Origin of the sequence: Stenotrophomonas maltophilia (genome assembly GCF_002799155.1) — a bacterium.
Taxonomy (GTDB): domain Bacteria; phylum Pseudomonadota; class Gammaproteobacteria; order Xanthomonadales; family Xanthomonadaceae; genus Stenotrophomonas; species Stenotrophomonas maltophilia_R.
In genome coordinates this window covers 2,431,463-2,658,298 of sequence record NZ_NERD01000002.1, presented here as the reverse complement: position 1 = coordinate 2,658,298, position 226,836 = coordinate 2,431,463, and the positions used below count along the sequence as shown (strand labels likewise).

At 66.7% G+C, this 226,836-nt stretch carries 206 protein-coding genes and 8 tRNA genes (2 of these 214 only partly in view); 131 read left to right on the top strand and 83 right to left on the bottom strand.

The annotated features are described in order from the left end of the window. Positions 1–504: the 5' portion of a DUF502 domain-containing protein gene (locus tag B9Y82_RS12965; RefSeq protein WP_100473531.1), read on the bottom strand. It extends 180 nt beyond the left edge of the window; the window shows 504 of its 684 coding nt (coding positions 1–504); its start codon is at positions 502–504; its stop codon lies off the left edge, out of view. Positions 505–580: 76 nt separating this feature from the next. Here B9Y82_RS12965 and B9Y82_RS12960 point away from each other — a divergent pair, with 76 nt between their 5' ends. Beyond that, positions 581–1,897 carry a hypothetical protein gene (locus tag B9Y82_RS12960; protein WP_100473530.1) on the top strand — a complete coding sequence of 439 codons (1,317 nt, stop codon included), beginning with the start codon at positions 581–583 and terminating at the stop codon, positions 1,895–1,897. Positions 1,898–2,195: 298 nt separating this feature from the next. Here the strand turns inward: B9Y82_RS12960 and B9Y82_RS12950 are convergent, their stop codons facing one another. From B9Y82_RS12950 to B9Y82_RS12930, 5 genes are all read right to left on the bottom strand, one after another. Further along, the gene (locus B9Y82_RS12950) at positions 2,196–2,648 is read right to left on the bottom strand and encodes a DUF4442 domain-containing protein (RefSeq protein ID WP_100473529.1); all 453 of its coding nucleotides are present in this window, start codon (positions 2,646–2,648) and stop codon (positions 2,196–2,198) included. A gap of 69 nt (positions 2,649–2,717) precedes the next feature. Further along, complete coding sequence (locus B9Y82_RS12945) at positions 2,718–4,343, bottom strand: CHASE2 domain-containing protein (RefSeq protein ID WP_100473528.1); 1,626 nt, start codon at positions 4,341–4,343, stop codon at positions 2,718–2,720. Next, complete coding sequence (locus B9Y82_RS12940; RefSeq protein WP_100473527.1) at positions 4,340–6,040, bottom strand: FecR family protein; 1,701 nt, start codon at positions 6,038–6,040, stop codon at positions 4,340–4,342. The genes B9Y82_RS12945 and B9Y82_RS12940 overlap by 4 nt, the downstream gene beginning before the upstream one ends. A gap of 107 nt (positions 6,041–6,147) precedes the next feature. Next, a complete protein-coding gene (trxA, locus tag B9Y82_RS12935; protein ID WP_100473526.1) occupies positions 6,148–7,005 on the bottom strand; it encodes a thioredoxin in 858 nt (285 codons plus the stop codon). A gap of 122 nt (positions 7,006–7,127) precedes the next feature. Beyond that, entirely contained in the window at positions 7,128–7,382 is a 255-nt protein-coding gene (locus tag B9Y82_RS12930; protein WP_100473525.1) for a hypothetical protein, read from the bottom strand. A 156-nt stretch (positions 7,383–7,538) separates the two neighbouring features. On the opposite strand from B9Y82_RS12930, the gene B9Y82_RS12925 reads away from it, so the two are divergent. The 8 genes from B9Y82_RS12925 to B9Y82_RS12890 all read left to right on the top strand — a co-directional run bounded on the left by B9Y82_RS12925 (position 7,539) and on the right by B9Y82_RS12890 (position 14,431). Continuing rightward, positions 7,539–8,138 (top strand): DUF998 domain-containing protein, encoded by a 600-nt coding sequence (locus B9Y82_RS12925; RefSeq protein WP_100473524.1) that lies wholly within the window; start codon positions 7,539–7,541, stop codon positions 8,136–8,138. 105 nt (positions 8,139–8,243) lie between these two features. Further along, positions 8,244–10,886 carry a leucine--tRNA ligase gene (gene leuS, locus B9Y82_RS12920; protein WP_100475232.1) on the top strand — a complete coding sequence of 881 codons (2,643 nt, stop codon included), beginning with the start codon at positions 8,244–8,246 and terminating at the stop codon, positions 10,884–10,886. A 138-nt stretch (positions 10,887–11,024) separates the two neighbouring features. Then, complete coding sequence (gene lptE, locus B9Y82_RS12915) at positions 11,025–11,609, top strand: LPS assembly lipoprotein LptE (protein WP_100473523.1); 585 nt, start codon at positions 11,025–11,027, stop codon at positions 11,607–11,609. 12 nt (positions 11,610–11,621) lie between these two features. Then, positions 11,622–12,659 carry a DNA polymerase III subunit delta gene (gene holA, locus B9Y82_RS12910; RefSeq protein ID WP_100473522.1) on the top strand — a complete coding sequence of 346 codons (1,038 nt, stop codon included), beginning with the start codon at positions 11,622–11,624 and terminating at the stop codon, positions 12,657–12,659. 3 nt (positions 12,660–12,662) lie between these two features. Beyond that, positions 12,663–13,328 carry a nicotinate-nucleotide adenylyltransferase gene (gene nadD, locus B9Y82_RS12905; RefSeq protein ID WP_100473521.1) on the top strand — a complete coding sequence of 222 codons (666 nt, stop codon included), beginning with the start codon at positions 12,663–12,665 and terminating at the stop codon, positions 13,326–13,328. A 58-nt stretch (positions 13,329–13,386) separates the two neighbouring features. Next, positions 13,387–13,797, top strand: a complete 411-nt coding sequence (gene rsfS, locus B9Y82_RS12900; protein WP_005418109.1) for a ribosome silencing factor — start codon at positions 13,387–13,389, stop codon at positions 13,795–13,797. A 64-nt stretch (positions 13,798–13,861) separates the two neighbouring features. Beyond that, entirely contained in the window at positions 13,862–14,332 is a 471-nt protein-coding gene (gene rlmH, locus B9Y82_RS12895) for a 23S rRNA (pseudouridine(1915)-N(3))-methyltransferase RlmH (protein WP_100473520.1), read from the top strand. Between the two features lie 22 nt (positions 14,333–14,354). Continuing rightward, positions 14,355–14,431: transfer RNA gene (locus tag B9Y82_RS12890), tRNA-Asn, on the top strand. Between the two features lie 102 nt (positions 14,432–14,533). Here the strand turns inward: B9Y82_RS12890 and B9Y82_RS12885 are convergent. Further along, positions 14,534–15,955 (bottom strand): basic amino acid/polyamine antiporter, encoded by a 1,422-nt coding sequence (locus B9Y82_RS12885; RefSeq protein WP_100473519.1) that lies wholly within the window; start codon positions 15,953–15,955, stop codon positions 14,534–14,536. A 140-nt stretch (positions 15,956–16,095) separates the two neighbouring features. Between B9Y82_RS12885 and B9Y82_RS12880 the strand changes: the two genes are divergently transcribed. Beyond that, positions 16,096–17,148, top strand: coding sequence for a hypothetical protein (locus tag B9Y82_RS12880; protein ID WP_157804637.1), 1,053 nt, complete (start codon positions 16,096–16,098; stop codon positions 17,146–17,148). An 85-nt stretch (positions 17,149–17,233) separates the two neighbouring features. On the opposite strand, the gene B9Y82_RS12875 is transcribed toward B9Y82_RS12880, so the two are convergent. The 3 genes from B9Y82_RS12875 to B9Y82_RS12865 form a co-directional block, all read right to left on the bottom strand. Beyond that, positions 17,234–20,026, bottom strand: a complete 2,793-nt coding sequence (locus B9Y82_RS12875; protein WP_100473517.1) for a TonB-dependent receptor — start codon at positions 20,024–20,026, stop codon at positions 17,234–17,236. Positions 20,027–20,224: 198 nt separating this feature from the next. Beyond that, the gene (locus tag B9Y82_RS12870) at positions 20,225–20,875 is read right to left on the bottom strand and encodes an energy transducer TonB (protein ID WP_100473516.1); all 651 of its coding nucleotides are present in this window, start codon (positions 20,873–20,875) and stop codon (positions 20,225–20,227) included. A gap of 216 nt (positions 20,876–21,091) precedes the next feature. After that, positions 21,092–21,829 carry an SIMPL domain-containing protein gene (locus tag B9Y82_RS12865; RefSeq protein WP_100473515.1) on the bottom strand — a complete coding sequence of 246 codons (738 nt, stop codon included), beginning with the start codon at positions 21,827–21,829 and terminating at the stop codon, positions 21,092–21,094. 130 nt (positions 21,830–21,959) lie between these two features. Between B9Y82_RS12865 and B9Y82_RS12860 the strand changes: the two genes are divergently transcribed. The 4 genes from B9Y82_RS12860 to tldD are packed head-to-tail and all read left to right on the top strand — an operon-like array spanning position 21,960 to position 29,442. Further along, positions 21,960–22,568 carry a Maf family nucleotide pyrophosphatase gene (locus B9Y82_RS12860; protein ID WP_100475231.1) on the top strand — a complete coding sequence of 203 codons (609 nt, stop codon included), beginning with the start codon at positions 21,960–21,962 and terminating at the stop codon, positions 22,566–22,568. Beyond that, positions 22,561–24,048, top strand: a complete 1,488-nt coding sequence (gene rng, locus B9Y82_RS12855) for a ribonuclease G (RefSeq protein WP_005418079.1) — start codon at positions 22,561–22,563, stop codon at positions 24,046–24,048. The genes B9Y82_RS12860 and rng overlap by 8 nt, the downstream gene beginning before the upstream one ends. Before the next feature lie 30 nt (positions 24,049–24,078). Further along, positions 24,079–27,936, top strand: a complete 3,858-nt coding sequence (locus B9Y82_RS12850) for a YhdP family protein (protein ID WP_100473514.1) — start codon at positions 24,079–24,081, stop codon at positions 27,934–27,936. A 60-nt stretch (positions 27,937–27,996) separates the two neighbouring features. Next, on the top strand, positions 27,997–29,442 hold the full coding sequence (gene tldD / locus B9Y82_RS12845) for a metalloprotease TldD (RefSeq protein ID WP_100473513.1): 1,446 nt from the start codon (positions 27,997–27,999) through the stop codon (positions 29,440–29,442). Between the two features lie 41 nt (positions 29,443–29,483). On the opposite strand, the gene yjgA is transcribed toward tldD, so the two are convergent. After that, complete coding sequence (gene yjgA / locus B9Y82_RS12840; protein ID WP_100473512.1) at positions 29,484–30,071, bottom strand: ribosome biogenesis factor YjgA; 588 nt, start codon at positions 30,069–30,071, stop codon at positions 29,484–29,486. A 68-nt stretch (positions 30,072–30,139) separates the two neighbouring features. Between yjgA and pmbA the strand changes: the two genes are divergently transcribed. Next, positions 30,140–31,507 (top strand): metalloprotease PmbA, encoded by a 1,368-nt coding sequence (gene pmbA / locus B9Y82_RS12835; RefSeq protein ID WP_100473511.1) that lies wholly within the window; start codon positions 30,140–30,142, stop codon positions 31,505–31,507. Between the two features lie 87 nt (positions 31,508–31,594). After that, the gene (locus tag B9Y82_RS12830; RefSeq protein WP_100473510.1) at positions 31,595–31,966 is read left to right on the top strand and encodes a DUF4870 domain-containing protein; all 372 of its coding nucleotides are present in this window, start codon (positions 31,595–31,597) and stop codon (positions 31,964–31,966) included. Between the two features lie 92 nt (positions 31,967–32,058). Here B9Y82_RS12830 and B9Y82_RS12825 read toward each other — a convergent pair whose 3' ends face one another. From B9Y82_RS12825 to B9Y82_RS12805, 5 genes are all read right to left on the bottom strand, one after another. Next, positions 32,059–32,937: a polyprenyl synthetase family protein gene (locus tag B9Y82_RS12825; RefSeq protein ID WP_100473509.1), complete on the bottom strand. Its 879-nt coding sequence runs from the start codon at positions 32,935–32,937 to the stop codon at positions 32,059–32,061. Continuing rightward, positions 32,927–33,187, bottom strand: coding sequence for an exodeoxyribonuclease VII small subunit (locus B9Y82_RS12820; protein WP_005410522.1), 261 nt, complete (start codon positions 33,185–33,187; stop codon positions 32,927–32,929). The genes B9Y82_RS12825 and B9Y82_RS12820 overlap by 11 nt, the downstream gene beginning before the upstream one ends. Positions 33,188–33,223: 36 nt before the next feature. Continuing rightward, positions 33,224–34,510 (bottom strand): tRNA lysidine(34) synthetase TilS, encoded by a 1,287-nt coding sequence (gene tilS, locus B9Y82_RS12815; RefSeq protein ID WP_202908125.1) that lies wholly within the window; start codon positions 34,508–34,510, stop codon positions 33,224–33,226. A gap of 549 nt (positions 34,511–35,059) precedes the next feature. Further along, positions 35,060–35,605 carry a WG repeat-containing protein gene (locus B9Y82_RS12810; protein WP_100473508.1) on the bottom strand — a complete coding sequence of 182 codons (546 nt, stop codon included), beginning with the start codon at positions 35,603–35,605 and terminating at the stop codon, positions 35,060–35,062. Further along, positions 35,602–37,314, bottom strand: coding sequence for an alkaline phosphatase (locus B9Y82_RS12805; protein ID WP_100473507.1), 1,713 nt, complete (start codon positions 37,312–37,314; stop codon positions 35,602–35,604). The genes B9Y82_RS12810 and B9Y82_RS12805 overlap by 4 nt, the downstream gene beginning before the upstream one ends. A 154-nt stretch (positions 37,315–37,468) precedes the next feature. On the opposite strand from B9Y82_RS12805, the gene B9Y82_RS12800 reads away from it, so the two are divergent. Beyond that, a complete protein-coding gene (locus tag B9Y82_RS12800; protein ID WP_100473506.1) occupies positions 37,469–38,803 on the top strand; it encodes a dicarboxylate/amino acid:cation symporter in 1,335 nt (444 codons plus the stop codon). Between the two features lie 311 nt (positions 38,804–39,114). Here B9Y82_RS12800 and B9Y82_RS12795 read toward each other — a convergent pair whose 3' ends face one another. Together B9Y82_RS12795 and B9Y82_RS12790 are read right to left on the bottom strand one after the other, a co-directional pair. After that, complete coding sequence (locus tag B9Y82_RS12795) at positions 39,115–39,885, bottom strand: C40 family peptidase (protein ID WP_100473505.1); 771 nt, start codon at positions 39,883–39,885, stop codon at positions 39,115–39,117. Between the two features lie 131 nt (positions 39,886–40,016). After that, positions 40,017–40,556 carry a C40 family peptidase gene (locus B9Y82_RS12790; protein WP_049445709.1) on the bottom strand — a complete coding sequence of 180 codons (540 nt, stop codon included), beginning with the start codon at positions 40,554–40,556 and terminating at the stop codon, positions 40,017–40,019. A gap of 111 nt (positions 40,557–40,667) precedes the next feature. Between B9Y82_RS12790 and B9Y82_RS12785 the strand changes: the two genes are divergently transcribed. The 7 genes from B9Y82_RS12785 to B9Y82_RS12755 all read left to right on the top strand — a co-directional run bounded on the left by B9Y82_RS12785 (position 40,668) and on the right by B9Y82_RS12755 (position 47,286). After that, positions 40,668–41,150 carry an FKBP-type peptidyl-prolyl cis-trans isomerase gene (locus B9Y82_RS12785; RefSeq protein WP_014647924.1) on the top strand — a complete coding sequence of 161 codons (483 nt, stop codon included), beginning with the start codon at positions 40,668–40,670 and terminating at the stop codon, positions 41,148–41,150. 99 nt (positions 41,151–41,249) lie between these two features. Beyond that, positions 41,250–42,494, top strand: a complete 1,245-nt coding sequence (locus tag B9Y82_RS12780) for a DUF418 domain-containing protein (protein WP_100473504.1) — start codon at positions 41,250–41,252, stop codon at positions 42,492–42,494. A gap of 3 nt (positions 42,495–42,497) precedes the next feature. Next, a complete protein-coding gene (locus B9Y82_RS12775; protein ID WP_100473503.1) occupies positions 42,498–43,748 on the top strand; it encodes an NAD(P)/FAD-dependent oxidoreductase in 1,251 nt (416 codons plus the stop codon). Then, positions 43,745–45,103 carry a glutathione-disulfide reductase gene (gene gorA, locus B9Y82_RS12770; RefSeq protein WP_100473502.1) on the top strand — a complete coding sequence of 453 codons (1,359 nt, stop codon included), beginning with the start codon at positions 43,745–43,747 and terminating at the stop codon, positions 45,101–45,103. The genes B9Y82_RS12775 and gorA overlap by 4 nt, the downstream gene beginning before the upstream one ends. A 159-nt stretch (positions 45,104–45,262) precedes the next feature. Further along, entirely contained in the window at positions 45,263–46,183 is a 921-nt protein-coding gene (locus B9Y82_RS12765; protein ID WP_075677048.1) for a DMT family transporter, read from the top strand. After that, positions 46,090–46,518 (top strand): MGMT family protein, encoded by a 429-nt coding sequence (locus B9Y82_RS12760; protein ID WP_428993175.1) that lies wholly within the window; start codon positions 46,090–46,092, stop codon positions 46,516–46,518. The genes B9Y82_RS12765 and B9Y82_RS12760 overlap by 94 nt, the downstream gene beginning before the upstream one ends. 93 nt (positions 46,519–46,611) lie before the next feature. Beyond that, the gene (locus tag B9Y82_RS12755) at positions 46,612–47,286 is read left to right on the top strand and encodes a rhomboid family intramembrane serine protease (protein ID WP_005410509.1); all 675 of its coding nucleotides are present in this window, start codon (positions 46,612–46,614) and stop codon (positions 47,284–47,286) included. Between the two features lie 139 nt (positions 47,287–47,425). Here the strand turns inward: B9Y82_RS12755 and B9Y82_RS12750 are convergent, their stop codons facing one another. The 4 genes from B9Y82_RS12750 to B9Y82_RS12735 all read right to left on the bottom strand — a co-directional run bounded on the left by B9Y82_RS12750 (position 47,426) and on the right by B9Y82_RS12735 (position 54,033). Further along, a complete protein-coding gene (locus tag B9Y82_RS12750; protein ID WP_100475228.1) occupies positions 47,426–49,009 on the bottom strand; it encodes a phytoene desaturase family protein in 1,584 nt (527 codons plus the stop codon). A 75-nt stretch (positions 49,010–49,084) separates the two neighbouring features. Beyond that, entirely contained in the window at positions 49,085–49,579 is a 495-nt protein-coding gene (locus B9Y82_RS12745; protein WP_100473501.1) for a VOC family protein, read from the bottom strand. Positions 49,580–49,703: 124 nt separating this feature from the next. Next, on the bottom strand, positions 49,704–51,710 hold the full coding sequence (locus tag B9Y82_RS12740) for a M13 family metallopeptidase (RefSeq protein ID WP_100473500.1): 2,007 nt from the start codon (positions 51,708–51,710) through the stop codon (positions 49,704–49,706). Positions 51,711–51,930: 220 nt separating this feature from the next. Further along, complete coding sequence (locus B9Y82_RS12735; RefSeq protein ID WP_100475227.1) at positions 51,931–54,033, bottom strand: M13 family metallopeptidase; 2,103 nt, start codon at positions 54,031–54,033, stop codon at positions 51,931–51,933. A gap of 560 nt (positions 54,034–54,593) precedes the next feature. Here B9Y82_RS12735 and B9Y82_RS12730 point away from each other — a divergent pair. Beyond that, positions 54,594–57,710 carry a TonB-dependent receptor domain-containing protein gene (locus tag B9Y82_RS12730; RefSeq protein WP_100473499.1) on the top strand — a complete coding sequence of 1,039 codons (3,117 nt, stop codon included), beginning with the start codon at positions 54,594–54,596 and terminating at the stop codon, positions 57,708–57,710. A 121-nt stretch (positions 57,711–57,831) separates the two neighbouring features. On the opposite strand, the gene B9Y82_RS12725 is transcribed toward B9Y82_RS12730, so the two are convergent. Together B9Y82_RS12725 and B9Y82_RS12720 are read right to left on the bottom strand one after the other, a co-directional pair. Continuing rightward, positions 57,832–60,639 (bottom strand): TonB-dependent receptor domain-containing protein, encoded by a 2,808-nt coding sequence (locus B9Y82_RS12725; protein WP_100473498.1) that lies wholly within the window; start codon positions 60,637–60,639, stop codon positions 57,832–57,834. 407 nt (positions 60,640–61,046) lie between these two features. Then, positions 61,047–63,836 (bottom strand): TonB-dependent receptor plug domain-containing protein, encoded by a 2,790-nt coding sequence (locus B9Y82_RS12720; RefSeq protein ID WP_100473497.1) that lies wholly within the window; start codon positions 63,834–63,836, stop codon positions 61,047–61,049. 215 nt (positions 63,837–64,051) lie between these two features. On the opposite strand from B9Y82_RS12720, the gene apbC reads away from it, so the two are divergent. Further along, positions 64,052–64,906 (top strand): iron-sulfur cluster carrier protein ApbC, encoded by an 855-nt coding sequence (gene apbC, locus B9Y82_RS12715; RefSeq protein WP_005418013.1) that lies wholly within the window; start codon positions 64,052–64,054, stop codon positions 64,904–64,906. A gap of 77 nt (positions 64,907–64,983) precedes the next feature. Beyond that, the gene (gene dcd / locus B9Y82_RS12710) at positions 64,984–65,556 is read left to right on the top strand and encodes a dCTP deaminase (RefSeq protein ID WP_014037995.1); all 573 of its coding nucleotides are present in this window, start codon (positions 64,984–64,986) and stop codon (positions 65,554–65,556) included. Positions 65,557–65,643: 87 nt separating this feature from the next. Here the strand turns inward: dcd and B9Y82_RS20765 are convergent, their stop codons facing one another. Genes B9Y82_RS20765 through B9Y82_RS12700 form a run of 3 tightly spaced genes read right to left on the bottom strand, consistent with a single transcriptional unit; the run spans position 65,644 to position 66,917 of the window. Next, positions 65,644–65,811, bottom strand: coding sequence for a LiaI-LiaF-like domain-containing protein (locus tag B9Y82_RS20765; protein WP_005418011.1), 168 nt, complete (start codon positions 65,809–65,811; stop codon positions 65,644–65,646). Between the two features lie 15 nt (positions 65,812–65,826). Then, the gene (locus tag B9Y82_RS12705; protein ID WP_014647910.1) at positions 65,827–66,249 is read right to left on the bottom strand and encodes an HIT domain-containing protein; all 423 of its coding nucleotides are present in this window, start codon (positions 66,247–66,249) and stop codon (positions 65,827–65,829) included. Continuing rightward, entirely contained in the window at positions 66,246–66,917 is a 672-nt protein-coding gene (locus B9Y82_RS12700) for a dienelactone hydrolase family protein (RefSeq protein ID WP_100473496.1), read from the bottom strand. The genes B9Y82_RS12705 and B9Y82_RS12700 overlap by 4 nt, the downstream gene beginning before the upstream one ends. A gap of 204 nt (positions 66,918–67,121) precedes the next feature. Between B9Y82_RS12700 and rimO the strand changes: the two genes are divergently transcribed. Both rimO and B9Y82_RS12690 read left to right on the top strand, forming a co-directional pair. Further along, complete coding sequence (rimO, locus tag B9Y82_RS12695) at positions 67,122–68,483, top strand: 30S ribosomal protein S12 methylthiotransferase RimO (RefSeq protein WP_100473495.1); 1,362 nt, start codon at positions 67,122–67,124, stop codon at positions 68,481–68,483. Beyond that, on the top strand, positions 68,480–69,313 hold the full coding sequence (locus B9Y82_RS12690; RefSeq protein ID WP_100473494.1) for a DUF3025 domain-containing protein: 834 nt from the start codon (positions 68,480–68,482) through the stop codon (positions 69,311–69,313). Before rimO ends, B9Y82_RS12690 begins: the two co-directional genes overlap by 4 nt. Positions 69,314–69,363: 50 nt before the next feature. Here the strand turns inward: B9Y82_RS12690 and greB are convergent, their stop codons facing one another. Next, positions 69,364–69,870 (bottom strand): transcription elongation factor GreB, encoded by a 507-nt coding sequence (greB, locus tag B9Y82_RS12685; RefSeq protein WP_100473493.1) that lies wholly within the window; start codon positions 69,868–69,870, stop codon positions 69,364–69,366. Between the two features lie 89 nt (positions 69,871–69,959). Further along, positions 69,960–71,465 (bottom strand): helicase HerA-like domain-containing protein, encoded by a 1,506-nt coding sequence (locus tag B9Y82_RS12680; RefSeq protein WP_100473492.1) that lies wholly within the window; start codon positions 71,463–71,465, stop codon positions 69,960–69,962. Between the two features lie 122 nt (positions 71,466–71,587). On the opposite strand from B9Y82_RS12680, the gene B9Y82_RS12675 reads away from it, so the two are divergent. Both B9Y82_RS12675 and B9Y82_RS12670 read left to right on the top strand, forming a co-directional pair. Continuing rightward, positions 71,588–73,192, top strand: coding sequence for a transglycosylase SLT domain-containing protein (locus B9Y82_RS12675; protein WP_100473491.1), 1,605 nt, complete (start codon positions 71,588–71,590; stop codon positions 73,190–73,192). Positions 73,193–73,215: 23 nt separating this feature from the next. Further along, on the top strand, positions 73,216–73,563 hold the full coding sequence (locus B9Y82_RS12670; RefSeq protein WP_100473490.1) for a ribonuclease E inhibitor RraB: 348 nt from the start codon (positions 73,216–73,218) through the stop codon (positions 73,561–73,563). A gap of 71 nt (positions 73,564–73,634) precedes the next feature. Here B9Y82_RS12670 and asd read toward each other — a convergent pair whose 3' ends face one another. Further along, a complete protein-coding gene (gene asd, locus B9Y82_RS12665; protein WP_006381472.1) occupies positions 73,635–74,477 on the bottom strand; it encodes an archaetidylserine decarboxylase in 843 nt (280 codons plus the stop codon). Continuing rightward, a complete protein-coding gene (locus B9Y82_RS12660; protein WP_005417991.1) occupies positions 74,474–75,124 on the bottom strand; it encodes an SCO family protein in 651 nt (216 codons plus the stop codon). Before B9Y82_RS12660 ends, asd begins: the two co-directional genes overlap by 4 nt. 122 nt (positions 75,125–75,246) lie before the next feature. Here B9Y82_RS12660 and prmB point away from each other — a divergent pair, with 122 nt between their 5' ends. From prmB to B9Y82_RS12595, 13 genes are all read left to right on the top strand, one after another. Next, on the top strand, positions 75,247–76,176 hold the full coding sequence (prmB, locus tag B9Y82_RS12655) for a 50S ribosomal protein L3 N(5)-glutamine methyltransferase (RefSeq protein WP_088026671.1): 930 nt from the start codon (positions 75,247–75,249) through the stop codon (positions 76,174–76,176). Further along, positions 76,173–77,276, top strand: a complete 1,104-nt coding sequence (aroC, locus tag B9Y82_RS12650; RefSeq protein ID WP_100473489.1) for a chorismate synthase — start codon at positions 76,173–76,175, stop codon at positions 77,274–77,276. Before prmB ends, aroC begins: the two co-directional genes overlap by 4 nt. Continuing rightward, positions 77,269–78,306 (top strand): 2-hydroxyacid dehydrogenase, encoded by a 1,038-nt coding sequence (locus B9Y82_RS12645; RefSeq protein WP_100473488.1) that lies wholly within the window; start codon positions 77,269–77,271, stop codon positions 78,304–78,306. The genes aroC and B9Y82_RS12645 overlap by 8 nt, the downstream gene beginning before the upstream one ends. A gap of 91 nt (positions 78,307–78,397) precedes the next feature. Further along, positions 78,398–79,426, top strand: a complete 1,029-nt coding sequence (locus B9Y82_RS12640; protein WP_100473487.1) for an aspartate-semialdehyde dehydrogenase — start codon at positions 78,398–78,400, stop codon at positions 79,424–79,426. Positions 79,427–79,594: 168 nt separating this feature from the next. Next, entirely contained in the window at positions 79,595–81,625 is a 2,031-nt protein-coding gene (locus B9Y82_RS12635; protein WP_100473486.1) for a FimV/HubP family polar landmark protein, read from the top strand. A gap of 26 nt (positions 81,626–81,651) precedes the next feature. Next, positions 81,652–82,014 (top strand): VOC family protein, encoded by a 363-nt coding sequence (locus B9Y82_RS12630; RefSeq protein ID WP_100473485.1) that lies wholly within the window; start codon positions 81,652–81,654, stop codon positions 82,012–82,014. A gap of 32 nt (positions 82,015–82,046) precedes the next feature. Continuing rightward, positions 82,047–82,817 (top strand): tRNA pseudouridine(38-40) synthase TruA, encoded by a 771-nt coding sequence (gene truA, locus B9Y82_RS12625; RefSeq protein WP_014647888.1) that lies wholly within the window; start codon positions 82,047–82,049, stop codon positions 82,815–82,817. After that, positions 82,814–83,470, top strand: coding sequence for a phosphoribosylanthranilate isomerase (locus B9Y82_RS12620; RefSeq protein ID WP_014037969.1), 657 nt, complete (start codon positions 82,814–82,816; stop codon positions 83,468–83,470). Before truA ends, B9Y82_RS12620 begins: the two co-directional genes overlap by 4 nt. 168 nt (positions 83,471–83,638) lie before the next feature. Beyond that, positions 83,639–84,313 carry a hypothetical protein gene (locus B9Y82_RS12615; RefSeq protein WP_100473484.1) on the top strand — a complete coding sequence of 225 codons (675 nt, stop codon included), beginning with the start codon at positions 83,639–83,641 and terminating at the stop codon, positions 84,311–84,313. Continuing rightward, positions 84,310–86,328 (top strand): hypothetical protein, encoded by a 2,019-nt coding sequence (locus B9Y82_RS12610; RefSeq protein WP_100473483.1) that lies wholly within the window; start codon positions 84,310–84,312, stop codon positions 86,326–86,328. Before B9Y82_RS12615 ends, B9Y82_RS12610 begins: the two co-directional genes overlap by 4 nt. Positions 86,329–86,413: 85 nt before the next feature. After that, complete coding sequence (locus B9Y82_RS12605; RefSeq protein ID WP_100473482.1) at positions 86,414–91,804, top strand: DNA repair ATPase; 5,391 nt, start codon at positions 86,414–86,416, stop codon at positions 91,802–91,804. A gap of 29 nt (positions 91,805–91,833) precedes the next feature. After that, positions 91,834–92,508 carry a hypothetical protein gene (locus tag B9Y82_RS12600; RefSeq protein ID WP_238381603.1) on the top strand — a complete coding sequence of 225 codons (675 nt, stop codon included), beginning with the start codon at positions 91,834–91,836 and terminating at the stop codon, positions 92,506–92,508. A gap of 44 nt (positions 92,509–92,552) precedes the next feature. Beyond that, complete coding sequence (locus tag B9Y82_RS12595; RefSeq protein WP_100473480.1) at positions 92,553–93,662, top strand: toxic anion resistance protein; 1,110 nt, start codon at positions 92,553–92,555, stop codon at positions 93,660–93,662. A 71-nt stretch (positions 93,663–93,733) separates the two neighbouring features. On the opposite strand, the gene B9Y82_RS12590 is transcribed toward B9Y82_RS12595, so the two are convergent. Then, positions 93,734–94,621 carry a LysR family transcriptional regulator gene (locus B9Y82_RS12590; protein ID WP_100473479.1) on the bottom strand — a complete coding sequence of 296 codons (888 nt, stop codon included), beginning with the start codon at positions 94,619–94,621 and terminating at the stop codon, positions 93,734–93,736. 97 nt (positions 94,622–94,718) lie between these two features. Between B9Y82_RS12590 and trpB the strand changes: the two genes are divergently transcribed. From trpB to glmM, 5 genes are all read left to right on the top strand, one after another. After that, the gene (gene trpB, locus B9Y82_RS12585; protein WP_014647880.1) at positions 94,719–95,936 is read left to right on the top strand and encodes a tryptophan synthase subunit beta; all 1,218 of its coding nucleotides are present in this window, start codon (positions 94,719–94,721) and stop codon (positions 95,934–95,936) included. After that, positions 95,933–96,613 carry a hypothetical protein gene (locus tag B9Y82_RS12580; RefSeq protein WP_100473478.1) on the top strand — a complete coding sequence of 227 codons (681 nt, stop codon included), beginning with the start codon at positions 95,933–95,935 and terminating at the stop codon, positions 96,611–96,613. The genes trpB and B9Y82_RS12580 overlap by 4 nt, the downstream gene beginning before the upstream one ends. A gap of 1 nt (position 96,614) precedes the next feature. Further along, entirely contained in the window at positions 96,615–97,424 is an 810-nt protein-coding gene (trpA, locus tag B9Y82_RS12575) for a tryptophan synthase subunit alpha (RefSeq protein WP_100473477.1), read from the top strand. 215 nt (positions 97,425–97,639) lie between these two features. Beyond that, complete coding sequence (gene accD, locus B9Y82_RS12570; protein WP_005410473.1) at positions 97,640–98,515, top strand: acetyl-CoA carboxylase, carboxyltransferase subunit beta; 876 nt, start codon at positions 97,640–97,642, stop codon at positions 98,513–98,515. After that, the gene (glmM, locus tag B9Y82_RS12565) at positions 98,515–99,876 is read left to right on the top strand and encodes a phosphoglucosamine mutase (RefSeq protein ID WP_100473476.1); all 1,362 of its coding nucleotides are present in this window, start codon (positions 98,515–98,517) and stop codon (positions 99,874–99,876) included. The genes accD and glmM overlap by 1 nt, the downstream gene beginning before the upstream one ends. A gap of 74 nt (positions 99,877–99,950) precedes the next feature. Here glmM and B9Y82_RS12560 read toward each other — a convergent pair whose 3' ends face one another. From B9Y82_RS12560 to B9Y82_RS12550, 3 genes are read right to left on the bottom strand one after another with little or no spacing between them, the layout of a single operon-like run. Beyond that, positions 99,951–100,808, bottom strand: a complete 858-nt coding sequence (locus B9Y82_RS12560) for a polysaccharide deacetylase family protein (protein WP_100473475.1) — start codon at positions 100,806–100,808, stop codon at positions 99,951–99,953. Next, on the bottom strand, positions 100,801–101,946 hold the full coding sequence (locus B9Y82_RS12555) for a glycosyltransferase family 4 protein (protein WP_100473474.1): 1,146 nt from the start codon (positions 101,944–101,946) through the stop codon (positions 100,801–100,803). The genes B9Y82_RS12560 and B9Y82_RS12555 overlap by 8 nt, the downstream gene beginning before the upstream one ends. A gap of 20 nt (positions 101,947–101,966) precedes the next feature. Further along, complete coding sequence (locus B9Y82_RS12550; protein ID WP_100473473.1) at positions 101,967–103,844, bottom strand: DUF3413 domain-containing protein; 1,878 nt, start codon at positions 103,842–103,844, stop codon at positions 101,967–101,969. 194 nt (positions 103,845–104,038) lie between these two features. On the opposite strand from B9Y82_RS12550, the gene B9Y82_RS12545 reads away from it, so the two are divergent. From B9Y82_RS12545 to B9Y82_RS12410, 28 genes are all read left to right on the top strand, one after another. Continuing rightward, a complete protein-coding gene (locus B9Y82_RS12545) occupies positions 104,039–104,974 on the top strand; it encodes an isopenicillin N synthase family dioxygenase (RefSeq protein WP_010483082.1) in 936 nt (311 codons plus the stop codon). Between the two features lie 798 nt (positions 104,975–105,772). Next, complete coding sequence (tpiA, locus tag B9Y82_RS12540) at positions 105,773–106,528, top strand: triose-phosphate isomerase (RefSeq protein WP_100473472.1); 756 nt, start codon at positions 105,773–105,775, stop codon at positions 106,526–106,528. A 31-nt stretch (positions 106,529–106,559) separates the two neighbouring features. Beyond that, on the top strand, positions 106,560–106,997 hold the full coding sequence (gene secG, locus B9Y82_RS12535; protein WP_010486424.1) for a preprotein translocase subunit SecG: 438 nt from the start codon (positions 106,560–106,562) through the stop codon (positions 106,995–106,997). Between the two features lie 51 nt (positions 106,998–107,048). Next, a tRNA-Leu gene (locus B9Y82_RS12530) sits at positions 107,049–107,133 on the top strand. 111 nt (positions 107,134–107,244) lie between these two features. Continuing rightward, positions 107,245–107,601 carry an NADH-quinone oxidoreductase subunit A gene (locus B9Y82_RS12525; RefSeq protein WP_008265012.1) on the top strand — a complete coding sequence of 119 codons (357 nt, stop codon included), beginning with the start codon at positions 107,245–107,247 and terminating at the stop codon, positions 107,599–107,601. Further along, a complete protein-coding gene (locus tag B9Y82_RS12520) occupies positions 107,592–108,146 on the top strand; it encodes a NuoB/complex I 20 kDa subunit family protein (protein ID WP_005417936.1) in 555 nt (184 codons plus the stop codon). Before B9Y82_RS12525 ends, B9Y82_RS12520 begins: the two co-directional genes overlap by 10 nt. 33 nt (positions 108,147–108,179) lie before the next feature. After that, entirely contained in the window at positions 108,180–108,929 is a 750-nt protein-coding gene (locus B9Y82_RS12515; protein WP_057497499.1) for an NADH-quinone oxidoreductase subunit C, read from the top strand. After that, on the top strand, positions 108,926–110,233 hold the full coding sequence (locus tag B9Y82_RS12510; protein ID WP_100473471.1) for an NADH-quinone oxidoreductase subunit D: 1,308 nt from the start codon (positions 108,926–108,928) through the stop codon (positions 110,231–110,233). The genes B9Y82_RS12515 and B9Y82_RS12510 overlap by 4 nt, the downstream gene beginning before the upstream one ends. 97 nt (positions 110,234–110,330) lie before the next feature. Then, positions 110,331–110,858 (top strand): NADH-quinone oxidoreductase subunit NuoE, encoded by a 528-nt coding sequence (gene nuoE, locus B9Y82_RS12505; protein ID WP_100473470.1) that lies wholly within the window; start codon positions 110,331–110,333, stop codon positions 110,856–110,858. A gap of 4 nt (positions 110,859–110,862) precedes the next feature. Next, positions 110,863–112,203: an NADH-quinone oxidoreductase subunit NuoF gene (nuoF, locus tag B9Y82_RS12500; protein ID WP_005410459.1), complete on the top strand. Its 1,341-nt coding sequence runs from the start codon at positions 110,863–110,865 to the stop codon at positions 112,201–112,203. Further along, complete coding sequence (nuoG, locus tag B9Y82_RS12495) at positions 112,200–114,434, top strand: NADH-quinone oxidoreductase subunit NuoG (RefSeq protein ID WP_100473469.1); 2,235 nt, start codon at positions 112,200–112,202, stop codon at positions 114,432–114,434. The genes nuoF and nuoG overlap by 4 nt, the downstream gene beginning before the upstream one ends. Further along, entirely contained in the window at positions 114,431–115,525 is a 1,095-nt protein-coding gene (nuoH, locus tag B9Y82_RS12490; protein WP_006458641.1) for an NADH-quinone oxidoreductase subunit NuoH, read from the top strand. Before nuoG ends, nuoH begins: the two co-directional genes overlap by 4 nt. Positions 115,526–115,529: 4 nt before the next feature. Continuing rightward, positions 115,530–116,018 carry an NADH-quinone oxidoreductase subunit NuoI gene (gene nuoI / locus B9Y82_RS12485; protein WP_005410456.1) on the top strand — a complete coding sequence of 163 codons (489 nt, stop codon included), beginning with the start codon at positions 115,530–115,532 and terminating at the stop codon, positions 116,016–116,018. Between the two features lie 9 nt (positions 116,019–116,027). Then, on the top strand, positions 116,028–116,684 hold the full coding sequence (locus B9Y82_RS12480) for an NADH-quinone oxidoreductase subunit J (protein WP_100473468.1): 657 nt from the start codon (positions 116,028–116,030) through the stop codon (positions 116,682–116,684). Then, positions 116,681–116,986 (top strand): NADH-quinone oxidoreductase subunit NuoK, encoded by a 306-nt coding sequence (nuoK, locus tag B9Y82_RS12475; RefSeq protein ID WP_005410454.1) that lies wholly within the window; start codon positions 116,681–116,683, stop codon positions 116,984–116,986. Before B9Y82_RS12480 ends, nuoK begins: the two co-directional genes overlap by 4 nt. Positions 116,987–116,993: 7 nt before the next feature. Next, on the top strand, positions 116,994–119,159 hold the full coding sequence (gene nuoL, locus B9Y82_RS12470; protein WP_100473467.1) for an NADH-quinone oxidoreductase subunit L: 2,166 nt from the start codon (positions 116,994–116,996) through the stop codon (positions 119,157–119,159). A gap of 23 nt (positions 119,160–119,182) precedes the next feature. Then, positions 119,183–120,691 (top strand): NADH-quinone oxidoreductase subunit M, encoded by a 1,509-nt coding sequence (locus tag B9Y82_RS12465; RefSeq protein WP_100473466.1) that lies wholly within the window; start codon positions 119,183–119,185, stop codon positions 120,689–120,691. A 15-nt stretch (positions 120,692–120,706) separates the two neighbouring features. Continuing rightward, positions 120,707–122,167, top strand: a complete 1,461-nt coding sequence (gene nuoN, locus B9Y82_RS12460) for an NADH-quinone oxidoreductase subunit NuoN (protein WP_100473465.1) — start codon at positions 120,707–120,709, stop codon at positions 122,165–122,167. A 127-nt stretch (positions 122,168–122,294) separates the two neighbouring features. Then, positions 122,295–122,371: transfer RNA gene (locus B9Y82_RS12455), tRNA-Met, on the top strand. Positions 122,372–122,453: 82 nt separating this feature from the next. After that, positions 122,454–122,530, top strand: a tRNA-Met gene (locus B9Y82_RS12450). A 366-nt stretch (positions 122,531–122,896) separates the two neighbouring features. After that, positions 122,897–123,487: a ribosome maturation factor RimP gene (gene rimP, locus B9Y82_RS12445; protein WP_100473464.1), complete on the top strand. Its 591-nt coding sequence runs from the start codon at positions 122,897–122,899 to the stop codon at positions 123,485–123,487. A 4-nt stretch (positions 123,488–123,491) separates the two neighbouring features. After that, the gene (gene nusA / locus B9Y82_RS12440) at positions 123,492–125,003 is read left to right on the top strand and encodes a transcription termination factor NusA (protein ID WP_005410449.1); all 1,512 of its coding nucleotides are present in this window, start codon (positions 123,492–123,494) and stop codon (positions 125,001–125,003) included. A 92-nt stretch (positions 125,004–125,095) separates the two neighbouring features. Further along, positions 125,096–127,744, top strand: coding sequence for a translation initiation factor IF-2 (gene infB, locus B9Y82_RS12435; protein WP_100473463.1), 2,649 nt, complete (start codon positions 125,096–125,098; stop codon positions 127,742–127,744). A 124-nt stretch (positions 127,745–127,868) separates the two neighbouring features. Next, entirely contained in the window at positions 127,869–128,252 is a 384-nt protein-coding gene (gene rbfA / locus B9Y82_RS12430) for a 30S ribosome-binding factor RbfA (RefSeq protein WP_005410447.1), read from the top strand. A 105-nt stretch (positions 128,253–128,357) separates the two neighbouring features. After that, positions 128,358–129,266, top strand: a complete 909-nt coding sequence (gene truB, locus B9Y82_RS12425) for a tRNA pseudouridine(55) synthase TruB (protein WP_100473462.1) — start codon at positions 128,358–128,360, stop codon at positions 129,264–129,266. A 173-nt stretch (positions 129,267–129,439) separates the two neighbouring features. Further along, positions 129,440–129,700 (top strand): 30S ribosomal protein S15, encoded by a 261-nt coding sequence (gene rpsO, locus B9Y82_RS12420; RefSeq protein ID WP_005410445.1) that lies wholly within the window; start codon positions 129,440–129,442, stop codon positions 129,698–129,700. Positions 129,701–129,851: 151 nt separating this feature from the next. Further along, a complete protein-coding gene (gene pnp, locus B9Y82_RS12415) occupies positions 129,852–131,960 on the top strand; it encodes a polyribonucleotide nucleotidyltransferase (protein ID WP_100473461.1) in 2,109 nt (702 codons plus the stop codon). Positions 131,961–132,087: 127 nt separating this feature from the next. Then, positions 132,088–133,656, top strand: a complete 1,569-nt coding sequence (locus B9Y82_RS12410; protein ID WP_100473460.1) for a winged helix-turn-helix transcriptional regulator — start codon at positions 132,088–132,090, stop codon at positions 133,654–133,656. Here the strand turns inward: B9Y82_RS12410 and B9Y82_RS12405 are convergent. Continuing rightward, entirely contained in the window at positions 133,625–134,689 is a 1,065-nt protein-coding gene (locus B9Y82_RS12405) for a serine hydrolase domain-containing protein (RefSeq protein ID WP_100473459.1), read from the bottom strand. The two genes, B9Y82_RS12410 and B9Y82_RS12405, sit on opposite strands and share 32 nt — an antisense overlap. Positions 134,690–135,060: 371 nt before the next feature. On the opposite strand from B9Y82_RS12405, the gene B9Y82_RS12395 reads away from it, so the two are divergent. Then, positions 135,061–136,251, top strand: coding sequence for a glycoside hydrolase family 18 protein (locus B9Y82_RS12395; protein WP_100473457.1), 1,191 nt, complete (start codon positions 135,061–135,063; stop codon positions 136,249–136,251). A gap of 121 nt (positions 136,252–136,372) precedes the next feature. Here the strand turns inward: B9Y82_RS12395 and B9Y82_RS12390 are convergent, their stop codons facing one another. From B9Y82_RS12390 to B9Y82_RS12380, 3 genes are read right to left on the bottom strand one after another with little or no spacing between them, the layout of a single operon-like run. Next, positions 136,373–137,932, bottom strand: coding sequence for a PepSY-associated TM helix domain-containing protein (locus B9Y82_RS12390; protein WP_100473456.1), 1,560 nt, complete (start codon positions 137,930–137,932; stop codon positions 136,373–136,375). A gap of 10 nt (positions 137,933–137,942) precedes the next feature. Continuing rightward, positions 137,943–138,206, bottom strand: a complete 264-nt coding sequence (locus B9Y82_RS12385; RefSeq protein ID WP_100473455.1) for a hypothetical protein — start codon at positions 138,204–138,206, stop codon at positions 137,943–137,945. Continuing rightward, positions 138,206–138,502: a hypothetical protein gene (locus B9Y82_RS12380; protein ID WP_100473454.1), complete on the bottom strand. Its 297-nt coding sequence runs from the start codon at positions 138,500–138,502 to the stop codon at positions 138,206–138,208. The genes B9Y82_RS12385 and B9Y82_RS12380 overlap by 1 nt, the downstream gene beginning before the upstream one ends. Before the next feature lie 429 nt (positions 138,503–138,931). Here B9Y82_RS12380 and thrS point away from each other — a divergent pair, with 429 nt between their 5' ends. The 9 genes from thrS to B9Y82_RS12335 all read left to right on the top strand — a co-directional run bounded on the left by thrS (position 138,932) and on the right by B9Y82_RS12335 (position 146,761). Beyond that, complete coding sequence (thrS, locus tag B9Y82_RS12375; protein ID WP_100473453.1) at positions 138,932–140,833, top strand: threonine--tRNA ligase; 1,902 nt, start codon at positions 138,932–138,934, stop codon at positions 140,831–140,833. Positions 140,834–140,881: 48 nt separating this feature from the next. Beyond that, positions 140,882–141,424 (top strand): translation initiation factor IF-3, encoded by a 543-nt coding sequence (gene infC / locus B9Y82_RS12370; protein WP_005410437.1) that lies wholly within the window; start codon positions 140,882–140,884, stop codon positions 141,422–141,424. Positions 141,425–141,689: 265 nt separating this feature from the next. Beyond that, entirely contained in the window at positions 141,690–141,887 is a 198-nt protein-coding gene (gene rpmI, locus B9Y82_RS12365; RefSeq protein WP_005410436.1) for a 50S ribosomal protein L35, read from the top strand. Positions 141,888–141,898: 11 nt separating this feature from the next. Next, complete coding sequence (gene rplT, locus B9Y82_RS12360; protein WP_005410435.1) at positions 141,899–142,258, top strand: 50S ribosomal protein L20; 360 nt, start codon at positions 141,899–141,901, stop codon at positions 142,256–142,258. Between the two features lie 193 nt (positions 142,259–142,451). After that, complete coding sequence (locus tag B9Y82_RS12355) at positions 142,452–143,447, top strand: phenylalanine--tRNA ligase subunit alpha (protein WP_005417865.1); 996 nt, start codon at positions 142,452–142,454, stop codon at positions 143,445–143,447. A 123-nt stretch (positions 143,448–143,570) separates the two neighbouring features. Then, on the top strand, positions 143,571–145,952 hold the full coding sequence (gene pheT, locus B9Y82_RS12350; RefSeq protein ID WP_100473452.1) for a phenylalanine--tRNA ligase subunit beta: 2,382 nt from the start codon (positions 143,571–143,573) through the stop codon (positions 145,950–145,952). Between the two features lie 27 nt (positions 145,953–145,979). Then, positions 145,980–146,279, top strand: coding sequence for an integration host factor subunit alpha (locus B9Y82_RS12345; protein ID WP_005410432.1), 300 nt, complete (start codon positions 145,980–145,982; stop codon positions 146,277–146,279). Beyond that, positions 146,260–146,616: a MerR family transcriptional regulator gene (locus B9Y82_RS12340; protein WP_005410431.1), complete on the top strand. Its 357-nt coding sequence runs from the start codon at positions 146,260–146,262 to the stop codon at positions 146,614–146,616. Before B9Y82_RS12345 ends, B9Y82_RS12340 begins: the two co-directional genes overlap by 20 nt. Positions 146,617–146,684: 68 nt before the next feature. After that, positions 146,685–146,761 (top strand) — tRNA-Pro (locus B9Y82_RS12335). A gap of 65 nt (positions 146,762–146,826) precedes the next feature. On the opposite strand, the gene B9Y82_RS12330 is transcribed toward B9Y82_RS12335, so the two are convergent. The 3 genes from B9Y82_RS12330 to B9Y82_RS12320 all read right to left on the bottom strand — a co-directional run bounded on the left by B9Y82_RS12330 (position 146,827) and on the right by B9Y82_RS12320 (position 148,215). After that, positions 146,827–147,267 (bottom strand): GNAT family N-acetyltransferase, encoded by a 441-nt coding sequence (locus B9Y82_RS12330; RefSeq protein WP_100473451.1) that lies wholly within the window; start codon positions 147,265–147,267, stop codon positions 146,827–146,829. Continuing rightward, positions 147,264–147,617, bottom strand: coding sequence for a DUF6713 family protein (locus B9Y82_RS12325; protein ID WP_100435045.1), 354 nt, complete (start codon positions 147,615–147,617; stop codon positions 147,264–147,266). The genes B9Y82_RS12330 and B9Y82_RS12325 overlap by 4 nt, the downstream gene beginning before the upstream one ends. 88 nt (positions 147,618–147,705) lie before the next feature. Beyond that, on the bottom strand, positions 147,706–148,215 hold the full coding sequence (locus B9Y82_RS12320) for a DUF3011 domain-containing protein (RefSeq protein ID WP_100473450.1): 510 nt from the start codon (positions 148,213–148,215) through the stop codon (positions 147,706–147,708). Positions 148,216–148,456: 241 nt separating this feature from the next. On the opposite strand from B9Y82_RS12320, the gene B9Y82_RS12315 reads away from it, so the two are divergent. Further along, positions 148,457–148,852 carry a hypothetical protein gene (locus tag B9Y82_RS12315; RefSeq protein WP_100435043.1) on the top strand — a complete coding sequence of 132 codons (396 nt, stop codon included), beginning with the start codon at positions 148,457–148,459 and terminating at the stop codon, positions 148,850–148,852. Positions 148,853–148,876: 24 nt separating this feature from the next. Here B9Y82_RS12315 and B9Y82_RS12310 read toward each other — a convergent pair whose 3' ends face one another. Next, on the bottom strand, positions 148,877–149,569 hold the full coding sequence (locus tag B9Y82_RS12310; RefSeq protein WP_100475226.1) for an aspartate/glutamate racemase family protein: 693 nt from the start codon (positions 149,567–149,569) through the stop codon (positions 148,877–148,879). A gap of 85 nt (positions 149,570–149,654) precedes the next feature. On the opposite strand from B9Y82_RS12310, the gene B9Y82_RS12305 reads away from it, so the two are divergent. The 5 genes from B9Y82_RS12305 (at position 149,655) to B9Y82_RS12285 (ending at position 151,970) form a co-directional block, all read left to right on the top strand. Beyond that, on the top strand, positions 149,655–149,966 hold the full coding sequence (locus B9Y82_RS12305; RefSeq protein ID WP_100473449.1) for an ArsR/SmtB family transcription factor: 312 nt from the start codon (positions 149,655–149,657) through the stop codon (positions 149,964–149,966). Then, a complete protein-coding gene (locus B9Y82_RS12300; protein ID WP_087923174.1) occupies positions 149,966–150,316 on the top strand; it encodes a polyketide cyclase in 351 nt (116 codons plus the stop codon). Before B9Y82_RS12305 ends, B9Y82_RS12300 begins: the two co-directional genes overlap by 1 nt. Before the next feature lie 37 nt (positions 150,317–150,353). Beyond that, positions 150,354–150,962, top strand: a complete 609-nt coding sequence (locus B9Y82_RS12295) for an ATP-dependent Clp protease proteolytic subunit (RefSeq protein WP_087923173.1) — start codon at positions 150,354–150,356, stop codon at positions 150,960–150,962. A 98-nt stretch (positions 150,963–151,060) separates the two neighbouring features. Further along, complete coding sequence (locus tag B9Y82_RS12290) at positions 151,061–151,702, top strand: LysE family translocator (RefSeq protein ID WP_100473448.1); 642 nt, start codon at positions 151,061–151,063, stop codon at positions 151,700–151,702. A 94-nt stretch (positions 151,703–151,796) separates the two neighbouring features. Further along, complete coding sequence (locus B9Y82_RS12285) at positions 151,797–151,970, top strand: DUF1328 domain-containing protein (protein WP_006380555.1); 174 nt, start codon at positions 151,797–151,799, stop codon at positions 151,968–151,970. A gap of 22 nt (positions 151,971–151,992) precedes the next feature. Here the strand turns inward: B9Y82_RS12285 and B9Y82_RS12280 are convergent, their stop codons facing one another. From B9Y82_RS12280 to B9Y82_RS12265, 4 genes are all read right to left on the bottom strand, one after another. Then, the gene (locus B9Y82_RS12280; protein WP_100473447.1) at positions 151,993–152,325 is read right to left on the bottom strand and encodes an SMR family transporter; all 333 of its coding nucleotides are present in this window, start codon (positions 152,323–152,325) and stop codon (positions 151,993–151,995) included. A gap of 13 nt (positions 152,326–152,338) precedes the next feature. Continuing rightward, complete coding sequence (locus B9Y82_RS12275; RefSeq protein WP_100473446.1) at positions 152,339–152,908, bottom strand: TetR/AcrR family transcriptional regulator; 570 nt, start codon at positions 152,906–152,908, stop codon at positions 152,339–152,341. Positions 152,909–152,995: 87 nt separating this feature from the next. After that, positions 152,996–153,229 carry a DUF1653 domain-containing protein gene (locus B9Y82_RS12270; RefSeq protein WP_100473445.1) on the bottom strand — a complete coding sequence of 78 codons (234 nt, stop codon included), beginning with the start codon at positions 153,227–153,229 and terminating at the stop codon, positions 152,996–152,998. Between the two features lie 12 nt (positions 153,230–153,241). Then, positions 153,242–153,529 carry a hypothetical protein gene (locus B9Y82_RS12265; protein ID WP_100473444.1) on the bottom strand — a complete coding sequence of 96 codons (288 nt, stop codon included), beginning with the start codon at positions 153,527–153,529 and terminating at the stop codon, positions 153,242–153,244. Between the two features lie 394 nt (positions 153,530–153,923). Between B9Y82_RS12265 and B9Y82_RS12260 the strand changes: the two genes are divergently transcribed. Continuing rightward, complete coding sequence (locus tag B9Y82_RS12260; RefSeq protein WP_100473443.1) at positions 153,924–154,181, top strand: hypothetical protein; 258 nt, start codon at positions 153,924–153,926, stop codon at positions 154,179–154,181. On the opposite strand, the gene B9Y82_RS20650 is transcribed toward B9Y82_RS12260, so the two are convergent. From B9Y82_RS20650 to B9Y82_RS12225, 8 genes are all read right to left on the bottom strand, one after another. Further along, a complete protein-coding gene (locus B9Y82_RS20650) occupies positions 154,150–154,641 on the bottom strand; it encodes a hypothetical protein (RefSeq protein ID WP_157804635.1) in 492 nt (163 codons plus the stop codon). The genes B9Y82_RS12260 and B9Y82_RS20650 overlap by 32 nt on opposite strands. A 5-nt stretch (positions 154,642–154,646) precedes the next feature. Continuing rightward, a complete protein-coding gene (locus tag B9Y82_RS12255; RefSeq protein ID WP_100473442.1) occupies positions 154,647–155,129 on the bottom strand; it encodes a pilin in 483 nt (160 codons plus the stop codon). Between the two features lie 111 nt (positions 155,130–155,240). Then, positions 155,241–155,690, bottom strand: coding sequence for a pilin (locus tag B9Y82_RS12250; RefSeq protein ID WP_100475225.1), 450 nt, complete (start codon positions 155,688–155,690; stop codon positions 155,241–155,243). Positions 155,691–155,844: 154 nt separating this feature from the next. Beyond that, on the bottom strand, positions 155,845–156,291 hold the full coding sequence (locus B9Y82_RS12245) for a pilin (RefSeq protein WP_100473441.1): 447 nt from the start codon (positions 156,289–156,291) through the stop codon (positions 155,845–155,847). 109 nt (positions 156,292–156,400) lie between these two features. After that, positions 156,401–156,763, bottom strand: coding sequence for a hypothetical protein (locus B9Y82_RS12240; protein WP_100473440.1), 363 nt, complete (start codon positions 156,761–156,763; stop codon positions 156,401–156,403). Between the two features lie 63 nt (positions 156,764–156,826). Further along, positions 156,827–157,198: a roadblock/LC7 domain-containing protein gene (locus tag B9Y82_RS12235; RefSeq protein ID WP_100473439.1), complete on the bottom strand. Its 372-nt coding sequence runs from the start codon at positions 157,196–157,198 to the stop codon at positions 156,827–156,829. Beyond that, on the bottom strand, positions 157,191–157,742 hold the full coding sequence (locus tag B9Y82_RS12230; protein WP_100473438.1) for a GTP-binding protein: 552 nt from the start codon (positions 157,740–157,742) through the stop codon (positions 157,191–157,193). Before B9Y82_RS12230 ends, B9Y82_RS12235 begins: the two co-directional genes overlap by 8 nt. Further along, entirely contained in the window at positions 157,739–158,446 is a 708-nt protein-coding gene (locus B9Y82_RS12225) for a hypothetical protein (protein WP_100473437.1), read from the bottom strand. The genes B9Y82_RS12230 and B9Y82_RS12225 overlap by 4 nt, the downstream gene beginning before the upstream one ends. Positions 158,447–158,697: 251 nt before the next feature. On the opposite strand from B9Y82_RS12225, the gene B9Y82_RS12220 reads away from it, so the two are divergent. From B9Y82_RS12220 to B9Y82_RS12210, 3 genes are all read left to right on the top strand, one after another. Continuing rightward, positions 158,698–159,369: a response regulator transcription factor gene (locus B9Y82_RS12220; RefSeq protein WP_100473436.1), complete on the top strand. Its 672-nt coding sequence runs from the start codon at positions 158,698–158,700 to the stop codon at positions 159,367–159,369. A gap of 127 nt (positions 159,370–159,496) precedes the next feature. Further along, positions 159,497–160,054, top strand: coding sequence for a DUF3011 domain-containing protein (locus B9Y82_RS12215; protein WP_100473435.1), 558 nt, complete (start codon positions 159,497–159,499; stop codon positions 160,052–160,054). A 174-nt stretch (positions 160,055–160,228) separates the two neighbouring features. Continuing rightward, on the top strand, positions 160,229–160,432 hold the full coding sequence (locus tag B9Y82_RS12210) for a hypothetical protein (RefSeq protein WP_005417823.1): 204 nt from the start codon (positions 160,229–160,231) through the stop codon (positions 160,430–160,432). Positions 160,433–160,558: 126 nt separating this feature from the next. Here the strand turns inward: B9Y82_RS12210 and dxs are convergent, their stop codons facing one another. From dxs to B9Y82_RS12175, 7 genes are all read right to left on the bottom strand, one after another. After that, positions 160,559–162,466, bottom strand: a complete 1,908-nt coding sequence (gene dxs, locus B9Y82_RS12205) for a 1-deoxy-D-xylulose-5-phosphate synthase (RefSeq protein ID WP_100475224.1) — start codon at positions 162,464–162,466, stop codon at positions 160,559–160,561. 105 nt (positions 162,467–162,571) lie between these two features. Then, positions 162,572–163,237, bottom strand: coding sequence for an HNH endonuclease (locus tag B9Y82_RS12200; protein ID WP_100473434.1), 666 nt, complete (start codon positions 163,235–163,237; stop codon positions 162,572–162,574). A 534-nt stretch (positions 163,238–163,771) separates the two neighbouring features. Beyond that, a complete protein-coding gene (locus B9Y82_RS12195; protein ID WP_100473433.1) occupies positions 163,772–165,562 on the bottom strand; it encodes an acyl-CoA dehydrogenase C-terminal domain-containing protein in 1,791 nt (596 codons plus the stop codon). Between the two features lie 64 nt (positions 165,563–165,626). Continuing rightward, a complete protein-coding gene (locus B9Y82_RS12190; RefSeq protein WP_100473432.1) occupies positions 165,627–166,103 on the bottom strand; it encodes an LEA type 2 family protein in 477 nt (158 codons plus the stop codon). Positions 166,104–166,267: 164 nt separating this feature from the next. Then, positions 166,268–166,819 carry a lipocalin family protein gene (locus tag B9Y82_RS12185; RefSeq protein ID WP_100473431.1) on the bottom strand — a complete coding sequence of 184 codons (552 nt, stop codon included), beginning with the start codon at positions 166,817–166,819 and terminating at the stop codon, positions 166,268–166,270. Positions 166,820–166,979: 160 nt separating this feature from the next. Further along, positions 166,980–167,055: transfer RNA gene (locus B9Y82_RS12180), tRNA-Phe, on the bottom strand. 73 nt (positions 167,056–167,128) lie between these two features. Further along, a tRNA-Phe gene (locus B9Y82_RS12175) sits at positions 167,129–167,204 on the bottom strand. A gap of 334 nt (positions 167,205–167,538) precedes the next feature. On the opposite strand from B9Y82_RS12175, the gene B9Y82_RS12170 reads away from it, so the two are divergent. Next, positions 167,539–168,564, top strand: a complete 1,026-nt coding sequence (locus B9Y82_RS12170) for an NADP-dependent oxidoreductase (RefSeq protein WP_100473430.1) — start codon at positions 167,539–167,541, stop codon at positions 168,562–168,564. 61 nt (positions 168,565–168,625) lie between these two features. Here B9Y82_RS12170 and B9Y82_RS12165 read toward each other — a convergent pair whose 3' ends face one another. Beyond that, positions 168,626–169,468 (bottom strand): bifunctional transcriptional activator/DNA repair enzyme AdaA, encoded by an 843-nt coding sequence (locus B9Y82_RS12165; RefSeq protein WP_100473429.1) that lies wholly within the window; start codon positions 169,466–169,468, stop codon positions 168,626–168,628. Positions 169,469–169,600: 132 nt separating this feature from the next. Between B9Y82_RS12165 and B9Y82_RS12160 the strand changes: the two genes are divergently transcribed. Next, positions 169,601–170,362 (top strand): SDR family oxidoreductase, encoded by a 762-nt coding sequence (locus B9Y82_RS12160; protein WP_100473428.1) that lies wholly within the window; start codon positions 169,601–169,603, stop codon positions 170,360–170,362. 6 nt (positions 170,363–170,368) lie between these two features. Here the strand turns inward: B9Y82_RS12160 and B9Y82_RS12155 are convergent, their stop codons facing one another. Beyond that, a complete protein-coding gene (locus B9Y82_RS12155; RefSeq protein ID WP_100473427.1) occupies positions 170,369–170,854 on the bottom strand; it encodes a hypothetical protein in 486 nt (161 codons plus the stop codon). A 163-nt stretch (positions 170,855–171,017) separates the two neighbouring features. Between B9Y82_RS12155 and B9Y82_RS20730 the strand changes: the two genes are divergently transcribed. Further along, a complete protein-coding gene (locus B9Y82_RS20730; protein WP_162292075.1) occupies positions 171,018–171,245 on the top strand; it encodes a hypothetical protein in 228 nt (75 codons plus the stop codon). Positions 171,246–171,249: 4 nt separating this feature from the next. Here B9Y82_RS20730 and B9Y82_RS12150 read toward each other — a convergent pair. Then, positions 171,250–171,325, bottom strand: a tRNA-Ala gene (locus tag B9Y82_RS12150). A gap of 235 nt (positions 171,326–171,560) precedes the next feature. Between B9Y82_RS12150 and B9Y82_RS12145 the strand changes: the two genes are divergently transcribed. Then, positions 171,561–173,891: a TonB-dependent receptor gene (locus tag B9Y82_RS12145; RefSeq protein ID WP_100473426.1), complete on the top strand. Its 2,331-nt coding sequence runs from the start codon at positions 171,561–171,563 to the stop codon at positions 173,889–173,891. A gap of 90 nt (positions 173,892–173,981) precedes the next feature. Here B9Y82_RS12145 and B9Y82_RS12140 read toward each other — a convergent pair whose 3' ends face one another. The 3 genes from B9Y82_RS12140 to rnd form a co-directional block, all read right to left on the bottom strand. Further along, positions 173,982–176,054: a DUF4034 domain-containing protein gene (locus B9Y82_RS12140; RefSeq protein ID WP_100473425.1), complete on the bottom strand. Its 2,073-nt coding sequence runs from the start codon at positions 176,052–176,054 to the stop codon at positions 173,982–173,984. A 119-nt stretch (positions 176,055–176,173) separates the two neighbouring features. Then, positions 176,174–176,905, bottom strand: coding sequence for a hypothetical protein (locus tag B9Y82_RS12135; RefSeq protein ID WP_100475223.1), 732 nt, complete (start codon positions 176,903–176,905; stop codon positions 176,174–176,176). A gap of 202 nt (positions 176,906–177,107) precedes the next feature. Then, positions 177,108–178,190 carry a ribonuclease D gene (rnd, locus tag B9Y82_RS12130; RefSeq protein WP_100473424.1) on the bottom strand — a complete coding sequence of 361 codons (1,083 nt, stop codon included), beginning with the start codon at positions 178,188–178,190 and terminating at the stop codon, positions 177,108–177,110. An 84-nt stretch (positions 178,191–178,274) separates the two neighbouring features. Between rnd and B9Y82_RS12125 the strand changes: the two genes are divergently transcribed. Continuing rightward, the gene (locus B9Y82_RS12125) at positions 178,275–180,161 is read left to right on the top strand and encodes a formylglycine-generating enzyme family protein (RefSeq protein ID WP_100473423.1); all 1,887 of its coding nucleotides are present in this window, start codon (positions 178,275–178,277) and stop codon (positions 180,159–180,161) included. A gap of 88 nt (positions 180,162–180,249) precedes the next feature. Next, positions 180,250–181,146 carry a M48 family metallopeptidase gene (locus B9Y82_RS12120; RefSeq protein WP_006457452.1) on the top strand — a complete coding sequence of 299 codons (897 nt, stop codon included), beginning with the start codon at positions 180,250–180,252 and terminating at the stop codon, positions 181,144–181,146. 638 nt (positions 181,147–181,784) lie between these two features. Here B9Y82_RS12120 and xseA read toward each other — a convergent pair. Together xseA and queG are read right to left on the bottom strand one after the other, a co-directional pair. Continuing rightward, positions 181,785–183,116 (bottom strand): exodeoxyribonuclease VII large subunit, encoded by a 1,332-nt coding sequence (xseA, locus tag B9Y82_RS12115; protein WP_100473422.1) that lies wholly within the window; start codon positions 183,114–183,116, stop codon positions 181,785–181,787. Between the two features lie 44 nt (positions 183,117–183,160). Then, complete coding sequence (queG, locus tag B9Y82_RS12110) at positions 183,161–184,231, bottom strand: tRNA epoxyqueuosine(34) reductase QueG (protein WP_100473421.1); 1,071 nt, start codon at positions 184,229–184,231, stop codon at positions 183,161–183,163. A 23-nt stretch (positions 184,232–184,254) separates the two neighbouring features. Between queG and B9Y82_RS12105 the strand changes: the two genes are divergently transcribed. The 6 genes from B9Y82_RS12105 to B9Y82_RS12080 all read left to right on the top strand — a co-directional run bounded on the left by B9Y82_RS12105 (position 184,255) and on the right by B9Y82_RS12080 (position 191,810). Beyond that, complete coding sequence (locus tag B9Y82_RS12105) at positions 184,255–185,739, top strand: NAD(P)H-hydrate dehydratase (protein ID WP_100473420.1); 1,485 nt, start codon at positions 184,255–184,257, stop codon at positions 185,737–185,739. Next, positions 185,736–186,218: a tRNA (adenosine(37)-N6)-threonylcarbamoyltransferase complex ATPase subunit type 1 TsaE gene (tsaE, locus tag B9Y82_RS12100; protein WP_100473419.1), complete on the top strand. Its 483-nt coding sequence runs from the start codon at positions 185,736–185,738 to the stop codon at positions 186,216–186,218. The genes B9Y82_RS12105 and tsaE overlap by 4 nt, the downstream gene beginning before the upstream one ends. Positions 186,219–186,300: 82 nt before the next feature. Next, the gene (locus tag B9Y82_RS12095) at positions 186,301–187,863 is read left to right on the top strand and encodes an N-acetylmuramoyl-L-alanine amidase (protein WP_100473418.1); all 1,563 of its coding nucleotides are present in this window, start codon (positions 186,301–186,303) and stop codon (positions 187,861–187,863) included. A 145-nt stretch (positions 187,864–188,008) separates the two neighbouring features. Further along, a complete protein-coding gene (mutL, locus tag B9Y82_RS12090; protein ID WP_100473417.1) occupies positions 188,009–189,910 on the top strand; it encodes a DNA mismatch repair endonuclease MutL in 1,902 nt (633 codons plus the stop codon). 11 nt (positions 189,911–189,921) lie between these two features. Continuing rightward, positions 189,922–190,851 carry a DUF1684 domain-containing protein gene (locus tag B9Y82_RS12085; protein WP_100473416.1) on the top strand — a complete coding sequence of 310 codons (930 nt, stop codon included), beginning with the start codon at positions 189,922–189,924 and terminating at the stop codon, positions 190,849–190,851. A 2-nt stretch (positions 190,852–190,853) separates the two neighbouring features. Beyond that, positions 190,854–191,810, top strand: coding sequence for a TraB/GumN family protein (locus tag B9Y82_RS12080; protein ID WP_100473415.1), 957 nt, complete (start codon positions 190,854–190,856; stop codon positions 191,808–191,810). A 74-nt stretch (positions 191,811–191,884) separates the two neighbouring features. Here B9Y82_RS12080 and phaR read toward each other — a convergent pair whose 3' ends face one another. The 3 genes from phaR to gluQRS all read right to left on the bottom strand — a co-directional run bounded on the left by phaR (position 191,885) and on the right by gluQRS (position 194,280). Beyond that, positions 191,885–192,418 carry a polyhydroxyalkanoate synthesis repressor PhaR gene (gene phaR / locus B9Y82_RS12075; RefSeq protein ID WP_100475222.1) on the bottom strand — a complete coding sequence of 178 codons (534 nt, stop codon included), beginning with the start codon at positions 192,416–192,418 and terminating at the stop codon, positions 191,885–191,887. A 183-nt stretch (positions 192,419–192,601) separates the two neighbouring features. Continuing rightward, positions 192,602–193,342 (bottom strand): acetoacetyl-CoA reductase, encoded by a 741-nt coding sequence (phbB, locus tag B9Y82_RS12070; protein WP_100473414.1) that lies wholly within the window; start codon positions 193,340–193,342, stop codon positions 192,602–192,604. A gap of 17 nt (positions 193,343–193,359) precedes the next feature. Further along, positions 193,360–194,280, bottom strand: coding sequence for a tRNA glutamyl-Q(34) synthetase GluQRS (gluQRS, locus tag B9Y82_RS12065; RefSeq protein WP_100473413.1), 921 nt, complete (start codon positions 194,278–194,280; stop codon positions 193,360–193,362). Between the two features lie 92 nt (positions 194,281–194,372). Here gluQRS and htpX point away from each other — a divergent pair, with 92 nt between their 5' ends. Further along, on the top strand, positions 194,373–195,239 hold the full coding sequence (gene htpX, locus B9Y82_RS12060; protein WP_100473412.1) for a protease HtpX: 867 nt from the start codon (positions 194,373–194,375) through the stop codon (positions 195,237–195,239). A 675-nt stretch (positions 195,240–195,914) separates the two neighbouring features. Here the strand turns inward: htpX and B9Y82_RS12055 are convergent. Next, the gene (locus B9Y82_RS12055; protein WP_005417749.1) at positions 195,915–196,742 is read right to left on the bottom strand and encodes an inositol monophosphatase family protein; all 828 of its coding nucleotides are present in this window, start codon (positions 196,740–196,742) and stop codon (positions 195,915–195,917) included. A gap of 120 nt (positions 196,743–196,862) precedes the next feature. Here B9Y82_RS12055 and B9Y82_RS12050 point away from each other — a divergent pair, with 120 nt between their 5' ends. From B9Y82_RS12050 to B9Y82_RS12040, 3 genes are all read left to right on the top strand, one after another. Beyond that, a complete protein-coding gene (locus B9Y82_RS12050; RefSeq protein ID WP_100473411.1) occupies positions 196,863–197,633 on the top strand; it encodes an RNA methyltransferase in 771 nt (256 codons plus the stop codon). A 103-nt stretch (positions 197,634–197,736) separates the two neighbouring features. Beyond that, positions 197,737–198,612 (top strand): phosphate/phosphite/phosphonate ABC transporter substrate-binding protein, encoded by an 876-nt coding sequence (locus B9Y82_RS12045; protein ID WP_238381601.1) that lies wholly within the window; start codon positions 197,737–197,739, stop codon positions 198,610–198,612. Further along, positions 198,609–200,735 carry a putative bifunctional diguanylate cyclase/phosphodiesterase gene (locus tag B9Y82_RS12040; protein ID WP_100473409.1) on the top strand — a complete coding sequence of 709 codons (2,127 nt, stop codon included), beginning with the start codon at positions 198,609–198,611 and terminating at the stop codon, positions 200,733–200,735. Before B9Y82_RS12045 ends, B9Y82_RS12040 begins: the two co-directional genes overlap by 4 nt. 70 nt (positions 200,736–200,805) lie before the next feature. Here B9Y82_RS12040 and epmB read toward each other — a convergent pair whose 3' ends face one another. Beyond that, positions 200,806–201,846, bottom strand: a complete 1,041-nt coding sequence (gene epmB, locus B9Y82_RS12035; RefSeq protein WP_100473408.1) for an EF-P beta-lysylation protein EpmB — start codon at positions 201,844–201,846, stop codon at positions 200,806–200,808. A gap of 96 nt (positions 201,847–201,942) precedes the next feature. Here epmB and efp point away from each other — a divergent pair, with 96 nt between their 5' ends. The 5 genes from efp to B9Y82_RS12010 all read left to right on the top strand — a co-directional run bounded on the left by efp (position 201,943) and on the right by B9Y82_RS12010 (position 206,209). Continuing rightward, complete coding sequence (efp, locus tag B9Y82_RS12030) at positions 201,943–202,509, top strand: elongation factor P (protein WP_005410381.1); 567 nt, start codon at positions 201,943–201,945, stop codon at positions 202,507–202,509. Positions 202,510–202,715: 206 nt separating this feature from the next. Continuing rightward, a complete protein-coding gene (locus B9Y82_RS12025) occupies positions 202,716–204,059 on the top strand; it encodes a TRZ/ATZ family hydrolase (RefSeq protein WP_100473407.1) in 1,344 nt (447 codons plus the stop codon). A gap of 25 nt (positions 204,060–204,084) precedes the next feature. After that, positions 204,085–204,801 (top strand): bifunctional 2-polyprenyl-6-hydroxyphenol methylase/3-demethylubiquinol 3-O-methyltransferase UbiG, encoded by a 717-nt coding sequence (ubiG, locus tag B9Y82_RS12020; protein ID WP_100473406.1) that lies wholly within the window; start codon positions 204,085–204,087, stop codon positions 204,799–204,801. Further along, positions 204,798–205,493 (top strand): phosphoglycolate phosphatase, encoded by a 696-nt coding sequence (locus B9Y82_RS12015; RefSeq protein ID WP_100473405.1) that lies wholly within the window; start codon positions 204,798–204,800, stop codon positions 205,491–205,493. The genes ubiG and B9Y82_RS12015 overlap by 4 nt, the downstream gene beginning before the upstream one ends. A gap of 11 nt (positions 205,494–205,504) precedes the next feature. Then, the gene (locus tag B9Y82_RS12010; RefSeq protein ID WP_100473404.1) at positions 205,505–206,209 is read left to right on the top strand and encodes a squalene/phytoene synthase family protein; all 705 of its coding nucleotides are present in this window, start codon (positions 205,505–205,507) and stop codon (positions 206,207–206,209) included. Positions 206,210–206,319: 110 nt separating this feature from the next. Here the strand turns inward: B9Y82_RS12010 and B9Y82_RS12005 are convergent, their stop codons facing one another. The 3 genes from B9Y82_RS12005 to yidD are packed head-to-tail and all read right to left on the bottom strand — an operon-like array spanning position 206,320 to position 208,770. Continuing rightward, the gene (locus B9Y82_RS12005; RefSeq protein ID WP_162292085.1) at positions 206,320–207,168 is read right to left on the bottom strand and encodes a M23 family metallopeptidase; all 849 of its coding nucleotides are present in this window, start codon (positions 207,166–207,168) and stop codon (positions 206,320–206,322) included. Then, the gene (locus tag B9Y82_RS12000; protein ID WP_100473403.1) at positions 207,168–208,514 is read right to left on the bottom strand and encodes a dihydroorotase; all 1,347 of its coding nucleotides are present in this window, start codon (positions 208,512–208,514) and stop codon (positions 207,168–207,170) included. Before B9Y82_RS12000 ends, B9Y82_RS12005 begins: the two co-directional genes overlap by 1 nt. 1 nt (position 208,515) lies before the next feature. Next, on the bottom strand, positions 208,516–208,770 hold the full coding sequence (gene yidD / locus B9Y82_RS11995; protein WP_014037867.1) for a membrane protein insertion efficiency factor YidD: 255 nt from the start codon (positions 208,768–208,770) through the stop codon (positions 208,516–208,518). Between the two features lie 271 nt (positions 208,771–209,041). Between yidD and dksA the strand changes: the two genes are divergently transcribed. Then, positions 209,042–210,271: an RNA polymerase-binding protein DksA gene (dksA, locus tag B9Y82_RS11990; RefSeq protein ID WP_100473402.1), complete on the top strand. Its 1,230-nt coding sequence runs from the start codon at positions 209,042–209,044 to the stop codon at positions 210,269–210,271. Between the two features lie 297 nt (positions 210,272–210,568). On the opposite strand, the gene B9Y82_RS11985 is transcribed toward dksA, so the two are convergent. From B9Y82_RS11985 to cysS, 3 genes are read right to left on the bottom strand one after another with little or no spacing between them, the layout of a single operon-like run. Further along, the gene (locus tag B9Y82_RS11985; protein WP_100473401.1) at positions 210,569–211,816 is read right to left on the bottom strand and encodes an MFS transporter; all 1,248 of its coding nucleotides are present in this window, start codon (positions 211,814–211,816) and stop codon (positions 210,569–210,571) included. Further along, entirely contained in the window at positions 211,813–212,265 is a 453-nt protein-coding gene (locus B9Y82_RS11980) for a SufE family protein (RefSeq protein WP_049458275.1), read from the bottom strand. The genes B9Y82_RS11985 and B9Y82_RS11980 overlap by 4 nt, the downstream gene beginning before the upstream one ends. A gap of 53 nt (positions 212,266–212,318) precedes the next feature. Then, entirely contained in the window at positions 212,319–213,695 is a 1,377-nt protein-coding gene (cysS, locus tag B9Y82_RS11975) for a cysteine--tRNA ligase (RefSeq protein WP_100473400.1), read from the bottom strand. Positions 213,696–213,882: 187 nt separating this feature from the next. Between cysS and B9Y82_RS11970 the strand changes: the two genes are divergently transcribed. From B9Y82_RS11970 to B9Y82_RS11915, 12 genes are all read left to right on the top strand, one after another. Then, positions 213,883–214,446 carry a hypothetical protein gene (locus tag B9Y82_RS11970; RefSeq protein WP_100473399.1) on the top strand — a complete coding sequence of 188 codons (564 nt, stop codon included), beginning with the start codon at positions 213,883–213,885 and terminating at the stop codon, positions 214,444–214,446. A gap of 318 nt (positions 214,447–214,764) precedes the next feature. Beyond that, positions 214,765–215,775 carry an N-acetylornithine carbamoyltransferase gene (locus B9Y82_RS11965; RefSeq protein WP_100473398.1) on the top strand — a complete coding sequence of 337 codons (1,011 nt, stop codon included), beginning with the start codon at positions 214,765–214,767 and terminating at the stop codon, positions 215,773–215,775. A 68-nt stretch (positions 215,776–215,843) separates the two neighbouring features. Further along, on the top strand, positions 215,844–217,034 hold the full coding sequence (locus B9Y82_RS11960; RefSeq protein WP_100473397.1) for an argininosuccinate synthase: 1,191 nt from the start codon (positions 215,844–215,846) through the stop codon (positions 217,032–217,034). Between the two features lie 55 nt (positions 217,035–217,089). Next, on the top strand, positions 217,090–217,542 hold the full coding sequence (locus B9Y82_RS11955) for a GNAT family N-acetyltransferase (protein ID WP_071229716.1): 453 nt from the start codon (positions 217,090–217,092) through the stop codon (positions 217,540–217,542). Positions 217,543–217,547: 5 nt separating this feature from the next. Further along, the gene (locus tag B9Y82_RS11950; RefSeq protein WP_100473396.1) at positions 217,548–218,645 is read left to right on the top strand and encodes an acetylornithine deacetylase; all 1,098 of its coding nucleotides are present in this window, start codon (positions 217,548–217,550) and stop codon (positions 218,643–218,645) included. A 25-nt stretch (positions 218,646–218,670) separates the two neighbouring features. After that, positions 218,671–219,999 carry an acetylglutamate kinase gene (locus tag B9Y82_RS11945; protein WP_100473395.1) on the top strand — a complete coding sequence of 443 codons (1,329 nt, stop codon included), beginning with the start codon at positions 218,671–218,673 and terminating at the stop codon, positions 219,997–219,999. 3 nt (positions 220,000–220,002) lie between these two features. Then, on the top strand, positions 220,003–220,605 hold the full coding sequence (locus B9Y82_RS11940; protein ID WP_100473394.1) for a GNAT family N-acetyltransferase: 603 nt from the start codon (positions 220,003–220,005) through the stop codon (positions 220,603–220,605). After that, the gene (gene argC / locus B9Y82_RS11935; protein ID WP_100473393.1) at positions 220,602–221,555 is read left to right on the top strand and encodes an N-acetyl-gamma-glutamyl-phosphate reductase; all 954 of its coding nucleotides are present in this window, start codon (positions 220,602–220,604) and stop codon (positions 221,553–221,555) included. Before B9Y82_RS11940 ends, argC begins: the two co-directional genes overlap by 4 nt. Before the next feature lie 20 nt (positions 221,556–221,575). Beyond that, complete coding sequence (gene argH, locus B9Y82_RS11930; RefSeq protein ID WP_100473392.1) at positions 221,576–222,871, top strand: argininosuccinate lyase; 1,296 nt, start codon at positions 221,576–221,578, stop codon at positions 222,869–222,871. Continuing rightward, the gene (locus tag B9Y82_RS11925) at positions 222,871–223,134 is read left to right on the top strand and encodes a YciI family protein (protein WP_100473391.1); all 264 of its coding nucleotides are present in this window, start codon (positions 222,871–222,873) and stop codon (positions 223,132–223,134) included. Before argH ends, B9Y82_RS11925 begins: the two co-directional genes overlap by 1 nt. Positions 223,135–223,145: 11 nt before the next feature. Continuing rightward, positions 223,146–224,303, top strand: coding sequence for a glutamate 5-kinase (proB, locus tag B9Y82_RS11920; protein WP_100473390.1), 1,158 nt, complete (start codon positions 223,146–223,148; stop codon positions 224,301–224,303). Continuing rightward, positions 224,300–225,571, top strand: a complete 1,272-nt coding sequence (locus B9Y82_RS11915; RefSeq protein ID WP_100473389.1) for a glutamate-5-semialdehyde dehydrogenase — start codon at positions 224,300–224,302, stop codon at positions 225,569–225,571. The genes proB and B9Y82_RS11915 overlap by 4 nt, the downstream gene beginning before the upstream one ends. Positions 225,572–225,679: 108 nt before the next feature. On the opposite strand, the gene pgaD is transcribed toward B9Y82_RS11915, so the two are convergent. After that, on the bottom strand, positions 225,680–226,150 hold the full coding sequence (gene pgaD, locus B9Y82_RS11910) for a poly-beta-1,6-N-acetyl-D-glucosamine biosynthesis protein PgaD (protein WP_100473388.1): 471 nt from the start codon (positions 226,148–226,150) through the stop codon (positions 225,680–225,682). Beyond that, positions 226,147–226,836 carry the 3' portion of a poly-beta-1,6-N-acetyl-D-glucosamine synthase gene (gene pgaC / locus B9Y82_RS11905; RefSeq protein WP_100473387.1) on the bottom strand. It continues 567 nt past the right edge of the window, so only the last 690 of its 1,257 coding nucleotides appear in the window; its start codon lies beyond the right edge, outside the window; it ends in the stop codon at positions 226,147–226,149. Before pgaC ends, pgaD begins: the two co-directional genes overlap by 4 nt.

Sequence of the window (226,836 nt, the reverse complement as noted above, 5' to 3'; positions counted from 1 at the left end):
CAGTTCACGGTCGGTGCCGTGTTCCTTGATCACGCGGGTGACCAGCCCGACCGACTTCATGTCGCGGTGCGGAAAGTCGATCAGCACCACGCGCTGGGTGCTGCCCGGCTCGGTCTGCAGCATGTCCAGCAGTTTCTTGGCGCTGTCGTAGATGATGCTGGCCAGCGGAATGCGCTTGATGACCGCGCCGACCCAGCGCAGCAGGCGCTGGCCCAGCACGCGGCGGCTGGCGACGCCTACCGCCAAGATCACCAGCAGGGTGGCCAGCAGGGCGATGGTGTTCTGGATCCACTCGGCACGGACCCAGCCGAGGTAATGCGGGAAGCTGGTCGCGATCTGCTCGGAGAGCGGCACCACCAACGGGCTGGAAATGCCCGACAGCAGCACGAACACGAACTTGACCACGACCCAGGTCAGCCAGATCGGCAGCAGGGTGAGCAGGCCGGTCAGGAACAGGCGCTGCAGGGAGGGGCGGGGGACCAGGGCGGGGGCTTCGAGCGACATGGGCGCATTGTAGCGGTCGCGGCCGGTCGATTACGCTGGGGAAACGACTGCGGTAACGGCACATGGAAGGGAAGCTGTGTTGAAGATTCTGCGCGGACTGGGCTGGATTCTGGCAGGCCTGTTGCTGCTGGCCATGGTGGTGTGGTGCGCCTCGCGCATGTGGCCGGTGCCGGACGCGTGGCTGCAGGCCCAGCAGCGCTTGCAGGCCCGCCTGCCTGCCCACGGCCACAACGGCTTTGCGCTGCTGTGGACACTCGCGTTCGACGATCTCGATGCGCGCCAGCGCGAACAGGCGTTGGCCCGCGATGTGCAGCGTTGGGAGGCGGACCCGCGCGGCAGTGGCGGCGCCGGCCCGCAGCTGGCGGAGGACCACGACGAGCTGCGATCACGGCCGGCGGCCAGTTGCGGACCGACCGCCAGCGACTGCCTGGGCCAGGTGCGCGCCGATCCGCAGCGCTTCATCGATGCCCATGCTGGCCACCAGCAGCTGCATGCGCGACTGGACCAGCTGGCCGATGCGGACCACTTCGTGTCGCCGTTCCGGCCCACGGGCGATGGCATCCTGGTGCCGATGCCAACGTACGGCCTGTTGCTCGATGCCACCAGCGCACGCGCGCTGGCCTATGTGCAGGGCGATGTCGACGGTGCGCTGCGTGGCAGTTGCCGGGGGCTGCAGCTGGGCCGCAGGCTGGTGACGGGCGGCAGCTACCTGGTGGAGAGCATCATCGGTGCCAGCCTGGTGCAGGCCAACGCCCAGCTGCTGGCCGACATGCTGGTTGAACTGCCGGCCGACCATTCGTTGCCAGCGGAATGCGAGCAAGCGATGCAGCCGATGTTGGCTGCCGAACAGAGCCTGTGCCGGGCGATGCAGGGTGAGTACGCGATGAGCCGGGTCGCGATCGAAACCTCGGCGCAGGAATTCGGCGGTGTGCTGGTGCTGGATCGCCGCAGCACCCTGGCACGCGCGGCGGGCAATCTGGGTTGGGCCTGCGACGCGGCGGCCATGGTGGCGCTGGAAGCGGATCGCCCGTTGCCGGTGCCAGCGCCGCCGCCGCATGACTTCGGCTGCCTGTCGAACATCATGGGATGCGTGCTGACCGATATCGCCGGCCCGGTCTATCCCGCCTATTCGTCACGGACCCAGGATGCCGCCGCGATGGTACGGCTGATCGGCGCGCAGCGCTGGCTGCGGCAGCAGGCGGAGGACCCGGTGGCGGCGCTGCCGCGCCTGCCTGCGCAATTCCGCTCCCCGGTGCGGGCACCGCAGTTGTCGGCCGATGGCCGCCGCCTGCAGGTGCCGCGGCGGTCACCGTCGCGTAGCAGCGAAGAGAGCCCATGGCTGTCGGTGCCGCTGGTGATGGAGAACGCCCCGGCTAGCGCTGCGCGCGACTGAGCAGCGGCTGCCAGCGGAAGGTGAAGGCGGTCGCGCCCATTGACCAGCGTCCCGCGCTGGCGAATGAAAACAGCGTATTTCCAGGGGGCTGCGTTGGATGCTGACGCCGCCATCTTCGAGCGGGCCGCTCATTACCGGATTGTCCCGGCGCGGTATCAGCCGCTGGTCCTGCACTGCCAGCGCATGCCCGGACGGGCGTGCGTGGGCTCGGAGGGCAGAGTGCCCAGCAGTGTGGCAAGCGGATTCGGGCGCATCGCAGCCTCCATGGCAGGAGGGAGGATAGCGCCCGCGTGCTGGATCAGCGTGCGTGCGGCTTCAATCGCAGGTAGACCTGCTTGCGTACCTGGGCGACCACGTCGCCGCTTTCGTCGACGACATCGTTGCTGAACCAGCGCAGCACCTTTTCGCCGCCAGCCGCTTCGGCACGCAGTTCATCCAGCAATGCATCGTCGATGCGGAACGAGGTGCGCACCGTGCCCCGCCCAGGCTTGAGGAAATCGATCGCACCGGCGCGGTCCCACACATAGTAGTCACGGCCGAGGAAGTGCAGCAGGCCAAGCATCCAGAACGGATCGGTCATCGCGAACAGGCTGCCGCCGAAATGCGTACCCACGTAATTGCGGTTCCAGGGCCGCAGCCGAAGCTCCACGTCGATCTGCCGGTAATCGGGCGTGATCCGGGTGACGTGGATGCCGGTGAACAGGAACGGCGGCCAGAGGTTGATGCCGAAACGGAACAGGCGGGCGTTCATGCGGGTCAGGGGCGCGAGGCGAGGTGCCCAGTCTAACCATTCGTATGCGTATGTTGTACCCGGGGTGGGTCACGTCCCGCCGTCGATCACGTATCCATCGCGGCCGTTGGCCTTGGCCTGGTACAGGGCGGTGTCGGCGCCTTCCACGAAATGGTGTGGTTGCAGGTCACCGTCGGGCACGCGGGTGAATACACCGATGGTGAGGGTGACAGCGTCCTCGCTGCCATCGCCCGGCGCCGGCAGTGCTCGCACGCAGGCGATCAGGTCCTCGATCACCCGGCGCGCGCCCTCGGCCGGCGTATCCGGCAGCACCAGTGCGAATTCGTCGCCACCGTAGCGTGCCGCCATGTCGCGCGGGCGCCGGGCATGCGCGCCGATCAGGCGGGCGACATCGCGCAGCACGCGGTCGCCGACCTGATGCCCGTGACGATCGTTGTGGCGCTTGAAATGGTCAACGTCGATCAGCGCCAGGCTCAATGGCTTGCCACTGCGCCGCGCGGCATCGCATTCCTGTTGCAGTGACTGTTCGAAACGCAGGCGGTTGCCGAGGCCGGTCAGGGCATCGCGATTGGCCTGGCGATGCCAGGCCGAGATCCGCCACACCGCCCAGACCAGCAGTGCCAGTGCCACGCCCAGCATCGCGCTGGCCGGTGCCCACCACAGGTCTGCCGTGCGCAGCAGCAGCCAGCTCAGCAGCGGTGGCATCGGCAACGAGCACAACGCGGCGAGCCAGGGCAGGCGCAGGCCGAGCAGGATCACGCACAGCGCCACCAGCACGCCGCTGATGGCGTGCTGCCACGCGTGAGGCAGCACATCGATCTGCTTGTCCTGCAGCAGCATCGAGGTGATGTTGGCCTGGTATTCGCTGCCACTCATCCAGAATTCGCGGGTAGTCGGGGTCAGCAGGCGAGGCGCAATGCCGCTGGCTGTCATGCCGACCACGATGCGACGGCCATGCAGCATCGCCATGTCCACGTGGCCATCGAGCACGTCGGCATAGGACACCTGCGGCAGCCTCTCGGGCGGGCCGGCGTAGCGCACGCGAACGTAATCGTCGCGACGCCATTGATAGGGCGAGCCCAGTTCCGGGTCGGGATCGGGCAGGCCGCGTACCGCACCCGCAGGCAGGTCGGCCAGGGCCAGGCCGAGCGCCGGCCAATGCGGCTGGCCGATACCGGCATGCAGATAGACGCCGCGGGCGACGCCGTCACCATCCACCTCGACATCGGTGTGCCCGATCGCGGCGGCACTGGCGGCGATCTGCGGGATCGGCAGCATTTCCTCGGCCATGCGGTCGCCGGCTGCAGGCGCGGCCAGCACCGGCAGCACCACCCGGCCATTGCGCCGGATGGCGGCCGCAAGCGCGTCATCCTGGCGGCTGTCGCGACGGTCGGGTTCGGACAGCATCAGGTCCAGCGCGACGCGTTCGGCGCCAGCATCGGTCAGGCGGTCCAGCAGGCGAGCGTGCACCGAGCGCGGCCAGGGCCACTGGCCGATACGCTGCAGGCTGCCTTCGTCGATGGCCACGATCAGCACGCTCGGGTCCGGGCGGTAGTCCCAGTTGCCGACCAGCGCGTCATAGGCCGCCTCGTCCTGTCGCCACAGCCATTGGCCCTGGCTGGCCACGATGGTCAGCACGCCGGCCAGCAGGGCCAGCAGGATCCGCTTCGACCATGGCAAAGGCGAGCGCCTCACAACAACAACCAGAGCAGCAGGGCCCCGCCACCGGCGCCGTAGCACAGGCGGCATGGCAATGGGATCTGTTGGGCAGGAGAGAACTCGCCGGCGTGGCCGTCATCGTCGATGTACTGCACGCGTACGTGCAGGGTGCCGCTCCATGGGCGCTTGAAGCTCACCTGCGGCTGGGCCACGGTTTCATCGACCAGCGGGGCCTTGAAGTCGCCTCGACGATCCACCTGAACCCGGTAGCGCTGGCCTTCGCTGCCGGCCTGCCAGCGCAGGGTGAGCTCGCCATGCGCGGCCTCGGGGGGCTGCAGCGCCGGGTCCACCGGCTCATTGCTCAGCTGCAGCGGGAGGGCCTGGCCATAACGGCCCTGGTGGCCTTCGCCATCGCGCGAGGCAACGCGCCAGTAGTACTGGCCGGGCGGCAGCGGTTGCGCCAGGCGCAGGTCGGTCGCCTGGGTGGTCTGCTCCTGCAGCGGCTGCCGGAAGCTGGGTTCGGCGGCGATCTGCAGCACGCTGCTGCGCGCACCGGGGGCCTGGCTCCAGCGGAAACGCGGGCGGTCGCTGTTGATCGTCTGCCCATGCAGCGGCGATACGGTCAGCGGCGGCGGAGGCTGGTCACTGAGCTCGAAATCGGCGCTGGCATCCAGGCCTTCGACGCCTTGGATGTCGACCGCGCGCAGCAGGATGCGCAGCTGGCCGGGCGGCAGGTCGCCGATCGCCAGCCGGGTGTCGGCGGTGGTGGCGGCGAACAGCAGGATCTCCGGCGTTGCCGCCTGCACCACTTCCACCCGGTAGTGGTCGGCGCCATTGACCGGGTCCCAGGCCAGCACGGTAGGCAGCGGTGCCAGGCGCAGCTCGTCATTGCGCAGCACTGGCGCCGGCAGCAGTGCCGAGACTGTGGTGGGGGCAGCATCCACGCTGCTGCTGCGGGTGGCCTGGCCTGGCCGGACCAGGCGCTGGCCATGGGGATTGCCGACCTGCACCTTGCCCTGCAGGACCTCAGTGGCGCCGACGTGTCCGGCATCTCCGGCGCTGACCCGGAACACCGTGCCGCGCACGCTGCTGGTCGCGGTGGGCGCATCGATGATGTAACGCGAGGCCGGGCCGCGCGCCGGGGTCACACGGTTGCTGGCCCGTCCCTGCTGCAGGCGCAGGCGGGTATCGACCATGCCGGTGTGGCCATAGCGGCTCAGCTGGTCCAGGCGCAGGCGTGAGTATTCGCGCAGCTGCAGGCGCGAGGCATCGGCGAATTCCAGGGTGATGCTGGAATCGCCCTCGGTTTCCACGGTGTCGCCGATATGCAGCTGCTCGCCGGCCTGGAGCGCACGGGTCGCGGTGCCATCGGCACCGGACAGCTCGACCTTGCCGCGCACGGACAGCACCCGTGCCGGCGCCGGCTCGGTGCGCAGCCAGCTGATCGGAAAGCGCAGCAGCTGGCCTGGCGGCAACTGGTAGGGGTTGTCGATGCGGTTGTGCTGCTGCAGCTGCTGCCAGCGTACCGAGGGTTTCAGGTACAGCCCACCCAGGTCCCACAGGGTGTCGCCGGGCCGGACCCGGTAGTTCCAGTCCTGGGCGCCGGCGATGGCGGGCAGCAGGAAGAGGGCGCAGAGCAGGGCGCCCGTTAAACGCATGGCGAACGACAAAGAGCGGACGACGGTCACAGTTTGCAATCCCGGCAATGCGGGGGTGCAGCTGCAAGACCCCATGGCCCCGACCTCATCCCCCCGAACGGATCGTGGCGACCGCATGGCCGCCAGCGCGCGCATTATTGCCCGCGTTCAGTGCAGGGATTCTGAACGGAGCGGGATCCCGTTCAGAACAGCAGCGAGGCCATCCTGCGGCGGTACTGGCCCACCAGGTCCTCGTCGGAGATCACATTGAAGGCGTCAATCAAGGCTTTGCGCGGCAGGCCTTCCTCGAATCCGCGGTCGATCCGCAGCATTTCCAGGAACTGGGCCAGCGCGGCCTCGTCATGGCCGCCGAGCAGCAGTTGCACGCCGCGCAGGTGGCGGGCCTTGAGATCCCTGCCATCAGCGGCGATGCGTGCCTCCAGCACCTCGGCCGCCGGGGCATCCTTCAGCGCGGCGGCGAAGGCCAGGCGGGCGCGGGCGCGCACGGCACGGTCGTCGGTGGCCAGATTGGCCGGCAGGCCGTCGATCAGGGTGCCGGCCTCGTCCACGCCGCCGATCTGCAGCAGGGCCAGGGCCAGGTCGAGCTTCAGCTCGTCCTTGTCGGGTTCGGCGGCGATCTGCGCGCGCAGTACGTCCACCTGCGCCTGCGGGTCCAGCGGGGCGTCATCCTCGGCGGCGGCGTCGCCGACATCGGCCGGCGCGATGCCGTGCTGGGCCAGGAACTCACGCAGCTGGCCTTCCGGAATGGCGCCGGGGAAGCCGTCCACCAGTTGGCCCCCCTTGACCAGGAACACGGTCGGCACCGAGCGGATCTGGAAGGCCGCAGCGATCTGCTGTTCCTTGTCGACATCGACCTTGGCCAGCTCGAAGGCACCGTTGTACTCGGCAGCCAGCTTTTCCAGCATCGGGCCCAGGGTCTTGCATGGCCCGCACCAGGTGGCCCAGAAGTCGACCAGCACCGGCGTCTGCAGCGACTTCTGCAGGACTTCGGCCTCGAAGGTCGCAGTGGTGGCGTCGAATACGTAGGTCGTCTCGGTCATGGGGGGGGCATCGCTTGGCATCTGGAGACCGATTCTATGGTGACGATCGATGTCGGTCTCAACCCTGCCATCACACGCGTGCGCCCGGGAGGGGGCGGGCCTGCAGGCCCGCCGTGACATCCTCAGGAGCGCGGCACGCAGTACAGCTCGTGGATCACCCACTTGCCGGAGCTGACCGGCTTGGTGGTCGAGGTGCGTCGGAAGTACTCGGCCTCGGCGGCCTGCAGGCCGGCAGCGCTGACGCTGCCCATCAGGGTGCTGCTGTTCTGCGCGGCACTGGCGGGGCCGACCTTGGCGTAGCAGTTGAAATCAGCGCCGTGGGCGGTGGTGGCCAGGCCCAGGCTGAGTGCGGCGGCGATGAGGATGCGTTGGATCACGGGGAACTCCCTGCATGGCGGGATTGCCATGCAGGGAGCATCGTGGGAGGAGAGAACCACGGACATCGAATTTCTCTGAAAATGCGCGGCGCTTGGCGCATCGCGTCGCTGCCGCGACAATGCCGGGGTCCATTCCTTTCCGGGTGATTGCGCGCAATGTCCGTGGTCCGGCTTGATCGTTGGTTGGGGCTGCTTGCTGCAGTTGTATTCGTCCTGGCCGTGGCCGGCTTCGGTGCCGGCCTGGACGGCTACGCGCAGGCCCGCCACCCGGTGGCGCTGCTGGGCGCGCAGGGCGTACCGCATGCGCTGGCCTTCAATCTGCTGGGTTTTGTGCTGCCCGGCCTACTGGCGGCGGCGGTGGCTGAACGCCTGCGTCGCAGTCTGCCGGCCACCGCCGGCTGGGCGCCACGGGTCGGCAGCCAGATGCTGCTGCTGGCCGGGCTGGCCTTTGCCGCGATGGGGCTGCTGCCCTTGGACGTGGACGACCTGCACGGGCCGGCCAGTCAGCTGCACGCCAGTGCCTGGATGATCTGGGTGCTGGGTTTCGTCGCCGGCACCGTGCTGCTGGGCGTGTCCCATCTGCGCCAGGCGCTTGGCCGTGCCTTCGGCGCATTGGCCCTGGCCTGCGGTGTGCTGGCCGCGCTGGCGGCGTTTGCCTTGCAGGGCACGCTGCCGGCGCCGATGGCACAACGCCTCGCGTTCGCCTGCTGGCTGGTCTGGCTGGCGGTGGCATTGCCGCTGTCGCGCCCGCGCTGAGACGCATTCCGTGGTGCCGGGGCGCCGGCGCGCCGCAGGCAGGATTGGAGACGTTTGCCGCACTGCGGTACGCTGTACCGCTTTGCCGCCGCATCCGCGTGTTCCATGACCAGCGCTGAAACCAACGCCTACGACCCGCAGCAGGTTGAATCCGCCGCCCAGCAGTACTGGGACGCCACCCGTGCCTTCGAAGTCGACGAGACCTCGGACAAGCCGAAGTACTACTGCCTGTCGATGCTCCCGTACCCGTCCGGTGCGCTGCACATGGGCCACGTACGCAACTACACGATCGGCGACGTGATCAGCCGCTACAAGCGCATGACCGGCCACAACGTGTTGCAGCCGATGGGCTGGGACGCGTTCGGCCTGCCGGCGGAAAACGCCGCGATCAAGAACAAGACCGCGCCGGCGGCCTGGACCTACAAGAACATCGAGCACATGCGCAGCCAGTTCAAGGCCATGGGCTATGCCGTTGACTGGTCGCGCGAGTTCGCCACCTGCCGTCCGGACTATTACGTCCACGAGCAGCGCATGTTCACCCGCCTGATGCGCAAGGGCCTGGCCTACCGCCGCAACGCCGTGGTGAACTGGGACCCGGTCGACCAGACCGTGCTGGCCAACGAGCAGGTCATCGACGGCCGCGGCTGGCGCTCCGGCGCCCTGGTCGAGAAGCGCGAGATCCCGCAGTGGTTCCTGCGCATCACCGATTACGCGCAGGAACTGCTGGATGGCCTGGACGAGCTGGACGGCTGGCCGGATTCGGTCAAGACCATGCAGCGCAACTGGATCGGCCGTTCCGAAGGCCTGGAAATCCAGTTCGACGTGCGCGATGTCGACGGCAGTGCGCTGGACCCGCTGCGCGTGTTCACCACCCGCCCGGACACGGTGATGGGCGTGACCTTCGTGTCGATCGCCGCCGAGCACCCGCTGGCGCTGCATGCGGCGAAGAACAACCCGGAACTGGCCGCAATGCTGGCCGACCTGAAGCAGGGCGGCGTGTCCGAGGCGGAACTGGAAACCCAGGAAAAGCGCGGCATGGACACCGGCCTGCGCGCGCTGCATCCGGTCACCGGCGAGCCGGTACCGGTGTGGGTCGCCAACTTCGTGCTGATGGGCTACGGCACCGGTGCGGTAATGGCCGTGCCGGGCCATGACCAGCGCGACAACGAAGTGGCCAACAAGTACGGCCTGCCGATCAGGCAGGTGATCGCGCTGAAGGATGCGCGCACCGAAGAAGAGCGCAACTGGGACGGCAGCCGCTGGCAGGACTGGTACAGCGACAAGAGCCGTGCCTTCGAGCTGGTCAACTCGGCCGAGTTCGACGGCCTGGACTTCCAGGGCGCCTTCGAAGCCCTGGCTGAACGATTCGAGCGTAAGGCCCAGGGCCAGCGCCGCGTCAACTACCGCCTGCGCGATTGGGGCGTCAGCCGCCAGCGTTACTGGGGCTGCCCGATTCCGGTGATCTACTGCGCCAAGTGCGGTGCGGTGCCGGTGCCGGAAGAACAGCTGCCGGTGGTGCTGCCGGAGGACGTGGCGTTCTCGGGTACCGGTTCGCCGATCAAGACCGACCCGGAATGGCGCAAGACCACCTGCCCGGAATGTGGCGGTGCGGCCGAGCGCGAGACCGACACCTTCGATACCTTCATGGAGTCGAGCTGGTACTACGCCCGCTACACCTCCCCGGGTGCCCGTGATGCGGTCGACAAGCGCGGCAACTACTGGCTGCCGGTGGACCAGTACATCGGTGGCATCGAGCACGCGATCCTGCACCTGATGTATTTCCGCTTCTACCACAAGCTGCTGCGCGACGCGCGGATGGTGGACAGCAACGAACCGGCGCGCAACCTGCTGTGCCAGGGCATGGTGATCGCCGAAACCTATTACCGCCCGAACCCGGATGGCTCGAAGGACTGGATCAACCCGGCCGATGTGGAAGTGCAGCGCGACGAGCGCGGCCGCATCACCGGCGCAACCCTGATCGCCGACGGCCAGCCGGTGGTGGTCGGCGGCACCGAGAAGATGTCCAAGTCGAAGAACAACGGCGTGGACCCGCAGGCGATGGTCGACAAGTACGGCGCTGATACCGTGCGCCTGTTCTCGATGTTCGCCGCGCCGCCGGAACAGTCGCTGGAGTGGAACGAAGCCGGCGTGGACGGCATGGCCCGCTTCCTGCGCCGCCTGTGGGCACAGGTGCAGAAGCATGCCGCCGACGGTGCCGCCCCGGCACTGGATGCCGCCGTGCTGGATGCCAACCAGAAGGCGCTGCGCCGCAAGACCCATGAAACCATCGGCAAGGTCGGTGACGACTATGGCCGCCGCCACAGCTTCAATACCGCGATCGCTGCGGTGATGGAGCTGATGAACGCGCTGGCCAAGTTCGATGACGGCAGCGAGCAGGGCCGTGCGGTGCGCCAGGAAGCGCTGCAGGCCATCGTGCTGCTGCTCAACCCGATCACCCCACACGCCAGCCATGCCCTGTGGCAGGTGCTGGGCCACGGCGAGACGCTGCTCGAAGACCAGCCGTTCCCGCAGGCCGACAGCAGCGCGCTGGTGCGCGATGCGCTGACCCTGGCGGTGCAGGTCAACGGCAAGCTGCGCGGCACCATCGAGGTGGCGGCCGATGCCGCGCGCGAGCAGGTCGAGGCGCTGGCGCTGGCCGAACCCAACGCGGCCAAGTTCATGGAAGGCCTGACGGTGCGCAAGATCATCATCGTGCCGGGCAAGATCGTGAACATCGTCGCTGCCTGATGTCCCCCCGTACCGGTCACCCGCGCGGTGGCCGGTGCGTTTCCAGAAGCAGGGCCGGTTGCCTGATGGCCCTGCATTCACGCGGCGTCGGGCACGCTGTGTGTTGCCGTGATCGCCCGGCTCCGCCAGACTGTCTCCATGACCCGAATCCTGCTTGCCCTCGTTCTTGTCCTCGGCCTCGCCGGCTGCGGCTTCCATCTGCGCAACAAGCTGATGCTGCCGACCGACACCGCCCCGGTGAAGGTGGTCTCCACCGCCCCGTACAGTGAACTGGTCAAGCTGCTCAACCGCAGCCTGCTGGCCTCCGGTGCCAAGCTGGCCGATGAGGACAGCAAGGGGCCCAGTACCCAGCTGCAGGTGCTGTCCGAGCGCTGGGGTGACCTGCCGATCGCCATCGACTCGCAGGGCCGCGCACAGGAATACAGCCTGCGCTACGCGGTGATCTTCATCTTCCGCCGCGAGGATGGCAGCGAACTGGTCCCGCAGCAGGTGATCGAACTGTCGCGCGACTACGTGTCGCCGCCGACCGACGCCACCGGTACCACCACCGAACGCGAAATCCTGGCCACGGAGCTGCGCCGGGAAATGTCCGCCTCGATCATCCGCCGCATCGACAGCGTGGTCCGCGCCGAGCTCGAGAAGGGTGGCAGCCTGTCCGCGCCGAAGGCCAAGCCGATCGAGGGTGCGGTGCCGGCCGAACCGGCCGCCGACGTCAAGCACTGAGCGGCAGCGGCGATGGAACTGCGTCCGGAGCAGCTGGCCAGCCAGGGCGCTGACACCGCGTTGGCGCCGGTCTACCTGATCGCAGGCCCGGAAACCCTGCGCGTGCTGGAGGCGGCAGATGCCATCCGCGCGCGCGCGCGGGCCTCGGGTATCGGCGAACGCGAAGTTTTCGACGCAGATGGGCGTGATTTCGACTGGAACCAGCTCGACGCCAGCTTCAATGCGCCCAGCCTGTTCAGCGCCCGCCGCCTGGTGGAGGTGCGCCTGCCCAGCGGCAAGCCGGGCAAGGACGGCGCCGAGGTGATCAGCCAGTTCTGCGCCAATCCGGCGCCGGACGTGGTGCTGATGATCACCGCCAATGAATGGAGCAAGGCCCATCAGGGCAAATGGGCCGAGGCGGTCAGCCGCATCGGCGTGCTGTCGGTGGCCTGGGCGATCAAGCCGCACGAACTGCCGGACTGGATCGAGCGGCGCCTGCGCGGCAAGGGCCTGCGTGCCGACCCGGCCGCCGTGCAGCGCCTGGCCGAGCGGGTGGAGGGCAACCTGCTGGCCGCTGCCCAGGAAATCGACAAGCTGGCGCTGTTGGCCGATGGCCAGCCGCTGGATGTGGAGCGGATGGAATCGCTGGTGGCTGACGCCGCCCGCTACGACGTGTTCCGGCTGGTGGAGGCCACGTTCTCCGGCCAGCCGCCGGCCGTGCTGCGCATGCTGGCTGGCCTGCGCGGCGAAGGCGAGGCGGTGGCCGCACTGATGCCGATCGTGATCCGTGAACTGCTTGCCGGTGCGGCCCTGGCCCGCGTGCAGGCCCGTGGCGGCAACCTGGCCGCTGAAATGAAATCGCGTGGCATCTGGGAATCGCGGCAGGCGCCCTACAAGCGCGCGCTGCAGCGCCACCCGGAAAGCAAGCGCTGGGAACGCTTCGTGGCCGAAGCGGGTCTGGTCGACCGCATCGCCAAGGGACGGGCCGACGGCGATGCCTGGCTGGCGCTGGAGCGCCTGCTGGTGGCCGTGGCCGAACCGCGTGCCGTGCGCCTGCTGGCGCGGGTTTGAGCGATGAGCCTGCGGATCTATTACGGGGGCACCTTCGATCCGGTGCACCTGGGGCATCTGGCAATCGCGCGGGCCGCCCGGGACGAGCTGCAGGTCGCTGTGCGCATGCTGCCGGCGGCCGATCCGCCGCACCGTGAGGTACCCGGCGCCACCGCTGAGCAGCGCTGCAGCATGTTGTCGCTGGCCATCGGCGACGAACCGGGCCTGCTGCTGGACCGCCGTGAGCTGGACCGTGCCGCACGCTTTCCCGGTCGTCCTTCCTACACCGTCGATACCCTGCGCGAGCTGCGTGGCGAGCTGGGCCCGAGCCGGCCGCTGGCCTGGCTGGTTGGCGCCGACAGCCTGCTGGGCCTGTCCGGCTGGCACGAATGGGAGGCCCTGTTCGGGCTGGCCCACTTCGTGGTGGCCGAACGGCCGGGCAGCCCGTTGCAGGCGTCGATCAATGGCGAGCTGGGGCGTGCCCTGCAAGGGCGCTGGGCCGACAACGAACAGGCCCTGTTCGCCAGCCCGGCCGGGCGCATCCTGCGCCTGCACCACCCGCTGCGTGAGGAGTCGGCAAGCGCCGTGCGCTCGCAGATCGCCGCCGGTGGCCCCTGGCGCGCCCTGCTGCCACCGGCCGTGGCCGACTATGTCGCTGCACACGGGCTGTACCGCCCGGCCACAGCGTGAATGGCGCGGCCGCGCCATCCCCGTATAATCGCCCCCACGTTTATCGAGTCGATCCACTTTGAGCAACCAGACCCAGCCCCAGACCATCAAGGTCGATCTGCCCAGCCCGCCGCCGTCCGTGCCGGAACTGCTGGCCAGCGTCCGCCAAGCCACCGAAGACCTGAAGGCCAAGGACCTGGTCGAGATCGACGTACGCGGCCGGTCCAGCGTTGCCGACTACATGATCGTCGTTTCGGGCACCTCGACCCGCCACGTCAAGTCGATCGCCGATGAAGTCGTGCGCTTCGCCAAGAACATCGACGTGATGCCGCTGGGTGTTGAAGGCGAGCGCGAAGCCGAGTGGGTGCTGGTCGATCTGGGCGACGTGATCGTCCACGTGATGCTGCCGCGCGTGCGTGAGTTCTACGCCCTGGAGCGCCTGTGGACCGTCGGCGACCAGCCGCCGTCCAGCGACGACGAAGTGGCCTGAGCCGCACGTTGATGCATCCCTTCGACGGCGCCGATGGCGCCGTCGGCGTTTTGGAGAACCGCTGATGAAAGCTCGCCTGATCGCCACCGGTGAACGTGCGCCCAGCTGGGTCGCGCAGGGCTTCGCCGAATACCAGAAGCGGCTGTCGCACTGGCTGCCGTTCGAGCTGGTGGAAATCGAGCCCGGCCTGCGCGGCAAGGGGCGTGATCCGCGCCGCGCCACTGAAGATGAAGGCAAGCGGGTCATCGCTGCGCTGCCGAAGAACGCCTATGTGGTGGCACTGGATGTGCCGGGGCGACAGCTGAGTTCGGAACAGCTTGCACAGCGCCTGGAGCATTGGCGCGGGCAGGGCCGCGACCTGGCGTTCCTGATCGGTGGCCCGGAAGGGCATTCGCCGGACGTGTCCGCACTGGCCGATGAGACGTGGTCGATCGGACCGCTGACGCTGCCGCACATGCTGGTGCGCCTGGTGGTAGCCGAGCAGTTGTATCGGGCAGCCGCAATGATTGCCAATCACCCCTACCATCGCGCGTGAAGAGTGGTTATACTGGTCGTCTGCCCGAATAGCTCAGCCGGTTAGAGCACTTGACTGTTAATCAGGGGGTCGTTGGTTCGAGTCCAACTTCGGGCGCCACCTTGAGAAACCTGCATCGCGAGATGCAGGTTTTTTTTTGCCTTGTTGTAGAGCCGAGCCCATGCTCGGCTGGTTCATCCGCAGCAGCCGAGCATGGCTTGGCTACAGTGTCAGTGTTCCTCGCCAGAACGCCACCAGCGTGGCGATCGCCACCGCCAGGATCGCGCCGAACAGTACCCACTCCCAGCGGGTGAATACCCGCTCGCCGCGTTGGTGCCGGGTCAGTGCGAACAGCACTACACCGGGCACGTACAGCAGCACCGACAACAACAGATTGTCCAGCCCGCCGGAATACACCAGCCACAGCGCATACGCACTGGCCAGCAGTGCCACCCCGAAATCACGCCAGCGTACGCGCGGTTCGCCAACGTAGGCCTGCCCGCGCCAGGCCAACTGCACGCCGAACGCGGTGGACAGGAAATAGGGCACCAGGCTCATCGATGCGGCCAGCAGCACCAGCCCGGTGTAGCTGCCTGCATTGACCAGCACCAGCAGCAGGAACAGCTGGATCAGGCCGTTGCTCAACCAGAGTGCATTGGCCGGTACGCCGCGCGCATTCTCGCGGCCGAGGAAGGCCGGCATGGTGCCGTCACCTGCGGCGGCATACAGCACTTCGGCGCACAGCAGCACCCAGGCCAGCAGCGCACCGACAACGGAGATGATCGAGCCGATGATGATCACCGTCGCGCCCCATTCGCCGACAATGGCGCGCAGCACATAGGCCATCGACGGATTGGGCAGTCCGGCCAGTTCCGCCTGCGACAGCACGCCCATCGACAACAGGCTGACCAGCACCAGCAGCAGCCACACACCGAGGAAGCCGATCACCGTGGCGCGACCCACGTCGGCGCGGCGTGCGGCGCGCCGCGAATAGATGCTGGCGCCCTCGATGCCGATGAACACCCACACGGTTACCAGCATCATGCCGCGCAGCTGCTGGCCAAGGTCGCCGAGCGCAGACGTGCCGAGGAAACCGGCGCGGAACACGTCCATGCGGAACGCGCCGGCGGCCAGGATCAGGAACAGTGCGATCGGCAGCAGCTTGGCCACGGTCACCAGGCCGTTGACGATGGCGGCAGTGCGCAGGCCACGCAGCACCAACAGGTGCACGGTCCACAACAGCAATGACGATGCGGCCACGGCGGCCGGGGTATTGCCTTCCCCGAAGATGGGCATGAAGTGGCCGAGGCCACTGAAGATCAGCACGAAGAAGCTGGCGTTGCCGAGCACCGAGGCAACCCAGTAACCCCATGCCGCGGAAAAGCCGATGTAGTTGCCGAAGCCTTCCCGCGCGTATGCGTAGATGCCGGTGTCCAGGTCCGGCCGGCGGTTGGCCAGGGCCTGGAACACGAAGGCCAGCATCAGCATGCCGGCGCCACTCAGGGCCCAACCCATCAATGCAGCGGCCGGGCCGGCGCTGCGCGCAACGTTCTGCGGCAGTGAAAAGATGCCGGCGCCGACCATCGAGCCGACTACCAGTGCAGTCAACGCGGGCAGGCCGAGACGGTGGTTGGACGAGGGCATGCTTTGGTTCCCTTGCGGTCATCCCATCGGCCTTTTGGCCGGGCAGTGCAGCAGTTGCATTCGGGTCATCGATCTTATCCATCTCATCGGGTGCGATGGAAGGTTGGCATAGTCGGCTTCCCTCCATGAGCGCGCACCCCATGACCAAATCGCGGGCCTTTCTCACTCCCGATGGAACCGAGTACGTTACGGCGCAGGCTGTGGGCCACCGTCGCAACAGGGACTATGCGGGAGAACCCACGGGAGATCGCTATTTCTCAACGCACCGTGCAGGCCAGCGGCGCCCAGTGAAGCACGTGATGAAGGGGCGGTCGTGGTACTTCGCATATATCGACGGTGCGAAGGGCGGAGCGGCAGCGGGAGGCGAATCGCTGCAGCATCTGTTGTTCAAGGAGGCTTTCAGTCGGCTGGATCATGTGCAGCTGTCCCTTTCGCTTCCTACCAGAAAAGGGCCTCGTCGCTGGCGTGAATCGAGAATCTCGATCTCCCGGGTGGAGCAGGAGTGGCAGGTGCCGGGAAGGGGCGATTATCGGGCAGATTTGTATGTCGAGTTCACCAGCGAGGATGATCTGGGTTCCAAGTGGGACGGGAAGTTCCTGCTTGAGGTCAGGCGCTCACATGCTGTGGATGCTGCAAAACAGGATGGCCTCCGGCAACTGGGCATTGCAGTGATCGAAGTGGATATCGGCAGGGTGCCGATCTACGGCTATACCATTCCCGAGGACGAAACCAGTGATGCGGAGGAAGCTCGATACCTCGAAAGAATCAAGCGCTTGCTGGAAAGCGAGCGTGGATTCCTGCAGGCGATGGTCCTCAGCAATCCCAGCAGCAACGATTATCTGGAGGCGCTGGTGCGCAGCCAGCAAAAGGACCTGCAGGCGGCGAGCGGGCGGGAAGCCTTGCTGCAGTCCGAGGTGGCAGGGGCGAGCGCACGCAGTCTTGCACTGGAAGAGAGCCATGGCAGGTTATCTGCCAAGTTGAAGCAGAGCGAGGAGCTGCTTGCCGGCATGCAGAAAGTCGCTGCTGATCTGAGAAAGGAGAAGGTGACGTTGCAGAAGGTGCTGCAGTCCGCTCGTGATGATCTCAATTCGGAGGTGGCCGAACGGCGTCTGTACCAGCGTTGCTTCTGGGGCCTCACCACCGCTGCGGTGCTGCTGATCTGCTGGATGTGCTGGCTTTGGTTGTTCGGCTGACGCTGGTTCGACAATGCCGGGTGGCATTGAAAATGCAGAGGCCCGGGTGTTGGCCCGGGCCTTTGCAGGTGACGCTGCTGCAGGATTACTTGAAGGTGTACTTGGCACCCACGGTGAAATAACGGCCCAGTGCACCGGAGAAGTGCATCGGGTTGTAGTTCACGCCGCCGTAGGTGGTCGGATCGAGCGGTGCGATGCGGTCGAACACGTTGGCTACTGAGGCATTGAGCTCGAAGGCGTCGGTGATGTTCCAGCGGCCGGACAGATCGAAGGTGGTGAACGAAGAGATCTTCGTCACCGGCGTGCCATCCTCGTAGAACGCCTGGTAGTCGCCACCACGCTTGTCGGTGTTGTCCATCTTGCTGATGTAGTTGGCAACACCGCTCACGCTCCACGCACCCTGCTTCCAGGTGGTGCCGAAGTTGATCTTGTCCTTCGGCGTGCCGATGCAGTTGGTCACGTCGCAGTTGCCGTGCGTGCCGGCATAGTCGACGGTCTCACCGTCTTCGGTACGCTCGAACTTCAGGATGTGGCTCCACTGCAGGTCCAGCTCCAGCTGGCCCGGGCCGATATCGAAGGTCTGGCGGATATCGGTATCGATACCGCGAACGCGCGACGAGCTGGCATTCACGTAGCCGGTGTTGACGGCCAGGATGCTGCCGGAGTTGGGCACGCCACCGATGTTGTTGGAATCACGCAGCACGTTGCCGGCCAGGATGGCTGCCGCGGTGTTGCCCTGTACGATCTCGTTGGTGCGCTTGATCTGCCAGGCATCGACGGTCATCGAGGTGGTCGAGGTCGGCTGCAGCACCAGGCCCACCGAGTAGCTCTTGGACTCTTCCGGCTTCAGGTCCTTGTTCGGGCGGGTGATGATCGCAATCGAGCGCGGCGTGCACTCGTCGGCATCGATGGCGCAACGCACCGGATCGCGGGCGTTGGAGAAGGCGGCCAGGCCACCGTCACCGTTCTCGGCCGGATTCGGCGCACGGAAGCCCTCGGCGTAGCTGGCGCGCAGCGCGATCCAGTCGGCCGGGGTCCACTTCACACCCAGCTTCGGCGTGGCCTTGCCTTCACCGCTTTCGTACTTGTCATAACGCACCGCGCCGGACAGTTCCAGCTGTTCCAGCACCGGCGCCGACAGTTCGACGTAGCCGGCGTACACGTTCTGCGTGCCGTCGTAGGCCGAGTAGCCCAGGCCGATGATGTCACCCTGGTCGGTATAGGTCTGCGGGGTCAGGCTGTTGCTGGTCTTGCGCCACTCGGTACCGATCGCCAGGCCCAGCGGGCCACCCTTGAGGTCGGCCAGGCTGCGTGACACGGTGAAGTCGAACATGTCCAGGCTGGACTTGGCACGCGCGCTGATCGTCGGCGAGATGTAGTCGTACAGTGCCTGCGAGTTCAGGTTGGCGTTGTCGCCGATGCGCCATGTACCGCCGGCGCAGTTCGGGTTGCCCAGCGCGCACAGCACCGAGCTGTAACGCAGGAAGCCGGTGCGCTTGTTGACCAGGTCGGTGCCCGAATGCAGGTAGGCGGTGTCGTAGCTCCAGTCGCCCCAGTTGCCCTTGGCGCCGACCAGGAAACGGTTGAACTCGTTGGTGTTGTTGGTCACCCGCGGGCCGACATCCCACGCGCTGTAGCGCAGGCGCGCCGCATACGGCAGCGGGTTGTCCGGATGCCCGGCATAGAGCATCGTCGCGCCGTCACCGCTGCTGGCGTTCTTCGGGCCGCCGGGGAAGCCCCAGCCACCGGACACGCTGGAAGGGGTATTGCTGAAGATGGTTTCCTTCTTCGAGTAGCCGATCTCGGTGTAGATCTCGCCACCTTCGCCGAAGGCGAACGTGGCGCGGCCGAACACGTTGATGTACTTCTCTTCCGGGGTCAGGTCGCGATACTGCTGCGCTGGATCCCACAGGCAGCCCTGGGCCGCCGAAGAGGCTTCGGTCTGGCCCGGAATGGTGCTCAGGTTGGCGCAGCCCGGCAGGGCGACCAGGTGCGGCGACGGCGAGTCATTGTTGAACACCGAGCCGTTCGGGCCGACGCCGCCGTTGGTGCGGCCGCTGAGGTAGGGGCCGCCGAGGAACTGCGCATCGGTGGCGTCATAGCCCCACGGGCGCGTATCGCCGGTACCGATCCACTTGCGGTTCTTGCGGTCGCTGATCTTGATCGCATCGGACTTGCCGACGTCCAGGCTGAAGAACGCGTTCCAGCCATCCTTGGACAGGTCGCCGGTACCGGCGGTCAGGGTGGCCTTCTTGGTATCGCCGTCGCTGTCACCGGACAGGCCGTAGGACGCGCGCAGGATCGCACCCTGGAAGTCGTTGCGCAGGATGATGTTGACCACACCCGCGATGGCGTCGGAGCCATAGATCGCAGAGGCGCCATCCTTGAGCACTTCCACGCGCTCGACGGCATCGAGCGGGATGGTGCTGAGGTCGGTGAACACCTTCTGGCCGTCGTCGGCCAGGCCATAGGTCGCCATGCGGCGGCCGTTCAACAGCACCAGCGTCGAGCCCGCGCCCAGGCCGCGCAGCGAGATGCCGGCGCCACCGCCGGCGAAACCGTTGCCGAAGGTCTTGGGAATCGAGCCGGCGCCATCGGCGGTGATGGTCTGCAGGTACTCGGCCAGCGTGGTCTTGCCACTGCGGTCGATTTCCTGGCGGCTCACCACCTGTACCGGGGAGGGCGTCTCGGTGTTGGTGCGGGGGATGTTGGAGCCGGTGACCGTGATGCGGTCGAGGTTGGTGGCTTGTTCCTGCGCGAAGGCGGAGGAGGAAGCGACGGCGCCGGCCAGCAGCAGGGCGCCGCCGGTGAGGATGTGGGTGATGGACGATGCCAGGGTGCTGCGGCGGCTGGCGGGCCGTTGGATCGGGTGTTTCACAGCTTCTCTCCTAACTGGAAAACCGTAGCGTTGAGGGCTGTCGCCGGATCGATACCGGGACATGCCAATCTAGGTTTCCAGCAGGTGACGAAGTCGTGAATTTTTGCTTAATCGGTAACGCTTGGTCCGCGCCTGTCCGCAGTCTCGGCGGCTGAAGGCAGGCGGCCGGCCCGGCGCGAGGCCGGGCCGGCAGGTCGCTCAATCCGGCAGCGAGAACTGCACCGGCACCATGCCGATGGCCGGAACCGCCACGCCGTCACGCTGGGCAGGCTCGAAGCGCCAGTGCCTGAGCACCTGCTGGCGAGCGGCCTGGTCCAGGTTGCGTGAGCCGCTGCTGCGTTCGACGCTGACGGCTACCGGCTGACCCTGGGTGTCCACTTCCACCCGCAACAGCACCGTGCCCTGTTCGTGGTTGCGCAGGGACTGGATCGGGTAGCTCGGCGGCGGGGCGCTGCGGTATTGCAACTGGGCGCCGGCCAACGGGGTGGACGTGTCGATGCTCGGGGCGAGTTGCGGCGGGGCCGGTTCGGCCGCCGGCAGTGCGATGCCCTGGGTTTCCTCCACGGTCGCGGTGGGGGCCGGCAGCGGCGGCGTGACCGGCTGGGCCTGCGGTTTCGGCACGATCCGGGCCACTTCCTTCGGTTCCTGCAGCACCGGCGGGGGCGGTGTCGGCGGGATCTTCTCGATCAGCCTGACCGTGGTCTTGTCACGCGGGACCTGCACCGCCTGGTAGGTCGCAGGGATGAGCAGCAACAGGAAGGCCAGCAGATGCAGGGCGATCGCCGCGCTCCAGGCGGCAACGCGGGCAGGGTCGAAATGCGGGGATGCAACGGGGTACGTACGAACCATGATCCACCTCCATGCCAGTGACGAAGTCCTCAACGCACCAGGGCCCGTGGCGGGGTTGCCGCACGCGGCTGGCAGTCCATCAGTAGCGCGGCATGGCGGCCACTGCCTAGAGGCAGGGGCAAGATCGTTGGGCTGGCCTTCAGCCAGTGCCGGCGGCGCGCATGAAAAAGGCGGGCCCCCTGCGGGGCCCGCCCGGGTCGAGCGCGGCGGACGCGATCAGCGGCCCAGTTCGAACACCACGTCCAGGTTGACCGAGACCGTCGATTCGCCCGGCGCGACGGTGGTGGCCTTGTCCATCGCCGCACCGGCTGCCATGGTGCGCATCACCGGCATCGGGCGGAAGCCGCCGTTGCTGTTCTCGGAGATGCTGACGATGCGGCGCACCTGCAGGCCCAGCGACTTGGCATAGGTCTGGGCGCGGGCCTGGGCCTTCTTCAAGGCGGCCAGGCGGGCTTCGTCATAGACCGGTTCGGGCTGGTCGATCTCGAAGCTGGGGCCGTTGATCTGGTTGGCACCCTGAGCGGCCAGTGCATCCAGCACCTTGCCGAGCTTGGCGATGTCACGCACCTTCAGGCTGACCGTATTGTTGGCCTGGTAGCCGGTGATCTTCGGCGCTTCGTTGTCGGCATAGCGGTACTGCGGATTGAGACTGATGCCGCTGGTCTGCACGTCACGCTCGGCAATGCCGGCAGCCTTGATCGCGGCCAGCACCTTGTCCATCTGCTGGGCGTTCTGGCGCATGGCGCTGTTGCCGTCGGCGGCCTGGGTGACCACGCCGGCCGAGAGGGTGGCGACATCCGGCACGCGGGTTGCCTCGGCGTTGGCCGAGATGTTCAACAGGGTGCCTTCGGCCGCGGCGGCGATCGACGGCGACGACGGAGCGGCATGGGCGGTCATCGAGGTTCCAAGGGCAAGGGACAGGGCAAGCAGCAACGGGGTGGCGGTCAGGCGCATGGGATCTCCTTGTTGTGGCAGTGAGGGTGGTGTCGTAGCGATGAACGCGCTGTGAGCCTGTTCGGGGTTGTACGCGTTCCGGAACGGGTTGCCGGCGATTCAGGTGGCGGCCTCAGGTTATGCTGTGCCGATGCTCTATCTTGCTTCCCGCTCCCCCCGACGCAACCAGCTTCTGTCCCGACTCGGGCGCCCCTTCCAGGCCCTGGACCTGGAGGTCGTCGAGCAGCGCGCGGCGGCTGAAAGTGCCGAGCAGTACGTGTGCCGGGTCGCCGCCGACAAGGCGCGCGCCGGCCTGGCCGAGGTACTGGCTGGTGACCCGCAGGCGCGCGTGCTCGGTTCGGACACCGAGGTGGTGCTCGATGGCGAGGTCTTCGGCAAGCCGGCCGATGCCGCCGATGCGCGGGCGATGCTGGCCAGACTGGCCGGGCGCACCCACCAGGTGATGACTGCGGTCGTGGTGGTCGACGCGGCCGGCCTGGACAGCGAGCTGGTCATATCCGAGGTGACCTTCGCCCCGATCGACGCCGCCGACATCGCCGCCTATGTCGCCACCGGCGAGCCGCTGGACAAGGCCGGTGCCTACGCCATCCAGGGTGGGGCCGAACGCTGGATCGAACACCTTTCCGGCAGCTACTCCGGTGTAATGGGGTTGCCGCTGCTGCACACCGATCGTCTGCTGGCGCGCTGTGGCGTGCCGGCCCCCACTGCCGATGCCGCCAGGGAGGCTGCCGATGTCTGAGGAAATCCTGGTCAACGTGACCCCGCGCGAGACCCGGGTCGCGGTGATCGAAAATGGCATGCTGCAGGAACTGCACATCGAGCGCGGTTGGCGCCGTGGCGTGGTCGGCAACATCTACAAGGGCAAGGTGCAGCGGGTCATGCCCGGCATGCAGGCCGCCTTCGTCGAAGTCGGCCTGGAGCGGGCGGCGTTCCTGCATGCCAACGACGTAGTGCGCCCGGCGCCGGTGGCCAGCGCCGACACCGAGAACACCACCCTGCCGCCGCCGGCCAGCGTGCCGATCGTCGAGCTGCTGCGCGATGGCCAGGACATCGTGGTGCAGGTGGTCAAGGACCCGATCGGCACCAAGGGCGCACGCCTGACCACGCAGATCAGTATTCCCTCGCGTTACATGGTGCTGCTGCCGCAGTCCAAGGTGGTGGGCGTGTCGGCCCGCATCGAAGACGAAACCGAGCGCGCCCGCCTGAAGGCGCTGGTGACCGAATTGTCGGCACAGCACGGTGGCTACGGTTACATCGTGCGCACCAACGCCGAAGGCCAGCCGGCCGAGGCCATTGCCGAGGACATCGCCTACCTGTCGCGCGTGTGGAACGTGGTCGAACGCCGCGGCCGCGAAGCGCCGTCGTGCAGCATCATCTATGAAGACCTGAGCCTGCCGCTGCGGTCGGTGCGCGACCTGATCCGCAAGGACGTGGACAAGGTGAAGGTGGACTCGAAGGAGACCTTCGGCCAGCTGCAGGCCTTCGTCGCCAAGTACATGCCGGTGCTGGCCGAGAAGCTGGAGCTGTATTCCGGTGACCGCCCGATCTTCGACATGTTCGGCGTGGAGGACGAGATCGGCCGCGCGCTGGACAAGCAGGTACCACTCAAGTCCGGTGGCTACCTGGTGATCGACCAGACCGAAGCGATGACCACGATCGACGTCAATACCGGTTCGTTCCTCGGCCAGCGCAATCTGGAAGAAACGGTGTTCCGCACCAACCTGGAAGCGGCGCAGGCGGTGGCGCGGCAGCTGCGGCTGCGCAACCTGGGCGGCATCATCATCATCGACTTCATCGACATGGATGATGCAGAGCACCGACGCCAGGTGCTGCGCACGCTGGAAAAGGCACTGGCCCGCGACCATGCCAAGACCACGGTCTATGATTTCTCGCCGCTGGGCCTGGTGGAGATGACCCGCAAGCGCACGGTGGAAAGCCTGGAGCGCCAGCTGTCGGAGACCTGCCCGCAGTGCAGCGGCCGCGGCAGCATCAAGACCACCGAGACGGTGACCTACGAGATCTTCCGTGAGATCACCCGTGCCGTGCGCCAGTTCGATGCCGCGCGCCTGCTGGTGATCGCTTCGACCAAGGTGGTCGCACGCATCACCGATGAGGAATCCTCGGCGGTGGCCGAGCTGGAAGAGTTCCTCGGCAAGAGCATCCGTTTCCAGGCGGACGAGCAGTACCTGCAGGAGCAATTCGATGTCGTTCTGCTCTGATCCTCGCCGGCTGCAGGCCGGCGGTGGCCGATGAGTGCGCCGCCGCGCCTGCGACTGCGAAGGATCCGCCGTCATTTCATCGCCGCCTGTGCGGTGGGCCTGGTCGGGCTTGCACTGCTGGTGGGCACGCTCAGCCAGCTGCTGCCGCTGGCCGAGCGTCATCCCGACAGGATTGCCGCCTGGTTGAGTGAGCGTGCCGGCCAGCCGGTGCGTTTCGACCAGCTGCAGACTGCCTGGACCCGCCGCGGCCCGCTGCTGCAGCTGAAGGGCCTGCGCATCGGCGCCGGGCAGGGCTTGGCGATCGGTGAGGCCGAGGTGCTGGTGTCGATGTACAGCGGGCTGTTGCCGGGGCGCTCGCTGACCGAGCTGCGCCTGCGTGGCCTGGTGCTGGACCTGCAGCAGGACGAGGATGGACGCTGGTCGGTACGCGGGTTGCCGCAGCCCGGCAACGGCGGTGATCCCCTGGATGCGATGCGCCGGCTGGGCGAGCTGCAGGTGATCGGAGGCCGCCTGGGCGTGCACGCGCCGGCGCTGGGCATCGACACCACCCTGCCGCGCATCGACCTGCGCATGCGGGTCAATGGCGATCGCCTGCGTGTGGGCGTGCGCGCCTGGGCGCACGCCGAAGCGCTGCCGCTGACTGCGGTACTGGACGTGGACCGTGTGCGCGGCAACGGCCAGGCCTGGCTGGGCGCCGACCCGGTCGATTTCCATGCCTGGTCGCCCTTGCTGGCGGCCGGTGGTGCGCGCCTTCGCGAGGGCAAGGGCGAGCTGAACCTGTGGTTGACCCTGCGAGACTTCGCACCGGTGGCGCTGACCACCGATTCGGACCTGCGCGAGGTGCGCATTGACGGCGCGCCGATGCCCGGCATGGCGGCACCGCAGCTGCAGCTGCAACGGCTGCAGGCCCGCCTGCGCTGGCAGCGCCAGGCCGATGGCTGGGCGTTGCAGGTACCGCGCCTGCGCCTGAAGACCGAAGAAGGCGAACAGCAGCTCGATGGCCTGCAGCTGCAGGTCGGCCAGCAGCTGCGGGTGAACGCCGGTGCGGTGCAGGCCGGTATTGCGCTGCGCGCACTGGCGCTGAGCGATCGCCTTGAACCGGGCCTGCGCCGCTGGCTTTTCCTGTCCAGGCCGCAGCTGGACGTTCGCGACCTGACGCTGGCCGGCGAACGCGATGGCCCCTTGTGGGCACAGGGCGAGCTGCAGTCGCTGGGCTTCGCCAGCGTGGGCAATTCGCCCGGCCTGCGCGGCCTGGGCGGGCGCTTCGAAGGCGACGCGGATGGCTTCAGCCTGCAGCTGCCGCCGCAACGACAGCTGCAGTTCGATTGGCCGACCGGCTTCGGCGTGCGCCACGATCTGCATCTGGCGGGCCAGGTGGTGGGCTGGCGCGATGAAGGCGGTGGCTGGCGCATCGGCACGGCGGCGATGCGTGTGGAAGGCACCGACTATGCGGCCGATGTGCGCGGTGGTGTCTGGTTCCAGGGCGACGGCACCCGGCCGTGGCTGCAGCTGGCGGCCAAGCTGGACGATGTGCCGATGACCGCAGCCAAGCGCTTCTGGATCCACTCCAAGATGAGCAAGGGCGCCACCGACTGGTTGGACATGGCGCTGGCCGGCGGCCAGGTGCGCAATGGCGTCGGCCTGGTCAGCGGTGACCTGGACGACTGGCCGTTCGACAACAACGATGGCCGCTTCGAGGCCACCGGCCACATCACCAACGGCGACATCCGCTTCCAGCACGACTGGCCGCTGATGAGCCAGGTCGATGCCGATATCGCCTTCATCGGCCCCGGCTTCGACATGCACGGGCGCGGCGACCTGGCGGGCGTGGCGGTGCAGAAATTCGAGGCAGGCATCCAGGACTTCGGGCAGCAGCCGCTGTACGTGCGCGCCGATGCGCAGAGCGAGGCCGGCAAACTGCTGGCAATGCTGCGGCAGAGCCCGCTGCACAAGGATTATGGCGACACCCTGGACAACCTCACCGCCGCTGGCCCGGCGCATGTGACCTTCGATCTGCTGCAGCCACTGCACCACGATGAGGGTGGCGGCCACCTGCAGGGGACGGTCGATCTGGCCGGCGTGAAGCTGGTCGACAAGCGCTTCCAGCTCGCCTTCGACAACATGCACGGGCAGGCGCGCTACAGCAATGGCGGTTTCGATGCCGAGGCACTGTCGGTGCGCCACCTTGGCCAGGACGGTCGGCTGAGCCTGCGCGCCGGCGGCTACGTGCACGACAGCACGCGGGCCTTCGAGTCGCAGCTGACGGCCCATCTTGATGCCGGCGTGCTGATCGACCGCGCACCGGAAATGGCCTGGCTCAAGCCTTACATCTCCGGCACTTCGGCATGGACCATCGCGGTCAACCTGCCCAAGGTGGCGCCCGGGGCACCTGCGCCGCCCAGCGAGCTGCGATTGAGTTCGGACCTGGTCGGCACCCGGCTGGACCTGCCGGCGCCGCTGGACAAACCCGCTGCCGAGCCATTGCCGACCACCGTGGCCGCGCAGCTGCCGATGGGCGCCGGGCGCATCGATGTGGCCTTCGGCCAGCGCCTGGCCCTGGCCGCACGCAGCCACAACAACCAGACCGGGGTGCAGGTGACGCTGGGCAGCGACCACGTCGATCGCGAGCCGCCGCCGAGCGGATTGACCGTCAATGGCCGCAGCCCGACCCTGGACGCCCTGGAATGGATCAGCCTTGCGCGTGGTGGCAGTGATGACGACACCATGCCACTGCGTGCGGTGGACGTGCAGGTCGGCCGGTTGAAGCTGATCGGTGGCGTGTTCGAGCAGACCCGGTTGCAGCTGCGCCCGGGAGCGCAGGCACTGGATGTGCGCCTGGACGGCCCGTCGCTGGCCGGGCGCCTGACCGTCCCCAATGCAGACGGCGGCACCATCAGTGGCCAGCTGGACCGCGTGCACTGGCAGTCACTGCCGGCGGTTCCGGGTGCACCGGCCGCACCGGCACGGGTACAGGCCGGCGCCAACGACATGGACCCGGCCAAGCTGCCGCCATTCGCCCTGGACATCGCCGACCTGAAGTTCGGCAAGGTGGTGCTGGGGCAGGCGGTGCTGCGTACGCGCCCGCTGGCCAATGGCCTGAACGTGGACGAGCTGCGCTTCCGTGCGCCGGACCAGGAGATCGACATCAGCGGTCGCTGGTTGGGCCCTACCGGGGGGGGCCGCACCGAGCTGACCGCACAGGTGCGCAGCGAGGACCTGGGCGGGTTGATGCAGAACCTCGATTACGGTGGCCAGCTGCGTGGCGGTTCCGGCCAGGCGCAGCTGCAGGCCACGTGGAGTGGCGGTCCGTCGGACTTCCAGCTGGGCAACCTGCAGGGACGCCTGGACCTGCACGCGCGCAACGGCCAGCTGCTGGAGCTGGAGCCGGGCGCAGGCCGCGTGCTGGGCCTGCTCAGCGTGACCCAGCTGCCGCGGCGCCTGATGTTCGACTTCCGCGACTTCTTCTCCAAGGGCTTCGCGTTCAACCAGATCGACGGCAGCATGCAGTTCGGCCAGGGCATGGCGCGCACCGACAAGGTGCTGATCGAAGGCCCGGCAGCCAACATCACCATCCGTGGCGAGGCCGACCTGCGCAACCAGCAGTTCGACCAGACCATCGACGTCAACCCGCGCGCAGGCAACCTGCTGACCGTGGTCGGTGCGGTGGCCGGTGGCCCGGTGGGGGCGGCGCTGGGCGCGGCCACCAATGCGGTATTGTCCAAGCCGCTGGGCGAGATTGGCGCCCGTACCTACAAGGTGACCGGTCCATGGAAGGAACCGAAGGTGGAAGTGATCGAGCGCAGCCGCGACAAGACCCCATCACCGCCCGAGCCGGCACCGGCACCGGCCATTCCGCCGACCGTCACCGGCCTGCCGCGCCCGCGTTGAGCACGGCTTTCCTGTCCACGGGGCTTGCCTGAGCGCCCCCGCATCCCCAGATCGAGAACCATGACTGATATCGCCCTGACGCTTGCCCAAGACCGCCTGCTGCGCCCCGGCGGCCTGGATACCGCTGGCCTGGAGCGCACCTTCGGCCAGCTGCTCGGCCCCGGTGTGGACTTCGGCGACCTTTATTTCCAGCACGCCCGCCGCGAGAGCTGGAGCGTGGAAGACGGCATCGTCAAGGACGGCGCCCATTCCATCGAGCAGGGCGTGGGCGTGCGGGCGATTTCCGGCGAGAAGACCGGCTTCGCCTACTCCGATGACATCCATGCCGACGCACTGCTGGCGGCGGCGCAGTCGGCGCGCGCGATCTCGCGCGAGGGCGGCGCCCAGTCCGGGCGATCGCTGCTGCGCGGCAATGCGCGCGCGCTGTATCCGGCGCTGGACCCGATCGACGGCATCGGCAACGAGGCCAAGGTCGAGGTGCTCAAGCGCCTGGATGGCTACCTGCGTGACGCCGATCCACGCGTGAAGCAGGTGATGGTGAGCCTGTCCGGCGGCGTCGACACGGTGTTGATCGCCCGCAGCGACGGCGTGCTGGCGGCCGATGTGCGCCCATTGGTGCGCCTGAACGTGCAGGTGATCGTCGAGCAGAACGGCCGTCGTGAGTCCGGCTATGCCGGTGGCGGTGGCCGTTATGGCTACGACCAGCTGTTCGCCGACGGCCGCCCCGAAGCGTTCGCCCGCGAAGCGCTGCGCCAGGCGCTGGTGAACCTGGACGCGGTGCCGGCGCCGGCCGGGGTGATGCCGGTGGTGCTTGGTCCGGGCTGGCCCGGCGTGCTGCTGCACGAAGCGGTCGGCCATGGCCTGGAAGGCGACTTCAACCGCAAGGGCACCAGCGTCTACGCCGACCGCATCGGCGAGCGCGTTGCCGCCCCGGGCGTGACCATCGTCGATGACGGCACGCTGGACGGTCGCCGTGGTTCGTTGAACATCGACGACGAGGGTCATCCCAGCCAGTGCACCACCTTGATCGAGGACGGCATCCTGGTCGGTTACATGCAGGACAGCCTCAACGCCCGCCTGATGGGCGTGGCGCCGACCGGCAACGGCCGCCGCGAATCCTTCGCGCACCTGACCATGCCGCGCATGACCAACACCTACATGCGCGCCGGCCAGCACGACCCGCAGGAAATGATCCGTTCGGTGAAGAAGGGGCTGTACGCCGTCAATTTCGGTGGCGGCCAGGTCGATATCACCAGCGGCAAGTACGTGTTCTCGGCCACCGAGGCCTACCTGATCGAGGATGGCCGCATCACCACGCCGGTGAAGGGCGCGACCCTGATCGGCAACGGCCCGGAAACCATGCAGAAGGTGCGCATGGTCGGCAACGACCTGGCCCTGGACGAGGGCGTTGGCATCTGTGGCAAGGACGGGCAGAGTGTGCCCGTGGGTGTCGGCCAGCCCTCGCTGTTGATCGAGGGCATCACCGTCGGCGGTACCCAGGCCTGAGCATGGCGATGGCCGCGGCCACCGCCCTGGCCGGCGCGGACTCAGTCCTCGTCGGCTTCGTCGCCCTCGACGGGGGCGGCGTCTTCGGCGCTGGCCTTCAGGCCCAGCGCGGCCGGCAGCATCAGGCCGCGCAGCACCTGGTAGATCTCGCGATAGGCGCGCGGCGGCTTGTTCTTCGCTTTCTCGGCCTGCGCATTGCGCACCAGCGTGCGCAGCTGCTGGCGGTCGGCCTGCGGGTAGTCGTCCAGCAGTGCAGCCAGCGCCTTGTCACCCTCGGCCAGCAGGCGCTCGCGCCAGTCTTCCACGCGGTGCATCATCGCCACTTCGCGGCGGCCGGTTTCGCTGTTGGCGTCCAGCGCATCGCGGATCGCATCCAGCGTGGCGTCCTCTTCGCGGCGCATGTGCTTGGCCAGGAACGCCAGCTGGCGCTTGTGGGCGATATGGGCGGTGATGCGCTTGCACTCGGCGATGTGCGGCAGCAGGTCTTCCGGAATCGGCAGGCGCGCCAGCTGGGCCGGGGTCAGCGACACCAGCTTCTCGCCCAGGGCCAGCACGTCGAGTGCGTCGCGCCGGTTCTGGCTGCGGCTCTTGTCGTGGAATTCACCGGTTTCTTCGTCGCGTCCGCGCATCGTCCCTACCTGATCTCAAAAAAAGTCGCCCGGCGTGATGCCGGGCCCAACCCGCACAGGATAAAGCATTGAACGTGATCGCCCCTGAAGTGGCCGTCGGCGACGACAGCCCGGCCCGGCTGGAACGGCTGGCCGACCTCTCCCAGCAGCTGCTCGACCGCGCCCGCGCGCTGGGCGCCAGCCAGGCCGAGGTCAGCTGCAGCGAGGACCGTGGCCTGGAGGTCAATGTCCGCCTGGGTGAAGTGGAGACCGTGCAGTCAACCCGCGACCGGGGCATTGCGGTGACCGTCTATTTCGGCCAACGCAAGGGCAGTGCCAGCACCGGCGACCTGAACGAGGCCAGCCTGGCCGCTACGGTCGAGCAGGCCTGTGCGATCGCCCGGCATACCGAGGATGACCCGGCCGCCGGCCTGGCCGAGGCGGCGCTGATGGCCACCGATTTCCCGGATCTGGATGCCTGGCACCCGTGGGCGCTTCAGGCCGATGAGGCGGTGGACCTGGCCCTGGCCTGCGAGGCCGCCGGCCGCGAGGCCGACGTGCAGATCCGCAATTCCGACGGCGCCTCGGTGTCGAGCATGCAGAGCCTGTCGGTGTATGCCAACTCGCATGGCTTCTTCGGCCGTGAGCGCGGCACCCACCATTCGATCGGCTGCGCGCTGATCGCCGGCCAGGGCGATGGCATGCAGCGTGATGGCTGGTACACCAGCGCGCTGGCCCGGGAGGATCTGGAAGACGTGGGCCTGGTCGGCCGTCGTGCCGCCGAGCGCACCGTGGCCCGCCTGCAGCCGCGTTCGCTGGCCACCGGCAGCATGCCGGTGCTGTTCGCCCCGGAAGTTGCGCGCAGCCTGGTCGGCCACCTGCTGTCGGCGGTGTCCGGCGGCGCCTTGTACCGCCAGGCCAGCTTCCTGCTGGACAGCGTCGGCCAGCGCCTGTTCCCGGAATGGATGCAGATCGACGAACTGCCGCACCTGCGCCGCGGCCTGCGTTCGGCCGCGTTCGACGGCGACGGCGTGGCCACCCGTGCTTCGGCGCTGGTCCGTGACGGCGTCCTGCAGCGTTACGTGCTGGGCAGTTATTCGGCGCGCAAGCTGGGCCTGCAGACCACCGCCAATGCCGGTGGCGTGCACAACCTGCAGCTGGCGGCCAATGCCGGCCCGCTGGAGGAGATCGCCCGGCAGATGGGCGACGGCCTGCTGGTGACCGAGCTGATGGGGCAGGGCGTGAACGGGGTCACCGGCGATTACTCGCGGGGCGCGGGCGGCTTCCGTGTCGAGAACGGCGAGATCCAGTACCCGGTGGACGGCATCACCATCGCCGGCAACCTGCGTGAGATGTTCAGCAGTATCGAGGCGGTTGGCAGCGACGTCGATCCGCGCTCGCACATCCGGACTGGTTCGATCCTGCTGGGGCGGATGACCATCGCCGGTAATGATTGATGGCATTGATGGCGTAAGCTATGCCCGCCTGACGCGACCAGCTTGGTGCTGGTGGGTCAAGACCACCCAATGAAAAGGAGTTTTGTCGTGAGCGAATTCGATAACGTCCCGCCGCCGCCGGCCACCACCGACGTGCCGGCCGACCAGCGCACCATGGCCCTGGCCGCGCACCTGCTGGGCATCTTCACCGGCTTCATCGGCGCGCTGATCATCTGGCTGATCAACAAGGACGATGCTGGCAAGGCCTTCGTGACCGACCAGGCCAAGGAAGCCCTGAACTTCCAGATCACCGTGACCATTGCCATGGTCATCAGCATCATCCTGATGATCGTGATCATCGGCGGCATCCTGGCCCCGATCGTCGGCATCATCAACCTGGTGTTCTGCATCATTGCCGCAGTGAAGGCCAACAACGGCGAAGCCTACCGCTACCCGTTCACCCTGCGCCTGATCAAGTAAGCGGCAACGATCAACGACGCAAAAAGAAACGCCCGGCATTGCCGGGCGTTTCCATGTGGGCCACGCCCGGCGGGCGCACAGCCCGACAGCGATCAGTGATCGCGCTCCACCGCCAGTGTTGCCAGCGCGCGCAGCGGATCGGCTTCCTCGCCATATCCGGCCAGGATCGCCTGCATGCGTGCTGCGAGTTCGTGAAGCTGGGCCTTCGCACCGTCCATGCCGAGCAGGGCGGGGAACGTGCTCTTGTCCTGTGCCTGATCCTTGCCGGCAGTCTTGCCCAGCTGTTCGGAACTGGCCTCGACATCGAGGATGTCATCGCGTACCTGGAAGGCCAGGCCGAGCGCGTCGGCAAAGCTGTCGAGCTGGGCCAGCTGCGGCTCGTGGGCCTGGCCACACAGCGCACCCATGCGCACCGCTGCACGGATCAGCGCGCCGGTCTTCAGTGCATGCATGCGGGTCAGTGCCGCCAGTGCCTGCTGCTGGCCGGTGGCATCGATGTCCAGCGCCTGGCCGCCGCACATGCCGGAGGCGCCGGACGCGTGGGCCAGGGTCTGCAGGCAGGCCACGCGCAGCGTGGCCGGCAGCGGCGCATCGGCCAGCAGGCCGAAGGCACGGGTCTGCAGGGCGTCGCCGGCCAGGATCGCGGTGGCTTCATCGAAGGCGATGTGCGTGGTCGGCTTGCCGCGTCGCAGGGCGTCATCGTCCATCGCCGGCAGGTCGTCATGCACCAGCGAATAGGCGTGGATGAGCTCGACGGCCATCGCCGCCGCATCCAGGTTTTCAGGCTGTGCGCCGAACAGGTGGCCACTGGCATACACCAGCAGCGGACGCATGCGCTTGCCACCGCCCAGCACCGAATAGCGCATGGCCTGGTGCAGGCGCTGCGGTGCTTCGGCAGGCGAGGGCAGGGCGGCGTCGAGCTGGCTTTCGATACGGTCGCGCCAGCGCGCGAACTGAACTTCAGCCGTCATGGCTGGGCGGATCGAAAGGCTCGGAGGCTTCCGGCTGCGCCGGATCGCTGAGCAGGCGCACGCGCAGTTCGGCCTGCTCCAGCGCCTGCTGGCACTGGCGGTACAGACCGACGCCACGTTCGTAAGCACTGAGCGAGGCTTCCAGGCTCAGCTCGCCGGTTTCCATCTGCTCCACCAACTGCTCCAGCGATTCGAGCGACTGCTCGAACTGGGCGACAGGGGAGGCGTTTTCGGGGGACTTCTTGGCCATGTGGCAAGTGTGGACGGGCCGCGGGCGGGGGTCAATTCACCAGCCGCCGGGACGCCACTGCAGCTGCGCGTCATGGGCCTGCAACCAGGCCTGCAGGGGAGCCGCAATGACCACGTCGGCGGCGGCAAGCAGCTGTGGTCCATCGAAGACCAGCGGCAGTTGGGCGCGTCGCCAGGGGGCAAGGTGTTCGCGTTGCAGGCAGTCCTTCAGCGCATGCGAATGCTGGCGACCGGGCAGCAGGATGCGCTCCCCGCCCACGCGTGCACGGACCTGCAATCGGCGCTCGAAGGCCGGGGCGCCCTGCAGGCGCAGTTGACCGCCATCGGGCAACGCCAATGGCGCGCGTCCATCCCATTCGGCCTGCCAGTCATGGGGAAGCGCCGGCAGCTGGGCGGGCAGGAGATAGGCATGATCGCGCCATTGCTGGATGGCATGATGGTGCCAGCGTACCCGCGCCTGGCGATCGTTGCCGGCCGGCAGCAGCTCGTCCAGTGCCTGCTGCAGCACCGTGGCCGGCAGCGGCTCCGCACCGTGGCCGGCCACCCAGGCGCGCAGCACGCGTGCTGCACGGCCCGGTGATACCTGGCGCAGCAGCTGCAGCGACAGCACCCGCGGTGCGACCTCCAGATGCGCGATCAGCTCGGCGTCTTCCTCCTCCAGCAGCTCGCGGGTCTGCCCGCAGTGCATCGCGCTGCCCGCCAGTGCCGCAGCGGCGTGCGGCCAGCGCTGGCGCAGCAGCGGCAGCACCTGCAGGCGCAGGAAGTTGCGATCGGCGTGGTCGTCGGCATTGCTGGGATCTTCTATCCAATGCAGTGCGTATTGCCGGGCATGGTCGAGCAGCGCACTGCGCGGCACCGCCAGCAGCGGTCGCCACAAACGGTGTTCGCCCAGGCGGCCGTCCGCGGACATCGCGGCAAGGCCATCGACGCCGGAACCACGCAAGGCACGCAGCAGGAAGGTCTCGGCCTGGTCGTCCAGGTGCTGCGCCAGCGCCAGTGTTTCGCCGTCGCGCAGTTCGGCGGCAAACGCGGCACGTCGCGCCTGCCGTGCCGCGCCTTCGAGGCCCAGGCCCAGGGTGTGGTCGACCTGTACGCGATGCACGGCCAGTTCAATACCCAGTGCTGCGCATTGTTGTTGGCAGTGCAGCACCCAGTCGTCCGCATCGGGGTGCAGGCCGTGGTGCACATGCACCGCACGCAGCGTGGTGCCGGAGGCACGCGCGCAGTGCCACAGCCAGTGCAGCAGCACGGTCGAGTCGACGCCACCGCTGTAGCCCACCAGCAGTGGTGCATCCAGCGGAACGAGGGCAGGGAAGGCAGTCACGGCGGCAAGTATAGGGTTGCTCGGCAGGGCTGCGCCCTGCACCCGCAGACGCGCAAGCAACGGCAACGGCCGAAGCAACAGCAACAGCTGGTTTCCTGAGGGTTGGCGGGGTGGGTCCGGTTGCGGGGGGCGCTGCAAGTACGTCCATGTAAGCTCGGTCGCCGCATCCATGCGGCTCACGCCCCCGCAACCGGACCCACCCCGCCTTCGACAGTTTCCTGCGGTCTGTTGGACATGCCGAAGGGGTTGCCGAGGGGGTCAGATCCGTTTTCCTGCGGAAAACGGATCTGACCCCGATTTATTTCGATATCTGACAGATTTCATCCACGCAAAGCGTGGATGGTCCAACCGTCACCGGAGATCTGTCGGAGGTGGGGCGGTGTCGGATTGCGGGGTGTCCGCGGCATGGATGCCGCGGCCAAGCCCCCATGGATGGGTTGACGGCGTCCCCGCAATCCGACACCGCCCCGCCCAACTCACAGAAAACCAGAGCCGCTTTTGATCTTGATTTGGCTTCGGCAGGTGCAGGGCGCAGCCCTGCCGAAAAACCTACTTCACCCGACGGCCCGAGCGGTCGATCCGGAACCGCTCTCCGCCTTCCATCGGCGTGTGGCCATCGGCATCCGGCGTACCGCGACGGCAACCGTTGCAGACCTCGGCCACGCCATCCTGGAACGGCCAGCCGAAATCGAAGGTGCCGGGCACCACCTGGCGGAACTTCAGGTCGAAGTAGCCGACGCGGTTGCCGACGCGGGCGCGCAGCAGGCCTTCCTGCGGTGTTTCCGGACCGTTGTCCCAGGTCAGTACCGGCAGGCTGCGGCCCTTGCGGTCGACATAGTGGAAGCCCTGCCCGGCATACACCACGGCCAGGCCGTGGTCGTCGTAGTTCAGGTCCTTCAGCGTGTCGGCACTGATCTTCGGCCGGTGATCGATCACCTCGCAGTTGGGCAGCGGCCACAGTCCGTGTTCGTCGGTCAGCAGCTTGCACGCCGGTGCCTGGGCCGCTGCATGGGTACTGACCAGTACGCCAAGCACTGCCAGCGACCACGCAAGGCGGCCGCTGGCGGGGGCAGGGCGCGCCTGCCGTGCGATCACTTGGCCTCGGCCTTGCGTTCGAAGGCTGTCGGTGCCGGCAGCTGCACCGGCACGCCCTTGTCATCGCAGGTGCCGGCCTGGCACAGGCGCTCGCGCAGGGCCGGGGTGGCCTGCACGATCATGTGGTAGATCGCGTTCTGTTCCAGCGTGCCGCGGATCGCCTTGCTGCCCGGGCCGCGCGCCCAGATGCCGACGTCTTCGCCGCCGTGCGACTCGGACTTCATCGGCACCAGTGCTTCCTGCATGTAGTCCGGATGCTCGGTGTCGACCTCGCGCAGGTTCGGGCGGCCGTTGGCCGGTTCGAAGCTGCTCGGGTTGTGCGGGTAGCGCTTCGGGCCGGCCGGCTGCTGGTTGCTGCTGCCGGTATGGCCCGGGCCATTGGCGTAGCTCAGCGTGGTGTACGGCTGGCCGCTGCCGTCCAGCGCGTAGTCCAGCTTGCCGGCGCCATCTTCGCCGCCCTTGTCCTTGACCTTGCCCAGGATCGGGTTGCCGCGTGCCGGGTAGCCGACGAAGTTCAGCGTGTGCGAGTGGTCGGCGGTGACGATGATCAGGGTGTCGTCGGCCGAGGTCAGCTCGTTGGCCACGCGCACCGCATCGGACAGCGCCACGGTCTCGGTCAGCGCACGGTAGGCGTTGCCGCTGTGGTTGGCATGGTCGATGCGCGCGCCTTCGATCATCAGCACGTAGCCTTCCTTGTGCCTGGACAGATTCCTGATGGCTGCGGCAGTCAGTTCGGCCAGGCTTGGCTCACCACCCGGATCCTGCGGGCGCTCGTACTCGTAGCGCATGTGGTCCGGTTCAAACAGGCCGAGGATGGCCGGCGCGTTGGTGGCCGCCGCCAGCTGCGTGCTGTTCCACACGTAGGCACCCTGCGGATGCGCCTGCTGCCATTCCTGTACCAGGCTGCGGCCATCCAGGCGTTGGCCGACCTTGTCGTCGTACTCCGGGTCGCGTTCTTCCACCGTGGTGAATTCACCGCGGCCGCCGCCGAGGGCGACCAGCGGGCCGCGGCCATAGCGCGAGGTCGACAGCAGCTGCTGGGCGATGTCCTTGCAGCCGGCCGCCTTGGCCGCTTCAGTCAGGTCGGTATCGTTTTCCCAGTTGCGCTCGGGCGAGTGCGCGTAGGTGGCGGCCGGGGTGGCATGGGTCAGGCGTGCGGTGGACACCACGCCGGTGGCCAGGCCGGCGCTGTCGGCCAGCTGCAGCCAGGTCAGCAGGCCCTTGGACAGGCTGTCGGCACAGTCGGTGCGGCTGCCGGCGCTGACGCCGATCGCACCCATGTGGGTCTTCACGCCGGTGGTGATGGCGGTCATGGTGCCGGCCGAATCCGGGGTCTGCGAATCGGTGTTGTAGGTCTTGCTGAACGCCGTGGCCGGGAAGCGCTCCCACGACAGCAGGTTCTCTTCACCCGAGCCGCCCTTCTGCTGGCCTTCGTAGATGCGCGAGGCCGCCACGGTGGTCAGGCTCATGCCGTCGCCGAGGAACAGGATGACGTTTTTGGCCTTGCCGGACATCGCGCCGTTGGCGGCGGCCTGGGCGGCGCCGCTGCGGTACCACCACTGCGGGGTCTCGCCGGCCGGATGGGTGACAGGATCGACGGCGACCTTCAGACCGGCCGGGGCAGAGGCGGAGGTGGTACTGGCGCTGGCGCAGGCGCCCAGCAGCAGGGTGGTGGCGCAGGCGGCCAACAGGGAGACGGAACGGCGCATGGACGCTGGGATCTCACAAACTGTAACGGGACGTTCATTATGCCCGGCCCCGCAAGGCACGCCGATGACACACTGATTTGCCGGCCGGGCGGTCGTTCTGCGGACCGCCATGGGCTATCGTGCCAGCATCCCTTCCTTCCCCTCTGGATTGCCTATGAAGCTGGTCTCTGCCTGGCTGCGGATTCCATTCTGGCAGCGCGTGGTCGGCGGCTTCGTGCTCGGCGCGCTGGCCGGCTGGGCGTTCGGCCCGGCCGCGGAAACGTGGTTCGGCCCGCTCGGTGAACTGTACGTCACCCTGATCAAGATGATTGCCGTGCCGCTGGTGTTCTTCGCGGTCATCAACGCGATCTCGTCGCTGCATGGACAGAAGTCGGTCGCCGCGCTCAGTGGCCGCACCTTCCTGTGGTTCGTGATCACCGCTGCGTTGGCGGTGTGCGTCGGCCTGGGCGTGGGTACCGTGCTGCAGCCTGGCGCCGGAGGCCTGCAGCTGACCATGGCCAGCAACTACGTGCCGCGGGAAGTGCCCAGCGTGGTGCAGGTGCTGTTGGACGTGGTGCCAGCCAATGTGTTCTATGCGCTGTCCGGCATCGGCACCAAGGTCAATGCGGCCGGTGAAACCGTGTTGGCTGCCGGTCGCGGCTCGATCCTGCCGGTGATCTTCTTCGCCGGCCTGGTGGGCTTTGCCATCGTCAAGCTGGGCGAGAAGGTGACCGAGGCGCGCAAGCTGGTCGGCCAGATGAGCGACATCATGATCCAGGTGACCCGCTTCGTGCTGGAAGTCACCCCGATCGGTACCTTCGGCCTGATCGCCGGCCTGGTCGGCAGCTACGGGTTCGAGAAGCTGCTGCCGCTGGGCCATTTCGTACTGGCGCTGTACGTGGCCTGCGCCCTGCACATCGTGGTGGTCTACAGCGCACTGCTGCTGGCGCACGGCCTGAACCCGCTGAAGTTCTTCCGCGGCGCGGCGCCGGGCATGCAGGTCGCCTTCGTCAGCTCGTCCAGCTTCGCCGCGATGCCGGTGGCGCTGCGTTCGATCACCCACAACCTGGGCGTGAACAAGGACTACGGTTCGTTCGCGGTGCCGCTGGGCGCCAGCATCAAGATGGATGGCTGCGGTGCGATCTACCCGGCGCTGTGCGCGGTGTTCATCGCGCAGTACAGCGGTGTGCCGCTGACCCCGGAGCAGTATGTGGTGGTGCTGATCGCTTCGGTGCTGGGCAGCTTCGGTACGGCCGGCGTGCCGGGTACCGCGGTGATCATGGCCACGGTGGTGCTGAGCGCGGCCAACCTGCCGCTGGAGACCATCGGCTACCTGTATGCCATCGACCGCATCCTGGACATGATGCGTACGATGACCAATGTGACGGGCCAGATGCTGGTGCCGGTGATCGTGGCCAAGGAAACCGGGCTGCTCGACCAGGCGGTGTATGACAACCCGTCCAGCAACGTGGGCGTGGACGATCCGGACCCAACACCGCCACGCCGCTGAGGTTGCGTGGAGATGAAGGCCCGCCCTGACCGGCAGGCCTTTTGTCTGGGAGGTGGCTTGCGCGGTGTCGGCCGAGGCGGGCACCTGGTAGATCCACGCCACGCGTGGATGGCGGCAGTGCCGACCAACGGTCGGCACCCACCAGAGGTCGGTGGATCCACGCCGTGTGTGGATGAGGGCAGTGCCGACCAAGGTCGGCACCCACCGGGGCCGACCGGCGCCCATCTGTCATTGCGGGCCCAACAAAAAAGCCGCTGCAGGGCAGCGGCTTTCTCGTGTCAGGCGGCGCGGCAGCGCCAACCGGTCACAGATCAGAGATCGACCCGTCGGGCCTGCATGAACTTGTTGCCCCAGTAGCCACTGAGGAGCGTGTCCACGCGGACGTCCTTGCCCGAGCTCGGTGCGTGCAGGAAGCGGCCGTCACCGACATAGATGCCGACGTGGTCGACGCGGCCCTTGCGGCCGAAGAAGACCAGATCACCCGCCGCCAGCGCGGCGCGGTCGTTGATCAGTTCGGCGTTGTCGTCGTGGGCCATCTCGCGCGAGACGCGCGGCAGCTCGATGCCCAGGGCCGAACGGAACACGTAGCCGACCAGGCCGCTGCAGTCGAAACCGCTGTCCGGATTGCTGCCGCCCCAACGGTACGGGGTGCCCAGCAGGGTCATCGCGCGGCGCAGCAGCGACTGCACCTTGCCATTGTCGGCTGCGGTGCCGACAACGCTGCCATTGGCGGCGCTGCTGGTGTCGTAGTTGGCGAGCAGGCGGCTGAGGTCCCCGGCTACCACGGCCGAGCGGTCCATCAGCGGAATGGTGTCATTGGCGGCCAGATGCGGCAGCAGGGCGGCCAGCGTGGCACTGGCGGCGGCATCGACGCGGCTGCGCTGCGGAGCGGCCGCCTCGGCCTTGGCGGCCGGTCGAGCGGTGCTCTCGGCGGCGGCCGGGGTCACTTCGGAACGGTTCGGAGCAGTCTGCGACCAGGCCGGAAGGCTGGTCAGGCACAGTGCCAGGCCAAGCAACAACGGGCGGGCACTACGTGAAGATGCGGAAGTCTGGCCTTCGCTTTTCAGGTCGTCAGTCGTCACGCGTCGGTCACAGGAAAAAAACGATGGGGCATCATGCCCTGTAAAAGCGGCAATAAGTTAAAAATTCCGTTAGAAAACCGTTAGTTTCAGTGTGATGTGTGTCGCAGTTTTGAACATATCGCCTGTTCATTTTAGCGAAGGACACGTTTCGCGCCGGTGTAGTGGTCCTTCCAGTAGGGGCCGCTGAGTGAGTCCAGGCGCACGGTGCCGCCGGTGCTCGGTGCATGCACGAAACGCCCTTCACCTACATAGATGCCGACATGGGTGACGCTGCCGCGGCTGCCGAAGAACACCAGGTCGCCGGTGGCCAGGCGCTGCGGGTCGATCTTTGGGCCCTGTACCGCCGCCAGGTCGCGCGAGGTGCGTGGCAGCCGCAGGTCCAGCATTTCGCGATAGACATAGGCGACCAGGCCGCTGCAGTCGAAGCCCGAATCCGGGGTATTGCCGCCATAGCGGTAGGGCGTGCCGACCAGGCTGATGGCGCGCATCAGCACCGAGTTGGCGGCCTCGGGGTTGTCCGGCACGGTCTTTGGCCAGTTCGCCGTGGGCGGGGGCGGCGCCGGGCGGGTGGCCTTGCCACCGCCACAGGCGGTCATCAACAGGGGCAGGGCCAGCAGCAGGGCCGGGGCGAGGAACCGGCGCAGGCCGGACGAAACTGGCGTGATGTGCATGATCTCCGGATAATGCGCCACCTTGGATTGGCCGTCATGATGGCGGCGTCCCCGTCGGGCGACAACCCGCCCCAACCCGCCTGCCTCCGGCAGATCCAGACAGAGTTGCGCATGAAGATCGAAAAAGACCGCGTTGTCCGCTTCCACTACACCGTTTCCGAAGTCGGCCAGGAGCCGATCGAATCGTCCAAGGACCGCGGCGAGCCGCTGGCGATCCTGATCGGCCACGGCAACATCATCCCGGGCCTGGAAAACGCCATGATGGACAAGGAAGCCGGCGCGACCTTCAACGTCGACGTCAAGGCGGCCGATGCCTACGGCGAGCGTCGTGAGGGCCTGTCCCAGCGCGTGCCGAAGAAGCACTTCGGCAACACCAAGCTGGCTCCGGGCCAGCAGGTCGTGCTGCAGACCAACTTCGGCCCGCGTGCGGTGACCGTGCAGAAGGTCGGCATGAGCGTCGTCGACGTTGACCTGAACCATCCGATGGCCGGCAAGGACCTGCACTTCGACGTCGAAATCGTCGATGTGCGCGAAGCCGGCAAGGAAGAGCTGGACCACGGCCACGTCCATGGCGACGGCGGCCACCAGCACTGATCGCAGCGCGATCGTGATGGCAGCAACGGCCCGCTTCGGCGGGCCGTTGCGCATGTGGAACACGGCGCTGGCATCCATGGTGCACGGGCCGGCGGCATAATGGCGGACCTGCCTGACGGATGCCCCGTGAACGCCGCTTCTCCTTCCCTGCAGCCGGTGGCTTCCGGCGAACGTATCGCCGTGCTGGACGTGCTGCGCGGTGCCGCGTTGCTGGGCATCCTGCTGATGAACATCGAGGCCTTCAGCGGCCCGCTGGATCTGGCCTTCACCGGCATCGACGTGCATTGGCGGGGCATCGATTACTGGGCCGACGCTTTCGTCTACGTGTTCGTGCAGGGCAAGTTCTTCACCCTGTTCTCGCTGCTGTTCGGCGCCGGCTTTGCGGTGATGGCGCAACGCGCCGAGGTGGCCGGGCGCGACTTCACCCCGTTCTACCTGCGCCGCAGCGCCGGCCTGCTGCTGATCGGCCTGTGCCATGCACTGCTGGTCTGGTCCGGCGACATCCTGGTGATGTATGCACTGATCTCGCTGCCGCTGCTGGCCTGCCGCGAGGCGCCGCGCAGCTGGCTGCCGTGGATGGGCATGACCGTCTACCTCGGCGGTGTCGCGATGATGCTGCTGGTGGGCGCGATGGTGTCGATGGCTTCAGCCGAAGAGGTGCAGGGCATGCTTGCCCAGGCGCAGCAGAGCATCGACCTGCAGCGGCAGGTGTACGGGCAGGGCAGTTGGGCGCAGGCCAATGTGCAGCGCCTGAGCGAGTTCGGCACCTCGATGGGTGCGCTGCTGATCACCGGCCCGGAAGTGCTGGGCATGTTCCTGATCGGCAGCTGGTTCGCCGGCAGTGGCGCGCTGACGGCGCCGGAGCGCTTCCCGCGCCTGTACGCGTCGCTGCGCTGGATTGCATTGCCGCTGGGCCTGCTGGTCACGCTGCTGGGGGTTGCCTGGAAACCCTATCTGGCACCCGGCGCGTACAACCTGCCGGTGACGGCGGCGATGGCCCTGCTCACGGTTGGCGGGCTGCCGATGTGCCTGGGCTATCTGGCGTGGATCGTGCACTGGCGCACGCGGCTTGCGTGGCTGGCGCCGGTGGGGCGCATGGCGTTGACCCACTACCTTGGCCAGTCGCTGCTGTGTACCTGGATCTTCTACCACTATGGCCTGGGCAGGTTCGAGATGATGCCACGTGGCGTGCAGCTGCTGTTCGCGCTGCTGCTGTTTGCCGTGCAGGTGGTCATCTCGCACCTGTGGCTGCGTCATTTCCGCTTCGGCCCGATGGAGTGGGTATGGCGTGCGATGACCTATCGACAGTGGCCACCGATGCGGCGCGGTGCCGGGCAGGGCTGATCGATGCAGGGCGCACACGAGGATGTGATCGTGGTCGGCGCCGGTGCCATTGGACTGGCCGCTGCGCTCGCGTTGCGCGCACAGGGGCGGCAGGTGCGCGTGATCGACCGGGGGCGCGTCGGCGGCGCGACGTCGCATGGCAACTGCGGCACCATCACCCCCAGCCATGCGCCACCGCTGGCGGCACCCGGCGTGCCACTGCGTGCGCTGCGCTGGATGCTCGATCCGCGTGCGCCGTTGTATGTGCGTACGCGCATGGATCCGACATTGTGGCGTTGGTTGCTGCAGTTCGGGGCGCGCTGCAATGCGCGCGACTGGCTGCACGCCACGCGGGCACGCGGCGCATTGTTGGATGATTCGCGGCAGCGCCTGGCCCAGTGGGTGCATATACATGCGCTGGACTGCGAATTCGCTGCGCGCGGGCTGGACTATGTGTTTGGTGATGCCCGCAACTTCGATCTTCATGCGGCCGAGTGCGAGGCACTGAACACGCTGGGCATCGTCACCGCCTGCATCGATGGCGGCGACTATGCGCGCGACAATCCAGCGTTCCATGATCGCCTTGCCGGTGCGATCCACTTTCCCGGCGATGCGCAGCTGCGTCCGGACCGTTACACCGCTGAACTGGCGCGCGTGCTGCGCGCGCAGGGCGTGGTGATCGACGAACAGGTGGACGTGCAGGGATTCAGTGACGATGCGCAGGGCGTACGCGTGCAGGCCGGCCAGCAGACCGTGCGGGCGCGTGAGCTGGTGCTGGCCACCGGCCCGTGGTCGCGCGACTGGGCACGTCAACTGGACCTGCGCGTGCCGATCCAGCCCGGCAAGGGCTATTCGCTGACCTGGTCGCGACCGGCGCAGGTGCCGCAGCGTCCGGTCGTGTTGAAGGACCATTCCGTGTTCGTGATTGCCTGGCGCGACGCGTTTCGGCTGGGCGGCACCATGGAGTTCGCCGGCGCCGACCCGCAGCTGCGCACGCGCCGCCTGCAGGCCCTGCAACAGGCCGCCGACCACTACCTGCGCGCGCCGCGCGGTGCGCAGCTGCAGGAGCAGTGGTGCGGGTGGCGCCCCATGAGCGTGGACGACGTGCCGTTGATCGGCCGCGCGCCCGCGCATCCTCACGTCTGGCTTGCAGCGGGGCATGGCATGCTCGGCATCAGCATGAGCGCCGGCACCGGCCAGCTGATCGCCGATCTCGTCTGCGGCCGCACGCCAGCGATCGATCCTGCCCCTTACCGACCCGAGCGATTCCGATGAGCACTGCATCCTATGATTACGACCTGATCGTCCTTGGCGGCGGCTCCGCCGGCCTGGCCGGTGCGATTCGCGCCGCGCAGCACGGCAAGCGCGTGGCAATGCTGGAGCCCGGTGAGCTGGGCGGGACCTGCGTCAATGTTGGCTGCGTGCCGAAGAAGGCGATGTGGCTGGCGGCCGACCTGCACGAGCGCATCGGCCTGGCCAGTGCGATGGGCTTCGATGTCGAAGCGCGCCCGGCGCTGTCGTGGAAGGAACTGGTGATCCATCGCCAGGCCTACATCAGCAACATCCACACCAGTTACCACAAGCGCCTGGACGAAACCGGCGTGGTGCGCATTCCGGCGCGCGGCCATCTGCTTGATGCGCACACCGTGGCCTGCAGCGATGGCGTGCGCTACAGCGCCGAGCACATCCTGATCGCGACCGGCGCGCACCCGCTGCGTCCGGATATCCCCGGCGCGGAACTGGGCCTGGTCTCCGACGATTTCTTCGATCTGCGTGCGGCGCCGGCCGAGGTCGCGATCATTGGCGGTGGTTACATCGCGGTGGAACTGGCCGGATTGCTGCAGGCGCTGGGCAGCAAGGTGAGCCTGCTGGTACGTGGCCAGCGGCTGCTGGATCGTTTCGATTATGAGCTGACCGATCAGCTGGCCGAGAACCTGAAGCAGCAGGGCGTGCGCATCCATTTCGGCTATCGCTTGCGCGAACTGCAGCGCGATGGCGAGCGCGTACGTGCATTCGGCCATGATGGCCCGCTCGACAGCGTGTTCGACGCGGTGTTCTTTGCCACCGGCCGCCGCGGCAACAGCCGTGACCTGGGCCTGGAGGCGCTCGGCATCGGCATTGGCGAACACCAGCAGGTGCAGGTGGACGAGTGGCAGACCACCTGCGTGCCGAGCGTGCACGCGGTGGGTGACATTGCTGGCAAGGTCGGCTTGACCCCGGTGGCGGTGGCCGCATCGCGACGGCTGATGGACCGTCTGTTCGGTGGCCGCCCACAGTCGAAGATGGATTACGAGAACGTGGCCAGCGTGGTGTTCTCGCACCCGCCGCTGGGTGCGGTGGGCATGAGCGAGAAGGAAGCGCGCGCGCGCTTCGATCAGGTGAGCGTGTACCACAGCCGTTTCCGCCCGATGCTGCAGGCGTTGGCCAACGGTACCCAGCGCAGCCTGTTCAAGATGGTCTGTGCCGGCCCGGACGAACGGGTGGTGGGTATTCATCTGCTGGGCGAAGCGGCCGACGAGATCCTGCAGGGCTTCGCGGTGGCGGTGAAGATGGGGGCGACCAAGGCTCAGTTCGACGACACCGTGGCGATCCACCCGACCTCGGCCGAAGAAGTGGTGCTGATGCGCTGAGCCGGGCCGTTGCAGGGCCGAGCCATGCTCGGCCGCATTTCGCCCAGGCATGGCGAAGCCGAGCGTAGGCTCCGCACTACTGGGCACCGGGCGCCCCCATGCGACAATGAGCGCCCCCACGCCTTCCCGGGCCGCTCCGCGCGGCCCGCCGTCGTCCTGATGTCCAACACCGCTTCCCGTATCGCTACCGCCTCCCCTCGCATCGCGCTGGGGGGGATCGGCCTGGCCGCGATCGGCGCCATCGCCGCGTCCGGCAAGGCGATCATCGTCAAGCTCGGCCTGCGCCACGGCGTGGATGCCACCACGCTGCTCGCGCTGCGCATGCTGATGGCGCTGCCCCTGTTCGCGTTGATGGCAGTGTGGGCCGCGCGCCGGGCCGAACCACTGTCCTGGGCGGACCGCGCGCGCGTGCTGTGGCTGGGCTTCACCGGCTACTACCTGTCCAGCCTGCTCGACTTCCAGGGCCTGCAGTACATCAGCGTGACCCTGGAACGGCTGATCCTGTACTTGAACCCGACCCTGGTGCTGCTGATCAACGTGCTGCTGGCGCGCCAGCGACCGGGCCGCTGGCAGATCGGTGCGCTGGTGCTGAGCTACCTGGGCGTGCTGCTGGCCTTCGGCCACGACCTGCAGCGCGAGGGTGGGCAGATCATCGTCGGCAGCCTGCTGGTGCTGGGCAGTGCGCTCAGCTACGCGTTGTACCTGTTCGGTAGTGGGCAGGTGGTCGCGCGCATCGGTGCGGTGCGGCTGACCGCCTATGCCAGCTGCGTGGCCAGCGTGCTGGTGCTGCTGCACTTTGCGGTGACCCATCCGCTGCCGTTGCTGTGGCAGGCACCGGCGCCGGTCCAGTGGCTGTCGCTGGTCAACGCCACTGTGTGCACCGTGCTGCCGGTGCTGGCGATCATGCTGGCGGTGCAGCGCGTGGGTTCGTCGCTGGCCGCGCAGGTCGGTATGCTGGGCCCTGTTTCCACCATCGTGATGAGCCTATGGCTGCTCGACGAACCGATGGGGCCGGCACAGATCGCCGGCACCGTGCTGGTACTGATCGGCGTTCTGCTGGTAACCCGGCTGCGGCGCTGACGCCGGAGCAGGCGCGTGCGCGCATCCTGGCAGTGATCCGCGCGATTCCGGCGGGGCAGGTGATGGGTTACGGCCAGGTGGCAATGCGCGCCGGCCTGCCCGGGCGTGCACGCCTGACCGCGCGCATCCTGGGCCAGAACGACGACCCGGACCTGCCCTGGCACCGCGTGCTGCGTTCGGACGGGCGCATTGCCATGGAAGAAGGTTCGGCCGGCTGGCGCGAACAATCGCAGCGGCTGCGTGCCGAGGGCGTGCGGGTGGAGAATGGCCGGGTGCGGATGGCAGTGACCGATCCTGCGGCGGTGCTGGATGCGGCCGTGTGGGGCCCGGGCTGAGCACCGCTGGCGACTGAACAGGCCAGACCTGCGGGGCGCCAACAAGACACGGTGCTGCGGCTATGATGGAGGCCGTTCCATGCCGGTGCTCCCATGTTCCCGCGACTGCCAACCGTCACCAAGGCCCTGCTGATCGCAAACGCGATCCTGTTCCTGCTGCAGCAGCCGTTCCTGCTTGGCATGCAGACCTTCGAGCCGTTCATGCTGCAACCGCTGCAGCAGGGCTTCGATGCGTTCTCGCCGGGCGGCAACTTCCAGCCCTGGCAGCTGCTGACCTATGGTTTCCTGCATGGCAGCTTCGGCCATCTGTTCTTCAACATGCTGGCGGTCTTCATGTTCGGCGCGCCGCTGGAGCAGACCTGGGGCGAGAAGCGCTTCCTGCTGTACTACCTGGTGTGCGTGGCCGGTGCCGGTGTCTGCCAGCTGCTGGTGGGTACGCTGCTGGAAAACCCGGCGACGGTACTGGGTGCCTCCGGCGGCGTGTTCGGACTGCTGCTGGCCTACGGCATGCTGTTCCCCAACCAGCGCGTGATGCTGCTGTTCCCGCCGATCCCGATGAAGGCGCGTACCTTCGTGATCCTGTTCGGTGTGGGCGAGCTGGTGCTGGGCATGACCGGCTGGCAGCCGGGCGTGGCCCACTTCGCGCACCTCGGCGGCATGCTGTTCGGCTGGTTGCTGATCCGCTACTGGCGCGGGCAGCCGCCGTTCAACAAGCGCCGCCCGCCCGGCCCACCGAAGCGCCCGAACCATCTGCGCAGCGTGAAGTGAGGCGCTATGCGCCACGCTTCACGCGGGTAGGTGCCAACCTTGGTTGGCACGCTTTGAATGGCATCATTTGACGCGGTAGGTGCCGACCGTTGGTCGGCACACATTGCTCGGTAGATGCCAACCGTTGGTCGGCACACCTCTACAGATCCTGCAACACCACCTGCGCGGCATTGTGCCCGGGCGCACCGGTGACACCACCGCCGGGATGGGTGCCCGAGCCGCACAGGTACAAGCCGGGCAGGGCGCCGCGATAGCCGGCCTGGCCGACCATCGGCCGTGCCGAGAACAACTGGTTGGCACTCAGTGCGCCGTGGAAGATGTCGCCGCCGACCAGGCCGAAGGTGCGCTCCAGATCCAGCGGCGACAGCACCTGCCGACCGAGCACGCTGGCGGTGAAGCCGGGCGCATGCCGTTCGACGGTGGCGATCATCAGGTCGGCTACGGCCTCCCGGTGATCATCCCAATGGCGGCCTTCAGGCAACACCGGTGCCACGTGCTGGCAGAACAGGCTGGCCACATGCTGCCCGGGCGGCGCCAGCGAATCATCCAGCGTGCTGGGGATCAGCATTTCCACGATCGGTTCGCGTGACCAGCCGTCGCGGCGCGCATCCAGCCAGGCGCGGTCCATGTAGTCCAGGCTGGGCGCCATGATGATGCCGGCGCTGAGGTGATCGCCGGGGCCGGGCAGGGCACTGAAATCCGGCAGCCGGGACAGCGCCACGTTCAGCCGGAACGTGCCGGAACCGCAGCGCCAGTTCGCCATGCGTTCGCGCGTCGCGTTGGGCACCTGTGCCGGTTCCAGCAACTGCTCGTACAGCAGCTTCGGATTGACGTTGGCGATCACCGCGTGTGCGCGCAGGATTTCGCCGTTGGCCAGTTCCACGCCCACTGCGCGACCCTGCTCGATCCGCACGCGCCGCACACCGGCCTCCACGCGCAGGTCCGCACCGGCCTCGCGTGCCGAGGCAGCAATCGCCTGGCTGATCGCGCCCATGCCGCCGATCGCGTGGCCCCAGGCACCTTTCACGCCATTGCACTGGCCGAATACGTGGTGCAGCAGTACATAGGCACTGCCCGGTGTATACGGGCTTGCGTAGTTGCCGACGATGCCGTCGAAGCCGAACAGCGCCTTGATCGGCTCGCTCTCGAACCAGCGGTCCAGGTACTCCGCCGCCGACAGCGTGAACAGATCCAGCAGTTCCTGCCGCAGCGAGGCGTCCAGCGTCGCCAGTTCACGACCGAGACGGCCCATCTGCCAGAGGGCGGGCAGGGCACGCCAACCGCCTGCTGTCCCCAGGTCCGGCGGTGTGCGCAGGGCCCATGCGCGCAGCACGTCGGCGAAGATCTCCAGGCGTGCCTCGTACGCGGGCAAGCGCTGCGCATCCCGCTCGGAGAACTTCGCCACTTCGGCCTGGGTGCGGCCTGGCGCGGACAACAGGTAGCGGCCGTCCGGCAACGGCAGGAAGTTGTTGGCCGGACGCGCAACGATGCGCAGCCCATGCGCATGCAGCTGCAGGTCGTCGATCACCTTCGGCTGCAGCAATGACACCGTGTACGACGCCACCGAGTTGCGGAAACCGGGATGGAATTCCTCGGTGACTGCGGCACCGCCGAGAACGCCACGACGTTCCAGCACCAGTACCTTCTTCCCGGCGCGCGCCAGATAGGCCGCGCAGACCAGGCCGTTGTGGCCACCGCCAACGATGATCGCATCCCAGGTCATCAGCACCTCGCAAAAAGGGGACGGAGGGGATTAAGTCGCAATCTGCATCTGCGCGCAGGGGCGGGGAGAAACGACTTAATCCCCTCCGTCCCCTTTTTTGATTGCCGCTTCGATGGTGGCGATGTCGATCTTCTTCATCGGCATCATCGCGTTGAAGGCGCGCTTGGCCAGGGCCTTGTCCTTGCTGGTCACCGCTTCGATCAGCATCCGGGGGCTGATCTGCCAGGAGATGCCCCAGCGGTCCTTGCACCAGCCGCATTGGCTCTCCTGTCCGCCGTTGCCGACGATCGCGTCCCACAGGCGGTCGGTTTCAGCCTGGTCCTCGGTCTGGATCTGGAAGGAGAACGCTTCGCTGTGCTTGAACGCGGTGCCGCCGTTGAGCCCGACGCAGGGAATACCACAGACCGTGAACTCGACCGTCAGTACGTTGCCTTCCTTGCCGTCCGGATAGTCACCGGGGGCGTGGTGCACGGCGGTCACCGCGCTGTCGGGCAGGATACTGGCGTAGAAGGTGGCGGCCTCAAGCGCGCCGTCGTCGTACCAGATACAGATCGTGTTCTTGTGTGCCATGTCGGGGCTCCGCGATGGACGAAGGCGCAGCGATAGCACGCCCGGTGTTAACCCGGGATCGTGCTGCACCCGCAAAAAAAGGGCGCCCGAAGGCGCCCTCTGCGTTACCGGTACCGCGGGTGGCTCAGCGCCAGACCTTGATCTGCTCGGCATCGCTGCGCTGCATCGGCTGGCCCGGCTTGCAGCTGAAGCTGGCGCCGAAGGCCGGCAGGTTCGACAGCGGGCCGTTGGTGCGCCAGCGACCCGGGGCACGGATGTCGGCGGTCAGCCGGCGTGCGGCTTCGTTCGGCGAGAGCTGCTGCGGCCACAGTGCGGCCCACGCGCGGAAGAAGCCCTGCTGCTGGGCCGGCTTGGCCTTCGGCTCCTGCGCGGTGTAGGCCGCCCAGGCCAGCTCCAGGCCGGCGATGTCGGCCAGGTTCTCTTCCTGGGTAAGCGTGCCGTTGACCTTGGCACCCTTCACGCCGGGGAACTCGTAGCTGCCGTACTGCGCAGCCACGCGGGTACCCAGCAGAGTCCAGGCGGTCTTGTCGGCCGGGGTCCACCAGCTGCGCAGCTCGCCCTTGGCGTCGACCAGCGCACCCTTGGCATCAATGGCACGGGTCAGCTCGTGGCCGACCAAGCCACCGAAGCTGCCGAACTTGTCGGCGGCGTCGGCCTTGGCGTTGAACACCGGGCCCTGCAGGATCGCGGCGGTGACGATCATGCGGTTCTGGGCCAGGTCGTAGGCCAGCGAGGGCTGCTGCGGCAGCACATCCCAGCGCCGGTCGGCGTTGCCCTTGCCGATGCGCTTCATTTCCTCGCGATGGCGCCAGGTCGAAGCAATCAGCATGTTGCCGCCGAACGAGCCGCGGCCCATCGGCTGCACGCTGTAGTCGAGATCGCGCAGCGGGGTGCCGATCTCGATCTTCAGCGCCGCCAGCTTGGCCTGCGCTTCGGTCTTGGCTTCGGCACTCATCCAGCTGCTGTTCTTGACTGCCTCGATCTGCACTTCGCGCACCTTGTCGACGATCCACGCCGCCTGGCGACGATCTTCGGCGGACAGGTAGCGGGCCGCGTATTCGCGACCGACCATCGGGCCGGCGGCCACGTTGATTGCCTCCAGCACGTCTTCCCAGCGCTGCGGCGGCAGGGTTTCGCCACGCAGCACGCGGCCACGGAATTCGAACTCGGCGTCGCGATAGGCCTTGGACAGGTACGGCGCCATCGCGTCGCCCACGCGCCAGCGCAGGTAGGCCTTCCACTGGTCCGGCTTGAGCTTGGTGACCATGCCATCGAGCTGCTTGAACAGCGCCGGGTCGGCCAGCGAGACCAGGTCGTCGTCCACGCCCTGTGCCTTCAGGAATGCGTCCAGCTGCAGGTTGCGGTAGCGGCTGTTGAGCTCCTTGGTGGAGATCGGCGCGTAGTTGTTGAACGGGTTGTTGATGCCGGCCAGCGACTGCGCATTGCGCGCCAGCTCGGTCTCCAGCGCGATCACCGACTGCGATTCGGCATCCAGCTTGGCCGCCGGGGTGCCGGTCAGCGCCAGGATCTGCTTGACGTAGTTGCGGTAGCGACCCATCAGCGCCACGGTATCGGCGTCGGTGCGGGTATAGAACGCCGGGTCCGGCAGGCCCATGCCACCCTGCATGAAGTAGCCGATGTGGCGGTCCAGCGCCTTCAGATCGACGTCAGGGCCGAAGTTGAACGCCACCGGGATGCCGACCTGGTGCAGCGCGGCGATCGAAGCCGGCACATCCTTGGCCTTCTTGATGGCATTGATGCGGGTCAGCAGCGGGGCGATCGGGTTGGAACCGTCCGCTTCCACGGCGGCTTCGTCCAGGCCACTGGCCCAGAAGTCGCCCAGCAGCTTCTGCACGTTGCCCTGCGGCGACTTCATCGCGGCGTCGAGCAGTTCACGCTGCTGCTGGCGGCTGCGGTCGACCAGCTGGCCCAGCGCGGTGGCGGCGCCGGTCTGCGGCACCGGGTTGGCCTTCAGCCAGCCTGCGTTGGTGGCGTCGTAGAAGTCGCTGCACTGGGCGCTGACAGCCGGAGCGCGTGCGGCCTTCTTCTTGGCGGCGAACGCATCGTGGGTCGGGACCAGGGTCGCCAGGCTGATGCCCAGGGCGATGGCAAGCGGACGGAAGTTGGGCATGTGGAACGAATCCGTGATGGATTGAGGGCGCGCGCACTATAGCAAGCCGCGCATCGACGCGGGATGCACGCATCAGGCCGCTTTCGCCGACCAAGGTCGGCAGCTACCGGAGAGCGTCCTGGTCAGTAGATCCACGCCATGCGTGGATGACAGGCGCTGCCAAAACAAAGGCCCGGGAATTCCCGGGCCTTTGCAGGAATGCCGCAGCGTCAGCCGTGGCTTACCAGATCACCACCTGCTGCTCGCCGGCGCGGGCCATCGGCGAACCGGCCTTGCACTGGAATGCAGCGGCGAAGGTCGGCAGGTTCGACGGCGCACCCATGGCGCGGAACTGCGCCGGGGCATGCGGGTCGGTGGCCAGTCGGACCTTGGCGTTTTCCGGGGTGTACTTGGTGCGCCACACGGTGGCCCAGTTGAAGAAGAAGCGCTGGTCGCGGGTGAAGCCATCGACCTTCGCATCTTCCTTGCCGGCGCTGGCCTTCTGCAGGGCGTCGTAGGCAGTGGCCAGGCCGCCGAGGTCGGCGATGTTCTCGCCCAGGGTCAGGTGGCCGTTCACTGCCTGGCCGTCGACCTTGTACTGGTCGAACTGCTTGACCAGCTTGCCGGTGAGGCCTTCGAAGTTCTTCTTGTCGGCCGGGGTCCACCAGTCTTCCATGTTGCCGGTCGGCCCGAAGCGCGCGCCCTGGTCGTCGTAACCGTGGGTCATTTCATGGCCGATCACCGCACCGATGCCGCCGTAGTTCAGCGCGTCGTCGGCCTTCGGGTCGAAGAACGGCGGCTGCAGGATGGCGGCCGGGAACACGATCTCGTTCTGCAGCGGGTTGTAGTAGGCGTTGACGGTCTGCGGGGTCATGCCCCACTCGGTCTTGTCCACCGGCTTGCCGATCTTGGACAGGTTGAACTTGTAGTTGAACTCGTTGGCCGCGCGCACGTTGCCCAGGTAGCTGTCGCGCTGGGTCTGCAGGCCCGACCAGTCACGCCACTTGTCGGGGTAACCGATCTTCGGGGTGAAGGTTTCCCACTTGGCGATGGCCTTGGCCTTGGTTTCCTCGCTCATCCAGCTCAGGCCCTGGATGCGGTCCTTCAGCGAGGCGGCCAGGTTCTTCACCAGTTCTTCCATCTTCGCCTTGGCTTCCGGCGAGAAGGCAACCTTCACGTACAGCTGGCCGAAGGCTTCACCGGCATCGTTTTCGATGGTGCCCAGCACGCGCTTCCAGCGCGGCTTCTGCTCCTTCTGGCCGTTGAGGGTCTTGCCGTAGAACTCGTAGTTCTCCTGCACGAAGGCGTCAGCCAGGTACGGCGAAGCGCTGTCCACGGTGTGGAAGCGCAGGTAGGCGCGCCACACCGACGGGTCGGTGTCGCCCAGCGCCTTGCTCACTTCCTCATGGAACGCCGGCATGGCCAGCGAGAATTTCTCCGGTGCAGTCACGCCCTGCGACTTGAAGAACTCGGTCCAGCTGAAGTTCGGGGTCAGCTTGTCGGCGTCGGCCAGGGTGACCGGGTTGTAGTACAGCTCGACGTTGCGCGACAGCTCCACGCGCGACTTGGAGGCCTTGGCCAGGCGGGTTTCGAACTTGACCACGTCCTCGGCCTGCTTGGCCGCATCGGCCGCGGCCACGCCGGACAGCTCGAGCACCTTGGCGACGTGCGCCTGGTACGCCTTCAGCTTGTCGGCGTTCTTGGCATCGGTGTAGTAGGTGGTATCCGGCAGGCCCAGGCCACCCTGGCTGGCATAGGCCATGTTCATGGCGGAGTTCTTGAAGTCCGCTTCGGCGCCGAAGCCGAACAGGATGTTGTCACCCTTGGCGGCGCTGCTGCGCAGGTAGTTTGCGATGGACGCCTTGTCCTGCAGGCCGTCGATCGCAGCCAGGTCGGCCTTCAGCGGCTCGATGCCCTGGGCATTGATCTTGGCTTCGTCCATGCCGGTGGCCCACAGGTCGCCGACGATCTTCTCGATGTGGTTCGGGGTCTTGACCTGCGCGACCTGTTCGGCCAGCTGGTGCTGCACGGCCACCGAGCGCTCGTCGAGGATGGTGAACGCGCCCCAGCTGGTGCGGTCGCCCGGGATTTCATTGGCAGCCAGCCACTTGCTGTTGACGTAGTCGCCGAAGGCGGTGCAGGCGTCCTTGGTGGTGTCCAGGTCGCTCGGCTGGAAGGCGTTGTAGGCCGGCAGCTTGCTCTCGTCCAGCTTATAGGTGGTGGCTTCGGCGGTGGCCGGGGCGGAGGCGGTGGCGTCCTTGGCCGGGGTTTCAGTCTTGCCGCAGCCAACCAGCGCGGCCGAAACGGCCAGGGTCAGCAGCACGATCTTGGGAGTACGGGTCACTTGAATGGCCTCCAGGCCGAGTGAGTCAGGGAGTGGCCGCAGGTGCGGCCGTGGGCCGAACGATACGCCGCCGGCCGGACCTGCAAGGGTGTCGAAGGTCATGTCCCTGTGCAAGCGGCGCGCCGACGCCAGAAAGGCGTTGCGGAAGGCCCCCACCACGCTCCGCGTGGGCTGAGCGGACACTGGCGGCGTCAACTCGTCCTGGTGAATTCAGCATGAACATTCGTTCGCGAGTGCCGAGGGCGCAGGCGCTGGAGGAGCGCCGCGACAGGATATGTCCAAGGCAGTTCCCCTGCTGCATAGCGGCGCCTGCGGGACAGGGGGAGTTTTTTCAAGCCCATGATTTGAAAGATTAATGTTCTGGGTGCCGGTACGGGATTCCCCTCCATATGCTCTGTTTCGTGAAGTGTCATGTCACATTGAACTTTTGCTGAATGTTGCTGTTTTGTGTCGTTATGTGTATGAATTCCGTTATCGGCACGTGAACGGTTGCTGGCCATCTTTGCCTCTGCCTTGCCGATGCAGAGCTTTTTATGCCTTCACTTTTCAGAGAGAGAGACATGGAGAAGACTCGCCCACTACCCCGCAATCCGTTGAGCCTCGCGCTCAGTTCGGCCCTCCTGCTTGCCGTCGCCCTGCCTGCCTTCGCGCAGGAGGGGGACGTTGCAAAGGAGACTGCCGAGAGCGCGAAGAAGGCTTCCAATGAAGCCACGGCCACCCAGCTGGACCGCATCACGGTGACGGGCTCGCACATCTACCGTGCTGGCTATGACACGCTGGAACCTGCCGCCGTGGTGTCCCGCCAGGACATCGAGGCGTACGGGCATACCAACCTGATCGATGCGTTGACCAAGATCCCCGGCGTTTCGGCCGGTGTCTCCTCGCGTGGTGACCAGGCTGGCTTCGGCGCGGGCGTGAACTTCGCCAGCCGTTTCGGCCTGGGCAGCAACCGCCTGCTGACCCTGGTCAACGGCCGTCGCTTCGTGACCTCCGCACCGCCAACCGTGTTCGGTGCAGGCGGCGGCTCGGGCATCCAGGTCGACATGAACGCGATTCCGACCGTGATGGTCGAGCGCGTGGAAAGCCTGAGCATCGGTGGCGCACCCACCTATGGTTCGGACGCCATTTCCGGCGTGAACAACATCATCCTGCGCGACAAGTTTGAAGGTGCCGAGGTTGAGATCGGCTTTGGCAGGACCACCAAGAACGACAATGACCGTTACTCATGGTCTGCCATCTTCGGCAGCGGTTTCGCCGATGGCCGCGGCCATTTCACCATTGCTGCCGAACTGGACAACAGTGATGGCGTGAACGCGCTCCAGCGCGATTTCTACCGCAACGGCTACAGCCTGCAGACCAATCCGACCGCCGCAAACGTGGCGCGCTTCCAGTCGTGGCGTACCCCGGGCAATGACGGCCGCACCGATCCGAGCATCCCGTTCAACACCGGGCCGGCTGACGGCATCGCCGACCAGGTCTGGATCCGCAACCGGCGCATTTCCAGCATGACCTTCGGTGGCCTGATCATGCCGTCGGACATCCAGGTACGGCGCAGCTACCAGCGCAATGCCACGGGTGAATTGAACGGCTTCGGTCCGAACAACAAGCTCTGGCACTTCAACAACAAGGGCGATCTGGTTGCCTACGATCCAGGCATTTCCTATCCCAGCGGCAATGCGTCCGGTGGCGATGGCCTCAACCTCAACGAAACCCTGCCGCTGATCGCCGACCTCGAGCGCCGTACGGTCTATTCGACCGGCAGCTTCGACTTCAACGACAACGTGCGTGGCTTCTTCGAACTGTCGCACTACAGCGCCACCGCACGCGAGACGTTGGACCAGAACGTCTACAACGCCGCCGGCTTTGGTGCTGCCAACCCCGATGGCAGTGGTGACCAGAGTGGTGCGATGCTGTTCAGCGCGAACAATCCGTTCCTCAGTGCCGAGTCGCGCCGTATCCTGGCCGAGAACGGCATCACCTCGTTCCGCCTGTCGCGCTCCTCGCGCGACCTGAGCATGAACAACGCCAGCACCGATACGCGTTTGAGCCGCATCGTGCTCGGCCTGGACGGCTTCTTCGATATCGGCGAGCGCCGTTTCAACTGGGAAACCAGTGTGACCCACGGTCGGGGCGACTTCGACTACAAGGGGACCGGCCTGATCCAGCAGAACTTCATCAATGCGCTCAACGTGAAGCGCGATGCCAGCGGCAACATCGTCTGTGATGCGTCCGCCCCCGGCACGACCGCAGATCCGAACTGCCGCCCGCTCAACCTGTTCGGTGAGAACCAGGCATCGCCGGAAGCACTGGCCTATGTGTCGACGCCGACCCTGGCCAAGGCGCGGACGCGCCAGACCGTGTTCAACGCATCGGTGACCGGCGGACTGTTCGACCTGCCGGGCGGCGAGTTCTCCTTCGCCGCAGGCGTGGAGCATCGGCGCGAAGAAGGTTCGTTCACCCCGAGCGAATACCAGCGGCTGGGGCAGGGCCGTTCGGTGCCGATCCAGGGCGCCAAGGGCGACTATCACACCAATGAAATCTTTGCCGAGTTCCTGGCGCCGCTGTTCAACCCTGACTGGGATCTGCCGGGCCTGCATCGCCTGGACGTGACCCTGAAGGGGCGCCGGGTGGTCAACTCGGTAGCCGGTGGCTTCAACGCGTACACCTACGGCATCCAGTACGAGCCGTTCGCGGGAATCCAGCTGCGCGGCAGCAAGACCCAGTCGCTGCGTGCCCCGTCGATTGCCGAGCTCTATACCTCGCTGCAGCCGGCGTACTACAACATCCCGGAAGTCTGCTCCGTGTCGGCCATCAACGGCGGCACCAATCCGGCGATCCGCCGCCGCAACTGCGAGGCCTTCTTCCAGGCTTACCCGGGTGCGGATCCGGCAACGTTCCAGGCATCGCCGACCAACACCCTCGGCTCGGTCAACGGCTATACCGGGCTGAAGAACGAGAAGGCCAAGTCCTGGACGGCGGGCATCGTGTTCGCACCGGACTGGGCGAAGGGGCTGCGGGTTGCCGCCGACTGGTATGACATCAAGATCACCGATGTGATCACCAGCCTCAGCCCGACCGACATCATCACGGGCTGCTTCGACAACCCGGACTTCAATGCGTCCAACGTGCCCAATGCCAACCGCTTCTGCAGCCTGGTGACGCGCAATCCGCTGAGTGGTGCAGCTACCGACATCCGCACCGAGTACGGCAATGGCCCGGTGCTGATGTTCCGCGGCTGGACGGCCGAGGTGGATTACAACTGGGATATGGGCCGATTCGGCCAGGTCGCACTGGGCTTCTACGGCTACATGCCGAAGAATCGTGGCCAGGCCGCGAACACGGATGTGCCGTTCGTGGAGCGCGTGGGAACGTTCGACGAGCCCAAGCGCCAGTTCCGCTGGACGGCGCAGCATGCCATCGGCAAGTGGAGCTATGGCGTGACGTCCAACTACACCAGCGGCTCGCAGTTCAGCCTGACCGCAACCCCGGAAAGCCGGCAGTACTTCAAGCGTGACAGCTGGACGACCTGGGATGCCAATGTCAGCTACCGCTTGACCGACAATGCACGGGTGAACCTGTCGGTGCTGAACCTGTCCGACGACATCGGGCCGTTCCCGTACGTGCTGGACGCGCTGGGCCGTCGCTACATGGCCAGCCTGCGCTACAGCTTCCGCTGAGCGGAAGGGCCGGAGGAAGAAGGCAGGCCCGGCTTTGCCCGGGCCTGTTTTTCCGAAAGGTCATGCCGGACACGAAAAAGCCCCGCCATGGCGGGGCTTTTCCGTTGCTGCTGTTGCGGGATTACTTCACGCCGAACGCGTACTTGGCCTGCACGTAGATCGCGCGCCCGTAGGCGTTGTACAGGTAGTTGTTGTACGGCTGGCCGCTGGTGCCGGCGAAGCTGTAGCGCTGGTTGTCCGGCATCTTGTTGAACACATTGTTGACCATCAGCGACAGGGTCAGGTTTTCCATCGCGCGGTAGTTCACGCTCAGGTTGTAAGTGGTATAGGAACCCCACTTGCCAGCCTTGTAGCCGGAGCTGTGGACGTAGTCATAGCCGTTGCCCACGTAAGCCATGTAATTCGGCGTCTTGCCGATGTAGTTGGCATACAGGGTGGTGGTCCAGTTGTCCTTGGCCCAGCCGATCGAACCGTCCGCGCGCACCTTGGCGTACGAGTCGTACACCCACATCGCATACGGGTCGCGCAGCAGGTCCAGGTACTCGTCGCCCGGCTGCGGCTGCAGCTTGCGCTTGAGCATGTCGGTGTAGTTGGCCGAGAACTGCAGCGAGCCGAAGCGGCCGATGTCCTGCACGTACTTGAAGCTGGCGGTCAGCGCTTCCAGGTTCTGGCGGGCGACGTTCATCTTCGGCGTGTAGATCTCGTCGAGCACGCCCGATCCATCACGGGTGATCCAGTCATTGACGTTCTGGCAGCTGGCCGAGGTGTTGTTGGACTGGCCGTTGCGGCAGTAGTACTCGGCCAGCAGCAGCTGGTCGGAGCTGAGCGTATCGACCTCGTTCTTGATCTTCCAGTTGTAGTAGTCGACCGACAGCGACAGGTTGTTGATCGGTGCCCAGACGACGCCCGCATTCCAGACGTCGGCGGTGATCGGCTCCAGGTCCGGGTTGCCCGAGCGGGTGCCGAACACCGAGACGCTGTCGTATGGGCAGCCGGTGGTGTTGGCCGGGTCGTAGCCCAGCTGGCCGCAACGGTAGTAGTCGGTGGAGCCGTTGGCGTAGTAACCGCTGCGGCCCTGGAAGGCGTCGGACAAGGTCGGCGCGCGGAAGGCGGTGCCGTACTTGCCGCGGAACAGCAGGCTGTCGATCGGACGGAACTCGATGCCGACGCTGTAGGTGGCCTTGTCTACGGTGTTGCTGCCGATCTTGAAGGCGTCATAGCGGCCGGAGCCGGTGACGGTCAGCGTCTCCAGCAGCGGCATGCGCAGCTCGGTGGTCACCGCGTAGTTGCTGCGATGGCCGGCACCGGATACGGCGGTGGTGCCCCACACGCTGCCGTCCATCAGGCCCGGGTCGGGCGTGTAATCCCAGCCTTCGCTGCCACCTTCGACAACCACGGCGAAGCCAGCATCGCCACCGGGCAGCTTGAACAGCGAGCCATTGGTGACCTGGGCGCGGGCCAGGTTCTGCCAGGTGCGGCTTTCGCTGTAGCTGTAGCCGGTGAAGCTCTGGAAGTCACCGGCGGGCAGCGGCGCGTAGAACGCTTCCCAGTTCGGGCTGTAGATGTCGTAGCCGGTGCTGGTGGTGCCCAGCACCGGGCCCAGCACGCGCTGCTCGAAGTAATCGTTGATCGGGTCGTTCCAGCGTACGAAGTTGCGTTCGGTCAGCTTGTACTCGCCGCGGGTGAAGCTGAGGCTGTAGTCCCAGTTGCCGGCGGTGCCGCGGCCGCCCAGGGTGACCTGGTAGGCCTTGTTGCGGTCGGTGTTCATGATGTCGCGGTAACCACCGCCACCGATGTCCTCCGGCGCGAACACGCGCTGCAGGTTCATGTACTGGCCGCTGGTCTGGTCATAGAAGCGGCCCCATCCGGAGGAGGTGCCCCACCAGGTGTAGCCGGAACCGGTTGCGTACTTGACCTCTTCCAGGCTGTACAGCGCATCGCCGAACAGCTGGAAGTTGTCGTTCACGTCGAACGTGGCCGAGCTGTAGATCTGCCCGCTTTCCTTGCCGTTCTTGATGGTCTTGTAGCCGGTGCCATAGACCGAACCGCAGGCCTGGCCGGTCGGCCGGGTGCCGAGCACGGTGGTGCCGTCGAACTGGCCGGCCACGTTGGCGCAGAGGTTCGGGTCCATCATCGCGTAGCGGTTGTTGGCGGCCGGCAGCAGCACCAGGAAATCATTGGAGACATACTGCGGGCTGTAGCCGTCCGGGTTGTTGACCTTGGTCAGGTCACGCTGGTAACCCCAGATCGGGCTGGTCTTTTCATACTGCACGTTGACCAGTGCATGGAAGCGGTCATCCTTGGAGTTGAAGCCGCGTGCACCGCTGAGGCGGAAGCTGTTGCCGCCCCCTTCGCTGTAGGCGCCGCCACGCACATTGAGCACGCCACCATCCATGCGCTCCTTGAGGATGATGTTGACCACGCCGGCGATCGCGTCCGAGCCGTACAGCGAGGACTGGCCGCCCGGCAGGATCTCGATGCGTTCGACGATGTCGATCGGAATGCCGCTGATGTTGTTGAAGGTATCGCCGCCGTTGTACAGCGCCGGATACGAGAGCATCGGCCGGCCGTTGATCAGGTACTTGGTGTAGCCCGGGCTGAGGCCGAACATGCCGGCCGCTTCGGCGCCCTGGGTGAAGGATGCGGAGGTCTGGCCGCCCTGCAGGCCGCCGGTGGACAGCGAGGACTGCTGCAGGACATCGGCGACGCTGGTGAAACCGCGGGTCTGGATATCCTCGGCGGTGACAGTCAGGACGGGCGTGTGGTTCTCGATCTCGGTCTGCGGGATCAGCGATCCGGTGACGGTCACACGGTCAAGCTGGGTCGGCGCGTTGCCGTCCTGGGCCAGGGCGGTTCCGGAGGCCAGCAGGGTGCCCATCAGGGCGAGGGTCAGAGGGTGGCGCGAGAGCGTGGAACGTTGGCGAGACATGGTGGATCCCCGTAGTGAGCAATGTCTTGGCGGCGCAGTCCTTGCGCATTAACAATTCGTTCAGTGTGATTCCGTTCAGGTCGACCGTAACACGTTGTTAACGTCGTCAACACAGGGCTGTCACATCACGATGCTCCTGGAAGACAAGAAAACGCTTTTGAATCAATGGATAAGGCCATTTGTTTTGGTATGTTTCAAAAGGTGGCGACATGCAAGGCAGCGTGTCCGCTCTGAAATTTTGTGTTTGGAATCAACGCATTGCGATGCGTGAGTACTCCCCTGAACGTCGCTGTTTGTGTGTTGCGGTTCACATTTCCGTGGTCAGGCAGGAGAGGGTTCAGCCCCAAAAAAAAAGGCCCCGCCGAAGCGGGGCCTGGTCCAGACACGGAGTCCGGAATACGACGGGATCAGAAGTCGTACTTGACCTGGGCCGAGATCTGGCGGCCATAGACGCTGTAGAAGCCGTCGTTGAACGGGGTCGATTCGTTGCCCGGGTAGTTATAGCGCTGGCCTTCCGGCAGCTTGTTGAACACGTTGTTGACCATCAGCGACAGGGTCAGATTGTCCTGCGCCTGGTAGTTCAGGCTCATGTTGTACGTGGTGTACGAGCCCCACTTGCCGGCCTTGGCGCCGGAGGAGTGGACGTAGTCATAGCTGCGGCCGGTGTAGGCCAGGTAGTTCGGGGTGCTGCCGACGTAGTTGGCGTACACGGTGGTGGTGAACTTGGAGATGGCCCAGCCCACCGACACGTCGCCACGGACCTTGGCGAAGTTGTCGTAGTACCACATGTTGTACGGATCGCTCAGCAGGTCCAGCTTCTGTGCACCCGGCAGGGCCACCACTTCACGCTTCAGCATGTTGGTGTAGTTGCCGGAGAACATCAGCGAACCGAAGCGCCCCAGGTCCTGCTGGTACTTGGCACCGACGGTCACCGCTTCCAGGTTCTGGCTGGCCACGTTGAGCTTCGGGGTGTACACGCGGGTCAGGTTGCCACCGGCGTCGCGGGTCACCCAGTCGGTCACGTTCTGGCAGCTGGCCGAGGTGTTGTTCGGCAGGCCGTTGTGGCACTGGTACTCGGCCAGCAGCAGCTGGTCGGTGCTCAGCGTCTTGACCTCGTTCTTGATCTTCCAGTTGTAGTAGTCGACCGACAGCGAGAAGTTGCTCACCGGGGCCCACACCACGCCTGCGCTCCACACGTCGGCGGTGATCGGCTTCAGGTCCGGGTTGCCGGACTTTTCGCTGTACACCGAGGTGGTCTTGTAGAACGAGCAGGCTTCGTCACGCAGTGCGTAACCCATCTGGCTGCAGCGGTAGTAATCGTTCTGGCCGGAGGCGAACGAGCCGCTCATGCCCTGGAAGGCATCGGACAGGGTCGGCGCGCGGAACGCGGTGCCGTACTTGCCGCGCAGCAGCAGGCTTTCAACCGGGCGGTATTCCAGGCCGAGGCTGTAGGTGGCCTTGTCGACGGTCTTGTCGGCGATCTTGAAGGCGTCATAGCGGCCCGAGGCGCTGATGGTCAGCGATTCGAACACCGGCATGCGCAGTTCGCTGGTCACCGCGTAGTTGCTGCGGTGGCCCGCACCGGCCACGGCGCTGGCGCCCCAGGCGTTGCCATCGACGAAGGCCTGGTCGGGCGAGTAGTCCCAACCTTCGCTGCCGCCTTCCAGCACGACGGCCAGGCCGGCGTCGCCGCCGGGCAGGGAGAACAGCGAACCGTTGGTCACCTGCACGCGACCCAGGTTCTGCCAGGTCTTGCTGCGGTGGGTGCCATAGCCGGTGAAGCTGGCGAACTGGTCCGGAGTGATCGGCGAGTAGAAAGCAGTGTAGTCCGGGTTGTAGATGCCGAAGCCATCAGCGGTGGTGCCCAGGCGCGGGCCCAGCACGGTCTCGCCGAAGAAGCCTTCGATCTTGTCCTTCCAGCGCGCGAAGCGGTTCTGGTCCAGGCGGTATTCGCCGCGGGTGAAGCTGGCGCTGTAGTCCCAGTCGCCGACCATGCCCTTGCCGCCCAGGGTGACCTGGTAGGAACGGCTCTCATCGGAGTTCAGGATGTTGTTGTAGTGGCCCGGGCCGATTTCCTCCGGCGCGAAGGCGCGCTGCAGGTTCACGACCTTGCCCAGGCCCTGGTCGTAGAAGCCGCCCATCACCGACTTGGTGCCCCACCACAGCGCGCTGGAGCCGGAGGTGAACTCGGTCTTTTCCTTGCTGTACAGCACGTCGGCGAACAGCTGGAAGTTGTCGTTCACGTCGAAGGTCATCGACGAGTAGAACTGGCCGCTGTTCTTGCCGTTCTTCAGGGTCTTGTAGCCGGCGCTGTACACCGAGCCGCACGATTCGCCCGATGCACGCTTGCCGACGGTGGTGGTGCCGTCGTACAGGCCTGCCACGTTGGCGCAGCGGGTCGGGTCCATCATGTACAGCTTGTTGTCGGCGTTGCCGATGACGGCAAAGTCGTTCGACGGCAGCTGCGCGGTGTAACCGACCGGGTTGTTCTGCTTGGTGATGTCACGCTGGTAGCCCCAGATCGGGCTGCCGTTTTCGATCTGCACATTGACCAGCGCATGGAAGCGGTCGTCGAACGCGTTGAAGCCCTTGGCGGCGCTGAAGCGGATGTTGCTGCCACCGCCTTCGGTGTAGGTGCCGCCACGGATCGACATCGTGCCGCCGTCCATGCGTTCCTTCAGGATGATGTTGACCACACCGGCGATCGCGTCCGAGCCGTACAGCGACGACTGGCCGCCCGGCAGGACTTCGATGCGCTCGACGATGTCGATCGGAATGCCGCTGATGTTGTTGAACGACTCGCTGCCGTTGTACAGCGCCGGATACGAGAGCATCGGGCGGCCGTTGATCAGGTACTTGGTGTAGCCGGGGTTCAGGCCGAACATGCCGGCCGCTTCGGCGCCCTGGGTGAACGCACCCGAGGTCTGGCCACCCTGCAGGCCGCCGGTGGTCAGCGACGACTGCTGCAGCACTTCAGCAACACTGCTGAAACCGCGGGTCTGGATGTCTTCGGCGGTGATGGACATCACCGGGGTCTGGGTTTCGACCTGGGTCTGCGGGATCAGCGAACCGGTGACGGTGATCTTGTCCAGGTTGGTCGCCTTGTCCTGGGCCATTGCCGGGGCGGCGGCCATCAGGGCGGAAATCAGGGCGACGGCGAGCGTGTTGCGACGTGCGGTATTGCTGACGTGTTTCATGTAGTTCCATTGGAGAGCAAAAAACAAAAACGGCACTGCGCATGCGCCATCGCGCGGGCCGGAATAACCGGCTCCACAGCTCAAAACAGTGCTTATCGAACGTAACATGAACTTAACAATCTGTGCACGAATCTGTCGCAATCCTGAATTTCAGTCAGGTTACGTCCAGCTTGTATGATGTTGGGTTATCCCCCCTGACCCCGCCGGTGCTCGTTGTGAACAGTTCTCCCCGCCGCCCCCATGCCAGCCAGGTCCAGAAGGGACTGACGCCGCATGCCCGCATCCGCAACGTGATCGCGGTCGGTTCGGGCAAGGGCGGCGTCGGCAAGTCCACCACCTCGGTGAACCTGGCCGTGGCGCTGCAGCAGCTCGGCGCCCGCGTGGGCGTGCTCGACGCCGATATCTATGGCCCCAGCGTGCCAGCCATGCTGGGCCTGTCCGGCCGCCCGGAAAGCCCGGACAACAAGAGCATCGAGCCGTTGCGTGCCTTTGGCGTGGACACCATGTCGATCGGCTACCTGATCGAAGAGGACACGCCGATGATCTGGCGCGGCCCGATGGCCACCTCGGCGATGACCCAGCTGTTCAACGACACCCTGTGGGACGACCTGGATTTCCTGCTGATCGACCTGCCGCCGGGCACCGGTGACATCCAGCTGACCCTGACCCAGAAGATTCCGCTGGCCGGTGCGGTGATCGTCACCACGCCGCAGGACATCGCCACGCTGGATGCGAAGAAAGCGCTGAAGATGTTCGAGAAAGTCGAGGTGCCGGTGCTGGGCATTGTCGAGAACATGGCGGTGCATACCTGCAGCAGCTGCGGGCACATCGAGCACCTGTTCGGCGAGGGCGGCGGCGAGCGCATGGCCGCGCAGTACGGCGTGCCGCTGCTGGGTTCGCTGCCGCTGCAGATCGGCATCCGCGAACAGGGCGATGCAGGCACCCCGATCACCGTGGCCCAGCCGGATTCGGCGCCGGCCCAGGCCTATCGCCATGCCGCACAGCGCCTGATCGAGGAAGTGGGCAAGCGCCCGCGCGCCTCGATCCCGATCCTGTCGTCGCTGCTGTGAGTGCCGGGGCAGGGGCCGCCGGCCGAGGCCGGGCCCCTGCTAGAATCCTCGCGCCCCTCGTACCCCCAGGACAAAGCATGAGCATCAAGAGTGACCGTTGGATCCGCCGCATGTCCGAGCAGCACGGCATGATCGAGCCGTTCGAGGCGGGGCAGGTCAAGCAGGCCAACGGCCAGCGCATCGTCAGCTATGGCACGTCCAGCTATGGCTACGACGTGCGCTGCTCGCGCGAGTTCAAGGTATTCACCAACATCAACTCGACGATTGTCGATCCCAAGCACTTCGACTCGGGCAGCTTCGTCGACATCACCGCCGACGAATGCATCATCCCGCCGAACAGCTTCGCGCTGGCGCGTACCGTAGAGTACTTCCGCATCCCGCGCGATACCCTGGTGGTGTGCCTGGGCAAGAGCACCTACGCGCGCTGCGGCATCATCGTCAACGTGACGCCGCTGGAGCCGGAATGGGAAGGCCACGTCACCCTGGAATTCAGCAACACCACGCCGCTGCCGGCGCGCATCTACGCCAACGAAGGCGTGGCGCAGATGCTGTTCTTCCAGGCGGCCGCCGATGACGTGTGCGAGACGTCGTACCGCGATCGTGGCGGCAAGTACCAGGGCCAGACCGGCGTGACCCTGCCGCGGACCTGATCGCTCGCGTCATCACCCATCGAGAACGCCGGGCGATGCCCGGCGTTTCCGTTTCTGGTGCGTGCCCGGGCATGGCCGGGCACTGCCTTATTTGCCGCGACCGAACAGCATCGCGATGCCGACGCCCACCAGGGCCACCGGCCACCAGGTCAACAGCAGCTTGGACAGGTTCAGATGCGTCCAGCCGAGATTGCTGGCGAGCATGAACAGGCCGATCAGGATCAGCAGGACGGCGGCAACGAGGTTGAATCGCATCGGGTCGGCGAAGGCTCAGGACTGGGCCGGATATCCTAGCCGTTCCTTCCAGTAGGCGACATGCTGGTCCAGCGCCGCCGGCTCGTAACGGTGCGCCGGGCCGCTGCCCCAGACCGGGCCCGGCCAGGCCGGATCACCGTCATGGCGGCCGATGACATGGAAGTGCAGCTGGCGCACGATGTTGCCCAGCGCCCCGATGTTGATCTTTTCCACCCCGTCGGCGCCCTTCAGGGCCTTGCAGGCGCGGTTGAGCTCGGTGCGCAGCTTGTCCTGCTGCTCGCCGTCCAGCTCGATCCACTCGGTCACCCCGGCCAGGCGCGGTACCAGCACCAGCCAGGGGAATCGTTCGTCGTTCATCAGCCGCACTTGCGACAACGGTCCTTCCGCCACCAGCACGCTATCGGTGGCCAGGCGTGAATCGAGTTCGAATTCGCTCATCCAAGATGCTCCGAGAAGAAGTCCAGGGTGCGTTGCAGCGCCAGGGCGGCGCTGTCTGGATCATACGCATGTCCGACCTCCCGGTTGAAGGCGTGATCAGCCGGATAGACGTAGGTGGCCATCTGCGGCAGTTTCTCGCGATGGGCCTGGATGGCTTCCGGCGGGATGCTCCTGTCCTGGGCGCCGAAGTGGAAGATCACCGGGGCCTTGGGCGCCTCGTCAAGGAACTGCACGTTGCGCGCACCGTAGTAGCTGACCGAGGGCAGGCCCAGGCGCAGGGCCGACAGCATCGCCACCGTGCCGCCCCAGCAGTAGCCGACCGTGCCGACCTTGCCGTAGCGGGCCAGCCGGGTCGCCGCCGCGCGGACCACTTCCAGCGCCTTCTCCATGCCCAGCGCACCGACCCGTTCCAGGCCCTGCTTCACGCCCTCGGCGTCGTAGGGCAGGGCGTCCGGATCGGCGTCGGTGCCGTCAAGCAGGTCGAAGAAGGATGGCGCCAGCACCGCATAGCCTTCGGCCGCGAAACGCTCTGCCACGCCGCGGATGTGCGGATTGGCGCCGAAGATTTCCTGCACCACCACCAGGCCACCGCGCGCGGTGCCTTCCGGCAGGGCCTGCCAGGCCCGCACCGGGCCATGATGCGTATCCAGGGTGATCCACTCGGCCATCGTCATCTTCCTCGTTGCTGGGAACAGAGCTGCATTGTCGGTGCTGCGCCGGTTAGCGCGGTGTCAGCAGCTGTGCGTGATCGGGCAATTGGCCGTTCAGAGCCTGGCCGCCAACCCCGGTATACTGGCGCCCTTTCAGGCCCCGGCCCCCAGGACCCCCTGCCATGCCGGCAGGGGCCCAGGCCCCCAGAGTCCCGCGATTCCATGTCCCAGCTGAACCCCAAAGTCGGCTTCGTCAGCCTTGGCTGCCCGAAGGCCCTCGTCGATTCCGAGCGCATCCTCACCCAGCTGCGGTCCGAGGGATACGACATCGTCCCGTCCTACGATTCGGCCGACGTGGTGGTGGTCAACACCTGTGGCTTCATCGATTCGGCGGTGACCGAGTCGCTGGATGCCATTGGCGAGGCGATGAACCAGAACGGCAAGGTCATCGTCACTGGCTGCCTGGGCAAGCGCCCGGAACAGATCCGCGAGGCGTACCCCAATGTGCTGGCGGTGTCCGGCCCGCAGGATTACCAGAGCGTGATGGAAGCGGTGCATGAAGCTCTGCCGCCCAGGCACGATCCGTTCGTGGACCTGGTGCCCGACTACGGCATCAAGCTGACGCCACGCCACTACGCTTATCTGAAGATTTCCGAAGGCTGCAACCACAAATGCAGCTTCTGCATCATTCCGTCGATGCGCGGCAAGCTGGTCTCGCGCCCGGTCGACGAGGTGCTGCGTGAAGCCGAGCGCCTGGTGCGTGGGGGCGTGCGTGAGCTGCTGGTGGTCTCGCAGGACACCTCGGCCTATGGCGTGGACGTGAAGTACGCCGAGAAGATGTGGCGCGACAAGGCCTACCAGACCCGCTTGAAGGCCCTGTGCGAAGGCCTGTCCGAGCTGGATGCGTGGGTGCGCATGCACTACGTCTATCCGTATCCGCACGTGGACGAGGTGGTGCCGCTGATGGCCGAGAACCGGATCCTGCCGTACCTGGACATCCCGTTCCAGCATGCGAGCCCGCGCATCCTGCGCTTGATGAAGCGCCCCGGGGCGGTCGAGAAGACCCTGGAGCGCGTGCAGAACTGGCGCCGCATCGCGCCGGACATCACCGTGCGTTCGACCTTCATCGTCGGCTTCCCGGGCGAGACCGAGGCCGAGTTCGAGGAACTGCTGTCGTTCCTCGACGAAGCGCAGCTGGATCGCGTGGGTGCGTTCGCCTACTCGCCGGTCGAGGGTGCCACCGCCAACGATCTGCCCGATGCTGTGCCGGAGGAAGTGAAGCAGGAACGCCTGGCCCGCTTCATGGAGAAGCAGGCGCAGATTTCCGCCGCGCGCCTGGAAGCCAAGATCGGTACCGTGCAGCAGTGCCTGGTCGATGCCATCGAAGGCGATATCGCCGTGGCCCGCTCCAAGGCCGATGCGCCGGAGATCGATGGCCTGGTGCATATCCAGAATGCCGACCAGGTGCCGCTGCGCGTGGGCGAGTTCATCGACGTCGAAATCACCGAGAGCGACGAGCACGACCTGTACGGTGACGCGCTGCCCGCCGCTACCCGCCCGGCATTCGACCTCAGGATGCTGTGACCGCAGCGACGGCCGCCGCCGGTGACGGAGGCGGCGTCCGCCGCTTCGTGCCGCCGCCACGTGCGGCGGTCGATCCGCAGGTGTTCGGGCACCCGCTGTTTGCCGGATTGCGCGACGTTCGTGATCTGTTGGAAGGCCCGGGGTGGCCGTCCGTTGCAGCGCTCGAGGCACGCCTCGTGCTGCCCGGCAAGCAGCTGGTCGAGCAGGATGCCACGCTGCTGGCCGACGGTCTGCACTACGAAGCCCGCATCGCGCAGGGCCGCATCGCCACCCGCGCCGACAACTGGCATGACCTGTTCAACGCGCTGGTGTGGGCCCGTTACCCGCAGCTCAAGCAGGTGCTCAATGCGCAGCAGTGCAGGCACATCGCGTCCATGCCACCCGGCCAGCGCAACCGTGCACAGGCGGCGCTGACCCAGTTCGACGAAAACGGCGTGATCGTGCGTGTGCGCGATGGCACGTTGCTGCGCGCGTGGGACGGGCATGACTGGCCTGCATTGTTCGAGCCGTCGCGCTGGCAGGGCGGTGACATCGCCATTGCCGCGGTATTCGGGCATGCGCTGATGGAACAGGCGCTGCTGCCCGGGCGATTGCTGGTGGGCAAGTGCGTGGTGGTGCGGGGTGATGCCGATGCTGACTGTGTTGAAGCAGTGACCGCGGCCATCGCCGAGGGCAGGGTAGTGACCGATCCGCTGCAGCTGCGGCCCTTGCCATTGGCCGGCATTCCCGGCTGGCACGACGTGCAGGATGCCGCCTTCTATCGCAATACCGGTTATTTCCGCCCGCCGCGTGCAGGACGCGCGTACCCGCCGCCGTTGTTGCTTCTGTAGCGTCGAGCCACCCTCGACTGTTGGACAACGCAGTCGAGACTGGCTCGACGCTATAAGGGCTCGTACTCCACCCCGATCACCGCAAAGGTGAACTGCCCGCCGGGCAGCTCCACCGAGAACTCGTCCTCCAGCCGTTTCTTCAGCAGCGCCCTCGCCAGTGGTGAGTCGATGCTGATCCAGCCCAGCCCGGCGTCGGTCTCATCCGGCCCGACAATGCGGTAGCGGCTGGTGTCGCCGCTGTCCACGTTCTCAAGTTCCACCCACGCACCGAAGAACACTGCCTGCGGATCGGTCGGCGTGGTATCGACCACGCGCAGCGATTCCAGCCGCTTGGTCAGGTAGCGCACGCGGCGGTCGATTTCGCCCAGCTGCTTCTTGCGATAGGTGTACTCGGCGTTCTCCGAACGGTCGCCTTCCGCGGCAGCGGCGGCCAGCGCCTTCACCACATCCGGGCGGCGCACACGCCACAGCTCATCCAGTTCGGACTTCAGCCGCGCATGCCCGGAGGCGGTGATCAGGGCGGTGCTTTTTTCTGCGGGGGGGCGCCAACGCGACATGAAATACAACTTCTATTCGAGGGGGAGCGGTGGAGGAGCGGGGTCGGACCCCTTTCCAGCGGAAAGGGATCCGAGCCCGGCAGGGGCAGCTAGCGCTTGCCGCCGAAGATGCCACCGAGGATGCCGCGTACGATCTGGTTGCCCAGCTTGGTGCCGACGGTGCGGGTGGTCTGCTTTGCCATGGTCTCGATCATGCCCTGGCGACGCTTGGTGCCGAAGATCGCATCCTTGATCGCCTGGCCGAAACCACCTTCCTGCGCTTCGTCCTGCTCACGGCTGCGTGCGGCAGGTGCCTGTGCCTGTTCGGTCGCCTTCTGCGCGCGCTGGGCCAGCAGTTCGGCGGCCGATTCGCGGTTGATCGCGGTGTCGTAGCGGCTGCCGACCGGGCTGCCGGCACGTACCTGGGCGCGCTCGGCCTCGGTGATCGGCCCCATCCGGCAGCGTGGCGGCGCGATCATCGTCTGCTGCACCGGCATCGGTACGCCCTTGTCCTGCAGCGTGGAGACCAGGGCCTCGCCGGTACCGAGCTGGCTCAATACCTTGGTCACGTCTAGCTTAGGGTTCGGCACGAACGTCTCGGCCGCGGTCTTCACCGCCTTCTGGTCGCGTGGGGTGAACGCACGCAGCGCGTGCTGCACGCGGTTGCCGAGCTGGCCGAGGATGTTGTCCGGCACGTCGTCGGGGAACTGCGAGCAGAAGTACACGCCCACGCCCTTGGAACGGATCAGTCGCACCACCTGTTCGATGCGCTGCACCAGCGATGGCGGCGCATCGTCGAACAGCAGGTGGGCCTCGTCGAAGATGAAGACCAGCTTCGGTTTGTCCAGGTCGCCCACTTCCGGCAGCTGCTCGAACAGCTCCGACAGCAGCCACAGCAGGAAGGTGGAGTACAGCTTGGGCTTGAGCACCAGCTGGTCGGCGGCGAGGATGCCGATCACGCCGCGGCCGTCGTGGTTGACCCGCATGATGTCGGCCAGCTCCAGCGCCGGCTCACCGAAGAAGTTCTCGCCGCCATCCTGCGCCAGGCGCAGCACCGAACGCTGGATCGCGGCGATCGACTGCGCACTGACCAGGCCGTACTCGGTGGAGATGTCCTTGCGCTCCTCCGCGACCAGGCCGAGCAGGGCGCGCAGGTCGTCCATGTCCAGCAGCAGCAGTCCGCGGTCGTCGGCCAGCTTGAACACGATGTCGAGCACGCCGGACTGGGTGTCGTTCAACTCGAGGATGCGCGCCAGCAGGGTCGGGCCCATCTCGCTGACGGTGGTGCGTACCGGGTGGCCCAGCTTGCCGTACAGGTCCCAGAAGAGGGTCGGGCTGGCGGTCGGCGCATAATCGGCCACGCCGATCTCGGCGGCACGCTTGAGCAGGTTCTCGGCACCGCTGCCGGGTACGGCCAGGCCGGAGACATCACCCTTCACATCGGCCAGGAACACCGGCACGCCGAGGCGCGAAAACCCTTCGGCCAGGGTCATCAGGGTCACGGTCTTGCCGGTACCGGTGGCGCCGGCCACCAGGCCGTGACGGTTGCCGAGTTTCGGCAGCAGGGTGACGGCAATATCGTCGGTAATGCCTTTGCCGAGCAGAATCGGATCCATGGTCCAGCCCTTGTGATGAATAGTCCAATGTTAACCGCCGGCCGTGACGGTCCGAAGGTCGGCTTGCCCGGACCTTGGCGGCGCCGCTACTCTGCCTGCCTGTTTCGCACACAGTGCCATCAATGCCCGTTCCTGTCCTGATTTCCCGTGGTTGGCCGCTGTTGGCCCTGGCCGGCCTGGTTTCCCTGGCACCCGACGCCCATGCGCAGCGGGTTTCGGCCCGGGACAAGGTGAAGGTGGATGCGCTGCAACAGCGCATGACCGCCGCCGAAAAGCGCTACAGCGACGCCCTGCTGCTGGCCGCCAATGCCGACCCGAAGGGCAGCAACGAGGCCGATGCCGCGCTGGAGGACATGGAAGATGTCCTCAACGACTGCGTGAAGCAGAAGGGCTGCCAGATGGGCACCCTGCTGGCCAGCTACAAGCGCCTGCTCAAGCACGACGCTGATGCGGCCGCCAGCGACGACGTGGCCGATGAAGGTGGTGACCGCCTGGAGGCCGACCCCGACCATATCGGCCCGCTCACCGCGGACGTGCCCGAGGCGGCGCGTGCCGCCGCGCTGCTGAACGATAAACGGCACGCCTTCGACAGCATGGTCGAGTACAACCCGGCGGTACAGGCCGGCATCCGCCGCTGGTTGACCGACATGCGCCCGGCACTGCTCACCAGCTACGAGAATTACCAGAACCTGCGCGCAGTGATGTGGCCGGAATGGGAAAAGCGTGGCCTGCCGGAGGCGCTGCTGTTCGGCATCATGGCCAAGGAATCCAACGGCCGCGTGCATGCGTCCTCGCGTGCGGGCGCCGCCGGGTTGATGCAGTTCATGCCGGCCACCGGACGCCGCTTCGGCCTCGGCCCGGACGGCACCGGTTTCGACACCCGCTTCGACGCGCGCAGCGCCGCCGAAGCCAGCGCCAGTTATCTCAACGAGCGCCTGCGCGAACTGAACAACAACGTGGAAATGTCGGTGGCCGCCTACAACGGTGGTGAAGGTCGTGCCGCGCGCGTGTTCAAGCAGAGCGGTGGCCAGAGCTTCTGGACCGACAGCGTCTACAACCAGTTCCCCGGTGAAACCAAGGACTACGTGCCGATGGTGATCGCCGCGGCCTGGATCTTCCTGCACCCGCAGCAGTACGGCGTGGAGTTCCCGAAGATCAGCGCGCAGCCCGCCACGCTGCGTCTGGCCAGGTCCACCACCATCTACGAATTGACCATCTGCCTGGGCAGCCACGGTACCCGCGATGGCTACATGCGTGCATTGCGCAATCTCAACCCGCGTTACGAAGCCGATGGCTGGATTCCGGCCGGTACGCTGATCAACGCCACCACCCGCATCGCGGGCCTGTACCAGCGCAACTGCGTCAGTGGCCCGCGCGCCGACCTCGCGCGCACCCTGATCACCGCCGATCTGAACGCGGCGATCAAGCGCCCGGCCGCAACCAGCTACACCGGCAGCGTGGCCGTCGGCGGGGTGGTGCCAGTGGCCGACGCCGCTGCCTCCACCAGCGTACCGACCACCCCGGTCGCTCCGGTGGCCACGCCGCGTCCGGCCGCGCGGCCCAAACCGGTGCGCAGCCATAAGGTGGCCAGGGGTGAAACCCTGGGCGCCATCGCGGCGAAGTTCCAGTGCGACGTGCCCACCCTGGCCCGCGCCAATGGCCTGAAGGCCCCTGCCTACAGCCTGCGCCACGGCCAGACGCTGAAGCTGCAGGGCTGCGACAAGTAATCCCCCCGATCCCTGGAACCCGCATGGACCTCGAAGCCACCCGCAACCTGTTCGCCAACCTCCGCGAGAACACCGACTGGGATATCAACGGCCCGTTGCTGTGGGGTTACTTCTTCGTCCACTCCAGTGCCGAGCCGCTGCAGGCACTGGCGGATCACCTGCAGGCGCAGGGCTATGCCTTCGTGGAACTGTTCGAGCAGGAGCCGGAAGAGGGCGGCGCGCCGTTCCACGTGCTGCACGTGGAGCGCGTGGAGATCCACGATGAAGCCTCGCTGGACCGCCGCAACCAGGAATTCGCGGCGCTGGCCGCGGAGCGGGGAGTGGAAGACTACGACGGCATGGACGTCGGCCCGGCCCCGGCCCTGCAGTAACAACAAAAAGGGGACGGAGGGGATCAAGTCGTTCATGCATGAACGACTTGATCCCCTCCGTCCCCTTTTTGTCAGCGCAGCTTCGCCAGCGCCTGGCCCAGCTGCACCGGGCTTTCGGCGCCCAGCTGCGGGGCGAACTCGGCCACGCCCGGCGGCAGCAGCACGATCACGGTCGAACCGTAGTTGAAGCGCGCCATTTCGGCGAAGCGCTCCAGCTGGATGCCCTGGCCGCGGTAGTCCTTGCGGGTGATGCGATCACCGTAGGCCGGAATCTCCTCGCCGCTCCAAACGGTTTCCACGCCGGACACCAGCAGCGCACCGACCATCACGCTGACCATCGGGCCGAAGCTGGTATCGAAATGGCAGACCAGGCGCTCGTTGCGCGCGAACAGGCGCGGCACGCCGTTGACGGCGGCCGGGCCGACGCTGAACAGGCGCCCCGGCACGTGCACGGTTTCGCGCAGGGTGCCGGTCCACGGCATGTGCACGCGGTGGTAGTCGCGCGGCGACAGGTACACGGTGGCGTACAGGCCGTCGTTGTACGGCTTGGCGTCCTCGTCACTGCCCAGCAGTTCGGCGGCGGTGAACGACTGGCCCTTGGCCTGGAAGATGCGGCCGGCCTCTATCCTGCCGAGCTGGCTGATGCGGCCGTCGGCCGGCATCACCAGGCTGCGTGGATCGGCATCGGCCACGCGCGCGCCCGGCTTCAGTGCACGGGTGAAGAACTGGTTGAAGGTCGCGTAGCTGCGCGGGTCCGGGTTGGCCGCTTCATCCAGGTTGACGTTGAACTTGCGGGTGACCGTGTCGATCAGCCAGCGCGACACGCGCGGATCGTCCGAGTACGCCAGCGAACGCGCCATCGAGGACAGCAGGCGATGGGGCAGGGCGTACGTCAGGGCGGTGGTGAGGCTCATGGGGCGGTTTTCTCGGTCAGCTTCTGCAGGTCGCGGGCAATGGCCGGCGCGTTGAACGGGGGGCGCACCAGGCCGGCAAGACGGCCCTGCGGGTCGAGCACGGCCAGGCTGGCCGAATGCTCGACGGTGTAATCCTCGGGATTCTCGTCGAAATGCTTGCCGGGCACTTTCTGGAACACGAAGCCCAGCGAGGTGGCGAAGCGCTCCAGCGAGGGGATATCGGCGGTGGCGGCCAGGGTGTCCTTGTGGAAGCCGTGCACGTACTCGCCCAGGCGGGTGGCACTGTCGCGGTCCGGGTCGACCGAGATGAACAGCACGCGCGGGCGCAGGCCATCGGGCAGGGCCTCCCACTGGTTCTGCGCGCCGGCCAGCTCGGCCAGGGTGGTCGGGCAGACGTCGGGACAGAAGGTGAAGCCCAGGAATACCAGGGTCCAGTGGCCCTTCAGTTCGCCCGGGATCAGGCGGGTGCCATCGGACTGGGCCAGGTTGAAATCGGGCAGTTCGCGCGGCTGCGGGTACAGGGTGATCGCTTCGGTGGCCGGGGCGTTGGCCGGCGGCTTCGGCGCGAACACCTGCTGGGCGGCCAGCAGGCCGAGCCCCGCCGCCAGGGCGATCAGCAGGATGATGCCGGCGTTGCGATTGAACATGGGGGCTCCCGCGCGAAATGGGCTCCATCATACCGGCTGTGGCCCGATCGTTTCCGCCGCAACGGATGCCGCCGCGGGCGCCAGCCCCTATAATCGGGGGCCACTTTGCCCGCAGTACCGCCATGACCGCTGAAACGGCCGCCGAACTCCACACGATCATCGATCTGATCCGCTACGGCACCAGCCGTTTCAACGAAGCCGGGCTGACCTTCGGGCACAGCTACGACAACGCGCTGGACGAGGCCACCCAGCTGGTGCTGCACAGCCTGCACCTGCCGCACGACCTCGGCCCGGCCTACGGCCAGGCGCGCCTGCTGCAGGCCGAGAAGCTGCGCGTGCTGGAGCTGTTCCAGCGCCGCATCGACGAACGCATCCCGGCCGCCTACCTGACGGGTGAGGCCTGGTTTGCCGGCCTGAGCTTCAAGAGCGACAAGCGCGCCCTGGTGCCGCGCTCGCCGATCGCCGAACTGATCGAGTGCGGCTTCGAGCCCTGGCTGGCCGGCCGCGACGTGTACCGTGCGCTGGACCTGTGCACCGGTTCGGGCTGCATCGCCATCGCCATGGGCCACTACTACCCGAACTGGCAGGTGGACGGCGTCGACCTGAGCGACGACGCGCTGTCGCTGGCTGAAGAAAACCGGGAGCGGCTGCAGGCGTACAACGTCAACCTGATCAAGTCGGACCTGTTCAATGGCCTGTCCGGCCGCCACTACGACCTGATCGTCACCAATCCGCCGTACGTCACCAACGACGAGACCGATGCGCTGCCGAAGGAATACTCCTACGAGCCGGAAATGGGCCTGCGTGCCGGTGACGATGGCCTGGACCTGGTGCTGAAGATCCTGCGCGACGCGCCGCTGCACCTGAGCGAAGACGGCCTGCTGATCTGTGAAGTGGGCGAGTCCGAACAGCATCTGGTCAAGCTGCTGCCGGAAGTCGATTTCGCCTGGATCGAATTCAAGGTCGGCCAGATGGGCATCTTCGCGGTCGAATGCCGCGAGCTGATTGCCCACAGCGCACGCATCACCGAACTGGCGGCGCAGCGCCCGTGAGCTCCAATTCGTTCGGCAAGCTGTTCACCGTCACCACGTTCGGCGAGTCGCACGGGCCGGCCATCGGCTGCGTGATCGATGGCTGCCCACCGGGGCTGGCGCTGGACGCGGCCGAATTCGCCCACGACCTGCAGCGCCGCGCCACCGGCAAGAGCCGGCACACCTCGGCACGGCGCGAGGCCGATGAGGTCGAGATCCTGTCCGGCGTGTACGAGGGCCTGACCACCGGCACCCCGATCGCGCTGCTGATCCGCAACACCGACCAGCGCAGCAAGGACTACGCCAACATCGGCCAGCAGTTCCGCCCGGGCCATGCCGACTACAGCTACTGGCACAAGTACGGCATCCGCGACCCGCGCGGCGGTGGCCGTTCCTCGGCGCGCGAGACCACCATGCGCGTGGCCGCCGGCGTGGTCGCCAAGAAGTGGCTTGCCGAGCGCTTCGGCGTCACCGTGCGTGGCTACCTGTCGCAGCTGGGCGACATCACCCCGGCCGGTTTCGACTGGTCGGCGGTGGAAGGCAATCCGTTCTTCTGGCCGCACGCGGCACAGGTGCCCGAGCTGGAGGCGTACATGGATGCGCTGCGCAAGTCCGGAGATTCGGTCGGTGCGCGCGTGGACGTGGTCGCCGACAACGTGCCGCCAGGCTGGGGCGAGCCGATCTACGGCAAGCTCGACGGTGATTTGGCTGCCGCACTGATGAGCATCAACGCGGTGAAGGGCGTGGAGATCGGCGACGGTTTCGCCAGCGCCGCGCAGAAGGGCACCGAACACCGCGACCTGCTGACCCCGCAGGGCTTCGCCAGCAACCATGCCGGCGGCATCCTCGGTGGCATTTCCACCGGCCAGCCGGTGGTCGCGTCGATCGCGTTGAAGCCGACCTCCAGCCTGCGCCTGCCGGGCCCGTCGCTGGATACCGCCGGCAACGTGGTCGAAGTGGTCACGACCGGCCGCCACGATCCCTGCGTCGGCATCCGTGCCACCCCGATCGCCGAGGCGATGGTGGCGATGGTGCTGATGGACCAGGCGCTGCGCCACCGCGCGCAGTGTGGCGATGTCGGCACGATCACCCCACGCATTCCCGGGCAGATCGATGGCTGACACGCGGCCGACCGTGTGGGTGAGCCAGCCGCTGATCGACGCGGCCATCGCGCCGCTGCGCGATCGCGTGCAGCTGCGCAGCACCGACACGGTCACCGCCTGGTCGCCCGAGCAGATCGCCGAACAGCTGGCCAGCGCCGATGGCGCGGTCATCACCCTCAACGAGCGCATCGGCGCAGCGCAGGTGGCCGATGCCGCGCAGCTGCAGGTGATCGCCAATGTCGGTGTCGGCTACAACAACCTGGATGTCGACGCGCTCAGTGCGGCCGGCATCCTGGCCAGCAATACGCCGGACGTCCTGACTGAAACCACCGCCGATCTCGGCTTCGCACTGCTGATGGCCACCGCGCGCCGTATCACCGAGTCCGAGCGCTGGCTGCGCGAGGGCCAGTGGCAGCAGTGGTCGTTCCAGACCATGCTTGGTGCCGACATCCACGGCAGCACGCTGGGCATCCTCGGCATGGGCCGCATCGGCCAGGGCATCGCCCGCCGCGGCGCGCATGGTTTCGGCATGAAGGTGCTGTACCACAACCGTTCGCAGCTGCCGGCTGCGACCGAAGCGGAAGTGGGGGCCACCTATGTGGACCTAGATACGCTGCTGGCGCAGTCCGACCACTTGCTGCTGGTGCTGCCATACACGCCGGCCTCGCATCATCTGATCGACGCCGCCGCGCTGGCGAAGATGAAGCCGTCGGCCACGCTGGTGAACATCGCCCGCGGTGGACTGGTCGATGAGATCGCGCTGGCCGATGCGCTGGCCAACGGTCGCCTTGCTGCCGCCGGCCTGGATGTGTACGAGGGCGAGCCGACGGTGCGCCCGGAACTGCTGGCGCTGCGCAACATCGTGCTTACTCCGCACATCGGCAGTGCCTCGCTGGCCACGCGCACGGCGATGGTACAGCTGGCCGTCGATAATCTGCTCGCCGGGCTCGGCCTGGACGGCGGCCCGTCGCGCATGCCGAGCGCGATCAACGCTGACGCGGCGATGGCCGCGCGCGTGACCCTGGGCAAAAAAACCGGGAAACGATAGGGAACCTCCGCGCGCCCCGCTTGAGGAGGTTCCCCGAACCCAGCTGTCGTGCGTGATTTTCCCCATCCCCGTTTCCATGAGAGTTTCCCCCATGAGCAATGCACAGCGCAGTTTCCACGTCGCCGTCGTCGGTGCCACCGGTGCCGTCGGCGAGACCATGTTGTCGATCCTGGCCGAGCGTGATTTCCCGGTTGGTACCCTGAGCGTCCTCGCCTCCGAGCGTTCGGCTGGCGGCGAAATCGAGTTCAACGGCCAGAAGGTCACGGTCCAGGACCTGGCCACCTTCGATCCGAGCGGTGTCGAGATCGCGCTGTTCTCGGCCGGCGGCAGCGTGTCCAAGGAATACGCACCGAAGTTCGCCGCCGCCGGTGCGGTGGTGATCGACAACTCCTCGGCCTTCCGTTACGACGATGACGTGCCGCTGGTGGTGTCCGAGGTCAATCCGGAACAGGTCGCCAACCGTCCGCGCGGCATCATCGCCAACCCGAACTGCTCGACCATGCAGATGCTGGTGGCGCTGGCGCCGCTGCACCGCAAGTACGGCATCGAGCGCATCAACGTCTCCACATACCAGTCGGTGTCCGGCGGCGGCCGTTCGGCCACCGAGGAGCTGGGCAAGCAGACCGGCCAGCTGCTGAGCTTCCAGGAGATCGATCCGCAGCGCTTCCCGGTGCAGATCGCCTTCAACCTGATCCCGCACATCGACGACTTCCAGGACAACGGCTTCACCAAGGAAGAGATGAAGCTGATCTGGGAGACCCGCAAGATCCTCGGCGACGACAGCATCCTGGTGAACCCCACTGCGGTGCGCGTGCCGGTGTTCTACGGCCACTCCGAATCGGTGGCGATCGAGACCCGCGACAAGGTCACCGTGGCCGAAGCACGCGCGCTGCTGGAGCAGTCGCCGGGTATCGAAGTGGTCGACCGCCACGAGGCCGGTGGTTACCCGACCCCGGTCACCCATGCATCGGGTACCGACGCGGTGTATGTCGGCCGCATCCGTGAGGACCTGTCGCACCCGCGCGGCCTGAACCTGTGGATCGTGTCGGACAATGTGCGCAAGGGCGCGGCCCTGAATGCCGTGCAGCTGGCCGAGCTGGTTGCCGCCGAGCCGCGCTGATCACTGCGGTTGCCTCACCGGTAGTGCCGGCCGCTGGCCGGCATTGCCCTGATCCGTGGGCTGAAGTGCTTGCTGGCCAGCGGCCGGCACTACCAGGCTGCGCAGCCGGGCACGGGCTCGGCTCTGCATGGGTGCGGACCGCGGTCCGCACGCTTTATAGTGTCGCCCATGAATAAACGGGCCAGGGGCGCAAAGCGCCCGCTCCTCTATCTTTCCACCGCGCTGCTGGCCCTGGCCAGCAGTTCGGTGCTTGCCCTGGGTCTGGGCGACATCCGTGTGCTGTCCAGGCCGGGCCAGCCCCTGCTGGCCGAAATCCCGGTGATCTCCGCCGATCCGTCCGAGCTGGAGAATCTGCGTGTCGCGTTGGCCTCACCGGTCACCTTCGAGCGCGTCGGCCTGCAGCGGCCGACCGGCCTGGTTGGCGAACTGCAGTTCGAGCTGACCCGCAATGCACAGGGCAGGGCGGTGGTGCGTGTGACCTCGCAGACGCCGGTCGAGACCCCGTCGCTGAGCTTCCTGATCGAGGCCGACTGGGGCCAGGGCCGCCTGGTGCGTGAGTACTCGGCACTGGTCGATGCACCCTCCAGCGCACTGGCCGTGGCCGAGCCGGAAATCGTTGCGCCGGCGGGTACGCTCTCCAACACCATCGCCCGTGACGTCGCCGCTGCGCCCGCCGCTGCGGAGAGCGCGAGCGTGCCTGCGCCGTCCGCCACCGCCGCCACGCCTGCACCCGCTCCGGTTCGCCCGCGTGCAGCGGCTGCACCTGCCGCTGCATCGGCGCCCGATGGCAGCGTCACCGTCCAGCGTGGGCAGACCCTGTCGCAGATCGCCAGCGCGATGGCCCGCGGCAGCCAGGTCAGCCGCGACCGCGCGATGATCGCCCTGCTGCGTGCCAACCCGGAAGCCTTCATCCGGGGCAACATCAACCTGCTCAAGCAGGGCGCCGTGCTGCGCATGCCTGGCAGCGATGCGCTGGCAGCGGTCGATGCTGGCGAGGCCGCAGCGCTGGTGCGCGAACACGCCGCGCAGTGGCGGCAGGCGCGCACCGTGCCGCAACCTGCGGGTACCGTCGCCGCGGCCGCCAGGGCGGCAACCACGAACGCTTCTTCCCAGGCTGCGGCCAATGGGGCACGACTTGAAATCGCTCCGGCGCTGGCCTCCGACGCCGCGCACGCGGGCACAACCACCGGCACTGGAGCCGGCAGCGAGGGTGACATGCTGGGCAACGAACAACTGCGCCAGGCCCGCGAGGACATCGCGACCCGCGATGCCGAGATCGGCGAGCTGAAGCAGCGCGTGGCCGACCTGGAAAAACTCAAGGAACAGCAGCAGTCGCTGATCGCGATGAAGGACAACGACCTGGCCGCTGCGCAGCAGCGCCTGGCGCAGGCACCGGATGCCCGCGATGCGGCAACGCCGTGGTACTGGCTGGGTCTGCCGGTGCTGTTGCTGGCGGCCGGTGCGGCCTGGCTGCTGCGTCGTCGCAAGCCGTCGCCGCTGCCGCCGCTGCGCGAAGAAGGCGATGCCGCCGGCCTGGCCGCTGCGGTACCGGCGGGCGCAGCGCTGGATACGCTGGCCGAGCAGTCTTCGTGGTCGACGGCGGTGTCCGACAGTGGCCGCCAGGAGCCGGCGATGCCGGCCTGGGCGACCGAAACGGAGGTGCAGGATGACATGGCTGCCGAACCGGTTGTCGACATCGCTGCACAGGCCGACTGGCAGGCGCAGACGCTGCGCGATGACGACGTGGTGGAGCTGCCCGAGGCAGTCACCGACCTGCCGCGCTGGGACGAACCGGTGGCCACGCCGGACAGCCCCGCACCGGTCGCCTCCGTGCAGGATGGACCGGACGCGCAGGCGGTCCCTGGCGAGGTGGCTGTGCCGGACTATGCGCTGCACGCCGAACAGCAACCGCAGTTCCGCGGTGTGTTCGACCTGCCGGCCGAGTCCCATGACAGCGACGTTTCCAGTGGCGCGCCGCACGACATGCTGGCCGCGGCCGCGCACGAAGACGCCGCCGCTGCACCGGCCGATGATGCCGGCTGGGCGCCGCGTGCCGGGCAGGAGCGCCTGGAGCTGGCCATTGCCTACCTCGATCTGGGCGATGCCCAGACCGCCCGTACCCTGCTGCAGGAAGTGGCCGAGGGCGGCGACCTGCACTGCCAGGCCCAGGCCCGCGAACTGCTGGCCCGCCTGCCGTGACCGACCCCGCCGACAAGGATCGTGCCATGAGCCGCGAGCATCGCATCGATTACGTTGAATTCGCCTCCACCGATCCCGCGGCCAGCCGCGCCTTCTTCGAGAAGGCATTCGGCTGGTCGTTCGTCGACTATGGCAGCGACTACACCGCCTTCGACGATGGCCGCCTGCAGGGCGGCTTCTTCCGCGGCCAGCCGCAACGGGCCAGTGACAGCGGTGCGCCGCTGCTGGTGCTGTATGCCGACCAGCTGGCGCCGATCGAAGCGGCGGTGCGCAGCGCTGGCGGTGAGGTCGTGCGGCCGGTGTTCTCTTTCCCCGGCGGCAGCCGCTTCCAGTTCGTCGAGCCCGGTGGCAACGAACTGGCGGTCTGGTCCGAACGCGATCCGGCCTGAGCGCCGCCCCACCCGCAACATCGAGGTAGCACATGCGTTACGCGCTTGGCGTCGAATACGACGGCAGCGATTTCAGGGGCTGGCAGAACCTTGGCGAGGGCGGGCCCAGCGTGCAGGCCAGCCTTGAGCAGGCCCTGTCGTCGGTGGCCGATGCGCCGCTGCAGGTGGTCTGTGCCGGCCGTACCGATGCCGGCGTGCACGGCCAATGCCAGGTCGTCCATTTCGATACCGACGTGGTGCGCGATCCGCGCGCCTGGATGCTGGGCACCACCACCCGCCTGCCGCGCTCGATCGCGGTGCGCTGGTGCGTGCCGGTGGCCGATGATTTCCATGCCCGTTTCTCGGCGCGTGCGCGCCGCTACCGCTACCGCCTGCTCAACCGCGAAGTGCGGCCGGCGCTGCAGCGGCAGACCCTCAGCTGGGAGCGCCGTGCGCTGGACGCGGGCCTGATGCATGCCGCCGGCCAGGCCCTGCTTGGCGAGAACGACTTCAGCGCGTTCCGCTCGGTGCAATGCCAGGCGCTGCATGCACGGCGTGAACTGCAGTCACTGCAGGTCAGCCGCCAGGGCGAGGTGATCGAGGTCGCCGTGCAGGGCAATGCATTCCTTCATCACATGGTCCGCAATATCGTCGGATCGCTGATCCTGGTGGGCAGTGGCGAGAAGCCGGTGGAATGGATCGCCGAACTGCTGGCCGGGCGCGATCGCACCGTAGCCGGTCCCACCGCACCGCCGCAGGGCCTGGTGTTCCTTGGGCCCCTGTACCCCGACAACTGGCATCTGCCCGCCGAGGTCACGCTATGAGCCGCTCCTACTACCGCACACGCATCAAGTTCTGTGGCATGACCCGGGCCGGCGACGTCCGCCTGGCCGGTGAACTGGGTGTGGACGCGGTGGGTTTCATCTTTGCCCGTGAAAGCAGCCGCCGGGTCGCCCCCGCCGAGGCACGCGCGATGCGCCAGGCGATCGCGCCGATGGTCGACGTGGTGGCGTTGTTCCGCAACAACAGCAAGGAAGAGGTGCGCGAGGTACTGCGCACGGTAAGGCCGACCCTGCTGCAGTTCCACGGCGAGGAAGACGAGAGCTTCTGCCGCAGCTTCAACATGCCCTACCTGAAGGCGATCGCCATGGGCGGGCGTGAAGAGATCAACGCGCGCACCCTGCAGCTGCGCTATCCCAGCGCCGCCGGCTTCCTGTTCGACAGCCATGCGCCGGGCGGCGGCGGCGGTACCGGCGTGGCCTTCGACTGGGGCCGGATCCCGACCGGCCTGCATCGCCCGTTCCTGCTGGCTGGCGGGCTGAACCCGGAAAACGTCTACGACGCGGTGTTGGCCACCCTGCCGTGGGGCGTGGATGTCTCCAGCGGCATCGAACTGGAGCCGGGCATCAAGGACGGCTACAAGATGCGCACCTTCGTCGAGGAAGTACGCCGCGCCGATTGCACGGTTCTCGAGTGATTCGCGTCACTATTTACCCTGATCAGCGCCCGGATTTGAGCCTGCACGCATTCTTCACATAGGATGGTCCCAAGCACGCCTGCCACGAAGGCTGGCGTGGGGATCGACGGGACGCGCACGGCGCGCCCCGAACGGGCGGCCGCCGCCCATAGCCCAGGAAGGCAAGCGATGCAGGAGTTTCTCACCGTCGTGCTCGGTTACCCGACGCTGCCGTACAGCATTCTGCTGTTGGTGTCGGTGATGTATTGGGCAGTTGCGGCGTTCGGCCTGGTCGATGACGGTTTCGGCAATCTCGGCGCCGATGGCGGACTCGAGGCGGGGACCGACCTCAGTGGCCTGTCGGCCATGCTGGCGCGCTGGGGCCTGGGCGGCGTCCCGATCATGGTGGTGGTCACCCTGCTGGGCCTGTTCGGCTGGCTCATCACCTATTTCATCCACCTGTTCGCATTGCTGCCGCTGCCGGACCTGCTGCGCTGGGGCCTGGGTACGCTCGTGGCGGTGCTGGCACCGCTGCCTGCGGTACCTCTTACCGCGCTGATCCTGCGCCCGGTCCGGCGCTTCCTGCTGCGCCTGCGGCCGGTGCCGCAGGCATCGCTGCTGGGCCGGATCGGCGTGGTCGCATCGCCGAAAGTGGACGCACGCAGCGGTCATGCCACTGTCGATGATGGCGGTGCCGGGCTGGTGCTGCAGATCCGCAGCGACATCGAACTGCAGCGTGGCGAGCGCATCGTGCTGGTCGAGCACATGGCCGAGCAACACTATTACCGGGTGGTCCGCGCCGATGCGATCGCCCTTGATTTCCAGGACAACCTGCTTCCGGGCAACAAGGAGAATCATCAATGACGTTGGCATCCCTCTTACCGATCCTGGCCGTCGCCGGCGGCCTGCTCGTCCTGTTGCTGGGCGTGGCCGGGCTGTTCAAGGCCTTCTACCGCAAGGTCGACCAGGGCGTGGCCCTGATCGTCAACGACATGAGCTCCACGCCCAAGGTGCACTTCACCGGTGCGCTGATCATCCCGGTGCTGTACCGCGCCGAGCTGATGCGGATCAGCCTGATCACCCTGCAGATCGACCGCCGCGGCAAGGAAGGCCTGATCTGCCGCGACAACATGCGTGCCGACATTGCCGTGGCCTTCTACCTGCGGGTGAACGAGACCCAGGCCGACGTGCTGCGCGTGGCCAAGGCCATCGGTGCCGACCGTGCATCGGACAAGCATGCCGTCGACGAGCTGTTCAACGCCAAGTTCTCCGAAGCGCTGAAGACGGTCGGCAAGAAGTTCGACTTCACCGAACTGTTCGAGAAGCGCCAGGAGTTCCGCGACGAGATCATCGCGGTGATCGGCAATGACCTCAATGGCTACGTGCTGGAAGACGTGGCGATCGATTACCTGGAGCAGACCCCGAAGTCGCTGCTGGACCAGTTCAACATCCTCGACGCGCAGGGCATCCGCAAGATCACCGAGCTGACCGCCGCGCAGAACGTGGTGACCAACGAGCTGGAGCAGAACGAGAAGCTCGCCATCACCAAGAAAAACGTGGAAGCGCGCGAAGCGCTGCTGGCGCTGGAACGCCAGCAGGCCGAAGCCGAAGCACGCCAGAAGCGCGAGATCGAGACCATCCGCGCGCGCGAGGAGGCCGAGACCGCCAAGGTGCAGGAAGAGCAGCGCCAGCTGTCCGAGAATGCCCGCATCGAAGCACAGCAGCTGATCGAGATCCGCGACCAGAACCGCCTGCGCGAAGTGGAAGTGGCCGAGCAGAACCGCCAGCGTGCCGTGGCCATCGAGGCCGAGCGCGTGGAGCGCGCACGCCAGCTGGAGCAGGTCACCACCGACCGCGAAGTGCAGCTGCAGGGCGTGGAGCGCGACAAGGTGGTCGAGCAGGGCAAGATGGACGTGGCCAACATCACCCGCGAACGCATCTCCATCGACAAGACCGTGGCGCAGGAAGAAGAGCGCATCAAGGAAGTGCGCGAGGTTTCCGAGGCAGACCGCCAGAAGCAGGTGCTGATCCTGGAAGCCGAAGCCAAGGCGCAGGAAGCGCTGGTGCGCGAGGTGAAGGAAGCGCAGGCGCGCGAGACCGCCTCCAAGCACCGCGCGGTGGAACTGACCACGCTGGCCCAGGCCGAGCACGAAGCGGCCGGCAAGCAGGCCGAAGCCAAGCGCCTGCTGGCCGATGCGCTGCGTGCCGAGCAGGCTGCGCCGGGCCTGGCCGAAGCGCAGGTGCGTGAAGCCTCGGCGCTGGCCATCGAGAAGGTCGGCATTGCCGAGGCCCGCGTGATCGAAGCCAAGGCCGAAGCCAGCCTGAAGCAAGGCAGCAACGAGGCCCGCGTACTGGCCGAGACCCTGCAGGCGCAGGCACAGGGCGAAGAGAAGATGGGCCTGGCCCGTGCCACCGCCACCGAATCGCTGGGCAACGCAGAAGCGGGCGTGGTGCAGAAGAAGCTGCTGGCCGAGGCTGAAGGCCTGGTGCGCAAGTTCGAAGCCATTGCCTCGCTGAGCGACCAGGCACGTGGCCACGAAGAGTTCCGCATGATGCTGGACAACAGCCTGAAGCAGGCGCTGGCCTCGATCGAGGCCGGCAAGGAAGTCTCGCGCGAGAACGCCAATGTCATCGCCAGCGCGCTGCGCAACGCCGACATCGACCTGGTCGGTGGCGACGGCGGCATGTTCGAGAACCTGGTCAAGGCGGTGTCGCTGGGCAAGTCGATCGAAGGCTTCGCCGGCAAGAGCCCGATCGTGCAGGAGCTGATGCAGCGCTACCTGGGCGTGGCCGTGGCCGAACCGGCACCGCGCCAGATCGCCGAGGATGCCGAAGCGGTGCCGACCGTGTCGGCCACCGTGGTCGACAGCGCCCGTTGATGCATCGGGCGATGGCTGCTGCGGCCATCGCCCGCCCGCGCCGGCCGCAACCGCGGCCGTCTGCCCGTGAGCCGGAAGCCTGCTGATGTCTGATACCCATCCGTCCGCCGAATCCACTGCACCCGAGGCCGGCGGCAATACCGTCGACCAGGCCGTTGCCCAGGGCGGCGCCTACGAAGTCCTGCGCCGCCGCCTGGCCGAGCAGGGCCAGCGCCTGCAGGGCCTGGCCGAAACGCTCAACCGCCAGCGCCTGGCCGAGTTCGGTGACAGCCGCCTGGAGGTGGTCGGGCGCTTCCGCATCCGCAGCGAAAACAACTGCGTCGGCCGCGACATCGTGCAGGTCGGGCCGGACCGCCTGCTGTTCGGCTACAACGTGTTCATCGGGCTGAAGACCCAGACCCGTATCGAGGATGTGTTCGGCCTGTACCGGCTGGTGCAGGGCAGCGACGGCTACGACGTCGCCGCGCTGGAGCTGAAGGGCAGCTTCCTCGACCAGCCCGGCTTCGTGCACGACTTCAACGAGCTGTACGCCTACTACAAGCACGCACGCCTGCTGCAGCTGATCGTGGTGGGCGACAAGCTGCTGGCCTCGTTCCAGATCGGCGAGCGCAGCAGCGACGTGCGCGTGTTCCGCTGGGCGCTGGCGCGCGATGGCGAACTGACCTATCTGGACGCGCGCGGCGAGCGCGATATCGCACTGCCGCCGCCGTTCGACTTCGAATGGACAAGGGCCACCCGCGACCTGGCGGTCAATGGCCGCCATTCGCACCTGAACATCCTCGACACCCTGTTCGTGGAGACCACTGGCGGCGACCTCACCATCAAGGTCGAGAACAACACCGAAACCGGGCAGGGCATCTACAGCGAACCGGTGGAGGACAGTACGCAGTCGCTGGACGACGCCCAGTTCGAATTCGCACGGGTTGGTTCGCTGGTCCTGCTGAAGGTGCTGCCCTACCGGGAGACGGAATGGCGCGGCCTGATCTACAACACGCTGACCGGCGGCATCGTGCGCAACGATGCGATCGTGCAGGCCTGCGTGCAGCTGCCCGAAGACCACGGCGTGATTTTCCCGGGCGGCTACTACCTGCAGGGCGGCGAGCACAAGGCATTCGACGCCTCGATGGCCGGCATGCAGTTCAAGCGCAGTATCCGTTCGCCGAACGGCGAGGACGTGCTGTACATCTTCTACGAGCGCGAGGGCGGGCGCTCGGCGCTGTTCGTCTACAACACCATCCAGCGCATATTGCAGAACCCGGTGTTCGGCCATGGCTACGCCTTGTTGCAGGACGGGCGCATGGTGCTGTTCCATGCCGAAGGCAGCGAACCCACCCGCATCCATCCGATGCAGGTCTGGCAGACGCCGTTCAGCAGTGACGAATTCGCCGCCAGCCGGCCGCCTGGCAACACCTTCATGGGCCGCATCGGCAACGCCGAACTGGTGCGCGGCATTTCCAACCTGTTCAACCTCGCACGCGAGATCGATGGCCAGGACGTGTCGGTACAGCGTTACCAGCGCCTGGTAGCTGATACCCGGCGCCTGTTCGATGCCCACCACTGGCTGGGCGACGCGGCCTGCGATGGTGCCGAGGAGCTGCTGCGGCAGATCAGCGCCACCGGCGAATCGGTGCTGGACGAATACGAGAAGGTGCAGTCGATCCGCCAGCAGTCGGCACAGGCGATGGTCGAGGCAGAGGCCGCGCACAAGGCGCTGCTGGGCCGGCTGCAGCCGCAGAACTGGAACGAGGTGCAGGCCTTCGTCGAGGCGCTCAACGCAATCACTGCACTGCGCGGACGCCTGTTGACCATCCGCGAGCTGCGCTACATCGACACCGCGCGCATCGAGGCGATGACGGCCGAGCTGGTGGAGGCGCAGGACCGCGTCGGCGCCGCCACGGGTGATTTCCTCGCTGGCGACGCCGCGCTGGCGCCGCTGGCCACGCGCCTGCAGGCGCTGGATGAAGCGGCGCAGCAGGCACAGAGCGCCCGCCAGCTGGACGAGCAGCTGGAGGGGCTGCGTGGGATGGCGGCAGACCTGGACATGCTGTCCGAGCTGATGGCCGGCCTGAAGGTGGACGATGCCACTGCCCGCACCCGCGTGGTCGAGTCGATCTCGGTGCTGTACGGGCGCCTCAACCAGGCGCGCGCGCGCGCCGACCAGCGTCGCCGGTCGCTGGGTTCGGCCGAGGCCGTGGCGCAGTTTGCCGCGCAGTTCGCGCTGTTCTCGCAGTCGATCACCAGCGCGCTGGCGCTGGCCACCGACCCCGAACGCGCCGACGAGCAGCTTTCGCGCCTGTTGGTGCAGTTGGAGGAGCTGGAAAGCCAGTTTGGCGAACACGAGCAGTTCCTCGGCGACATCCTGAGCAAACGCGAAGAGCTGGTCGAAGCCTTCGAGACGCACAAGCAGGCACTGCTGGATGACCGCCAGCGCAAGGCGCGTTCGGTGCTGGATGCGGCCAACCGCATTCTCGATGGTCTGGCCAAGCGCACCGAGCGCTTCGCCACCGCCGACGAGCTCAATGCGTTCTTCGCCGGCGATCCGCTGATCCTCAAGCTGCGTGAGCTGGCCGAACGCCTGCGCGCGTTGCATGACAACGTCAAGGCCGACGACATCGAGGCGCGGCTGAAAGGCGTGCGTGACCAGGCGGTGCGCCAGCTGCGCGACCGCAGTGATCTGTACGAAGCGGGCGGCAACGTGGTGCGGCTGGGACCGCGGCACCGCTTCAGCGTCAACACCCAGGCGCTGGATCTGACCCTGCTGCCGCGGGGCGATACGCTGGCTATCCACCTGACCGGCACCGACTTCCTTGAAACCCTGCACGACCCGGAGCTGGATGCACTGAAGCCGTTCTGGCCGGTCACGCTGGACTCGGAATCGCCCACGCTGTATCGCGGCGAGTATCTGGCCGGCAGCCTGCTGATGGCCGCGCAGGAGGGCAGCGACGGCCTCGATCTGGCCACGTTGCAGCATGAAGCCGCCACCCCCGAAGCACTGGACCAGCGCGTGCGTGCGTTCGCCGCACCGCGCTACCGCGAAGGCTACGAGCGCGGCATCCATGACCATGATGCCGCACTGATACTGCGTGCATTGCTGCCCCTGCAGCAGGCGGCCGGCAGCCTGCGCCATGCACCGCGGGTGCGTGCGCTGGCACTGCTGTTCTGGGCTGCCGAGCAGCGGCGCGAAGCCGTGGCGCAATGGCCGGGCCGACAGATGGGTGCCGAAGCGCTGGCACGCCTGCTGGGGTCCGACGAAGGGCGGCTGGCGTTGCGTGCTGAAATGGCCGAGGCACTGCTGGCGTACACGCAATCCCACGCGTTGCCGTTCGATGCCGATGCCGCAGAGGCTGCGGCCGCCTACCTGGGCGAAGAGCTGGCGACCGGCGAGCCGGTGTTCAGCAGCAGTCGCCATGCGGTGGCGCTGCTGGATGCGCTACAGCAGCAGCTGGAGCAGGCCGGGCAGCGTGAGGCGGTCGAACGCGCCCTGCAGCGCAGCCAGGATCCGCTGGCCACGCGCTGGGCGCTGGCCGGGCAGTGGCTGCGTGCGCTGGCGCGGCTGCCGGCGCATGCCCTGCATGCCGGATACGTCGACGAGGCCGCGGCACTGCTGCTGGTGCAGCGCCAGCTGAGCACCCGTGCCCGCGACACCGCGTTGCAGGCGGAGGTCAGTGGCCTGCTGGGTGAACATGCGCGCATCAGCAACGGCACGCTGGTGGTATCGCTGGATGATTTCCTCACGCGCCTGCAGCAGCACCTGCGCGACTTCGTGCCGGCATTCCATGCCTACCAGGCACTGCGACAGGGCATCATCGGCCGCGAGCGCGAGACCCTGCGGCTTTCCGAGTTCAAGGCGCGGCCGCTGTCCTCGTTCGTGCGGAACAGGCTGATCAATGATGTCTACCTGGGCGTGATCGGTGACAACCTGGCCAAGCAGATGGGCACGGTCGGCGAGAACAAGCGCAGCGACCTGATGGGCCTGCTGATGATGATTTCGCCCCCGGGCTACGGCAAGACCACGCTGATGGAATATGTGGCGCACCGACTGGGCCTGGTCTTCATGAAGATCAACGGCCCGGCGCTGGGTCACGAGGTGCGCTCGCTGGACCCGGCACAGGCACCGGACGCGACCTCGCGGCAGGAACTGGAGAAGCTCAACCTGGCGCTGGAGATGGGCAACAACACCATGCTGTATGTGGACGACATCCAGCACACCCATCCTGAATTCCTGCAGAAGTTCATCTCGCTGTGCGATGGTACCCGCCGTATCGAGGGTGTGTGGCGTGGTCGCACCCGCACCTATGACATGCGCGGCAAGAAGTTCTGCGTGGTGATGGCCGGCAACCCGTACACCGAGTCCGGCGAAGTATTCAAGATTCCCGACATGCTGGCCAACCGTGCCGACATCTACAACCTCGGTGATGTGCTCGGTGGCATGGAGGCGGCCTTTACCCTCAGCTACATCGAGAACAGCCTGACGTCCAACCCGGTGCTGGCGCCGCTGGCCACGCGTGACATGGCTGACCTGTACGTGCTGGTCGACCGTGCGATGGGCAAGGAAGTCTCGACCAACGGCCTCAGCCACGCCTACAGCAGCGCGGAAATCAATGAAATCACCGCCACACTGCAGCGCATGCTGCGCGTGCGCGACGTGGTCTACCGGGTCAACCAGCAGTACATCGCCAGTGCCGCGCAGGACGATCGCTACCGTACCGAGCCGCCGTTCCGGCTCCAGGGCAGCTACCGCAACATGAACAAGCTGGCCGAGAAGATCTCGCCGGTGATGAACGAGGACGAGCTGCAGCAGTTGATCTCCGACCACTACCTGGGCGAGGCACAGCTGTTGACCACCGGCGCCGAAGAAAACCTGTTGAAGCTGGCCGAACTGCGCGGCGTGCTGGACGACACGCAGGCGCAGCGATGGACGCAGATCAAGCGCGATTTCCTGCGCAACAAGGCCATGGGTGCCGACGACAGCGATGTCGGGGGGCGCGTGGTTGCGCAGCTGGCCGACATCGCCACCGCCCTGCAGCTGCCACCGCCGGCGCCGGAGGCGATCGCCGTTGCCGACCCGGCACCGTGGCCGGCGTTGCTGGAGGCCTTGCATCGCCTTTCTGAAACCCGTCCCGCAGCCACCGCGCCGGAGCCGGTCGCGGCGGCTCCCAGCGTGCCGGCCACGGTCCTGGCCGACGACCTGCAGGCTGGCCTGGCGCCGTTGGTGGAATTGTTGGCGGCATCGCAGGCGCAGCAGGCACAGGTGTCGCAGACCCTGGCCGCATTCGCCGGCTGGGCGCGGCAGCAGGTCGAGCGTGGCGTGCCGAACAGTGTGGTGGCGCAGCGTGCGCGCGTGCGCCGTGCCACGACGCCGGAGGAGCGCGCGCTGGATGAAGCCCTGATGCGCCACTTCTATGGCGAGTCGTTGCCGCCGGGCGACAGCGAGGACATTCCGGCAACGACACCGAAGCCGCCGCCGCTGCCGTGACCACGCAGGCGCCACTGCCGCCACCAAGCTTGCCGGACACGGCCGATGTCGCCGTGCTGGCCGACTATGGTGCGCCGTTGCTGCAGGCGCTGGCGCGGCGCGAAACACCTTTGCCGCCGGGCGCGGGCGAAGGCCTGGTGGCGGCACTGGCATGCATCGCGCTGGCCCTGCAGGCCGATAACCCGGCGCAGATCCGGCAGCAGGAGAGCTGGTGGGGCCGATTGCTGGGGCGCGATGTCGATCGCGAGGCGGAAGGGCGTGCGCTGCAGTCGCAGCTGGGCGTGCTGGCCCTGCAGGCGCGTGAGCAGGCCCAGCACCTGCAGCAGCACCTGCAGCTGCGGGCCATGGCCATCGCCGAGCACTCAGCGGCGGCCGCAGCGCTGGACGACTGGGTCGGGCTGGCTGCGGCGCGGCTGACGTCGCTGGATATCGCCGGCCAGGCCGCGCTGTCGCAACGGCTGGATCATCTTCGCCGGCTGGCCTCGCTGCGCCGTCTGGAAGCCCATCAATGGCAGCTGCTGCAGGACCAGGACACCGTGCTGCTGCAACGCTTCGCGCGCATCCATGACGTCCTGTTACCGGCCTGGCGGCAGGCCGCCGTGGCGGGCCAGGCCGCGGCCGGCGCCACACTGGCCGCGAAGGCCGCCTCGCTGCACGCACAGATCGATGACGAGGTAGCCGCAGCTCAGGCTAGACTGCCTTGAGCCGGCCGCCGCTGCCGCTTACCCAACTGCAAGGAGACTGCCCGATGACCCAGGACAGCCAGACCCCCGGTGCCCTCGTGCCCGGCACCACCACCGCCACTGCGCTTGATGAAGGCGCACTGCAGGCGCTGGGCCTGGTCCGCGAGGATCTGCCGCGCATCGCCGAGATCCGTCTGGAGCTGGATGACCTGCGCCCGGGCAACCTGCAGGTGTTCGGGCGCGAAGCGGCCACGCGCACCGCAGCGTTTTCCAGCCAGTTGCTGGACCAGGTGCGCAATCGTGACCTGGATGCCAGCGGCGAGAAACTGGGCGAAGTGGTGCGCATCGCGCGCAGCCTGAAGCTGGACGGCTTCGCCCAGCGGTCGAAGGTGCCGGTGATCGGTGGCCTGATCGACCGCCTGCGCGTATCCAAGGGCGAGCTGGTGCAGAAGTTCAGCGACACCAACGCGCAGATCGAGCAGTTGCTGGGCGATGTCGGTGTGCAACAGGCGCTGATGGGCAAGCGCGTGGGCGAGTTCGACCGCATGCACGACATCGTCCGTGAAGAACGCCATGCGCTCGGCTTGTATGCCGCCGCCGGCAAGCAGCGACTGGCCGAACTGCGGGCCGAGCAGCTGGCCGGGCAGGGCAGTGAGGATCCGCAGCAGCGCATCCGCCAGGGTGAAGTCGACAACGCGATCCGCCTGATCGAAAAGCGCGTGTCCGACCTGCAGCTGATGCAGCACGCGGCCGATCAGTCACTACCGATGATCCGCCTGATCCAGGCCAACGCGCTGCAGCTGATCGAGAAGTTCAACACGGTGCGCGAGATCACCATCCCGTCGTGGAAGCGCCAGTTCGCCATCCAGCTTTCGCTGGGCGAGCAGAAGGCCGCAGTCGAGCTGTCCACCGCCATCGACGATGCCACCAACGAGCTGATGCGCCGCAATGCCGACCTGCTGCGCCAGGCCTCGGTGGATACCGCGCGCAGCAACCAGCGCGGCGTGATCGACGTGGCCACGCTGCGCCACGTGCACGACCAGTTGATCGCCACGGTCGAGGAAGTGCGCAGCATCCATCGCGAAGGCATGCAGCAGCGGCAGCAGGCCGAAGTGGAACTGTCGCGGCTGCGCGAGGACCTGCAGCAGCGGCTGGCCACCCCGACCGCCAGCTGAAAAAAGGGGACGGAGGGAATTAAGTCGTTTGTGCCACTTCCGACTTAATCCCCTCCGTCCCCTTTTTGCTGTCAGCGGAGTTGCTGGCCCAGCCAGTCGGCCAGCGCATCCACGCGTGCATCGGCCGGTCCGTCCGGTCGCGCCAGCACCCAGAAACCACCGGTGGCGGCAAACCCCCACGGCGCGACCAGTCGCCCGGCGGCCAGGTCCTCGGCCACCAGCGGCTCGGGTGCGATCGCCGGGCCCAGCCCGGCCACTGCGGCTTCCAGCAGGTAGTACAGGTGCTCGAAGGCGGTACCCAGCTGCAGCTTCGCGGTGTCCAGAGCGTGCGCTTGCGCCCACGCCGGCCACGCCTGCGGCCGTGAGCTGGTGTGCAGCAGCGTCTCCTGCAGCAGCGCCGAGGGCGGTACATGCCGCAGGCGCAGCGCCGCCGGATGCGAGGGGGCCACCACCACGCCGACCCGCTCCGGCGCCAGCTCACGCACCTGCCAGCCCCGGGGCCATGGCCCCTGCGCCAGCAACAGCACCGCATCCAGTGCGGCCTGCGCCTCGGTGAAGCTGCCATCCAGCGCCGACCACTGCAGGCGTACGCCGGGCAGGGCGGCCTGCAGCGCGGGCAGGCGCGGAATCATCCAGCGCGCCAGCACGCTGCCACTGCAGCCCAGCACCAGCGCCGGGGCCGCCGCCGGCCGCCGCAGTTCGCGCACGCAGTCTTCGATGCCGCTGAAGGCCTCGCTGCATGCTGCCTGCAGGCGCGTGCCCGCAGCGGTCAGGCGCAGGCCGCGGCCGGCACGCTGGAACAGTGCCAGGCCGAGGTGGTCTTCCAGCAGCTTCAGCTGCCGGCTGACCGCACCGTGGGTGACGTGCAGATCCTGCGCGGCACGGCCAACCCCGCCCAGGCGGGCGGTGGCCTCGAACGCGCGCAGCGCATTGAGCGGTGGCAGCAAGGAACGACTCATGTGAGATTTCCTGACGATATACGCCAGATAATATCCATTTTCCGGTCATGACCCGTGCGCTAGAGTATCCACCTGTCTCGAACCAGCGGTCGCTTCCATGTCTGCCTCCCCCATTGCCGACTACCACGCCTTCCCGGATGCCCAGGGCCATTTCGGCCGCTACGGCGGCAGCTTCGTTGCCGAAACCCTGGTCGGCCCGCTGCAGGAACTGGCGCAGGCCTATGACCAGGCCCGCCAGGACCCGGCATTCCAGGCCGCCTACGACCGCGACCTGGCCCACTACGTGGGCCGGCCGAGCCCGATCTACCACGCCCAGCGCCTGAGCGACCATGTTGGCGGCGCGCAGATCCTGCTCAAGCGTGAGGACCTGAACCACACCGGCGCGCACAAGATCAACAACACCATCGGCCAGGCGCTGCTGGCGGCGCGGATGGGCAAGAAGCGCATCATCGCCGAGACCGGTGCCGGCCAGCACGGCGTGGCCAGCGCCACCGTTGCCGCGCGGCTGGGCCTGGAGTGCGTGGTGTACATGGGCGCCACCGACATCGAGCGGCAGAAGATCAACGTCTACCGCATGAAGCTGCTCGGCGCGACGGTGGTGCCGGTCACCTCCGGCTCGGCCACCCTGAAGGACGCGCTCAACGAAGCGATGCGCGACTGGGTGACCAATGTGCAGGACACCTTCTACATCATCGGTACGGTTGCCGGCCCGGATCCCTATCCGCGCATGGTGCGCGATTTCAACGCCATCGTCGGCCGCGAAGCACGCGAGCAGATGCTGGCCGAGTACGGCCGCCTGCCCGATGCGATCACCGCCTGCGTCGGTGGTGGCAGCAATGCCATCGGCCTGTTCCATGCCTTCCTCAACGATCGCCAGGTCGAGATCGTCGGCGCCGAAGCCGCAGGCGATGGCATCAGCACCGGCCGCCACGCCGCGTCGATCGCTGCCGGTCGCCCGGGCGTGCTGCATGGCAACCGCACCTATGTGCTGTGCGACGACGACGGCCAGATCATCGAGACCCATTCGGTGTCGGCCGGCCTGGACTATCCGGGCGTCGGCCCCGAGCACGCATTCCTGGCCGACACCGGCCGTGCACGCTACCTCGGCATCACCGATGAAGAAGCACTGCAGGCCTTCCACCTGCTGGCGCATACCGAGGGCATCCTGCCGGCGCTGGAGTCCAGCCATGCGCTGGCACAGGCGATCAAGCTGGCGCGTGAGCGTCCGCGTGACCAGATCGTGCTGTGCAATCTGTCCGGCCGTGGCGACAAGGACGTGCATACCATCGCCGCGCGCGAAGGGCTGGTGCTGTGAGCGCGCTGCTGCGGAACAGTGGCGTGCTGCTGCTGGCGCTGGGGTTGGCCGCGTGCCAGCCGCCGGAGCCGCCGGTACTGGCACCGGCCGCCAAGGCCACCACGCAGCCGGCACAGCAGTCGGCCGCCAACGATGACCTCGACCCGATGGCGCGTGCGCCGATTGTCGATGCTCCCTCCGAAGAAGGGACGAGTAGCGATGATGCGCCCGCGGTGGCTTCGGTGGCGCTGGATCATGCCGGTGACGTGCTGGTTGGCCAGCACATGAGTGACCTGAAGGCGCTGGGTCCCTGGAAGGCGCAGGGCGCGAAGGAATTCTTCGAAGGCGACTGCGAGTACTACGACGGCAAGGGGCTGCCGCCGGGCGTGTCGATGATGACCGACGACGATCGCGTGGTCCGTTTTGATCTGAAGCCGGGCGATGAGCCGGAACTGCCGGTTGAACAGCCGGGACCGTTCGGCCTGCGCATCGGCATGACCCGTGCCCAGGCCATGGCCCAATTCCCGAAGCCGCCGGTGTCCAGCCCGCATGCCTACGATGGTGACCAAGGTGAGTACCTCACCTGGCAGGACCCGGGTTCGGACCTGGGCATTCGCCTTGAATTGTTTGAAGGGAAGGTCACCCGGATGTACTGGGGGACCAGCGATGCGATTGAACTGATTGAAGGATGTGCCTGAGATGCCTGTATCCCGACTCGATGCCTGTTTCCAGCGCCTGCGCGAGCAGCAGCGCAAGGCGCTGATCCCCTTCGTCACAGCCGGTGATCCCTCGCTGGAAGCCACGGTGCCGGTCATGCACGCACTGGTCGATGCCGGCGCCGACGTGATCGAACTGGGCGTGCCGTTCTCCGACCCGATGGCCGATGGCCCGACCATCCAGCGCAGCTCCGAGCGCGCGCTGGCGCGCGGTGCTGGCAGCCGCTACGTGCTGCAGGCCGTGGCGCAGTTCCGCGAGCGCGATGCGAAGACTCCGGTCGTGCTGATGGGCTACCTGAACCCGGTGGAGATCCATGGTTACGCGGCCTTCGCCAAGGCTGCCGTGGACGCAGGCGTGGACGGCGTGCTGCTGGTCGACCTGCCGCCGGAAGAAGCGGGCGAGGCGCTGCAGGCATTTGATGCGGCCGGCCTGGCCCTGGTCCTGCTGGCGTCACCGACCACCAGCGAGGCGCGTGCCGACAAGTTGCTGGCGCTGGCCCGTGGCTATCTCTACTACGTCAGCTTTGCCGGTGTCACCGGCGCGTCCGAGCGCCTGGACAGCGAAGCCGCCAGCGCCCGCCTGCAGGCATTGCGTGCGCGCGCGTCGGTGCCGGTGGTGGCAGGCTTCGGCATCAAGGATGCCGCCAGTGCCGCAGCCATGGCCCGCCAGGCCGATGGCGTGGTGGTAGGCAGCGCGCTGGTGGCGGCATTGGCCGAAGCGGGCTCGGCTGAAGAGGCTGCGCAGCGCGCCCGGGCCTTCCTGGCCCCGCTGCGACAGGCGCTGGACGCGTAACAAGGCTGCCGGCCGTAGGCCGGCATCCTCCATACCCGCCTGCACGCAAGGGCTGCCGGCCAGTGGCCTGCACTTCCAGCACCTAAACGTACGTCCCAGCATGGTTTTTTCCGGCCGCCCCGCGGCTGGCAAGGGGGTGCACGGGCGGGGAAAGCGGAGCTAGACTGTCCGCCTTTGCGGCCCCTGGGCCGCCCTGAACGGAAGTGTCCTCCCGCATGAGTTGGCTCAGCAAGTTGATGCCGTCCGGCATCCGCACCGACAACACCCCCAGCAAGAAGCGCAGTGTCCCCGAGGGCCTGTGGGAAAAGTGCAGCAACTGCGGCAGCGCGTTGTACCGTCCGGAACTGGAAGAGAACCTGGAAGTCTGCCCGAAGTGCGGCCATCACATGGCGATCCGTGCGCGTGCGCGCCTGGCCGCCCTGTTCGATGCCGACAGCACCACCGAGATCGGTGCACGCCTGGGGCCGACCGACCTGCTCAAGTTCAAGGACCAGAAGAAGTACAGCGAGCGCATCAAGATCGCGCAGAAGAACACCGGCGAGTACGACGCACTGATCGCCATGCGCGGCCTGCTCAAGGGGCGCGCGCTGGTGGCATCGTCGTTCGACTTTGCCTTCATGGGCGGCTCGATGGGCTCGGTGGTCGGCGAGCGTTTCGCGCTGGCCGCGGAAACCGCGGTCGAGATCGGTGCGCCCTACGTGTGCTTCTCGCAGAGCGGCGGCGCTCGCATGCAGGAAGGCCTGTTCTCGCTGATGCAGATGGCCAAGACCTCGGCTGCGCTGGGCAAGCTGCGCGAAGCCGGCCTGCCATATATTTCGGTGTTGACCCACCCGACCACCGGTGGCGTGTCGGCCTCCTTCGCGATGCTGGGCGACATCAACATCGCCGAGCCGCAGGCACTGATCGGCTTCGCCGGCCCGCGCGTGATCGAGCAGACCGTGCGCGAAAAGCTGCCGGAAGGTTTCCAGCGTTCGGAGTTCCTGCTGGAGCACGGTGCCATCGACCAGATCTGCGACCGCCGCGAGATGCGCGACCGCCTGTCGGACCTGCTGGCAATGCTGGGCCGCCAGCCGGCGCCGGAGGTGGCTTGATGGGGGCCCGCAAGTACTTCGGTACTGATGGCATCCGTGGACGGGTCGGCCAGGGCGTGATCTCGGCCGACTTCGTGCTGCGCCTGGGCAACGCCCTGGGCCGTGTCCTGGTCGCGCAACGCGGCCAGGACGGGCGCCGGCCGATCGTGGTGATCGGCAAGGACACCCGCATTTCCGGCTACATGTTCGAAGCGGCGCTGGAGGCCGGCCTGGTTGCCGCCGGTGCCGACGTGCAGCTGCTGGGACCAATGCCGACCCCGGCGGTGGCGTTCCTGACCCGCACGCTGGGCGTGGATGCCGGCATCGTCATCAGCGCTTCGCACAACCCGCATTACGACAACGGCATCAAGTTCTTCTCCGCCCTGGGCGAGAAGCTCGACGATGCCACCGAGCTGGCCCTGGAAGCGGCGCTGGACGTTCCGTTCACCACCGCTGAATCGGAGAAGCTGGGCAAGGCGTCGCGCGCGCGCGAGGCGGTCGGCCGCTACATCGAGTTCTGCAAGGCCAGCGTGCCGCGCGCGTTCGACCTGCGTGGCGTACGCCTGGTGCTGGATTGCGCGCACGGCGCCACCTACCAGATCGCGCCGCTGCTGTTCCGCGAACTGGGGGCGGAGGTGATCGGCATTGGTGCCGAGCCCAACGGCGTCAACATCAACGCCGGCGTTGGCTCCACCCATATCGACAACCTGGCGGCCAAGGTCCGCGAAACCCGCGCCGATCTCGGCATCGCCTTCGATGGCGATGGCGACCGCGTGCTGATGGCCGACGACCAGGGCAATCCGGTCGACGGCGATGACCTGCTGTACATCCTGGCCCGCGCCTGGAAGGACGAAGGCCGCCTGCATGGTCCGGTGGTCGGCACGCTGATGAGCAACTACGGCGTTGAGAAGGCATTTGCCGACCTGCAGATTCCGTTCCTGCGCAGCAATGTCGGTGATCGCTACGTGCACCAGGCGCTGGTCGAAGGCGGTGGCGTGCTCGGCGGTGAAGCCTCCGGCCACCTGCTGTGCCTGGATCGGGCCACTACCGGTGACGGTATCGTCAGTGCGCTGCAGGTGCTGGTGGCGCTGCGCAACAGCGGGCAGACCCTGCGCCAGGCACTGAAGGGGCTGGTGCGGGTGCCGCAGAAGACGGTCAATGTGCGGCTGGGCAATGTCTCGGCCAAGGCCACGGTGCAGGCCGACAGCGTGCAGGCCGCGCTGGCCGTCGCACAGCAATCGGTGGCTGGCCGTGGTCGTGCATTCCTGCGCCCGTCCGGTACCGAGCCGGTGGTGCGGGTCACGGTGGAAGCCGATGATGCCGCGCTGATGCAGCAGACGCTGGACCGCCTCTCCGCGGCGGTACGTGAAGCCGCCAGCTGAGACGCCTGCCCCTTCAACGAAAACGCCCCGGCATTCCGGGGCGTTTTCGTTGAAGGGGCAGGGCAGTGGGCTGCTTACGGCCCCGGCACCATCTTCTTCTGGCGTGCCTTGAAGCCATTGAACAGCGGTGCGATCAGCGGGTTGTAGCTCTGCGCGATGCGCTTGCGCAGCCAGCTGGCCGGGCGGTTGCGGATCGCGAAGCGGTAGATGCGTTCCGGATCGCCGCCTACCACGTTGCGGCCGAACGGATGGGTGGTGTGCAGGTAGCGGAACCCCTGCTCGCGTGCCACCTCGATGTGGTCCTGGTCAAAATCGCCGTAAGGCCAGCACAGCGTATCGGACACCTCGCCGAGCTTGTCCTGCAGGACGCTGCGCGACACTGCCAGGTCATGGCTCAGGCCGGCACGGCGCTGTGCGCGGTCCAGATCGTCGCGGCGCAGCCAGCGGGTGTGGGTATGGGTGTGGCAATGCACTTCGAAGGTGCCGGCGGCGATGGCCGCGCGCGCTTCGCTCCAGCGCATCATCACGTCGTCGCTGCGGTTCTGCTCATAGATCGCTGCTTCGCAGCTGCGGTGGTCCGGCGTGGCAGGCAACATTGCCCCGGCAAGCCCCGCATGGGGCCGCTCCGGGCCTTCCCCCATCCAGCCGGTGACCACGAACACCACGGCGTGCATGCCGTACTTCTGCAGGACCGGGTGCGCATACACCCAGTTGTCCAGGTAGCCATCGTCGAAGGTGATCACGATCGACTTGCGCGGCACCGGCTTGCCGGCCAGGAAACCGGCGTACTGGTCCAGTGTCAGCGAGGTCCAGCCGTTGCCGGCCAGCCATGCGATCTGGCTTTCGAAATTCTCCGGCGACACGGTGATCATGCCCGGCGACGGACTGACGTGGTGGTGCATCAGCACCGGTACGGTTCGGGTATCAGCCATGTCCCAGCTCCTTCAGCCACTGGTGGTAATAGTGTTCGGTGGTTTCACCGTGGCCGTCGGGGGTGAATCGGCGCGCGCTGCGCATCCAGTCCCACCCGGCGCGGCCCATCTGCCGCCGCCGTTCCGGATCGTCCACCAGCAGGCGCAGGGCGCCTGTCAGGGCCGCATTGTCGCCCAGCCGGGTGAGGATCGCATTGCTGCCATCGACCACCATCTCCGGCACGCCTCCCACGCGCGTGGCCACGATCGGCACCCCGACATAGGCGGCCTCCAGGAAGACGGTACCGGCAGCCTCCTTGTGCGAGGCCAGGGCGAAGATGTCCAAACCGGCCATCAGCCGGCACGCGCCATCACGATAGCCGAGCAGATGCACCTGTTGCTGCAGGCCATGCTCATCGCGCAGCGCCTGCAGCCGATCCATGACCGGTTGGCCATCGCCGATCACCACCAGATGCAGGTTCGGATGGGTCTTGCACAGCGGTACCATCGCCTGCAGCAGGTCGGCATGGCCCTTGGGTTCGCGCAATACCGCCACGCAGCCGACTACGATGTCCTGTTCGCCGAAGCCGAGCTCGGCGCGTACCTCCGTGCGTACCTCCTGCAGGCACTGCCAGGGATCGGCCTTGCGGATTTCGCTCCAGCGCGGGGGGACTGCGATCGGCGGCACGATACCGATGTGCTCGGCCGGAATGCCGCGCTCGGCCAGCAACTGCTTGACGAAGCCGCTGACGGTCAGCACCCGGTGCGGCAGTCCGGTATAGGTCAGCAGCGAGTTGACCGGGCTCATCAGGTGGCGCGAGCGCACCACCAGCGGCGTGCCGCCCAGGCGTGCGCCGGCGGCGGCAATCAGCGCATCACGGCGGCTGGTGGTGTTGACCACGTCATAGCGCTCGCGGCGCACCAGGCGCGAAACCGACCAGATGCCGCGCAGCAGGCGCAGCAGGCCGCCCATGCGCAGGGTATGCACGGTGAAACCATCATCGCGTGCCAGCTGGGCCAGTCGCGCCTCGGGCTGGCACAGCAGCGCCACCTCGTGGCCACGCGCACGCATCACCTGCATGTGGCGGAAGATGTAGATCTCCTGCCCGCCCATTCCCTTGGCGGCTTCGGTGTGCAGGATGCGCAGCGGACGGTTCATGCGGGGTCGATCCTTGAGGGTCAGCGGTTGCGGAAGCGGGTCAGTGCTTCCCATGCAGTGCGTACGGCGGCTGCATCGGGCGCCTGCTGCGGCAGCGGGCGATAGTCCAGGCCCAGAGCGGTGGCGTTGCCGAACTTGTCGAACACGTAGATAGCGTCGCCATGGCGTATCGCGCGCTGCGACCAGCTTTCCACCACCAGGGCGCGCTGGCCCTGCGGCTCGGCCAGCAGATCCTGGCCGGTGCTGTAATCACTCGGTGCGTTCTCGCATCCCAGTGCGTGGCGCATCAGTGTCGGCACCCAGTCTTCGTGCGAGCTGGTGCGTGCGTCGTGACCCGCGGCCTTGCCCGGCCAGCGCAGCACGAACGGAACCTGCAGCTGGTAATCGGAGAAGTTGCCGTTGTGGCCCCAGTAATTCAGCTTGAGGTCGTTGAACTCTTCGGCATGGTCACCGGTGACCAGCACGATGGTGTCTTCCGCCAGGCCCTGTGCGCGCAGATCGTCCAGCAGCGTGCCGATCAGGCTGTCGGCATAGTGCACAGCGGTGCGGTAGCGGTTGAGTTCCGGCGCCGGGTCATGCTCCGGGCCGAATTTGAGGAAGTCGATGTCGGCGGCCATCGGCGTCGCCACTGGCGGGTAGCCGGCGGGCATGTGGTAGGGCGCGTGGGTAGAATCGAGGAACACGAAGCCGAACCACGGGCGCTGCGCGGCCTGGCTGGCGCGGATGTCCTGCTGCAGTGCACTGATGATCGCGCGGTCGCGGCCGTCGGACTTCAGCGCCGATGGCCCCTGGTGCAGCTGGTCGCGCACATCGGCGAAGACGGTGCGATCGAATTCCGGGCTGTACAGCGGCGCGCTGCCGTACAGGTGCAGGTCGTAGCCCTGCTGGCCCAGCACCTGGAACAGCTGCGACCCACGCTGCTCGTCAAGCATGCTTGGCCAGTAACCACCGGGCAGGCCGTAGAGCAGTCCGAACAGGCCGTAGCGGGTGGCATTGCCGGTGCTGAAATGATGGTCGAACACGCGCGCGTCCTGCGCCAGCGCCGACGTATTGGGCATCAGCTGCGGTGTCAGCACGTCTTGGCGCAGCGATTCCAGCACCACCATCAGCACGTTGGGGCGATGGGGGCTCTGGCAGCGCAGCGGATGCAGCGGGTACAGCAGCTGCGCATGGCGCGGGTCGGGCAGGCCGGCCTGCTGTTGGCTGACCACGCCCAGGCGCCGCATGAAGCTCTTGGCGGTGATCGGTTGCGCCCACGGCAGGTAGTTCCACTGCGCGATCACATCGCGGTCGCCGCGGGCGTCGTAGTAGGCCGTGGCGACCTGGCCGCCGCCCATCAGCAGCGCGACCACTGCCCAGGCCTGCAGTACCCGTCGCCGGCGCGGCGCGGCCGGCAGCAGTTTCCAGCAGGCCCAGGCCAGCAGGCCTTCGGCGGTGAAGACCGCAGCGACCAGCAGCGCGATCTGCAGCCAGGTCTTCCAGGACAGGGCGACCTGGTCGTGCAGGGCGCCGCCGAACACCATGTTCACGACCATGGCGTTGAGGTGGAAGCGGTACAGGGTGAAGACCTTGGCGTCGACCAGCAGCAGGCACAGCCACAGGCCCTGCAGCAGTACGGCACTGACGCTCAGCGTGCGCGCGCTGCGCGGCCACAGGCCCAGCAGCAACGGCAGCAGGCCGGCCAGCGCACCGAACGCGAGCAGGTGGCCGGGCAGGGCAATCGCCAGGTAGGCCAGGCCGGCGCCGCCGCCCGGATTGTCACGCAGCGGCACGTTGCCCAGCGCGATCGCTGCGGCCAGTACCGCGTTGCCGGCGATGAACAGCGACCACCAGGCCAGTCGGCGCCAGCGCCGGGCGGAACCTTCAGTGGCGGGGGCGGCAGGGGAAGCTGCGGGCATGGCGGGTCGGGTTCAGGGAGCGCGGAGACAAGGGAGCGCCTGCGTGACGAAAGCGTTACGACGCGCGCGGGTCGCGCATTGTATCGGTTTGTTTCCTTGTATCGAGTGGCGTCCCCCGGGCGATCTGTCACAATGTTCAGGCGGGCCATGAATGCGTTGGCCCCCTCAGACCCAACGACAAGCCAGGAACCGCTGTGAGCCAGATCCCCACCCTCGACATCACCCGTTTCGACAGCGACCGCGAGGCCTTCGTGGCCGAGCTGGGCGCGGCCTACCGCCAATGGGGATTCGCGGGCATCCGTAACCACGGCATCCCGCAGGCCGACATCGACGCGGCCTACGACGCCTTCAAGGCCTTCTTCGCACTGCCGGAAGAGGTCAAGCGCAAGTACCACGTGGCCGGCAGTGGCGGGGCCCGCGGCTACACTCCGTTCGGCGTGGAGACCGCCAAGGGCTCCAAGCATTTCGACCTGAAGGAGTTCTGGCATATCGGTCGTGAAATCGCCGATGACTCGAAGTACCGGGACGTGATGGCACCGAACCTGTGGCCGACCGAGGTCGAAGGTTTCCGCGAGCGCGGGTACGGCCTGTATCAGGCACTGGACAATCTGGGCTCTCGCGTACTGTCCGCGCTGGCCCTGCACATCGGCCTGCCGGAGGACTTCTTCGCCGACAAGACCAACTTCGGCAACTCGATCCTGCGCCCGATCCACTACCCGCCGATCACCACCGACGATATCCCGAACGTGCGTGCCGGTGCCCACGGCGACATCAACTTCATCACTCTGCTGGTCGGCGCCAGCGCCGCGGGCCTGGAAGTGCAGTCGCATGAAGGCGAGTGGGTGCCGTTTACGTCAGATGCGGACACCATCGTGGTCAACATCGGCGACATGCTGCAGCGCCTGACCAACCACGTGTATCCGTCGACCATCCACCGCGTGGTCAATCCCCCGGGTGAGCTGGCCCGCCAGCCGCGCTACTCGGTGCCGTTCTTCCTGCACCCGAACCCGGACTTCCTGATCGACGTGCTGCCGTCCTGCATCACCCCGGAGAACCCGAGCCGGTACCCGGAGGCGATCACCGCCCACGGCTTCCTCGAGGAACGCCTGCGCGAGATCAAGCTGAAGTAATAAGTAGTGAAGGCCGCCGAAAGGCGGCCTTTTTCTTTGCAGGGCTGCGCCCTGCACCCGCAGAGGCCAAAGCCAAAGCCAAGGCCAAAGCGGCTCTGGGATGTTCCGTGGGGAGGCGGGGAGGTGTCGGATGGCGGGGACGCCGTAAACCCGTCCCTGGGGGCTTGGCCGCGGCATCCATGCCGCGGACACCCCGCCATCCGACACCTCCCCGCCTTCGACAGTCTCCCGGTGACGGTGGGTACGGGCGGCTTCTGGTAGGTGTCGACCTTGGTCGACACATCTGTCAGATCGAAGTGGGGTAGGTGTCAGATCCCTTTTCCTGCGGAAAAGGGATCTGACACCGGCGGTCGACCGGAGTGCTGCTCCTGCTTCTGCTTTTGCCCTTGCTCTTCTTTTTTCTTTCCGTGGCGGGCGGAACCGCCGGAATGTGTCAGAGGCCGGGCGGGTGGGGTAGGGCGCCCAACCCCGGTCTTGCTCGTGTGTGCAGGACAGCGCACACGAGCAAGCGGCGACCGAGCTTACATGGGTGAGGGCGCTTTGCTTGCGAAGCACTGCTTCGCAAGCGCCCGAACGCACAGCCGCCAGCGGCTGGGCCGGGCCCCGGAGGGGGACTTGCAGCGCCCCCTGCGCAGTCCCACCCGCCCGGCCACGCCCCAAATCCAACCGGGCTCTCTGCGCCCCCGCCACGAGGGGCGGCGCCGTTGGCTGAAAATCCATGTAAACGCTTACACGGAAACGGATTTTTGCCGCAACGGGTATCATGACCGGCTGACTTCACACAGGAGCCACCCGCTCATGCGCCGCAAGATCGTCGCCGGAAACTGGAAGCTGCATGGCAGCCGTCAATTCGCCAATGAACTGCTGGGGCAGGTGGCCGCCGGGCTGCCGCTGGAGGGGGTGGACGTGGTGATCCTGCCACCGCTGCCGTACCTGGGCGAGCTGGTCGAGGACTTCGGCGAGACCGGCCTGGCCTTTGGCGCGCAGGACGTAAGCAGCAATGAGAAGGGCGCCTACACCGGCGAGGTCTGCGCGGCCATGCTGGTCGAGGTCGGGGCCCGCTATGGCCTGGTCGGCCATTCCGAGCGCCGCCAGTACCACCATGAAAGCAGCGAGCTGGTCGCGCGCAAGTTCGCCGCCGCCCAGCACGCCGGCCTGGTGCCGGTGCTGTGCGTGGGCGAGACCCTGGAGCAGCGCGAGGCCGGGCAGACCGAAGCGGTCATCGCCAGCCAGCTGGCGCCGGTGCTGGAGCGGGTCGGCGCGGCTGGTTTCGCCGAGGCCGTGGTTGCCTACGAGCCAGTCTGGGCCATCGGCACCGGCCGTACCGCCAGCAAGGAGCAGGCGCAGCAGGTGCACGCGTTCATCCGTGGCGAAGTCGCGCGTTTCGATGCTAGAATCGCTGATTCACTGCCCATTGTTTACGGCGGTAGCGTGAAGCCCGACAATGCCGGGGAACTGTTCGCGCAGCCGGATGTCGATGGTGGGCTGGTCGGCGGCGCCTCCCTGGTGGCCGCGGACTTCCTGGCCATCGCACGGGCGGCGGCCGCGAACTAATCCTAGAAGTTTTGTCCGAGGGCGGTTTCCAATGCTGATGTTGATCCTCAATGTCGTCTACGTGCTGGTCGCTGTGGCCATGATCGCGCTGATCCTGATGCAGCGTGGCTCGGGGGCGGCGGCGGGTTCGGGCTTTGGTGCCGGTGCCTCGGGTACGGTGTTCGGTGCGCGCGGTGCCTCGAACTTCCTGTCCAAGTCGACCAAGTGGCTGGCTGTCGTGTTCTTCGGCATCAGCCTCTTCATGGCCTGGTATGCCGGCCATGGCAGTCGCCCGGCGGCCGACCAGGATCTGGGCCTGATGTCCGCCCCGGCGGCAGTCGCTCCGGCGGCTCCGGCGGGCGAACTGCCGGCCGTTCCGAAGGCCGATGCGGTCCCGGCCGCCCCGGTTCCGGCCGCGAATGTGCCGGCTCAGGCGGAATCTTCGGTTTCTGGTGAAGAAAAGCCTTCGGAAGGCTCCCAGAAAGACTGAAGCCGGTTACAATACGCGGCGCATCGGGAACATAGTCTGATGTGATCGTTTGCCCAGGTGGCGGAATTGGTAGACGCACTACCTTGAGGTGGTAGCGACGCAAGTCGTAGGGGTTCGAGTCCCCTCTTGGGCACCATTTGTAAGTAAAGCGGGTTCGTCTGGCGCGCAAGGCGCCAGGCAGATTCCCGTCCACTCCCCCATGCCAAAGCGCCTGCAGGCGCGGCGGCAGAGGCAAGAGAGAATCGCTGTGCTGGCCGAATATTTGCCGTCTCTGCTGTTTCTGATCGTTGCCACCGGTATCGGTATTACGCTGATGCTGGTTGGTCGATTCCTCGGTCCCCGCCGCCCCGATCTGGAAAAGCTGTCGCCGTACGAGTGCGGCTTCGAGGCCTTCGAAGATGCGCGCATGAAGTTCGACGTGCGCTACTACCTGATCGCGATCCAGTTCATCGTCTTCGACCTGGAAATCATCTTCATCGTGCCCTGGACCCAGGTCTTCATGGAGCTGGGCGCGCGTTCGCTCATCACCATGGGCCTGTTCGTCGGCATGCTGTTCCTCGGTTTCATTTACGTCTGGAAGAAGGGAGCGCTGGAATGGGAGTGATTCAGACTCTCGATGGCCTCATGAACAACCCGTCGCCGGAAGGCCGGGTTGATGACATCCTGCGGCCGGAAGGCGACAACCCGCTGCTGGAAAAGGGCTTCGTCACCACCAGCGTCGACGCACTGCTGAACTGGGCGCGCACCGGCTCGATGTGGCCGATGACCTTCGGTCTGGCCTGCTGCGCGGTCGAGATGATGCACGCCGGCGCCGCGCGCCTGGACCTTGACCGCTACGGTGTGGTGTTCCGCCCGTCGCCGCGTCAGTCCGACGTGATGATCGTCGCCGGCACCCTGGTCAACAAGATGGCCCCGGCGCTGCGCAAGGTCTACGACCAGATGCCGGACCCGAAGTGGGTCATCTCGATGGGTAGCTGCGCCAACGGCGGCGGCTATTACCACTATTCCTATTCTGTGGTGCGCGGCTGTGATCGCGTGGTGCCGGTGGACGTCTACGTCCCGGGCTGCCCGCCGACCGCCGAGGCGCTGGTGTACGGGATCCTGCAGCTGCAGAAGAAGATCTGGCGTACACAGACCATCGCCCGCTGACCCCTTCACCTGACAAGAGCGCGCCAAGCCCCCATGGCAGAGCAAGCATCCTTCATCGACCGACTCTCCGTACGTTTCGCTGGTGCGAAGGTCATCGTGGTCGAACCCCGCGGCGAAGTGACGCTGGAAGTGCCTGCCGCCGAGTGGCACGCCACCGCCCTGGCGCTGCGTGACGAGTTTGGTTTCGAGCAGGCCGTGGATCTCTGCGGCGTCGACTACCTTGGTTATGGCTCCGACGAATGGGATACCGCCGATGTGTCCTCGCAGGGCTTCAGCCGTGGCGTCGAAGGCAAGGCCCAAGGCCGCTTCGCGTGGGGTGAGTTCCCCACCGAGGAGAACGGCGCCGATGGTGCCCGCCCGCAGCACATGCCGACCCAGCGTTTCGCCGTGGTCGCCCAGCTGCGCTCGTACCAGCACAACCTGATGATGCACCTGCGCTGCTTCGCCCCTGACGAAGCGCTGCCGGTGGTGTCCTCGCTGACCGGCATCTGGCCGGGCCTGAACTGGTTCGAGCGCGAAGCGTTCGACCTGTACGGCGTGATCTTCGAAGGCCACCCGGACCTGCGCCGGATCCTGACCGACTACGGTTTCGTCGGCCATCCGTTCCGCAAGGACTTCCCGCTGATCGGCAATGTCGAAGTCCGCTACGACGAAGAAAAGAAGCGCGTGATCTACGAACCGGTCACCTCGGTGGAGCCGCGTGTCGGCGTGCCGCGCGTGATCCGCGACGATGCCCGTCTGCAGACCGCAGAAGGTGAGCGCGCGCAGGAGGCAGTGAAGTGAGCCACGTACACCAGGCCGGCGAAGCGTTCGCCAGCAACGCCGCTGAAAGCCGGCAGGAAATCCGCAACTACACCATGAACTTCGGCCCGCAGCATCCGGCCGCTCACGGTGTGCTGCGCCTGATCCTGGAAATGGACGGCGAAACCATCATGCGCGCCGACCCGCACGTGGGTCTGCTGCACCGTGGTACCGAAAAGCTGGCCGAGTCCAAGCCGTTCAACCAGTCGATCGGCTACATGGATCGCCTGGATTACGTGTCGATGATGTGCAACGAGCACGCCTACGTGCGCGCGATCGAGACCCTGATGGGCATCGAGGCGCCGGAGCGTGCGCAGTACATCCGCACCATGTACGACGAAATCACCCGTATCCTCAACCACCTGATGTGGCTGGGCTCCAACGCGCTCGACCTGGGGGCGATGGCGGTGATGCTGTATGCCTTCCGCGAGCGCGAAGAGCTGATGGACTGCTATGAAGCGGTCTCCGGCGCGCGCATGCACGCGGCGTACTACCGTCCGGGCGGTGTCTACCGCGACCTGCCGGACCACATGCCGAAGTACAAGGAGTCGCGCTGGCACAAGGGCAAGGCGTTGAAGCAGCTCAATGCTGCGCGCGAAGGCTCGCTGCTGGACTTCCTGGAGAACTTCACCGTCGAGTTCCCCAAGCGCATCGACGAATACGAAACCCTGCTGACCGACAACCGTATCTGGAAGCAGCGTACCGTCGGCATCGGTGTGGTGAGTCCGGAACTGGCCCACCAGTGGGGCATGACCGGCGTGATGCTGCGCGGCTCGGGCGTTGCCTGGGACCTGCGCAAGAAGCGTCCGTACGCCAAGTACGATGCCGTCGATTTCGACATCCCGCTGGGCAAGGAAGGCGACTGCTACGACCGCTACCTGGTCCGCGTCGCCGAAATGCGCGAGTCCAACCGCATCATCAAGCAGTGCGTGGCGTGGCTGAAGGCCAACCCCGGCCCGGTCATGGTCAAGAACTTCAAGGTCGCTCCGCCCAAGCGCGAGGACATGAAGGACGACATGGAAGCGCTGATCCACCACTTCAAGCTGTTCAGCGAAGGCTACTGCGTGCCGGCCGGTGAAACCTACGCGGCAGTGGAAGCGCCCAAGGGCGAGTTCGGCTGCTACCTGGTCTCCGATGGCGCCAACAAGCCCTTCCGCGTGCACCTGCGCGCACCGGGCTTCGCCCACCTGTCCTCGATCGATTCGATCGTGCGCGGCCACATGCTGGCCGACGTGGTGGCGATGATCGGTACCTACGACCTGGTGTTCGGCGAGGTTGACCGGTAATGCCGTCCGCCACGCCAACGCCCGCTGCAGGCAGCCGGCGCAAGCCGGCGCCGCAGTTTCTGCAATTTCACGTTATGCATTTCGCTGAGGTCGGCCGATGAAGGCGACAGGTAATTTCGAGGCGGCGCGCGACGTCGACCCGATGGTGGTGCTGAGCGACAAGACCCGCGCTCACATCGATCACTGGTTGTCCAAGTTCCCGCCGGACCGCAAGCGCTCTGCCGTGCTGCAGGGCCTGCACGCGGCCCAGGAGCAGAACGAGGGCTGGCTGACCGACGAGCTGATCGCCGCCGTGGCCAAGTACCTCGACCTGCCGCCGGTGTGGGCCTACGAGGTCGCCAGCTTCTACTCGATGTTCGAGACCGAGAAGGTGGGCCGCAACAACGTGGCCATCTGCACCAACATCAGCTGCTGGCTCAATGGCGCCGAGGACATCGTCCGCCATTGCGAGAAGAAGCTGGGCATCAAGCACGGTGAATCGACCCCGGACGGCCGCGTCTACCTCAAGCGCGAGGAAGAGTGCCTGGCCGGCTGCGGCGGCGCGCCGATGATGGTCATCAACGGTCACTACCATGAGCGTCTGACCCTGGAAAAGGTCGACGAGCTGCTGGACGGGCTGGAGTAAGGGCATGGCACATCACCACGAATCCAAGGGTCCGGTCGGCCCCGCGCCGCTGCCGCACCAGGTGGTCTACACCACCCTGCATTACGACACCCCGTGGTCGTACGAAAGCTACCTGAAGACCGGTGGCTACGCCGCCCTGCGCAAGATCCTCGAAGAGAAGATCCCGCCGGAGCAGGTCATCGAGATGGTCAAGGCCTCGGGCCTGCGTGGCCGCGGTGGCGCAGGCTTCCCGACCGGCCTGAAGTGGTCCTTCATGCCCAAGGGCAACATGCAGAAGTACATCCTCTGCAACTCGGACGAATCCGAGCCGGGCACCTGCAAGGACCGCGACATCCTGCGCTACAACCCGCATTCGGTGGTGGAAGGCATGGCAATCGCCTGCTACGCCACCGGTTCGACCGTGGGGTACAACTACCTGCGCGGTGAGTTCCACCACGAGCCGTTCGAGCACTTCGAGCAGGCCCTGGCCGACGCCTATGCAAATGGCTGGCTGGGCAAGAACGTGATGGGCTCGGGCGTGGACATCGACATTTACGGTGCGCTGGGCGCCGGCGCGTACATCTGCGGCGAAGAAACCGCGCTGATGGAATCGCTGGAAGGCAAGAAGGGCCAGCCGCGCTACAAGCCGCCGTTCCCGGCCAACTTTGGCCTCTATGGCAAGCCGTCGACGATCAACAACACCGAAACCTACGGTTCGGTGCCAGCGATCATCCGCAACGGTCCGGAGTGGTTCAAGGGCCTGAGCCTGACCGCCAACGGCGGCCCGAAGTGCTTCTCGGTGTCCGGCTGCGTGCAGAACGGCGGCAACTTCGAAGTGCCGCTCGGCACCAAATTCCACGACCTGCTGGAAATGGCCGGTGGCCTGCGTCCGGGCCGCACGCTGAAGGGTGCGATCCCGGGCGGCGTGTCGATGCCGGTGCTGACCGCGGCCGAGCTGAAGGATCTGCCGATGGACTACGACACCATCCGTGCGCTGGGCTCCGGCCTGGGGTCGGGTGCGATCGTGGTGCTCGACGACAGCGTCTGCTGCGTCAAGTTCGCCTGCCGCATCAGCCAGTTCTTCCACAAGGAATCGTGCGGCCAGTGCACCCCGTGCCGTGAAGGCACCGGCTGGATGCACCGCGTGCTGGAGCGCATCGTCGCCGGCAAGGCCACGATGGAAGACCTGCACCAGCTGAAGGCGGTGGCCGGCCAGATCGAAGGCCACACCATCTGTGCGTTCGGTGAAGCGGCTGCATGGCCCATCCAGGGCTTCCTGCGCCAGTTCTGGGACGAATTCGAGTATTACATCGTCAACGGTCATTCGATGGTTGACGGCAAGAAGGTGGAGGCAGCCGCCGCATGAGCGCGCAACCCGTAAACCCGAACGTGCCACCGGATCACGTGACCATCGAAATCGATGGCAAGTCGCTGGTCGTGCCCAAGGGTTCGATGATCATCCAGGCGGCCGACAAGGCCGGCATTTCGATTCCGCGCTTCTGCTACCACGAGAAGCTGCCGATCGCCGCCAACTGCCGCATGTGCCTGGTAGACGTGGAGAAGTCGCCGAAGCCGGCGCCGGCCTGCGCCACCCCGGTGATGGACGGCATGAAGGTCGCCACCCGCAGTGAGAAGGCGCTGAAGTTCCAGCGCTCGGTGATGGAGTTCCTGCTCATCAACCATCCGCTGGACTGCCCGATCTGCGACCAGGGCGGCGAGTGCGAACTGCAGGACGTGTCGCTGGGCTATGGCCGTTCGGTCAGCCGCTTCAACGAGCGCAAGCGCGTGGTGCCGGACGAGGACATGGGCCCGCTGGTTGCCACCGAAATGACCCGCTGCATCCAGTGCACCCGCTGCGTCCGCTTCACCGCCGACGTTGCCGGTACCTACGAGCTGGGTGGCATGTACCGCGGTGAGAACCTGCAGATCGGTACCTTCGACGGCAAGCCGCTGACCACCGAGCTGTCCGGCAACGTCGTCGACGTCTGCCCGGTTGGCGCGCTGACCAACAAGGTGTTCCAGTTCCGCGCCCGCCCGTGGGAGCTGACCGCGCGCGAGTCGCTGGGCTACCACGACGCGATGGGTTCGAACCTGTTCCTGCACGTGCGTCGCGGCGAAGTGCTGCGCACCGTGCCGCGCGACAACGAAGCGGTGAACGAGTGCTGGCTGTCCGACCGTGACCGCTACTCACACCAGGGCCTGTACAGCGAAGACCGTGCGGTCAAGCCGCTGCGCAAGGTCAATGGCGAGTGGAAGGAAGTGAGCTGGGCCGAAGGCCTGGCCGCGGCCGCCGAGATCCTCAAGGCCAACCAGGGCGACAACCTGGGCGTGCTGGTGCACCCGTCGACTTCGAACGAGGAGGGCGCGCTGCTGGCCCGCCTGGCCAAGGGCCTGGGCTCGAGCAACATCGACCACCGCATCAACAACCGCGATTTCTCCGACGCTGCAACCGCCGAAGTATTCGGCCTGCCGCTGGCCGAGATCGAAGGCGCCGACCGCATCGTCGTTCTGGGCAGCAACATCCGCCACGAACTGCCGCTGCTGCACGCCCGCCTGCGCAAGGCGCAGACCACCAACGGCGCGAAGATCCACGTCGTCAACCCGGTGGACTTCGACTTCGCCTTCAGCATTGCCGGCAAGCAGATCGTTGCGCCGTCGAAGTTCGTCGACGCACTGGCCAACGCCGAGCTGCGTTCGGCGGTGCAGGGCGGCAACAACACCGTGCTGATCGTTGGTGGCATCGCCGAAAACCACCCGCAGGCTGCCGCGATCCGCGCCGCCGCGCGTGACTTCGCCGCCGCCACCGGTGCCAAGCTGTGCCGCATCCCGCAGGGCGCCAACGCCGTTGGCCTGACCCGCGCCGGTGTGCTGCCGGCCGGCAAGGACGTCGCCGCGATGCTGGCGCAGCCGCGCCAGGCCTACGTGGTGTACGGCCTGGAGCCGGGCCTGGACTTCGCCGATGCACCCGCCGCGCGCAAGGCGCTGGCCGGTGCCCAGGTGGTGGCGTTCAGCCAGTTCGCCTGCACCTCGACCCGCGACGTCGCCGACGTGATCCTGCCGATCGGTGCACTGCCGGAAATCGACGCCACCCTGACCAACCTCGATGGCCGCGAGCAGTCGGCGCGTGCCGGTGGCAAGCTGCCGGGCGAGGCCCGTGAAGGCTGGCGCGTGCTGCGTGCTCTGGGCGGCGAGCTGGCCGTGGCCGGTTTCGACTTCACCGACCTGGCCGGCCTGCGCGCCAGCCTGGCTTCGGTGTCGGTCACCGTTGCCGCTTCGGCGCAGCCGGTGGTTGCCGGCGAAGGCCTGGAAGTGGCTTCGACCGCCGCGATCTACCGCACCGATGCGGTGGTCCGCCGCGCCCCGGCGCTGCAGTCGCATCCGCTCAACAACGCCCCGCGCATCGTGCTGAACGCTGAAGATGCCGCTCGCCTGCAGCTGCAGGAAGGGCAGATGGCCAAGGTCGGCACCGATGCCGGCAAGGCCACCCTGCCGGTGGTGGTCGATGCCCGCGTCGCTGCGGGTTCGGTCTGGATTGAATCGGGCCACGGCGCGACCGCGCCGCTGGGTGCCGCTCGCGTAACGGTGGTGGCTGCATGAACGAATTGCTGTTGAACGCGGTCGACCCGCTGCACCAGTGGCTGCTTGGCCTCGGTGACATCGGCGCGCTGATCTGGATCATCCTGAAGATCCTGGTGATCACCGTTCCGGTGATCATCTCGGTGGCCTTCTACGTGGTCTGGGAGCGCAAGCTGATCGGCTGGATGCACGTCCGCCACGGCCCGATGTACGTGGGCATGGGCATCTTCCAGGCCTTCGCCGACGTCTTCAAGCTGCTGTTCAAGGAAGTGGTCCAGCCGAGCAGCGCCAACAAGGCGATCTACCTGCTGGCCCCGCTGATCACCCTGGCCCCGGCCTTCGCGGCCTGGTCGGTGGTGCCCTTCGATTCGCAGATCGTGCTGTCCAACGCCAACGCCGGCCTGCTGTACCTGCTGGCGATGACCTCGCTGGGCATCTACGGCATCATCCTGGCCGGTTGGGCGTCCAACTCGAAGTATGCGTTCCTGGGTGCGATGCGCGCCTCGGCGCAGATGATCAGCTACGAAATCGCCATGGGCTTCGCCCTGGTCGGCGTGATGATCGCGTCGGGCAGCCTGAACCTGAGCAACATCGTGATGGCGCAGGCCGGCAGCTCCGGCTTCTTCGACTGGTTCCTGCTGCCGCTGTTCCCGCTGTTCGTCATCTACTGGGTGTCGGGCGTGGCTGAAACCAACCGCGCGCCGTTCGACGTGGTGGAAGGCGAATCGGAAATCGTCGCCGGCCACATGGTCGAATACTCGGGCGGTGCGTTCGCCCTGTTCTTCCTGGCCGAATACGCGAACATGATCCTGATCAGCTTCCTGATCTCGATCTTCTTCCTCGGTGGCTGGCTGAGCCCGGTCCAGGGCTGGGTCAACTTCGGCGACGTCTCGCCGCTGGTCGACTGGATCTGGAAGGGTGGTGCGCCGTGGCTGTTCGTCAAGGTGTTCTTCTTCGCCAGTGCCTACATCTGGTTCCGTGCCAGCTTCCCGCGCTTCCGCTATGACCAGATCATGCGCCTGGGCTGGAAGGTCTTCATCCCGCTGGCCATTCTGTGGATCGCGGTTACCGCCGTCATGGTGTTCTTCGGCGTGATTCAAAAGGGCGTCTAAAGTGATGAACAGGATTACCCATTACTTCAAGAGCCTGCTGCTGCTCGAACTGCTGGCTGGTCTCTGGCTGACGCTGAAGTACAGCTTCAAGCCGAAGTACACGATGATGTACCCGATGGAGAAGTTCCCGCAGTCGCCGCGCTTCCGTGGCCTGCACGCCCTGCGCCGTTACCCCAACGGTGAAGAGCGCTGCATCGCCTGCAAGCTGTGCGAGGCGGTGTGCCCGGCGCTGGCCATCACCATCGACTCGGCCAAGCGCGAAGACGGCACCCGCCGTACCACGCGCTACGACATCGACCTGTTCAAGTGCATCTTCTGCGGCTTCTGCGAAGAAAGCTGCCCGGTGGACTCGATCGTCGAAACCCACATCCTCGAGTACCACTTCGAGAATCGTGGCGAAAACATCGTTACCAAGCCGCAGCTGCTGGCCCTGGGCGACCGTCTCGAAAACGAGATCGCCGAGCGTCGCGCCGCCGATGCCGCTTACCGCTGAGGTCGAGAGATGGATTGGGTAAATATCGCTTTCTGGGTGTTCGCCATCGCGGCAACGGTTTCGGCCGGTGCGGTGATCAGCGTGCGCAACCCGGTTCACGCCGTGCTCTGCCTGGTGCTGACCTTCTTCTCCATCGCCTGCGTGTGGCTGCTGGTGGGCGCCGAGTTCCTCGGCGTGGCCCTGGTGCTGGTCTACGTCGGCGCGGTGATGGTGCTGTTCCTGTTCGTGGTGATGATGCTGGACATCGACCCCAGCAAGCTGCGTGAGGGCTGGGTGCGCTACCTGCCGGTCGGCCTCATCGTCGCAGTGGCGATGCTGGTGCAGATGCTGATCCTGATCGGCGTCAAGGCCCGCTCGGTCACGCCGTTCCCGGCCGACAACGCCGCTGCGGTCGCCGCCGACAGCTCCAACGTCACCTGGCTGGCGCGCACGCTGTTCACCGAGTACCTGCTGCCGTTCGAGTTCGCCGCCGTCATCCTGACCGTGGCCGTGGTTGCCGCCGTGATGCTGACCCTGCGTCGCCGTACCGGCGTGAAGAGCCAGAACCCGGGCCAGCAGACCATGGTCAAGGCGGGCCAGCGCCTGCGCATGGTGAAGATGGGCGCCGAAGCACCGGTCGTGCACAGCAACAGCAAGCCGGCCGCCGGCGAGGAGACCCAGCCGTGATTACCCTTGGCCACATGCTTGCGCTTGGCGCGGTGCTGTTCGCCATCAGCCTGGCCGGCATCTTCCTCAACCGGAAGAACGTCATCGTCCTGCTGATGTCGATCGAGCTGATGCTGCTGTCGGTGAACATCAATTTCGTCGGCTTCTCGCGTCAGCTGGGCGATCCGTCCGGCCAGCTGTTCGTGTTCTTCATCCTGACCGTCGCCGCCGCGGAAGCCGCCATCGGCCTGGCGATCCTGGTGACCCTGTTCCGTACCCGCCGCACGATCAATGTCGGCGAAGTCGATTCGTTGAAGGGCTGATCCACAGATGGAAATCACTCTCTCCAAGAGTCTGTTGATCGCAGTGGTGCTTGCACCGCTGTTCGGCAGCATCATCGCCGGCCTGTTCGGTCGCCAGGTCAAGCGCTTCGGCGCGCAGACCCTCACCATCCTCGGCGTCGCGGTTGCCTGCGGCCTGTCGATGTACACGTTCTACCAGCTGATGTGGGGCGGCGCGCAGCCGTTCAACCAGAACATCTACACGTTCTTCGAGGTTGGCCAGTATTCGGCCCACGTCGGCTTCATGGTCGACAAGCTGACCGCAATGATGATGGTGGTGGTGACCTTCGTGTCGCTGCTGGTCCACATCTACACGATCGGCTACATGCAGGACGATCCGGGCTACCAGCGGTTCTTCAGCTACATCTCGCTGTTCACCTTCTCGATGCTCACCCTGGTGATGAGCAACAACTTCCTGCAGCTGTTCTTCGGCTGGGAAGCGGTGGGCCTGGTGTCGTACCTGCTGATCGGCTTCTGGTTCAAGCGCCCGACCGCGATCTTCGCCAACATGAAGGCGTTCCTGGTCAACCGCGTCGGTGACTTCGGCTTCCTGCTGGGCATCGCCGGCGTGCTGTGGGTGTTCGGCACCCTGGACTACGCGCAGGTGTTTTCGCAGGCCGGCCTGCTGGCTGATCCGCGCGCCCAGCTGCAGATCTGGGACGGCACGATCCTGGGCATGCAGCTGCTGAACGAGCCGGTGATCTGGTCGATCGCCACCGTCATCTGCATCTGCCTGTTCATCGGTGCCATGGGCAAGTCGGCCCAGGTTCCGCTGCACGTGTGGCTGCCGGACTCGATGGAAGGCCCGACCCCGATCTCGGCACTGATCCATGCCGCGACGATGGTGACCGCCGGTATCTTCATGGTTACCCGCATGTCGCCGCTGTTCGAGCTGTCGCAGACTGCGCTGAACTTCGTGCTGTTCATCGGTGCCACCACCGCGTTCTTCACCGGCCTGATCGGCATCGTGCAGAACGACATCAAGCGCGTCGTTGCGTACTCCACGCTGTCGCAGCTGGGCTACATGACCGTCGCCCTGGGCGTGTCGGCCTATTCGGCCGCCGTGTTCCACCTGATGACCCACGCCTTCTTCAAGGCGCTGCTGTTCCTGGGCGCCGGCTCGGTCATCATCGCGATGCACCACGAGCAGGACATGCGCAAGATGGGCGGCCTGCGCAAGTACATGCCGATCACCTTCATCACCATGTGGATCGGTACCCTGGCGTTGGTCGGTACGCCGTTCTTCTCCGGCTTCTACTCGAAGGACACCATCATCGAGGCGGCCGAGCTGCACGCGCACCTGTCCAACAACTGGGTGGCCACCTACGGCTACTGGGCGGTGCTGGGTGGCGTGATCGTCACCAGCTTCTACAGCTTCCGCCTGCTGTTCCTGACCTTCCATGGCAAGGAACGCTTCCGCGACGCGCATGATGATCATGCCCATGGCCACGGTCATGACGATCACCACGCCGCCGACGCCCACCACGGCGATGCCCACGACGACCACGGCCATGGCCACGGTCCGCATGAGCCGCACGAAACCCCGTGGGTGGTGACCCTGCCGCTGATCCTGCTGGCCATCCCGTCGATCGCCATCGGTTTCTTCAGCATCGGTCCGATGCTGTACGGCACCGACTGGGCCGGCCACCACGCGCACGACGCCATCAAGGGCCAGGCGCATACGTTCTTCACCGGCATCGTCGATTTCTATGATCCGGCCAAGAACACCATTGGCTTCCTGGGCGAAGAGTTCCACGGCCCGGTCGCGTTCGCGCTGCACGGCATGATGGCGCCTGCGTTCTTCCTGACCGTTGCGGGCTTCCTGCTGGCTGCACTGTTCTACCTGTGGAAGCCGGACCTGTCGGGCAAGGCGCGCAAGACCTTCGCCCCGCTGGTATCGGTGCTGGAAAACAAGTACGGCTTCGACAAGCTGTGGATCGATGGCTTTGCCGGTGGCAGCGTCAAGCTGGGCAAGGTCTCGCGCTGGATCGACAGCAACATCGTCGACGGCGTGGTCAATCTCTCGGCACGTGTTGTGGACGTCGCAGCCGGCGTGCTGCGTCGTACCCAATCCGGTTTCCTCTATCACTACGCCTTCGCGATGATCATCGGCCTGATTGCCCTGCTGGGCGTGCTGATGCATTACCTGCGTTGATGACCTGTACGGAATAAGAAGACGTGTCGAACTGGCCTCTACTCAGTGTCCTCATCTGGCTGCCGATCATCGGTGGTGCCCTGATCCTTGCGATCCGTGATGCGCAGACCGCCCGCTGGGCGTCGCTGGGCGTAGCGGTGCTGACCTTCGTGGCGAGCCTCTCGCTGCTGGGCGGCTACAACGCGGGCGTCGACGGTCTGCAGTTCGTCGAGACCCATGCCTGGATCCCGGCGTACAAGATCGGCTACAACCTGGGCGTGGACGGCATTGCCGTGGCGCTGATCCTGCTGACCACGCTGGTCAGCGTGCTTGCCCTGATCGGTGCCTGGAGTGCCATCGACAAGCGCGTGAACCAGTACGTGGCCGCCTTCCTGATCCTGGAAGGCGTCACCGTCGGCATCTTCGCCGCGACGGACGCGATGCTGTTCTACGTGTTCTTCGAAGCGATGCTGATCCCGATGTTCCTGATCATCGGTGTCTGGGGCGGCCCGCGCCGCATCTACGCTGCGCTGAAGTTCTTCCTGTACACCTTCCTCGGCTCGGTGCTGATGCTGGTGGCGCTGATCTACCTGTACATGAAGGGCGGCAGCTTCCAGCTGGCCGACCTGTACGCGCTGCCGCTGTCGGCCAAGGAACAGACCTGGATCTTCTTCGCCTTCCTGATCGCCTTCGCGGTCAAGGTGCCGATGTTCCCGGTCCACACCTGGCTGCCGGACGCCCACGTGGAAGCGCCGACCGCCGGTTCGGTGATCCTGGCCGCCATCGCGCTGAAGATCGGCGGCTACGGCTTCCTGCGCTTCAACCTGCCGATCGTCCCGGACGCATCGCAGGAATGGGCCTGGCTGGTGATCGCGCTGTCGCTGATCGCGGTGATCTACGTCGGCCTGGTCGCCCTGGTGCAGGACGACATGAAGAAGCTGATCGCCTATTCGTCGATCGCGCACATGGGTTTCGTCACCCTGGGTACCTTCATCGCCCTGTGGCTGGTGCGTGAAGCCGGCAACGCCGATGCCGCCCGCTTGGGCCTGCAGGGTGCCATGGTGCAGATGATCTCGCACGGCTTCGTGTCCGGCGCCATGTTCTCCTGCGTCGGCGTGCTGTACGACCGCATGCACAGCCGCCGCATCGCCGATTACGGCGGCGTGGTCAACGTGATGCCGTGGTTCGCCACCTTCGCCATGCTGTTCTTCATGGCCAATGCGGGCCTGCCGGGTACCAGCGGTTTCGTCGGCGAGTTCATGGTCATCCTGTCGGCCTTCCAGCGTAATCCGTGGATCGCGCTGGGCGCGGCCACCACCCTGATCATCGGCGCGGCCTACACCCTGTGGCTGTACAAGCGCATCTTCTTCGGTGAAGTGGCCAACAGCCATGTTGCCGAACTGAAGGACATCAACGGCCGCGAATGGCTGGTGCTGGGCGTGTTCGCCATCGGCGTGCTGGCCCTGGGCATCTATCCCAAGCCGCTGACCGACCTGATGGAGCCCTCGATCGCGAAGCTGGCGATGCAGATCGCATCCAGCAAGCTGCTGTAATTCCAGGATTTGATGATGACCACCTCGCCGCTGCTGCCATTGACCGCCGCCGACCTGCCACCGCTCGCTCCCGAGCTGGTGCTGATCGGCAGCGCCTTCGCCCTGATGATCCTTGACCTGTTCGTCAGCAACCGGAACAAGATCGTCACCCACCTGTTCTCGCTCGCTGCGCTGGCCGTGGTGCTGTTCATGCTGGCCACCGGCGTGGGCGGGCAGGGGGAGGTCTTCCATGGCATGTTCGTGCGCGATACCGCCGCGGACGTGATGAAGACCGGGATCGTGCTGCTCAGCGGCCTGACCCTGGTCTACGGCTGGCGCTACCTGCGTGACCGCAACCTGTTCCAGGGCGAGATCCCGGTGCTGATCCTGTTCGGCACCGCCGGCATGATGATCCTGGTCTCGGCCGGCAGCCTGCTGATGGTCTACCTGGGCCTGGAGCTGCTGGCGCTGTGCTCCTACGCCCTGGTCGCCAGTAACCGCGAAAACGGCCTGGCCTCGGAAGCGGCGATGAAGTACATCGTGCTGGGTTCGCTGGCCTCGGGCCTGCTGCTGTACGGCATGTCGCTGATCTACGGCGCTACCGGCAGCCTGCACCTGGACGTCATCCGCGAGGCCATTCCGCACTCGGAAGAGCGCGTACTGCTGATCACCGGTGCGGTGTTCATGATCGCCGGTGTCGCCTTCAAGCTGGGTGCCGCGCCGTTCCACATGTGGCTGCCGGACGTGTACCAGGGTGCCCCGGCACCGATCGCACTGTTCATCAGCTCGGCACCGAAGCTGGCCGCCTTCGGCATGGCCTACCGCCTGCTGGAAATGGGCGTTGGCCCGCTGTCGACCGAACTGCAGCTGCTGATCGCCGGCCTGGCCGCGGTCTCGCTGGTCATCGGCAACCTGATGGCCATCGCGCAGAGCAACCTCAAGCGCATGCTCGCGTTCTCCACCGTCTCGCACATCGGCTTCCTGCTGATGGGCATCGCCGGCGGCGGTTCGCAGGGCTATGCCGCCGCACTGTTCTACGCACTGGCCTACGCCATCATGTCCACCGCCGCCTTCGGCGCGATCATCGCGCTGTCGCGTGCCGGCTTCGAAGCCGAGAACATCGAAGACTTCAAGGGCCTGAATGCCCGCAACCCGTGGATGGCCGGCCTGGTGCTGTGCATCATGGCGTCGTTGGCCGGCATCCCGCCGTTCCTGGGCTTCTGGACCAAGCTGGCGGTGCTGGGCGCGGCCGTCAACGGTGGCCTGCTGTGGCTGGCCATCCTCGGCGTGCTGTGCGCCGTGGTGGGTTGCTTCTACTACCTGCGCGTCATCAAGGTCATGTACTTCGATGAGCCGGTGGGCGAAGCCATGCCGCGCGGCAACGACCGCGTGCTGGGCCTGGTGCTGGGCGTGAACGCGCTGGCACTGCTGGCGCTGGGCCTGGCCTGGAACCCGATCATGGTCTGGTGCCAGCAGGCATTTGCGCATCTTGCATAAAAGTTGACACAAAGCTGCGCGATTCGTGTAATATGCGCAGCCTGAGTTGTCACTGCAGCGGTTCAGCCAGAACATCGTTGCGGTAGCCGTCCTCGAAAGAGCAGGGCAGCAGTTCAAACACTTCCGGTGCGGGGTGGAGCAGTCTGGCAGCTCGTCGGGCTCATAACCCGAAGGTCGCAGGTTCAAATCCTGCCCCCGCTACCAACGTCAGATCGGCGCCAACCGGTTTGATGAATGAGGGAAGGCTTGCATGTTCTGAAGCAATCGCTCATAATTCCGCTTCTGATGCGGGGTGGAGCAGTCTGGCAGCTCGTCGGGCTCATAACCCGAAGGTCGCAGGTTCAAATCCTGCCCCCGCTACCAAGTAAAGAGATCGCCTTCGAAGTTCTGCTTCGAGGGCGTTTTTCTTTGGGGCCTGCGTCGTTTCTGCGTGATCGGGGTCAGATCCCTTTTCCCGTGGAAAAGGGATCTGACCCCGGGCCCGCACCTTGCACCAGCGCGGTGCAGTCGCTATCATCAGCGGCCTAGCAATACCCCTGAAGGTGGCCTCCCGGCGGGAGTCCAGACCCGGAAGGAGGGCCGCAACCGGCAGGCAATGCAGGTTGCAACCGGAATCCAGTCACCGGAGTCTTTCCGGAAAAGGGGCCCAGCGGGCCCTTTGTCGTTTCCGGGGCGTCATGTTTTCACGCCGGCCAAGGCCGGCACCCAACCAAGAGATCAAGGCAGGCTGTGAGCGACAAGGCAACCGACATCGCGAATCTGCTCGCCCCGACCGTTGTGTCGCTGGGCCTGGAGCTGCTGGGCGTTGAGTATCTGCCGGCCCCCGGCGGTGCGACCCTGCGCCTTTACATCGACGTGCCGCTGGCTGAACAGCCCGAGCGCATCATCAATGTCGACGACTGCGAGCGGGTCAGCCGCGAAGTGTCGGCGCAGCTGGACGTCGAAGACCCGATCAGCGGCAATTACACGCTGGAAGTGTCCTCGCCGGGCGTGGACCGGCCGCTGTTCAACCTGGAGCAGTTCGCTCGCCACCAGGGTGAGTCGGCCAAGGTCACGCTGAAGCTGCCGCAGGACAATCGTCGTCGCCTGCAGGGCCGTATCGAGGCGACCGACGAGGTTGCGGGCACCATCACCTTCATCGTCGACAAGACCGAAGTGGTCGTGTCGGCCGACAACATCGACAAGGCACGGATCATGCCCGACTGGGTGGCGCTGGGGCTGGCCCCGAGCAAGCCGACCGGTCCGGCACCGAAGCGTCCGAAGCCGAACACGAATTCTTCTTCCAACGAGCCGGCGGCAAAGAAGCCGCGCGCGGAGTGAGCCAATGAGCAAGGAACTGTTGCTGGTAGTCGACGCGGTCGCCAACGAGAAGGGCGTGCCGCGTGAAGTGATCTTCGATGCCATCGAGGCCGCCCTGGCCTCGGCAGCGAAGAAGCGCTATCCCGACGAGGAAGTGCTGACCCGCGTGGTCATCGACCATAAGGATGGCAGCTACGAAACCTTCCGCCGCTGGGAAGTGGTGGCCGATGACGTTGTCATGGAATCGCCGGACCGCCAGATCCGCCTGATGGACGCCGTCGATGAAGCCGAAGGCGTGGACGTCGGCGACTACATCGAAGAGCAGATCGAGAACCCGGACTTCGGCCGCATTGCTGCCCAGGCCGCCAAGCAGGTCATCGTCCAGCGCGTGCGCGAAGCCGAGCGCCAGCAGGTCGTGGATGCGTGGAAGGATCGCGTGGGTGAGCTGATCACCGGCGTGGTCAAGCGCGCCGAGCGCGGCAACATCTATGTCGACCTCGGTGGCAACGCCGAAGGCTTCATTCCGAAGGACAAGGGCATTCCGCGTGACGTGCTGCGCGCCGGTGACCGCGTGCGCGGCTACCTGGCCGAAGTGCGCTCGGAGCCGCGTGGCCCGCAGCTGTTCATCAGCCGCGCCGCCCCGGAATTCATGATCGAGCTGTTCAAGCTGGAAGTGCCGGAAGTCGGCCAGGGCCTGGTGGAAATCAAGGCCTGTGCCCGCGATCCGGGCGACCGCGCCAAGATCGCAGTGCTGGCGCACGACCAGCGTACCGATCCGATCGGTGCCTGCATCGGCATGCGCGGTTCGCGCGTGCAGGCCGTGTCCAACGAGCTCAATGGCGAGCGCGTGGACATCGTGCTGTGGAACGACAACCCGGCCAACTTCGTCATCAACGCGATGGCGCCGGCCGAAGTGCAGTCGATCATCGTCGATGAAGACAAGCACTCGATGGACCTGGCTGTTGCTGAAGACCGCCTGGCCCAGGCGATCGGCAAGGGCGGCCAGAACGTGCGCCTGGCCAGCCGCCTGACCGGCTGGCAGCTCAACGTGATGACCCAGGACCAGGTCACCGCCAAGTCGGAGGCCGAGCAGGCTTCGGCCCGCCAGCTGTTCATGGACAAGCTGGAAGTGGACGAGGAAATCGCCGGCATCCTGGTCAGCGAAGGCTTCGGCACCGTCGAGGAAATCGCCTATGTCCCGGTCGGCGAACTGCTGGCCGTGGAAGGTTTCGACGAGGACATCGTCGAAGAGTTGCGCGCTCGTGCCCGCGATGCGCTGCTCAATGAGGCCCTGGCAGTCGAGGAAGGCCTTGAAGACGGCCAGCCGGCGCAGGACCTGCTGTCCCTGAAGGGCATGGACGAAGCCACCGCATATGCGCTGGCCGGCCACGGCGTGCGTACCAGCGAGGACCTGTCCGACCTGGCCGCCGACGAGGTCATGGACTTCGGCATCGAAGGGCTGGATCAGGCGCGCGCCGCTGCGCTGATCCTGGCTGCCCGTGCCGAGGAGATCGCCCGACTGGAACGCGGCGAATGAGCCGGCAATGAACAGGGCCCTGAGCCGCTCAGGGCGTAGAATCCGCGCCACCTCCAGATGCGGGGGGGCGCCCACAAGATCATAGGATCCGAATGTCGCAGCAAACCACCATCCGCAAGCTTGCCGAACTGGTCAACACGCCGGTCGAAAAACTGCTGGAACAGCTGGCCGGTGCCGGCATGAAGTTCAGCGGTCCCGACCAGGTCGTGACCAGCTCCGAGAAGGTTAAGCTCCTGGGCTTCCTTCGTCGTTCGCACGGCAAGCCCGAGCAGGCCCCGGAAGAGTCCGATCAGTCTGCAAAGAAGATCACGCTCAACCGCCGGAAGCAGCAGGAAGTGACGGTCAATTCCGGTCGCAGCAAGACGACCGTGAATGTCGAGGTGCGCCAGAAGCGTACCTACGTCAAGGATGGTGCTCGCGCCATGACCCCGGACGAAGAGCGCGCCGACATCCTGCGCAAGCTGGAAGAGTCGCGCGCCCGCAACCTCGCCGAACAGCAGGCCCTGGCCGAGAAGGATCGTCTGCGCGACGAAGCCATCGTCCGTGCCCGTGAGGAGGAAGTTGCCGCCAAGGAACGCGCCGAGGCCGAGAAGAAGGCTGCCGAGGAAGCTGCGGCTGCCGCCAAGGCCGCCGAGGCGCTGGCTGCCAGCAAGCCCAGGCGCGCTCCTATTGACGAAACCGCGCCGCGCCCGCCGCGTACCCCGGCTGCCGCCCCGGCCGCGCCGCGTGGTGCACCGCCGGCGCCGCCGCGCAACGACGACCGCAACAACCGCAGTGCGCCGCGCAATGAGCGTGGTCCCGGCGATCGCTTTGCCGGCCAGATGCACCTGTCGGCTGCCGACCGCGCGCGTCGCGGCAACAGCAACAACAGCAATTCCCGTGGGCGCCCGGGTGGCCGCAACCAGTCCGGCGGCCGTCGTGACATGTCGCGTGGTGGTAGCAACGCCGGTCCGCACGCCTTCGAGCGTCCGACGGCACCGGTGGTGCGTGAAGTGGCGATCGGCGACACGATCACCGTGGCCGACCTGGCGCAGAAGCTCGCGCTGAAGGGCGGCGAGGTGGTCAAGGCGCTGTTCAAGATGGGCGTGATGGCCACCATCACCCAGTCCATCGACCATGACACCGCCGCGCTGGTGACCGAGGAACTCGGCCACAAGGCGATCCGCGCCAACGACAACGACGCCGAAGACGCGCTGCTGGCCTCGACCGGTGAAAACCAGGGCGAAGCCACCCAGCGTCCGCCGGTGGTCACCATCATGGGTCACGTCGACCACGGCAAGACCTCGCTGCTGGATTACATCCGCCGCACCAAGGTCGCCACCGGCGAAGCCGGCGGCATCACCCAGCACATCGGTGCCTACCACGTGGATACGCCGAAGGGCGTGATCAGCTTCCTGGATACCCCGGGCCATGCTGCCTTCACCTCGATGCGTGCGCGTGGTGCCAAGCTGACCGACATCGTGGTGCTGGTCGTGGCCGCCGATGACGGCGTCATGCCGCAGACCAAGGAAGCGATCCAGCACGCCCGTTCGGCGGGTGTGCCGCTGATCGTGGCGATCAACAAGATCGACAAGTCCGACGCCGACCCGATGCGGGTCAAGAACGAGCTGCTGTCCGAACAGGTCGTGTCTGAAGACTTCGGTGGTGACACCCAGATGGTGGAGATCTCGGCCAAGACCGGCCTGGGCATCGACGACCTGCTGGACGCCATCTCGATCCAGGCCGAACTGCTGGAACTGAAGGCCGTCGATGAAGGCCGCGCCTCGGGCGTGGTGATCGAATCGTCGCTGGACAAGGGTCGTGGCCCGGTTGCTACCGTGCTGGTGCAGCAGGGCCGCCTGAAGAAGGGCGATTACCTGGTGTGCGGCATCCAGTACGGCCGCGTGCGTGCGCTGTTCGACGAGACCGGCAAGCAGCCGGAGTTCGCCGGTCCGTCCATCCCGGTGCAGGTCCTGGGCCTGTCCGGCGTGCCGGAAGCGGGTGACGACTTCGTGGTGGTCGAGGACGAGCGCCTGGCCAAGGACGTTGCCCAGCAGCGCGAGACCAAGCGTCGTGAATCGCGCCTGGTCGCCACCGCTGGCAGCCGCATGGAAGACATCATGGCGACCCTGGGCAAGGGCGAGGGCCAGCAGGTCCTCAACCTGGTCATCAAGGCCGACGTGCAGGGTTCGGTGCAGGCGCTGAGCCAGGCACTGGTCGCGCTGTCCAACGAAGACATCCGCATCAACGTGATCCACTCCGGCGTGGGTGGCATCACCGAATCGGATGCCAACTCGGCCGCCGCTTCGAAGGCCACCGTCATCGGCTTCAACGTGCGTGCGGACGCTTCGGCCCGTCGCATCATCGAATCCAACGGCGTCGACCTGCGTTACTTCTCGATCATCTATGACGTGATCGATCAGGTGAAGCAGGTGGCCTCCGGTCTGCTGGGCGTGGAGATCCGCGAAGAGATCATCGGTATCGCCGAGGTCCGCGACGTCTTCCGCAGCTCCAAGCTGGGCGCCGTCGCCGGCTCGATGGTCATCGAGGGCGTGGTCAAGCGCAACAAGCCGATCCGCGTGCTGCGCGACAGCGTGGTGATCTTCGAGGGCGAGCTGGAATCGCTGCGTCGCTTCAAGGAGAACGTCGAGGAAGTCCGCAACGGTACCGAATGCGGTATCGCGGTGAAGGCCTACAACGACGTCAAGCCGGGCGACCAGATCGAGTGCTTCGAGCGTATCGAAGTGCCGCGCACCCTGTAATGCTGTACTGGGCCGGCCCTCACGGGTCGGTCCGCCCCCTGGTGGGGCCCGACCTTGGTCGGGCCGCTCCTCCTGGTAGGGCCCGACCTTGGTCGGGTCACATTCAAATCAAGAGCCCGACCGCGTGCCCAAGACTTTCCATCGAACCGACCGTGTCTCCGCCCAGCTGCGCCGTGAACTCGGCACCCTGGTGCACAACGCCGTGCGCGAGCACGGGTTGCCCTCGGTGAGCGTGTCCGACGTGGAAATCACCCGCGACATGGCCCATGCCAAGGTGTTCGTCACCGCGCTGATGCCGGAACGTTCGGCTGAAGCCGTGGCAGGCCTGAAGGAACTGGGCTATCGCCTGCGCATGGACCTGGCCCGTGCGATGAAGCTGCGCCACGTGCCGGAGCTGCATTTCCACTACGACGACTCGGTCGACCGTGGTGAGCACATCGACAACATCCTGCGCGACCTGCCCGATACGCTGGCCGCCGAGAAGCGTCGCGAGAGCGACGAAGAATAAGCTAGCGCCGGGCCGATGCCCGGCGTCTTTCCATTCCGGCAACGCGAAGCCCCTGCGGGCCGCGGTGCGGCAGCCGAGCATGGCCCGGCTCTACACATTCCTGTCATGACCCGAATTCAGTTCCGCCGCCTGGATGGCATCCTGCTGCTCGACAAGTCGACCGGCATGAGCTCCAACGCTGCCCTGCAGGTGGCGCGCCGCCTGTTCCGCGCCGAGAAGGGGGGGCATACCGGCAGCCTCGACCCGCTGGCCACCGGCCTGCTGCCGCTGTGTTTCGGCGAGGCGACCAAGATCGCCGGCCTGCTGCTGGGTTCGGCCAAGGCCTACGACGCCGAGATCGTGCTCGGCCAGACCACCGATACCGACGATGCCGAAGGCCAGGTGCTGCTGCAGCGCCCGGTGCCGGCGATCAGTGCCGAGGCCCTGCAGGCTGCGCTGGCGCCGCTGACCGGCTGCATCCGCCAGCGTGCCCCGATCTATTCGGCGCTGAAGCAGGGCGGTGAACCGCTGTATGTGAAGGCCCGCCGCGGTGACGTCATCGAAGCGCCCGAACGCGAGGTGCAGGTGCACGCCATCGAGGTGCTGGAGCAGCAGCCGGAACGGCTGCGGCTGCGCGTGACCTGTGGTTCCGGCACCTATATCCGCAGCCTGGCCCGCGACCTCGGCGAAAGCCTGGGCTGTGGCGCCCACATCAGCGCGCTGCGCCGGCTCTGGGTCGAGCCGTTCCGCGAGCCTGCCATGGTCACGCTGGACCAGCTGCGGGCGATGGTCGAGGCCGGTGACGAGGCCGGCATGGACGCGCTGCTGCTGCCGCTGGCGGCCGGCCTTGCGGAATACCCGCGGGTCGACCTGGACGCCGACCAGGTCCATCGGTTCTGCGTCGGCCAGCGCCAGCGCGACCTGTCCTGGCCGCGGGGCCTGGTGGCCGTGTTCGGTCCGGACGATGCTGTCCAGGGTCTCGGCCAGGTCGACGAGAGTGGCCTGCTGGCCCCGCAGCGCCGTTTCAACCTCTGACCTGGGCCTGCCGGTTCAGCCCCGGTCCTTGTCCCGGGAGCCCCCGACCGTTACAATTTCGCGGCCGTTTTCCGGCAACCTGCCTCCCGCAGGTTTCATCCTCGTAGTCCACGGCGAGCCTGGCGGTGCGCGAAGCGCGTTCCTGCCGGCCACGCATCACAGAGAAAAAAGAAATGTCGATCGACACCCAGAAGGTCATTGAAGACAACAAGCGCAGCTCGGCTGACACCGGCTCCCCGGAAGTCCAGGTTGCACTGCTGACCGCCCGCATCGAACTGCTGACCGGCCACTTCAAGACCCACAAGAAGGACCACCACAGCCGCCGCGGCCTGCTGCAGATGGTCAACCGCCGTCGCAGCCTGCTCGACTACCTGAAGAAGAAGGACGTCGAGCGTTACAAGGCCCTGATCGAGAAGCTTGGCCTGCGTCGCTAAGCAACGAATCCCCCGCGGCGCAGCGATGCGCCGCGGTTTTGTTTTGTAGTACCGCAATCCCCGATTCAGGCCGGAACGATCCGGCCACCCGCTGGCGGCAAGGGTCGCCGACGGTCCAAATTCGCAGACAGCATCCCCAAGGACACCCTCCGTGGCAAAAATCACCAAAACCTTCCAGTACGGCAAGCACACCGTCACGCTTGAGACCGGCGAAGTCGCCCGTCAGGCCAGCGGCGCCGTCATCGTCAAGATGGACGACACCGTACTGCTGGTCACCGCCGTCGCCGCCAAGAGCGCGCGCGAAGGCCAGGACTTCTTCCCGCTGACCGTCGATTATCAGGAAAAGTTCTACGCCGGCGGCCGCATCCCGGGTGGTTTCTTCAAGCGCGAAGGCCGTGCCACCGAGAAGGAAACCCTGATCTCGCGTCTGATCGACCGTCCGATCCGCCCGCTGTTCCCGGAAGACTACAAGAACGAAGTGCAGATCATCGCCACGGTGATGTCGCTGAACCCGGACGTGGACGGTGACATCCCGGCCCTGATCGGTGCTTCGGCTGCCCTGGCCCTGGCTGGCACCCCGTTCATGGGTCCGATCGGCGCGGCCAAGGTCGGTTACAAGAACGGCGAGTACATCCTGAACCCGACCGTCAGCGAACTGGCTGACTCGCAGCTGGAGCTGGTCGTCGCCGGTACCTCCAACGCCGTGCTGATGGTTGAATCCGAAGCCGCGCTGCTGTCCGAAGAAGTGATGCTGGGCGCCGTGACCTTCGGTCACCGCGAAATGCAGAAGGTCATCAACGCGATCAACGAGCTGACCGTCGAAGCCGGCACCAAGCCGTCGACCTGGGAAGCCCCGGCCAAGAACGACGCGCTGATCTCCGCCCTGAAGGAAGCCATCGGCCCGCGCCTGGGCGAAGCCTTCCAGGTGCGTGACAAGCTGCAGCGCCGTGACGCCATCTCGGCGATCAAGAAGGACGTGTTCGAAGCCCTGGCCGGCCGCGTGGCCGCCGAAGGCTGGAACCCGGCCGAGCTGTCGAAGGAATTCGGCGAGCTGGAATACCGCACCATGCGTGACTCGGTGCTGGACACCAAGGTCCGCATCGACGGCCGTGCGCTGGACACCGTCCGCCCGATTTCCGTGAAGACCGGCGTGCTGCCGCGTACCCACGGTTCCTCGCTGTTCACCCGCGGTGAAACCCAGGCCATCGTGACCATCACCCTGGGCACCGCCCGTGATGGCCAGGTCATCGATGCCGTTGCCGGTGAGTACAAGGAAAACTTCCTGTTCCACTACAACTTCCCTCCGTTCTCGGTGGGTGAGTGCGGCCGCATGATGGGCCCGAAGCGCCGCGAAATCGGCCACGGCCGCCTGGCCAAGCGCGGTGTACTGGCTGTCATGCCGTCGCTGGAAACCTTCCCGTACACCATCCGCGTTGTCTCGGAAATCACCGAGTCGAACGGTTCCTCGTCGATGGCGTCGGTCTGCGGTTCGTCGCTGGCCCTGATGGACGCCGGTGTGCCGGTGAAGGCGCCGGTTGCCGGTATCGCCATGGGTCTGGTCAAGGAGGGCGAGCGCTTCGTCGTCCTGTCCGACATCCTGGGTGACGAAGATCACCTGGGCGACATGGACTTCAAGGTGGCCGGTACCGCTGAGGGCATCTCCGCCCTGCAGATGGACATCAAGATCGAAGGCATCACCGAAGAGATCATGAAGCAGGCTCTGCAGCAGGCCAAGGCTGGCCGTCTGCACATCCTGGGTGAAATGGCCCATGGCCTGACCGCTCCGCGTGAAGAGCTGTCGGACTACGCGCCGCGCCTGCTGACCATCAAGATCCACCCGGACAAGATCCGCGAAGTGATCGGCAAGGGTGGTTCGACCATCCAGGCCATCACCAAGGAAACCGGCACCCAGATCGACATCCAGGATGACGGCACCATCGTCATCGCTTCGGTCAACGCGATCGCTGCCCAGGCCGCCAAGGCCCGCATCGAGCAGATCACTTCGGACGTCGAGCCGGGCCGCATCTACGAAGGCAAGGTTGCCAAGATCATGGACTTCGGTGCGTTCGTCACCATCCTGCCGGGCAAGGACGGCCTGGTCCACGTGTCGCAGATCTCCAGCGAGCGCGTCGAGAAGGTCGGCGACAAGCTGAAGGAAGGCGATGTGGTCAAGGTCAAGGTGCTGGAAGTCGACAAGCAGGGCCGCATCCGCCTGTCGATGAAGGCCGTGGAAGAAGGCGAAGGCGCCAGCGCCGAATAATCGGTACTGCTGATTGTGCGGTGGGTGAGGACCGTTGGTCCTCACGCTTTCGTAGATGAAAAAGCGGGCTTCGGCCCGCTTTTTCTTTGCCTGCGATCCGGCATCGCCGCGCAGGTATGCTTCGCCCATGGACACTCTTCGCCTGCTGGACCTGGACATCGATCGCCCGGCGCAGCGGGTCAGCCGGGCAGGTGAAGATCTGCCCGTTGCCGGCCTGAGCTGGACGCTGTTCGACGTGCTGCTGGCACACGGCACCGATGTGGTGGATTTCGACACGCTGGCCGCGCAGGTCTGGGCACCGGCGGTGGTGGGCGAAGATGCGGTCAGTCAACGGGTCAAACTTCTGCGCCAGGCGCTGGGCGATGACGGCCGTCGGCCGCGCTACATCCGTTCAGTACGTGGGCGCGGCTATCAGCTGTGCGTGCAGCCGGTGCAGATCACCGCACTGCCTGCCCGGTCCTGGTGGGGCCGCGGGGCGGGGTGGGGCCTGGCGGTCGTTGCAGTGCTGGGCATCGCCGCAATGCTGGCGTGGTGGTCACGGCCGGCAGCGCCCGGCGCGGCGCAGACGCTGCTGCAGCGTGCCGATTACTACGCTGGCATCGGCCAGGCCAGCAACAACGAGCGGGCCATCAGCCTCTACCGGCAGGCACTGCAGGCCGATCCGGAGTCCGCGCTGGCGCGGCGTGGCCTGTCACGTGCGTTGGCGGCGCAGGGCTGCCTGTTCAACGGCACGCCGGAACAGATGAAAGAGGCGCTGGCGCTGGCCGGCGAGGAGCGCAGGCGAGCGCCGCGCGATGCCGCTGCGCAGGCCCTGTGGGGCTATGCGCAGGATTGCCTCGGCAACATGCGGCAGGCCATGGCCGGTTACGCGCGTGCCCTGGCGCTGGAACCTGGCGACGAACGCAGCCGTGCATCGCTGGCCTACCTGCGGCAGGAGCGCGGCGAGCTGGCCTTGGCGCTGCGCGAGAACCTGTCACTGAAAGCGCCCGAGCGCGTGCGCTTCCGTGACGTGCAGGTAGCGCGCGAGCTGGAACTGCTGGGCTTCACCCGGGCGGCGGCGCAACGCCACGCGCGCAACTTCCAGCTCTACCCGGACAACCTCTTCTCCAATATCGCCTGGCCACGCAGCCTGTATCTGGCCGGCGCGCCGCATCAGGCCAGGCAGGCACTGGACGAAGCGCTGGCGCGCGGCACGCCGCATCCGCAGCTGCTGCGGTTGAAGGGGGAGTTGGCGCTGCTGGCTGGTGATCCTGCGACGGCAGCTGAGGCGTTCGAACGTGGTCGCCAGTTGCGGCCCCAGCAATCACTGGGCCAGACGCTGGCCGCCCTGTACGGCGCGCAGCCGGTGCAGGCCGGGTGGATCAGGCAGCGGCTGCAGCGGCTCAACACCAGCGAAAGCGGTAGCGATGGCTGGTCCGACACAGCTGTGGAGCGGGCACTGCTGTTGCAGGCCAGCGGACGCGAAGACGAGGCCGTCACGGCATTGCAGCAGGCCGTCGACGACGGCTTCCGCGACGTGGCGTGGCTGCGCGCCACGCCACTGTTCGTGCCCCTGCATGGCGCCCCGGGCTGGCCGGCGCTGCTGGAGCGCATCGATGCCGACATCGCCCGGCAGCGTGCGCAGGTGCTGGCCGCCGCGTGGCGCCCGGATGATCTCGCCACCCTCAGCGCAGCGCCGGCAGCAGGAACTCGGTGAGGATGCGCCGCGACTGCGGATGGGCGAAGGAGCGGTTGAAGGCTTGGCTGGTGACCACCGCCACCACGCGCCGATCAGGCAGCACGAACACATAGTTTCCGCCATTGCCGGACATCGCCCACACGGTGCGGGGCGAACCCTGCACATCGAGCTTCAGGCCCCACCACTGGTATCCGTAGTCGCTGCCATCGGGCGTGGTGGCCTGCGCCTGCACCATCGCCTCGATGTAGTCCTTCGGCACCAGCTGGCGCCCCTGCCAGCGGCCACCGTTGAGTACCAGCTGGCCGAACCGCGCCAGGTCGCGTGTGCGGTAGCGAGTGCCACCGCCGCCCATGCCGATGCCGTCCGGTGAGCGGTTCCACTGGCTGTGGGTGATGCCCAGCGGCTGCTCCAGCACGTGCGCGGCATAGTCCGCCAGGGGGCGGCCGCTGGCCTGTTCAAGCACGGCCCCAAGCACGAACGGATTGGCGGTGCAGTAGGCGAACGCGCGGCCATGCGGGCTGTGCTGCGGCCGCTGCATCCACGGCGCAAAGCCCTTCACCGGCAACGACAGCGTGAAGTCCAGCCACTTTTCGGTGACGTACATGCGCTCTTCGTGGCCGGCCGAGAACGGGTTTTCGTCATCGCACTCCCACAGGCTGCTCATGGTCAGCAAATCCTGCAGGGTGGTGGCGCGCAGGCGCGGGTCGATCGCGTGCTGCGCGGTGAAGGCCGGGAAGTAGTCGTACACCCGGGCCTGTACGCCGGGCACGCGTCCCTCGCCGATGGCGGCACCCACCAGCAGTGCCGTCACGCCCTTGCTGGCCGAACGCACGTCGTGCAGGGTCTGTGCATCGGCGCCGTTGAAGTAGCCCTCGTAGACCACCTTGCCGTCGACCTGCAGCAGCACGCTGCGGATCTGCTTGAGTTCATCGTGCGCAATGGCCTGCTGCAGCATCAGCAGGCGTGCCGGATCTGGAGGCGCGGCGCGCGTGGTGAAGGGCTGGGCACCCATGGCGCAGAGCAGGGTGAGGACGGGCAGGATCGAACGCATCGGCGGACTCCATCGAAAGGGAGGCCGATTGAGCCAGCGACCCGGCTGAAGTGCTGGAAAACGGCCTGAAGAATTCTGAAGGCCTTGTGCGACAGTGCCGCCGCCTGCTGCAGGTCGCCGTCTTCGATGTTGTCATGGTCGGTGCCCACGTCCATGCACGGTTGAAGATCCACAGCTGCCTTGGCCGAGGCACGAGCCCGTGGATGCAGCGTCGGCGCGTGTCCTGCTGCAGTGCATGAGGGTCGTTGCATGTCTGCCGAGTTGTCGTCACCCGGCGGGATATGCCTGTCCGCTGGACGACATGCCGCGACATCCGTACCGCAGGCACATCGGTTTGCTAACGTGGCTGCGCCTTCGAACCGGGAGATTCCATGTTCCGCCAGACAGTGGCCGTCCTTGCCGTGCTGATTGCCGGTGCCTTGCCCATTGCCGCGCATGCCGCGCCGGCGCAGCCGCCGATCTTCGGTGCCTACTACCCGGGTGGCTCGGCCGAGCGCTATCCGGTATCGAACATTCCGGCCGAGCGCCTCACGCATCTGTTCTATGCGTTCTCCACCATCGAGGACGGGCGATGCACGGTCGGGGCGGAAGCGCCGAAGAACTTCGCCGCGCTGGCTGAGCTCAAGAAGGCGCACCCGCATCTGCGCACGCTGATCTCCATTGGTGGCTGGGGTGCGGGCGGGTTCTCCGATGCGGCATTGACCGAGGCCAGCCGCAAGCGCCTGGTCGACTCCTGCATGGCGCTGTTCTTCGATCGTCATGCCGGCAGCTTCGACGGCGTGGACATTGACTGGGAGTTCCCGGTCAGTGGCGGGCCGAAGGAGCTGGCGCACCGCCCGCAGGACCGCGCCAACCTGACCCGGCTCGCGCAGGCATTCCGCCAGGCACTCGATGCGCGCGGTCGCAAGGTGGGGCAGCCGAAGCTGCTGACTGCCGCGTTGGCCGCCGGTCGCCTGCAGACCGATGGTCCCTACGATCCGGCAGCGAGCTACGACCTGCCGGCGCTGGCCAAAGTGTTCGATTTCATCAACCTGATGAGCTACGACATGGGTACCGGCTTCTCGGCGGTGTCGACCTTCAACGCCCCCTTGCATGAAGTGCCGACAGATCCATTGGCGCCGGAACTACGGCGCTGGAACAACGTAGCCGGCGCAGTGCAGTACTACCGCGAGCACGGTGTGTTGGCCGACAAGCTGGTCCTGGGCGTGCCGTTCTACGGTCGCGGCTTCAAGGTGACCGGCGATGGACCGGACGGCCTGTACCAGGCCTACAGCGCCCCGGCTGACGCAGGCGACTGGCGGGTCATCAAGGCGCGCTATCTCGATCAGCCGGGGTGGACGAAGCACTGGCAGCCGCAGGCGCAGAGCCCGTGGCTGTACAACGCCGGGCAGAAGGTTTTCATCAGCTATGAAGACCCACGCTCGATCGGGCTGCGTGCGCAGTTCGCCCGCGAGCAGGGCCTTGCCGGGGTGTTCATGTGGGAGCTGACCGGCGACGACGAGCAGGCCAGTCTGCTCAACGCCATGCTCGGCCCATGGCAGAAAGCGCGCATCGGCGATTGAGTCCGCCCTTCGCAGTGTCGAGCTTGCTCCGACTGCGCTTGGCGCGAACGGCAATCACGCAGGCTCGGCTCTACCGGGCCGGTGCGGGTAGCGGCAGCGCCCGGGCATGACCGGCAAAGGCTCAATTGGCCCAGACGCTGTTGGGATCGCCGTTGCGGGCGCGGCGTTGGCTGGCCACGGCCAGGCGGGCGAAGCCGAAGGCCATGGCCAGTGCGATGGCATCGACCCAGAACAGCGGCCAGTGGCCGTGCGCGGCCGCGAGCCACAGCCAGTCGCCACTGAGCGCACCGTGCAGGATCGGCACCAGCGCGGTGCTGATCGCTGCGGCCCACAGCAGTTCGCGCGCGGCCTGCGCGGGGCGGCGCAGTGCAGCCCACAGCGCACAGGCTGCCCAGCTGCCGAAGCAGGCCCAGCGGATGCCGTGGTCGACCGCCGCCGGTGCCAGCCGCTCGAGCACCAGTGCGGTGACGAACGCGATCGAAATCGCCACGCACAGGCCGATGCACACGCCGACCGTGGCCCGCGCCATGTTCACCCCGGCACGCGGCTGCTGCGGCTGGCGGCGCTTGCGCCGCGACTCGATCCACAACAGGTTGCCGGAGTAGAACAGGAAGGCACCGCCGAGACCGAGCAGGAAGTACAGCCAGACCACTACGCCGTTGCCGAACTCGCCGAAGTGCAGCGCGTAGGCAGCGCTGAGCGTAGCGTGGTTGGCGTCGCGCTGGCCCGGCAGCTGCGAGGCCAGCAGGTTGCCGGTGGCCACGTCCAGTGCTACGGCACCAAGCGGGCCGAGCGTGCCGGTGGATTCGCCGGTGATCTCGATGGTGGCATTGGCGTCGCCGCCATTGGCCAGCTTCAGGTAGGCCGGCTCGAAATTGGCCACGCCCTGGGCGCGGGCAACTTCAAGCGCACGTGCATGCAGCACGCGCAGGCTGCCCGGCGGCGCCGGAATGCCACTGGCGTCGCGCACGGGCGCGGTGTCCATCGCGGTCGGCACCGCCTGCAGCACCTTGCCGTCGTAGATCAGCGGGTTGAGCAGTGCCATCTGCACGAACACCAGGCAGAGCAGGGCGCCGGTGACCGCGAACATCAGGTGGAAGGGCAGGCTGAGCACGCCGATCACGTTGTGCGCGTCCTGCCACAGCTGCTTCAGGTTGCGGCCCGGACGCAGCGCGAACAGATCACCGAACAGCTTCGGTAGATGGATCACCAGGCCGCTGAGCAGCGCCATGCCATACAGCAGGCTGACGATGCCCATCACGTAGATGCCGGCCACCGGCAGGCCGAGGCTGTAATGCAGTTCGTTGACCAACTCGGCCAGCCCGGTCTGTGGGGGCGAGGTGCTGCCGGCGATCTGGCCCGGCCAGGCGTAACGCCAGCTGCCGTCATCGGCCTGCCAATAGGCCAGTGGCTGTGGATGCTCGGCGCCGGGGAAGGTCATGCCGACGTGGCGGCGGGCTTCCGGATGCGTGACCAGCACGTCTTCCAGCAGGTACTGCGCGTCGTCCAGGCCCGCCGGCAACGCAGTGGCTGCGCCTGGGGTCTGCCACAGCGGCAGGTCGTGATGGAACAGGGTCAACGCGCCTGCGTAGAAGGCCACGAACAGGCCGAAGCCGGCGACCAGGCCGACCCAGGTGTGCAGGGTGGTGAACGTACGCAGGGTCTGCGAACTGAACTTCATGGCATGGGTCTCATTGCACCGCGCCGGTCAGGCGCAGCAGCATCAGTACGGCGAAGCCGGCCGCAGCGCTGCCGGCCAGGGCCACCCAGGCGCGCAGCGCGCTGCGGAAGCTGAACGACCACAGGGCGGCCAGCATCCACAGCGGGATGAACGTGATCAGGCTGGGCACCAGCGCGTTCTGCCAGGGGCCTGGCGGCAGCCAGGTGACAAGTCCGGTCGCGGCAGCGGCCAGGAAGAAGCCGGCCACGATGCCGGCGAAGGCGCGCGGCCACATCAGGGCGACTCCGTGCCCGGGCGATGCCAGGCGGCCAGCGCCGGCAGCAGCATCGCCGCCAGCATCCAGGTGCACAGCATTGCCACCAGGCCAGCGGCGAAGCCGAGCTCGGCCATCCACAGCCACAGCGAGGCAGCGGCAGCGACCAGGCCGATCTGGCGGCCAAGGCGGCCGGCGCGGCGCAGGCGCGGCCAGCGACAGTGAGGCGAGGCGGCATAGAAGGCCAGCGCCGAGAACATCGCCGCCAGCATGCCCAGGCTGCAGAAGCCGAGCGTGGAAAGGCCGACGGTGATCATCGCGGGCAGCCGGCGCGACGGCGGGCCGGCGAACGCGGGACACGGGCGGGGCCGGCGGGAGCCGGTCGGAGCGGGTGGCGCATCACGGGGTCCTGGGGGAAGCGGGGCAGGCTGGCACGGGGCGACCTGCGGCGACATGGTAATCATTGCAATTTCCCCCCGCCAGCGAGGCCCATTCAGCGGACCGTACGGTAGTCCTTGGGCTTTCCGCCGGGCTGGTTTAAGATCATTGCAGAACCCCGACTGGAACAAGGTGGCCCGCGCCCAGCGCCGGCCGAGCGTGCGACATGAGCACTACCACCGCCCACTGTTGACCTGCCCCCGAAGGCCCTGTGTTCCAGGCGCCCTCGCGGCGCTTTTTTATTGCCCGGGCACAGCCCCGGGAACGCTTTCCGGCCCGCTCGGCGGGCCCCGCACGAAGCCACTGCGATGATCAACATTACTCTTCCCGACGGCAGCCGCCGCGAATTCGAAAATCCTGTCAGCGTCATGGACGTCGCCCAGTCGATCGGTGCCGGCCTGGCCAAGGCCACCATCGCCGGTTCGGTCGATGGCGTGCTGGTCGATGCCAGCGACGTCATCGACCACGATGCCAGCCTGCGCATCATCACCGCCAAGGACGAGGAGGGCGTGGAGATCATCCGCCACTCCTGCGCCCACCTGGTCGGCCACGCCGTCAAGCAGCTGTACCCGGACGTGAAGATGGTGATCGGCCCGGTCATTGCCGAGGGCTTCTACTACGACATCTACTCCGAGCGCCCGTTCACCCCGGACGACATGGCCGCGATCGAGAAGCGCATGGGCGAGCTGATCGCCCAGGACTACGACGTCATCAAGAAGGTGACGCCGCGCGCCGAAGTGATCGAGATCTTCAAGGCCCGTGGCGAGGACTACAAGCTGCGCCTGATCGAGGACATGTCCGACGACATCCAGGCGATGGGCATGTACTACCACCAGGAATACGTGGACATGTGCCGCGGCCCGCACGTGCCGAACACGCGCTTCCTGAAGGCCTTCAAGCTGACCCGCATTTCCGGCGCGTACTGGCGCGGCGACGCGCAGAACGAGCAGCTGCAGCGCATCTACGGCACCGCCTGGGCTGACAAGAAGCAGCTCGAGGCGTACATCAAGCGCATCGAAGAAGCTGAAATGCGCGATCACCGCCGCATCGGCAAGCAGCAGGACCTGTTCCACCTGCAGGAAGAGGCGCCGGGCCTGGTGTTCTGGCACCCCAAGGGCTGGGCACTGTGGCAGGTGGTCGAGCAGTACATGCGCAAGGTCTACCGCAGCAGCGGCTACGGCGAAGTGCGCTGCCCGCAGATCCTGGACGTGAGCCTGTGGAAGAAGTCCGGCCACTGGGACAACTACCAGGACAACATGTTCTTCACCGAGTCGGAGAAGCGCACCTACGCGGTCAAGCCGATGAACTGCCCGGGCCATGTGCAGGTGTTCAACCAGGGCCTGCACAGCTATCGCGACCTGCCGATCCGCTACGGTGAGTTCGGTTCCTGCCACCGCAACGAGCCGTCCGGCGCACTGCACGGCATCCTGCGCGTGCGCGGTTTCACCCAGGACGACGGCCATGTGTTCTGCACCGAGAGCCAGATCGAGTCGGAAGTGACCGCGTTCCACCAGCAGGCGCTGGCGGTCTACCAGCACTTCGGCTTCGACGAGATCCAGATCAAGATCGCGCTGCGTCCGGAATCGCGGCTCGGCGATGACGCCACCTGGGACAAGGCCGAAGGCGCGCTGCGCTCGGCGTTGTCCAGCTGCGGCGTGGAATGGCAGGAGCTGCCGGGCGAGGGTGCGTTCTACGGCCCAAAGATCGAGTACCACCTGAAGGACGCGATCGGCCGTACCTGGCAGCTGGGCACCATGCAGGTCGACTTCATGATGCCGGGCCGCCTCGGCGCCGAGTACGTGGACGAGAACAGCCAGAAGAAGCACCCGGTCATGCTGCACCGCGCCATCGTCGGCTCGATGGAGCGCTTCCTGGGCATCCTGATCGAGCACCATGCCGGCCAGTTCCCGGCCTGGCTGGCGCCGACCCAGGTGGTGGTGGCCAACATCACCGACGCCCAGGCCGACTACGTCTCGGGCGTGACCAAAACCCTTGCGGAGCAAGGCTTCCGCGTCAGCTCGGATTTGCGTAACGAGAAGATCGGCTATAAAATCCGCGAGCATACGTTGCAGCGCGTGCCCTACCTGCTGGTCATTGGTGACCGCGAGAAGGAAAATGGGGCTGTGGCGGTGCGTACGCGTTCTGGCGAAGACCTGGGCAGCATGAGCCTGCAGGCCTTCATCGAGCGGCTCCACGCCGAGGGCGCGTAAGCAAAGGTCCGGTCCGGGGGCACAGGCACCCGGACCGGTTCGATACCCTTGGGAGAACGTAATATCAGCACCCCTGACAACAAACAGAACCGCAAGAATCAGGAAATCCGTGTGCCGCGCGTCCGCGTGATCGGCAGTGACGGTGAAATGATCGGCGTGTTGTCGCGCGACGAAGCGCTGTCCATGGCCGAAGATGAAGGCCTGGACCTGGTCGAAATCCAGCCGCAGGCCGATCCGCCGGTCTGCAAGATCATGGACTTCGGCAAGTTCAAGTTCGAAGCGCAGAAGAAGGCCAGCGAGGCCAAGAAGAAGACCAAGCAGGTCGAGATCAAGGAAGTGAAGTTCCGTCCGGTCACGGACGAGGGCGACTACCAGATCAAGCTGCGCAAGATGCGCGGGTTCCTTGAAGATGGTGACAAGATCAAGGTCAACATCCGTTTCCGTGGCCGTGAAATGAGCCACCAGGAACTGGGTCGCGAAATGGCCAATCGGATCGAGACCGATCTGGGCGAGGACATCGTCATTGAATCCCGTCCGCGCCTGGAAGGGCGTCAGATGGTCATGATGATCGCGCCGAAGAAGAAGACCTGAGGCCTGACGGGCCGCCTTTCAGGGCGCCTGGCTGAATGGTTCAGGGTAAAGGGGCGCCGTTGGCGTCCCTTTGCTTTTGCAGGATGCCGGTGAACTGCCGGTAAAGGGTTGCAGGGGCTGGTGGCAGGGTGGTTTTGCCTGTATCATGCCCGGCTCGACCCACCCAGGACGGGTCGTACGCCGATCATGGCAGGATGGAAAGAGCGGCCCAGGCCGCCGCCAGATCAGTCAGAAACCAGGGTCATATCCCATCAAGGACATTGCAATGCCCAAGATCAAGACCAACCGGGCAGCGGCCAAGCGTTTCCGCAAGACCGCCTCGGGCAAGTACAAGTGCGGCCACGCCAACCGTAGCCACATCCTCACGAAGAAAGCGACCAAGCGTAAGCGTAATCTGCGTCAGACGGGCCATGTCCGTGCAGAAGACGCAGGCCGTCTGGACCGCATGCTCCCTTACCTCTGAGGAACTGAAAAATGGCACGAGTTAAGCGTGGCGTACAGGCGCGTCGCCGCCACAAGAAAATCCTGGATCTCGCCAAGGGCTATTACAATGCCCGTCGCAAGGTCTTCCGCGTCGCCAAGCAGGCGGTCATCAAGGCACAGCAGTACGCCTACATCGGCCGTAAGCAGAAGAAGCGCAACTTCCGTTCGCTGTGGATCACCCGTATCAATGCGGCTGCCCGCATCAACGGCCTGAGCTACAGCCGCTTCATGAACGGCCTGCTGAAGGCCGGCATCACCCTGGATCGCAAGGTCCTGGCTGACATCGCCGTGCACGACGCAGCCGGTTTTGCCGCGCTGGCTGAAAAGGCCAAGGGCGCGCTGGCGGCATAAGTCCTTCCCGATGCCGTAACCGTTCACTCGGAACGGTGTCAGGTCAAGGCAATGCATGGGGAAGGGCGCAAGTCCTTCCCCATTCTTTTTTGGGTCCCGGCGAGGCCACATCGGCAGCGCGGGGACGGCGGTGGCGACAGGGGTCGGCCCTTCGCGCATCGCGATGGCAGATCGACTGGAGTTCCGGCCCCCCATGAGCGACATCCAATCCCTCACCACCCAGGCGCTGGCCGATGTGGCCGCCGCACAGAGCCCCGACGTGCTGGAGCAGCTGCGCGTGGCCCTGCTTGGCAAGAGTGGCAGCATCACCTCGCAGCTCAAGCAGCTCGGCGCTCTGCCGGCCGACGAGCGCAAGGCCGCCGGTGAAGCGATCAACCAGGCCCGCGACGCGCTGACCCGCGCGCTGGGCGAGCGCAAGGCGCTGCTGGAGGACGCGGCACTGGATGCGCGCCTGGCCGCCGAAGCCATCGACATTACCCTGCCGGGCCGCAATGGCGACCGCGCCGGCCTGCACCCGATCACCCGCACCCTGGAGCGCATCACCGGCATCTTCGGCCGGCTGGGCTACGAACTCTCTGAAGGACCGGAGATCGAGGATGACTGGCACAACTTCGAGGCGCTGAATTTCCCGCCACATCACCCGGCGCGTGCCATGCACGACACCTTCTACTTCGGCGACGGCCGCCTGCTGCGCACGCACACCTCGGGCGTGCAGGTGCGCTACATGGGCGACCACGCGCCGCCGCTGCGCATGATCGCCGCCGGCAAGGTGTACCGCAGCGACAGCGACCAGACCCATTCGCCGATGTTCCACCAGGTGGAAGGCCTGCTGGTGGACGAGCATTCGACCTTCGCCGACCTGAAGGGCACGCTGGCCGAGTTCGTGCGTGCGTTCTTCGAGCGCGATTTCGAGATGCGCTTCCGTCCCAGCTACTTCCCGTTCGTTGAGCCGGGTGCGGAAGTGGACATCGCCTGGCAGCAGCCCGATGGCAGCACCCGCTGGCTGGAAGTGCTCGGCTGCGGCATGGTCCATCCGAACGTGCTGCGCAACGTCGGCATCGATCCGGAGCGCTACACCGGCTTCGCTTTCGGCATGGGCGTGGAGCGCTTCGCGATGCTGCGCTACGGCGTCAATGATCTGCGCGCGTTCTTCGAGAACGACGTGCGCTTCCTGAAGCAGTTCGCGTAAGCCGCAACCGTGCAGCGCCGAGCCCTGCTCGGCTGCCTTTCTGGATGGACGCCTCCTTGCGCATGCGCTGGGCGACCACAAAAAAACCGCAACGGGAGGCACGCCTCCCACCAGGGTGACACCATGAAATTCTCCGAAAACTGGCTGCGCAGCCACGTCCCGACCAGCGCTTCGCGCGATGAACTGAGTGCGGTGCTGACCGCCATCGGCCTGGAAGTGGAAGACGTGACCGCGCTGGGCGAGGGCCTCGATCAAGTGGTCGTGGCACGCATCGTCGAAGCGGTGCGCCATCCTGAAGCCGACCGCCTGCAGGTGTGCAAGGTCGATGCCGGGCAGGGCGAGCTGCTGCAGATCGTCTGCGGTGCGCCGAACGCGCGCCCGGGCCTGGTCGCGCCGCTGGCCATGGTCGGTGCGCAGATCGGCGAGCTGAAGATCAAGCCGGCCAAGCTGCGCGGCGTCGAGTCCAACGGCATGCTGTGCTCGGCCAAGGAGCTGGGCCTGGACAACGATGCGTCCGGCCTGCTGGAACTGCCGGATGACGCCCCCGTCGGCCAGGCCCTGGTCGACTATCTGGGCCTGCCGGACGCCAGCATCGAGATCAAGCTGACCCCGAACCGCGCCGATTGTTTCAGCCTGCGCGGCATCGCCTACGACGTCGCCGCTGCGACCCGCAGCGAAGTGCTGGACTTCGCCGCCGACGCCATCCCGGCGGTCGGCAGTCGTGAGCTGAGCATCCAGCTCGACGCCGGCGCCGAAGCGCCGCGTTACCTGGGGCGTGTCATCGAAGGCGTCAACGCCGCTGCCAAGACGCCGTTGTGGATGGCCGAGCGTCTGCGCCGCAGTGGCGTGCGCCCGGTCTCGCTGCTGGTCGACATCACCCAGTACGTGATGCTCGAGCTCGGCCAGCCGATGCATGCCTACGACCTCGGCACCCTGCAGGGCAGCATCGCCGTGCGCCGTTCGCGCGCCGGTGAAAGCCTCAAGCTGCTGGATGGCCGTGATGCCGCGCTGGACGACAGCTTCCTGGTGGTTACCGACGCCGATCGCGCGGTCGGCCTGGCCGGCCTGATGGGGGGCTTCGATACCCGCGTCACCGACGCCACCACTGCCGTGTTCCTGGAGGCTGCGCATTTCGCGCCCGCCGCGATCATGGGCCGTGGCCGCAAGCTGGGCCTGCACACCGATGCCGGCCACCGCTTCGAGCGTGGTGTCGACCCGGCGTTGCCGCGCATCGCGATCGAGTACGCCACCCGCCTGGTGCTGGACCTGGCCGGGGGTACCCCGGCGCCGGTCACCGAGGCGGTGCGTGATGCCGATCTGCCGCAGCCGGCAACCATCGTGCTGCGCCGCGCCCGCATCACTCGCGTGCTCGGCATCACCATCGAAGATGCGGAAGTCGAGCGCATCCTGCGCGCGCTGGGCATGGAGGTGGTTGCCACCGCCGATGGCTGGCAGGTGGCCGCGCCAAGCCGCCGCTTCGACATCGCCATCGAAGAAGACCTGATCGAAGAGTTGGCCCGCATCCACGGTTACGAGCAGATCCCGACCACGCTGCCGGGCGGCGCCTCGCGGGTGGCGATGCCGAGCGAGACCCAACTGGACGCGCTGAGCGTGCGTCGCCAGTTGATTGCCCGTGACCAGCAGGAAACCGTCAATTTCGCTTTCGTCGACGATGCGCTGCTGACCCAGTGGCAGCTGCGCGACGGCCTGGTGCCGCTGGCCAATCCGCTGTCGGCCGAACTGGCCGTGATGCGCCCGTCGTTGCTGCCCGGCCTGGTCGCCACGCTGGGCCGTAACGCTGCCCGCCAGTTGGGCCGCGTGCGCCTGTTCGAGATCGGCCGCGTGTTCGCCCAGCAGGCCGGTGAAGGTCAACCTGCACCGCTGGAAACCCCGCGCGTGGCCGCTGCGGTCTGCGGTGACGCGCAGGCGGTGCAGTGGGGCCTGCCGGCCCGCAAGGTCGATTTCCATGACCTGAAGGGCGACCTGGAATCGCTGGCGGCCGCCAGTGGCGCGCAGCTGGAGTTCCGTCCGTCCGCCCGCGCCTACGGCCACCCGGCGCGTTCGGCTGAGGTGCTCCGTGATGGCGTGGCGATCGGCTGGATCGGCCAGGTCCACCCGCGCCTGGCCAAGGCGATGGAGATCGAAGCCGACGTCTATGCCTTCGAGCTGGACCTGGAGCCGCTGACCGCCCGCCGCCTGCCGCGTGCCGGCGAACTGTCGCGCTTCCCGGCGGTGCGCCGCGACCTGGCGTTCCTTGTGCCTGAACAGGTGGCCTGGACCGATCTGGCGGCCACCGTCCGCCAGGCCGCTGGCCCGCTGCTGCGCGACCTGAACCTGTTCGACCGCTATGTCGGCCAGGGCGTCGAGCCGGGATTCAAGAGTCTCGCTATGGGCTTGATTTTGCAGGACAAGTCGCGCACTCTGACGGACCGCGACGTGGATGCGGTGGTGGCCGAGGCGGTCACTGCCATCGAGCGTGAACACCACGCCCGGATCCGCGGCTGAGCGGGCAGCACTCGGGGGTAGCAGGCAATGGCATTGACCAAGGCGGAGATGGCGGAAAAGCTGTTCGACGAAGTCGGTCTGAACAAGCGGGAAGCCAAGGAATTCGTCGACGCGTTTTTCGATGTGCTGCGTGAAGCATTGGAACAGGGACGTCAGGTGAAGCTGTCGGGCTTCGGTAATTTCGATCTGCGGCGCAAGAACCAGCGCCCGGGTCGCAACCCCAAGACCGGCGAGGAAATTCCGATTTCCGCCCGTACGGTGGTCACCTTCCGTCCGGGCCAGAAGCTCAAGGAGAGGGTGGAAGCTTATGCTGGATCCGGGCAGTAACCGCGAACTACCGCCGATCCCGGCCAAGCGCTACTTCACCATCGGTGAGGTCAGCGAGCTGTGCGACGTCAAGCCGCACGTCCTGCGCTACTGGGAAACCGAGTTTCCCAGCCTTGAGCCGGCCAAGCGCCGAGGCAACCGCCGCTATTACCAGCGCCATGACGTGCTGATGGTGCGGCAGATCCGCAGCCTGCTGTACGAACAGGGCTACACCATCGGTGGTGCACGCCTGCGTCTGGACGGTCCCGATGCCCGCGAGGAATCGGCGCTGAGCAACCAGATCATCAAGCAGGTGCGCATGGAGCTGGAAGAAGTGCTGCAGTTGCTGCGTCGCTGATCCCATTTCCATCATAATCCGCTATACTTCACGGCCCGCCGCACTGGCGGGCACATCGCAGCATCAGTCGGGGCGTAGCGCAGCCTGGTAGCGCATCTGCCTGGGGGGCAGAGGGTCGTCGGTTCGAATCCGGCCGTCCCGACCACTGTGATGAATCAAGAAGCCTGCGCAGCGATGCGTGGGCTTTTTTGTGCGTGCGGCAGAGGCCGATCATGCACCCGCGAAGCGGTAGATCAGCTCCGGGTCGCCTTCGTCCAATCCATGCACGATGCCGCTGTCGATGAATCCCGACGCAGCGAGCAGGCGCTGCATGCCGATGTTTGAGGCATTGGTCGAGGTGAACAGTTTGCGCCGGCCGTGCAGTGCGATGGCCTGGCGCAGCAGTGCGGTACCGATGCCCTGGCCGCGCTGTGCGTGCGCCACCATCAGCATTTCGACGAAGGATTCGCCGAAGAAGTGGTGATGAATGACCAGGTAGCCGACGGCCCTGCCGTTCTGCTCGGCAACCTGCACGCCGCCGCGTGCCAGCCAGTCGCCGATCTGCAGGGCCCGGCCTGGATCGTTGGCCGCCACGCTGTCGAGCGCAATCAAGGCATCGGCGTCCTGGATGCTGCCGTCACGCAGGTGTGCGGAGTGGGAAGTCCGGCTCATCGCGGGCGCAGCTGCAGCAACAAGCCGCCGCCCGACACAAAGCAGGCGAGCAGGACGGCGATCGACAGCGGCAGGTGGAATTCATCGCGACCGAACAGAGCAAACGCCAGATGGATCAGCGCCGTGCCAATACCGAGTGCGCCACAAACCAGCGCATGGCCGCGCGCCGACGATGTGCCCAGCAGGGTCTGGCGATACCCCCAAAGCACGAAGCCGATCGCAAGCAGGTTGAACAGCAGGAAGCCCTGGATGCCACCGGGCACATGGAACATGGCCCATTCCTGCCAGAACGCAGCGTCGATCTGATGCAGGATCAACGCCAACAGCGTCGCCAGATACCATCGTTCCATGTCGCGCTCCCTGCCATGTACAGGCCACAGTCTATCGGCTCTGTCCCGCACGCATGCCTACCCGCCGCAGCCAGCGCGTGCTCGGCAGTCAGTACACACGGAACTCGGCACGGCAGCCGTCGCTGACCCAGATCCCGCGTCGGTCCCAGCCCCAGTTCTGGTCCTCGATGCAGGCCGTCACCGATTTCTGCTTGACCAGGCGCACCTCGTGGCGCACACGGATACGGCATTCCTTGTCCTTCTTTTCGTAGGACTCGCAGACCAGGCGTTCGCCGTCATCGTCGCGATCCCGGCCGCGCCCTGGCCAGCGTCCGCGCCCATATCCGTCGGCGACGAACTCGGCGCGACAGCCGTCGGTCACCCACAACATTCGCCGGCTCTGGCCCCAGTTCTGGTTCTCCACGCAGCGGGTGACCGACAGTTGCCTGGCCAGGCGCATCGGGCCCTCGATGGGGCATTGCTCGGTCTTGTTGAACTGGGATTCGCAGCGCAGCGCTGGAATGTGGTCAGTGTCGTAGGCCTGGGCGGCCACGGTGCTGGTGGCCAGCAGCAGGGCGAGGGTGGAGGCGGCAAACGGAAGTTGCAGGCAATGGATCATGGAGAGCCTCGGCAGGGGAACGGGCCGCAAGAATGACCCAGCCCGGGGCCGTCGGAACGGATCGTTCCGGAAGTGGCTCAGTAGGGATTTAGTAGTACGCGCGGGCCCATGCAGAGGCTTACATCCCGTATCATCGCTGCACATCCGATCGCATCGGTTTACACCTTCTTACATGTCTTCCACGCCTGTCGGCGCAGCCTGTAGCTGCCGTCACTGGTGTGCGGGCGGCCTGTGGGGGAGGATGCGCGGACCACGACGACCACAGGGGGTTGCGTTGATCAGCAGTACCGTCATTCATCGCTCGGCCGACGCAGGCGGCGCCGAGGTGCGGGTCCTGGACACCACGTTCAAGGGCAAGCATGTGTTCATCGCCTGGGGCCTGCGCGGGCCGGAACTGACCCGCAGCGCGGACCCGGCCGCCACCGTGGCCGCACGCAAGGCGCTGCACGCGGTTGCCGGCCATAGCGAAGGGCCACGCAGCCCGGAAGTGTTCATCGCCAACCAGTCGGCGGTGGCGATCACCGTCTATCGCCTGCTCACCGAAGCGCGCTCCGGCGATGCCATCTTCTTCCTGTGTGATTCGCAGGCGGTGGTCGACTGGCTGATCACCGCGCTGGAAGTGCAGGGCGCGGACTGATTCCGCGCCGTGTCGCAAGCAGGATCAGGCCAATGCCGCGTCGACCGCGGCCCGCGCATGCAGGGCAGTGGTATCGAACAACGGCACTGCACTGTCCTCCGGGCGTACCAGCAGCATGATCTCGGTGCAGCCGAGAATGATCGCTTCGGCGCCGCGTTCGACCAGGCGTGCGATCACGTCGGCGTAGACCTGTCGTGAGCGCTCGCGGACCACGCCGGCGATCAGTTCCTGGTAGATGATGTCGTGCACGCTGCGGCGATCTTCGGCATCGGGGACCAGTACCTCCAGGCCGAAGCGATCCTGCAGCCGGCCGCGGTAGAAGTCCTGTTCCATGGTGAAGGCGGTGCCGAGCAGGCCCACCCTGCGTGCGCCTGCCTGCACGATGGCCTGGGCGGTGGGGTCGGCGATATGCAGCAGCGGCAGTGGGCAGGCCGCCTCGATGCGGTCAGCCAGCTTGTGCATGGTGTTGGTGCAGACCAGCAGCAGATCGGCGCCACCGGCCTGCAGGCGCCGTGCGGCGTCAACCATGTGGTCGCCCAGTGCAGCCCAGTCGCCGTCATGCTGCAGCTGCTTGATGCCGGCGAAATCCACCGACCACAGCAGCAGTTGCGCCGAATGCGCGCCTCCCAGGCGCTGCCGTACGTCCTCGTTGATGAGACGGTAGTACTGGGCCGAGCTTTCCCAGCTCATGCCGCCGATCAGGCCAAGGGTCTTCATGCACAGCTCCATGCCAGGAGCCCTCATTGCAGCACAGCCGATACGGGAGTTGCACTACACATTAGCGACTGCTAATGTGTTGGCCATGATCGAGAACGCCCTGTTCAAGGCGCTGGCCGACCCCACCCGCCGCCATATCTTCGAAAAGCTGGCCGATGGCGGGCAGCATGCCAGTGCACTGCGCGAGGGCATGGCGATCAGCCAGTCCGCGATGTCCCAGCACCTGGCGGTGCTGCGCGATGCCGGGCTCGTGAGCGAACAGCGTCAAGGCCGCTTCGTCCACTACGAGGTCGATCCGCGCGGGCTGGCCCACATCGGCCGCTGGTTGCAGCGTTACCGGGCCTATTGGCCGGCGCGGATGTCCGCACTGCAGAACCTGCTGGAGGAGATGGACTGATGGACGATGTTCTGAACGAAGCGGTTCCGGCGTTGGTGATGGAGCAGCGGCTGCCAGCGCCACCGGAGCGGGTCTGGCGCGCACTGTTCGATCCGGCGCTGCGTGAGCGCTGGTTGCCTGCGGCCGATCTTGCCGATCCGCAGCCCTGCCTGTGCGAACAGGGGCGGGAGCTGGGTTTCCACCTGCGAGACGCGCATCCCCCACATCTGCACAGCCTGGTGTGTTTCCGGCTGCGCGCGGACGAGGGTGGAGGAACGGTGCTGACCATCGTGCATCGGCTCACCGACCTGCGCGCGCTGATGCCGCCGGCCTCCAACGACGACCATCGCACGGTGATGCGCGCGGCTTGAGCCGGCGCCTGGATCGAACACTACAGGGAGCAGGCACATGCGGGACAGAATGCAGCTGGTACCGATGGTGGTGGAACGCAGCGAGCGCGGCGAGCGCTCCTATGACATCTACTCGCGGCTCCTGCGTGAACGCATCATCTTCCTCAACGGCGAAGTCGATGACACCGTGTCGGCGCTGGTCTGCGCGCAGCTGTTGTTCCTGGAATCGGAAAACCCGGAAAAGCCGATCCATCTGTACATCAACTCACCGGGCGGGGTGATCTCCAGCGGCCTGGCGATGTACGACACGATGCAATACATCTCCGCTCCGGTGCATACCCTGTGCATGGGCACCGCGCGCTCGATGGGCTCGTTCCTGCTGATGGCCGGCGAACCTGGCCACCGCGCGGCGTTGGCCAACGCGAGCCTGCACGTGCACCAACCGCTGGGGGGCGTCCAGGGCCAGGCGTCCGACATCTTCATCCACGCCGAGGAGATGCAGCGCACAAAGCAGCGCATCACCCGGCTGTATGCGCAGCATTGCGGACGCAGTGTCGAGGAGGTCGAGCAGACCCTGGACCGCGATCGTTTCATGAGTGCCGAGCAGGCACGCGAATGGGGCCTGATCGACCAGGTACTGGCACGGCGCGACGCGCTCGTGGCCTGAGCCTGCCACTGTAACCACCACATCCATGCTGCGCTGTATGTGCCGCACCAGCCAGGCCGCCACTATGCTGGTGCGGTCTTCTGAAGTGGATGTCCGATATGGCCCTGCATACCTGGTGGTGGTTCCTCGCCACGGTGTTCGTTCTGTGTGGCACGCCGGGGCCGAACATGCTGCATATCCTTGGCCGCAGCGTCGGGCTCGGATTCCGCGGCAGCGTGCCGGCGATGGCTGGCTGCCTGTTGGCGATGCTGCTGGTGCTGGCGGCTTCCGCAGCCGGCTTGAGTGCGCTGCTGCATTCCTCGCCGATGCTGTTCGAGGTGCTGCGCTATCTGGGCGTGGCCTATCTGGCCTGGTTGGGCCTGAAGGCATGGCGTGACAGCACCCGGCCGGCGCCGCCGATGGTGGTGGACGCAGCTCTGCCGATCGCGCCGGTGCTCGGCGCAGGAACAGTGTTCCGCGGCGGTCTCCTGGTGGGCTTGAGCAATCCCAAGCTGCTGCTGTTCGCGGCGGCGTTCCTGCCGCAGTTCGTGGACCCCTCGCGTGGCCAGGCATTGCAGTACAGCGTGCTGGTGGTCACCTTCGCTGGCTGCGAACTGTTCTGGTACGTGATGTATGCCGCCGGAGGCCATGGCCTGCGCCGTTGGCTGGCCAAGCCGTTTGCGCGACGCTGGTTCGAACGGCTGGTGGGGAGCGTGTTCCTGGTGTTCGCGGTTGCCCTGCTGCGTTTCCGTCCGCGCTGATTCACGCCGCGCACGCGGCCTGTTCACGACTGCCGCATCGGCCACGGCCTAGCCTGACCATCCAGTACGCAGTCCCTGCGGGGAAAGGTTTGACATGATCAAGTGGGCCATCATCTTCGCAATCATCGGCGTCATTGCAGGCGTGCTCGGCTTCGGCGGCATTGCCGGTGCCGCCGTCGGCATCGCCAAGTTCCTGTTCTGGGCCGGCATCATCATCGCCGTGGTGCTGTTCCTGCTCGGCATGACCGTAGCGAAGAAGGTCAGCTAGCGCTGATCGCGCAGCAGCGTAGTCAGTGTGCGCTGCTGCGCGAGAACAGGTTGATCACCAGCACGCCGGCGCAGATCAGGCCGATGCCGATCAACGCCGGTGCATCCAGGCGCTGTTTGAACACGATCAGCCCGATCAGCGAGATCAGCACGATGCCGACGCCGGACCAGATGGCATAGGCGATGCCGGTCGGCACCGACTTCATGGTGACCGACAGCAGGTAGAAGCACAGCCCATATCCGACCAGCGCGCCCAGCGTCGGCGCCAGCCGGGTCATGCCGTCGGACGCCTTCAGCAGGGACGTGGCAATCACTTCCAGCACGATGGCGGCGGCAAGGTAGAGGTAGGGATTCATTGCGGGCTCCAGCTCACTGCGGGTCGCACAGTTTCAGGGCCTGCTCGACCATGGCCAGTGCATTGAGGCGTTCTTCTTCATCCAACGGACGACCGTAGGCGGTTGCCCAATAGCCGTCGGCCACGCAGCGCGCCGCATACAGGCGGGGATCGGAGGCCTCATCCGGGAATTCGGCCAGCATGCGTCGCAGCCATGCACCCCATTGGGCAAGCAGGGCAGGTTCGAGCATGTTGCCCAGGGTCAGGCCGATGTCGTTGACCCGCTCCTGCTGCAGCAGGTGATCGAAGTTGGCGCGCACGTAGGCGCGGCTGAAGCAGGCGTAGCGCTCGCTGCCTTCCATCAGGCTGCGCACCTGCGCTTCGAAGTCGCCGATGAGTGTGGCGATGGCTTCATCGACCAGCACCTGCTTGCTGCTGAAATGGTGGAACAGCGCGCCTTTGCTGACCCCGGCCGCGCGCGCGACATCCTGTACGGTCAGTGCCGCCAGTCCATGCTGGCCGATCACTGTGATGGTGGCCTGCAGCAGTGACTGGCGCACGCTGTCGGGCGCCTTGCGGCGCGAACGGGAAGGGGATGCGGACATGGGCGGGAAGAAACCGACTGGACGGTACGATTGTAGCGCAGGCGTGCCGCCGCGCCGTGGCTGCCGACCCGGGCCGGCAGCATGGATTCAACCGTCGATGCGTGCGAAGCGTGGCTGTGGGCCGTGCTCGCCGGGCACCTGTTCGATGAACATCGGGTAGGGGCGTACCCACAGGCCGCCTTCGCCATACAGGGCGCGATACAGAACCAGCGGTTCGAGGGTCTCGCTGCTGCGGACGACGTCGATTACTTCGTACTCGCCGCCCTTGAAGTGGCGATATCGGCCACGGGCGAGGTCGGGCAGGGGACTCAGCTCAGCCACGACGGAGCGTGCTCACTTGCGCGCCGGGCTGGCCGGCTTGGCGCAGTACGCATCGATTGCCTCGGCGGTGTTGGCCAGGCCCTGTGCCTGCGCCAGTTCCCACGGGCGTTCGCAGCGCTGGCTGTGCTCGCACCACTGGTAGCCGGCCGAACCAATGCAGCCATGCGCATCGCGATCTCCCCCCACCACGGGCGTGGCCGTCGACGTCGCGTTGGCATCGGCACGTGCGGTCGCCGCCTTGTCCGGGCTGGCACAGGCGGACAGCACCAGCAGGGCGGGAATCAGAAGTAGCGCTTTCATCGGGCGGGCTCCGTGCCTAAAGCGACAGTTTGTGTCGCAAATACCCTAGCGGCAAGCGCTCAATGCACGGCGGCGCGGACCAGTTCTTCGATCAGGATCAGATAGCTGGCCACGAAATAGAACTTCAGCAACATCCAGCGCTGCTGTGAGAAGAAGGTGCGCATGTGGAAGGGGCCCCTGTTGATGACGGTAGTGTGAAGCCAGGCTGACTCCGTGACAAGGATCACGGAATGAACGGGCTAAACGGACTCAGGGATGTGATGAGGGTGGTGTTCTGACGGACAGGCGCGGGTTTTTCGTACTTATCTGATGTGACCACCCTGATGGGCTGGCTAGGGTGACGGCATCAGCAGAGGGTCAAGCGCCCCTGCGCCTTTCCCAGAAGGAGCGTCCCATGGTCATTACCGTTAAGTGCAATGCCGCGCAGTGGTCCCTGTTGGACCCGGCTGAGGGCGTCGCTGAAGCATTCAACACAGGCGCCGCAGCGTTCGATGCCGCGGTTGGCCGGGCCAGCGCCCACCACCGCCGGACCGGCCAGGGCACCACAGTGCGCGTGGAAGCGCTCGGCAACAGCGTGGATGCCGTGCATTTCGAGGCGTTGGCGATGGCCTCCGGGCCGGTTATCGGGCTGCATCCTGCGCCGGTGGCGTAACGCCAGATGGTCCCTCGCGTACTGCCTGGCTTACGAAATGGCACAGCCACGATGGATTGACCGTCTTGGCATAGACATGACCGATCTGCGCCGGCAGGGCACGATCCTGCAATACGCGCAAGGGTTGTAGAGCCAGGACGAGGATGAGCAGATCCCTGCGCAGGCAGCAGATGCGGCGCAGCAGTGGCATGCCGTCAACCTGGCCCACAGTCGGCATGCAGGGATCGATGATCAGTGCCTTGCATCGCGGGCTGGCGATCTGGGTCAGAACCTCTGCGGGCGAGCGTGCTTCGCCGAGGGCTTTGCCGCCCAGGTAGGGGAGGGCGCCGTGTATCAGTTCGCGTCGGATCCAGGGGTTTGCATCGGCGATGACGAGGGTGGGGGCCGGGGATGACCGGCTTTCGCGGGCGGCGCTGCCTGATGGGAGCGGCAAAGCATCAACAGCTTGAAGTATGCGCATGCAGGCTATGGATTGTCGGAGCCACAGCCTTTGGGCAGGAGGTCGTAATGGTGGACGTTAGTCCAGCAGCGCCATTCATGACTGTCCGAGTCCCTGATCAGCATCAGGTTCCTTCGCCATGTCCCCAGGTTGTAGCCAGCATCGAATCGCAGCAGGCAATTGATTTCCAGGTCGCCATCTGCACGAGTGCGTGTTGCGATGGTTTCACAGCGCTCACTGCTCTCAGGTAGTCCCAACTTGCGGTTGTCTGAGTCATAGAAATTCCCCTGTTCGGCCAGCCACGCCTCCGCTCCAGCCTTCCCGCCGGCCAGTTCGGCCAGGGCCGCCGCCAGCTTGGACCGGGTAGAGAACTTCTTGTATTGAGGCACTGCGATCAGCGAGAGAACCATGATGATGGCCAGGACCACCATGAGTTCGATCAGAGAGAATCCGCGCTGGTGGTGTGCGTGGTTCGATGCGCAGCCAGCCTTTGATATTTTCATTTTCATCGGTTCCTTCGTCAGGAAATCAACGTTGCATCGCGGCCGGCGCACCCAATGGGGAGACGCATGCAACTGATTGCATGCCCTGGCAATCTGTGTAGTCGCATGCGCGTGCGATCAGCCCTGGTAACCCTGGGGAAGAAGGCTCTGGTCTGGAATGTCGCTCCTGCAGAGCCAGACTCCCTGCGAGTCGCGATCCAAGGTCAGGTTGCCGGTGCCGATTACAGCGTCGCTCTTGAGCACGCAGTTGATGCTCGTAGCTCCATCCGTGACATCGCTTGTCACCCTGATCCAGGTACAGCGGGAGCTCGACTCGGGCAGGCCAATCGATGCCGACGTGGTGATCTCGCTGCCCTCGGCGAGGAGTGATTCAACGCCAACTTTTCCACCGGCGACTTCTGCGAGGGCGCCCGCCAACTTTGCCTTGGCCGCGAACCGCTGGTACTGCGGCAGGGCAACCATCCCCAGAATCCCGATGATCGCCACCACCACCATGAGCTCAATGAGGGAAAAGCCCTTCTGTCGGGATGGGCCTGCGCGTGCTGCCGGGTCGAGTACGGTGTTCATGATAATCCTCTGTGACATGGCGGTTTCCTGGGTTCGGCCACGAAAACGATCATTCGTGGTGCAGCCATAGAAAATCACGTGCGCAGCAGGGGGTATATTCAAGAACTGGTAAAGTCGAACGTGTTGAGTAACTGCACGATTGTTTTGCAAGTAATCAGAAAGTGCGCCGTAGCTCCGTGGGGCACGGCGTCGGCGCTGCATGCACGGCGGCTGTGCTTGCGGTGCATCGCCATTCGCCGGCAGGGGTTCGGCGCCACCGCACGCTGCCCTCCTGGCGCAGATCACAGGTCAGCACTGCGCGGCCGGTATCGGGGAGCGAGGCGCGCAGGCGCGCGCAGTGTGTGGTGCTGGCCGGCAGGCCCAGATGCTGGTCGGTCACGGTGAGATCGCCTTCGGCGTAACTGTTTTCCACGGCGGCGATGGCGCCGCCCAGCACACTGGCCGCGTCGCGCAGCCGGGTGTGGCTGGCATCGCTATCCAAGCGGGGCGCACACAACAGTAGTGCGTAGGTGGCTGTCAGTCCGGCGACGATGCTGACCGAAGCCCATGGCCGGTAGTGCCGTGGGCGACGTGTCGACTGGGTGGTTGATCGAGAGCGCATGGACGGCAGCTCCTGCGGTTGAGAACGGCGCGCGGCGCAACTACAGGCCGGGGCCGCTCTCCCCAGAGCAGCCCCGGCGTTCCGATCCCCTGTCTATCGTTGCCTCGCGCTACAGCGCCAGCGAACTTTCCACGTCCAGTACGATGCGCCGGGCGAGGGCAAGATTTGCCTTCTGCCGGTCCAGTACGACATAGAAGAACAGGCCCTTCTTGGCTGATACCGGGCGCAGTACGTGGTACGCCCGACCCAGCGTGATCAGCACGTCTTCGATGTCGTCGTTCAGCTTCAGCGCTTCGGCCGTTTTCATCTTGGCGCGCAGCACCTCGGTGTTTCCGGCTGCCGCCAGTTCCATGTCCACGCCTGAGCCGGCTTCACCCAGCAGCATGCCGCTTTCGAAGTCGACCAGAGCAACGGCTTGCGCACCGTTGATCTGCATGAGCGTGTCCAGGCATTTGTTGATGGCGATATTCATTTCAGTGGTCCGTTGCGGGTGTGAGGGGGTGAAGAGGCGTCTGAGTACTGAGAGGGACATGTATCAGTCCGGGGTGTTGGCCAATGCGCGCACGCACTGCTTGGCATGCCACAACACGTTGCCGATGACGCAGCTGTGATCGCATGCCGTCATCAGCAGGCGCGGTTGCTTCCCTGGAATGGCGAGCATCAGTACCTTGCCGTTGGCGGCATCGAGGATGAGTGTGTCGAGTTCACCGAAGTGCAGTTCGCGACCCAGCGCACTGGCCAGGCCGAGCATCGAGCTGGTCATCGCGGCCAGGCGATCGGCGACATGGCCCTGCGGACCGGCCTGGGCCAGTGCGAAGCCATCAGTGCTGGCAACGACGAGCGCCTGGATGCCGGTGACATCGTGTACCAGCGCGTCGAGTGCCGATGTGCGGTCGATGTCATTCATGGGGGGCCGCCATGGCATTGCATTCGATCTGGCTCATGAGCAGATCCATCGCAATGATGGCCTGCGCCATGTCGCGTGGGTCCAGCGGCAATGCCGGCAGGTGTGGCGCATGGTCCTGCAGCCAGTCCTGCCAGTGCGGCTGTACCGGATCATCGGTGCTGCCGCATCGGGTGAAGCCGATGACCACGGGCAGGCCCGGTGCGCTTTCGGCGATGGCTCTCAGGTGCCGCCCGGCCAGCGTGGTGCCCACGTTGGCGCTGCCATCGATCAGAACGATGGCACCTTCTGCACCGGCCAGCAGGATTGGCCAGATATAGGAGAAGCGTTCCTGCCCAGGCGATCCGTACAGGCGCAGGCGGTCGCCACCTGGCAGGTCGATGTCGCCATAGTCCATGGCCACGGTGGTGTATTGCTTGCCCACAGAAGGGTCGGTATTGCGGGCTTCCGTCACCACGGCCGTGCCCTGGGTCAGGGTCTGCACGAGGGTGGACTTGCCTGCGCCGAGTGGGCCCATCACTACGATCTTGTGCTCACGCACGGTCATGCACTCCAGCGGATGCGAAGTTGTCGCCACAGATTGACGAGGCCATCGGCGGGCGAGGGGCGCACGGGTGCGTCCTCGCCCACGACGGGAAAGGCATAGGCGGTGAGGAACGCTGCGTTGAAGAACGACTGCACGGATTGGCGTGGCAGATCGAGGATGTCGCAGCATGCCCGCACGGACGCACCCTGCTTGATCAGCAGCGCGCACAGCCGGAAGTGATCGGGACGATGGGCCAGGATGCGGAAGTCTGGCCAACGCCGGAGGCGCAACTTGGTGCAGTCGTGCAAGGGCGGGATCGGCACGCCGTGCCCGGCCGTGACCAGGGCAACGTTCCACAGCGTCAGGCGCAGCGGAATATTGCTGGACACCGTTGCACGCTGCACAAAAACCTCCTGTGTCACCGGTACCAGGCTCAGCCGAGGGTCTGCGTCGCCCAGTAGTCTCTGCAGCAGTGTCAGCGTGATCGGCGCGGGTGCGGTGGTCATCATCCGGTCGTTCCTCGCGTCCAGCCAGCACACGGTGGTCCCGTCATGAATGATCGCGGCATGGGCCGAACGCCGTGGCAGCGCGCCATCGCTTGTCAGGTGCAGGCGCAACTGCTGTACGAACGGCAATGCGGCAGTTGGCAATGCTGCCGGCGCCAGTGGCTCTGCTTCAAAGGGCTCTTGCAGATCCTCAAACGGTTGACGACGGAAACGGACCATGGGATGTCCAGGGCAGCGAGTGATCGGAGCTGACTTTGTAAGCGGCCCTCCTGGCTTTCTGGAATGAAACTATTGGGAAAACTGCTGTGCCATTCGTGTTTTTGATGCTCTCTGCAACTAATGGAACTGGCCGGATGTTTCTGCTGCGATGAAATCAATTGCAGTGAGTGATTATTAAGTTGACGTAACCTGGAATGATTACTAGCGTCTCCAGTGCGCACTGCGGCGTGGACTATTGACGGGTAATCAGCATGCTCACTCGAATTGCCATTGCGGATGATCATCCACTGGTCTTGCTTGGCACGCGCACCGTGATCGAGGCCGGTGGGCACCATCGCGTGGTGGCGGAGGCGCGATGTGCAGAAAGCCTGCTGGCCATCCTGGCTGAAGAACCGGTGGATCTGGTGGTGACTGATTTTTCGATGCCGGATGTCGGCCGTTCGGACGGCCAGGCGATGCTGCAGGCATTGAGTCGCAATTACCCCAAAGTGCCGGTGATCCTGGTCACGATGGTCACCAATGCCACCACGTTGAACATGGCCATGCGTACCGGTGTGCGCGGGCTGGTGTGGAAGTGCAGTTGCGTGGATGGCACCCGCAAGGCGGTCGATACCGTGTTGAGCGGGGGGATTTACCTGGACCCCCAGTTGGCGCACTGCCTGCAGGACGGTGGGCGCGAGCGATCGCTTTCGGTGTTGTCGCCCAAGGAGCTGGAAGTTCTGCGGCTGTATGTGTCGGGGCCTTCGATCACAGAGATCGCCGGGCGGCTGCGGCGCACGGTCAGTACCATCAGCCGGCAACGCATCTCGGCGATGAGGAAACTGGGCATCAGCAATGATGCCGAGCTGTTCGCCTATGCGTTCGAGGAGCGCCTGGGTAATGCCGGTGGCATGGCCAGTGGGGCAGCAAACGGGAGCCCATGAGCTCACTGCGGTCCAGTCAGGTCCGGTTGCGTTGTTTGAATGGCGAAAAACTGCCGTTGCGCCCCCCTCTGTGCGCCGGGCCGTGAATCCCGGATGCTTGCGCCATCGTATTCATCTGGAGATCTCGATGGGCAAGGCACTCACCTGGCGCACCCTGGCCTGCACCCTGTTGCCGATGCTGGCGGCTGCCGGTGGCGCTCAGGCGCAGAGCTATGGCTACGGCTATGACGACGACCGCTATGGTGGCCGCGATGGCAATGGCATCGTGCGCTGCGAGTCGATCAAGAACCGCAGCAATGAGTGCCGCCTGGACGGACGCGCGCGGTTGATCCGCCAGCTGTCCGGTTCGCCCTGTGTGGAAGGCGAAACCTGGGGCCAGTCGCGCAATGGCGTCTGGGTCACGCAGGGCTGCCGTGCCGAATTCGTGGGTGAGTACCGCCGCGGTGGCGGCTGGGGCGGCAATGGCGGCGGCTGGGGGAATGGCAATGGGTGGGGCGGCGGCGATGTCGTCACCTGCCATTCCAATGGTCATCGCCAGGAGTACTGCGATGCCCGTATCCGCCGAGGTGTACGCCTGATCCGCCAGGACTCGCGCAGCGCCTGCATCGAAGGCCAGAGCTGGGGCTGGAATCGCCGTGGCATCTGGGTCAGTGATGGCTGCCGGGCGCAGTTCCAGGTGAACTGAGCTTTTCGGGTTCAGCCCGTGAAAATCAGAATAATCTGATACAGCTCACATTTTGAACGCCGTATTGTCTGCGAACAGGGTGCCTTGCGTGCCCTGACTCCCGGCGATGTCGCGTGCCCCAGTCGGCATGGGCATCGCACCGTCATCGATACGCTGCCTCAAGGAGTGAGCTGCATGTTGATCCGCCTGCAATGCGAACAGCGCCAGTGGCGCGTGCTGCATCCGGACAGGCCGGAGCCGATCGAGTTCCGCGATGGCGCCCGTGCCTATGACTTCGCCGAGACCCTGGCCCGCCTGCACTTTGTCGACACCGGTCAGCGTGCGGCCGTGCGCGTGGAAGCCAGCGGCGCATTCGTCGAAGCGGTCAGTTACGGCTGAGCGCGGGTGCCTGCCGAGGCACGCCGCCAGGATTCCGCCCTCCACGCATGGCGGGGATCTACCCGCTTTCGCCGTCGAAGGTGCGGTCCCGCACCTTCCCCCTCATTTGTGGGTCTCTGATCGGTCTCAGCCCGCTGCACTCAGCGGCGGGGTACCTGCCGCCAGCTGCGGCCAGCGCTTGAGTACAGCGGCGCGGATGCCTGCCGCGTCGATGCCGGCTTCGGCCAGCAGGTCCTCGCGGCTGGCGTGGTGCTGGTAGCTGTCGGGCAGGCCCAGGTGCAGGATCGGGCGCAGCACGCCTTCGGCATTGAGCAGTTCACCGACGCCGGAACCGGCACCACCGGCCACCACGTTGTCTTCGATCGTCACCAGGCCCTCGTGCTGGTCGGCCATGGCCAGCACCAGCTCGCGGTCCAGTGGCTTGATGAAGCGCATGTTGACCACGCTCAGGCCCAGTTCGCGGCCGACCTGCTCAGCAGCGGCCACGGTGCTGCCAAAGGCGAGCAGGGCGATGCGGCTGCCCTGCAGGCGCAACTCGCCCTTGCCGATCGGCAGGGTCGACAGATCGGTACCGGCCGCAACGCCGGTGCCGGTGCCACGCGGATAGCGCACGGCGGCGGGGCCCGGATGCTGCAGGCCCGTGCTGAGCATCTGCCGGCACTCGGCTTCATTGGACGGCGCCATCACCACCAGGTTCGGCACGCAGCGCAGGAAGCTCAGGTCGAGGTTGCCGGCGTGGGTTGCGCCGTCCGGGCCGACCACGCCGGCGCGATCGATCGCAAACAGCACGTCCAGGTCCTGGATCGCCACGTCATGCACCAGCTGGTCGTATGCGCGCTGCAGGAAGGTGGAATAGATCGCCACCACTGGCTTGCCGCCCTGGGTGGCCATGCCGGCGGCGAGGGTGACCGCGTGCTGCTCGGCGATCGCCACGTCGAAATAACGCTGCGGGTACTCCTTGCTGAAGCGCACCAGGCCGGAGCCTTCGCGCATCGCCGGGGTGATGCCGTACAGGCGCGGCTCGGCGGCGGCGGCATCGCACAGCCAGTCGCTGAATACGTCGGTATAGGTCGGCTTCTTGGCCCCGGCCTTGGCCACCAGGCCCTTGTCCGGATCGAACGGGCCCACGGCGTGGTAACCGATCTGGTCGCCTTCGGCCGGCTCGTAGCCCTTGCCCTTGGTGGTCATGACGTGCAGCAGCTTCGGGCCCTTGGAGGCGCGCAGCGTCTTCAGCGTGGACAGCAGGGCAGGCATGTCGTGGCCGTCGATCGGGCCGGTGTAGTGGAAGCCCATTTCCTCGAACATCGTGGAGGGCACGAACATGCCCTTCCAGTGCTCTTCCCAGCGCTTCACGAAGCGCGCCGGGTTGTTCTTCTTGTCACCCAGGATCTTCTTGCCGCCTTCGCGCAGTGCGTTGAGCGTGCGGCTGCCGGTGGCGCGTCCCAGCATCTTGGTCAGGCCACCCACCGCCTCGGAGATCGACATGTTGTTGTCGTTGAGGATCACCAGCAGGTTCGGCTCCGGCTCCATGCCGCCGGCATGCATCAGCGCTTCGAACGCCATGCCGGCGGTCATCGCGCCGTCGCCGATCACCGCCACGACCTTGCGGTCGTCGCCTTCGGACTGGCGGGCGATGGCCATGCCGAGTGCGGCCGAAATCGAGGTCGAGGAGTGGCCGACGCCGAACGTGTCGTACTCGCTTTCCTCGCGCTTCGGGAAGGGCGCGACGCCGTCCTTCTGCTTGACGGTGTGGATCTCGTCGCGGCGGCCGGTGAGGATCTTGTGCGGGTAGGTCTGATGACCGACGTCCCAGACCAGCTGGTCGATCGGCGTCTGGTACAGGTAGTGCAGGGCCACGGTGAGTTCGATCACGCCCAGGCCGGCGGCAAAGTGTCCGCCGCTCTTGCCCACCGATTCAATGAGGTAGGCGCGCAGTTCGTCGGCAACCGCCCTCAATTCGGATTCGTCGAACGTGCGCAGGTCATCCGGCGTCTGGATGCGCGCGAGGCGGGGATAGCGGGCAGAGTCGATCATCATGTTCGCACTTTTTCTGAACGCCCATTTTCGCCCTCAAACGGGGGTGGGGCAAGCAAACGCCGCCGTCCGTGACAGGACGGTGAGGGTTGCATTTCCGGGCGTTCAGGTGCTCAGTTTCGACCGCTTGGGCAATTGCGCCTTCAGGAAGGCCATCTGGTCGGCCAGGATGTTGCGGTTGGACAGGATCAGGTGCTCGATCCAGCTGGGCCGGTAGGGCACCGCCAGCAGGGGCATGCCGGCCTGCTGCGGGGTGCGGTCGCTCTTGCGCGAGTTGCAGTGGAAGCAGGCGGTGACCACGTTTTCCCAGCAGTCCAGGCCGCCCTTGGACAGCGGCATGACATGGTCGCGGGTGAGCGTGGGGCGGTTGAACTGCTGGCCGCAGTACATGCACAGATGGGCGTCGCGGGCGAACAGGGCCTGGTTGGTCAGGTTCGGCGTCGGGTCGATCGCGCGGGAGCGGGCGTGGCCGCGAGCGGCGATGATGGGGTGCAGGTCCATGCCGCTCTGCAGGCCGCTGAAGCGGTTGGTGCCGCCATGGATGTGCAGGCAGGGATCGCCCAGCGTCCAGGCCACGGCTTCACGGGCGTAGAGGCAGGCCGCATCCTGCCAGGTGATCCAGTCCAGTACGCGTCCGTGGGCATCAAGCGAGAGCAGCCGGACCGAACCGGGGCGATGCAGCGTCGTGGCGTTGGGCGATGCTTCGGCGCCCGGAGCAGAAAACGGAGCTCCGGCTTCGATCAGACCCAAGCATGTAGTGTCTGTCTCCATCGGGAGAACAGCTTATACCTGAATGTTGACGATTTGTGTATCGCCTGTCGGCGACACGCAAATCGTCAACATTCAGGTCCGCGCATTCGGCATCCCAGCCCGCAGTAGGCGGGTTGGAATGCCCGCGCATTTCTCCTATCCCCTGCGCCGTCGGCGCGCCCCCCTTAACAAAGGGGGGCTTTTCTCCAGATGGATTTCGGTGGTTTTCATCCACGCATGGCGTGGATCTACCGTGTCGACCAAGGTCGACACCTACCAGCAGCAGAAATCTGTCGAAGGCGGGGTGGGTCCGGTTGCGGGGGCGTGAGCCGCATGGGCTCGAGGCATGCCTCGGGCGGGTTGGGCAGGACGCCCAACCCCGGCCCTGCCGTGTGCGCAGGACAGCGCACACGAGCAAGCGGCGATCGAGGCTACAAGGACGTACTTGCGCCGTCCCCCGCAATCGGACCCGTCCTGCCATCCCGCAGGAAGCCAGCTGTTGCTGTTGCTTTAGCTCCAGCCTTGGCTTCTGCGGGGGCCGGGCGGCAGCCCGGCTCAGGCGCCGAAGCGCTCGTCGTCCATGGCCATCAGCGGGGCGGCGCCGGCCTGGATCGCGGCGGCGTGGCTGAGGGTGCGCGGCAGCACGCGGGCGAAGTAGAACCGTGCGGTCTCACGCTTGCCCTGGGCGAAGGCCGCGCCGTGTGCGCTGGCATCGGCGGCGGCCACGCTGCGGGCCCACCAGTAGGCCAGCACCACGTAACCCGAATAGAACAGGTAGTCGTAGCTGGCTGCGCCCAGTTCGTCGGGGTTGGCGGCCGCGCGCTGCAGCACGTCCAGGGTCAGCTTGCCCCATTCGGCGGCCTTGGCGCGCAGCGGGCCGATGAATTCGGCGAGCGCTTCGTTGCCCTCGTGTTCCTTGGCGAAGGCCTCGATCTCGGCCAGCATCAGCTTCAGGCCGGCGCCCTGGCTCGACGCGGTCTTGCGGCCGATCAGGTCCAGCGCCTGGACGCCGGTGGTGCCTTCATACAGCGTGGTGATGCGGGCATCGCGGGCCAGCTGTTCCATGCCGTGTTCGCGGATGTAGCCGTGGCCGCCGAAGCACTGCAGGGCGTTGTAGGTGTTCTCGATGCCCCATTCGGTCTGGCAGGCCTTGGAGATCGGGGTCAGGAAGCTCACCAGGGTGTCGGCGCGCTCGCGCTCGGCGGCATCCTCGGCATGGTGGGCGACGTCGATCAGGGTGGCGGCGTGCAGGGCCAGCAGGCGGCTGCCTTCGACCAGCGACTTCACCGTCAGCAGCATGCGGCGCACGTCCGGATGGACCAGGATCGGGTCGGCCGGCTTGTCCGGGAACTTGGCGCCGCTCAGGGCGCGCGACTGCAGGCGCTCACGGCTGTACTTCAGCGCGTTCTGGTAAGCGCGCTCGGACAGGCCGATGCCCTGCAGGCCAACACCCAGGCGCGCGGTGTTCATCATGGTGAACATCGCCTGCAGGCCCTTGTGCGGCTGGCCGACGAGGTAGCCCTGCGCACCATCGAAGTTCATCACGCAGGTGACCGAACCCTTGATGCCCATCTTGTGCTCGATCGAGCCACAGCGCAGTGCGTTGCGCTCGCCGATGTTGCCGTCGCGGTCGACCTTGAACTTGGGGGTGACGAACAGCGAGATGCCCTTGGCGCCCGGAGGGGCGTCGGGCAGCTTGGCCAGCACCAGGTGCACGATGTTGCCGGTCAGATCATGCTCGCCGGCGGTGATGAAGATCTTGGTACCGGTGATCGAGTAGCTGCCATCGGCATTCGGTTCGGCCTTGGTCTTGAGCAGGCCCAGGTCGGTGCCGCAGTGCGGTTCGGTCAGGCACATGGTGCCGGTCCAGCGGCCCTCGATCAGCGGCTTGAGGAAGGCCTCGTGCTGCCAGGCCTCACCGTGCTGCTTCAGCGCTTCGATGGCGCCGTGCGAGAGCAGCGGGAAGTTGCCCCACGCCAGGTTGGCGGCGTTGATCATTTCGTTCAGCGGCACGCCCAGGGTGTGCGGCAGGCCCTGGCCACCCAGCTCCGGCGACGCAGTCAGGCCGGTCCAGCCGCCTTCGACGAACTGGTCGTAGGCCTGCTTGAAGCCGGGCGGAGTGGTCACTTCACCGGTGGCCTGGTCGAGCACGCAGCCGATCTCGTCGCCGACGCTGTTGAGCGGGGCCAGCACGCTGGCGCTGAAGCGGCCGGCTTCTTCCAGCACGGCATCGACCACGTCGGCGGTGGCGTCGGTGAAGCCCAGGCGGGCGAACAGGGGTTCGACCTTGAGCACGTCGTGCAGGGCGAAACGGAGGTCGGAAAGCGGGGCGGTGTAGCTGCTCATCGGTACGTCTCGATTTGATCAGGGCAGGGGAGAGCGGCGCCGGGCGCCGCGACGAAAGGCGGGTTCAGCGCAGCACGCCGGGCAGGCCGGGAGCCTGGTTGAGGGTGCTGCGGCTGCTGATGTCGAAGCTGCGCTGTTTCTTTTCCTGCGGCGTGGCCGCCACCGTTCCCTTCAGGCCATAGGCCAGGGTGCGGTTGCTGGCCAGCGCGTCGGCCACCACCAGGCGCGCGGCCGAGCTGGGCACGAGGTCGACATTGATGACGTCGGCGGAGGTGCCGCCGATGGAGATGCCGGGCTTGGCCAGCAGGGTGCCGGCTTCGTTGTCGCCGACGGTCAGCGCCAGCGAGACGTCATCGAAGGTCATCGGCATCGAGCTGAAGTTCTGCAGGCGCAGGGCCACGGTCCAGTTGCCATCGGCACGCACGGTCAGCTGCTGCAGGCTGGCCGCCGGTTCCGAAACACGCTTGACGATGCCGTTGTTGCAGGCAACAAGGGCGAGGGTGCACAGGACGATCAAGGCGGTACGGAAACGGTGGAGCATGGGCGCAAGTCCTCTGGAGGGGGTGCGTTGGCGTAAGCATACTACGGCGTATGGTTTTATGGATCGCCTGTGGCGACCCGTCACAGAGGGTAGCGCGTGAAGATGGCGGCCGGGCGTGCGCAACGCTGGATCGGGCACGCGGGATGCGCCCGATGCGGAGCAGTTCAGTCGGCGGGCGTATCGCGCAATGGTGCCATCAGCCGCAGCGGGCCGAGGTCGTAGCCCATGGCCTCGGCCTTTTCTTTCAATTGTTCGAACCGGGCGCGATCCATTTCCGGCAGCCGCGAGAGGATCCACAGGTACTTGCGGTCGGGCTCGCCAACCAGCGCCCACTGATAGTCCGGGTCCAGCGCCAGTACCCAGTAGTCGGCCCAGACTAGGGGGACCCAGCTCAGCCAGTCGGGCACGAAGCGCACCTGCAGTTGCCCCTGGTGACCGGCCACCGGACGGGCGACCCCTTCGGCGACCACGCGTTCGCCCTCGCCATTGCGGCAGGCATTGGTGACACTGATGCGGCCGTCGCGGCGCAGCCCGTAGTTGGCGGTGATCTCGCCGACACACTGCTTCTGGAACGACACCGGCAGGTGCGCGATCTCATGCCATTGGCCGGCGTAGCGATCGATGTCCAGGTGGTCGACCGCGCGCACCGGCTCGGCGGCGATCACCGGCAGGGTGGCCAGCAGCAGGCAGGCGAGCAGGGCGGGGCGCAGATGCATCGGCAGACTCCAGGCAGGAGTCTGGAGCGTAGGTGCCGCCGCGCATGCCGGTGTAAATGTTTCGTCAACCGGGCGAAGACGGCCGGTGCGTTGCCCACCACTTGCCCCGAGCGCGGGGCATGGACAAAAAAAGACCTGCATCTCTGCAGGTCTCGAAAGATGGTGGCCGAAGACGGAATCGAACCGCCGACACGGGGATTTTCAATCCCCTGCTCTACCAACTGAGCTACTCGGCCAGATTGTGTGGCAACCGCAATCAATCGCGGCTCCCGGAAAAAAAGACCTGCATTTCTGCAGGTCCTCAAAACGTGGTGGCCGAGGACGGAATCGAACCGCCGACACGGGGATTTTCAATCCCCTGCTCTACCAACTGAGCTACTCGGCCACGTGTTTCGTTGCAGCGAGGTCGCTGCCAAGGACGCGCATATTACGGAGGTCAGCCGCCTACGGCAAGCATTTTGGCAAAAAACCTTCACATTGCCGTCTGCGTGCTCCCAAGTGCTTGATCCTCCGTTGTGGGGCAGGACGTGGCCAATCGATCATCGTCTGCGGTGGAAATCAGCGGGTTGCCGCAAGCGCCAATGCTGCAAGGGCAAGGGCTGTGCCGGACCCGCGCGGGTCCGGGCAATGGAACGCTGTTTTCGTGGCCGCCATCGGGGATCGCTGCGGCGTAGTGTCGGCACTCCTTTCCTGATGCTGGCAACAGCAGAGATCTGGCCATGTCCGATTCCTCGACCACCACCCGCATCGTGCTCGCCTCGCGTCCGCAGGGGGCGCCGAGTGCGGCCAACTTCCGTCTGGAACAGGCTGCGTTGCCGGCACCGGCTGAAGGCGAGGTGCTGCTGCGCAACCGCTACCTGTCGCTGGACCCGTACATGCGGGGACGCATGGACGAGGGCCCCTCGTATGCCGCGCCGGTGGCGGTGGGGGCGGTGATGGAAGGCCAGACCGTGGCCGAAGTGTTGCGGTCCAACGCCGAAGGCGTGGCGATGGGAGACCTGCTGCTGGCGCCGGGCGGTTGGCAGACTCACGCGGTGCTGCCGGCCAAGTCACTGGGGCGCCGTCTGGATCCGGCCGGACTGCCGCTGAGCACGGCATTGGGGGTGTATGGCATGCCGGGTTTCACCGCTTATTCGAGCCTGCATGAAATCGCCCGTTTGAAGCCGGGTGAGACGCTGGTAGTGGCCGCCGCCACCGGGCCGGTCGGCGCGACGGTGGCGCAGCTGGCCAAACTGCAGGGCGCGCGCGTGGTCGCCATCGCCGGTGGTGAGACCAAGCGTGCCTATCTGCAGACGCTGGGGGTGGACGTGGCGCTGGATCATCGCGCGGCTGATTTTGCCGCGCAGCTGCGCGCAGCGGTGCCTGCGGGCATCGATGTGTACTTCGAGAATGTCGGTGGCCATGTGCTGGATGCGGCGCTGCCGCTGCTCAACGACTTCGCCCGGATTCCAGTGTGCGGCACCATCGCCACCTACAACGAGCGGGGCGTCGAGCAGCCCGGTCCGGACCGGTTGCCCGCACTGTTCAGCCAGATCCTGCGCCAGCGCCTGACCGTGCGCGGTTTCATCGTGCACGACTTCAACCACCTGTGGCCGGAGTTCGAACGCGAGATGCCGCAGTGGCTGCGCGACGGCCGCATCCAGTACCGCGAGGATGTGGTTGAAGGGCTGGAGAAGGCGCCGGAGGCGTTCTTCGGGCTGTTGCAGGGGCGCAACTTCGGCAAGCTGGTGGTGAAGCTGGATTGAGCGTTCGCCGGGCAGGGCCCGATGCCGCAGTAGGGCGTGCTGACCAAGGTCGGCACCCACTTCAGGCAGTCGAGGCCTTTTCCCGGCGCAGCAGTTCGCGCTTGCGCGCCACGCCCCAGGCGTAACCGGACAGGTCGCCGTCGCGGCGCACCACGCGGTGGCAGGGCACTGCCACCGCCAGCGGGTTGCTTGCACAGGCGCGTGCGACCGCGCGGCTCGATCGCGGCGCGCCGATACGAGCGGCGATATCTGCATAGGAGGCAGTCTGCCCGCGCGGGATCTGCTGCAGCGCCTGCCATACCCGCTGCTGGAACGCGGTGCCGCGGATGTCCAGCGGCAACGTGGTGCCCCGCGTGGGATCCTCGACCAGGCCCACGACCTGGGCTACCAGTTGTTCATAGCCGCTGTCGGCGCCGACCAGTTCGGCCTGGCGGAAGCGTTGCTGCAGTGACTGCAGCAGCGTCTCCGGATCATCGCCGAGCAGGATGGCGACCACGCCGGTACCGCTGCTGGCCACCAGCACGCTGCCCAACGAGCATTCGGCGATGGCGAAGTGGATGACCTCGCCGCGACCGCCGGCGCGCCACTGCTTCGGCGTCATGCCCAGCAGCCGTGGCGCGTTCTCGTAGAAGCGCCCGCTGGAACCGAAGCCGGCATCGTGGAAGGCATCGGTGATGCGCTCCTGGTGTTCCAGGCCGGTGCGCAGGCGGTCGGCGCGAAGCGCGGCGGCGTACTGCTTGGGGGTCAGCCCGGTGGCCTGCTTGAACAGGCGATGCAGGCGCGTCGGGCTGCAGCCGGCGATGTCGGCCAGTTCCCGCAACGAGGGCTCGTCGAGGCTGGCCTGCAGATGGCGGCAGACCCGTTCGACACGGGCATCGAGGGCGGTGGTGACGGTGCTGTCCATGGGCGGATTCTGGCACGTGCCGGTGCTGCGGAAACTCCGTTTCCTGCACTCATCCGTGAGGCCCGGAAACGGAGTGTTGACAGGCCGAAGGCGCGGCATCGTGGCGGCCACTCCACAACCGGTACCACCCTCATGCGCCTGAACAACAAGATCGCCCTCATCACCGGTGCCAGCGCTGGCATTGGCCGCGCCAGCGCGCTGCGGTTCGCCGCCGAAGGGGCGAAACTGGTGCTCAACGCGCGGCGACTGCAACCGCTGCAGGCGCTGGCCGAGCAGATTCGCGCTGCCGGTGGCGAAGCCGTGGTGCATGCCGCCGACGTGGCCGACCCGAGCACGGCGCAGGCGCTGGTCGATCTGGCCCAGCAGTCCTTCGGCGGCCTGGATATCGCCCTCAACAATGCCGGCATGCTCGGTCCTGGTGTACCGGCAGCGGAGTTCCCGGTGGAGGCCTGGCGCGAGGTAATGGCCACCAATCTGGATGCCGCCTTCCATGCCGCACGCGCCCAGTTGCCGGCATTGCTGGCACGCGGCGGTGGCTCGCTGGTGTTCGTCGGCACCTTCGTCGGCCATACCGTGGGCTTCCCGGGCATGGCGGCCTATGCGTCGAGCAAGGCCGGGCTGATCGGCCTGAGCCAGGTGATCGCTGCCGAGTACGGGGCGCGCGGCGTGCGCAGCAACGTGCTGATGCCCGGGGGCACCGATACCGAGATGGGCCGGCAGGCCGCGCCCAGCGGGGATGCGCGTGACTTCGTGCGCTCGCTGCACGCGCTCAAGCGCCTCGCCGAGCCGGAAGAGATCGCCAATGCGGCGTTGTTCCTGGCCAGCGATGAAAGCAGTTTCGTTACCGGCAGCGCGATGCGTGTTGAAGGCGGGGTGTCGATCACGCGGACCTGAGCGCGGTCAGCGGCGTGGCGAGTAGCGGATGCCGCTGCTGGCCATGAAGCCCTTCGGATCGAAACGGGCCCAGGCTTCGCCCCAGTCGAACCGGGCGTAGCCGCCGCTCAGCTTGCGACCCAGCGCCGCACCCAGCGTGCGGCGCATGAAGGCGACTTCGGCATCGATCGCGGCTTGGGTCGGCCATCCGTCTTCCAGCGCTGCACCCGGCAGGCCGACGCCCATCGCCACCATGTCGAGCTGTTGCCCGTGGAAGCACAGGCTGATGCCAGCGGGCGCACCGCCCAGGCTGAGCCGATGCAGGCTGAGCCAGACGTAGCCGGTGCCGACATCGCGCTCGCCATGCATCAGTGTGGCGAAGGCGATGCGCGCCTCATCCAGCGAGAGCGTGGGGCAGATCGGGCTTGGCAGATTGCCGAGCTGGATGCTGCCGTCGGTCGGATTGAAGTTCATGGGCACGGCGTGCGCCGCGCGCTGGGCTGGAGAGGGCATGGATGCACCCGGAATTCGTGTCGCATCGGATTCTGGGCGGGTGTGGACCGCCGCAGCAAGCCGGTTTGTACACAGATTGTTGCCGCGGGACTGACCTATGGATTACCCGCCAGCCTCTAGCGTGGAGCCCAGCGTTGGCCTGCCGCCAGCGAGGGAAATTTCAATGAACGAGCGAGACAAGGATCAGGACCCGAAGCAGGGCATCCAGGAAAGCCGCCAGGACAGGAAGCAGGACGACGTGGCCAAGCAGCGGCCGGCCAGCGCGATCAACAGGTGCGTGACGCGCATTCGCGCAGCCCGCAGCGCAAGGAGGGTGACGAGGATCCCGCTTGAGTCGTGGGTGCTGCAAAGAAAAAACCCGCAGATCGCGGAGATCTACGGGTTCTTCTGAATAGTGGTGGAGCCAAGGAGGATCGAACTCCTGACCTCGTCATTGCGAACGACGCGCTCTCCCAGCTGAGCTATGGCCCCACGGCAGGGGTTCAGTGTAGCCAAGCAGCTGCTCCTTGCCAAGCCGATCCAGGCGTTCGTGGCGGAAGACGTCGCGCGCAAGTGCACAACTGTGCCGAAACCGCTTGTTTCACCGGGCGGGGGCGCCACGCAACGAAATCGTAACAATTTGGGGGATAATGGCGGCTTGCGCAGTTTTCCTCCTATTTACCGCCCGGCTCGCGCAGGCCGCACGGACGCCTCCTCAGAGCATTCCATGCCCTCCCATTCCGATTCCCGCCGCCTGTCGGGTATGTCGTCTTCCTTTGTTTCCTTCCGCCGCCACCCGCTGGCCCTGGCCTGTGCCGGCCTGGCCCTGGCTGCCAGCTTCGGTGCCGCCGCGCAGGACAGCGCGCCGACCCCGACCGGGCTGGACACGATCACCGTGACCGCCGAGCACCGCGAGCAGAACCTGCAGGAAGTGCCGGTCTCGGTGGGCGTGGTGCAGGGCGAGCGCATGCGCGACTTCACCGCCGGCGGCGACGACACCCTGCTGGCGCTGTCCGGCCGCGTGCCGAGCCTGTACGCGGAAACCACCACTGGCCGCATCTTCCCGCGCTTCTACATCCGCGGCCTGGGCAACATCGACTTCTACCTGGGTGCGTCGCAGCCGGTGTCGATCATCCAGGACGACGTGGTGCTGGAACATGTGGTGCTGAAGTCCAACCCGGTCTATGACGTGGACCAGGTGGAAGTGCTGCGCGGCCCGCAGGGCTCGCTGTTCGGCCGCAACACCACTGCGGGCATCGTCAAGTTCGACACGCTGAAGCCGACCCAGGACTACACCGGCCGCGTCAGCGCCAGCTACGCGACCTACAACAGTGTGTCGATCGACGGTGGCTTCGGTGGCCCGATCAACGATATCGCTTCGTTCCGCGTGTCGGCGCTGTACCAGCACCGCGACGACTACGTCGACAACACCTACAAGGGGCCGAGCGCCGACGGCACGGTCAGCCCGAAGAAGAACGCCATGGGCGGCTTCGATGACCGCAACGTGCGCGCGCAGTTGTTGTTGACCCCGAGCGACCAGTTCTCGATCCTGGCCTCGGCCCACGCCCGTGACTACGAAGGCACCTCGACCCTGTTCCTGCGCGGTGCGCTGACCAAGGGCTCGAACAAGACCGACGTGCCGCGCGACCAGGTCGCCTACGACGAAGCCGACAACAATCCGCAGGCCTACAAGACCTACGGTGGCTCGGTGAAGGCACGCTACGACTTCGGTGCGATCGACTTCACCTCGATCACCGCCTACGAGACCACCTCCGGCTACAGCCGTGGCGACACCGACGGCGGCGCTGCGGTGAACTTCCCGGTCAACGGCGTGCCGAATGGCTACGGCCAGTCGATGGGCCGCATCCGTGATCTGGACCAGTGGACCCAGGAATTCCGCCTGGCCAGCCATGACGACAGCGCCCTGCAGTGGCAGGCCGGTGCGTTCTACTTCAACGGCAGCGACACCACCGACTTCTACCAGCGCGCATGGTTCCTGCAGGGTGCGGCCCGCAACCCGAACAACTGGGTGCGCCTGCGCAACAAGAACACCTCGTGGGCCGGTTTCGGCCAGATCAGCTACGCCTTCACCGACAAGTTCACCGTCACTGCCGGCCTGCGCCAGACCAAGGACGAGAAGCACACCCGCCTGCTGAAGACGGCTGACACTGCCGCTGGCGTGGTCACCTACAAGGGCCGCACCGACGTCAAGATGTCCGACACCACCCCGAGCTGGGATCTGAGCGCGATGTATCAGATCACGCCGGAGGTGAGCGTCTACGCCAAGGTCGCACGCGGCTTCCGCGGCCCGACCATCCAGGGCCGTTCGGCGGTGTTCAATGCCGACTTCACCACCGCCGATTCCGAGACCATCCTGTCCTGGGAAGCGGGCGTGAAGAGCAGCCTGTGGGACAACCGCCTGCGCCTGAACGCCACCGCGTTCACCTACACCGTCAACGACATCCAGCTCAACGGCAACGATTCGGACGGCAATGGCGTGCTGTTCAACGCCGACAAGGCCAAGGCCTACGGTTTCGAAGCGGACATGGAACTGCGCCCGATCCCGAACCTGACCCTGAGCGCCGGCGTCAGCCTGCTGCACAGCGAGATCAAGGACAAGCGCGTCTACGCGCAGGTCTGCGGCCTCAACGGCCAGGTGGTGTGCACCGTGAATGACCCGACCATCAAGGTCGGTGCCAACACCTTCGCCCAGATCGACGGCAACCCGCTGCCGAACGCGCCGAAGTACAACGTCAACCTGGCCGCCCGCTACGACTTCCCGGTCAGCGACGCCGGCACCATGTTCGTCTCCACCGACTGGAACAAGCAGGGTTACACCAGCTTCGTGCTGTACGACAGCAAGGAGTTCAACTCCAAGGGTGACTTCGAGGGCGGCCTGAAGATCGGCTACTCGGGCAACTACGGTGCCTACGAAGTTGCGCTCTTCGCGCGCAACATCACCAACGAGAAGAACCTCAAGGGTGTGATCGAGAACTACATGGCCGCGGTCTACAACGAGCCGCGCACCGTCGGTGTCTCGCTGAACATGAACTGGTAATGCGCTGTCGCGATGGCGGGTTGTCCCGCCACCGCACGGCTTGAACGCAGAGGGCGGCCCGGTGTGATCCGGGCCGCCCTTTTCATTGCTTCAGACCGCGGTGAGGCCGCAGTCCTGGCTGCGCTGGCCGAAGGTCAGGGCCCAGGTCGCGCTGTCCACCTGCTGGCGGTCCAGCGCCTGCTGCTTGCGTGCGCGGCTGGCGCCGAACCAGCGGCCTTCGCCATTGATCAGCGGCGCCATGCGCACCACGTCCACGTACTCCGGATCGATCTCGCTGGCGCGTTGCAGCCATGTCAGCGCCAGGAATGCATTGGCCGGCACGCCATTGCCGGCGTGGTAGATGTCGGCCAGGTAGCCGGCGGCCCACAACTTGTCGTCGTCGTCGCCGCGCCACCAGAGTGGAATCAATGCGCGTTCGACCGCTTCGCGCTTGTGCCCGTCGTTCTGGCCGTCCAGTGCCAGGCAGGCCAGGTTGCGGCAGGCCGGGCCCCATACGCGCTCACCCGCTTCGGCTTGCTGCAGGCAGCGCAGGTACAGGTCGCGTGCGCGCCCTTCGTTCTCCGCGCCGCCTGCAGCGACGAGGCGCACGGCCAGGTTGTAGGTGGCGATCAGGTCGCCGCCGTCCATCGCGCGCTCCTGCCAGTACGCGGCCTTCTCTGCATCAACGAACTGCGGCTGGTCACGGCCGCCGAGGCGCCCCTTGTACAGGTCGCATAGCGCCGACATCGCGCCCGCGTCGCCCGCTTCGGCCATGCGCTGCAGCAGTGCATGGCCGGCAGCCTGCGAGACATCACAGAACAGGTTGGCCGCAAACGTGACCGCCGAAGTGTTGTCCTGTTGTGCAAGCTTCAGCGCGCGCTGCAAAAGGGCATTGGCGCGCGTCGGATCGCTGGCCTGGCCGAGCAGACCATGCTCGATGGCGGTGGCAGCCCAGAGCAGGCCGATCGCCGAATCGCCCTCGCGCGCGGCATAGTCCACCACCTGTGCGAACAAGGCTTCGGCACCGTCGACATGGGCGAACCAGGTGCAGGCCTCCAGGTTGCCGAGGCCCTCATGCAGAACCACGTCACGGTCCAGCACCCATGCCTGCTGCAGATCTTCAAGTACCGCCTGCATGTGGCGCGCATCCCACTGCACTACGTCTTCGGTGTCTTCAATGCGGCCGAGCCGGTAGCGCAGCCCGGCACGCTGGGCCAGAACCTGCGCGCGCAGGTTGCGGTCCAGGTGCCAGTCGAGGATCTGCGCATACGCGCGCTCGTGTGCGGCCACGGCATCGGCATCCTCGCGGTGCGGCAGGTCGCCCATCCAGTCCTGTTCCTTGTGCCACCGCAGCGCGTTGCTATGCGCCAGCTCCAGGCCGCGGCACCAGCCTCCCTCGATGAAATCCTCCATCGCCTCATGGCTGCCGCCCCAGCGTGGGTACAGGAAGTACAGGGTGTCTTCCAGTGTGGCCAGATCGTCCGGGCGCTGCTCCAGTACCAGGCGCATCCAGTAGCTCAGCGGTGCATCGAAATCGTCCTGGCTGCGGCCGCGCAGCAACGGCGGCAGCGTTTCAGGCAACGCCTGCAGCGGTGCGCCGAAGCGCGCCAGCAGCTGCAATGCCTGCGGCCAGGCCTGAGGGTAGCGCTCGGCCAGTGCGGCTTCATTGGACGCGGCCGGCTCCCCGGCCTGCAACGCACGCAGCCAGTCCGGTTCGCGCAGGTAGCTGGTAATGCGCTTGATGCCATCCAGCGCCAGCGCCGGGCGCGGCGACAGCGGGATCGCCTGCAGGTAGGCATGCACGGCGTGGTCGCGCGCCTGCTGTGCGGCCAGCCACTGGCTGTCTTCGACCAGTGCGGCCACGTCGGCGCTGCGCAGGGCGCCGGCCGCTTCCTCCCAGCAGGCGCCCAAGCGCAGCCAGGCGTAGTAGCTGCCGGGAGCGGCCGAGGCCCACTGCTGGGCCTGTAGCAGACGCGCTTCCAGCGTCAGGGTGGCGTCGTGCAGGTTGCGCAACCGCCAGCGGATGCCGGGTAACGCATTCTTTCCCTGCAGCCAGGCGTGCTCATGCGGAGCAAGCAACGCATCCAGTTCGGTATAACGGTGCTCCTGCAGCGCGGTACGCGCCTGCACGCGCCAGGCGAGGTCTTCTGGGGAAAGCCCGTCTTTTGCAAATCCATTTGTCATTGCTGCAGTCCAGCGAGTATGAGGCTGGACATTAGAAGCGCGGTCGTTGCCTGCGGCAAGCAGGACATGCGGCTGCCGTGGCGGTGGCATTCAGCAGGCGCCTTGCTTGAGGCAGCGATTCAATCCGGATCGGTTTCGTCAACGTGCAAGACCTCTCCGCGGACCTGATAGCCCGCTGCACGCAGATGTTCCGGCCAGGGAGGCGTCGCCATTTCCTCCAGTGCCATCGACAGTCGCGAAGCGAGATACAGGGGGGGCGCTTCCAGCCAGTCAAGATAGGCATCGCTGTGGATGAGTGCGCGCAGCGCGGTGCGGTCGTGCCATTGGGAGGTCGGCAGCAAGGAGAATCCAGTCACCCGGAACAGGCGTTCGCGTTGCGGGTCAGCCATGTGCAGCGGGAATGCGAGCAGCAGCTCAGGCTGGTAGGCAAGGGTGCGCTGGCCCTGTCTCCACGCCTCGATACCGGCGCGATCCATGCCAGGCACGGCGCCGTCCAGGGCCAGTCGGCCACCGGCTTGGAAATAGCCGTGCATCAGGGCATGCGGATGCAGCCAAGGTTCGAGCTTGTCCTGTTCGCTGGCAGCGGGGTCCTGTTCGATCAGCCGTGCCGACAACGCCAGGTAGTGGACCGAACGGGCGAGATCCAGTCCGCTGGCCAGTGCTGCGTAGGCGTTGAGCTGGCTGTTGCGATCCGTGCAGGGGTGCTGCTGCGCGTCGTCGGCGACCCGCTGTGCAAGAGCCAGGTAACGTTCTGCGCCTTCTGGATCCTTGAACAGCGCCCGGTAGCGCTGTGGCTCCCGCATCACTTCGATGGCGGCCTCACGATCGCCACGCGACAGCGCATCGCGCATGTACTCGAGTGCCTGCATTACGGGAACTCCAGAGGGGGATGGACAGGAGACCGGGTACGCCGCTGTGGCCGTGGCGGTGCCGCCGGCCAGCAGCAGCGAGCCGATCATCCATCGTGACATGCGGGAAGAGGGCCATGCGGGCATGCAGCAACGTCCTTGTCGAGCACTGGCAGGGGCCGTCCCGTGAGGCGGCCGACGTGGTTTACTGGTGCGCCGGCAGCAGCGCCTGCAATCGCGATTCCAGCTCCTGCTGGCGCCAGCCGGCCAGTGCGGCCGGCCACTGGCGGCGCTCCAGGTAGCTTTCCAGATGCTTGCGCGAGGCGAGGATGCCATCCGGCAGGCCCAGCTCGCGGCTGCGTTCGGCCACGGCATCCTGCAGCTTCTTCACCGCTTGCTTGTTGCTGTCGTTGGCGGGCAGCGCCAGCGGTGCCTCGGCCTCATCGGCCAGCGGCGTGTCCAGCGCCTGCCACACGGCGCCGGCGAGCTTGCGCGGCGCCTTCGGGAACTGCTCGAACAGCTGGCCCAGCGCGGTGGCATCGGTCGGGGGCGTGCGTGCCAGCGTGGCGGCCAGTTCGTTGTCCAGGATCCAGCTGCGCGGGCGATCGCTGCTGCGTGCCTGCGTATCGCGCCAGCGCAGCAGGCGCAGCAGGCGACGTTGCGCGGCGGCGTCGAGGAACTGTGCCGAGCGCATTGACAGGTGGGGCCAGCGGTCCTCGTCGTTGGCGACGCTGGCCAGCAGGCGCTCGCCATCTTCGTGCAGCCACTGCTGGCGGCCCAGCGCCTGCAGCTTGGCATCGATGGCGTCATGCAGCGCGAACAGATGCTCGACGTCATCGGCGGCGTACTGCAGCTGCGACTCTGACAGCGGTCGGCGCATCCAGTCCGATCGGGTCTCACCCTTCACCAGGGCGACGCCGGTGATTTCCGCCACCAGCTTCTGGTAGCCCATGCCACCGCCGATGCCGGCCAGCGAGGCGCCGATCTGGGTGTCGAACAGCGGTCGTGGCAGCACCCCGCAGGCCCACTTGAAGGCGACCAGATCTTCGCTGGCGCTGTGCATCACCTTGATGATCGATTCATCGGCCAGCCACGGCGCCAGTGCCTCGGTCATGCCCGGGATCAGTGGGTCGATCAGCAGGATGTCCTGGCCGATGGCCATCTGCACCAGTGCCAGCTGCGGCCAGAAGGTGCGTTCACGGATGAATTCGGTGTCCAGGCCGATGCGGGCCGGGCGCTGCTGGAAGTATGCATCCAGCTCAGCGGGGGTGGTGATCCAGGTTGCCACGGGTCGGGGCCTACTACTCGGGTTTGCTCAGGCAGGGGAGAATAGCCTAACGTCGGTCCGCATCCGTGCCGAAGGAGATCCTGCTTGCGTTTTCCGCTGTCGTCCGTGCTGTGCACCGCCCTGGCCGTGGCCCTGGCTGGCTGCACGCCGTCGCCCTCGGCGGCGCCGGAGCCGGGACCGGCCGCGGGCGAAGACGCGCGGCCGCAGGAAGGTTCGCCGGCGGCCGCGATGCCGGAGGCGGGGCAGGGCAGCGTGACCATTGCCGGTGAAGATGCCGCCGAAGATGTGCAGCGGTGGACGCCACCGCGGGTCGATCGGCAGGGGCGCAGCCTGGCCCAGCTGCGCCGCGCGGCCGAGAAGGCATTCAGCGAAGGGCGCCTGTACGAGGACGCCGACGCGGCGGTTCCGCTGTGGTTGGCGGTGCAGGAGGAAGACCCGGATGACCGCCAGGCCCGCAATGGCCTGCAGCGTGCACACCAGCGCCTGCAGCAGCAGGCCGATGCCCTGCTGGCCCGGCCCTTGCAGCAGCGTGAGGCATTGGCCGAGGCCAGCCGCCAGGCGCTGGTACTGCTGACCCTGGCGCCGAAGGACGAGACGGTGCGTGCGCTGCAGGGCCGGGTGGAGCTTGCCCAGCGCGTGGTGGCCTACAACCGCGCTGGCGAGGAAGACCTGCGTTCGGGGCGGATCGGCGAGGACGGTGCGATCGGCAACTTCCGTGAGGCGCTGGCCCTGGATGAACATAACAGCCGGGCGCGGCAGGGCCTGGCTGCGGCCGAGAGCGGCCTGATCCGGCGTGCCGAGGACGCAGCGCGCGTGCGCGATTTTGCCAGCGCCGGCACTTGGCTGGCCGAGGCCAGCAAGGTGCGCGATTCGTCACCAACCATTGCCGATGCCTTCGAACGCATCGAACAGATCCGCGCGGCCGCACTGCTGCAGCTGCGCGACGATGGCTTGCGTGACCTGGCGACGCCGCAGGGCCTGAAGCCGGCGCGCGAAAAGCTGGGCGAGGCCCTGCGCATCGCCTTGCCCGGCGATGCGGTGGTGGCCCAGTTGCGTGAACGCATCGATCTGGCCACCCACTACGGCAGTTTCCGTCCTGGGCAGGTCTTCAGCGACGCCATGCGTGATGGTGGGCGCGGCCCGCAGATGGTGGTCGTACCCCATGGCGGCTTCCAGATGGGTGCGGGTGATGCCGAGCCAGGTGCCACCGATGCCGAGCGGCCCTCGCATTACGTGCGCTTCGACCGCGGCTTTGCGATGGCGATCACCGAGGTCACCGTCGGCGATTTCGAGCGCTATGTGAACTCGACCAATGCGCGGCCGCGAGCAACGCGGCGTGGCCACTCGGTGGTCTATGACGAGCGCAGTGGTAATTTCATCCGCCGCAGCGGGGTGGACTGGCGCTCCGATTACGACGGGTCGCGTGCACTGGGCAATTCGCCGGTGATGCATGTCAGCGTGCGTGATGCCGAGAATTACGCAGCGTGGTTGTCCGAGCAGACAGGACGCAGCTACCGGCTACCCAGCGAGGCCGAGTTTGAGTATGCGCTGCGCGCCGGCAGCAGTGGCCGCTATTCGTGGGGCGACGCCGGCACGCCGCCGCCCGGCACCGGCAACCTCACCGGCAGCAAGGATGTTTCCCCCTCGGGACGGCACTGGCACAACGCTTTCATCGGCTATGGCGATGGCTGGTGGGGACCGGCGCCGGTGGCCAGTTTCCAGGCCAATGCCTTCGGCCTGCATGACATGGCCGGCAATCTCAGTGAATGGGTGGCCGACTGCTGGCATGCCAGCTACCGGCGTGCGCCGTCCGACGGTGTGGCCTGGTTCAATCCGGGCTGCAGGTCACGGGTGATCCGGGGTGGCAACTGGGCGAACGCGCCCGAGCAGACACGTGCGGCATGGCGGCAATCCCAGGATTCGGACACCACCAACGCGCGCATCGGCTTCCGCCTGGTGCGTGGCATCTGAGCGACCCCGGCTTCACCCGCTGCACGCATCGGCGCACTAAGATTGCGCCGTGCCCGCCAGCCGGCGGGGCCTGCCGGAAGACCGCCCGATGCGCAACGATCCCTTCTCCCGCTCGCCGCAAGGCCCGCAACGGCGCGGCCTGTTCGGCAACATCCGTTGGTGGGTGCTGCTGTTGGCGGCCGGCTATGCGGTGTTCTACTGGTTCTCCAATCGTACGGTCGACCCTTACACCGGCGAGAAGGTGATGATCGACAGCAGCCTGGATGCGCGCCAGGAGACCGCGTTGGGGTTGCAGGCCTATCAGCAGATCCTGTCGCAGGAACGGCCGATGGATCCGAATGCGCCGATCGCGCGCGATGTGCGCGACATCGCGCAGCGCCTGATCGCCAAGGTCGACGTGGTGGAGACCGCGCTGGCGCAGGAGCACGGCGTGCAGCCTGCGCATTTCGCCCGGGATTTCCAGTGGGAAGTGAATGTGATCCCGTCCGACCAGGCCAATGCGTTCTGCCTGCCGGGCGGCAAGATGGCGGTCTACACCGGACTGGTGCCGGTGGCGCGCACCCGCGATGCGATGGCGGTGGTGATGGGCCATGAGATCGCCCATGCGCTGCTGCGCCATGGTGCACAGCGCATGGCCCAGCAGAAGCTGACCCAGATCGGGCAGGTGGCCGGCGCCGCCAGCGGCATGGATGCGCAGCAGCAACAGATGATGATGTCGGCGATGGGCTACGGTTACCTGCTGCCGTATGCGCGTAGCCACGAGACGCAGGCCGACGAAGTGGGCCTGATGCTGGCTGCTGCGGCGTGCTTCGATCCACGCGAGGCGGTGCCCCTGTGGCAGCGCATGGGCCAGGCCAGCGGCGGCCAGTCGCCGCCGGAGTTCGCCTCTACCCACCCGAACCCGGGTACCCGTATCCAGAACCTGCAGGCGCTGATGCCGAAGGCGCTCGAATACCGGCAGAAATTCTGCGAGCAGGCAAAGTAGGGGGTGTTCGGCAGGGCTTGCGGCCCTGCACCCGCCGAAGCCAGAGCAACAGCAACAGCAACAGCAACAGCATGCATTCCGCGGGATGGCGGGGTGGGTCCGGTTGCGGGAGACGCCGTAAACCCGTCCATGGGGGCTTGGCCGCGGCATCCATGCCGCGGACACTCCCGCAACCGGACCCACCCCGCCTTCGACAGATGTCTGCGATCTGTCGGAATTGCGCGGGGTCAGATCCGTTTTCCGTAGGAAAACGGATCTGACCCCGAATTGATTCGATATCTGACAGAGATTCATCCACGCATGGCGTGGATCTGCCGTGTCGACCAAGGTCGACACCTACCAACAGCCTCCGGAATCTGTCAGAGGTGGGGCGGTGTCGGAGTGCGGGGTGTCAGCCGCATGGGCCCGAGGCATGCCTCGGGCGGGTTGGGCAGGACGCCCAACCCCGGTCTTGCCGTGTGCGCAGGACTGCGCACACGAGCAAGCGGCTGCCAAGCTTACAGGGACGTACTTGCAGCGTCCCCGCACTCCGACACCGCCCCACCATCCCACGGAATGCACGCTTTTGACGTTGACGTTGACGTTGCCTTGGCTTGAAGCCTCTGCAGGTGCAGGGCGCAGCCCTGCCGAACCCCCTTCTACTTGACCCGCACGTCAATCACGCCGTCGCCAACGCGGGCCTGCAGTGCGTCACCGGGTTGTACCTGATCGATCTTCCGCACCAGGGTGCCGTCGTCACTGCGGGTGAGGATGCTGTAGCCGCGGGCCACGGTCGCCAGCGGGCTGACCGCTTCCAGCGAACGCGCCAGCCCGCGCAGGCGAAGTGCATCGCGCTCCAGCAGTCGCTGCATGGTTGCCTGCGGCCGCCCGCGCAGGGCGGCCAGACGGCGCTGCATCGTGTCGAGCTGGCGCTGCGGATGGTGCCCGCGCAGCACCGCCGCCGCATGACGCAGGCGCGCTGAACGGCGCTCCTGCTGCTGGTTGAACGCGGCATGCAGGCGCCGGCCCAGGTCCAGCTGACGGCGGCGCAGCAGGTCCAGCCGCGCCTGCGGGCTCTGTGCGTTCAGGCGCAGCAGGGCGCGGTCGGCGCGCTGCATGGCCTGCTGCATCGCATGCCGTTGCAGCTGCACCATGCGCGCGGCCGTGCGGCGCACGCGCAGCGCCAGTTCGCGCTGGTCGGGTACCAGCAGTTCGGCCGCCACCGATGGCGTTGGCGCGCGCAGGTCGGCGGCGAAGTCGCTCAGGCTGAAGTCGGTTTCGTGGCCGACCGCCGAAACCACCGGGGTGCGGCTGGCGGCGATGGCGCGGGCCAGCGCTTCATCGTTGAACGCCCACAGGTCTTCCAGCGAACCGCCACCGCGGGTCAGCAGGATCACGTCGTAGCGGCCACTGGCATCGGCTGCCTGCAGCAGGCGGGTGATCTGTGCGGCGGCGCTGCTGCCCTGCACCAGGGTCGGCAGCAGGTCTACTTCCAGCAGCGGGAAGCGGCGGCCGAGCACGCTCAGCACGTCGCGCACGGCAGCGCCGGTGGGCGAGGTGATCACCGCCAGGCGCTGCACGTGCACCGGCAGTGGCCGCTTGCGCGCCGGGTCGAACAGGCCTTCGGCTTCCAGCCGTGCCTTCAGTTCCTCGAAGGCGCGGCGCAGTGCGCCTTCGCCGGCTTCCTCCATGTGGTCAAGCACCATCTGGTACTCGCCACGGGCGTCGTACAGGGTCACCTTGCCGCGCACCAGTACGCGCATGCCTTCGCGCGGGACGAACTTCAGGTATTGCGCCTTCATCCGGAACATGGCCGCACGCAGCTGCGCGCGCGCATCCTTCAGGGTGAAGTAGAGGTGTCCGGAGGCTGGGCGCGCCACGCTGCCCAGCTCGGCCTCGACCCAGATCGCCGGGAAGCTGCCTTCCAGCAGGTCGCGGGCCAGCGTGTTGAGCTGGCTGGGGGTGAGGATGTCGTTGTTGCGTGGCTGCATGGGAACGGCGTGCTGCGGGCGGAACGGGGACTCAGGATCGCACGTCAGCGCACCGTGTGCTGGCCCAGCGCCCACTGCACGTGTTCACGCACCAACGGCGAGGGATCATCGACGCGGGTATGCAACGCGGCCAGCGCTTCGGTGGTGGATGGCGCATTGCCCAACGCCACGGCGATGTTGCGTAGCCAGCGCTCATGGCCGCTGCGCCGGATCGGGCTGCCTTCGGTGCGTCGCAGGAATTCTGCCTCGTCCCAGGCGAACAGCTGGTCCAGCCGCGCGGTGTCGAGATTGTTGCGCGCGCGGAAGTCGGCTTCGTCGGTGCGCTTGGCGAACTTGTTCCAAGGGCAGACCAGCTGGCAGTCGTCACAGCCATAGATGCGGTTGCCGATCAGCGGGCGCATGTCCTCGGGGATGGCACCGTCGTGCTCGATGGTCAGGTAGGAAATGCAGCGCCGCGCATCCAGCCGCTGCGGGCCGATGATGGCCTGGGTGGGGCAGACATCGATGCAGCGCGTGCAGGTGCCGCAGTGCGCCGTGGCTGGCGTATCGATCGGCAGGGGGATATCGATGTAGATCTCGCCGATGAAGAACCACGAACCGCCATGGCGGTCGATCAGGCAGGTGTGCTTTCCGATCCAGCCGAGGCCGGCGTTGCGTGCCAGTGCACGTTCCAGCACGGGCGCAGAATCGACGAACACGCGGTAGCCCAGCGGTGCCACTTCATCGTTGATCTGCATGGCCAGCTTCTGCAGGCGGTTGCGCATCAGCTTGTGGTAATCGCGGCCCAATGCGTAGCGGGCCACGTAGGCGCGGCCCGGGTCTGCCAGGGTTGCCCAGGCTTCGGTGTCGTCCTTGTGGCTGTAGTCCATGCCCACCGAGATCACCCGTACGGTGCCGGGCAGCAGCTCGGCCGGGCGCGCGCGCAGGGTGCCGTGGCGCGCCATCCAGTCCATCGTGCCGTACAGGCCCTGGCCCAGCCAGTCGGCCAGGTGCGCTTCATCCTCGCCCAGCTCGATGCCGGCGATGCCGCAGCGCTGGAAGCCATGCGCACGGGCCAGTTCGCGGATGCGCTGCACGGCCTGGGCCGGATCGACAGGGGCGGGGGCGGGGGACATGTGCACCAGTATAAAATCCCTGCATGGCCAACCTTGCCGATCTTTTTGATTCCGCTGCCGCGCGTGCGCTTGATGCGCAGGCCTCGGCGCTGGCCGCCGAGGGCGGTTGGGGCCTGATGGCGCAGGCCGGGCAGGCCGCCTGGCAGTGCCTGCTGCAGCATTGGCCGCAGGCGCAGCGGATCGGTGTGGTGGTCGGTGCGGGCAACAACGGCGGCGATGGCCATGTGCTGGCCCGACACGCGCTGCAGGCCGGACGCGAGGTGATGGTGATCGCCTTGCCGGGGAAGTCGCCGTCAACCGTGCTGGCACGGCGCGCAGCATCGGAATTCAAGTCCGACGGCGGCACCATCACCGATTTCGGCGGCGCGCTGCCCGAGGCCGATATCTGGGTCGATGCCCTGTTCGGCCTGGGCTTCGATCGCGCGCCGGAAGGCGTCGCGCAGGCGCTGATTGTCGCGCTCAATGTGCAGGCGGCACCGGTGCTGGCGCTGGACGTCCCCAGTGGCGTGGATGCCGACCGCGGCGCCGTACCGGGCGAGGCGGTGAGGGCGGCACTGACCCTGCAGTTCATCGTGCCGCATCGCGGGCTGTATACCGGCGATGCGCTGGATCATTGCGGGCGGAAGGCGCTGGCGCCGCTGCAGCTACCCGCGGCCGCATGGCAGGGCGTGTCACCCGCCGCGGAGCATTGGACCCAGGCTCGCTTGCCGCCACTGTTGCCGCCGCGCCGTGCCAATACCCACAAGGGCGAATCCGGGCACGTGCTGTGCGTCGGCGGCAACCATGGCAGCGGCGGTGCCGTCGCGATGGCGGCCGAAGCTGCGTTGCGAGCGGGTGCGGGGCTGCTGAGCCTGGGCACCCGTCGCGATCACGTCGGCCCGTTGCTGGCGCGCCTGCCAGAGGCGATGACCCATGCGCTGGAAGATGGTGATGCGCTGCCGGCACTTCTGGACAAAGCCAAGGTGGTGGCGATCGGGCCTGGATTGGGCCAGGACGAGTGGGCACGCGCACTGTTAGCGCGGGTGCTGTTGTGTGGCAAGCCGCTGGTGATCGATGCCGATGCACTGAACCTGCTGGCGCAGGATCCGCGCGCGCTGCCCGACGCCATCCTTACGCCTCATCCGGGCGAGGCCGCGCGCCTGCTCGGTTGCAGGACCGCTGACGTCCAGGCCGATCGCTTTGCCTGTGCGCAGACGCTCGCCGGGCGCTTCCACGCGGTGGTGGTGCTGAAGGGCGCCGGCAGCATCGTCGCAGCGCCCGGGCAACGGCCACGACTGATTGCTGCCGGCAATCCCGGTATGGCTGTGGGTGGCATGGGTGACCTGCTGACAGGCATCATCGCCAGCCTGCGCGCGCAGGGCCTGGCCGCCTTCGATGCCGCCGCCGCTGGCGCGCTGCTGCATGCACTGGCCGGCGATATCGCCGCCGCCGACGGCGCGCGCGGCCTGCTCCCAACTGATCTGCTGGTGCCGCTGCGGCGACTGGCCAACCCGGAACTCTCTCCATGACCGATTTCTTCCTTGCCGACAGCGATGCCACTGAACTGCTCGGGCAGTGGCTGGCGGCTACGCGGCCGCCGCAGGCACTGATCGAGCTGCGCGGCGACCTGGGTGCCGGCAAGTCCACCACGGCCCGTGCGCTGCTGCGCGCGCTGGGCGTGCAGGGTGCGATCCGCAGCCCGACCTATACCCTGGTCGAGCGCTATCCATTGGCCAGCGGGGGCGAGGCCTGGCATCTTGATCTGTACCGGATCGGCCAGGCCGGCGAGCTCGATTTCCTCGGCCTGGATGAGGGCGGCGCAGTATTGTGGCTGGTGGAATGGCCGGAACGCGGCGCTGGCGCGCTGCCGCCGACCGACCTGGTGGTGGCGCTGGAGATCGAGGGGCAGGGGCGTCGCGTCCGTCTCACTGGGGCCAGCGACATAGGACGTGAATGGCTGGAACGGCTTCCCAAGGGGGGCGACTTGCAGGCCATTTCTGTTGGTTGACGAGAACAAACACCGGCAGGTTACGGATTATTAAGGAAAAAGGTGTTGCATTCCGTTCAGCGGGGTGATTGAATCCTGAGCCATGCGCCCGGGGAACCGTCTCATCGCCATCTGTGCCGCCGTCGGACTGGGTCTGGCGAGCGTCAGTGCGTGGGCGGGTGAAGTCCGCCAGGTCCTGCTGAATACTGGCGCTACCGGCACCCGTGCCGAGATATCGCTGGTCGGCAGCGGCGGCTACAAGACGCTGTCGCTGGCCGGCCCGAACCGCCTGGTGGTCGATTTCCCGGACTCCAGCGCCATACGCAACCTGAAGATGCCGGCCGCGCAGGGCGTGGTCACGGCGGTGCGTACCGGACAGCCGGTTCCGGGAACGTTCCGCGTTGTTTTCGACCTCGCCGAATCGGTGGCGCCGTTCCGCCCGCAGATGCAGCGCGAGGGCAATGAATCCAAGCTGGTGATCGAATGGCCGGGTGATGGCCCGGCCGTGGCCACCAGTCGCCCCGCGACGACGCCGGCCGTGCAGCCGCAGGCACCCGCTGCGGGGCCTGCACCCACTCCGGCCGAGAGTGCGCAGTCGCGCACCGATGCCGCGCGTGCCACAGCCCTGCTGACCGCACAGGTACAGCAGCAGGCCAGCGCCACCGCCGCCGCACCGGCAACGCCGACCCCGGCACCGGCCACCGCGCCGGCCCAGGTTGCTGCGGCCGGCGTCAGCGCCAGCAGCACGCCCTCGTCCTCGCCGGCCGCGATCCTCGCCGGCCAGCGCACCGCGGCGGTGGTGACCACGCCGCCAGCCACGGTGCCCACCCCGGCACCGAAGCCGGCCGAGCCGCCGCGTCCGGCAATGCCCAGCGATGCGTCGCGTATCCGCATGCAGGCCGGCATGCGCCACCTGGTGGTGGCGATCGATCCCGGCCACGGCGGCCAGGACCCGGGTGCGATCGGCCCGACCGGCAAGCGCGAGAAGGATGTCACCCTGGCGGTGGCGCGCGAGCTGGCCCGTCAGGTCAACGCCACGCCGGGCCTGAAGGCCTATCTGACGCGCGACAGCGACGTGTTCATTCCGCTGCCCATGCGTGCGCAGAAGGCGCGTGCGAACAAGGCGGACATCTTCATCTCGATCCATGCCGACGCGGCTGAAAACCGTTCGGCCACGGGCTCGTCGGTCTACGTGCTGTCGACCAAGGGCGCCTCTTCGCAGCGCGCCCGCTGGCTGGCGGACAAGGAAAACGCGGCCGACCTGGTCGGTGGCGTGCGCCTGCAGCAGACCGAAGGCACCTTGGCCAACGTGTTGCTGGATCTGGCGCAGAGTGGCTACATGAAGGCGTCTGAAGACGCGGCCGGCCACGTGCTGGGCGGCCTGAAGCGGATCGGCAACAACCACAAGCCGAACATCGAACGCGCCAACTTCGCGGTGCTGCGCACTTCGGACATGCCGGCGATGCTGGTGGAAACCGCGTTCATCTCCAATCCGGATGAAGAGCGCCGCCTGATCGACCCGGCGTACCAGCGCAAGATCGCTGGCGCGGTGCTGGATGGCGTGCACACCTTCTTCAGCCGCCAGCCGCCACCGGGCACGCTGTATGCCGCCCGGGCCCAGGCCGAGATCGACGCTGCTGCCACCATGGCCGGCGGCAGCAAGTAACGCGTCCGTTTTCTGCAGAGTCGAGTCATGCCGACTCCCGGGTCAACCGGCGGGTCGACGGTCAGCCGCAGTCGAGCATGGTTCGACCCTACAAGCGGCCGCTCCGCTATCATCGACTCATGAAGTCTGCTGCCCATCACCCCACATGAGCGCGCCCGGTCCGCGCCCGATCCGGCCGTTGCCGGAGATCCTGATCAACCAGATCGCCGCAGGCGAAGTGGTCGAACGTCCTGCGTCGGTGGTCAAGGAGCTGGTCGAGAACGCGATCGACGCCGGCGCCAGCCGCGTCGATATCGACCTTGAGGAGGGCGGTGTCCGCCTGATCCGCATCCGCGACAACGGCAGTGGCATCGCACCGGAACAGTTGCCACTGGCGGTGTCGCGCCATGCCACCAGCAAGATCGCTGACCTGGATGATCTCGAATCGGTGGCTACCCTCGGTTTCCGTGGTGAAGCGTTGCCGTCGATCGCGTCGGTCAGCCGCTTCACCCTGTCCTCGCGCCGGGCGCACGACGAGCATGGTTCCGCACTGCAGATTGAAGGCGGCAAGATCGGCGAGGTGACCCCGCGCGCGCATGCGCCGGGCACCACGGTGGAAGTGCGCGAGCTGTTCTACAACGTGCCGGCGCGGCGCAAGTTCCTGCGCGCCGAGCGCACCGAACTGGGCCATATTGAAGAGTGGCTGCGTTCACTGGCGCTGGCACGGCCGGATGTCGAGCTACGCGTGTCGCACAACGGCAAGGCTTCGCGCCGCTACAAGCCGGGCGATCTGTATTCCGATGCGCGCCTTGCCGAAACGCTGGGCGAGGATTTCGCCAACCAGGCCGTTCGGGTGGACCACAGTGGTGCCGGCCTGCGCCTGCATGGCTGGATCGCACAGCCGCATTATTCACGGGCCAGCGCCGACCAGCAGTACCTGTACGTCAATGGACGTTCGGTGCGTGACCGCAGCGTCGCCCACGCAGTGAAGATGGCCTACGGCGATGTGCTGTACCACGGCCGCCAGCCGGCCTATGTACTGTTCCTCGAACTGGACCCGACCCGCGTCGACGTCAACGTGCATCCGGCCAAGCACGAGGTGCGCTTCCGTGATTCGCGGCTGGTCCATGATTTCGTCTACCGCACGCTGAAGGATGCGCTGGCCGATACCCGCGCCGGCATGTCGGCGCAGGAGATCGGTGCTGGCCCGGTGCTTCCGGCGGATGCCACGGCTGCCGCCACGGCATCGAGTGCGGGCGCCTCCGGTTTCGGGCTGGTGCGCGGTCCGGCACCCGGTGCCGGCTCCGGCGGTGGTGGTGGATTCTCCGGGTGGCGACCGCAGCAGCCACTGGGCCTGCAGGTGGCCGATGCACCGGCTGCCTATGCCGCGCTGTATGCCACGCCGGCCGGTGCCGAGCGTGCAGCGGCACTGCCACCCATGCCGACCGAGAACGGGCTGCCGGTCACCAGTGCCGACGCAGGCGTGCCACCGCTGGGTTACGCGATCGCGCAGCTGCACGGCATCTACATCCTGGCCGAGAACGCCGAAGGCCTGATCGTGGTCGACATGCATGCGGCGCACGAGCGCATCGGTTACGAGCGCCTGAAAAACGCGCATGATGGCATCGGCCTGCAGTCGCAGCCGCTGCTGGTACCAATCACGCTGGCGGTCGGTGAGCGCGAGGCAGATACCGCTGAGACCGAAGCCGAAACGCTGGCCACGCTCGGCTTCGAGGTGACCCGTGCCGGCCCCGGCTCGCTGCACGTGCGCAGCATTCCGGCGCTGCTGGCGCATGCCGAACCGGAAGGGCTGTTGCGCGACGTGCTGACCGATCTGCGCGAGCATGGCCAGAGCCGCCGCGTGGCCAGTGCACGCGACGAACTGCTGTCGACCATGGCCTGCCATGGCGCGGTGCGTGCCAACCGGCGCTTGACCGTGCCGGAAATGAACGCGCTGCTGCGCGACATGGAAATCACCGAACGGTCCGGCCAGTGCAACCACGGCCGACCGACCTGGGCCCGTTTTTCGCTGGCGGAGATCGACCGCTGGTTCCTGCGCGGACGTTGAGGGGAGCATTGATGCGTTATCGGGGAATGGCCGGCCTGCTGGCCGCCGTGGTGGTGGCCGCCTGCAGCCCGGCAACACCGCCGGCGCCGGCGGCCGTTGAAGATCCAGCCTACGCGGCCGCGCAGCAGCAATGGCGTGTTGCGCGCTACCAGGACCTGACCCGGCCCGATGGCTGGACGGCCCTGGTCGGCCTGCACTGGCTGCAGAACAAATCCCATTTCGTTGGCAGCGGCGCCACCAACGGCATCCGCCTGACGGTCGGCCCGGACAAGCTGGGCCTGCTGCGCCGCGAAGGCACCCAGTGGTGGTTCACGCCTGAAGCCGGTGCCGATGTCAGCCATGATGGCCAGCCGGTGCGCGGCCGCACCCGCATCGACACCGACAAGGACGCGCAGCCGACGCTGCTGGCCTTCGATGGGGGCAAGGGCCAGCTCAGCATCATTCGCCGGGGGCCGCGGGACGCGCTGCGGGTCAAGCATGCCGATGCCGCCGCACGCCGTGATTTCGCCGGCCTGCAGTACTGGCCGGGCGGCGCGGACTGGCAGGTGCAGGCGCGCTTCATCGCGCACCCGCCGGGCAAAACCCTGCCGATCGTCGACATCACCGGCCTGACCACCGAAATGCCCAATGCCGGCGTGGTCGAGTTCGAGCGTGATGGCCGCAGCTGGCGGCTGGAAGCGATCGGTGCGCCCGGGCAGCCGCTGTTCCTGATCTTCGCTGACCGCACCAGCGGCCGCGGCAGCTATCCGGCCGGGCGCTACCTGGATACCGATGCACCCACTGCAGACGGCACCGTGCGCATCGATTTCAACCATGCCTACAATCCACCGTGCGCATTCACCGCCTACGCTACCTGTCCGCTGGCGCCGCCCGAAAACCGGCTGGACCTGCCCGTTGAAGCGGGCGAGAAGGCCTACCACCTGCCTGAAGGAGAAGGCTGACCATGCCGATCAAACATCTGCTCCGTGCCGCGCTGCTGATGGCTGCGTGCGCGATGGCACCCCTGGCCACTGCCCGCGATGCGCCGGGCGCCACGGCCGCGGCCGCCGTGGCGGCCAAGCCGCCCGTACCGCTGTTGTGGAAAGTCACCGGCCCGGGCGATGCACGCGTGTACCTGCTGGGGTCGTTCCATCTGCTGAAACCGCAGGACTACCCGCTGTCGCCCGATGTCGAACAGGCGTTCGAAGCCTCGCAGCGGGTGGTGTTCGAACTGTCGCCGGAAGACATGCAGTCGCCACAGCTGGCCAGCCGCATGGTGCAGGCCGCGACCCGCACCGATGGCAGCGAGCTCAAGCGTGATCTCGACGCTGCGACCTGGCAGAAGCTGCAGGCCTTTGCCGCCGAGAACAAGCTGCCACTGGCACAGATGCAGGGCATGAAGGCCTGGTTCGTGGGCCTGAGCATTTCGGTCGGGCAGATGCAGAAGCTGGGCCTGGACCCGGCGCTGGGCCTGGACCGCCACTTCATGGAGCGCGCGCAGAAGACCGGCCGCAAGACGGCCGGACTGGAAGACATCGACACCCAGATCGGCATGCTCGACGGGATGACGGTGCAGGAACAGCGGCAGATGCTGGCCGAAGCGCTGGACCAGGCCGGCAAGTCCGACGAGCAGGCGCGGCTGCTGCATGATGCATGGCGGCGCGGCGACGAACGCCTGCTGTGGACCAAGATGGCGGCGGAGATGCGCCAGCAGTATCCGCAGCTGTATCAGCGCATCAACACCGGGCGCAATGATGCCTGGGTGCCGAAGCTGCAGCCGTACCTTCAGGCCGGGCAGGGCGGTACGCTGGTGGTGGTCGGCACGCTGCACCTGCTGGGCAGTGATGGCGTGGTCGAGAAGCTGAAGGCGAAGGGCTACAAGGTCGAGCGCGTGTGCACGGGGTGCAAGGCGAAACGCTGACGCATCGTCGGCGTGATGCGAAACAGAACGGCGCGCCAGGGGCGCGCCGTTTTCGTATCAGCCGTTGCTGCAACTCAGCGGCGGGTCTTGCCGCCGGTGCTGGTGCCCGGTTCGCCGGGCTTGTTGCCGGTGCCGGTCCCCGTTCCGGTGCCGCCCGGTCGCGGGCCACCGAAGCCGCTGCCCATGCTGCGCTGGAATTCCTGCCACAGCTCCAGGTTGCGCTCGGTCAGCTGGTTCATCATCGCCCACGGGGTCTGGCCCAGCAGGTTGCCCATCTGCTGGCGGAACTGCTGCTGCTGGTCGAGGAAGACCTGCATGCTGCGCTCCAGGTAGTTGCCCATGAAGCCCTGCAGGGAATCGCCGTAGAAGCGGATCAGCTGGCTCAGCAGCTGGGTGGACAGCATCGGTTCGCCGTCCTGTTCCTGGTCGGCGATGATCTGCAGCAGGACCGATCGCGTGAGGTCGTCGCCGCTCTTGGCGTCGCGGACTTCGAAGTCTTCACCGTCCAGGATCAGCTGGCGCACGTCCTCGATGGTGATGTAGCTGGAGATCTCGGTGTCGTAGAGACGGCGGTTCGGATACTTCTTGATGATGCGGGTCGCAGCCATGAAGCGGTACTCGTCACAGTAGACGCGCAGCATGGCGCAGTGCAGCAGCCGTTGCAACCGCCTCAGCCCCCGCCAGGCTTGGCTTTCGGCGGTGATCATGTTGCGCAACAAGGGTTTGCGTGTTGCGCAGCATGACTCATGGCAGGGGCCGGCGGCGTTCGCCGCGAGGGCCCGCTGCGCGGCTTACCAACCCATATGGTGGCCGCCGTTGATGTCCAGGTTGCTACCGGTGATCCACGAGGCTTCGTCGGCGACCAGGAACGAGACGCCGTAGGCGATTTCCTCCGGTTTGCCGAGGCGTCCGGTGGGGATGTCGGCGATGATCTTGGCGCGCACGTCTTCCGGCACCGCCATCACCATGTCGGTGGCGACGTAGCCGGGCGAGATGGTGTTGACGGTGATGCCGAAGCCGGCGTTCTCGCGGGCCAGCGAGATGGTGAAGCCGTGCATGCCGGCCTTGGCCGCCGCGTAGTTGGCCTGGCCGTACTGGCCCTTGAGGCCGTTGATCGAGCTGATCTGGATGACCCGGCCCCAGCCGCGGCGGCGCATGCCCTCGATGACCGGCCGGGTGACGTTGAACACCGAGTTGAGGTTGGTGTTGATCACATCGTGCCACTGGTCCGCGCGCATGCGGTGGAACGTGGTGTCGCGGGTGATGCCGGCGTTGTTGACCAGGATCTCGACCGGACCCAGTTCGGCCTCGACCGCGCACACCAGCGCTTCGGCGCTGTCCGGATCGGAGACGTCGCCCGGGAAGATCGACACGCTGTAGCCGCGTTCGGTCATCGCCTGCTGCCAGGCGCGGGCCTTGGCCTCGTCGCGGTAGTTGGTGGCGACCCGGTGGCCCTGGTCGGCCAGGCGTTGGCAGATGGCGGTACCGATGCCGCCGGTTCCGCCGGTGACCAGTGCGACGCGAGATGTCATGGAATGCTGTCCGGGTATCAGGTGGGGGAAGGGGGATTCTGCAACATCGGCGCGGAAAGTGCGCCGGCCGGCAGCAGGATGTCGGCACGCGGCAGCTGGGCAGGGTCGAAGGCCTGTCGAGCGGCGGCCAGCAATGCACGCAGGTCGTGGGCACCTTCCAGTGCGGCAGGCGCCTGGCCCAGCAGCTGCCAGAGCTGGCGCAGCACGGGCAGCGGATGCGTACTGTCCACCGGCAGCGACGCCAGCGACTTGGAAAGTTTGTGGCCGGGGGCATCGAGCAGCAGCGGCAGGTGCCAGTAGCGCGGTACCGGCAGGCCCAGCGCCTGCTGCAGCAGGATCTGCCGCGCAGTGGAATCGAGCAGGTCGGCGCCGCGCACCACTTCGGTCACGCCCTGTGCGGCGTCATCGACCACCACGGCCAACTGGTAGGCCCAGCAGCCATCCGCACGGCGCAGCACGAAGTCGCCAACCTCGGCATGCACGTCCTGCTGCTGCGGCCCTCGCAGGCCATCATTGAAGTGCACGATGCTGCCGCGCGGCACGCGGAAGCGGACGGCGGGGTCCGGTCGTGCCTGCCGTGCAACGCAGCGATGGTGAATGCCACCGCTGGCGGCCAGTTCGCTGCGGCTGCAGTGGCAGATGAAGGCCAGGTCGCTGGCCAGCAGCACGTCCAGGGCAGCCTGGTAGGCCTCGCCGCGTGAGCTCTGCCAGAGGACCGGGCCGTCGTGGACCAGACCGAACGCGGCCAGCGCCTGAAGTTGCGAGTCCGCTGCCCCGGGCACGGTACGCGGCGGATCGACATCCTCAATGCGCAGCCGCCACAGGCCGCCGTGATGGCGGGCAAGCAGCCAGCTGCCGAAGGCGGCAAGCAGGGATCCGGGGTGGAGCAGGCCGGTCGGCGAGGGCGCGAAGCGGCCGCAGGGAATGGGGGAGGTCATGCTGGCTGAATCGTCGGTCAGGTTGGCGCTTGAATTCAAGCTGACCACACCGCAAATTGACGGTATCGACCCCTTCCGAGCCGGATTTTCCCATGTTTACCCGCATTGCCCTGTTCCTGGCGACCAACTTCGCGGTCCTGATCCTCGCCAGCATCGTGATGTCGCTGCTGGGGGTCAATCCGAGCCAGATGAGCGGCCTGTTGGTCATGGCCGCGATCTTCGGCTTCGGTGGATCCTTCATCTCACTGCTGCTGTCCAAGTGGATGGCCAAGCGTTCCACCGGTGCGGTGGTGATCACCGAGCCGCGCAACCAGACCGAGCGCTGGTTGCTGGCCACCGTCGAGCGCCAGGCCAAGGCGGCCGGCATCGGCATGCCTGAGGTGGCGGTCTATGACGGCCCGGAGATCAATGCCTTCGCCACTGGCGCCAACCGCAACAACGCGCTGGTGGCGGTGTCCACCGGCCTGCTGCACAACATGAGCGAAGACGAGGCCGAAGCGGTGCTGGGCCACGAGATCGCCCACGTCGCCAACGGTGACATGATCACCATGGCACTGCTGCAGGGTGTGCTGAACACCTTCGTCATCGTGCTGGCACGCGTGGTCGGCGGCGTCATCGACAGCGCACTGTCGGGCAACCGCGAAGGCGGCGGTCGCGGCTTCGCCTACTACATCATCGTGTTCGTGCTGGAGATGGTGTTCGGCCTGTTCGCCACGATGATCTCGATGTGGTTCTCGCGCCACCGCGAGTTCCGCGCCGATGCGGGGGGCGCCTCGCTGGCCGGCCGCCAGAAGATGATCGCCGCGCTGGAGCGCTTGCAGCTCAACCACGGCCAGAGCACGCTGCCGACCCAGATCGCCGCCTTCGGCATTTCCGGTTCGACGGCGAAGAAGCTGTTCATGAGCCACCCGCCGCTGGAAGAGCGCATCGCCGCGCTGCGGGCGTCGACGGTGGCGTAAGCTTCTTCCGTACTTCCACGGTAGTGCAGGAACGCCTGGCCTCGCGCCGGGCGTTTTTGTTTGCGCGCCGATGCATTGGTGATGCCGGATACGATCTGGCGAGAGTCGTTTCCGCGACTGCGGAGGTGTCACTTTCTTTGCTCGTGCAAAGAAAGTAACCAAAGAAACACGCCGCCGGGGCGCGAGCCGATGCTGCGCATCGGTCCCCTGCGCTCCTCGGTCCGTCGAGGGACGGTGCGGGAACTCGCTGCGCTCAGACACCCGCACCTCTTCGCCCTCGCCGGACCTGCGGTGCTCGGCTCGCTCAAGGCGGACCCAAGGTCAAATGCCACAGCCGCATCCGGTTGATCCATGCCACGCGTGGATGCCGTTGCCGTTGATCTTGACCTTCCAGTCCGCCTTGAGCGAGCCGAGCATCGCAGGGGAATCAGGGGCGAAGAGGCGCCGGTGTTTGAGCGCAGCGAGTTCGGCGCCGTCCCCTGATTCGCCGAGAAGCACAGGGCACCGGCGTGCGCAGCACGCCGGCTCGCGGCTGGCGGAGCGTTTCTTTGGTTACTTTCTTTGCGCGCAAAGAAAGTGACACCCCTCCGCAGTCGCGGAAACGAATCTCCGTGCGCGCAAACGAAAACGGCACCCTCGCAGGTGCCGTCTCCATCAACCGCTTTACACGGAATCTCAGAACTTCGCGTCGAACTCGGCGGCGTAGCCGGTGTTGACCAGCACCTTCTGCAGCGACTCGGCCACCTTCAGGTTGCCGGCCACGATCTGGTGGGTCTCCGGGCCACGGTTGTCCATGCGGCCCAGGGTTGCGCCCTTGAAGTCGCAGACCTTGCCACCGGCCTCGCGGACCAGCAGCAGGCCGGCAGCGATGTCCCATGCCTTCACGCCGGCTTCGAAGTAGGCATCGGCGCGTCCGCAGGCCACGTAGGCCAGGTCCAGCGCGGCCGAGCCGGTGCGGCGGATGTCCTCGCCGTGCACCAGCAGGGCGTCGACCGCCTTCAGCTGGGCGCTGGCGCGGCTGCGCTCGCGCGGGGCGAAGCCGGTGTGGATCATGGTGCCTTCCAGATCCTTGCGGTCGGCCACGCGGATGCGGCGGTCGTTCAGCACGGCGCCGGCACCACGGCTGGCGGTGAACAGTTCATTGCGCAGCGGGTCGAAGATGACCGCATCGGTCGGCTCGCCGTTCTCGACCAGGGCGATCGACACGCAGTAGTGCGGCACGCCGCGCAGGTAGTTGCTGGTGCCGTCCAGCGGGTCGATGACCCACATCTGGCGACGCTCGCCCTGCACGCCGCCTTCTTCGCCGAAGATGCCGTAGTCCGGGTAAGCGCGCTTGAGTTCCTTGACGATGACCTTTTCCGCGTCCGCATCCACTTCGCTGGCGTAGTCCATCCGGCCCTTCTGCACCACGTTCAGTGCCTCGAGCTTGTTGATGTTGCGCAACAGGACGTTGCCGGCGAGGCGGGCGGCCTTGACCATGACGGTTACGGCGGGTTTCTGCATGGCGTGGGCTCCCGGAAAGGCAGAAGAGAAGGACTGGCGGGGGAAAAGAGCGGGTCCGGCGCAGTGGCCGGCCGCACAGTTTACCATTGGTCATCGTCCAGCTCGACCTTTTCCCTGTTCATGTCCCAGTTTCCCGCCGCCACCCGCCTCCGATTCGTTCTGGTCGGTACCCAACACCCCGGCAACATGGGGGCCGCCGCCCGCGCCCTGAAGACCATGGGCCTGGCCCGCCTGGTGCTGGTCGCCCCCGAGAAACCGCTGGACGAGGAGGCTTTCCGCCGCTCGGCCGGCGCCGAAGACGTGCTGGGGGACGCCCCGGTGGTGGCCACCCTGGCCGAGGCCGTGGCCGATTGCCGCCTGGTGCTGGGCTGCACCGCCCGTGCCCGCCGCGTCCAGCTGGAGGAGTACCTGCCGGCCGATGCCGCCGCCCGTGCAGTGGCCAAGGCCGGCGAAGGGGCCGAGGTGGCGCTGGTGTTCGGCCGTGAGCGCACCGGCCTGACCAACGAGGAACTGCAGCTCTGCCACGCGGCGGTGCATATCCCGTCCGACCCGGAGTTCAGCTCGCTCAACCTGGCTGCCGCGGTGCAGGTGCTGGCCTATGAAACGCGCATGCAGCTTCTGGGCACGCAGCCGGCTGCCGGCGCCGAACCGGGTTTCCGCGAACAGGCGGCCAGCCACGAGCAGATGGAGAGCTTCTTCGCCCAGCTCGGCGACACGTTGGACGAGATCGATTTCCACAAGGGCCGCGCGCCGGAATCGGCGATGCGCAAGCTGCGCCGCCTGTTCCTGCGCAGCGAGCCGAGCGAGCAGGAAGTGCGCCTGCTGCGCGGCATCCTTGCCGACACCCAGCGCATGGCGCGACTGGCACAGGCGGGCAACAAGAACAGCTGACGACGTTCTCATTATTTCGGGTAGTCTGTCTCGATACCCAGGGGGGATGAAGCCTGTGTCGGGTCTGCGAAGGGCAGTGCAGAGGGGACTGCTGAGCCTGGTCATGATCCTGCTGGCCGGGACGGTGCATGCAGCACCGGACCCGGTGCTGGTGCTGGGCCGGATCAGCGATGATCCCAAGGCCCATTACGAACAGCTGCAGCCGTTGCTGGACTATGTGGTGGCACGCATGCACGACGTCGGCATCAAGGAGGGACGGATCCTGATGGCACGCGATCCACAGCAGATGGCCAGCTATCTGCGGCGGGGGCGGGTCGACTGGGTCACGGAAACGTCGGGCACGGCGGTGGCACTGGGCCAGCGCAGTGGCGCACGGCCGCTGCTGCTGACCGAGCGCAATGGCGTGCGCGAGTACCAGACGGTGTTCTTCGTGCGCAGCGACAGTTCGATCCAGCGCGTGCAGGATCTGCGTGGGCACCGCCTGGCGCTGCAGAACACGGCGTCGACCAGTGCCTACCTGGTGCCTGTGATGACGTTGCTGCAGGAGGGGTTGGCGCCGCAGATCCTGGCCGGCGTGTGGGACGTGCCGGGCCGGGACAGCGTGGGGTATGTGTTCGCGCGCAGCGAGTTGAACATCGCTACGTTCGTGCACAAGGGCCTGGTCGAGGTGGGGGCGGTGAGCAGCGTGGACTGGAACGACGAACGACGGATGCCGGCAGCGTTCCGGCGCGATTTCCGCGAGCTGTTGCGCACCGAACCCTACCCGCGTGCGGTGGAGATGGTCCGCGCCGACCTTGACCCACGGGTGCGCGATCGCCTGCAGCAAGTGCTGCTGCAGGCAGCCAGCGACCCGCAGGCACAGGGGGCGTTGCATCGGTTTTTCGGCACTTCCGGTTTCCACCGCGTCGATGCGCATGCGCAGCAGCGGCTGGATGAATTGAAACAAGGATTGACGCGCGTGCGGATGGAAGTGGAATGAAGTGGCTCGGCTCGGGAATGCAGGCCCGGTTCCTGCTCGCGATGGGCGGGGCGATGGTCGTGGTGGTGGCGATCCTGGCGGTGTTGCTGGGGCGTCAGGCGGCAATGCAGGGTGAGGTGCGCAACCTCAGTGGCGGCGTCATCCATGAACTGTTCGACCGCAGTGTGCGCAGCCGCGGCGAGGCAATGGCGCGGGAGCTGTCCGATGCGCTGGCCAACCCGTTGTACTACCGCGACCTGGACCAGGTTGGTGCGCTGGTGCGCAGCACCGCACGGCAGCCGGTCGTGCGCTATGTGCTGGTGTTCGACGAACGTGGCCGGCTGGTGCATGACGGCTCGATCGAGGTGTCCGGATTCGGCCAGCCGATGGCCGACCCGCTGGCGCCCAAGGCCGCAGCGGCGCAGGCGCTGGTGGTGCAGGAATCGCCCAAGGTGCTCGACAACACCATGCCGATCATGGTCGGCAACCAGCGCATCGGCGGCGTCCGCGTCGGCATGGCCCTGGATGAGGTGCAGCAGCGCGAACAGGCAGCCAATGCCACGCTCGGCGAACGCCTGCAGCAGGTCGGCAGCCGCCACCTGGGCTGGTTGCTGCTGATGCTGGGCCTGCTGGTGGTGATCGGCGTGGTGGTGATCCTGTACGTCCAGCGCACCTTGGTTGCGCCGATCCGGGACCTGGCCGCTGCGGCGCGCCGCATCGAAGCGGGAGACTACCAGGCGCCCCTGGCCGAGAATACCCGCGACGACGAGGTCGGCGAGCTGGTGCGCGGTTTTGCCCGGATGCGCGATGCCATCGCCCGCCATGACCGCGAGGTACGGCGCATGGCGTATACCGATGCGCTGACCGGGTTGACCAATCGGTTGGCGTTCCGGGAAGCGCTGGACCATCGCCTGATGGCGGCGCGCGCATCCAACCATCGGCTGGGCCTGCTGTTCGCCGATATCGACGACTTCAAGCGCGTCAACGACACCCTCGGGCATGAGGCAGGTGACGAGGCGCTGTTGCAGTTCGCGCAGCGCATCGGGCGCGCCGTTGCCGAAGCGGGGGGCGATGAGGCACTGTTGGCCCGCTTCGGCGGCGACGAGTTCGTGATCCTGGTCGGTGATGGCGACGTGGCCGCGAATGCGCGGCTGCTGGCCGAGGTGCTGGTGCGCGAACTGGGCAAACCCCTGGTGGTACAGGGCCGCGAGCTGTTCCTGGGCACCTCGATCGGCGTCACCCTGTTCCCCGACGATGCCGCCGATGCGACCACGCTGCTGAAGAACGGCGACATCGCCATGTACCAGGCGAAGATGGCCGGCAAGAACTGCTATCGCTACTACAGCCGGGCGATGGACCATGCGGTCGAGCGCCGCGTGCACATGGAGCAGGAGTTGCGCGGGGCCTGGGAGCGCGGCGAGCTGCGCCTGGCCTACCAGCCGATCTTCCGCATGCGTGATCGCCGCATGATCGGTGTCGAAGTGCTGTTGCGCTGGCAGCATCCGACCCTGGGCACGATTCCGCCGTCGGTGTTCATCGAAGTGGCCGAGCAGAGTGGGCTGATCGAGATCATTGGCCCGAAGGTGCTGCGTGCGGCCTGCATGGAAGCCTCGCAGTGGCCACGCGGGGCCGGTGGCGATGATCTGTTCGTGTCGGTGAACGTATCGCCGCGGCAGCTGCGCGGTGGTGAACTGCCGGCGCTGGTTGCGCAGTGCCTGCACGAATCCGGCCTGCCGGCCTCGCGCCTGCACCTGGAGCTGACCGAAACCGCGGTGATCGGCGACGAAATGGTTGCCGCGCAGCTGCTGGACAAGCTGCACCGCACCGGCGTGAAGGTCTGGCTGGACGATTTCGGTACCGGCTTCTCCGGTCTCAGCCATCTGCGCCAGGTACCGGTGGATGGCGTCAAGATCGACAAGAGCTTCGTGGCCGACATGCAGCGCGATCCCGACGACCTCGCCCTGACCACGGCGATCATCGCCATGGCACACGCGTTGGGCATTACCGTGGTGGCCGAAGGCATCGAGCAGCAGGCGCAGTTCGAGCTGCTGGCCCAGCGTGGTTGCGACCTCGGCCAGGGCTACTGGCTGAGCCATCCGGTCACCGCCACCGAAGTGGTGCGGATGATCGAATCGGGCGTCTGACAGAAAAGGGGACGGAGGGAATTAAGTCGCAAATGCATTTGCGACTTAATTCCCTCCGTCCCCTTTTCTGTTACACCGGGCGCTTGCTCGGGTCGCCGGGCAGTTCGCGCACCAGCTTGGGGATCAGGTAACCGGACAGGCGCGCGGTCAGGCCGGCGATCAGCGCCTTCGCCTGTGTGTCGTCCACTTCGAAGTGTGCCACGCCCTCGACCCGGTCCAGCTGGTGCAGGTAGTAGGGCAGTACGCCGGCGGCGAAGCTGCGTTCGCTCAGGTCCTGCAGGGCCTGCACGCTGTCGTTGACCCCGCGCAGCAACACCGCCTGGTTCAGCAGCTGCGCGCCGGTACCGCGCAGGCGGGCCATTGCCGCGTCCACGCTGGCGTCGAATTCATTGGCATGGTTGGCATGGACCACGATCGCCAGCGGCCACGGCAGGCTGCCCAGCCAGGAGACCAGCTCCTCGTCCACGCGCTCCGGCAACACGATCGGCAGCCGCGTATGGATGCGCAGGCGGCGGATGTGCGGGATCGCGCGCAGCGCATCGGTCAGCTCGGCCAGCTTGTGCGTGGCCAGCGACAGCGGGTCGCCGCCGGACAGGATCACCTCGTCGATATCCGGGTCGGCCGCGATGGCGGCTACGGCCTCCTGCCAGCCGCCCTTGGCGGCGTTCTCCGCGCCATAGTCGAAGTGGCGGCGGAAGCAGTAGCGGCAGTTGATCGCGCAGCTGCCGGTGGCGACCAGCAGGGCGCGTCCACGGTACTTCTGGATGACGCCGGTGGCCTTCTTGGCGGCACCATCGCCCACCGCATCGAAGCTGAACCCGGGCGCCGGGCGCATTTCCTCGTCGATCGGCAGCACCTGGCGCAGCAGCGGGTCGGCCGCATCCCCCACGCGCATGCGCGCCACGAAGCCCTCGGGTACGCGCAGCGCGAACTGGGCCATGGCCGCCTCCGAGACGCCCAGCGCCGCCGGGTCCAGCTGCAGCCGGGCCAGCAGGGCGTGCGGGTCGCGCAGCGCCTGGCGCCAGAGCTGCTGCCAGCGCGCGGGCGCGCCTGGCGACTGGGGCCGGGGGAAGGCGGAAAGCTGCATGGAGAGGGGGCCTGCGGTTATCATGGGGGCAGAAAAACAGTCGCCCACCGGCATCCGGTGGGCTTTCCATTCTAACGGCTCGCCGCACCCGCGGCGTTTTTGCCACTCAGGAGTTTACGCATGGCCAGCTACGGCATGAACGACGTCAAGAACGGGATGAAGATCCTGGTCAACAACCAACCGGCCGTCATCATCGACACCGAATACGTCAAGCCGGGCAAGGGCCAGGCCTTCACCCGCGTGAAGTACCGCCTGATCAAGGACGGCCGTACCCAGGAAGTCACCATGAAGTCGACCGACTCGCTGGATGCAGCCGACGTCGTCGATACCGACATGAACTTCATGTACAGCGATGGCGAGTACTGGCACTTCATGGACCCGGAATCCTTCGAGCAGGTCCAGGCCACCAAGGCCGGCATGGGCGGCGCCGAGAAGTGGCTGAAGGGCGAAGAGTCCTGCGTGGTCACCCTGTGGAACGGTGAGCCGATCTTCGTGCAGCCGCCGAACTTCGTTGAACTGAAGATCACCGAAACCGATCCGGGCGTCCGTGGCGACACCTCGGGCGGCGGCGGCAAGCCTGCCACCCTGGAAACCGGTGCCGTGGTCCGCGTGCCGCTGTTCGTCAACCAGGACGAAGTGATCCGCGTCGACACCCGTTCGGGCGAATACTCCGCACGCGTCAAGTAAGGTTCCAGCCGTAGGCCGACCTTGCTGTAGTGCCGGCCGCTGGCCGGGTACGCGCCATCGCATTCGCGCTGGCGCTCCCATGATCTGCTTCGGCAGATCATGGGCCCCGCTTCACGAGTCTCCAGCCCCCGCCGCTTCGCGGCAGCCCCTGACTCAGGGGCGTGTCCCCCAGAAGTATCTCGCCGCCCCCCAGCCAGTGAGCCCGCATGAGCGATAGCCCGCACCTCCCCGAAGCCTGCGACCTGCTCATCGAAGCCGGTTACGTCGTTCCGATCGAGCCGCATGCGGTGGTGCTGGAAGACCATGCCGTTGCCGTGCGTGGCAGCGAGATCGTGGCCATCCTGCCGCGTGCCGAGGCGCGCGCACGGTTCCGCGCCACCCAGGTGGTCAGCCGTCCCGAGGCTGCGCTGATGCCGGGCCTGGTCAACGCGCACACGCACAACCCGATGACCCTGCTGCGCGGCGTCGCCGACGACCTGCCGCTGATGACCTGGCTGCAGCAGCACATCTGGCCGGTGGAAGCGGCGGTGATCGGCCCCGAATTCGTTGCCGACGGCACCACCCTGGCCATCGCCGAGATGCTGCGCGGCGGTACCACCTGCGCCAACGAGAACTACTTCTTCGGCGACGTGCAGGCCGCGGTCTACAAGAAGCACGGCTTCCGCGCGCTGGTCGGCGCGGTCATCATCGATTTCCCCACCGCCTGGGCCAAGACCGACGACGAGTACTTCGCCAAGGCCGGTGAACTGCACGACCAGTGGCGCACCGATCCGCTGATCGGCACCGCGTTCGCGCCGCATGCGCCGTACACCGTCAACGATGCCAACTTCGAGCGGGTGCGGATGCTGTCCGACCAGCTCGACATGCAGGTGCACCTGCACACCCACGAGACCGCGCAGGAAATCAACGATTCGATCAAGCTGCACGGCCAGCGCCCGCTGGCGCGGCTGGACCGGCTCGGCCTGGTCAACGACCGCCTGATCGCGGTGCACATGACCCAGCTGACCGATGCGGAGATCCACCTGTGCGCCGAACGTGGGGTCAGCGTGGTGCATTGCCCGGAATCGAACCTGAAGCTGGCCTCCGGTTTCTGCCCGGCCTGCGCCCTGCAGCGTGCCGGCGTGAACCTGGCGATCGGCACCGACGGCTGCGCCAGCAACAACGACCTGGACATGTTCAGCGAGAACCGCACCGCAGCGATCCTGGCCAAGGCCGTGGCCGACGATGCCACTGCACTGGACGCGGCGACCACGCTGCGCGCGTCCACGCTGGGTGGCGCGCGCGCGCTGGGCTTCGGCGACCGCATCGGCTCGATCGAAGCCGGCAAGCAGGCCGACCTGGTCTGCGTCGACCTGTCCGCGCTGGAAACCCAGCCGCTGCACAACGTGCTGTCGCAGCTGGTGTACGCCACCGGCCGCCAGCAGGTCAGCGACGTCTGGATCGCCGGCAAGCCGAAGCTGGTGCAGCGCGAGCTGGTCGGCATGGACCTGCCGGGCATCATCGCCAACGCGCGCCAGTGGCGCGAGCGCATCCGTCATATCCGCGCCTGAACCCCGGCGCCGCAAGGACTCCCTCATGACTGCCTCCCACGCTTCCTCCAATTTCGATCAGGCCGAGCTGGACAAGTTCGCCGCACTGGCCAACCGCTGGTGGGACGCTGACGGCCCGCAGAAGCCGCTGCATGCGCTGAACCCGGTACGCCTTAAGTACGTGTCCGATCGTGTGCCGCTGCGCGGTGCGCGCGTGCTCGACATCGGCTGCGGTGGCGGCCTGTTGAGTGAGGCACTGGCCCAGGCCGGCGCCGACGTGACTGCCATCGACCTGGCCCCGGAACTGGTCAAGGTCGCACGCCTGCATGCGTTGGAAAGCGGCGCCCAGGTCGACTACCGGGTGCAGGCCGCCGAGGAGCTGGCCGCTGAGCAGCCGGGTAGTTTCGATGTTGTCACCTGCATGGAAATGCTCGAGCACGTGCCCGACCCGGGCGCGATCATCGAGGCCTGCAAGCGCCTGCTGAAGCCGGGCGGCCACCTGTTCCTGTCGACCATCAACCGCACTGCCGCTGCCTTCGCGGTGGCCATTGTCGGCGCCGAGTACGTGGCACGGCTGCTGCCCAAGGGCACCCATCATTACCAGGAATTCATCAAGCCGGCCGAGCTGGCGCGCTGGCTGCGCGAGGCCGACATGCAGCTGGTGGATGTCAGCGGCATGGCCTACGAGCCGTGGCGCAACCATGCCCGCCTGAGCAGCCGCACCGACATCAACTACCTGGCTTACGCGGTCAAGCCGGCATGACCGCTTCCCGCTTCCCGCGTGCAGTGCTGTTCGATCTGGACGGCACGCTGCTGGACAGCGCGCCGGACTTCGTCGCTACCTGCGACGCGATGCTGGCCGAGCGTGGACGCGCCCCGGTCGATCCGGCCGCGCTGCGCCCGGTGGTCTCCAAGGGCTCGCGGGCGATGGTCTCGGCTGCCTTCCCGGAACTGGACGTTGCCGCGCGCGATGCGCTGATCCCGGAATTCCTGCAACGCTACGAAGCGTTGATCGGCCAGCACGCGGTGCTGTTCGATGGCGTGGCCGGCATGCTTGCCGCGCTGGATGAGGCCGGTACGGTGTGGGGCATCGTCACCAACAAACCCGAGTACCTGGCGCGCCTGATCCTGCCGCAGCATGGCTGGCAGCAGCGCTGTGCGGTGCTGGTCGGTGGGGACAGCCTAGCCGAGCGCAAGCCACACCCGCTGCCGCTGCTGCACGCTGCGCAGGCCATCGGCATTGCCGCCGGAGACTGCGTGTACGTGGGTGACGACGAGCGCGACATCATTGCCGCGCGCGCCGCGGCCATGCCGTCGGTGGCGGCGCTGTGGGGCTATCGCCTGCACAGCGACGACCCGCTGGCGTGGCAGGCCGACGTGCTGGTCGAGAACGCCGAACTTCTGCAACTGGCCAGTCTGTGGCCGACCCGGCCGGCAGCCCCGGCCCAGCCGTAAGGAATCACGTAGTGAGCAGTACCGCGCTGGACAGTTTCCTCGACAAGTGGCGCAGCCGTTGGCCGGAATGGTCGGTGGCCGCCCCGTTCGTGGCCGAATCGCAACGCGAGCTTGCAGTGGCGTGGTTTGCGCTGCTGCAGGAGTTCGACGACATGCTCAACACCAGCGGCGATCCGCTGCCGGCCGATGCCAAGCTGGCATGGTGGGGCGAGGAGCTGCGCAGCTGGGCGGCGCATCGTTCGCGCCATCCGCTGGGCCGCCTGCTGGAGCCGGTGCGTGCGCCGTGGGCGCAGTTGGCCGAGGCGCTGCCGGACCTGGTTGAAGCGCGCACCGTGGCACTGGATGCGGCCGGAGCCGAGCGTGCGCTGGCCCGCTACGCGGAAGCCGTGGCTTCGGTAGAGGCGGCCTTGTTCGCTGACAAGCCGCGCACCGGCGCCGGTCGCGCAGTGCAGCTGCAGACCTTGGCACAGCGCCTGCAGGATGCCGGCGTGGCCGGTGTGCCGCGCAGCCTGCTGGACGGTGATGCCAGCACCGCCGCGCAGCGCTGGGCGCAGCACCTGTTGAAGGGGTGGGGCAGCCGGGTGCCCGGTCCGCGCCCGCGCCGGGTGTGGTCCAGCCTGGCGCGTGCACGGGTGGCGGCACAGGCCGCGGGCAAGCCGATCGAAGCCACGCCGGTGCGCACCCTGTTGCGCGTGTGGTGGGCCGCGCGCGGTTGATCGATTCTGGTGGGTGCGGACCTTGGTCCGGGTGGGTGCGGACCTTGGTCCGCACGCTCCATGATGTTGTGCCGGTCCAGGTCGGCACCCCCCAAAGCGCATTGCGCGCGTTACCTGCGCTCCAGCACCAGCAGCGGGTCGATACGGGTATCGAACCAGTTCATGCCCCAGTGCAGGTGTGGCCCGGTGGCACGGCCGGTGGCGCCGACGGCGGCGATCACCTGGCCCTGTTCGACGCGATCGCCAACCTTCACGTCGATGCGCGACAGGTGCAGGAAGTTGGAGCTCACCCCGAAGCCGTGGTCGAGCAGCAGGGTGCCGCCGGTCAGGTACAGGTCCGGGCCGGCGAAGGTGACGATGCCGGCGGCCGGCGCTTTCACCGGCGTACCGGTCGGCACCGCGATGTCCATGCCGGAATGACCTGCGCCGGGCTGTCCGTTGTACACGCGTGCGTTGCCGAAGCGGCCGCTGATGCGGCCCTGCACTGGCCAGATGAAGGTCTGGGTGAAGTCGGTACGGTCGTCATCGCGGGCTCGCGCGGCGGTTACCTGCGCCTGTTCGCGCTTGATCCGCTCGGCAATCGCCGGCGGCGGGTTGACCGTCTTCGGCGGCACGCCGTTGACCCGCTCGGTGGGCCAGTCGCGTGGCGTCACCGCAATGGTCGCGGTCTCGCTGCCACCATCGGGGCGTTGCACCTGCACGCGCAGCGGGCCCCTCTCGTCGCGGCCGATGCCGAACACCACGCTGCCGTAGCCGCTCACCCGCAGCTGCCGTCCGGCGTATTGCACGCGGCTGCCGGCGGGCACCTTGCCGATCACCAGTGCGCCCTGCGACGCACTGGCCGGGAACACCACGCGGCTGTCGATCAGGCTGCCGATGCCATCCTGTGCCAGTGCCGACGATGCGGTGAACAGGGGCGCGGCCAGCAGCAGCGCCCCGATCATCAGTGCCGAGCGCATCAGCGATCGTAGGTCATGCGCTGGCCGGCGGGCTCGCCCACCAGCTTGCTGCCGTCCCACACCTGCTGGCCGTTGACCCAGGTGGAGGCGATGCGCGAACGGAAGGTGGTGCCTTCAAACGGCGACCAACCGCACTTGGACAGCACGTCCTCGCGCTTGACGGTGAACGGCACGTCCTCGACCAGCACCAGATCGGCGAAATAGCCCTCGCGCAGGAAGCCGCGCTCTTCGACGTCGAACAGCTGTGCCGGGGCGTGGGCGAACTTCTGCACCACCTGCTCGCGGGTCAGCTTGCCTTCGTGCACGCGCTCCAGCGCGGCGACCAGCGCGTACTGCACCAGCGGCAGGCCCGACGGCGCCTGCGCGTAGGGCTTCTGCTTCTCTTCCCAGGTATGCGGCGCGTGGTCGGTGGCCAGCACGTCCAGCACGTCATCGGCCAGCGCGGCGGTGATCGCCTCGCGGTCGGACACCTCCTTGATCGCCGGGTTGCATTTGATCAGGTTGCCCTTGGTCGCATAGTCCGGGCGCGCGAAGTGCAGGAAGTGCACGCAGGTTTCGGCGGTGATCTGCTTGCGGCTGCCATCGGCGCGGATCAGCGGGCCCTTCTCGAACAGCGCCAGCTCATCGGCAGTGGAGATGTGCAGCACGTGCAGGCGGGTGCCGTGCTTGCGGGCCAGCGACATCGCCAGGCGGGTCGACTTGATGCAGGCTTCGCGCGAGCGGATGTCCGGGTGCATGTCCGGGGTCAGCGCATCGCCGTACTTTTCCTGGAAGGCCTTCAGGTTGGCATCGATCATCGGCGTGTCTTCGCAGTGCGTGATGATCGGGGTCGGGCATTCGCGGAAGATCGCATCCAGCGTTTCCGGGTTGTCGACCAGCATGTTGCCGGTCGAAGCACCCATGAACACCTTCACGCCCGGCGCCTTCTTCGGGTCCAGCGCACGGATGGCGTCCAGGTTGTCATTGCTGGCGCCGTGGTAGAAGCCGTAGTTGGCCCAGGCGCGGCCGCGCGCCAGCTCGTACTTGGCTTCCAGGATGGTCGAATCCAGCGTCGGCGGATTGGTGTTGGGCATGTCCATGAAGCTGGTCAGGCCACCGGCCACGGCCGCGGCCGATTCGCTGGCGATGTCGCCCTTGTGGGTCAGGCCCGGTTCGCGGAAGTGCACCTGGTCGTCGATCATGCCCGGAAGCAACCAGCGTCCGGCTGCGTCCACCACCTGCTCGCCGTCGCGCGGCGCCAGCCCACTGCCGATCTGCGCGATGCGGCCGTTCTCGATGCGCAGGTCGCCGTCGAAGGTGCGGCCTTCGTTGACCATGCGGGCGTTGGTGATGAGGGTGGAGGGCATGTCAGTGTTTTCCTGTGCAACGGCAAGAGGGGGCATTGGGGGACTCGGGCACGGGATCGAAGCCGCCGGGATGGAACGGGTGGCAGCGGCCCAGCCTGCGCGCAGCCAGCCAGCTGCCGCGCAGTGGCCCGTGTCGCGAGATGGCGTCCATCGCGTATTCAGAACAGCTCGGCACGAAACGGCAGCGTGGCCCCAGCAAGGGGCTGATGAAGCGCTTGTAGAAGCGCAGCAGGGCGATGAGCAGGCGCGAGATCACCCAGTCATCTTATGCCAGTTGGCATGAAGGCCGCATTTGTGCAGGATGGGCCGTTGGTCGCATGTCGCCGATGGCCTGCGACCGGTACCAGCGCCTTCGGGTGCTGGCCAGGTTCCGTACCGCGCAAGGCGGTCCGTGTTCGTCGGACCGCCCCTTGGGCGCCTTGACTCCAGGACTGAATGGAGCAGGGTGCCGAGGTTGCTGCTGCGGGTCGGGTAGGCTATAAAGGCCCGCTTTCCCGGGCCCCGGGGAATCCAAGGAAGAGCGTTTCGTGGCTGCTAAAAAAACTGCAAAGAAGGCCGCAACGGCCGCCAAGAAAACCGCCAAGCCTGTTGTGAAGAAGTTGGCGGCAAAGCCCGTTGCCAAGAAACCGGCCAGCAAGCCGGCGACCAAGGCAGCGTCCTCGCAACCGGCGGCCAGGAAGGCCACCGCAAAGAAAACGCCGGTCAAGGCAACCAAGCCTGTGGCGAAGAAGGCCGCTGCGCCCGCCAAGGCCAAGCCTGCCGCTGCCAGCAAGAAGGCGCCGGTGGTGAAAAAGGCTGCCAGCAAGGCCGCGCCGGTGAAGAAGGCCGCCGCCAAGCCGGTGGCGAAGAAGGCAGCAGCCAAACCGTCGCCGAAGGTGGTGGTGAAGAAGGCTGCAGCCAAGCCCGTCGCCAAGCCGGCGGCAAAGAAGGTCGCTGCGGCCAAGCCGGTCGCCACGCCTGCCGCTGTAAAGAAAGTTACCAAGAATGTTGCCGCGCCGGCCGTAAAGCCGACCCCGGCCCCCGTAGTGAAGTCCGCACCGAAGCCGGCTGCCAAGCCGGCTCCGGCCAAGCCTGTCCCGGCCAAGACCGTGGCAGTGGCAGCAGCCCAACCGGCCCCCAAGCCGGCTCCGGCCGCTGCTCCTGCCGCTTCGAAGGCCCCGCAATCCAAGAATCCCGTGCCCGTTTCGAAATCGCCTGCCAAAACCGCCGTGAAATCCGATTCCGCCCCGAAGACCGTGTCGCGCCCTGTCGGCAAGGTTGCCGTGGCCGTCGCCGCCCGTTCGGCGGCACCGGCCCCGCGCAGCAAGTACAAGGTGGTCGAATACAAGACCGACGAGGCCACTGGCCGCCCGATCCTGCCGGCTGGCTACAAGCCGTCCTCGGAAGAGGAATACATGAGCCCGCTGCAGCAGGAATACTTCCGCCAGCGCCTGCAGAACTGGCGCGCGGACCTGGTGGAAGAATCCAAGCAGACCATCGAGAACCTGCGCGAGGAAGTGCGTGACATCGGTGACGAAGCCGAGCGCGCGACCCGCGAGACCGAGAACTCGCTGGAACTGCGTACCCGCGACCGCTATCGCAAGCTGATCGGCAAGATCGACAGCACCCTGAAGCGCCTGGAAGCCGGCGACTACGGCTACTGCGTCGACACCGGCGAAGAAATCGGCCTGGAGCGCCTGGAAGCGCGCCTGACCGCCGAGCGCACCATCGACGCCCAGGAGCGTTGGGAGCACCTGCAGAAGCAGCAGGGCGACTGATTCCAGGTCGTTGTATGGTCATGCAAAAAACCCGGCCCCGGCCGGGTTTTTTGTTGGGTGGTGGTTGGCTGGGTAGAACGGCGCCTTCCGGGTATCGGGGGGAGCCTGCGTGCGCGGCTGCGGCACTTGACTTGAGTCCGCCTTGTAGCGAGCCGAGCACCGCTGCGCAGCGCCGGCTCGCGGAGCGTTTCTTTGGTTGCTTTCTTTTCGCGAAAAGAAAGTGACAAGCCCAATCTTCGAGGGAGAGCAACGGCCCCGGCCAAACGCCCGGCGCCGCCGAATCCGCTGTTCGCGGCGTCACTGCAGGTCGCGAAGATTCAACTTCCGCAGCGTCGGGTTCTTCCACGCGGTGATCCCGGCCACGCTCAGCACCGCGAACCCGCCCAGCACCACCGCCGGCACCAGGCCGAGCAGCTTCGCCATCGTGCCGGCATAGAACGCGCCCAGTTCGTTGGACGAACTGATGAAGATGCCGTTGATCGACGACACCCGGCCGCGCATTTCTTCCGGCGTGGCCAGCTGCAGGATGGTCGAGCGGATCACCACGGATACGCCATCAAAGGCGCCGTAGAACAGCAGGATCAGCGCCGACAGCCAGAAGTGCTGCGACAACCCGAAGCCGATCACGCACAGGCCGAAGCCGGCCACCGCGAACAGCAGCACGCGGCCAGCATTGCGGTGCAGCGGGTGGCGGGCCAGCCACAGGCCCACGCAGACCGAGCCCAGCGCCGGCATTGCACGCAGGATGCCCAGGCCTTCCGGGCCGTGGTGCAGGATCTCGTGCAGGAATGCGGGCAGCATCGCCACCACGCCGCCGAGCAGTACCGAGAACATGTCCAGCGCCATCGCGCCGACCATGATCCGGTTGCCGACCACGAAGCGTGCGCCTTCAGCGATGCTCTTGAAGATCGGGGCGGCCGGGCCGGTATGTACCGGTTCTTCCACCTTCAGCGTGGCCAGGCAGGCCATCGCCACCAATGCGAAAACGGTGGCCACGGCATAGGACAGGCCCTTGCCGCCGAAGCCCACCAGTACGCCGCCCAGTGCCGGGCCGGCGATCATGCCGGCCTGGAACACCACCGCGCCCAGGCCGGCGCCGCGTGCGAACTGGTCACGTGCCAGCACGCGGGCGAACAAGGCGTTGTAGATCGGCGACAGGAAGGCACGGACCATGCCGGTCAGCGCGATGGCTGCGTAGATCGGCCACACGCCGTCGATCGGCAGCCACCCCATGGCGACGCTGGTCAATACCAGCGCGGTGGCGATCAGTCCGCAACAGGCAACCATGCCCAGCCGGCGGCGTGGCAGGTGATCCACCAGGTAACCGGCGAACGGGGCCACGCAGAAGAACGGCAGCACCTCGGCCAGGCCGATCAGGCCCAGCGAGAACGGATTGCGGGTGACTTCGTAGATGTGCCAGCCGACGGTGACCGCGACCACCTGGTAGGACAGCATCGCGAAGATGCGGTACGCCAGCAGCCTGGCGAAACCGGGCCGGGACAGCAGGCCCAGCGCGCTGTCTTCGGCCGTGGCAGGTTCGCTCACGACGGGTCGCGCTGCAGCTGCGCCTGCGCGGTCTCGCGGATGAAGGCCAGCATCGCCGCCACGCCGTTGCTGCGGGTGGGCGAGAGGTGGCGGGCCAGGCCGATGTCCTGGATGTAGCTCGGTTCGGTGTCCAGGATCTCCTGCGCCGAGCGCCCGGAGTACACGCGCAGGGCCAGGAAGATCAGGCCGGAGACGATGGCCGAATCACTGATGGCGTGGAAGCGCAGCGACTGCGCATTGCCTTCCGGCACGATCCAGACCATCGACTGGCAACCGAGCAGGCGATGCTCTTCGGTCTTCCATTCTTCCGGGAAGGCCGGCAGCTTGCGGCCGAGGTCGATCAGGTACTGGTAGCGCTCGGACCAGTCGCCGAAGAAGCCGAATTCCTCGGCGATGGCGGTCTGGGCCTCGGCGGCGGTGGGTTCAAGCGGGAACGGGGAGTCGGTCACAGCAGTCTCTACGGTGGGGCGTGGCCGGCGCACCGGCCACGGGGCAGGGCGGGTCAGCCGCGCTTGCGCGACCAGCGCACGCCCTGCGGAGTATCTTCCAGCACGATGCCTTCGGCGGCCAGTTGATCGCGGATGGCGTCGGAACGGGCGAAATCGCGGGCCTGCTTGGCAGCGGCGCGTTCGTCGATCAGGCCCTGGATGCGGGCATCGTCACCGTCATCACTGGCTGCGGTGCCGAACCACTGCGCCGGATCGGCCTGCAGCAGGCCCAGCGCCAGGCCGGCGCCGAGGAGTTCCCCCTTCAGGCGTGCCTGCTCGGCCGGGTCGGTGGCACGACGCGCGTCGGCGGCGATGCGGGCCACTTCGGCCAGCGCCTGCGGAGTGTTCAGGTCGTCGTCCAGGGTCGCTTCGACCGTAGCCGGGATGGCCACGACCGCCTCGACCGATGCCAGTTCGCGCAGGGTGCCGTACAGGCGGTCCAGGGTGCGCACCGACTGTTCGATCAGGCCATCGGACCAGTCCAGCGGCTGCCGGTAGTGGGCCGACAGCAGGGCCAGGCGCAGCGCTTCGGGCGGGTGCTGGCGCACCAGGTCATGCACGCGCTCGATGTTGCCCAGCGACTTGCTCATCTTGGCGCCACCGAAGTTGAGCATGCCGTTGTGCAGCCAGAATCGGGCGAAGATCTTGCCGCCGTGGGCGCATTCGCTCTGCGCGATCTCGTTCTCGTGGTGCGGGAACTGCAGGTCGACGCCGCCGGCGTGGATGTCGATGGTCTCGCCCAGGTGGGCAGCAGCCATCGCCGAGCATTCGATGTGCCAGCCGGGGCGGCCACGACCCCACGGCGATTCCCAGCCGGGCAGGTCGTCGCCGGATGGCTTCCACAGCACGAAATCGCCCGGGTCGCGCTTGTACGGGGCCACGTCGACGCGGGCACCGGCCAGCATCTCGTCCGGGTCGCGGCGCGAGAGCTTGCCGTAGCCGTCGAAGCTGGCCACCGCGAACAGCACGTGGCCTTCGGCCGCATAGGCATGTCCGTTGGCGATCAGCTGCTCGATCATGGTGATGATCTGCGGCATGTGCGCGGTCACTTCCGGCTCGATGTCCGGCGGCACGACGCCCAGCGCGGCCATGTCTTCACGGTAGGCGGCGGCGAACTTGTCGGTGATGGTGCTGATCGGCACGCCCTGCTCATGCGCGGCGGTGTTGATCTTGTCGTCCACGTCGGTGATGTTGCGGGCGTAACGCAGTGCGCCGAAGCGGCGGCGCAGCAGGTCGGCCAGCACCCCGAACACCACCGGGCCACGGGCGTTGCCGATGTGCACGTAGTTGTAGACCGTCGGGCCGCACACATACAGGGTCGGACAGGCCGGATCGAGCGGGGTGAACGGTTCGAGCTGGCGAGTCAGGTTGTTGTGCAGGCGCAGGGTCATGGGGCTGTGGCTGGGGGACAAGCCTGCGATTTTAGAACGTGTCGGCCCCGTTTGGGGGCACCTGTTGCCACCGGTGGACGCGGGTCCACCCAAGGTGGGGTGGGCAGGAGCGGCGTGGACGGGTAATGTTCAGCCCCTTGCGCTCGTCACTGCCTACACTATTGCCGTGTCCTTGCTCCCATCGCCAATGAAATCCACCGCGTTGCTGACCCTGGCCTGCCTGTCGGCGCTGCCCGCCGTGGTGCTGGCGCAGGAGGCCGAGCCCCGCAACCGGGTGGTGATCGTGGAGAACGTGAAGTTCGACTATGCCCAGGTGCTGAACGTCGAGCCGGTGTTCCAGACCCTGCGCGCGACCCGCACCGAGGAGCATTGCGAGCCGGTCTCGACCCGGACCCTGGCCCCGGTGAACGTGACCGGCGAGGAGCCGGTCGAGGACAAGGGCCGGATCAGCCGCTTCTGGGACTCGGTGCGCTCGATGTTCAAGCGCAGCGACGAGGAGGCCGTTGAGGAGACCGGAGCCGAGACGCCGGCCCCGGCGCCGGCCAGCAATGGCCCGATGCTGACCCGCGACTGCCGCATCGTGCCGGTGGGGCGTGAATTCCGCCGCCCCATCGCCTACGACGTGGATTACGTCTACAAGGGCACCAAGTACCGCTCGCGGCTGCCGGAAGACCCTGGCAACCGGCTCAAGATCCGGGTGTCGATCACCCCCTGGGTCGGCCCCGAGCAGGGCACTGCCAGCAATCCCTGATTCTGGGACCCCGGCCCCTTGCGCAGGCCCCGGCCGCATGCAAAGATGGTCGACCATGAAGCTCACCGACTTCCAGCACGACAGCAGCGCAGCCCGACAGGCGTCGGGCATGACCTCGCGTGCGCGTCGACCGGAACCCCACATCCTCGCTGGGTAACCGGAGCTTTTTGCTGTTCGTCCGAAAAAAACCCAGCCCGCCGGCTGGGTTTTTTCGTTTTCGCGTTCTGAAAGCTGCAACTGCAACCTTTTCGTTCCACCTTTGGTTCCTGTTTTCCCTTCCACCGCGTCGAAGCCGGCGCCGCCACGCAAGGAAAGATGATGTCCCCCAAGCACTTCCTGAACACCCAGGACTGGAGCCGCAGCGATCTCGATGCGCTGTTGACCCAGGCCGCGCTGTTCAAGCGCAACAAGCTCGGCGACCAGCTCAAGGGCAAGTCGATCGCGCTCGTGTTCTTCAACCCGTCCATGCGCACCCGCACCAGCTTCGAACTGGGCGCGTTCCAGCTCGGCGCCCACGCGGTGGTGCTGCAGCCGGGCAAGGATGCGTGGCCGATCGAGTTCAACCTCGGCACGGTGATGGACGGCGATACCGAAGAGCACATCGCTGAAGTGGCCAAGGTGCTGGGCCGTTACTGCGACATCATCGCCGTGCGCGCGTTCCCCAAGTTCATCGACTGGGCCTACGACCGCCAGGACATCGTCCTCAACAGCTTCGCCAGGTACTCGCCGGTGCCGGTCATCAACATGGAGACCATCACCCACCCGTGCCAGGAGCTGGCCCACATCATGGCCCTGCAGGAGCACTTCGGCACCCAGGACCTGCGCGGCAAGAAGTACGTGCTGACCTGGACCTACCACCCCAAGCCGCTGAACACCGCCGTGGCCAATTCGGCGCTGACCATCGCCACCCGCATGGGCATGGACGTGACCCTGCTGTGCCCGACCGCCGACTACATCCTCGACGACCGCTACATGGGCTGGGCCGAGCAGAACGTGGCCGAGAGCGGCGGCTCGCTGAAGATCAGCCATGACATCGACAGCGCTTACGCCGGCGCCGACGTGGTCTACGCCAAGAGCTGGGGCGCGCTGCCGTTCTTCGGCAACTGGGAACCGGAAAAGCCGATCCGCGACCAGTTCAAGCACTTCATCGTGGACGAGCGGAAGATGGCGCTGACCAACAACGGTGTGTTCAGCCACTGCCTGCCGCTGCGCCGCAACGTGAAGGCCACCGACGGCGTGATGGATTCGCCGCAGTGCATCGCCATCAACGAAGCCGAGAACCGCCTGCACGTGCAGAAGGCGATCATGGCGGCGGTTGCCGGGCGCTGATTCCCAAGCATTGAAACAATCCGCCGGGCATGGCCCGGCGCTACCCCACCTGATTGGACATTACCCCCATGAGCAAAGACGTCGTTCTCGCCTTCTCCGGCGGCCTGGATACCAGCTTCTGCGTGCCGTACCTGCAGGAGCGTGGCTACAACGTGCACACCGTGTTCGCCGATACCGGCGGCGTGGATGATGAAGAGCGCGATTTCATCGAGAAGCGCGCCGCCGAGCTGGGCGTGACCAGCCACGTCACCGTCAACGGTGGCCCGGCCATCTGGGAAGGCTTCGTCAAGCCGTTCGTGTGGGCCGGTGAAGGCTACCAGGGCCAGTACCCGCTGCTGGTCTCGGACCGCTACCTGATCGTCGATGCGGCGCTGAAGCGTGCCGCCGAACTGGGCACCAACATCATCGCCCACGGCTGCACCGGCATGGGCAACGACCAGGTCCGCTTCGACCTGGCGGTGAAGGCCCTGGGTGACTACCAGATCATCGCGCCGATCCGCGAGATCCAGAAAGAACACACCCAGACCCGTGCCTACGAGCAGAAGTACCTGGAAGAGCGCGGTTTCGGCGTGCGTGCCAAGCAGCAGGCCTACACCATCAACGAAAACCTGCTGGGCGTGACCATGTCCGGTGGTGAGATCGACCGTTGGGAAGCCCCAGGCGAGGGCGCGCGTGGCTGGTGCGCGCCGCGCAGCGAATGGCCGGAGCAGGCCCTGACCGTCACCCTGAAGTTCGTCGAGGGCGAAGCCGTCGAACTGAACGGCAAGGCGCTGCCGGGCGACCAGATCCTGGCCCAGCTCAACAAGCTGTTCGCCCCCTACGGCGTCGGCCGCGGCGTGTACACCGGCGACACCGTGATCGGCCTGAAGGGCCGCATCGTGTTCGAGGCCCCCGGCCTGGTCTCGCTGCTGGCCGCGCACCGCGCGCTGGAAGATGCCGTGCTGACCAAGCAGCAGAACCGCTTCAAGCCGGACGTGGCGCGCAAGTGGGTGGAGCTGGTGTACGAAGGCTTCTACCACGACCCGCTGAAGACCGACATCGAGGCGTTCCTGAAGTCCTCGCAGGCCAAGGTCAACGGCGAAGTGGTGCTGGAAACCCGCGGTGGCCGCGTCGACGCGGTGGCCGTGAAGTCGCCGCACCTGCTCAACACCAAGGGTGCCACCTACGCGCAGTCGGCCGACTGGGGCGTGGAAGAGGCGGAGGGCTTCATCAAGCTGTTCGGCATGAGCTCCACGCTCTATGCGCAGGTGAACCGCTGACACCCTGGTGCCCTGGCCCGCTGTGGGCCAGGGTGCGCAGCAAACGGATGAATCGATGAGCGCACTCCGCATCAGCACCGATCCGCAGCACTTGGACGTTGCCCTGATCCACCAGTTCCTGTCTACCCAGGCCCATTGGAGCCTGGGCATCGGGCGCGAACTGGTGGAACGGGCCATTGCCGGTTCGCTGTGTTTTGGCGCCTATCTGGACGCGTCCGGCCAGGTTGCGTTTGCGCGCGTCATCACCGACGGTGCCACCTTTGCTTATCTGGCTGACGTGTTCGTGCTGCCGCAGCACCGCGGCCAGGGCTACAGCAAGCAGCTGCTGCAGGCGATCATGGCCCATCCGCAGCTGCAGGGCCTGCGCCGCTTCATGCTGGCCACCAGCGATGCACATCGGCTCTACGCCCCCTTCGGCTTCAGCGCGCCGGCACGGCCAGAGTTGCTGATGGAAATTGTGCGCCAGAACCTCTATGCCCCGGCTACGCCCGGGCAAACACCTTGTTGATTCCCATGACCGACCTGCTTGCTTCCACCCTGCAGCACCTGCAGGCCCTGGTGTCCTTCGACACCCGCAACCCGCCGCGTGCGATCACCACCGGTGGCATCTTCGATTACCTGCGCGCGAACCTGCCCGGCTTCAACGTCGAGGTGATTGATCATGGCGCTGGTGCGGTCAGCCTGCACGCCGTGCGCGGGACCCCGAAGTACCTGTTCAACGTGCATCTGGATACGGTGCCGGATTCGCCGCACTGGAGTGCCGACCCGCACGTGATGCGGCGCATGGACGACCGCGTGGTCGGCCTTGGCGTGTGCGACATCAAGGGTGCCGCCGCCGCGCTGGTGGCTGCGGCCAATGCCAGCGACGGCAACGCCGCGTTCCTGTTCTCCAGCGACGAGGAAGCCAACGATCCGCGCTGCATCGCCGCGTTCCTGGCCCGTGGCCTGCCGTACGAAGCGGTGTTGGTGGCGGAGCCGACCATGAGCGAAGCGGTGCTGGCGCACCGGGGCATCAGCTCGGTGCTGATGCAGTTCGCGGGCCGTGCCGGCCATGCCTCGGGCAAGCAGGATGCGGCCGCCAGTGCGCTGCACCAGGCCATGCGCTGGGGCAACCGCGCGCTGGACCATGTCGAATCGCTGGCCTCGGCGCGCTTCGGCGGCCTGACCGGGTTGCGCTTCAACATCGGCCGCGTGGAAGGAGGCATCAAGGCCAACATGATCGCGCCGGCTGCCGAAGTGCGGTTCGGGTTCCGCCCGCTGCCGTCGATGGATATCGACGCACTGCTGGCGACCTTCGCCGGTTTCGCCGAACCGGAAGCAGCCGTGTTCACCGAAACCTTCCGTGGTCCCAGCCTGCCGGCCGGCGACATCGCCGAGGCCGAGAACCGCCGCCTCCTGGCGCGCGACGTGGCTGATGCGCTGGAGCTGCCGATCGGCAACGCGGTGGACTTCTGGACCGAGGCCTCGCTGTTCTCCGCCGCCGGTTACACCACCCTGGTGTTCGGCCCGGGCGACATCGCCCAGGCCCACACCGCCGATGAGTTCGTGACGCTGGACCAGCTGCAGCGCTACACCGACGCCGTGCACCGCATCATCGCCGCCGGTGCCTGATTCTTCCCTTTCCGACGAAACCGAAATGTCTCCTGCCCTCCAGCCCCACCGCCAGACCCGCCAGACCATCGTGCGCCTGCTTTCCAGCATGGCCAGCGCGAAGGAGATCAGCCAGTACCTCAAGCGCTTCTCGCAGCTGGACGCCAAGCGCTTTGCCGTGGTCAAGGTCGGCGGCGCGGTGCTGCGCGACGATCTCGACGCGCTGACCTCTTCGCTGTCGTTCCTGCAGGAAGTCGGCCTGACCCCGATCGTGCTGCACGGCGCCGGCCCGCAACTGGATGCCGAACTGTCGGCGGCCGGCATCGAGAAGCAGACCGTCAACGGCCTGCGCGTGACCTCGCCGGAAGCGCTGGCGATCGTGCGCCGGGTGTTCCAGCAGTCCAACCTGCGCCTGGTCGAGGCGCTGCAGCAGAACGGTGCGCGCGCCACCTCCATCACCGGTGGCGTGTTCGAGGCCGAGTACCTGGACGTGGACACCTACGGCCTGGTCGGCGAAGTAAAGCGGGTCAACCTGGCGCCGATCGAAGCCAGCCTGCGCGCCGGCTCGATCCCGGTGATCACCAGCCTGGGTGAAACCGCAGGTGGCCAGATCCTCAACGTCAACGCCGACTTCGCCGCCAACGAGCTGGTGCAGGAGCTGCAGCCGTACAAGATCATCTTCCTGACCGGCACCGGTGGCCTGCTGGACGAGGCGGGCAGCGTGATCGATTCGATCAACCTGTCCACCGAGTACGACCACCTGATCGCGCAGCCGTGGATCCACGGCGGCATGAAAGTGAAGATCGAACAGATCAAGGACCTGCTCGACCGCCTGCCGCTGGAATCGTCGGTGTCGATCACCCGACCGGCCGACCTGGCCAAGGAACTGTTCACCCACAAGGGCTCGGGCACGCTGGTGCGCAAGGGCGAAAAGGTGCTGCGTGCCACCGCCTGGAACGAGCTGGCCCTGCCGCGCCTGAAGGGCCTGATCGAATCCAGCTTCGGCCGCACCCTGGTGCCGGACTACTTCGAAAAGACCAGGCTGCTGCGCGCCTATGTCAGCGAGAACTACCGCACCGCGGTGATCCTCACCGACGAGGCCGAAGGCGTGTACCTGGACAAGTTCGCCGTGCTCGACGATGCACAGGGCGAAGGCCTGGGCCGCGCAGTGTGGAACGTGATGCTGGAGGAAACCCCGCAGCTGTTCTGGCGCTCCCGCCACGGCAACCCGATCAACCACTTCTACTACGCTGAATCCGACGGCTGCTACAAGCAGGACCATTGGAAGGTGTTCTGGTACGGCGCCGATGGCATCGATCGTATCCGCACCTATGTCGACCATTGCGCCCGGCGCGCACCGAGCCTGCAGGGCTGAGCGATGAACAACCCGGACGCATGGAATCTGGTGCCCACCCTGCGCGGCCGGCACGTGACGCTGCAACCGCTGCAGTACGAGCACGTGCCCGGCCTGCGTGCTGCGCTCGACGGCAGCGGGCTGGACCAGCTCTGGTACACCCAGGTGCCGTCGCCGGAGCGGGCCGAGGCCTATGTGCAGGCGGCGCTGCAGGCGCAGGCCGAGGGCAGGGCGCTGCCGTTCGTGATCCGTGATGCGGCCGGGGACATCATCGGCAGCACGCGCTTCTACGATCTGGATGCCAGCGTGCCTAGACTCAGCCTTGGCTACACCTGGTACACGCCGCGCGTGCAGCGCACCGGCGCCAACACCGAAGCCAAGCTGTTGCTGCTGCAGCACGCCTTCGAGGTGCTGGGGTGCATCAGCGTGGTGCTGGAGACCAGCTGGTTCAACGCCACGTCGCGCACCGCCATCGCCCGCCTCGGCGCCAAGCAGGATGGCGTGCTGCGCAACCACAAGCGGCACGCCGACGGCACGCCGCGCGACACCGTCATCTTCTCCATCATCGATGCGGAATGGCAGGGCGTGAAGCGCCACCTGCAGTACCGCCTGGACAGTCATGCATGAACGATTCGACTTTCACCCTGGGCATCGTCGGGGCCCGAGGCCATACCGGCGCCGAGCTGATCAAGCTGGTGGCCGCCCATCCGCGCCTGGAACTGGCCTTCGTCTCTTCGCGCGAGCGCGCCGGGCAGCGCCTGTCCGACCACCATCCGGAATTCCAGGGTGGCCTGCAGTACGAGAACCTGGACGCCGACGCGGTGGCCGCCAAGGGCGTGGACGCGGTGATCCTGGCTCTGCCCAATGGGCTGGCTGCGCCGTTCGTGGCCGCGCTTGAAACCGCGAAGCCGGACACCGTCATCGTCGACCTCTCGGCCGACTACCGTTTCGACAACAGCTGGTACTACGGCCTGCCGGAGCTGACCCGCGGCCGCTACTACGGCCAGAAGCACATCAGCAACCCGGGCTGCTATGCCACGGCGATGCAGCTGGCGGTGCATCCGCTGCTGGACCTGCTGGCAGGCCCGCCGCAGTGCTTCGGTGTGTCCGGTTACTCCGGTGCCGGCACCACGCCGTCGGACAAGAACAACGTCGAACTGCTGGCCGACAACCTGATGCCGTATGCGCTGACCAACCACGTGCACGAGCGCGAGGTGTCGGTGCAGCTGGGCGTGGCGGTCGAGTTCATGCCGCACGTCGCGCCGCATTTCCGTGGCATCACCCTCACCGCCAACCTGTGGCTGAACCGCGTGCAGACCCGTGAGCAGATCGTCGAGCGCTTCCAGCAGGCCTATGCCGGCGAACCGCTGATCGAGGTGGTGGATGAAGCACCGTGGGTCAGCCGCATCGCCGGCCGCCATGGTGCGCAGGTCGGCGGCTTCACCCTGGCCCCGGGCGGCAAGCGGGTCGTCGTGGTGGCGACCCTGGACAACCTGCTGAAGGGCGCGGCCACCCAGGCCATGCAGAACCTCAACCTCGCGCTGGGCATCGACGAACTGACGTCGATCCCGCGCTGAACACGCCTTCCGGAGCCCCCATGGCAGACCTTCTTTGGCAGAAGCCCGGCGTCGCTGTCGACGCCCAGATCCAGACCTTCCTCGCCGGCGACGACGTGATCCTCGACCGCGAGTTCTTCCTGCATGACATCGCCGCCAGCGCCGCGCATGCGCAGGGCCTGCAGCACATCGGCATCCTCAGCGCCGACGAACTGGCCGGCCTGCTGCGCGAGCTTGACGTGCTGGCGCAGGACTTCCGCGCAGGCCGCTTCGTGCTGGATACGCAGTACGAAGATGGCCACTCGGCGATCGAAGCGCGGCTGACCGAACGCCTCGGCGATGCCGGCCGCAAGATCCACACCGGCCGCAGCCGCAACGACCAGATCCTGGTCGCCACCCGCCTGTGGCTGAAGGAGAAGCTGCAGCGCGTGGCCCAGCTCAGCGCCGAGGTGGCCAAGGTCGCGCTGGACCGCGCACAGGCCGAGAAGGACCTGCCGATTCCCGGCTACACCCACATCCAGCGTGCCGTGGTCTCCTCGGCCGGCATGTGGTGGGCCGGTTGGGCCGAGGCCTTCATCGACAACGCCATCCGCGCCCGCGACACCCACGCACTGGTCGATGCAAATCCGCTCGGCACCGCCGCCGGCTACGGCGTGAACCTGCCGCTGGACCGCGAGCACACCACGGCCGCGCTCGGTTTCGCGCGCATGCAGGTCTCTCCGATCTACGCGCAGTTGTCGCGCGGGAAGTTCGAGCTGGCCGCGCTGGAAGCGCTGGGTGGCGCCACGCTGGACCTGCGCCGCATCGCCTGGGACCTGTCGCTGTTCACCAGCGCCGAATTCGGTTTCGTGGCATTGCCGGCGCAGTACACCACCGGCAGCTCGATCATGCCCAACAAGCGCAACCCGGACGTGATCGAACTGATGCGCGCGACCCACGCCAGCGTCGCCGCCGCACGCACCGAGATCGAGCAGCTGCTGTCGCTGCCCTCGGGCTACCACCGCGACCTGCAGTCGTCCAAGGGCGCCATCTTCCACGGCTTCGGCCGTGGCCTGGCCGCACTGGAGCTGCTGCCGGCGCTGCTGGCCAACCTGGAATGGCGCGACGACCGGCTGCGTGCGGCGATCGACTCGGGCATGTACGCCACCGACGTCGCCGTGGAAGCGGCCGTGGCCGGCGTGCCGTTCCGCGAGGCCTACAAGGCGGCCGCGGCCGGCGCCGACAGTGCAGGGCAGGGACGCACGCCGGAAGGCAGCCTGAGTGCGCGCGTGTCGCCGGGTTCGGCCGCCGACCTGCGCCTGGATGAACTGCGTGCGCGCTGGCAGGCGCTGTCCTGATGGCGGCCACCGTGTACCTGGTGCTGGCCATGCGCCGGCCCGATTTCAACGCCGCGGCCGTGCAACCGCACCGCGATTTCCTCGACGCGTTGCAGGCACAGGGCAAGCTGCAGCTGACTGGTGGTTTCGCCGACGGCAGCGGTGGTGCCTATGTGCTGTGCAATGTCGAGAACCTGGAACAGGCGCAGGCCATCGTCGCCACCGATCCGCTGGTGACGATGCAGGCCTCCGACCTGACCGTGCACGAATGGAATACCCGCTGAGACCCTGACCCATGAGCCTGCATGCCGCCAACGTCGCCTCGCCGTTCCCGGAACAGGCGCTGCCGCCATGGCGGCGTGCGGTGCTGAAGGTCGGCAGCAGCCTGCTGGCCGCCGATGGCGGCGGCCTGTCGCCACGCCACGCGCTGGGCCTGGCCCAGTTTGTGTCCGCCAACGTTCTGGCGGGGCGCGAGGTGGTGATCGTTTCCTCCGGCGCGGTTGCGGCGGGGCGAGCGATTCTGCCGCGGGCCGATGAGCCCGGTGCGGCGATGGCGGCGCGGCAGGCCCTTGCCGCACTCGGCCAAGCGCAGCTGATCGGCCTCTGGCAGCGCTTCTTCGAACGCCCGGTGGCGCAGGTGCTGCTGACCCACGACGACCTGCGCAACCGCCGCCGCTACCTCAATGCGCGTGCCACGCTGAGCGAACTGCTGCGGCTGGGCGCGTTGCCGGTGGTCAATGAGAATGACACCGTGTCGGTGGACGAGCTCAAGCTCGGCGACAACGACAACCTGGCCGCCACCGTGGCGGCACTGGTCGACGCCGATGCGCTGTTCATCGCCACCGACATCGACGGCCTGTACAGTGCCGACCCACGCGCCGTGGCCGGCGCACGGCCAATGCACGACGTGCCCGAACTGACTGACGACGTGCTGGCGATGGCCGGAGGCGCCGGTTCTCGTGCCGGCACTGGAGGCATGCGTACCAAGCTGGAGGCGGCGGCCAAGGCCGGCCGCCTCGGCATCGAGACCTACCTGTTCAACGGCCGCAGCAGCGACGTGGTGCGCGCGCTGGCACAGGACCGCCTGTTCGGCACCCGCATCCATGCCGCACGCAGCCGCGAGGCGGCCCGCAAGCACTGGCTGCGGCACGCGCCGCTGGCCGAGGGCGTGATCGTCATCGATGCGGGTGCGGCACAGGCGATGCGCGAGAAGGGCGCCTCGCTGCTGCCCGGTGGCATCACCGCTGCGGAGGGAACGTTCCGCCGTGGTGACATGGTGCAGGTGTGCTGGAACGCGCCGCAGGGGCGTGTATGTGTCGCCCGCGGCGTCAGCCAGTACGCGGCCGATGACGTGCGCCGGATCGCCGGCCATCACTCCCGAGACATCCAGGCCGTGCTCGGCTACAACTACGGCGGCAGCGTCGTCCATCGCGACGACCTGGTGCTGCCATGACCGGTATGAAGGACTCCCCGATGAGCGACATCGAAGCGCAGGTGCGTGCCTGCCGTGACGCGGCCCAGATCATTGCCGGCCTCGACAGTGCGGCCCGCCGCTCGCTGCTGCTGGCGATGGCACAGGCGTTGGAAGTGAATGCCGGGCTGATCCTGGCCGGTAATGCACGTGACCTCGCCGCCGCGCGCGACAAGGGCATTGGCAGCGCCATGCTCGACCGCCTGGCGCTGGACCCGGCTCGCCTGTTCGCGATGGCCGAGGCCGTGCGTGAGGTCGCCGCGCTGCCCGATCCGGTCGGCCAGGTCACCCGCGACGATGTGCGTCCGAACGGCATCCGCGTGCAGAAGGTACGCGTTCCGCTGGGGGTGATCGCGATGATCTACGAAGCCCGTCCAAATGTGACTGCCGAAGCGGCCGCACTGTGCCTGAAGGCCGGCAATGGCGTGATCCTGCGCGGTGGTTCCGAAGCGATCCACTCCAACACCGCCATCGCCCAGGCCCTGGCCGGTGCCTTGCAGGCCAATGGCGTACCGCCGGCGGCGGTGACCGTGCTGACCGACCTGCGCCGAGAAGCCATGCTGGAACTGCTGCAGCTGCATGAGCTGATCGACCTTGCCATTCCGCGCGGTGGCGAAGGCCTGATCCGTTTCGTGGCCGAACACGCGCGCGTGCCGGTCATCAAGCATTACAAGGGCGTCTGCCACCTGTTCGTGGATGCCAGCGCCGACCTCGGCAAGGCCATCGACCTGCTGGTGGATGGCAAGTGCAGCCGCCCTGCAGCCTGTAATTCGCTGGAGACGCTGCTGGTGCATCGCGATGTGGCTGAAGCGTTCCTGCCGCGCGTGGCGCAGGCGCTGGGCGAGCGCGGCGTGCAGCTGCGCGCCGATGCGCAGGCGCAGCCGTTGCTGCCGGGCAGCACGGTGGCCACCGAAGAGGACTATGCCGCCGAGTTCCTCGATCTGGTACTGGCGGTGCGCGTGGTTGATGATCTTGATGCGGCCATCGCGCATATCCGCGCGTACACCTCTGATCACACCGAAGTGATCGCCACTGAAGACGCCGGCCATGCCGAGCGCTTCATCAAGGCACTGCGCTCGGCGGTGGTGATGGTCAATGCCTCCTCGCGCTTCTCCGATGGTGGCCAGCTGGGCCTGGGCAGCGAGATCGGCATTTCCACCACGCGCCTGCACGCCTACGGCCCGATGGGCCTGGAAGCGCTCACCGTCGAGCGTTTCGTGGTGCGCGGCGAAGGGCAGACGCGCAAGTAGATCCACGCCATGCGTGGATGCTCTCGGCGGCAGACCCCGGTGCCGACCAAGGTCGGCACCCACCAGGCCCAAGTGCCGACCAAGGTCGGCACCCACCAGTCAATCGGCCTACACCACCTCGCGGCGGATGCCGATCGGCCGCGCATGTTCATCCATGTGCAGCGTGGCGGCCTTGCAGCCCTTCAGGCGCTCGGCCAGCCCGGTGCTGGCACCCAGGTCGGCGGCCACTTCGTTGAGGCTGGCCAACGGCCGCGGCAGGCGCCGGTCGTGGCCGCGGAAGCGCGCGCGGTTGTACTCGGCCCAACCGATCAGCAGAACGCTGGCACACAGCAGCATCAATGGCAGCGCCACCAGCACATAGGGGTCGAACTGGCTTTGCCGTTCGTACAGCTGCTGCCAGGCCAGCTGCCCGCCCACCAGCCACGAGAACAAGGTGACCAAGGGCGCCCAAAGGTAGAAATAGAAGCCCCAGAACGCCAGGGTGACAAAGCCCCAGGCAGTGCGCTGGAAGCGCGGTTGGCGATGCGGCTTGCGGATCATCCGCGAGTCGAAGCGGTTGGACGGACGTGGTGCGTTCATCGGATCCCCCGATCGGGACTGGTCCAGGTGGCGCGCTTGCTGCGACGGCGCAGCAGGGTTTTCGGCAGCGCCACCAGGGTGGTGGAAAGGCTGATCAACCAGTACGCCATCGGGTACCAGATGACCCAGAAGTAGTTGCGTCCAATCTGTGTTTCGTAACGCCGGTCGATGATCAGGCTGCTGGCGAACTGCAGCAGGCAGACCAGCGCCAGGATCACGCCATGCCACTGTGGCAGCAGGCTGGCGATATGCAGCTGTGGCGGCATTTCGATGAACTTGCCCAGCACCCACAACACCACGATGAACAGCATGGTGTAGGCCCAGGCCACGCTCAGCACGTACTCCAGCAGGACGCCCCACATGCGGCGTTCCTTCCAGTGCAGCAGCGAACGTGCGTGGCGCAGCATCACCTCCACGCCGCCCTGGGCCCAGCGCAGTCGCTGCCGCCACAGCCCCTTGAGCGTTTCCGGCATCAGGATGAAGCACAGCGCGTTGGGCTCGTAACGGATGTCCCAGTGCGCGCGCTGCAGGCGCCAGCTGATGTCGATATCCTCGGTCACCATGTCATCGGACCACCAGCCGACCTGGTGCAGTGCGGTGCGGCGGAAGCCGGCGATCACCCCGGAAATGGTGAAGATGCGCCCGTACACGCGCTGCGCGCGCTTGATCATGCCGATGATCGAGGA

Excerpts from the sequence above, each read along its gene's own strand:
- rlmH (WP_100473520.1), top strand. The coding sequence starts at position 13,862 with ATGAAAGCTCGCCTGATCGCCACCGGTGAACGTGCGCCCAGCTGGGTC.
- B9Y82_RS12085 (WP_100473416.1), top strand. The coding sequence starts at position 189,922 with ATGCGTTATCGGGGAATGGCCGGCCTGCTGGCCGCCGTGGTGGTGGCC.
- argH (WP_100473392.1), top strand. The coding sequence starts at position 221,576 with ATGGCAGACCTTCTTTGGCAGAAGCCCGGCGTCGCTGTCGACGCCCAG.
- lptE (WP_100473523.1), top strand. The coding sequence starts at position 11,025 with ATGACCCGAATCCTGCTTGCCCTCGTTCTTGTCCTCGGCCTCGCCGGC.
- B9Y82_RS11960 (WP_100473397.1), top strand. The coding sequence starts at position 215,844 with ATGAGCAAAGACGTCGTTCTCGCCTTCTCCGGCGGCCTGGATACCAGC.
- B9Y82_RS12780 (WP_100473504.1), top strand. The coding sequence starts at position 41,250 with ATGGCGGACCTGCCTGACGGATGCCCCGTGAACGCCGCTTCTCCTTCC.
- B9Y82_RS12395 (WP_100473457.1), top strand. The coding sequence starts at position 135,061 with ATGTTCCGCCAGACAGTGGCCGTCCTTGCCGTGCTGATTGCCGGTGCC.
- B9Y82_RS12140 (WP_100473425.1), bottom strand. The coding sequence starts at position 176,054 with ATGACAAATGGATTTGCAAAAGACGGGCTTTCCCCAGAAGACCTCGCC.
- B9Y82_RS12480 (WP_100473468.1), top strand. The coding sequence starts at position 116,028 with ATGGATTGGGTAAATATCGCTTTCTGGGTGTTCGCCATCGCGGCAACG.
- B9Y82_RS12700 (WP_100473496.1), bottom strand. The coding sequence starts at position 66,917 with ATGGCCGAGTGGATCACCCTGGATACGCATCATGGCCCGGTGCGGGCC.
- rplT (WP_005410435.1), top strand. The coding sequence starts at position 141,899 with ATGGCACGAGTTAAGCGTGGCGTACAGGCGCGTCGCCGCCACAAGAAA.
- B9Y82_RS12390 (WP_100473456.1), bottom strand. The coding sequence starts at position 137,932 with ATGAAGTTCAGTTCGCAGACCCTGCGTACGTTCACCACCCTGCACACC.
- truA (WP_014647888.1), top strand. The coding sequence starts at position 82,047 with ATGCGTTACGCGCTTGGCGTCGAATACGACGGCAGCGATTTCAGGGGC.
- B9Y82_RS12515 (WP_057497499.1), top strand. The coding sequence starts at position 108,180 with ATGGCAGAGCAAGCATCCTTCATCGACCGACTCTCCGTACGTTTCGCT.
- B9Y82_RS12705 (WP_014647910.1), bottom strand. The coding sequence starts at position 66,249 with ATGAGCGAATTCGAACTCGATTCACGCCTGGCCACCGATAGCGTGCTG.
- nuoG (WP_100473469.1), top strand. The coding sequence starts at position 112,200 with ATGAGCGCGCAACCCGTAAACCCGAACGTGCCACCGGATCACGTGACC.
- B9Y82_RS12045 (WP_238381601.1), top strand. The coding sequence starts at position 197,737 with ATGATCCTGCTGGCCGGGACGGTGCATGCAGCACCGGACCCGGTGCTG.
- B9Y82_RS12290 (WP_100473448.1), top strand. The coding sequence starts at position 151,061 with ATGGCCCTGCATACCTGGTGGTGGTTCCTCGCCACGGTGTTCGTTCTG.
- thrS (WP_100473453.1), top strand. The coding sequence starts at position 138,932 with ATGATCAACATTACTCTTCCCGACGGCAGCCGCCGCGAATTCGAAAAT.
- B9Y82_RS12850 (WP_100473514.1), top strand. The coding sequence starts at position 24,079 with ATGAGTGCGCCGCCGCGCCTGCGACTGCGAAGGATCCGCCGTCATTTC.
- B9Y82_RS12245 (WP_100473441.1), bottom strand. The coding sequence starts at position 156,291 with ATGCGCTCTCGATCAACCACCCAGTCGACACGTCGCCCACGGCACTAC.
- B9Y82_RS12210 (WP_005417823.1), top strand. The coding sequence starts at position 160,229 with ATGTTGATCCGCCTGCAATGCGAACAGCGCCAGTGGCGCGTGCTGCAT.
- B9Y82_RS12330 (WP_100473451.1), bottom strand. The coding sequence starts at position 147,267 with ATGAGCCGGACTTCCCACTCCGCACACCTGCGTGACGGCAGCATCCAG.
- B9Y82_RS12630 (WP_100473485.1), top strand. The coding sequence starts at position 81,652 with ATGAGCCGCGAGCATCGCATCGATTACGTTGAATTCGCCTCCACCGAT.
- B9Y82_RS12720 (WP_100473497.1), bottom strand. The coding sequence starts at position 63,836 with ATGAAACACGTCAGCAATACCGCACGTCGCAACACGCTCGCCGTCGCC.
- B9Y82_RS12560 (WP_100473475.1), bottom strand. The coding sequence starts at position 100,808 with ATGGCTGATACCCGAACCGTACCGGTGCTGATGCACCACCACGTCAGT.
- B9Y82_RS12800 (WP_100473506.1), top strand. The coding sequence starts at position 37,469 with ATGAAGCTGGTCTCTGCCTGGCTGCGGATTCCATTCTGGCAGCGCGTG.
- B9Y82_RS12325 (WP_100435045.1), bottom strand. The coding sequence starts at position 147,617 with ATGGAACGATGGTATCTGGCGACGCTGTTGGCGTTGATCCTGCATCAG.
- nuoN (WP_100473465.1), top strand. The coding sequence starts at position 120,707 with ATGACCACCTCGCCGCTGCTGCCATTGACCGCCGCCGACCTGCCACCG.
- nuoI (WP_005410456.1), top strand. The coding sequence starts at position 115,530 with ATGAACAGGATTACCCATTACTTCAAGAGCCTGCTGCTGCTCGAACTG.
- efp (WP_005410381.1), top strand. The coding sequence starts at position 201,943 with ATGGCCAGCTACGGCATGAACGACGTCAAGAACGGGATGAAGATCCTG.
- B9Y82_RS12885 (WP_100473519.1), bottom strand. The coding sequence starts at position 15,955 with ATGCCCTCGTCCAACCACCGTCTCGGCCTGCCCGCGTTGACTGCACTG.
- accD (WP_005410473.1), top strand. The coding sequence starts at position 97,640 with ATGAGTTGGCTCAGCAAGTTGATGCCGTCCGGCATCCGCACCGACAAC.
- B9Y82_RS12865 (WP_100473515.1), bottom strand. The coding sequence starts at position 21,829 with ATGCGCCTGACCGCCACCCCGTTGCTGCTTGCCCTGTCCCTTGCCCTT.
- B9Y82_RS12285 (WP_006380555.1), top strand. The coding sequence starts at position 151,797 with ATGATCAAGTGGGCCATCATCTTCGCAATCATCGGCGTCATTGCAGGC.
- B9Y82_RS12805 (WP_100473507.1), bottom strand. The coding sequence starts at position 37,314 with ATGCGCCGTTCCGTCTCCCTGTTGGCCGCCTGCGCCACCACCCTGCTG.
- B9Y82_RS12080 (WP_100473415.1), top strand. The coding sequence starts at position 190,854 with ATGCCGATCAAACATCTGCTCCGTGCCGCGCTGCTGATGGCTGCGTGC.
- B9Y82_RS12740 (WP_100473500.1), bottom strand. The coding sequence starts at position 51,710 with ATGCCCAACTTCCGTCCGCTTGCCATCGCCCTGGGCATCAGCCTGGCG.
- B9Y82_RS12260 (WP_100473443.1), top strand. The coding sequence starts at position 153,924 with ATGGTCATTACCGTTAAGTGCAATGCCGCGCAGTGGTCCCTGTTGGAC.
- tsaE (WP_100473419.1), top strand. The coding sequence starts at position 185,736 with ATGACCGATTTCTTCCTTGCCGACAGCGATGCCACTGAACTGCTCGGG.
- B9Y82_RS12105 (WP_100473420.1), top strand. The coding sequence starts at position 184,255 with ATGGCCAACCTTGCCGATCTTTTTGATTCCGCTGCCGCGCGTGCGCTT.
- nuoL (WP_100473467.1), top strand. The coding sequence starts at position 116,994 with ATGGAAATCACTCTCTCCAAGAGTCTGTTGATCGCAGTGGTGCTTGCA.
- B9Y82_RS12295 (WP_087923173.1), top strand. The coding sequence starts at position 150,354 with ATGCGGGACAGAATGCAGCTGGTACCGATGGTGGTGGAACGCAGCGAG.
- B9Y82_RS12190 (WP_100473432.1), bottom strand. The coding sequence starts at position 166,103 with ATGCTCCACCGTTTCCGTACCGCCTTGATCGTCCTGTGCACCCTCGCC.
- holA (WP_100473522.1), top strand. The coding sequence starts at position 11,622 with ATGGAACTGCGTCCGGAGCAGCTGGCCAGCCAGGGCGCTGACACCGCG.
- cysS (WP_100473400.1), bottom strand. The coding sequence starts at position 213,695 with ATGACCCTGCGCCTGCACAACAACCTGACTCGCCAGCTCGAACCGTTC.
- B9Y82_RS12230 (WP_100473438.1), bottom strand. The coding sequence starts at position 157,742 with ATGACCGTGCGTGAGCACAAGATCGTAGTGATGGGCCCACTCGGCGCA.
- infB (WP_100473463.1), top strand. The coding sequence starts at position 125,096 with ATGTCGCAGCAAACCACCATCCGCAAGCTTGCCGAACTGGTCAACACG.
- B9Y82_RS12820 (WP_005410522.1), bottom strand. The coding sequence starts at position 33,187 with ATGGCCAAGAAGTCCCCCGAAAACGCCTCCCCTGTCGCCCAGTTCGAG.
- B9Y82_RS20730 (WP_162292075.1), top strand. The coding sequence starts at position 171,018 with ATGAACGAGCGAGACAAGGATCAGGACCCGAAGCAGGGCATCCAGGAA.
- nuoH (WP_006458641.1), top strand. The coding sequence starts at position 114,431 with ATGAACGAATTGCTGTTGAACGCGGTCGACCCGCTGCACCAGTGGCTG.
- B9Y82_RS12050 (WP_100473411.1), top strand. The coding sequence starts at position 196,863 with ATGTCCCAGTTTCCCGCCGCCACCCGCCTCCGATTCGTTCTGGTCGGT.
- B9Y82_RS12595 (WP_100473480.1), top strand. The coding sequence starts at position 92,553 with ATGACCCAGGACAGCCAGACCCCCGGTGCCCTCGTGCCCGGCACCACC.
- B9Y82_RS12120 (WP_006457452.1), top strand. The coding sequence starts at position 180,250 with ATGCGCAACGATCCCTTCTCCCGCTCGCCGCAAGGCCCGCAACGGCGC.
- gluQRS (WP_100473413.1), bottom strand. The coding sequence starts at position 194,280 with ATGACCTCCCCCATTCCCTGCGGCCGCTTCGCGCCCTCGCCGACCGGC.
- B9Y82_RS12590 (WP_100473479.1), bottom strand. The coding sequence starts at position 94,621 with ATGAGTCGTTCCTTGCTGCCACCGCTCAATGCGCTGCGCGCGTTCGAG.
- B9Y82_RS11965 (WP_100473398.1), top strand. The coding sequence starts at position 214,765 with ATGTCCCCCAAGCACTTCCTGAACACCCAGGACTGGAGCCGCAGCGAT.
- rng (WP_005418079.1), top strand. The coding sequence starts at position 22,561 with ATGTCTGAGGAAATCCTGGTCAACGTGACCCCGCGCGAGACCCGGGTC.
- B9Y82_RS12250 (WP_100475225.1), bottom strand. The coding sequence starts at position 155,690 with ATGAACACCGTACTCGACCCGGCAGCACGCGCAGGCCCATCCCGACAG.
- B9Y82_RS12240 (WP_100473440.1), bottom strand. The coding sequence starts at position 156,763 with ATGAATATCGCCATCAACAAATGCCTGGACACGCTCATGCAGATCAAC.
- B9Y82_RS12860 (WP_100475231.1), top strand. The coding sequence starts at position 21,960 with ATGCTCTATCTTGCTTCCCGCTCCCCCCGACGCAACCAGCTTCTGTCC.
- B9Y82_RS12410 (WP_100473460.1), top strand. The coding sequence starts at position 132,088 with ATGGACACTCTTCGCCTGCTGGACCTGGACATCGATCGCCCGGCGCAG.
- yjgA (WP_100473512.1), bottom strand. The coding sequence starts at position 30,071 with ATGCGCGGACGCGACGAAGAAACCGGTGAATTCCACGACAAGAGCCGC.
- B9Y82_RS12235 (WP_100473439.1), bottom strand. The coding sequence starts at position 157,198 with ATGAATGACATCGACCGCACATCGGCACTCGACGCGCTGGTACACGAT.
- B9Y82_RS12025 (WP_100473407.1), top strand. The coding sequence starts at position 202,716 with ATGAGCGATAGCCCGCACCTCCCCGAAGCCTGCGACCTGCTCATCGAA.
- B9Y82_RS12355 (WP_005417865.1), top strand. The coding sequence starts at position 142,452 with ATGAGCGACATCCAATCCCTCACCACCCAGGCGCTGGCCGATGTGGCC.
- dxs (WP_100475224.1), bottom strand. The coding sequence starts at position 162,466 with ATGATCGACTCTGCCCGCTATCCCCGCCTCGCGCGCATCCAGACGCCG.
- nadD (WP_100473521.1), top strand. The coding sequence starts at position 12,663 with ATGAGCCTGCGGATCTATTACGGGGGCACCTTCGATCCGGTGCACCTG.
- B9Y82_RS11955 (WP_071229716.1), top strand. The coding sequence starts at position 217,090 with ATGAGCGCACTCCGCATCAGCACCGATCCGCAGCACTTGGACGTTGCC.
- B9Y82_RS12380 (WP_100473454.1), bottom strand. The coding sequence starts at position 138,502 with ATGATCACCGTCGGCCTTTCCACGCTCGGCTTCTGCAGCCTGGGCATG.
- B9Y82_RS12670 (WP_100473490.1), top strand. The coding sequence starts at position 73,216 with ATGGACCTCGAAGCCACCCGCAACCTGTTCGCCAACCTCCGCGAGAAC.
- mutL (WP_100473417.1), top strand. The coding sequence starts at position 188,009 with ATGAGCGCGCCCGGTCCGCGCCCGATCCGGCCGTTGCCGGAGATCCTG.
- nuoF (WP_005410459.1), top strand. The coding sequence starts at position 110,863 with ATGGCACATCACCACGAATCCAAGGGTCCGGTCGGCCCCGCGCCGCTG.
- phbB (WP_100473414.1), bottom strand. The coding sequence starts at position 193,342 with ATGACATCTCGCGTCGCACTGGTCACCGGCGGAACCGGCGGCATCGGT.
- B9Y82_RS12520 (WP_005417936.1), top strand. The coding sequence starts at position 107,592 with ATGGGAGTGATTCAGACTCTCGATGGCCTCATGAACAACCCGTCGCCG.
- prmB (WP_088026671.1), top strand. The coding sequence starts at position 75,247 with ATGACCGCTGAAACGGCCGCCGAACTCCACACGATCATCGATCTGATC.
- B9Y82_RS20650 (WP_157804635.1), bottom strand. The coding sequence starts at position 154,641 with ATGCGCATACTTCAAGCTGTTGATGCTTTGCCGCTCCCATCAGGCAGC.
- B9Y82_RS12005 (WP_162292085.1), bottom strand. The coding sequence starts at position 207,168 with ATGCGCTCGGCACTGATGATCGGGGCGCTGCTGCTGGCCGCGCCCCTG.
- B9Y82_RS12745 (WP_100473501.1), bottom strand. The coding sequence starts at position 49,579 with ATGGCACACAAGAACACGATCTGTATCTGGTACGACGACGGCGCGCTT.
- greB (WP_100473493.1), bottom strand. The coding sequence starts at position 69,870 with ATGTCGCGTTGGCGCCCCCCCGCAGAAAAAAGCACCGCCCTGATCACC.
- B9Y82_RS12765 (WP_075677048.1), top strand. The coding sequence starts at position 45,263 with ATGTCCAACACCGCTTCCCGTATCGCTACCGCCTCCCCTCGCATCGCG.
- B9Y82_RS12925 (WP_100473524.1), top strand. The coding sequence starts at position 7,539 with ATGTCCGTGGTCCGGCTTGATCGTTGGTTGGGGCTGCTTGCTGCAGTT.
- rimO (WP_100473495.1), top strand. The coding sequence starts at position 67,122 with ATGTCCCAGCTGAACCCCAAAGTCGGCTTCGTCAGCCTTGGCTGCCCG.
- B9Y82_RS11945 (WP_100473395.1), top strand. The coding sequence starts at position 218,671 with ATGTCTCCTGCCCTCCAGCCCCACCGCCAGACCCGCCAGACCATCGTG.
- B9Y82_RS12015 (WP_100473405.1), top strand. The coding sequence starts at position 204,798 with ATGACCGCTTCCCGCTTCCCGCGTGCAGTGCTGTTCGATCTGGACGGC.
- truB (WP_100473462.1), top strand. The coding sequence starts at position 128,358 with ATGACCCGAATTCAGTTCCGCCGCCTGGATGGCATCCTGCTGCTCGAC.
- B9Y82_RS12870 (WP_100473516.1), bottom strand. The coding sequence starts at position 20,875 with ATGGTTCGTACGTACCCCGTTGCATCCCCGCATTTCGACCCTGCCCGC.
- B9Y82_RS12200 (WP_100473434.1), bottom strand. The coding sequence starts at position 163,237 with ATGGAGACAGACACTACATGCTTGGGTCTGATCGAAGCCGGAGCTCCG.
- B9Y82_RS12300 (WP_087923174.1), top strand. The coding sequence starts at position 149,966 with ATGGACGATGTTCTGAACGAAGCGGTTCCGGCGTTGGTGATGGAGCAG.
- B9Y82_RS12680 (WP_100473492.1), bottom strand. The coding sequence starts at position 71,465 with ATGGATCCGATTCTGCTCGGCAAAGGCATTACCGACGATATTGCCGTC.
- B9Y82_RS12215 (WP_100473435.1), top strand. The coding sequence starts at position 159,497 with ATGGGCAAGGCACTCACCTGGCGCACCCTGGCCTGCACCCTGTTGCCG.
- B9Y82_RS11970 (WP_100473399.1), top strand. The coding sequence starts at position 213,883 with ATGAAATCCACCGCGTTGCTGACCCTGGCCTGCCTGTCGGCGCTGCCC.
- tldD (WP_100473513.1), top strand. The coding sequence starts at position 27,997 with ATGACTGATATCGCCCTGACGCTTGCCCAAGACCGCCTGCTGCGCCCC.
- B9Y82_RS12095 (WP_100473418.1), top strand. The coding sequence starts at position 186,301 with ATGCGCCCGGGGAACCGTCTCATCGCCATCTGTGCCGCCGTCGGACTG.
- B9Y82_RS12170 (WP_100473430.1), top strand. The coding sequence starts at position 167,539 with ATGTCCGATTCCTCGACCACCACCCGCATCGTGCTCGCCTCGCGTCCG.
- B9Y82_RS12610 (WP_100473483.1), top strand. The coding sequence starts at position 84,310 with ATGACGTTGGCATCCCTCTTACCGATCCTGGCCGTCGCCGGCGGCCTG.
- epmB (WP_100473408.1), bottom strand. The coding sequence starts at position 201,846 with ATGATAACCGCAGGCCCCCTCTCCATGCAGCTTTCCGCCTTCCCCCGG.
- B9Y82_RS12160 (WP_100473428.1), top strand. The coding sequence starts at position 169,601 with ATGCGCCTGAACAACAAGATCGCCCTCATCACCGGTGCCAGCGCTGGC.
- B9Y82_RS12675 (WP_100473491.1), top strand. The coding sequence starts at position 71,588 with ATGCCCGTTCCTGTCCTGATTTCCCGTGGTTGGCCGCTGTTGGCCCTG.
- B9Y82_RS12950 (WP_100473529.1), bottom strand. The coding sequence starts at position 2,648 with ATGAACGCCCGCCTGTTCCGTTTCGGCATCAACCTCTGGCCGCCGTTC.
- B9Y82_RS12880 (WP_157804637.1), top strand. The coding sequence starts at position 16,096 with ATGACCAAATCGCGGGCCTTTCTCACTCCCGATGGAACCGAGTACGTT.
- glmM (WP_100473476.1), top strand. The coding sequence starts at position 98,515 with ATGGGGGCCCGCAAGTACTTCGGTACTGATGGCATCCGTGGACGGGTC.
- B9Y82_RS12605 (WP_100473482.1), top strand. The coding sequence starts at position 86,414 with ATGTCTGATACCCATCCGTCCGCCGAATCCACTGCACCCGAGGCCGGC.
- B9Y82_RS12265 (WP_100473444.1), bottom strand. The coding sequence starts at position 153,529 with ATGAAAGCGCTACTTCTGATTCCCGCCCTGCTGGTGCTGTCCGCCTGT.
- rpmI (WP_005410436.1), top strand. The coding sequence starts at position 141,690 with ATGCCCAAGATCAAGACCAACCGGGCAGCGGCCAAGCGTTTCCGCAAG.
- argC (WP_100473393.1), top strand. The coding sequence starts at position 220,602 with ATGAACGATTCGACTTTCACCCTGGGCATCGTCGGGGCCCGAGGCCAT.
- B9Y82_RS12185 (WP_100473431.1), bottom strand. The coding sequence starts at position 166,819 with ATGCATCTGCGCCCCGCCCTGCTCGCCTGCCTGCTGCTGGCCACCCTG.
- B9Y82_RS12220 (WP_100473436.1), top strand. The coding sequence starts at position 158,698 with ATGCTCACTCGAATTGCCATTGCGGATGATCATCCACTGGTCTTGCTT.
- B9Y82_RS12280 (WP_100473447.1), bottom strand. The coding sequence starts at position 152,325 with ATGAATCCCTACCTCTACCTTGCCGCCGCCATCGTGCTGGAAGTGATT.
- secG (WP_010486424.1), top strand. The coding sequence starts at position 106,560 with ATGCTGATGTTGATCCTCAATGTCGTCTACGTGCTGGTCGCTGTGGCC.
- rpsO (WP_005410445.1), top strand. The coding sequence starts at position 129,440 with ATGTCGATCGACACCCAGAAGGTCATTGAAGACAACAAGCGCAGCTCG.
- B9Y82_RS12385 (WP_100473455.1), bottom strand. The coding sequence starts at position 138,206 with ATGTGGCCGCGCGCCTTCGCCGGCATCGTGGCCGGCTTCTTCCTGGCC.
- B9Y82_RS12040 (WP_100473409.1), top strand. The coding sequence starts at position 198,609 with ATGAAGTGGCTCGGCTCGGGAATGCAGGCCCGGTTCCTGCTCGCGATG.
- nusA (WP_005410449.1), top strand. The coding sequence starts at position 123,492 with ATGAGCAAGGAACTGTTGCTGGTAGTCGACGCGGTCGCCAACGAGAAG.
- B9Y82_RS12635 (WP_100473486.1), top strand. The coding sequence starts at position 79,595 with ATGAATAAACGGGCCAGGGGCGCAAAGCGCCCGCTCCTCTATCTTTCC.
- tpiA (WP_100473472.1), top strand. The coding sequence starts at position 105,773 with ATGCGCCGCAAGATCGTCGCCGGAAACTGGAAGCTGCATGGCAGCCGT.
- trpA (WP_100473477.1), top strand. The coding sequence starts at position 96,615 with ATGCCTGTATCCCGACTCGATGCCTGTTTCCAGCGCCTGCGCGAGCAG.
- B9Y82_RS12775 (WP_100473503.1), top strand. The coding sequence starts at position 42,498 with ATGCAGGGCGCACACGAGGATGTGATCGTGGTCGGCGCCGGTGCCATT.
- B9Y82_RS20765 (WP_005418011.1), bottom strand. The coding sequence starts at position 65,811 with ATGCGATTCAACCTCGTTGCCGCCGTCCTGCTGATCCTGATCGGCCTG.
- B9Y82_RS12760 (WP_428993175.1), top strand. The coding sequence starts at position 46,090 with ATGGCTGCTCGACGAACCGATGGGGCCGGCACAGATCGCCGGCACCGT.
- B9Y82_RS12660 (WP_005417991.1), bottom strand. The coding sequence starts at position 75,124 with ATGTTCAATCGCAACGCCGGCATCATCCTGCTGATCGCCCTGGCGGCG.
- B9Y82_RS12305 (WP_100473449.1), top strand. The coding sequence starts at position 149,655 with ATGATCGAGAACGCCCTGTTCAAGGCGCTGGCCGACCCCACCCGCCGC.
- gorA (WP_100473502.1), top strand. The coding sequence starts at position 43,745 with ATGAGCACTGCATCCTATGATTACGACCTGATCGTCCTTGGCGGCGGC.
- nuoE (WP_100473470.1), top strand. The coding sequence starts at position 110,331 with ATGAAGGCGACAGGTAATTTCGAGGCGGCGCGCGACGTCGACCCGATG.
- queG (WP_100473421.1), bottom strand. The coding sequence starts at position 184,231 with ATGTCCCCCGCCCCCGCCCCTGTCGATCCGGCCCAGGCCGTGCAGCGC.
- B9Y82_RS12550 (WP_100473473.1), bottom strand. The coding sequence starts at position 103,844 with ATGCCCGCAGCTTCCCCTGCCGCCCCCGCCACTGAAGGTTCCGCCCGG.
- B9Y82_RS11925 (WP_100473391.1), top strand. The coding sequence starts at position 222,871 with ATGGCGGCCACCGTGTACCTGGTGCTGGCCATGCGCCGGCCCGATTTC.
- B9Y82_RS12645 (WP_100473488.1), top strand. The coding sequence starts at position 77,269 with ATGGCTGACACGCGGCCGACCGTGTGGGTGAGCCAGCCGCTGATCGAC.
- pgaD (WP_100473388.1), bottom strand. The coding sequence starts at position 226,150 with ATGAACGCACCACGTCCGTCCAACCGCTTCGACTCGCGGATGATCCGC.
- htpX (WP_100473412.1), top strand. The coding sequence starts at position 194,373 with ATGTTTACCCGCATTGCCCTGTTCCTGGCGACCAACTTCGCGGTCCTG.
- ubiG (WP_100473406.1), top strand. The coding sequence starts at position 204,085 with ATGACTGCCTCCCACGCTTCCTCCAATTTCGATCAGGCCGAGCTGGAC.
- B9Y82_RS12255 (WP_100473442.1), bottom strand. The coding sequence starts at position 155,129 with ATGAAAATGAAAATATCAAAGGCTGGCTGCGCATCGAACCACGCACAC.
- B9Y82_RS12620 (WP_014037969.1), top strand. The coding sequence starts at position 82,814 with ATGAGCCGCTCCTACTACCGCACACGCATCAAGTTCTGTGGCATGACC.
- B9Y82_RS12195 (WP_100473433.1), bottom strand. The coding sequence starts at position 165,562 with ATGAGCAGCTACACCGCCCCGCTTTCCGACCTCCGTTTCGCCCTGCAC.
- dcd (WP_014037995.1), top strand. The coding sequence starts at position 64,984 with ATGAGCATCAAGAGTGACCGTTGGATCCGCCGCATGTCCGAGCAGCAC.
- B9Y82_RS12755 (WP_005410509.1), top strand. The coding sequence starts at position 46,612 with ATGTTCCCGCGACTGCCAACCGTCACCAAGGCCCTGCTGATCGCAAAC.
- B9Y82_RS12320 (WP_100473450.1), bottom strand. The coding sequence starts at position 148,215 with ATGATCCATTGCCTGCAACTTCCGTTTGCCGCCTCCACCCTCGCCCTG.
- phaR (WP_100475222.1), bottom strand. The coding sequence starts at position 192,418 with ATGGCTGCGACCCGCATCATCAAGAAGTATCCGAACCGCCGTCTCTAC.
- trxA (WP_100473526.1), bottom strand. The coding sequence starts at position 7,005 with ATGACCGAGACGACCTACGTATTCGACGCCACCACTGCGACCTTCGAG.
- B9Y82_RS12640 (WP_100473487.1), top strand. The coding sequence starts at position 78,398 with ATGAGCAATGCACAGCGCAGTTTCCACGTCGCCGTCGTCGGTGCCACC.
- B9Y82_RS12555 (WP_100473474.1), bottom strand. The coding sequence starts at position 101,946 with ATGAACCGTCCGCTGCGCATCCTGCACACCGAAGCCGCCAAGGGAATG.
- B9Y82_RS12055 (WP_005417749.1), bottom strand. The coding sequence starts at position 196,742 with ATGCAGAAACCCGCCGTAACCGTCATGGTCAAGGCCGCCCGCCTCGCC.
- B9Y82_RS12155 (WP_100473427.1), bottom strand. The coding sequence starts at position 170,854 with ATGCCCTCTCCAGCCCAGCGCGCGGCGCACGCCGTGCCCATGAACTTC.
- B9Y82_RS12310 (WP_100475226.1), bottom strand. The coding sequence starts at position 149,569 with ATGAAGACCCTTGGCCTGATCGGCGGCATGAGCTGGGAAAGCTCGGCC.
- B9Y82_RS12315 (WP_100435043.1), top strand. The coding sequence starts at position 148,457 with ATGCGCGGACCACGACGACCACAGGGGGTTGCGTTGATCAGCAGTACC.
- B9Y82_RS11950 (WP_100473396.1), top strand. The coding sequence starts at position 217,548 with ATGACCGACCTGCTTGCTTCCACCCTGCAGCACCTGCAGGCCCTGGTG.
- pheT (WP_100473452.1), top strand. The coding sequence starts at position 143,571 with ATGAAATTCTCCGAAAACTGGCTGCGCAGCCACGTCCCGACCAGCGCT.
- B9Y82_RS12225 (WP_100473437.1), bottom strand. The coding sequence starts at position 158,446 with ATGGTCCGTTTCCGTCGTCAACCGTTTGAGGATCTGCAAGAGCCCTTT.
- B9Y82_RS12750 (WP_100475228.1), bottom strand. The coding sequence starts at position 49,009 with ATGACCTGGGATGCGATCATCGTTGGCGGTGGCCACAACGGCCTGGTC.
- B9Y82_RS11915 (WP_100473389.1), top strand. The coding sequence starts at position 224,300 with ATGACCGGTATGAAGGACTCCCCGATGAGCGACATCGAAGCGCAGGTG.
- B9Y82_RS12730 (WP_100473499.1), top strand. The coding sequence starts at position 54,594 with ATGGAGAAGACTCGCCCACTACCCCGCAATCCGTTGAGCCTCGCGCTC.
- B9Y82_RS12790 (WP_049445709.1), bottom strand. The coding sequence starts at position 40,556 with ATGCACATCACGCCAGTTTCGTCCGGCCTGCGCCGGTTCCTCGCCCCG.
- B9Y82_RS12135 (WP_100475223.1), bottom strand. The coding sequence starts at position 176,905 with ATGCGCGATGCGCTGTCGCGTGGCGATCGTGAGGCCGCCATCGAAGTG.
- B9Y82_RS12145 (WP_100473426.1), top strand. The coding sequence starts at position 171,561 with ATGCCCTCCCATTCCGATTCCCGCCGCCTGTCGGGTATGTCGTCTTCC.
- B9Y82_RS12725 (WP_100473498.1), bottom strand. The coding sequence starts at position 60,639 with ATGTCTCGCCAACGTTCCACGCTCTCGCGCCACCCTCTGACCCTCGCC.
- proB (WP_100473390.1), top strand. The coding sequence starts at position 223,146 with ATGAGCCTGCATGCCGCCAACGTCGCCTCGCCGTTCCCGGAACAGGCG.
- B9Y82_RS12345 (WP_005410432.1), top strand. The coding sequence starts at position 145,980 with ATGGCATTGACCAAGGCGGAGATGGCGGAAAAGCTGTTCGACGAAGTC.
- B9Y82_RS12340 (WP_005410431.1), top strand. The coding sequence starts at position 146,260 with ATGCTGGATCCGGGCAGTAACCGCGAACTACCGCCGATCCCGGCCAAG.
- B9Y82_RS12165 (WP_100473429.1), bottom strand. The coding sequence starts at position 169,468 with ATGGACAGCACCGTCACCACCGCCCTCGATGCCCGTGTCGAACGGGTC.
- B9Y82_RS12825 (WP_100473509.1), bottom strand. The coding sequence starts at position 32,937 with ATGACGGCTGAAGTTCAGTTCGCGCGCTGGCGCGACCGTATCGAAAGC.
- B9Y82_RS12785 (WP_014647924.1), top strand. The coding sequence starts at position 40,668 with ATGAAGATCGAAAAAGACCGCGTTGTCCGCTTCCACTACACCGTTTCC.
- leuS (WP_100475232.1), top strand. The coding sequence starts at position 8,244 with ATGACCAGCGCTGAAACCAACGCCTACGACCCGCAGCAGGTTGAATCC.
- xseA (WP_100473422.1), bottom strand. The coding sequence starts at position 183,116 with ATGCAGCCACGCAACAACGACATCCTCACCCCCAGCCAGCTCAACACG.
- B9Y82_RS12000 (WP_100473403.1), bottom strand. The coding sequence starts at position 208,514 with ATGCCCTCCACCCTCATCACCAACGCCCGCATGGTCAACGAAGGCCGC.
- B9Y82_RS12275 (WP_100473446.1), bottom strand. The coding sequence starts at position 152,908 with ATGTCCGCATCCCCTTCCCGTTCGCGCCGCAAGGCGCCCGACAGCGTG.
- B9Y82_RS12615 (WP_100473484.1), top strand. The coding sequence starts at position 83,639 with ATGCAGGAGTTTCTCACCGTCGTGCTCGGTTACCCGACGCTGCCGTAC.
- B9Y82_RS12940 (WP_100473527.1), bottom strand. The coding sequence starts at position 6,040 with ATGGGGTCTTGCAGCTGCACCCCCGCATTGCCGGGATTGCAAACTGTG.
- asd (WP_006381472.1), bottom strand. The coding sequence starts at position 74,477 with ATGAGCCTCACCACCGCCCTGACGTACGCCCTGCCCCATCGCCTGCTG.
- B9Y82_RS11940 (WP_100473394.1), top strand. The coding sequence starts at position 220,003 with ATGAACAACCCGGACGCATGGAATCTGGTGCCCACCCTGCGCGGCCGG.
- B9Y82_RS12405 (WP_100473459.1), bottom strand. The coding sequence starts at position 134,689 with ATGCGTTCGATCCTGCCCGTCCTCACCCTGCTCTGCGCCATGGGTGCC.
- trpB (WP_014647880.1), top strand. The coding sequence starts at position 94,719 with ATGTCTGCCTCCCCCATTGCCGACTACCACGCCTTCCCGGATGCCCAG.